The sequence below is a fragment of the Pseudomonas sp. GW821-FHT02C04 genome, from assembly GCF_059421845.1.
In genome coordinates this window covers 1-230,686 of record NZ_JBWKVT010000004.1, presented here as the reverse complement: position 1 = coordinate 230,686, position 230,686 = coordinate 1, and the positions used below count along the sequence as shown (strand labels likewise).

The window sequence follows — 230,686 nt, the reverse complement described above, 5'->3', positions numbered from 1 at the left end:
CAGCGCGAAAGCCCAGATTTCCACGCTCGGGAACCAGGCGTGCAGGATGGTCGCGGCGGCGTTGGCCTCCAGCGGGATCACCAGCACCCAGAACCACCAGTACAGCCAGCCGATGGTGAAACCGGCCCAATGGCCGATGGCGCGGTCGGCATAAGTCGAGAAGGAGCCGGTGTCAGGCGAAGCAACAGCCATTTCGCCGAGCATGCGCATCACCAGCACAACCAGCGCGCCAGCAGCGGCGTACGCCAGCAGAACAGCGGGACCAGCAGCGGCGATGGCGTGGCCGGAGCCTACGAACAGACCTGCACCGATCACCCCGGCGATCGACAGCATGGTCACATGACGCGGTTTGAGCCCCTGTTCGAGGCCATTGGAGCTTTGGGTACTGCTCATTGAAACTACCTTTGCGAGGAAAGCGATTCAGTCCGTCCCGTCTGGCGTTCCTTCTCGTAAAAAGAATCCAACGGGGCGTTCCAGATTCTGCACGCAATAATTGCGCCAAAATGTTTCAAACTCTTCTGTCTCGCGGTTTTCAGCGCGACCGGACAGTCATCGCAAGTCCTTGAGAATGCTGGCCTTTCGCCAAAGCGTTACCCTGCGACTCACTTTTTAAACGAATCAGCGCACCAGAAACACACTGAAAAAGTGTGGGATGCACAATAAAAGGGCGAATGAGGAACGTTCGGCCGGTTAGCGCTTCCAACACCCCGCCAAAGGTGGCAACATCGCGCCTTTTTTTACGCGGCACCCACGGGATTCAACGTTCAAACACCCGTTCGGTTGTTGATGGGGCGACAGTCTGCTGCGCCGATGCGACAACCTGCCACACGCCATCCGTTTACCGCCCGTAGCGCTGTTGGCTGCCATTGAAACGCTATGCTAGCTTGGCCGCCTCGCCAGGAAGGCCAACCAACAGCAGGAGCGCAACATATATGAGGAACGCACATGGCTGAGGCCACGCCCGCGCTTGAAATCCGCAACTTGCACAAACGCTACGGACAGCTTGAGGTGCTCAAAGGCATCTCGCTGACCGCCCGCGACGGCGATGTGATCTCGATCCTGGGTTCCTCCGGTTCCGGCAAGTCCACGTTCCTGCGTTGCATCAACCTGTTGGAAAACCCGCATCAGGGCCAGATCCTGGTGGCCGGGGAAGAACTCAAGCTCAAGGCCGCCAAGAATGGCGAGCTGGTTGCCGCCGACGGCAAGCAGATCAATCGCCTGCGCTCCGAGATTGGTTTTGTGTTTCAAAACTTTAATCTGTGGCCGCACATGAGCGTGCTCGACAACATCATCGAAGCACCGCGCCGCGTGCTCGGCCAGAGCAAGGCCGAAGCCATCGAAGTCGCCGAAGCCCTGCTGGCCAAGGTCGGCATCGCCGACAAGCGCCACGCCTACCCGGCGCAATTGTCCGGCGGCCAGCAACAACGCGCGGCGATTGCCCGCACGCTGGCGATGCAGCCCAAGGTGATCCTGTTCGACGAGCCCACCTCCGCCCTTGACCCGGAAATGGTCCAGGAAGTACTTAATGTCATCCGCGCATTGGCCGAAGAAGGCCGCACCATGCTGCTCGTGACCCACGAAATGGGGTTCGCCCGTCAGGTTTCCAGTGAAGTGGTGTTCCTCCACCAGGGCCTGGTCGAAGAGCAAGGATCGCCACAGCAGGTGTTTGAAAACCCGCTTTCGGCGCGCTGCAAACAATTCATGTCCAGCAACCGCTAACGGAGCTACCCGCATGCAGAACTACAAAAAGGTCTTCCTGGCCGCCGCCGTCTCCCTGGCGTTCAGCGCCGGCGCCATGGCCGAGACCCTGAAGATGGGCATCGAAGCGGCTTACCCGCCGTTCAACAACAAAGATGCCAGCGGTAACGTCGTCGGCTTCGACAAAGACATCGGCGACGCCCTGTGCGCCAAGATGAAAGTCGAGTGCTCCGTGGTCACTTCCGACTGGGACGGCATCATCCCGGCCCTGAACGCCAAGAAGTTCGACTTCCTGATCTCTTCGATGTCGATCACCGACGAGCGCAAGCAAGCGGTGGACTTCACCGACCCGTACTACTCCAACAAGCTGCAATTCATCGCGCCGAAAAACGTCGACTTCAAAACCGACAAGGCTGCGCTGAAAGGCAAAGTGATCGGCGCCCAGCGCGCGACCCTGGCCGGCACCTTCCTGGAAGATCACTTCGGTGACGACATCACCGTCAAGCTCTACGACACCCAGGAAAACGCCTACCTCGACCTGACTTCCGGTCGCCTGGACGGCATCCTCGCCGACAAATACGTCAACTACGAGTGGCTGAAAAGCGACGCCGGCAAAGCCTACGAATTCAAGGGCGACCCGGTGGAAGAAAGCGACAAGATCGGTATCGCTGTACGTAAAGGCGACGCCATCCGCGAGAAGCTGAACGTCGCGCTGAAGGAAATCGTTGCCGACGGCACCTACAAGAAGATCAACGACAAGTACTTCCCGTTCAGCATCTACTGATCCTGACCTGCCGGATCGACGCCGCTACACAGCGGCGCCGATCCCCGGCCTTGCCTGCCGCGATTTGAAAAGAAATCCATGATTATCGACCTCTACGGATTCGGCCCGGCGCTCGCCGCCGGCGCGCTGATGACCGTCAAACTGGCACTCTCGGCCCTGTGCCTCGGGCTGGTGCTCGGTCTGCTCGGCGCCTTGGCCAAGACTTCCCCGTACAAGCCGCTGCAATGGCTTGGCGGCACATATTCAACCCTGGTGCGCGGCGTCCCGGAATTGCTCTGGGTGCTGTTGATCTACTTCGGTACGGTCAACGCCATGCGCGCCCTCGGTGAGTTCTTCGGCAATCCCGATCTGGAACTCAGCGCCTTCGCCGCCGGCGTCATTGCGTTGGGCCTGTGCTTCGGCGCCTACGCCACGGAAGTGTTCCGTGGCGCGATCCTCGCCATTCCCAAAGGCCACCGTGAGGCCGGCGTGGCCCTGGGCCTGTCGAAATGGCGGATCTTCACCCGGCTGATCATGCCGCAGATGTGGCGCATCGCCCTGCCCGGTCTGGGCAACCTGTTCATGATCCTGATGAAGGACACCGCACTGGTGTCGGTGATCGGTCTGGAAGAAATCATGCGTCACGCGCAAATCGGCGTAACCGTGTCCAAACAGCCGTTCACCTTCTACATGGTCGCTGCCTTCATGTACCTGGGCCTGACCGTACTGGCCATGACCGGCATGCACTTCCTGGAAAAACGCGCCGCACGCGGCTTCGCGAGGAGCGCTCAATGAACTGGGAAGTCATCATCAAGTGGCTGCCGAAACTGGCTCAGGGCGCGACCCTGACCCTGGAACTGGTCGCCATCGCCGTGATCGCCGGATTGCTGCTGGCAATCCCGCTCGGCATCGCCCGCTCCTCGAAGCTGTGGTACGTGCGCGCATTGCCCTACGCCTACATCTTCTTTTTCCGTGGCACGCCGTTGCTGGTTCAGTTGTTCCTGGTCTATTACGGCCTGGCACAGTTCGACGCGGTCCGTAACAGCTCGATGTGGCCATACCTGCGCGATCCGTTCTGGTGCGCTACCGCGACCATGACCCTGCACACCGCGGCGTACATCGCCGAGATCCTGCGCGGCGCGATCCAGGCGATTCCGCCGGGTGAGATCGAAGCGGCGCGGGCGCTGGGCATGTCCCGGCCGAAAGCGTTGTTCTACATCATCCTGCCGCGTGCTGCGCGCATCGGCTTGCCTGCCTACAGCAACGAAGTGATCCTGATGCTCAAGGCCAGTGCCCTGGCCAGTACCGTGACTTTGCTGGAACTGACCGGCATGGCCCGTACGATCATTGCCCGCACTTATTTGCCGGTGGAGATCTTCTTCGCGGCCGGCGTGTTCTATCTGGTAATGGCCTACGTGCTGGTTCGCGGCTTCAAACTGCTGGAACGCTGGCTGCGCGTCGATGCGTGCCAGGGGCGCTGACTCTTCTTACGTGCTGACGGGCGAGGATCTGCTCGCCCGCTTCACGGCACTGGATACATTTCTCACGGCGCATCAGGCGCTGTGGAAGCCCCGCCCGTTTACTCATCTGCAACTGCCCTGGGAAGCGTCCTACCCGGAGCTGTCCGCGTGGCTACGCGGGCGGTCGCTGGAAGATGCGGAAAACGCCCATAACCAACCTGCCGAACTCTTGGATGCGCCGGAGCCGTTCGCTTCATTGGCGGCGTTGTCGCTTGAATTGAGCGCTGTGGGTGAATTGCCTGCACGCTCACTGGAAGCCGCCGGTCATCGCTTGAATGTCGACGTGCCAGGGCGCAAATGGCAGCAGATCGAGGCCTTCGCCAGCTGCTTGTCGTTTATCTCGCAACCAAAGCACTGGCTGGATTGGTGTTCGGGAAAAGGCCATTTGGGCCGGCGTCTGCTCAGTGCCGACCAGCAACTCACGTGCCTGGAATATGACCCGGCGCTGGTCGCCAGCGGTCAGGCATTGAGTCAACGCCATCACCTGCATGCGCTGCATGTCGAGCAGGATGTGCTCGCGGCGAACACCGCTTTATTACTGAACGCCGAACACACGCCCGTTGCCTTGCATGCTTGCGGTGACCTGCATGTGCGCCTGATGCAACTGGCCTCCGCCGCTGGCTGCCGACACATGGCGATCGCACCGTGCTGCTACAACCGGATCAGTCGTACTGAATATCAGGCATTGTCCTCCGCTGGTTCGCGATCAGACCTACAGCTGTCGCTGGAAGATCTGTCCCTGCCGATGAGCGAAACCGTCACTGCAGGGGCCCGCGTCCGACGGCAACGTGATACCTCCATGGCCCGTCGCCTGGCTTTCGATCTCTTGCAACGCCAATTGCGCGGGGTCGACGAATACCTGCCGACGCCTTCCCTGCCGAGCGCCTGGCTGGACAAGCCGTTCGCCGATTTCTGCCGCGATCTGGCGGCGTTGAAAGAGTTATCCACAATCGGCGAGCAAGACTGGCCGGCACTGGAAGCCGCCGGTTGGCAGCGATTGGCCGAAGTTCGCAACCTGGAATTAATGCGTGGACTGTTCCGACGCCCGCTGGAGCTTTGGCTGAATCTTGATCGGGCACTTTTCCTCACCGAACAGGGATACGTCGTACGTCTCGGCACCTTCTGCGAAGCGCCGCTCACACCGCGTAATTTCCTGTTGCTAGCCGAACGCGCTTAATTCTTTACAGCCTGTGGATAACTCTGTTGATGGATTTCTCGTGGATCCAATATCCACGGCTGTTTCAAGCCATTAACAGCTCTGGTCATTTTTTGTTCATATGAATAAAAAACCGGTAAAACAGGGATTTGCGATTCAAATGAGAACCCGTCCACAAAATCCCGCCTGAGCCTGTCGAATTAAACGCCTGTTGTGCATAAGCCCCCAAGCAAAAGGACATAACCGCCGAATCACGGACGCCGGCAACGGAAAATTGCGCCTGCCCACCACCCTTGCTATACAGGCTCACACCGTGCCGGCAGTGCACGTACGAACAAGAAGAACCTGATCGACAGGGAGCGACCGTGACGTTCATCTCTTACGCACAGAATTTCGAAGACATCCGCCTGTGGCGCGCCCTCAAGTTCTTTGAAAACGGCTTCTACATTGATGTCGGTGCCAACGATCCGATCCACGACTCGGTCACCAAGGCGTTCTACGATCGCGGCTGGAGCGGCATCAACGTCGAGCCGATGCAGAACTTCCATGATGCCCTGCGCCAACAGCGTCCCCGCGACACGACCTTGCAATGCATCGCCAGCGATGAACCCGGCGAAGTGACTTTCTACGGCATTCCCGGGACCGGCCTGTCCACCGCCGACCCCGTCACCGCCCAGGAGCGCCGCGACCTTGGCCTCGATGTGCGCAGCCTCACCGTCCAGGCCCGCACACTGACCTCGATCTGCGAAGAACACGCAGGCGGCCGTGAAATCCACTTCCTGAAAATCGACGTCGAAGGCCACGAAGAGACTGTGCTGCGCGGCATGGACTTCAGCCGCTTCCGCCCGTGGATCATCCTCATCGAAACCCCGTTCGAACGCGACCACACCTGGGAACACCTGGTCACCGACGCCGGTTACACCAACGTTTGCTTCGACGGCCTCAACAGCTATTTCCTGGCCGACGAACACCTGAATCTGAAACCGGCCTTCGACATGCCGCCCTGCCAGCTCGACAACTTCCAGCTATGCCTCGGCCACCCCTTCGCCCACCCCGTCAGCCCCGGCGAAGCCGATGCCCTGGCGCAAATCAGCGCCGCCACGCAACGCGCCGAACACGCCGAAGCCCAACTGCGCGCCCTCCAGAACAACCGCGCCTGGCGAGCGATCCAGAAACTGCGCAACGTCCTGCGCCGAGCCTGATCGGAGCCCACGCAAAAATAGTCTGAATTCAGGGGTTTACAGAAGCAACCGAGTCGCTATAATCGTCGCCCACACGCCGGTATAGCTCAGATGGTAGAGCAACTGACTTGTAATCAGTAGGTCCCGGGTTCGATTCCTGGTGCCGGCACCATACAAAACAAAGCCCCTGCAGAAATGCAGGGGCTTTGTTGTTTCTGGAGTGTCCACATTTCGTCCACACTTCCGATCATCGGCAACCGTATTGCCAGTTTCTAGTCGGAACAATCCGTAGACGATTTCACCTCAGGCTGGCTGCAAATCCCGCAATGCTTCCGGATGCTGGCTAGCAACACGTAACAGCGTCTGTGCCGCACCTGTCGGCTGCCTGCGACCCTGCTCCCAATCCTGCAACGTCCGCAGACTCACACCGATCAACTTGGCGAACGCACTCTGCGAAACGCCCACCTTGGCCCGCGCTTCAGCAGCCGCCGAGAGTGGCACCTTTGTCACACGAGCAGCTTTGCCCGCCTTCATTTGGCGGACGGCAAAAATGGGGACAGATTTATTTCCAGTGTGGCCTTGGGAAGGATCATCTTCAGAGCCTACCCATACCCGGCACTCAATACGTGATCAAGGTGCAAGATTTTCTGGTTACAACTCGCACTTGCAGCTTCCCTCTCACGCTCAACATTACCCCTCCATATCAGTTGAGCCTGCAAAAAATAGATCTGTCACCATTTCCCAAATAACTGCTTCCGTTTGAATACGATGATCCGTTTCGGGGAGAATGTTGGTCGCTCAAATGCCACCAGGCCAAGGATCTCAAATGGAAGTCACACAAATCGCTGCGCTTATCGTCAATCGGCTTGACGAAATGGGCACTGATATTCAGAGACAGTGGAACAATCCTGAGGGCACCCACACTCGCCACTTTTTCGTTGACGACCTGCTCACAGACGAAATGGCCGAGGCGATTTATGAGGCGTTCCCGCGTAATGCTGATGGGTTCTTTGACCGCCAGTCGTTCCGGGAGAAGAAAAAGACGCTGACCAATCTCTCCGACTATCCGCAGATCCTGAGCGCCGTGACCTACGCAATGCAGCACGAATCTGTTGTGGCCAAGGTTGCACAACTGGTCGGGATGGACGATGTCGTGCCGGACCCAAGCCTGTACGCCGGCGGCCTGTCGATGATGTTCCAAGGCGACTTTCTGAACCCTCACATCGACAACAGCCACGACGGCACGCGCAACCTGTACCGCCGCCTGAATCTGCTCTATTACGTGTCGCCCGACTGGGTGCTTGAAAATGGCGGCAACTTTGAGCTGTGGGATCCGAAGGTCAAGCAGCAGAAAACGATCGTGTCCAAGTGCAATCGCCTGGTGGTGATGGAAACCAACAAACACTCCTGGCACTCCGTGAGCGGTGTTCGCGCCGAAATGCCTCGGTGCTGTGTTTCCAACTATTACTTCTCGGCAACTTCGCCGGATGATCACGAATACTTTCACGTAACGTCGTTCAGTGGCCGCCCGGAAGAAACGGGTCGTCGCCTGCTGGGTATTGTGGACAACAGCCTTCGTAATGTGGTCTCGAAAGCGCTGCGAGTGGGACGAGGAACGAAGCTGATCAACAAAAAAGATCAAAATGATTGAGCCGAATTTCAGCGATCCATTCGGTATCAGATTGATTCTGCAATCCTGGTTTCATTGACAGGCTAAAAGCAAAACAAGCCCCTTTGCGGCTTGAACCTATCGTTCACAATTTTGTATGGATGCAGCTGACCGAAGCCTCGGCCAGCCGCATCAGGTCAATCAACTGCGCCCGATCGACACACCAACGGTCAGTGCCCGGCGCTCTGCCCGCCATCCACATGCAGAATCTCACCGGTCACAAACGCCGCGTTATCCAGATACACCACGGCCTGCGCGATATCGTCGACCTCGCCCATGTGCCCAACCGGGTGCAGAGCCCCCAGTGCCGCGTGGGTTTCCTCGCCATGCATCGGCGTCTTGATGATGCCAGGCGACACCGCGTTCACCCGGATCCCGCGTTTGGCGTATTCGATGGCCAGTGATTTGGTAGCGGCATTGAGGCCGCCCTTGGTCAGTGAGGCGAGGACCGAGGGCACGCCGTCGACCGCGTGGTCGGTCAGGCTGGTGGTGATGTTGACCACGTGGCCCTTGCCCTGTTTTTCCATTTCGGCAATGGCCAGTTGGGTGATGTAGAAGAAGCCGTTTAGGTTGACCGACAGCACTGCGGCGTAGTCTTCCGGGGTGTAGGCGGTGAACGGTTTGGCGACGAAGATGCCGGCGTTGTTGACCAGGGTGTCGATGCGGCCAAAGCGCGCCACACCTTCGCTGATCACACGCTGAGCGGTGGCAGGATCGCCTATGTCGCCGGCGATGGTCAGGATCTGCGGGTCGTTCGACGGTTTGATCGAGCGCGAGGTGGCGACGATGTTGTAGCCCAGTTCACGGAAGGCCTTGACCATGCCTTCGCCCAGACCTTGGGAGGCGCCAGTGATGACGACGGTTTTTTTCGAATGGCTCATGATGAAATCCTCAATCAATAAGTAAGTGTTGAATCAGGCCGCAGCCAGTTGTTTCAGCATTTGTTCGTAGTACTCGACCGATTGCGATCCGGACACCACGTGCTTGCCGTTCAGGATCAGCGCGGGCACCGAATTGATCCCGTGCTGCCGGTAGAACGCCTGCAGTTGCCGCACTTCGCTGGCGAATTCGTCGCTGGCCAACACCTTGCGGGCCCTCGCCGCATCCAGCCCTGCTTCGCTCGCCAGACGTATCAGCGTCGAGTGATCGTTGGGGTTGTCGCCGTCGCGGAAATAAGCCCGCAGCAGGATCTTCTTCAGCGCGATCTGCCGCCCTTCCTGCGCCGCCCACATCAGCAAGCGATGGGCGTCGAAGGTGTTGTGGAAGTGCGTGCGTTTCTCCAGGTCGAACTCGAAACCGATGGCCTTGCCGCGTTCGATTTGCATCTTCTTGCCGGCGGCGACGTCTTCGGCTGTACGGCCGTATTTGCGCATCAGGTGCTGCACTGCCGGTTCGCCTTCGGCGGGCATGTCCGGGTTCAGTTCGAAGGGCTTGTAGGTCAGCTCCACCGAAACCTCGCCGGCCAGATTGCCGATCGCCTGCCCCAGCGCTGTCGCCCCGAGTGCGCACCAGGGGCACACCACGTCGGAGACGAAATCGATGGTCACTGCCGGGATCATGACTGGCCCCGTTCCGCCAGTTGTCGGCGGTATTCGGTGGTGGTGATACCGGCGTAGCCCCAGTTATCGGTGTCGACTTCTTCGATCACGATGTGGGTCAGATCCGGGCGTTTGTTGAGGACGCGTTCCAGGGTTTCCGTGATTTCGGCGATCACCTGAGCTTTCTGCTCGCGGGTAACACCGTCACGGGTGATGCGTACGCTGACAAATGGCATGACGATTACTCCAGTGACCTGGCCTCGGGATGATGGTCAGGTGTTGGAGCTCAATTTAGGCGTGTGCCGGTAGGGGAAAAAGTAGGGGTGGGGTACTTCATTTGTGAGGTGGTGTAATGAATAACTTGTCACAACCAGGCCTGAATTTGAGCAAAAGACCGCGTCCGATATCAGCTCATTCGCAGTGATCTCTGAGACCTATCCGTAAAATTTGCGGGCGAAAGCCCCCATTCGTGTCAGTCGTTTCCCTTTGAAAATCCCCGGAAACGCACCCAAACCGTGCACTTTTTTTGACCCCAATCACCCCAGCGTCACCAAAAACCCCGATCCTGTGTCAGCCTCCAGCCATCGGCAGGGACATCAATTCGCTACTAATTGCGCGACAACTATGCTCAGGTGCAGGAATATAGCCGGCAAATGGAGCCGTTCAGGCCGTCACGTACACAACAATACCCAGCCCACTTCAGAGGGCATTACCCATGGATAGCAGAACCTTACGCAACCTCATGCGCATCGTGCAGACCGGCTCGTTGTCGGCCGCAGCCGAGCATTCGTGCCTGACTGTGCAGGCCCTGGCCGCGCAGTTGAACAAGGTCGAAGAACAGTTCGGTTTCCGCTTGTTTCGCCGTTCCAACAAAGGGCTGACGCTGACGCCGCAAGGCACGGAGCTGACGCCCTATATGGACAGAGTGCTGATAGCCACGCGGCAGATGGAAGAGAAAGTCGAAGCATTGAAGGTGCCGGGACAGCGCACGTTGAAAGTGGCGTTGAACACCACGCTGGACCCGGATTTCAACCGACGATTGATCGGACGCCTGATCGACGTGTTTCCCGACTACCAGATGGAATTCAGCTACGCCGAGTCGATGGAAAACCTCAGCAAGCTGAAGAACGAGGACTTCGACCTCGCGGTGTTGATCGGCCCGCAGCGTCCGGGTTTGCCGAGCATTGTCCTGCCTGAAGTGCAGGTGCAAGTGGTCGGCGCGCATTGCGGTCAGGAAAACGATCCGCTGACGTTGCTCGGCAACAAGTTTCAGGTGCGTCCGGCAGAAGATTGTCCGTATTCCCACAGCTTTTTGCGTTTTCTCGACGCCGGGCTGGGCAATCACGAGAACAGCCAACGGACGATTTATTCCTGCAGCGAAACGCTGACCCTGTCGCTCATCACGCAAATGGACGCCGTCGGCATGGTCTCCCGCGAGGCCGCACAGAAGAACGGCCTGACGATTTTCCCCGGGTTCGAGGATTTCCTCGAAGTGCGCCTGGCGGTGAACAACCCGGATCTGTCCGGCCAGGCGTTGAACGACGTGGTCGATCTGCCGCTACATGAACGAGCCGAGCGCAATGTACGCAGCCGTCCCAACCGCCACACTGAGAAAGAGGTTTTTGCTGAAATACGCACATAACAGCGTCGGAATCGCTGCATAGAATTCCGGGCGATCGAGCTGTATGTGCTGATCCTTGATCAACAAGGGAGTCAGGCTGATCGCAGCGACGATCGCCACCGGCAGGTATTCCAGCGCCCGGGCGACGAAGGGCGGCCAGTGCTCGGTGTTGACCTGCAACGGCAAGGCACGCGGCAGGAAGGTCACGGCCATCATCAGCGCGACCACCAGAATCAGGAACGTTTGGTCAGGCATACACCCACTCCGCAGCCCACAAACGTGGCGATGAAAACGTTGAATGGCGAGCTGCCGACCAGGCTCAGTGCGCCCATGCAGACCACAGCGGCCAGTGCGGCGATGAGTTTGTTGCGGGTGTTGCACAGCGAGACCAGCACGTAGAGCATCATCGCGGTCAACGCATAGTCGAGCTGGTATTTGATCAGATGCGACGCGTACTGCGCGCACAGGGCGCCGAGCAATCCGCCGATCACCCAGGAGGTGTGGCAGAACAGGTTGAAGCCGATCAGATAACGGATGTTCACCGGCACCCCGGTGCCGAGCTTGACGCTGTGGAAGGCGAACGATTCATCGGTCAGGCCGCCGGCGTAGCACCAGCGCTCCATGCGGCTCAGGCCCAGCGCCCGCAGGGCCTTCGCCATGTAAACCGACATCAGCATGTGCCGCGCATTGATCAGAAATGTGGTCAGCACGATGGTGGTCAGTGACGCCCCGCTGCTGATCAGCGCCAGCGCCGCGAATTGCGAAGCCCCGGCATACACGAACAGACACATGGCCACCGGCAGCCACAGCGGCAGCCCGGCGTTGACCGCCATCAGCCCGAACACGAACGACACGGTGAAATAACCGGCCACCACCGGGCTGGCTTCGGCAAAAGTGCGCGACGGCTGACGGTCGACCATCAGCGGCGCACTGCCGGATGTTTCATTCATAGATCCCTCTCAAATGTCCGCTCGCCGTGTGGTTCGCAAAAACCCTGGGCAGTCCAGAAACGCTTGCCCGCGAGGTTAGCATCATCGACGAACAGGAACATCCGCAGCACACCGACTCGTTTCATGTCGGCCGACGCCGCTTCCACCAGCCGCTGGCCGACGCCCTGGCTGCGATAGCGCGCGCTGACCGCCAGATGGTTGATCGTGCCGCGACTGCCCAGCATGCCGCCCAGCACCGCGCCGACGATCTCGCCTTCGACATCGAAGGCCAGATACGCCGTGGTGGTTTTCTGGATCAACACACCGCGCAGGCATTTGGCGTCCTGCCATTCGCAGAACGACACTTCGTCGAACTGGCGGAAGAAGCGCTCCATGCGCTGCGCATCCTTGGCCGTCGCGCGCCGCAGCACCACCGGCGTCGAGCATTCGACGCCATCTATTTGAGTGATCTGATTAGCGAACAATGTCGAAAGCGGTCCCGGGCCGCGAGAAGGAAATCGCCAGAATCTGCCGGTACGCCATGGCATGGGAGTGGGTATTGCGTGCCGGTGTCACGTAGTGGCGCATGTCGCGGTCGAGGAAGTAAGTGGTGTCGAGGATTTCCAGGTAAGTGGTCGACGCCAGTTGCTGCTCGTGAATGTCGTACAGACGGCTTTCGGCGCCCTCGACATTGTTGCGGCCCCAGAAGTGCACACCGCTGAACGGGTAACCGTCGCAATGAATGCCTTCCGGCGTGATTTCCAGTTGTTTGCCGGGTTTGATCTCGATGCGGATCTGATGGATCTGGCATTGCCAGATTTCATCGTGCAGCTCTTCCGGCAACACGCTTTTGTACACTTCGAAATCGGTGTCGATCAGGCTGCGCATCACCGGCGAACTGATGACTTCATCAGAGAAGTCCTGGAAGTGCCGTACAACGCCGCCCACGTAAGCATTGTTTTCCTTGGACTGCACGTACGCGCGGTGTTCCAGTTGCTTCAGTTCGCGTGTCTTGGGGTTGTACTCAAAGTCGCTGTAACGACGGTAACGCATGCCGGCTTCGGCCTGACCGTAGTAACTGTCAGGCTCCATGTTTTCCCAACTTTTGGTCAGTCTGACGAAGTCGGCGAAATGACCGTAGAGATTGAAGTCAGCACCCTGCACATTGGCGTACTTGTCACGCCGTAGCGATTCGCCCACTTCTCTGGTTAAAACGATCATTACCAAATTCTCCGCTGCATTGAGCGGCCTAATCTATTAGGTGGAGAATTTGCGTCCATGAGAAAGAATTTCAGGCATTTAAAGCCCTGTTTGAAACGCGATTTGAAACGCCTTCAAAGTGCGTTTCAAATGACAAAAACACGGGTTTTTATGCTTTTTTTTCAAAAAACGTCAAAAAAAAACCCCGAACCAGTCGGGGTTTTTTATGGCGTTTCGCAGCCTTAACCGATCATCAGAAGATGTTGATCGGGTAATCCACGAACACACGCAGCTCGTTGCCGCTGACGTTGTATTCGCTGGATTTCTGCGAAACACGCAGGATCGAGCTGCGCAGTTTCACGCTCAGGTCTTTGGCCGGGCCACTTTGCACGACGTACTTGAACTGGTTGAAGATTTCGCGCTCGGTGCCGCCTTCGCTGGTGGACGTGGTGATGTTATCGCCACGCACGTACGCGAAGTTGTAGCTCAGACCCGGTACGCCGAATGCGCCGAAGTCCAGGCCGTAGCCCAACTGCCAGCTGCGCTCGTCTTCAGCGTTGAAGTCCGACCAGTAGGAGTTGGCCAGGTAGATGGTGTTGCCACCGTCACCCACGCGACCCTGACCTTTCTGGTAGCCGCCATAGGCGTAACCCAGGTTGCTGTCGCCGGTGGAACGCTGGTGCGCCACGGTGAACGAGTGCGGACCGGTAGCGAAGGTCGCTGCCAGGCTCCAGATCTTGTTGTCGTCGCCGGTTACACCGTTTTCGCGGACATAGGAGTTGTCCAGCTTGGTGCGGTAACCGTTGAAGTCCAGGGTCAGGGACTGATCCTTGCCCATCGGGTACACGTAGTTGGCGTTGACGTATTGCTTCTTCAGTACGTCTTCGACGTCGGAAGCGTACAGCGCAGCCTTGAACTGTTCGGTGAACTGGTAGCTACCGCCCAACACGTTGATCGACTTCAGACCACCGCTGTCACGGCCTTCAGCGCTTTTGCGCGATTCGGCAGTGAAACGACCGGCATCCAGTTGCAGACCTTTGATCTCTTTGGAAGTGATCAAGGTACCGGTGTAGCTTTCCGGCAGCAGACGCGAGTTGTCGTAGTTCAGCACCGGCAGGGCCGGCATCTGGTCACCGTAAGTCAGGGTGGTGTTGGACAGGCGGAATTTCACCGCTGCGCCGCCCTTGGACAGGTCATTGGCCGGGTGGCCGCTGTCGCCCTTCTTGAAGAAGTCGATACCTTGGGCGCCGCTGCGATCTTCGCTGCGCTCCAGGTTCAGGGCGTACAGACCGAATGCGTCCACACCGACACCGACGGTGCCCTGGGTGAAACCGGACGAGAACGTACCGATGGCCGCCTGGCCCCACTCGGATTTGTCCTTGTTGCCGTCTTTATAGTCACGATTGATATAGGCATTGCGCAGCAGCACTTTGAGGCTGCTGTCTTCAACAAAACCCTTGGACTCTGCCTGGTCGTTAGCCATGGCCTGAGTGGCGCTCAACATCCCCAATGCGATCAGACTGATCCGCTTGTTCAACATTTTGTTTTCCTTATTACGGGTTGAAACGCGCTGTGTCGAACGGCTGAAACGGCGCTAATGCACTCTTTTTTCACCCCGAAACAAAAAGGCCCGCCCACGACAAAGTCGTGGCGGGCCTTCTTATTATTTTTGAGTCATGGCGGTTGGCCACAGGCGTTGGGCCGAATCGTAGCCGCGCCCTGAACAATGTGTCAATTTCAAGAATCGTCTTTAAATAGGCAAAAATCGTCTAAAAAAAGTAAATTTTTCGATGGCTGCGTGCAGGGAAACGCCTGTAATCAGGGATTTTGATGCCGTCTCACGCACAACCGTCGAGGCCGCAAACCGGCAAGGTTTGCGCCGATGGTGCCGACGGAATCGACTCGCTCAACCACTGTGCAAAGGCCTGCGGTTTGCCGAGCCACGGGCCGATATCGATCAGGGTGAACTGCCCGTCCTGTTCCAGCGCAAAGGTCGGAAAGCCTTGGCCACCGAGTTTCGCCAACAATGCGCGGCTGTTCTTTATGTGTTGATCGGTGTCAGTCGCTTTGAGGGTTTTGAGGAACGTATCCGCCTCGTAGCCCATCTCTACCGCGCACTCCACGAGCACGGCTTCATCGGCAATTCGCCGGCCTTCTACATAGTGTGCGGTTTGCAAACGGCCAAGCAGTTCCAGGCCACGCTCATCGATGCTTTCTGCTGCCATGACAGCAGCAATCGGTGGCGCGGAATCAAAAACTGCCGTGTGATCGCGCAACAGACCTTCGAAATAGGCTTCGCCGAACGGCTGTCCGGTGTATTCGGCGATGCGTCGGTCGTGAGGCATCACGTAATTGCGCAGTTGCGGTGAAACACTCTGGCGGTTGGCACCGGTCATCATGCCGCCCGCATGGGCGATCACCGGCAGCACTTGTTGTGCGGCTTGTACCAGCGGTTTGGCGCCATAGCACCAGCCGCACAGAGGGTCGTAGATGTAATGAAGCGTCATCGGAAAGCTCCGGCAAGAAGGTGGGAAAAATGATGTCGCCACCTTAATCCCCTGGTCGTTGCGGAAAAACGCCGGAATGGCTTTCAGTCTGTTTCGGCAATCGGTCGAATAGAGGCGCTGTCAATCTTGTAACGGACTGGAAAAAAACTTGAAACAAAATGAAACAATCAAACAACGGAACCTTTCAGGAATAATTAACGGAAGTAAATGCAAAGCATTACCATTCGCGCACTCGAATTCTTCCACCCTTCCGGATGCGCTTTTCAATGCCTGCCCCGTTCCGTCTCACGCCCGTCACGCTTGGGCTTTCTGCCTTTTTGTCCTCTGGTTTCGCTTACTCCGCGACTGAGCTTCCCGCCACTTCGATCAGCGCCGAGGCGCAGGCCGACGACCCGCGCGTAAAGGTCAGCAACACCGCAACCCGCACGTCCACCCCCGTGCGCTACGTGCCGCAGGCGATCGATTCGATCAAGACCGCCAACGTCGCGGATTACGGCATCAATGACATCGAAGACGCCCTGAGCGGGATTCCCAACGTCAGCGGCGGAGGCGACACGCGCTTCGACAGCCTGCGCATCCGAGGTTTCGACGCCAGCAACGATTTCTATCTGGACGGCATCCGCGACGACAGCCAGTACAAGCGCGATCTGCACAACATCGAACGCGTCGAAGTGCTCAAGGGCCCCGCTGCTGTGCTGTACGGCCGCGGCAGCCAGGGCGGGATCGTCAACCGTGTGAGCAAGGCGCCCGAGTTCGGCCGCCGCTCGACCATTGAGGCCCAGGGCGGCAGCGAGGATCTGCGCAGCCTGTACGCCGACCTCAGCGCCGACCCGAGCGAGAACATCAGCCTGCGCCTGAACATGGGCAACATGGACGAGAACAGCTTCCGCGACGGTGTCAGTGGCAACCGCAAATTGTTTGCGCCGTCGATGAGCTGGCAGCTTACGCCTGACCTGAACTGGCTGGTGCAATACGAATACAGCCGCTACAACCGTACGCCGGATCGCGGCATCCCAGGAGTCGGTGGACGTCCGGCAGATGTCGGCCGGGACACCACCTACGGCAATGATCACGACTTCATCGACGACAAGGCACAGTCCCTGCGTTCGAAGCTGAGCTATGAAATCAACGACAACTGGCAACTGCGCCACACGCTCGGTGTGTTCAAACTCGACAGCGATTTCGACAACACCTACCTCACCGGCTTCGATGCGAAGACCAACAAGGTCACCCGCCAGCACTGGCAACAGGATCTGACCACCCGCAACGTGTTCAACAACGTCGAGCTGGAAGGCGGATTCGAAACCTTCGGTCTCGAGCATCGCCTGCTGACCGGAATCGAAACCGGCAGCCAGCGCCGCGACCCGACGCTGTACAACGCGGCCACCGGCCGTGGCACCCAACCGGTGCCGTCGCTGGATCTGTACAACCCGGATCGCAGTCAGCGCCACACCGGGCGCATGCAAGTGTCGAGCAGCAGCCACACCGAAGTCGAAAGCCGCGCGATCTATGTTCAGGATCAACTGCGCCTGAACGATGAATGGCAACTGCTGGCCGGTCTGCGCTACGACACTTTCGATATCGAGTCGACCAACAAACTGCGCAACATCTCCGAGGACCGCGACAGCCACAGCACCAGCCCGCGTTTCGGCGTGGTCTGGACGCCGCTGCAGAACCACTCGTTCTACGCTTCGTGGACCAAGACGTTTTCGCCGGTTGGCGGCGGTCTGATCGGTATCACCCCGGGTGCGGCCGGCAACACCAACGACCTGAGCCCGGAGCTGACCAAGCAGAAGGAAATCGGGGTCAAGAGCGACTGGCTCGACGATCGCCTGAGCACCACCCTGGCCATCTACGAACTGGAACTCTACAACCGCCGCACCACCGATCCTAACGACCCGACCCTGACGGTGCTCAGCGGCCTTCAGCGCTCGCGCGGGATCGAACTGACCGGCACCGGCAAAATCGTCGGCAACTGGTACGTGCGCGGCGGCGTTGGTGTGCAGGACGCGACCATCGAGAAGGACAACAACGGCCTGGAAGGCAAACGCGTCAACAACGTCGCCAAGCACAACGGCAGCCTGTTCCTGACCTGGAAACCGGAGATGGGCTGGTACGGCGAAACCGGCCTGACCCTGGTCGGCCAGCGTTACGCCGACAACGCCAACACCACCGTGTTGCCGGGCTACGGTCGCTGGGACGCCCTGGTCGGCTACCGCCACAAGGACTGGGACTTGCGCGCAGCGCTGAACAACATCACCGACCGCGAGTATTACTCGTCGGCCACCAGCGCCTTCCAGATCCAGCCAGGCGCACCACGCAGCCTGGTCATGACCGGCACTTACAGCTTCTGATTCGCGCCCATAAAAAAAGCGCTGCCATCCCGGCAGCGCTTTTACCAATCCTTGTTGTTCTGCTTATCCTTCCATCACATCCCACAACGCATCCAGTTCGGCCTCGCTGAACAGGCCAGCGGGGTAACGCTCGATCATCATCCGGCGCGGATCAGGTTCCCTGATCTGACGCGTTCCATTGGACTTCAACCAGTGCGCGACAATCTGGAGCGACTCACTATTTACAGCCATGGGATGCAACGTCCGCTCGCTGATTACGTTCACTTCGGCGTTCATTTCAGCGCTCTCTCCCCGTTCGTGAGCGGCTAAGTTATCCAAGGTTTATGACAGAACTGTTGAAGTTCTCCCCCCTCCCTAGTGCGTCATGAGCGATACAAGAGCTATGCCAATGTGTTGAAAATGCCGACAGGCGGATATAAAGAAACCCGCAGTCCTGACGGGCTGCGGGTTTCTCTTCAAGCGTGGGCAACAAATGACTGCCCGGTCGATTTTTCAATCAACTCAAGCTGTTACATCCGCACTCACTCTTTGTGCGGAGCGGGTTGCTGTTGGGTAAGGCAGTGAATATTGCCGCCCCCCAGTAACAGTTCGCGACCTGGCACCATCACCACTTCGTGTTGCGGGAACAGGTTCTGCAGGATTTCGCGGGCCGGGGCGTCCATCGGATCGTCGAAACTCGGCGCGATGATGCCGCCGTTGACGATCAGGAAGTTCACGTAGGAACCGGCCAGACGCACGCTCGGGTTACGTTCCTGAGTGCCGTCCACCGGGTCCACGCCCGCGCATTCTTCTTCGGTGGCAAACAACGGCCCCGGAATCGGCATCTTGTGCACCGTGAACGGGCGGCCCTTGGCGTCGGTGCTGCTTTCCAGCACTTTCATCGCAGCCTGGCAGCGCGGGTAGTTCGGATCCTGCGGATCGTCGGTCCATGCCAGCAGCACTTCGCCCGGACGCACGTAGCAGCAGAAGTTATCCACATGGCCGTCGGTTTCGTCGTTGAACAGGCCATCCGGCAGCCAGATGATCTTGTCCACGGACAGGTTTTCGCTGAGCACCGCTTCGATTTCTTCGCGGCCCAGGTGCGGGTTGCGATTGCGGTTGAGCAGGCATTCTTCGGTGGTGATCAGGGTGCCTTCGCCGTCGACGTGAATCGAGCCGCCCTCAAGCACGAAACCTTCGGTGCGGTAGCGTGGGCTGCGTTCGATCTCGAGGATCTTGCCGCCGACCTGGGAATCACGGTTCCACGGCGAATACAGGCCACCGTCAAAGCCGCCCCAGGCATTGAAGTCCCAGTTCACACCGCGCACTTCGCCGCTGTTGTTGATCACGAAGGTCGGGCCGCTGTCGCGTACCCAGGCGTCATCGCTGGACATCTCGACCACGCGGATATTCGGTACATCGAGGCGAGCGCGAGCGTTTTCGTACTGGCCGGAGGATACCGCCACGGTCACCGGTTCGAAACGCGCAATGGCCTTGGCCACCGCAGCGTGAGCGGCCTGCGCGGGCTTGCCGCCCAGACGCCAGTTGTCCGGACGCTCGGGCCAGATCATCCAGGTCTGGGTTTGCGGCGCCCATTCGGCCGGCATGTGGAAGCCATCGGCGCGTGGGGTACTTTTCAAGGTGGTCATGTCGATCAGGACTCCAGGGAACGGTCGAGGGTGTTCAACGCGCCGAACAGGTTTGGACGACGGACGATGGCGACTTTATAAACGATAAATATCGACTTTAAAAGCTAAAAACAAATAATGAGTTTTGTTTTTACCGATTAATACCGATAGAAATCGGCATTAATCGATCTATCACAGGCTCAGAGGCCTTCTTCCAGCACCTTCGACAGCATATCGACAAAGAAATCCACGCTCTGGCGCGAGGTGACCATCGGCGGTTTGATCTTGAGGATATTCAGGTCGTCGCCGGTCGGCTGCATGAAGATCCCCAGCGCTCGCAGGCGATCGCACAGCAGCGTGGTTTCTTCGGATGCCGGCTCCAGGGTCTGCCGATTGCGGATCAGTTCGACCCCCAGATAGAACCCCGAGCCATGCACCGCACCGACCAGCGGATGTTTATCGATCAATGCCTCCAGCCGCTGCTTGAAGTGCCCGCCGACCACCTGGGCGTTTTCCCAGAGTTTTTCTTCTTCCATCACATCGAGCACGGCCATGCCGATCTGGCAACTCACCGGACTGCCGCCGGCGGACGAGAAGAAGTAGCCCTCGGCTTCCAGCGCTTCGGCGATTTCCCGACGGGTGATCACGGCGCCCAAAGGCTGGCCGTTGCCCATGCCTTTGGCCATGGTGATGATGTCCGGCACCACGCCTTGCTCTTCGAAGCCCCAGAAGAAGTGGCCCATGCGCCCGTAACCGACCTGCACCTCGTCGGCGATGCACACGCCGCCCCGGGCGCGCACCAATTCATAGACTTTTTTCAGATAGCCCGGCGGCAACGAGATCCCACCCGCATTGCCGTAGACCGGCTCGCAGATGAACCCCGCCAGTTGGCGTTTCTGCTCGTCGATTTTGGCCAGGTTGTGTTCGACGCTGCGCACGTAGTCCGGCGCCGAATCAAGCCCACGGAATTCGCCGCGATAGATATTCGGCGCAGTCACCGGGTGCACCCAGTCCGGACGGCTGCTCAGGGCCTGCGGGTTGTCGGCAATCGAGGTCGACACTGCATCCGCGCCGACCGTCCAGCCGTGATAGGCCTCCAGCACGCTGATCATGTCGCGCCCGCCGCTGTAGGCCCACGCCAGACGGATTGCCAGATCATTGGCCTCGCTGCCGCTGTTGACCAGGAACACCCGGTCCATGCCTTCCGGCGCCAGTTTCAGCAAACGTTCGGAAAACTCCGCGACCGCCGCATAGTTGAAGCGCGAATTGGTGTTGAGCAACGACCACTGCCGGCTCGCGACTGCCGCCATGCGCGGATGACCGTGCCCGAGCACCGCGACGTTGTTGAGCATGTCGAGGTAGGAGCGGCCCTGCATGTCGATCAGGTGATTGCGCCAGCCGCGTTCGATGCGCGGCGGGTCGACGTAATAATGTTTCTGGGTGCGGGCGAAACTGGCATCACGGCGCGCCAGCAGGGTTTGCGCATCCAGTTCCGGCTCAGCGTCGCAGGCCAGGCCCAACAGCGCCGCTGGCGATGGCGACAGCGTCTGCCACGCCAGCGCGCGGGTCGGCGTGCAGAACAGCGGCGCCTCAAGGTGCGCATCGCGAATCAGTTGCACAATCAACGGACCGTCCACCGAACCCAGCACCTGACCTTTGACCAGCGCCGCGCCGCTGTGCAGCGACGGCGTCACGCCCCAAAGGCGCACGCTCAGTTGCGGGCCGTCGAGTCGCAGCGCGCCGTCAGCCGACAGATGCAGAACGCCCGCAAACGGCGCTTCCACCGTCGTACCCCGAGGTACACGCAACTCAACGTGCAGCGGGAATGTTTCTGGCTCCTCGGCGCTGTCAGGCCGGGTGCGGGACAAACGGTATTGCCCATATCGACTGGCGGCCAGACCGTGGATGGCGGCGGCCTCGTTCAACAGACGTTGATCAATACCCGATTGCTCCCAATTGCCCGCCTCGAAGTGCGCGCTCAACACACCCAGATCAATCAGCGCGAACTCGCGCCCGACCAAACCGGGCAACAACGGCGCGAAGCCTTCACTGTCGATGGCCGGCAACGTCCGTCCGACCGCCGAGAGAATCGCCGCCTCCATCAGCGCCAAAGGCACCGAAGTGGCGACCCGGAAGATTTCCCACTCATGAGTAAGGTTGTCGCGGCTGTAGGTATTGCCCGGATCAATGCTGACCTGTTGCTCGCCGCTGAGCACCAGCACCGCCGCGCGCGCCACAATCAGCGGCCACAGCGCCTGCAATTCTTCGTGTTGCAGCGGATTGACCGCGTGGTAGGCCTGCACTGCCGGCAGGATCACGAACGGATCGCCCCCGGCGTGATGCAGCAACGCCGCACAGGTGACCGACAGATCGGTGATACGCCAGGTACGAACCAGATCACCGAAATCGATGACGCCCTGCAGCTGCCAGTGCCGCCGGGCATCACGCTGCCAGACCACGTTGTCGTCGGTGATGTCCATGTGGATCGCCTGCACCGGCAGTTTTTCCAGCAACGGTTGCAGACGGCGCCCGGCCTGTTCGGCGGCCTCGGCGATCAGTGCGCGCTGGCGCTGATCCTCGATCACCGGCAGCAGATGCTCGATCAACGCGCTGGCGTGGCGCGCGTCCCACTGCAAGGTACGTTCGAGCCCCGGGTGGTCGAACCCGGCCAGGGCCAGGTCCATTTCACCGCAGAGCCGGCCGAATCCGGCGACGACTTCGTGGCCAAGATGATCGAGCGCCGTCAGCGGCTGGCCTTCGATGTAATCGAGCAACCGCACATGCACCGCCTCACCGTCGATCTCCAGTGACAGCAGGTCCTGGCCGTCATTGGCCGGGATGACCCGGGGAACATGGACATCGCAGTGTTCGGCCAAATATTTCAGGCCAGCATGCTGGGCCTGCAACTCCACCAGCGAATAGTCGCCCCGGCAGATTTTCAGCACGAATCGCCCGCGCTCGCTGTCCACGCGATAGTTGAGGTCCTGCTGGCTACCCAGTGCCTGCAACGTGCCGTTCAGCCCGTAATGCTGCGCCAGAACCTGCAACGCCTGCTCCGCAGTGACCTGTGGGCCTGGCAGACTGGCGCGATGAATCAACGTGGCGAACGACATGGAACGACCCCTGAAATTTTATTAGGCGCCTATATCGCCATTGCTTTGGACGATTCGCAACCCCTGCTCCGTCGGACGGGATCGCAAGTTCGGGCGAAATGTTTCAGACCACTCGCGCCCACCGGCACTTTGCGCAAGAATGTCGACCATTCACACCTCTCACTGGAAAAAACTCATGAATGTAATCGCTACCGATCTGCCCGGCGTTCTGATCATCGAACCCAAGGTGTTTGGTGACGAGCGTGGTTTCTTTTACGAAAGCTTTAATGCCAAGGCTTTTCAGGAAGCGACCGGTCTGGATACGCAATTCGTCCAGGACAACCATTCGCGCTCGCAGAAAGGCGTGCTGCGCGGCCTGCATTACCAACTGGAAAACACTCAGGGCAAACTGGTCCGTGTCACCGTTGGTGAAGTGCTCGACGTGGCGGTAGATATCCGCCGCAGCTCGCCGAACTTCGGCAAATGGGTCGCTGTACGGCTGTCGGCCGAAAACCATCGCCAGCTCTGGGTACCGGAAGGCTTCGCCCATGGTTTCGTGGTGTTGAGCGAATTCGCCGAGTTCCTCTACAAGACCACCAACTACTACACCCCGTCCGCGGAGCGCAGCATTCGCTGGAACGACCCGGACCTGGGCATCGACTGGCAGTTGGACGAAGAACCGAAACTGTCGGCCAAGGATCAGGCGGGTGCACTCCTCAAGGACGCCGACGTCTTTTCCTGAATGCCTGTGTGAAACTTCAGCGCTGCTGCGCACCCGACAACGGGTGCGCAGACTGCGCCTGCAAGCCTAGGCATAATGCGCCTGTATCCACAGGCGCTCGATGCTCATGACTCCGACCCTTCCCCGCCGCCCCCGCTGGCGCAGCCTCGCCCTGCTGGCCCTGTGCCTGGCCCCGCTGCTGTGGCCGCTGGAGCATCTCGCCGAGCGTTATTACCGCAGTGAACTGGCTGGCCAGAACCGCCAGACCCTCGACCTCTACGTCGCCAACCTGCTGGGCACTCTGCATCGTTACGAAGTGCTGCCACAGATCCTCGGCGACCTGCCGGCCCTGCGCGCGGTCGTCGGCGCGCCGGACGACGGTGTCACCCAGGGCAATGCCAACCGCCTGCTGAAGAACATCGCTTCCCAGACCGGCGCCGAAGTCATGTACCTGATGGACACCACTGGCCGAACGCTGGCGGCGTCGAACTGGGACAAGCACGACAGTTTCGTCGGGCGCAATTTCTCGTTCCGGCCCTACTTCAGCGAAGCCATGGCCGGACGCCTGGGCCGCTTCTTCGGCCTTGGCACCACCTCCGCCAAACGCGGCTATTTCTTCGCAGCCGCCGTGCGCAATGGCGAGAAAATCATCGGTGTGCTGGTGATCAAGGTCGACCTCGACCACACCGAAAGCCTGTGGGGCAAAACCCCGGAACAACTGCTGGTGACCGATCACAACGGCGTGGTCATTCTCACCTCGCGCCCGGAATGGCGCTTCCGCTCCACCCGTCCATTGAGTAACGACGAACGCTCGGCAATCACCGCGATCCAGCCGTACCCGACTCGCGAGCCGCGTCCATTGAACCTCAGCCCGACCGCCTGGCTGACCCAGACCCGGGACATCGAAGAAACCGGCTGGAGCGTCAGCATTCTTGCGCCGCGCACCCTGATCGACCGTCCGGTGCGCACCGTGGTGGCCGTCGGCGGCGCCACGTTGCTGGTGGTCATGCTGTTGCTCGGTCTGATGATGCAGCGCCGCCGCCATTACCTGGAACGGATCGCTTTCGAAGCCAAGGCGCGGCGGGAACTCGAAGGCCGGGTCGCCGAGCGCACCAGCGATCTGGAAGGACTCAACCGACGTCTGAAGCAGGAAGTGCTGGAGCGCGAACAGGCCCAGCAGGAACTGGTGCGGGCCCAGGACGATCTGGTGCAGGCCGGCAAACTGTCAGCGCTCGGGACGATGTCGGCGAGCATCAGCCATGAACTCAACCAGCCGCTGGCGGCGATCCGCAGTTACGCGGAAAACGCCGAAGTGCTGCTCGACCATCAACGCACCGACGATGCTCGCGGCAACCTCAAGTTGATCAGCGAGCTGACCGGGCGCATGGCGTCGATCATCGCTCACCTGCGCGCTTTCGCTCGCCGCGACCGCCACGCCCCGGAAAGCGTGGCCCTGCAACCGGCGCTGGACGATGCGCTGGCGCTGCTGGCCAAACGTCGCCGCAGCATGGATGTCGAACTGATCCGCGACCTGCCCGCCGCAACCTTGTGGGTCGAAGCCGGGGAAACCCGTCTGCGTCAGGTCCTCGGCAATCTGCTGGCCAACGCCCTGGATGCCCTGACTGAGAAAGGCCCGCCGCGTAAATTGTGGCTGAGTGCCGAATCCACGGGCGAGGGCGTCAATCTGTACATTCGCGACAACGGCCCGGGTTTCTGCATGGAAGCGCTGGGCCGCGCCAGCGAACCGTTTTACACCACCAAGACCCGCACTCAGGGCCTTGGTCTGGGGTTGGCCATCTGCGAAACCCTGATGCGCGCCTTCGGCGGCGAACTGTCGTTCGCCAACCACAAGCAAGGTGGCGCCTTGATCACCCTGAGGCTGCGCGCCGGCGCGCCCGGGGTCAGCCTGCAACCGTCCGAGGATCGAAGTGCATGACCATCGACAACCGCATTCAGGTGGTGCTGATCGACGACGATCCGCACCTGCGTCAGGCCCTGGGCCAGACGCTGGATCTGGCCGGCCTGAAAATCCTTCCGCTGTCCGAAGCCAAGGGCCTGGCCGCCCAACTGGAGCGCGACTGGCCGGGCGTGGTGGTCAGCGACATCCGCATGCCCGGCATGGACGGTCTTGAGTTATTGAGCGAACTGCACGCTCAGGACCCTGAGCTGCCCGTGCTGCTGATCACCGGCCACGGCGACGTGCCGCTGGCCGTGCAGGCCATGCGCGCCGGCGCCTACGACTTCCTCGAAAAACCGTTCGCCAGTGACGCCCTGCTCGACAGTGTGCGCCGCGCATTGGCCCTGCGGCGTCTGGTGCTGGACAACCGCAGCCTGCGCATGGCCCTGAGCGACCGCAACGAGCTGAGCGCGCGACTGGTCGGCCAGTCGGCCCCGATGGCGCGCCTGCGCGAGCAGATCGGCGCACTCGCCGCGACCAAGGCCGACGTCTTGATCCTCGGCGAAACCGGTGCAGGTAAAGAAGTCGTCGCCCGCGCGCTGCACGACCTGTCGAGCCGGCGCAACGGCCCGTTCGTGGCGATCAACGCCGGGGCACTGGCCGAGTCGGTGGTCGAAAGCGAGCTGTTCGGCCATGAGCCCGGCGCGTTCACCGGTGCGCAAAAGCGTCGGATCGGCAAGTTCGAATTCGCCAATGGCGGCACGTTGTTCCTCGATGAAATCGAGAGCATGAGCATGGACGTACAGGTCAAACTGCTGCGCATGCTGCAGGAGCGAGTCGTCGAACGGCTGGGCGGCAATCAGTTGATCCCGCTGGATATCCGTGTCATCGCGGCCACCAAGGAAGACCTGCGTCAGGCCGCCGATCAAGGGCGGTTCCGGGCCGACTTGTATTACCGCCTCAATGTAGCGCCGCTACGTATCCCGCCATTACGCGAACGGGGCGAAGACGCGCTGGTGCTGTTCCAGCACTATGCCGACGAAGCCAGCGCCCGCCACGGTTTGCCACCGCATGAACTGCAACCGGCGCAACGGGCATTGCTGCTGCGTCACTCATGGCCGGGAAATGTGCGGGAATTGCAGAACGCGGCAGAGCGTTTCGCCCTTGGCCTGGAGCTGGCGCTGGACAACACTCAGCCTGACGGCAGCAGCACCGCCATCGAGGTCACCAGCGGTGGCCTCAGTGAACAGGTGGAGAATTTCGAGAAGTCATTGATCGCCGCCGAACTGGCCCGTTCGCACAGCTCGGTGCGCAGCCTTGCCGAAGCCCTGGGCATTCCGCGCAAGACCCTGCACGACAAACTGCGCAAGCACGGACTGAACTTCGCCGATAGCAGCAGCCATGGAGACGAATCCGAATGAATCGCGACAGCCGCTATCTGGAATCCGTCCTCCATCACGACATCCCGTTGACCCGGGACATGGGCCTGAAAGTGCTCGACTGGCAGGAACAGCAACTGCGTCTGCATTTGCCGCTGGAAGCCAACGTCAATCACAAGAGCACCATGTTCGGCGGCAGTCTGTATTGCGGCGCGGTGCTGGCCGGTTGGGGCTGGCTGCATCTGCGCTTGAAGGAAGAAGGCATCACCGACGGACACATCGTGATCCAGGAAGGACAGATCAGTTATCCGCTGCCGGTGACCGGCGATGCCAACGCCATCTGCGCGGCGCCGAATGCGGCCGTGTGGAAGAAATTTCTGACGATGTATCAGCGCTACGGACGGGCACGATTGACGCTGCATACGCGAGTCGTCAATGCGGGGAGCGATGAGGATGCGGTGACCTTCAGCGGGCAGTACGTTCTGCACCGCTGAAGGCTGAGCGTTCCCGAGTCCGGGAACGCGCTTACGAACGGGCCAGTTCCAGCAACTTCGAACGCCACGCCGCTTTCGCCGGCAGCGCCAGAAAGAACGCGTTGCGCAACGATTCCCGCGGTGGATAACAGAACGCATCACCGTTCAAATCCAGCACCTCGCCACCGGCACCTTCCAGCACACCCTGAGCCGCCGCCGTGTCCCACTGGGACGTCGGCGCCAGTCGTGGATAACAATCCGCCGCACCTTCGGCCACCAGACAGAACTTCAGCGAACTGCCGATATTGGCCAATTGCAGCTCGCCAAGGCTTGCGCTCAAACCGGCCAGCAAGCGTTCCTGTTCCGGGCTCGAATGACGGCGGCTGGCAACCACAGTGAAGGCTTCGCCAGGCCCCGGCACGTCACGAACCTGAATCGCCACCGGCGTGCCGCCCGTGTCGCCACGCCAGGCACCGAGCCCCGCACCGCCAACGTAGAAACGCCCATTGGTCGGCATCGATACCACGCCAAAGACCACCCGGCCATTTTCGATCAGGGCAATGTTGACGGTGAACTCTTCGCTGCCGCTGATGAATTCCTTGGTGCCATCCAGCGGATCCACCAGCCACCAGCGCTGCCAGCCGGCACGCACGCTTTGCGGGATGTTGGCGTCCTCTTCGGACAACACCGGGATGCTCGGATCCAGGGCGGTCAGGCCGGCGACGATCACATGGTGCGCGGCGATATCCGCAGCGGTTACCGGCGAATCATCGGACTTGGCGGTCACCGCCACATCAGCGCGCCAGAACGGCAGAATCGCCTCGCCGGCCCGCAGCGCCAGTTCAACCACCAGCGCCATCAACGGATGGGAAAAACTCATAGACATCTCACTCATGACTGGAAAAAACCGCGCTGGGTCAGCAGATCGCGGGCCAGGTACAACGCCGCCAAGGCACGACCTTCGGAAAACTGCGGATTTTGCGCCAATGAAGAGAGATCCCGCAGGTTGACCTTGTCCACCCGCATCGGCTCCGGCTCGTCGCCTTCCAGTCGCTCCTCATACAGATCGCTGGCAAGCACCACCTGGATTTTCTGGCTCATGTAGCCCGGGGACAACGACAACTCGGTCAGGTGTTCCAATTGCCGGGCACCAAAGCCCGCCTCTTCCTTGAGCTCACGCTCGGCCGCCGCCAGCACATCCTCGCCCGGCTCGATCAAGCCTTTGGGCAGGGACAATTCGTACTCGTCGGTACCGCCGCAGTATTCCTCGACCAGCACTGCGTGCTCGGCATCGAGCATGGCCACAATCATCACCGCGCCGTAACCGGCGCCCTTGCCCACCAGCCGCTCGTAGGTGCGCTCCACGCCGTTGGAAAAGCGCAGTTTCAGCTCTTCCACGCAGAACAGACGACTGGTGGCGACGATTTCGCGGGCAAGTACGGTTGGTTTCTGGCGCATGCAAAGCTCCTTGGCGTGAACGCGCTACTATAACGCGGCTTTTCCGATTGTTTGCGTCGGATATCTTTCTACCGTTCGAGACGTTGCCATGCCTTCATTACCGTGGTCCGACATCGATACCGTTCTGCTCGACATGGACGGCACGTTGCTGGATCTGCACTTCGACAACCATTTCTGGCTGGAACACTTGCCGCAGCGCTACGCCGAACTGCATGGCGTGAGCCGGGCCATGGCGGAAATGGAATTGCAGCCGTTGTTCGAACGTCATGCCGGTCAATTGCAGTGGTATTGCCTGGACTTCTGGAGCACGGAATTGAAGCTGTCGGTGCGCGAGCTGAAGCTGGAAACCGCCCACCTGATTGCCCTGCGCCCGGACGCCGACACTTTTCTGGCCGCGATCAAACGGGCCGGTAAACGCGTGGTGATGATCACCAACGCGCACCGCGATTCGCTGTCGCTGAAACTGGAACGGGTTGAACTGGCGCCGTACTTCGAGCGGCTGATCAGCTCCCACGATTACGGCTTTCCCAAGGAGAACCCGCAGTTCTGGGATGCCTTGCAGGCCGATATCGGTTTCGACCCGGCGCGCAGCCTGTTCATCGACGACACCCTGCCGATCCTGCGCAGTGCACGGGACTTTGGTGTGGCGCATCTGTTGGCCGTAAAGGAACCGGATAGTTGCAAGGGACCGAAGGACACGGCGGAGTTTGTCGCAGTCGAAGATTATCGGGACTTGATAGCAGGACTCTGAACGTTGCAGGAGCTGCCGAGGCAGCTCCTGCAAGTCTGTTGTTACTCAGGAATACGCAGCGTCTGCCCCGGATAGATCTTGTTCACGTCCTTGAGCAGCGGCTTGTTGGCCTCGAAAATCTTGTTGTACTGGTTGGCATTGCCATACACCGCCAGGGAAATCGCGCTGAGGGTGTCGCCCTTTTTCACCACCACGAAACGTGCGGCAGTCACCACCGGCCCAGTGACTGTGATCTGGTCATCGACACTGCCGACGCCTTCAATATTGCCCACCGCCAGCAGAATCTTCTCTTTCTCTTCCTGGCTCGCCACCTCGCCGGTGACCGTCACCTTGTCGCCATCCACCGTCGCCTGAACATTCGGGTTACCCAACCCGACCTTGCTGATGTGTTCCTTCAATTGCTCGCTGGCATTGGCGTTACCGGGGGTCAGCAGGTCGATCAGCTTCTCACCGGCCTCTTTTACAAAGCTCAAAAGACTCATAGCGCACACTCCTTGATTTAAGTTCCAGACGCCCAAGCCTAGACCACCACAAACCAACCCGGTTCCAGACCGACCAATGACCCTGTCGCCGCGCAAGCGGTAGAATCGCCCACCCTTGCCAGCGCCCCGGAGCGAAGATGGACATCAAGCAGCTGAAATTCCTCATCGCCCTCGACGAAACCCGCCATTTCGGCCAGGCCGCCGCCCGCTGCCACATCACCCAGCCGACTCTATCAATGCGCCTGCGCAGCCTCGAAGAAGAACTCGATCTGCCGCTGGTCAATCGCGGCCAGCGCTTCGAAGGTTTCACCGCGCCAGGTGAGCGAGTGCTGGCCTGGGCGCGTACGGTGCTGGCGGCTTACGACGGCTTGCAAGCGGAAGCGGCAGCCTGTCGCGGCAACCTGATCGGCACCTTGCGCCTGGGAGTGGTGCCGCTGTCGAGTTTTGATCCGCTGCCGTTGATGCAACGCCTGCACGCTGCACACCCGGAACTGCGCTTCGAATTGTCGGCACTGAGTTCGGAGCAGATCCTCGAACAACTGGCGGACAACCGGATCGACATCGGCGTCTCGTATCTGGACCGCCTCGATAACGAACGTTTCGAATCCCTGGCGTTCGACGAAACCCGCATGGGCCTGCTTTACGACCAGCGCTCCTTCAGCTTCGGCGATGCACCACTGAGCTGGCAGGCGCTGATCGAACTGCCGCTGGGCATGCTCACCAGCGGCATGCACTTTCGCCAGTCCATCGACCACAACTTCCACAGCCGTGGCCTGACACCGCGGCCACTGTTGCAGACCGACGCCGTGCATCAATTGTTACAAGCTGTGCACGGCGGATTCTGCTGCGCGATCATGCCACTGGACGGCGGCCTCGAACGCCTCACCGATCACCTGCGCCTGCAACCGATCGAAAACGCCCAGACCCTCGCCCGGCTGGGCCTGATCATGCGCCGCGGCGCCCCGCGCTCGGCACTGGCCGAGGCCTGTTTCGCGCTGTATCAGAAATCGCCAGCGGCCGCTTGATCGACGGCATCTATCGATAGATCGACACTAGCGATTAGACGCGACAAGTTGCCGCGCCTAGTCTTAACGTTGATCAATCCGTCGGTGATGCCATGAACGCCAAGCGCCCGGCCTGCGCGGCGCCTGCACTCGAAACGCCCGCGCCCGCCGCCAGTCAGACCTACAGCTACAGCGACCTGCCCCTGGCGGAGTCGGCCAGCACCGCGCTGGCCGAGGAAGTCGCCTTGGCGATTGCCTACAACGGCATCAGCCAGGCCGTGATGCTGGTGACGCCAACCGACCTCGAAGACTTCATCGTCGGCTTCAGCCTGGGCAGCGGCATCATCGAAGACGCCTCGGACATCTACGACCTGCAACTGACCGGTTCGGGCTCGGCGCAATACGCCCAGGTGACCATCGCCAACCGCGCCTTCTGGAATCTCAAGCAGCAGCGTCGGCAACTGGCCGGCACCAGCGGTTGCGGGCTGTGCGGCGTAGAAGCGGTGGAACAGGCGCTGCCCGATCTCAAGGTCTTGCCCGGCGCTCCTTTGCCGCCGATTGAATGGCTCGACGGTTTGCGCCAGCGCATCGGTGCGTTCCAGCCGCTGGGCCAGCATTGCGGAGCGGTGCACGCGGCGGTATTCATGAACGCCAGCGGTGAATTGCTGCTGGGCCGCGAAGACATCGGCCGGCACAACGCCCTCGACAAACTGATCGGCGGCCTGATCCGGCAAAAGATATCCACAGCCGGCGGCCTGGCGATTGTCACCAGCCGTTGCAGCCTCGAATTGATCCAGAAAGTCCTGCGCGCCGGGATCCAGACCCTCGTCAGTCTGTCCGCGCCCACCGGCCTCGCCGTGCAATGGGCCCGCCGCCACAACCTCAATCTCATCCACCTGCCGCAGAAAAACGCGCCGCGGGTGTATAGCCCAGAAATGGAGAAACACTCGTGAGCCAACACCATCAAGCCGACCAGAAACCCGTCCCGCGCTACAAGCCCTACAAGGGCGCAGCCGGCGGCTGGGGCGCATTGATCAGCGTGGCCCAGGCCTGGTTGACCAGTGACAACGCGCTGAAGAACCTGCGCATGATGCTCAAGACCAACCAGAACGGCGGCTTCGACTGCCCGGGCTGCGCGTGGGGCGACTCGCCGGAAAGCGGCATGGTCAAGTTCTGCGAGAACGGCGCCAAAGCGGTGAACTGGGAAGCGACCAAACGTCGGGTGGACGGCAAGTTCTTCGCCAAACACAGCGTCACCTCGCTGCTGGAGCAGAGCGACTACTGGCTCGAATATCAGGGTCGTCTGACCGAGCCGGTCGTGTATGACGCCGAAACCGATCGCTACAAGCCGATCAGCTGGGACGATGCCTACGCGCTGATCGGCAAGCACCTGCAAGCCCTGCCGAGTCCGGACCTGGCCGAGTTCTACACCTCGGGCCGCGCCAGCAATGAAGCCGCCTACCTGTATCAACTGTTCGTGCGCGCTTACGGCACCAACAATTTCCCCGACTGCTCGAACATGTGCCACGAAGCCAGCGGCGTGGCGCTGGCGCAAAGCGTCGGTGTCGGCAAAGGCACCGTGACCTTCGACGACTTCGAACACGCCGATGCGATTTTCGTCTGGGGCCAGAACCCCGGCACCAACCACCCGCGCATGCTCGAACCGCTGCGTGAAGCGGTGAAACGCGGCGCTCAGGTGGTGTGTATCAACCCGCTTAAAGAGCGTGGCCTGGAACGCTTCCAGCATCCGCAGCACCCGATCGAAATGCTCACCAACGGCGACAAGCCGACCAACACCGCGTACTTCCGCCCGGCATTGGGCGGTGACATGGCGGTGCTGCGCGGCATGGCCAAGTTCCTGCTGCAATGGGAACGCGATGCTCAGAAGGCCGGTGCGCCGGCGGTGTTCGATCACGACTTCCTCAATGAACACAGCGTCAACGTGCTGGAATATCTCGGTGTCGTCGATGACACGCCGTGGGAGCAGATCGTTGCGCAGTCCGGCCTGACGCTGGTTGAAATCGAGCAAGCGGCGCGCATGTACGCCAAGGGCAAGAACGTGATCATGTGCTGGGCGATGGGCATCACCCAGCACCGCCATTCGGTACCGACCATTCAGGAAATCGCCAACCTGATGCTGCTGCGCGGCAACATCGGCAAGCCCGGCGCCGGTCTGTGCCCGGTGCGCGGCCACAGTAACGTGCAGGGCGACCGCACCATGGGCATCAACGAGCGTCCGCCGGTGGCGTTTCTCGACTCCCTGGAGCGTCGCTTCCAGTTCAAGGTGCCGCGCCACAACGGGCACAACGTGGTCGAAGCGATCCATGCGATGGCCGAAGGTCGGGCCAAAGTGTTTATCGGTCTGGGCGGCAACTTTGCCCAGGCCACACCGGACAGCCCGCGCACCTTCCAGGCCCTGCGCAACTGCGACCTGACCGTGCAGATCAGCACCAAGCTCAATCGCAGCCACCTGGCCCACGGCAAAGACGCATTGATCCTGCCGTGCCTGGGTCGTACCGACATCGACATCCAGACCGAAGGCCCGCAGGCCGTCACCGTGGAAGACTCGTTCAGCATGGTGCACGCCTCCAACGGCCAGTTGCAGCCGCTGTCGAACCAGATGCGCTCGGAGCCGTCGATCATTGCCGGCATTGCCGCCGCGACCCTGGGCAGCAAACCGGTGGACTGGAACTGGCTGGTGGCCGATTACCGGCGCATCCGCGAGCTGATCGCCGACACCATTCCGGGCTTCAAGGACTTCAACGAGAAGGTCAAGAACCCGGGCGGTTTCTACCTCGGCAACAGTGCCGGTGCACGCAAGTGGAACACCACGTCGGGCCGGGCCAACTTCAAGCCGAACATGCTGCCCAAGGACCTGATCCACGAGCGCACTCGCGCCACCGGCCAACTGCCGGATCTGATCTTGCAATCGATGCGCTCCCACGATCAGTACAACACCACGATTTATGGTCTCGACGATCGTTATCGCGGGGTGAAGGGACAGCGTGACGTGCTGTTCGCCAACGAGGCGGACATCATCCGTCTGGGCTTCAAGCCTGGGCAGAAGGCTGACATCGTGTCGCTGTGGGACGATGGCCGTGAGCGTCGCGTGAAAGGCTTCACACTACTGGCGTTCGATATTCCGGCGGGACAAGCGGCGGCTTATTACCCTGAGGTGAACCCGCTGGTGCCGCTCGAAAGCACCGGGGACGGCAGCCATACGCCGACGTCGAAGTTCATCGCGATCCGGTTGGAAGCGGCGAGCGAGACAGGGCTGATCATGGCCAGGTCGGCCTGACACCAAACTTTTCAGCGCCCACAAAAAAGGCCGCTTTTGTATAAAAGCGGCCTTTGTGAAGTAGCTAAAGACCGGCCAAAATCAGTTAAGTTCCGCCCAAAAATCAGCAACTTGCATAATTGTATACAAGTCGTGTTATTCGTCGGATTTCGATTGTCAGCCTTGTTACACAGCCTCAGGATCGCGCCGTCATCCCTTTGAGGCTCCTCTATGAAGTTCTCCCAGATTCTCTTGTTGTCCCTTGGCCTGGTCAGTGGCTTCGCTTCTGCCGGAGGCACCACCGAAGCAGGTGTGGGCGGCGCATTGGGCGGGGTTCTTGGCTCGGTCGTCGGTCAGTCTTTAGGCGGCAGCACAGGTTCAACCATTGGCGCGGCCCTGGGCGGCGCGGGTGGTAGCGCGGTGGGCGCCAACAAACACAGCCGTGGCGAAGCGGCCATTGGCGGTGCGTTGGGCGCAGCCGGCGGTAACGTGGTTGGCCGCAGCATGGGCGGCACCACCGGCAGCCTGATTGGCGCCGCAGCGGGTGGCGGCGCCGGTGGCGCGCTGGGGAACTACATGGGCAACGAGAGTAATCGCGAAGACCGCAATTACGATCGCGGCCGTGACCGTGGTCGCTACTACCGCGACGACCACCGTGGTCGTGGCCACGCCTATGGCCATCGCAAGCATCACCGCTACTACCGCGACTGAGGCTTGACCTCATTGCCGGTACAGCCAGATCGCAGCTCCCCCGAGCTGCGATTTTTTTTGCCTGTCAAACCGCCAGCCGTTCCAGCGCTCCGCGTAACCCCGCAGGGATCGCCACCGGCTGATTCGATGCACGATCAACGAACACATGCACGAAACGCCCCGCCGCACAGGCTTCATGCTCGCCAGCCTTGAACACAGCCAGCTCGTATTGCACTGAACTGTTGCCCAGTTTGCCAACCCGCAAGCCAACTTCGATCAAGTCCGGGAATGCAATCGAGGCGAAGTAATCGCAAGACGAACTCACCACAAACCCCACCACCTCCCCATCGTGGATATCCAGGCCACCCACCTGAATCAGGTAGGTGTTCACGGCCGTATCGAAAAAGCTGTAGTAGGTGACGTTGTTGACGTGGCCGTAGGCATCGTTGTCATGCCAGCGCGTGGTGATCGGCTGGAAATGTGGGTAATCGGCGCGTTGCGGCATCGGGTTGGACATCAGTGTCGATTCCTTGAGTGATCGGCCCAGTCTAAAGGTAAAAACCTTTGCCTCGTGCCGCCAGCTCGCCAATCAGTTGCGCCGGCCGCCATTGATCACCCTGTCGTGTTTCCAGCGCCAGCAGCCGCTTGTGAATGTCTGCCAGCCCCTGATCGTCCGCCCAGGCCATCGGCCCGCCTCTCTCAGCCGGGAAGCCGTAGCCATACAGGTACACCTGATCGATGTCATGCGCCGACTCGGCAATCCCTTCCTGCAGAATTTTCGCGCCCTCGTTGACCAGCGCCAGAAGACAGCGCTCAAGGATCTCCTCAGATCCGATCTCACGGCGATGAAACCCCAGACCTTCACTGACGCTCAACACCAGTGCATCCACCTCGGGATCATGTTCGGCCTGACGACTGCCCGGTTCGTAGTGGTAGTAACCATTGCCAGACTTCTGCCCGAACCGACCCAACTCGCACAAGCGGTTATCCACCTGAACCTCTGGAGCATCCTGGCCCTTGCCGGCCAGCTCACGAGCACGCCACTCAAGATCGATGCCGACCACGTCGTACATGCGAAACGGCCCCATGGCAAAACCGAAGCCCTGCAATATTGCGTCGATCTGCTGCGGCCAGGCCCCCTCAAGCAGCATCTTGCGCGCCTCGAGCACGTAAGGATGGAGCATGCGATTGCCGATGAATCCGTGGCAGTTGCCCGACACCACACTGACCTTGCCCATACGCTTGCCCAGCTCGAGTGCAGCCTCAAGCACGGCTGGCGAGGTTTGCGCACCACGGACGATTTCCAGCAATTTCATGATGTGCGCCGGGCTGAAGAAATGCAGACCCAGCACTTGCGTCGGCCGTCGTGTCGCGGCGGCAATCGCATCGATGTCCAGTGCCGAAGTGTTGCTTGCCAGCAGGGCTTCGGGTTTCAGCAAGCCATCGAGCTCACGGAAGATCTTCTGCTTGAGTTCGAGATTCTCGTACACCGCTTCGATCACCAGGTCGACATTGCGGATCGCCACATAATCCGCCGCCGCACTGATCCGGCCGATTCGCGCATCGGCCTCGGCCTGATCGATCCGCCCCTGACGCACGTTGTGCGCATAGGTATCGGCCACCGTCTTCAGCGCCTGCTCAAGCATTTGTGGATTGTTATCGACCCATTGCACTGACACGCCGGCGTTGGCCAGGCACATGACAATGCCACGCCCCATGGTGCCGGCGCCGATCACGGCGGCCTGCCGAATTTCGAAGGATGTCTGGCTCATTGTTGTTCTCTTGTTGGAGATCCAAAGACAGCCTTCACCATAGTCAGCCAACGGGTATTTTTGAAGTTTATTGCTGTGATGATCGACATTCAGCAAATGGATTCAATGCTTCAGAGATGCGCCTGAGCCCAAGCCCGCACGTCTGCGTAGGGATACGCCTCCAGCGCCGCATACCCGGAAATGGTCCGCGCCTTGAGCTTGGTGAACAGCGGCACACTGATCCCGCACAGAAAACGCGTCAGCCGCTCCGCTGAAGGCGCACTGCCTGTCTGCTGCTCATGCCTGTGGATAAAATCGCCGCACAACGCCGGGAAACTTTTATCCACAAGCGCCGGCAATTCCGGAGGCGCCGGGAGCCGGGCAATCTGCCCGTGACACACCGAGCAATGCCCGCACTGCTCGGGGGCATTGTGATCACCAAAGTACTCCGCCAGTCGATAGCCCAGGCACCGCTCGGTGGCGAACAATTCGAGCATGGCGTGAATCCGCGCCACTTCGGTCTGTTCGTGGCGGGAGAAGTATTCATGCAACTCGCTACTCAAGACCTGGCTGTCGAAGGCACTGTGAAGAACGTTGTAGACCTCGGTCATCTGTTTGCTTTCCAGCTCGACCCAGCCTTTCTCCTGGAAGTAATCCAGCGCCTTCACCACACGATTGCGCTCGGCCGAATACTGCGTGTACATCGCCTCGAAATTCACCGTGGCCCAGGTCCGCGCGCGGCTCGAAGTCTGGATGATCGCCGCGACGAAATCCCTTCGCTCACCCTCGAAACGCTCAAGCAACGCCTCGGGTTCCAGCAGGTACTTGAAACGGTATTCGGCGTAGTACGCGTAGCGCGGGGCAATCAACCCTCGCAGCTCCAGTTGCACCAGCAACGTCTTCAATGGCAGCGCACGAATGTTGCTCTGATCCGCCAGCGGCCCGAGCAAAAACTCCCACTGACCCTCAGGCGCAGCGGCCTGCAACTCGTCCAGCACATGACGAATGCCGTCGCGCTCCGGCGTGTCGCCGTACACGAAGTTTTCCAGCACATTGAGGCTGTCGCGGTTGGCCAGCACCAGGCAGTCGGATGGTTGCCCGTCACGCCCGGCACGACCGATTTCCTGGCTGTAGTTTTCGATGGATTTGGGCAGGTCGAAATGCACCACATTGCGGATGTCACTCTTGTCGATGCCCATGCCGAATGCGATGGTCGCGACGATGCAATTGGACTGCCCGCCCATGAAGCGCTTCTGGATCGCTTCCCGTTGTTCGTGGGGCAGCCCGGCGTGATAAGCCTCGGCCTGAATGCCATTGCGCCCCAGATGTTCGGCGATGTGCTCGGCGGTTTTCTGCAGGGTGACGTAGACGATGCTCGGCTGACCCGCACGCTCGGTCATCCACTGCACCAGCCGTCGACGCTTGTCCTCACCACGCACCGGCTCGACCAGCAGATTGAGGTTGGGCCGATAGAAACCGGTGGTCACCACATCCTCGGCAGCGATGGCGAATTTCACCTGCATGTCGGCGATGACTTTCGGCGTTGCCGTGGCGGTCAGCAGTAAGGTTTGCGGGATATTGAACTGGCGCTGGTAGTCCGGCAGCTTGAGGTAGTCGGGCCGGAAGTTGTGGCCCCATTCGGAGATGCAGTGCGCCTCATCCACCACCAGCAGCGAGATCGGCACCTGCTGCAAAAAGTTGCGAAAGCGCTCGTTCTTCAAGCGCTCCACGGAAATCATCAGGATCTTCAGTTCGCCCGAACGGGCACGGGCCATCACATCATTGGCGTCTTCGCGACTCTGTGCAGAATCGATGCTGCCTGCGGAAATGCCATGACGACGCAAGAACTCAAGCTGATCCTGCATCAGCGCGAGCAACGGCGAGACCACCAGCGTCAGGTGTGGCAGCAGGAGAGCCGGCACCTGGTAGCAAAGGGATTTGCCGGAGCCCGTGGGGAAAATCGCCGCCGCCGAACGCCCGGCGAGCACGGCGCTGATTGCCGCTTCCTGACCGGGTCGAAACTGTGGATAACCGAAAACCTGTTCCAGGGTGTTGTGCATTCGCTGTCACTCCGTTGACCGCTGTGATGCCAACAGCCTAGCGGGCGCTCGCAGCGAGTCGAGAAAAGGTCGGGGGGCAAATCGATACGAGATGATACCCGACGACCTCTAACCTTTCGCCAACGTCGTGAAAGCGGGGCTATGGACGCAACACGGCTACCCGCAATTGCTCATCCAACACTCGCTCATGCACGTCCAGGCTCTTGCTCGCCCACAGTGCATGGGCCGGGCTGATATCACCCGTGAACGCTGCTGCCAGTTGACGCAAGTCGGCGACGCTGCGCACCCGTGGGCAAAACGCTTGCTCGTCGCAATTCTGGCTGGCGTTGCGGTAGGTGTTGAGCAAGCGATCCCACAGACTGTCGCGCACTTGTCTGATCGACTTGAGCTGCACTTGCTGCACGCCCAATCGTTGCTTGAGTCCCGGTTCGTCCAGGGCTTCACTCGCCAGCAGGGCCTTGCCGAAGATCAGTACCTCAGCGCGGGAGGCTGTGTCGATGCTGGCCTGAGTGGTGAGTGCGTCAGGCCAGCCGCTGCGCTCCAGATTGGCAAGCGCCAGCCCATTGCCCGTATCGGAGGCCACCGTCAAACGACAACCACTGGCCCACAGCAAAATGATCGAGGCCATTCGTAGCCACTGCATACCTAATTCCCTTTAAGCGTGTGTCGGACGTCTGGAAACGCCCTACGGATTCTGGCGCGCACCATACAGAGGTTTACCGGGAATCGCCCGACAAACACGTGGGAAATTTCTCTCCTCAGGGTTTGGCTGTGAAAACGCCGCAAAAACGCGTAGGGCAAATGCCCGAACCCCGGAAAAACCCCTACGAATCCTGTCCATTGTGGCTGTCTTGTCCCACTCGATGGCGCCCTTCTATAGTGGCCGGCGCGGCTGAAAACACTGTGTCGGCCCACCGACGCGACTTCGTAAAGGACACGCCCCAATCATGAACATGTTCAAACCGCTGAATATTCGTTTTCGCCCTCTCAAAACCTGCGACGGCGACATCCCGGTCATGGTCATCGACACCGAAGCCAAACCTGGGGATCTGCTCAATGCTGCCGATCAACGCCTGCGTGCCGCCAGCGATCTGCTGGAAACTCTTTACTGCTTGTGTTTTAAACAGGCTGACGTGAAAGACATCCCCAACATCGTCAATGCGCTTTATTTGTTGACGCAGGACGGCTGTGACTTGCTGGAAGTTGCCAGACAACGAATGAACAACTAACACCGCCAGCCAAACTTACAAAGTTCGCAACAACCCGTCGCTTCCATTACCGCAAAGTTCAGAACTAGCCTGTTTGCTCTTACATCAACCCAGAGCAACAACATGACTACGCTGACTATTTTCTTTTGCGGTACAGGTTCGACAAAGTTCGATAACGCCCACGAAAACTATTGGGATGGCGAATTGGTCTCCACACTGGCCTCCCATCACGCCGGTCGTGAGTTCGCCGAATGGATCGTGGTCGACGGTCCCGGCACCAGCAACCTGCAGGCCGATGAACTGTTCACCCGATCCAAGGACTACGGCCTCAGCGGAACCCTGTTCGGCAAGGGCTGGGAGGAAAACGTCCAGCACGCGATGAACATCATCAAAGGCCGATGCGACTGGCAGCGTGAGCAACTGACCGAAGCGGAATATAACCGCCTCAAGGCTGCGGGAATTCCGATCGAAGATGTAAAAGTCGAAGGTTCGTGGCTGTGGCGAAAATACAACTATGGCGACCGTAGTGTGACGCAACAAAAGTTACAGGAGCAGATCATTAAAACGTTCCGCAAGGACGGTGTTATTCCAACAAAAGTCAATCTGGTGGGCTGGAGCCGTGGCGGTATTAGTTGCCACATGCTGGCCAATGCCATGTTCAACGACAGTGCGTTGAAAAGTATTCCGGTGAATATCTTTGCCATTGACCCGGTGCCGGGCATTGGTAACTTTCAGGAACACCGGGTGAAGCTCAATTACAACGTAAAAGAGTACGTGGGTTTCTATGCACGGGACGAACGCTCCAAGGGCTTCAGCTGCGTCATCCCGCAAACCGCGACCGGCACCAAAACCAGCATCTTCCCCATGCCCGGCCGTCACGCCACCCTGGTCGGCAACGCCGCCGCCGATGGCAACAGTGGTCCCAAAGTGCTGGCCGAACCCGGCCTCATCGTCCGTCACTTTGCCGAGGTCTGCCTGAAACGCTGGGGCACCGTGCTCGACAAAAACCTCAACCTCACCGACGCCACCCTGCGAAACCACACCGCCGCCATCGTCAACGCGGCAGCGAAATACAAAGCCATGGAGAAGTGCTCCTACACCTGGTTCACCGAACTGGATCAGGGTGAACGCTACGTGTCGCTGGGCAGCAAAGGCGTCCCGTTCTCGACGGTGAAAGGCACGATCTACACCCCGGCGACCGGTCTGACGACGAGTGTGCTGGATGTTGAAGGGTATCGGGCGATTCGTTGAAAACCGTGATTGATCTGTAGGAACGGCCTGCCCGAATCTGCATCCCGTTCCTACACGCAGCGGCGCCTTGTCTTCTATCGGCGCCGGTGGGCCAAAACCTATAGTTGTGACTGTCGCTGCCCAATCAGCGATTCAGGTTTGGTCACCTGAAAAACAGAGATAACTGATACATGCCCTTGTATGCTGCCGACCTCTTTCTGTCGGCACGCTTTATGGCGGGCTGTGTTTGGGACGCTTCGGCGTACCGGGTTATCTCTGCCGGTTTGACCAACTTGAACACAGTCCGCCTCCACCGCTTGGTCACGGTAGCAGCGGTTCATCGATGCCTACAGAGATAGAAAAAATGAAATCATGGAACGAGTTCCACTCCGATCACTACCGCCCACTCGACTCTAACCTCACCGATACCAAGCCTCTGGTCATCGACACCGATGCCAACCCGCAAGACATCCTCGAATGCGCCGTCCAGCGCCTGCGCGCCTCAAGCGACCTGCTGCAAACCCTCTACTGCCTCTGCTTCAAACACGCCGACGTTGAAGACATCCCGCACATCACCCACGCCCTCTACCTGCTGACCAAAGACGGCTATGACCTGCTGCAAGTCGCCCAGCAGAAAATGCTCAGTTGGAAAGCCCCGGCCTAACGAACTCCTCGGGCAGGCGTGTTCATGGCTAGAACTGCCTGCCTCTATTTCGAACACTGACGCTGCCATTTCCGGCGCAAAACTTAAGGGCCTGAATTTTGCAAACTATTATTGATTGCGTACGATGGGAGCCATTGTTCAACCAAGGGCTTGCTTTCATGACCACTGAAACCATTGATCACAGCACTCTCACGCGACTGTTTGAGAACGGTTCGATCAGTAGCGCACATATCGTCGCCAAGCCCGGTGGCTGGTCGATTCAAGTTCAGCAAGGAAGCAAAGAGTATTCACTGGCAGCACAACGCAGTGGCCAGGTGCGGCTGTTCAAGCGGTTCGAAACACTGGTGACCTACCTACAAGGAGTGGGTATCAATCACTTCGATGTGGACGCCTCCAGTTATGACCCTCTTCAAATAAAAACCTATGCCCGCCCTGATCGCGCCGAAGCGATGAAACAAGCTCATGAAGCCGCTGCGTATGAAGAATGGGTCAAGCAACAGGTACAAATCAGCATTGATGACCCAAGACCCAGCGTCAGCGATGAAGACGCTCGCAGGATATTTGCCGCCAAGCGTGATGCCCTGCGTCAGCGAGTACGTTGATGAGGTTGGTCTGGCGCCAAGAGGCGCTGGATGACCGAGACAACATCATGGAGCGTATCGGACAGGAAAATCCCGTTGCAGCGATTAGGCTCGATGAACTTTTCGAATCGAAGGGAGAAAGCGTCCGCCAGCACCCAGCTTTATACAAAAGAGGGATCGCGCAAGACACCCGCGAAATAGTTGTCACCCCAAACTACTACATCATCTACACAATCAAAGTTGATGCTGTGGAGATGCTGCGAGTACTGCATACCAGGCGGCAATGGCTATGAAGGCTGAAGAGAAAAAGAGCGGCGTTTAGAACTCACGGCTTCTTAAGTGGCATTATTCTGGCTGTTTAACGCGAACTCTGCGGGAATAATGGCAGTTGGTCTGATGATGACATCCAACCCATCACCCACAAAAAAGCCGCCCACAAGAGGCGGCTTTTTCATTCACCAGAACCCAGTCTTACAACTTAGGCCCGGCAGCCTTGATCGCGTCGCTCACGTCGAACTTCTTGAAGTTCTCGATGAACAGACCGGCCAGTGCTTTGGCAGCTTCGTCGTACGCAGCCTTGTCAGCCCAGGTGTTGCGTGGGTTGAGCAGGTTGGTTTCGACGCCCGGTACGGCCAGTGGCACGTCCAGGTTGATGGTGTCCAGGTGTTCGGTTTCGGCACCGATCAGTGCACCGCTCTGGATCGCTGCGATCACGGCGCGGGTGGTCGGGATGTTGAAGCGTTTGCCGACGCCGTAGCCACCGCCGGTCCAGCCGGTGTTGACCAGGTAGACCTTGGAGCCGAAGCCCTTGATGCGCTTGATCAGCAGCTCAGCGTATTCGCCAGCCGGACGCGGGAAGAACGGTGCGCCGAAGCAGGTGGAGAAAGTCGACTTGATGCCGCTGCCCGAACCCATTTCAGTCGAGCCCACCAGTGCGGTGTAGCCGGACAGGAAGTGGTAGGCCGCCTGCTCGTTGTTCAGGATCGACACTGGCGGCAGTACGCCGGTCAGGTCGCAAGTCAGGAAGATCACAGCGTTCGGCTCGCCGCCCAGGTTCTTCTCGGAACGCTTGGCAACGTGCTCCAGCGGGTAGGCTGCGCGGCTGTTCTGGGTCAGGCTGACATCGGCGTAGTCGGCGTGCTTGGCGTCGTCGATCACGACGTTTTCCAGCACAGCGCCGTGCTTGATGGCTTTCCAGATGACCGGCTCGTTCTTCTCGGACAAGTCGATGCACTTGGCGTAGCAGCCGCCTTCGATGTTGAAGACAACGCCTTCACCCCAGCCGTGTTCGTCGTCACCGATCAGGTAACGGCTTTCGTCGGCGGACAGGGTGGTCTTGCCAGTGCCGGACAGACCGAAGAACAGGGTCACGTCGCCCTCTTCGCCGATGTTGGCAGCGCAGTGCATTGGCAGCACGTCAGCGGCCGGCAGCAGGAAGTTCTGCACCGAGAACATGGCTTTCTTCATTTCACCGGCGTAACGCATGCCGGCGATCAGCACTTTTTTCTGTGCGAAGTTGAGGATCACGCAACCGTCGGAGTTGGTGCCGTCACGCTCAGGCACGCACTCGAAGTTGGCCACGTTCAGCACTTGCCACTCTTCACGACCGGCCGGGTTGTACTGGGCCGGGTTGATGAACAGGCAACGACCGAACAGGTTCTGCCAGGCAGTCTGGGTGGTCATCTTCACGGCCAGGTAGTGATCTTCGGCCGCGCCTACATGCACGTGGGAAACGAAATGCTCTTGCGCGTTGTTGAATGCTTCTACGCGGCTCCACAGGGCGTCGAACTTGTCGGCCGGGAACTTGCGGTTGATCGGGCCCCAGGCGATTGCGTCCTGGGTGGAAGGCTCTTCAACGATGAAACGGTCGACTGGCGAACGGCCGGTGCGGTGACCGGTGCGAACAACCAGAGCGCCGGTATCGGCAAGCTCGCCTTCACCGCGTTTCAGGGCTTCTTTTACCAGATCATCAACACTCAGATCGGTGTACACGGCGTTATTGGCTTGCGTCATGAGGTTCCCCGTCGGCCAGTGGCCGAGTGTGCTCCAAACGTTTTGTAGTAGAAAGTCGTGCACTACTACCGCGAAAAAAGTGGGCCGGATTATGCCAGAAAAGCCCAAAAAGAGTAGGGCCCTCCCGTCGTAACGGCGTTATTCCGTCGTTGAGCAGTGAATTTACCTGCGCTGAACCGTTTTAGTGCCGGGTATCTGACGGCGTCTCGACGCCCGCGCCAGCGAACAATTGAGCGATATCCGCCGCATCGAACAGGTAGCGCTGGTTGCAGAACTGGCAATCGATCTCGACTTTGCCACCTTGCTCGGCCACCAGCGCCTGCGCATCTTCCAGACCCAGGCTGACCAGTGCGTTGCCCGAGCGTTCGCGGGAGCAGCTGCAATGGAAGCGCAGTGTCTGCACATCGAACAGACGGACCTGCTCTTCATGGTAGAGGCGATGCAGAACCGTTTCGTTGTCCAGGCTCAACAGTTCATCAGCGGTCAGGGTGTTGCCCAACGCGGTGATGTGCTGCCAGCTGGCGGCGCGTTCTTCTTCGTCTTTCAGGCGATCGGCAGGCAGTTGCTGCAGCAGCAGGCCACGGGCGCGACGGCCGTCGGCGCACAGCTTGAAGCGGGTGCCAACCTGCTGGGACATGACGAAGTAGTTGGTGAAGCAGTCGGACAGGGTTTCGCCGTCAAGGTCGACGATGCCCTGGTAGCGCTGGCCCACCGTCGGATCGACAGTCAACGCCAACACTCCGTTGGGCATCAGGTCGGAGAGGGTCGCATCAGCGGCGATCAGGTCGGCTTCATAACGGGCCAGGCCACGAATTTCGCGATCGCTGGAGCACTCGATCATCAGCAGCGGGATCGGGCCTTCGGAGCGCGCCTGAAGAATCAGCAAGCCATCGAATTTCAGGGTGCCCACCAGCAACGACGCGGCCGCCATCAGTTCGCCCAGCAGTTGCGCAACCGGCTCCGGATACGGGTGCTTGGCGAGCACTTCGGCGTAGCTGCGTTCCAGCGACACCAGTTCGCCGCGCGTGTCGCTGTCATCGAAGATGAAGCGTTGGGTGTAATCGGTATCGAGGAAATCGGTCATAGGTCTAGGTATCTGATTTTAATGACAAAAAGGTTACAAAGAATGAAAATCCCGCGCTTCTGGCATCCATTTTGATGCCTATGTTCAGCCACGGGAGGCATTTTATGAACAATCCGGGTTTGTTCCAATCAAGGTGGAACCTCGGCCGGCTGGTTCTGTGCAATGCAGTGCCATTGGCACTACTGGCTTTCTGGTTATGGCCTACGGGTCAGATGCTGTGTGTGATTTTCGACGAGTGGCTGTTCCGCTCACTCAATGCACCGCTGGCCAGCCACCCCATATGGCTCCACATCTGGGCAATTGCAAGTCTGCGCCCGTTCGACGTTGTCGTCGGACTGATCCTGCTGACGCTGCTGATCAAGGGCGACTGGGTGTTCAAGGCGATTGACGTGCGTCGCGCCTTCTTCGGATTTTTCTCGATCCTGCTGCTGATGGTGGTGATCCGCGCGCTGTTTTCCAAATTCGCCGACCACATGGGCTGGCAGCACAATAGCCCATCCATGGTGCTCCAGGGCGCCGTTCATATGAGCGACTACTTCCCGCATCTGGAGAAGACCTTTGAGCTGAAGGATCGCTCGAGCCAGAGTTTCCCTGGTGACCATGCTTCAGTGCTGTTGATCTGGGCGCTGTTCATGGGTGTTTTCAGTCGCTCCGCCGGCCAGTTCCTGACGATCTGGGGTCTGGCGCTGCTGTTCATGTTGCCGCGGCTGGTGGCCGGTGCGCACTGGGGACAGGACGATTACATCGGTGGCCTGCTGCTGGCGGTGTGGGCGTTGGGCTGGGGTTACTACACCCCGTTTGCCTATCACGCAGCGAACTTCTGGCTGAAGGTTACCGCGCCGATTTTCGGGCTGGCAGGCAAGTTGCCGCTAGTCTCGCGGATGAGTGTGGTTGCGCTGCGCTAATTCGCTGCGCCTGAAAAGATCGCAGCCTGCGGCGGCTCCTTCGGAAGTGCATGCAGGCTGCGATTTTTTATTCGTTGCCACTGTTCCCACGAAATTTAAACAAGTCCCGACGCTGTTTCTTGCTCGGTTTACCGTCGGTGGTCACACCCAACGCGCCCGCCTTGCGCATCGCCGCAGCCGCCTCGCGCTTGGCGATACTGGCGTCGGTTTCCGCATACAGCGTCTGCGCTTCCGGCGCGCCACGGCGCACGATCGACAGGGCCTGGACCACGACAGTCTTTTCATCGAAGCCGGTGCGAATCTCGAATTCATCGCCGATGCGTGGCTCTTTGCCAGGCTTGCAGCGCTCTCCCCGACAATGCACCTTGCCACTTTCGATGGCGGCTTTGGCCAAGGCACGGGTTTTAAAAAAACGTGCAGCCCACAGCCATTTGTCGAGACGGACCTTGTCGTCCTCTTCGCTTTTTTGTGCCATGGAATTTCCTCATTCTGAAATATTGATGAACTGTACTACCGTTTCTGTCGTGCCATGAATTGTGCTGTCCCGGATTACAATGCACACATTCCGGGGCGTGCTTGAGAGCGCGCAAATCCGGGCCATAGATATCTGTCGCCTTTTAACCACTATTCTGCGTGAATACCGCAAATCCGGCCCCCTGCGGGCTGATCGGTTTTCACCGGTTGAGCATTTTTTTGAAGACATTTGACCATTTGACCGTTGTCGGTCTGCGCGAGTGGGTGGCGCTCCCGGGTTTGGGAGTCGCAGGCCTTCGGGCGAAAATCGACACCGGTGCCAGTACCTCCAGCCTGCACGCCACCGACATCGAGCCGTTCGAGCGGGACGGCGAGAAGTGGGTGCGTTTCACCGCGCACCTGGGCACGGTGGTGCAATTGCGCCACCGGCGTTGCGAAGCGCCGCTGGTCACCCGCAAGACTATCAAGAGTTCCAACGGCCAGGCCCAGGTGCGCTATGTAATCAGCACCACCCTGGCCCTCGGTGATCGGGTCTGGCCGGTCGAGTTCACCCTCGCCTGCCGCAAGTCCATGCGCTATCGCCTGTTGCTCGGTTCCAAAGCCCTGATCGACGGCCAGTTGGTGGTCAATCCGGGCATCAAGTATGTACAAGACAAGCCGGTGTTCCCGGTATCTACCTCCTCCACAGGTGTTGCATGAAGATCGCTGTGCTGTCGCGGAATCCGCGTCTGTATTCCACCCGTCGTCTGGTCGAAGCCGGCACCGAGCGCGGGCATGAAATGGTGGTGATCGACACCTTGCGCGCCTACATGAACATCGCCAGCCACAAGCCGCAGATCCACTATCGCGGCAAGCCGCTGGAAGGTTTCGATGCGGTGATCCCGCGGATCGGCGCGTCGGTGACGTTTTATGGCTGCGCGGTGCTGCGCCAGTTCGAAATGATGGGGGTGTTTCCGCTCAACGAATCGGTGGCCATCGCCCGTTCCCGGGACAAGCTGCGTTCGCTGCAACTGCTGTCACGCCGGGGCATCGGTTTGCCGGTGACCGGGTTCGCCCACTCGCCGGACGACATTCCCGACCTGATCGACATGGTCAACGGCGCGCCGCTGGTGATCAAGGTGCTGGAAGGTACCCAGGGCATCGGCGTGGTGCTGTGCGAAACCGCAACGGCGGCGGAGTCGGTGATCGAGGCGTTCATGGGCCTCAAGCAGAACATCATGGTGCAGGAATACATCAAGGAGGCTGGCGGCGCCGACATCCGCTGCTTTGTGGTCGGCGACAAGGTGATCGCGGCGATGAAGCGTCAGGCCAAGCCAGGGGAATTCCGCTCCAACCTGCACCGTGGCGGCAGCGCCAGCCTGATCAAGATCACCCCGGAAGAGCGCATGACCGCGTTGCGCGCCGCCAAGGTCATGGGCCTGGCGGTGGCGGGTGTGGATATCCTGCGTTCGAATCACGGGCCGCTGGTGATGGAAGTGAACTCGTCGCCGGGCCTGGAAGGGATCGAGACCACCACCGGCAAGAACGTGGCGGGGATCATCATCGAACACCTTGAGAAGAATGGCGGGCCGAACATGACACGCACCAAAGGCAAGGGATGAACCTTGACTCAGGCGGCCGCAAGGCCGCCTGAAACTTAAACCGCGTCCCGCGGCAGCATCAACCCCAGCGGCAAGCGCACCCGCGCCTCCAGCCCGCCACCGGAGCGGTTGCGCAGCTCGACATTGCCGCCATGCATCGAAGCAATCCGCTTCACGATCGCCAGCCCCAACCCGGTACCCTTTCCGCCCCGCGCACGGTCGCCACGGGTGAACGGATTGAAGATCGCCTCTAGCTCCGACGGATCAATCCCCGCGCCACGGTCCATCACGCTCAGCACCACATACGGCGCGCTGGTGTCACCGGACACGTAAGCCGCGACCTCGACGCCGCTGCCGGCATGGTTCAACGCGTTGCCGATCAGGTTGTTCAGCAGGCGCTTCATCGACACCCGACGCAGCGGAAACGGCTGGATCGGCTCCAGACGCAAGCGCACCTTTTCTTCACTCTGGTTGTACGGCGCCGCGACTTCGCGCACCAGATCGCTCAGGTCCACCTCTTCCACGGACTCATCCCGACCATCGCGAATGAACGCGAGGAACTGGTCGAGAATCGCGTCCATGTCTTCAATGTCGCGCACCATGTCGTCGGTCAGGTCGGTGCGGTCACCCATCAGTTCCAGCGACAACCGTAGACGGGTCAGCGGCGTGCGCAGGTCGTGGGAAACCCCGGCGAGCATCAGTTCACGTTCACGACCGGCCTGTTCGACATCTTCAGCCATCTGGTTGAAGGCGCGATAAACCTCGGTCATTTCGCTCGGTGTGTCGCTGATCGGCAAGCGTACGCTGCGGCCCTGACCTAGTTGCCGCGCGGCATACACGAGACGCTTCAACGGCTGATTGAGCTGGCTGACGAAGATCCATGCGGACGCGGTCGAGAGCAACCCGATGGCGAGGAACCAGCCGAGTACGTTCCAGATTTTCTGGCCGCGCAACGGATGCGGGTACAACGGCACTTTCAACCAGCCATCACCCAGGCTCGGCGCGCGCACCCACAACGCCGGCGGCGAATGCATGCGCAGCCGAACCTCGGTGTCGGCACCCAGTTCCGCCTGCATCTGCCGCTGGTAGATTTCGCTGTACGGCCAGTGCTGTTCGCCTTCCGGCACACCGGCACCGACCACCCGGATCAGGGTCGCGGCATCGGCGATCTTCGCGCGGTTCTCTTCATCGGCGGCCCAATAGGCACGCAGCGTCAGGGCGACGCCGTGACTGTATTGACGGTCCACCAGCACGTCCTCGTTCATCAGCAGATAAACCAGGGTCAGTGCCTTTGAGAACAATACGACGATGAGCACCAGCCAGAGGGTGCGGGAGAAGAAACTTTGGGGAAACCAGACAGGGGTTTTCATGGATAACCGCTACGCACTTGCAGGAGCGAGCAATGCTCGCATATTGCGGATAACGAGTCTGCGGAGGCGGCATTTTTGACCGCTCCCCACAGACTCGCTCCTACAAATCACCCGTCACTTGGTGGAGTTGCCATCCGGCACGAACACATAACCCACGCCCCAGACAGTCTGGATGTAGCGCGGTTTGGACGGATCGGGTTCGATCATCCGGCGCAGTCGGGAAATCTGCACGTCGATGGAACGCTCCAGGGCATCCCACTCCCGGCCACGGGCCAGGTTCATCAGCTTGTCGCGGGTCAGCGGCTGACGGGCGTTCATCACCAGGGCCTTGAGTACAGCGAACTCACCGGTGGTGAGCATGTGCACTTCGTCGCCGCGCTTGAGTTCGCGGGTGGCCAGGGACAGCACGTAGTCGCCGAACGTGACGTTTTCTTCTTCACTGCCCGGCGCGCCCGGCACCGGTGCGGCCTGACGGCGCAGCACGGCTTTTACGCGGGCCATCAACTCGTCCGGGTTGAACGGCTTGGCCAGGTAGTCGTCGGCGCCCAGTTCCAGGCCCTTGATACGGCTCAGTTCGTCGCCCTTGGCGGTGAGCATGATGATCGGGATCTGATTGTTCGCGCCACGCAGACGACGGCAAGCGGTCAGGCCGTCTTCGCCCGGCAGCATCAAGTCGAGAACGACCAGATTGAACACTTCACGCGACAGCAGACGATCCATCTGCTCGGTATTCGGTACGGCGCGGGCACGGTAGCCCTTGCTGACGAAGAAACGTTCCAGCAGGCTGCTCAGCCCCGGATCGTCATCAACAATAAGAATTTTTTCGCCTTCAGCAGTTTGTGCAGTGCTGCTCATTGGATGCTCCTTTTAGCTCGGCGCGCATTATGGCGTAGCTGCCGTTATACGCACCGTGTGCATTGTTAGCAGATTTTTCCTTCACTGCCAGAAAACCGGGGCTTGAGCCTACAGACTGTGTCGCCCCCGAATGACAGAACGCTGGTTATAATGCGCGGCCTTTTGTGTCAGGCAACGTCTGAATCGTTACCGCAGGTGGCCGTCTCTTATTTTCCCGGCCCTCGCAGTAATTGTTCGATTTCACGGGTCAATGGGATGCCTTTTGACCCAGGCAGCGGCAAGCGTCAGGCCGCCCAACCAGACTCCGGGCCTTTATTTACGTGCCTGCGAGCCTGCTTTCACAATTTGTCAGGTGGTTTTATGGACAGCATCAACAGCCGCATCGCCGAGGAACTCGGCGTACGCCCACAACAGGTCGAAGCGGCCGTCGCGCTACTCGATGAAGGCTCTACCGTTCCCTTCATCGCCCGTTACCGGAAAGAAGTGACCGGCAGCCTCGATGACACTCAACTGCGTCATCTGGAAGAGCGTCTGCGCTACCTGCGAGAACTCGACGAACGGCGCATCAGCATTCTTTCCAGCATCCAGGAGCAGGGCAAACTCACCCCTGAACTGGAGCGTGAAATCAAACTCGCCGACACCAAGACCCGCCTCGAAGACTTGTACCTGCCGTACAAGCAGAAGCGCCGCACCAAGGGCCAGATCGCCCTGGAAGCCGGCCTCGGCGAGCTGGCCGACGGTCTGTTCAACGACCCGAGCCTGGCCCCGGAAGCCGAAGCCGCACGCTTCATCGACGCCGAAAAAGGCGTGGCCGACGTCAAGGCTGCGCTGGAAGGCGCCAAGTACATCCTCATGGAGCGCTTCGCCGAAGACGCCAACCTGCTGGAAAAACTGCGCACTTACCTGAAGCAGGAAGCCACCCTCAGTGCCCGCGTGATCGCCGGCAAGGAAGAGGAAGGCGCCAAGTTCCGCGATTACTTCGAACACGACGAACCGCTGAAAAGCATGCCGTCGCACCGCGCGCTGGCGATTTTCCGTGGCCGCAATGAAGGCATTCTCAGCTCCGCACTGAAGGTCGGCGATGAACTGCCGGGCACCATGCATCCGTGCGAAGGCATGATCGGCCAGCAAGTCGGCATCCAGAACCAGAACCGTCCGGCCGACAAATGGCTGGGTGAAGTGGTGCGCTGGACCTGGAAGGTCAAGCTCTACACCCACCTGGAAACCGACCTGCTCGGCGAGCTGCGCGACGGCGCCGAAACCGAAGCGATCAACGTGTTCGCCCACAACCTGCACGACCTGCTGCTGGCCGCTCCGGCTGGCCCGCGCGCCACCCTGGGCCTCGACCCGGGCCTGCGCACCGGCTGCAAGGTCGCGGTGGTCGACTCCACCGGCAAACTGCTGGATCACGCCACGGTTTACCCGCACGTGCCGCACAACAAGTGGGATCAGACCATCGCGATCCTGGCCGCCCTGTGCGCCAAGCACTCGGTCGATCTGATCGCCATCGGCAACGGCACCGCCAGCCGTGAAACCGACAAACTGGCGATCGAGCTGATCAAAAAATATCCAGCGATGAAAATGACCAAGGTCATGGTCTCCGAAGCCGGCGCATCGGTGTACTCGGCATCGGAACTGGCGGCGAAGGAATTCCCGGATCTGGACGTGTCGATCCGTGGTGCCGTGTCCATCGCCCGTCGCTTGCAGGACCCACTGGCCGAACTGGTGAAGATCGATCCGAAATCCATCGGTGTCGGTCAGTATCAGCACGACGTGTCGCAACTGAAACTGGCACGCGGCCTGGACGCCGTGGTCGAGGACTGCGTGAACGCCGTGGGCGTGGACGTGAACACCGCGTCCGTGGCGCTGCTGGCGCGGATCTCCGGCCTCAACGCGACTCTGGCGCAGAACATCGTGACTCACCGTGACGAGCACGGCGCGTTCAAGACCCGTGCAGCGCTGAAGAAAGTTGCTCGCCTGGGCGAGAAAACCTTCGAACAGGCCGCCGGCTTCCTGCGCGTGATGAACGGCGACAACCCGCTGGATTCCTCGGCGGTTCACCCGGAAGCCTATCCGCTGGTGCAGCGCATCGCCGCTGAAACCGACCGCGACATCCGCTCGCTGATCGGCGACGCCGGGTTCCTCAAGCGTCTGGATCCGAAGAAATTCACCGACGAGACCTTCGGTCTGCCAACCGTCACCGACATCCTGCAGGAACTGGAAAAACCCGGCCGCGACCCGCGTCCGGAGTTCAAGACCGCCGAGTTCCAGGAAGGCGTCGAGGACTTGAAGGACCTGCAACTGGGGATGATCCTCGAAGGCGTGGTGACCAACGTGACCGCATTCGGCGCGTTCGTCGACATCGGCGTGCATCAGGATGGTCTGGTGCACATCTCGGCGCTGTCGGAGAAGTTCATCAAGGATCCGCGCGAAGCCGTGAAGGCCGGTGACGTGGTGAAAGTGAAGGTCATGGAAGTCGACATCCCGCGCAAACGCGTCGGCCTGTCGATGCGCATGAGCGACACTCCGGGCGAGAAAATCGACGGTGCCCGTGGCGCGCGCCCAGGCTCGGCGCCACGCCAGTCGCAGGGTTCGGCTCCGCGCAAGGAAAGCACCCCGGCGGCTCCGGCCAACAACGCCATGGCATCGCTGTTCGCCAACGCCAAGCAGTTGAAGAAACGCTGATGGAAATTCCGGCCGGGCTCGTCGAGAGCGCGTTTTTCAAGCTGTTGGGCTGCCGCCTGCACAGCCTGGAAACCGGGGTGGCGCAAGTCGCCCTGGTGCTGGAACCCGAACTGCGCAACCGCGGCGGCAAGCTGCACGGTGGCGCGCTGTTCAGTCTGGTCGATATCGCCATGGGGCTGGCCTGTTCCAGCACCCACGGCTTTGACCAGCAGAGCGCGACCATCGAGTGCAAGATCAACTACATCCGCGCCGTCTCCGAGGGCGAGGTGATGTGCACGGCGCGGGTGATCCACCCGGGCCGGCGCACGCTGGTGGTCGAAGCCGACGTGATGCAGGGCGACAAACTGGTCGCAAAAGCGCAAGGCACGTTCGCTGTCCTGTAGATGTTGTTCATCATTTTGAGTTAATTTCGGCGCTGTGATCGCAGCGTCGGAGTTTTCCTCGCCCGCGTCTGCCAGATTCAGGGACTGAAGTTGGCGTTTCCAATGGGGCTTTCATGGCCCGAAAACCAGGCGAAAACGCCAGTTTCAACTTCACCCTTGTAGACCGTCCTGCCCACCCCCATATTGGGGCGACTGACGCGTGAAGGAATCCAAATTGAGCGAACTTCTCAACCGCCGCCTGGCTCTGCTCGGTGAGCGCGCCAACCTCTCTCTGCTCGAGCAGTGCCTGCACGGTATCGAACGTGAATGCCTGCGCGTGACCGGCGAGGGACGTCTGGCGCAAACGCCGCACCCTGAAAGCCTGGGTTCCGCGCTGACCAACGAACAGATCACCACCGACTATTCCGAGTCGCTGCTGGAATTCATCACGCCTGCCCTGCCAGACCCGGCCGACACCCTGGCCAGCCTGGACAAGATTCATCGCTTCGCCTACAGCAAGCTCGGCAACGAGTACCTGTGGAGTCCATCGATGCCGTGCCCGTTGCCGGCCGAGGAAGACATCCCGATCGCCTATTACGGCACCTCCAACATTGGTCAGCTCAAGTATGTCTACCGCAAGGGCCTGGCCCTGCGTTACGGCAAGACCATGCAGTGCATCGCCGGGATTCACTACAACTTCTCCCTGCCGGAAAAACTCTGGCCGCTGCTGAAAGAAGCCGAAGGCTTCGTCGGCACCGACCGGGATTTCCAGTCGTCGTCCTATATCGCGCTGATCCGTAACTTCCGTCGCTACAGCTGGCTGCTGATGTACCTGTTCGGTGCTTCGCCGGCGCTGGACGCGGGGTTCCTGCGCGGCCGTTCGCATCAGCTTGAACAACTGGACCCGGACACCCTGTACCTGCCCTACGCCACCAGCCTGCGCATGAGTGACCTCGGTTACCAGAGCAACGCCCAGGCTGGCCTGACCCCTTGCTACAACGACCTGGCAAGCTACACCGACAGTCTGCGCAAAGCGGTGGCCACGCCATACGCGCCGTACGTAGAAGTCGGCACGCACCAGGATGGCGAGTGGGTGCAACTGAACACCAACATCCTGCAGATCGAAAACGAGTACTACTCCAACATCCGCCCGAAACGCGTGACCTACACCGGCGAGCGGCCGATCCAGGCGCTGGTCGCCCGTGGCATCCAGTACGTCGAAGTACGTTGCCTGGACATCAACCCGTTCCTGCCAATGGGCATCGACCTCACCGAATCGCGCTTCCTCGATGCGTTCCTGCTGTACTGCGCGCTGAACGACAGCCCGCTGCTGACCAACATCAGCTGCGGCAACGCCACGTCGAACTTCCTCAGCGTGGTCAAGGAAGGTCGTCGTCCGGGCCTGCAATTGCAGCGTGACGGCCAACCGGTCGAACTGAAGGAATGGGCCGCCGAACTGCTGGAAAAAATCGCTCCGCTGGCGGCGCTGCTGGATCAAAGCCATGGCGGCGATGCCCACAGCAAGGCACTCGACGCTCAACTGGCCAAGGTCAAGGATTCGTCTCTGACGCCTTCGGCCCAGGTGCTGGCGGCGATGGCCGAGCACAAGGAAAGCTTCGCGCAATTCTCCCTGCGCCAGAGCCAGGCTCACGCCGAGTTCTTCCGCAGCGAGCCGTTGGCGGCTGAGGAACAGGCGAAGTTCGAAGAACTGGCGCGGTCGTCGCTGGCGCAACAGGCTGAGCTGGAGCAGAACGAGGTGGGCGATTTCGACGTGTTTGTCGGGTCGTATCAGGCGAGTATTCTGGCGATCAGCAACTGACACTTCCTTCTCTGATCATTCCCACGCTCCGCGTGGGAATGCAGCTCCTGACGCTCAGCGTCACGGTCACTGGGACGCTGAGCGTCCATTGAGGCGTTCCCACGCAGAGCGTGGGAACGATCTGCTCTGCCTTCCCTTAGATTTTTCCGCTCATAAGCTAAGTCTAAAAAGTTATTTATTTCTAGATTCTTAGATCATTTAGTCTCCTTTCACGCCGACGCTCGGTCGCCTGATATGGAGCTCTTCAATGAAACTGAATGTCCCGCTTCGCCTGCTGGCCGTGGCCTCTCTGGCTGCCGCGAGTTTCCTGGCTCAGGCCGCCGACCTCACTGTCGCCTACCAGACCACCGTTGACCCGGCGAAAGTCGCTCAGGCCGACGGTGCCTATGAGAAAGCCACCAAGGCCGACATCAGCTGGCGCAAGTTCGATAACGGCGCGGACGTCATCACCGCCATCGCTTCCGGCGACGTGCAGATCGGCTACCTCGGTTCCAGCCCGCTGACCGCTGCGATCACCCGCAAAGTCCCGGTGGAAACCTTCCTAATCGCCACACAGATCGGCGCCGCCGAAGCGCTGGTCGCCCGCGACGGTTCCGGCATCAAGACGCCGCAGGATCTGGTCGGCAAGAAAATCGCCGTGCCATTCGTGTCCACCGGTCACTACAGCCTGCTGGCCGCGCTGAAGCACTGGAACATCGACCCTTCGAAAGTCACTGTCCTCAACCTCGCCCCGCCGGCAATCATTGCCGCGTGGAAGCGCGGTGACATCGATGCCACCTACGTTTGGGATCCGGCGCTGGGTGTGGCCAAGGAAAACGGCAAAGTGCTGATCACTTCCGGAGAGCTGGCCAAGTTCGGCGCGCCGACCTTCGACGCCTGGATCGTGCGTAAAGACTTTGCCGAGAAGCACCCGGAAATCGTTACCGCATTCGCCAAGGTCACCCTCGACGCCTACGCCGACTACCGCAAGGATCCGAAAGCCTGGATCGCCAATCAGAGCAACGTCGACAAGCTGGTGAAACTGTCCGGCGCCAAGGCCAGCGACATTCCTTTGCTGCTGCAAGGCAACGTCTACCCGCTGGCGGCGGATCAGGTCAGTGACCTCGGCGCGCCGACCACCAAAGCCATCACCGACACCGCTGCGTTCCTCAAGGAGCAAGGCAAGGTCGAAGCAGTACTGCCGGACTACGCGCCGTACGTCACCCCCAAGTACATCACCAACTGATCGGGAGCTAATTGCGATGGCCTTGCTACAGCTGGAGCGCATCAGCGCACAGTATCCCGGCAGCCCGGAACCGGTACTGGCGGATATCTCTCTGACCCTGGGGCCCCAGCAATTGCTGGTTGCCCTCGGCCCGTCCGGCAGTGGCAAGACTTCGCTGTTGAACCTGATTGCCGGCTTCGTCGAACCGAGCGCCGGCCGTATCACCCTCGACGGTGTGCCGGTCAAAGGCCCGAGCGCCGAGCGCGGCGTGGTGTTCCAGGACGACGCCCTGCTGCCCTGGCAGGACGTGCTGGCCAACGTCGCCTTCGGCCTTGAGCTGGCCGGTGTGGCCAAGGACAAACGCGAACAGCGTGCACGGGAAATGCTCGCGCTGGTCGATCTCTCCGGTTTCGAAAAACGTCGCATCTGGCAACTCTCCGGTGGCCAGAAGCAACGTGTCGGCCTGGCCCGCGCCCTCGCAGCCGACCCGCGCGTGCTGCTGATGGACGAACCCTTCGGTGCCCTCGACGCCTTCACCCGCGAACAGATGCAGGAACTGTTGCTGCAAGTCTGGCAACGCACCGCCAAACCGGTGTTCCTGATCACCCACGACATTGAAGAAGCAGTGTTCCTCGCCACCGACCTGATTCTGCTGGCGCCGAATCCGGGGCAGATCGTCGAACGCCTGCACCTCGACTTCGGCCAGCGCTATGCCGCCGGCGAATCGGCGCGGTCGATCAAGTCCGATCCGCGCTTCATCGAAACCCGCGAACACGTGCTCGCCAAAGTGTTCTCGCAACGCAGCGCCGTTCAGCGGCAGGAGCGCGCATGAGCAGTTACGACGTTTCCGCCACCGCAGTGAAACCCGCCGCCACGTCGGTGGTGATTCCTGTGCGTCGCAGCCTCAGCACTCGCTGGATCAGCCTGCTGACCTTGTTCGCGTTGCTGGTGATCTGGTGGGCCGTCACGGCCACCGGCCTGATCGAACCGCTGTTCCTGCCGCCACCGTCCGCCGTGCTGCAGAAAGGCTGGTTACTGGCGACCACGGGTTACATGGATTCGACGTTGTGGCAGCACCTGGGCGCGAGCCTGAGCCGCATCGGTCTGGGCCTGGGTTTTGCGATTCTGACCGCCGTGCCGGTGGGCATTGCCATCGGCGCCAACCGAATCGCGCGTGGTGTGCTGGATCCGCTGATCGAGTTCTACCGCCCTATTCCGCCACTCGCCTATCTGCCGCTGATCGTGATCTGGTGCGGTATCGGCGAATTGTCGAAAGTGCTGCTGATCTACCTGGCGATTTTCGCTCCGATCGCGATTGCTACCGCCACCGGCGTGCGCACCGTCGACCCGGCCAAACTGCGCGCTGCGCAATCGCTGGGGGCGACTCGCGCCCAACTGATTCGCCACGTGATTTTGCCGAGCGCGCTGCCGGACATTCTGACCGGTGTGCGCATTGGTCTGGGTGTCGGCTGGTCGACGCTGGTCGCCGCCGAACTGATCGCAGCCACCAGCGGCCTGGGCTTCATGGTGCAGTCGGCCGCGCAGTTCCTGGTCACCGATGTGGTGGTGCTGGGGATTCTGGTCATCGCCCTGATCGCCTTCGCCATGGAGATGGGCCTGCGCGCCCTGCAACGCAAACTGGTGCCGTGGCACGGCCAGGCCCACTGATTTTTCAGCACTGACTACCCCGACAGTTTCGGGGCCCCGGAATTGAAGAGAACCACCATGAGCAGCCTGAACATCACCCCGTTAAGCTCGGCCCTCGGCGCACAGATCAGCGGCGTCGACATCAGCCAGCCGCTGAACCTGGAACAGCGCGACGCCATCGAGCAGGCGCTGCTCAAATACCAGGTGCTGTTCTTCCGCAATCAGCCGATCGAGCCGTCGCAACAAGCGCGCTTCGCCCACTATTTCGGCGACCTGCACATTCACCCGATCTACCCTAATGTGCCTGAGCAACCGGAAGTGCTGATCCTCGACACCGCCGTCACCGACGTGCGCGACAACGCGATCTGGCACACCGACGTGACCTTCCTGCCAACCCCGGCCATGGGCGCGGTGCTCAGCGCCAAGCTGTTGCCGGAGTTCGGTGGCGACACGTTGTGGGCCAGTGGGATTGCTGCGTATGAAGCGCTGTCGGCGCCGATGAAAGCAATGCTTGAAGGGCTGACCGCGACTCACGACTTCACCCGCTCGTTTCCGCTGGAGCGCTATGGCAACACGCCGGAAGCATTGGCGCAGTGGGAAGAGGCGCGGCGCAAGAATCCACCGCTGTCGCATCCGGTGATTCGCACGCATCCGGTGAGCGGGCGGCGTTCGTTGTTCGTCAACGAAGGCTTCACGTCGAAAATCAATGAGCTGTCGGAAACCGAGAGTGAAGCGGTGCTGAAGTTTTTGTTCGCCCACGCGACGCGGCCGGAGTTCACCATTCGCTGGCGCTGGCAGAAGGATGACATTGCGTTCTGGGATAACCGCGTGACGCAGCATTACGCGGTGGATGATTACCGCCCGGCGCGGCGGGTGATGCAGCGGGCTACGGTGTTGGGGGATGTGCCGTTTTTTCGCTGAACCTTTTTGATCGTTCCCACGCTCCGCGTGGGAACGATCAGCGTTCTGTTATTCCGCCGTCGAAGGCTTCTCCCAAAGATTGATCCCGCCCTCTTGGGCAAACCGATCAATCTCCGCCAGCTCTTCCGCACTGAAGCTCAGGTTCTTCAACGCCCCGACGTTCTCGATAATCTGCTCCGGCCGGCTTGCACCGATCAGCGCCGAGGTCACTCGCGGATCCCGCAGCGTCCACGCCAACGCCAGTTGCGCCAGGCTCTGGCCACGACGCTTGGCGATCTCGTTCAACGCCCGCACATGAGCGATGTTGGCCTCGGACAAATGCGAAGCCTGCAACGAACCTCCGCCCGGACGATTGACCCGCGCATCCGCCGGTACGCCGTTGAGGTATTTGTCGGTCAACAGACCTTGCGCCAGCGGGGTGAACGCAATCACACCGGTGCCGAGCTCGTCGGTGGTGTCGAGCAGGTCTTTTTCCACCCAACGGTTGAGCAGGTTGTACGCCGGCTGATGAATCAGCAGCGGCACTTTCCACTCTTTGAGCAACGCGGCGATCTCGCGGGTTTTCACCCCGGAGTACGACGAGATGCCGATGTACAACGCCTTGCCCTGCTGCACCGCAGTGGCGAGGGCGCTGGCGGTTTCTTCCAGCGGGGTGTCCGGGTCGAAGCGGTGCGAATAAAAGATATCCACATAGTCGAGACCGAGGCGTTGCAGGCTCTGGTCGAGGCTGGCCAGCACGTATTTGCGCGAACCGCCGCCCTGGCCGTAAGGGCCGGGCCACATGTCCCAGCCGGCCTTGCTGGAGATGATCAGTTCGTCGCGGTACTGCTTGAAGTCTTCGCGTAGCAAGCGGCCGAAATTGATCTCGGCGCTGCCGTAGGGAGGGCCGTAGTTGTTGGCCAGGTCGAAGTGGTTGATGCCCAGATCGAACGCCGTGCGCAGCAAGGCGCGCTGAGTGTCGATCGGCGTGCTGTCACCGAAGTTGTGCCACAGGCCCAGAGACAGCGCCGGCAGCACCAGACCGCTGCGTCCGACGCGGCGGTAAGGGATGGAGTCATAGCGGTTTTCGGCAGCGGTGTAAGTCATCGAATCCTCTCTTGTCGGTCTTGAAATGGGTGTCGATTGCTACGCAAATCTATTGCCGGGTCGGGCGAGGCCAAGGTTCTGGCGCAAGGTCCGGCCCTCGTATTCGGTTCTGAACAGTCCGCGCCGTTGCAGTTCCGGGACCACGCCGTTGGCGAAGTCTTCGAGCCCGCCGGGCAGGTGCGGCACCAGCACGTTGAAGCCGTCCGCCGCGCCTTGCTCGAACCATTCCTGCAAGCGGTCGGCGATCTGCGCCGGCGTGCCGACGACGCTGTAATGCCCGCGACCGCCAGCGATTCTGCGGCCCAGTTCAGCGAGGGTCAGATGCTCGCGGCCAGCCAGTTCAGTCAGCAGTTTCTGCCGGCTTTGCTGGCCGCTGTCGGTCAGCGGCAATTCCGGCAGCGGCCCGTCCAGCGGGTACTTCGACAGATCGAAGTTGCCCAGCATACGCCCAAGCAGGGCGACGCCAACCTCGGGTTCGACCAATTGCTGAAACGTTTCACATTTTTCCTGCGCTTCGGCTTCCGTCTGCCCGACCACGACGAATACGCCGGGCATAATTTTCAGCGAATCGGCACTGCGTCCGTACTTCGGCAAGCGTCCCTTGAGGTCGGCGTAGAACGCCTGGGCGCTGGCCAGTGAGGTTTGCGCGGTGAACACTACTTCGGCCGTTTGCGCCGCCAGTTCACGCCCGGTTTCCGACGAGCCGGCCTGCACGATCACCGGCTGACCCTGTGGCGAACGCGCGACATTCAGCGGGCCTTTGACCCGGAAGTGTTCGCCGACGTGATCCAGCACATGCAGTTTTTCCGGGTCGTAATAGGCACCGCTGGCTTTGTCGCGTAGGAACGCATCGTCCTGCCAACTGTCCCAAAGTCCGGTCACCACTTGGTGAAACTCCCGGGCGCGGCTGTAGCGTTCGGCATGGCCGATGTGTTCGTCGCGGCCGAAATTCTGCGCTTCGGCGGCGTTGTCCGAGGTCACCAGATTCCACCCCGCTCGCCCGCCCGACAGGTGATCGAGCGAAGCGAATTTACGCGCCACGTGGTACGGCTCGTTGTAGCTGGTGGTGGCGGTAGCGATCAAGCCGATGTGTTCGGTCACGGCACTCAAGGCCGAGAGCAAGGTCAGTGGCTCGAAGTGATCCGAACGGGCCATGCGGCTGGCGATGTCCTGGGTCGGCGCAGCGATGCTGTCGGCGACGAACAACGCATCGAACTTCGCCGCCTCGGCAATCTGCGCCAGGCGTTTGTAATGGGCGAAATCCAGCCCGGCGTTCGCCGGTACGTCCGGATGACGCCACGCGGCAACGTGGTGCCCGGTAGCCATGAGAAACGCGCCGAGTTTCAGCTGTCTGCTCATCTCAGAAGTCCTTGCGCAGTTGCACGCCGAAGTAGCGTTCGTCGTCGCGGGGCACGGCGCGGTAGATGTAGTTGCCACCACTGGCGAGCAACGGCGAATACGATTTATCGGTGAGGTTCTTGCCCAGCAATGCCACGCGCCAGCCGTTGGTGTAATCGGCCAGGGCGACGCTGGCGTTCCAGAGGCCGTAGGCGCCTTGCTTGGTGTCGGCGTTCTGGCTGATGTCGTACTGCACTTCGCTCTGCCAGCTGTAGTCGGTGCCGAGTTCGATATCCAGACCGTTTTCCAGCGGGATGGTGTAGTCGGCCCGCACGTAGCTTTTCCAGTCCGGGCTGAACGGCAGCGGTTTGCCGTTGACGTTGCACGACGCCGCCGCGCCCGCCGGGCAGGCGAACTCGTCGATACGAGCGCGGGTGTAGGCCAGCGCGCCGGAGAACTTCAGTTGCTGGGTCGCCTGCAGGGCGTAATCGAGTTCCACGCCCTCGGTGCTGACGCTGCCGGCGTTGATCAGACGCGTTACGACTTGCCCGGCGACGGTGTCGAAAAAGTTCGCCTGATAGTTGTCGTAGTCGCTGTGGAAAACCGCGAGGTTGGTGGTCAGGCGATTGTTCCAGCTTGAGGCTTTGATCCCCGCCTCCCAGGTGTTGGACGTTTCCGGTTTCAAGGCTTCGGTATCGCGCGGCTGCATGTTGAAGAACACGTTGTAGGCCTGGCCTTTGTAGCCGCGCGAGTAGGTCAGATAAGTGGTGACCGCATCGCTCAAGTCGTACTGCAAACCGAGCCGACCGGACCAGCCGTCCTCGTCCACCGAACCGGAGCTGCGGGTGGCCGGTTGAATGCCGCTGACGGTGGTGACGGAAGTGGAAACGCGACGGTGATCGTATTCGAGATCGTCGTGGGTGTAGCGCAGGCCGGCGATGCCACGGAAATCCGAGGTGAAATTCAGCGTGCTCTCGCCGAACACTGCGTAGCTGTCGCTGGTGGTGCTGTAATCGGCGACGCCGCGATCAGTCCGTGTGGTGGTCGTCAGGGTGCGTTGGTAGGTCTCGTCATCCTTGCCGTGCATGTAGAACAGGCCGCCGACGTATTCGAGGAGCTCGCCTTTCGGCGAGGCCAGACGCAGCTCCTGCGAATACTGGTCGAAGGCCAGGTCGCCCTTGTCCGCCGTGCCGGGGAACGCTGCCGTCACCGTGCCGAGGCGGTCGCCGTCCTGATACTGGGTGTTGTCCCAGCCGCGCCACGCGGTGATAGACGTCAGGGTGTAATCGCCCAGTTGCCAGTCGAGCTGGCCGGACAGGCCCTTGTTGGTGTCTTCGACGTGGGTGCGGGTGTCGGTGTTGATGTCGCGGTTGTGGCTGGTCGCGCCGACCGGGCTCAACGCATTGGCGAAGGCCGGAGTCAGTGCCTTGGTGACGACGCCGTTCGGGCCGTCATCGTGGGACTGCATGTAGTCGGCGATCAGGGTGAAGGTGACGTCGTCGTTCGGGGTGAATTCCAGTTTGCCGCGTACGCCGCGATGGCTATAACCGTTGACCTCCTGGCCATTGTGCTTGTTATCGACGTTGCCGTCGTAAGTGCCGAACAGGGTGCTGATCGAACCCTTGAGCGTGTCCGGAATCAGGCTGCCGCCAATGCCGAAACGGGTGCGGCTTTCGTTGCCGCTGTAGTACGACTGATCGATGTAACCGTGGGTCTCGGCCGTCGGCGCCTTGCTGGTGATGTTCAGCACGCCGGCCGAGGCGTTCTTGCCGAACAGTGTGCCTTGCGGGCCACGCAAGACTTCGACGCGTTCCAGATCCAGCAGATCCAGAGTCGACTGGCCAGGACGGGCGTAGACCACGCCGTCAATCACCGTGGCCACCGTCGGCTCGACGCCCGGCGAGGTGGAAATCGTCCCCACGCCACGCACGAACAACGAGGTGTCCTTGTTCGATGCGCCAGTGCGGAAATTCAGCGACGGCACTTGCTGGACGATGCTCGCCACGCTGTTGCGGTTGTCGCGTTCCAGCTGCTCGCCGTCGATCACCGACACCGCCACCGGAACCTTTTGCAGCGATTCTTCGCGGCGGGTGGCGGTGACCGTGACGGACTTGAGTGTCGGCTCCTGATCGGTGCTGTCGGCGGCGAACGCGGCAGGCAGCGGTAGCGCGGCCAATCCGGTGAGTAGCCAGCCCGCAGCGCGGATCGATTGCGCCAGTTTGTGTGTCGCCCCAGGAATGTTGTGCATGCTGTGCCCGCTCGAAAGTTGCCCTGAACCGCTGCCGTTCTGCGACGACAGCGCCTGTCTCGGTGTCTTGGGCATTCGCTCGAGCGAGTAGCAGACAACGCGCCTTGTTAGCGCTAACATCGCCAGTATTGGCAAGCCGGACATAGACCGTCCAATACTGAAAAATTACTTTTATATGCGTTTTTGTTTTTAAGAAGGATCGAGCCTTGAGCGAAGAAAAGCCCCGCAAACGCCGTGGCGCCGGTCGCGTGACCCTCAATGCGGTGGCGCGCCAGGCCGGTGTTTCGGCGATCACCGTGTCGCGCTACTTCAACCAGCCGGAACAGGTCTCGCCCGAACGCCGCGAACGGATCGCGGCAGTGGTCGCCGAGCTGGGTTATGTGCCGAATCTGGTGGCCGGCGGGCTCGCCTCGGCCCGAGGGAAAATCGTCGGCATGGTGATTCCGAACATCTCCGGGCCGATCTTCGCCAACACCATTCAGGGCTTCAGCGACACCCTCAGCCGCCACGGTTATCAGTTGCTGCTGGCCTCGAGTTACTTCAGTACCGAGCAGGAAGAAAACGCAGTACGGGCCTTCCTCGGCTGGTCGCCGGCAGCGCTGGTGGTGACCAGTCACTTCCACAGCACGGGCACGGAAAAGATGCTCGCCGAAGCGGATATCCCGGTGATCGAAACCTGGGATTACCAGCCGGAGCGTGAGCCGATGCAGATCGGTTTTTCGCACTTCGAAGTGGGTGTCAGCGCCGCTCGTTATCTGCACGACAAAGGCTATCGACGGATCGCGTTCGTGCAGAACAGCGCACCCGGCGACTTCAGCGCACTGGAGCGCCGCGACGGTTACGCTGCGACAGTGCGTGAGTTGGGCCTGGAACCCTGGGTATTCGCACCGGATGCCGATCGCGCCCCGTTCGAGGCCGGCAAGCAAGCGATGGAAGCGCTGATGAACACCTCACCGCGCCCGGACGCCATCATCTTCGCCAACGACAACCTCGCCGCCGGCGGCCTGCTCGCCGGGCAACGGGCCGGTCTCAGAATCCCCGACGACTGCGCCGTCCTCGGCTTCGGCGACTACCCGTTCGCCGAGATGCTGCTACCGAGCCTGAGCACAATCAAACCGCCGGCGCTGGAGATCGGCGTGCTGGCGGCGACGCGGGTGCTGGAAAGCCTGGGCGTGCTGGCGAGCGATGAGGTGCAGCGGTTGAACTTGCTGCAATGCACCGTGATTGAGCGGGAAAGTACCTGACCCAAAATCCTGTGAACCGGCCTTAGGCCGACAATTCGCGCAAGGCAGCAGCGGCCAAAAAACCGGAGCGGGAACTGTAGCGCTGGTCACGCCGAACCGTCTGATCGATACGCTCCAGCAACTGCTCCGGCAGCGTAGCGTTGAAGCGCACCGACTTGCCGAAATAGGGGGTGATATCAAACTCGACCACACCCCAGATACCGCCGGCGTAATCCGGATTTTCTAGATGGGCATCAATGTCCTGAACCCGAGGCAACGGCGCGCCATCAGCGACCAATCCCTCATAGTGCAAGGCCAGTGCCTCCTGAGTGTTGTCAAAAGCTTCGGCTACCGTTGTGCCTGCGGAGAAACAGCCCGGTACATCCGGGATAATCACTCCGTAGTCTGAGTCGGCATCCTTGTGCAGAACGACCGGGAATTTCATGTAAGTGAGTCCTTCCTCTGACATGTCCATAAACGGACTTTCGTTTTCAATCACAGGCCTCATTTCAAACCCGCCTGTTTCAATATGCTGTTGATCGTGCCCTTGGGAAGATCCGAATCCGGATGCTTGATCGTCACCCTCCCTGGCTTGCCCGGATGCTTGTATTGGTGGTGACTACCTTTGACGGCGACCAGATACCATCCATCCTCCTCGATCATCCTGATCATTTCCCGACTACGCATTTCCTTCGCCCTGTTCGACAGCAAGAGCTGCGTACTTTAGGAGCTGGACGCCTCACCCAATACACACCATACACACTTGGAGAAATATTAGCCTACCGGACAGGCGCGTGTTTAATTGCCAGATCGGCGGTGGACGCGCCCCGGCACTCAGCTCTCATAAACAGATGTATACGTGGCGAAATGTGTCGATCAGCATGAGACCGACAGCTGACCTATGCTCAACTTGAGCAAAGCCAGGATGACTCCTATCAACAGGCAGATCCCAAACCATGCACACCGCAATCATCATCTTCTTCGGCCTGATCCTGCTGGCGCTGATGTTCTATATCGGCGAGCGCATCGGCTTCAGTCGGCAGACGCTGGCCTACGGCTTCGCGGCGTTGTGGCTGGCGTTGACGGTGATCAACGGTGCGGTCGGCGTGGTGCACGCCGGACAGCCGCTGGGGTCGGAGATTGCGATTGGCAGCGCCGTGTTCGGCGTGCCGATCGCAGCGATGGTGTTGTTCATGGTGCTGAGCGCCGAGACCTGAAAGCGTCCCGGCGCCCTGCCCCGATCAACGCACCAGATGCAGGAACTGCATGTGCCGTTCGTACTGGTCGAGGATGTCGTTGATGATCTGCTCTTTCGTGTAACCGACCAGATCGTAGTCCTGACTGCCCTCGCTCAGATGCACTTCGGCGCGGTAATAGCGGCGATTGTTGAGCTGCTTGGAACCCATCCCGCCACGGGCGAACGATGGCGTGAAGTAGCCACGCATCTGCACCTGATAGATGAACGGATGCAGCTCGCCGTGACCGATTTCCAGGCTGACGCTGTCATGGGCCGGGTCCGGTTGGGTGACCACGTTCAGGCCTTTTTCGACGAACACCGCCGTCACTTCTTCGATGGCCGGTTTCACCGTGGTGTCCATGAAGCGGTACACCTCGTCGCGCGACGGGAAGTGCACGGCCTGACTCAGACGCTGGCGCCAGCCACCCTTGCCACGTCGTGAACCGGAGACCGGCGCCAGCGAATGCAGTTGCGCAATCTGCTTCTGCGATTCCAGATAGAACGCCTTGTGCAGCCCCCACATCATCAGCAGCAGAATCAGCGAGAACGGCAGCGAGGTCAGCACTACCGCCGACTTCAGCGCATCGATGCTGCCGGAGAACAGCAGCGCACTGGTGATCAGCGCGGTCATCGCGCCCCAGAACACCCGCAGCCACTTCGGCCCGTCTTCATCCGGGTTGCCGCCCTTGGCCGACAGCGTCGAGAGCACCACGGTGCCCGAATCAGCGGAGGTGACGAAGAACACGAAGCTGATGAACACCGTCACCGCGATGACGGTTTTGCTCCACGGGTAGGTTTCCAGCAGCAGGTAAAGGGTCATCGACGGGTTGTCGAGGGCCGACATGCCCAGTGCCGACATGCCGTGATTGAGCACCTGATCGATAGCGCTGTTGCCGAAGATCGACATCCACGCCAGGGTGAAACCGAGCGGAATCAACAACACGCCGAAGACGAATTCGCGGATGGTCCGGCCACGGGAAATCCGTGCGATGAACAGGCCCACGAATGGCGACCACGCGATCCACCAGGCCCAGTAGAACACCGTCCAGCCACCGAGCCAGTCGCTCGGTTTGTCGTAGGCGTAGAGGTCGAAACTCTTCATCGGCAACGCGCCGAGGTAGTCGCCGAGGTTCTGGATCAGGGTGTTGAGCAAATGCTGGGTGGGGCCGGCGAACAACACGAACAGCAGCAGCGCACAGGCCAGCAGCATGTTGATGTCGGACATGACCCGCACGCCTTTATCCACACCCGAGACGGCGACGATGATCGCTGCGCCCATCATCAGCGTGATCAGGCCGACCTGAATCCACTGGGTGTGGGCGATGCCGAACAGGTAGTCCAAACCCGAGTTGAGGTGCAACACGCCGAAGCCCATGTCCGCACCGAGGCCGAACACCGTGGCGATGATGCCGAAGCCGTCCACCGCGTAGCCGATGGGGCCGTTGATGCGTTTGCCGATCAGCGGGTACAGCGCCGAACGCAGGGCCAGCGGAAGGTTATGCCGGTAGGCGAAATACGCCAGCGCCATGCCGACGAAAGCGAACACGCCCCAGCCGTGCAGGCCCCAGTGCAGAAACAGAATCTGCATCGCCTGACGCGCCGCATCCGCCGTGCCGGCCTCGCCTTGCGGCGGCTGGAGCATGTGGGTCAGCGGCTCGGACACACAGAAGAAAAACAGCGTGATGCTGATCCCGGCGGCGAACAGCATGCCGGCCCAGGACAGGTAACTGAATTCGGGTTCGTCGTGGTCGGCACCGAGTTTGATCTTGCCGTAGCCCGATAACGCGGTGACCACCACGAAGACCAGATACAGGGTCATCGCAAGCATGTAGTACCAGCCGACCGTATTGGCCGCCCAGTTTTGCGCTTCAAGCAGCCAGGCACCGGCTTGTTCCGGCATGGCGATGACAACCAGGCCAAACAGCAGGATCACCGTCGCGGCGAACCAGAACACCGGCGGATTCATGCGCACCAGACCGCTGGCGGGGGTGGACGATGCACTCATGAACGGTGCACCTCAAGGGATTGGAAAATGGCTGAAATGATCGGACTCAGCAAAGGCAAGCCTCCTGTTGTGAGCGGGCAGCGAGCTACCGGTTTAACTTGAATGAACGTTCAAGTTAAACATGGATAGCACGCTAAGGACTAATCGCAGGGCTCAGCGGTCGCTTTCGTACGCTAGCTAAAGGAGGGGTATGACGCTGTGGTGAGGGCGATCGTTCCCACCTTGCGCGGGAACGATCGGACAGGAAAATTACTTCTGCGTCCCGTCATCATGCTGCAGATTGGCCTGGGTCAGGTTGCACCCGGCCGGCACGCTGCGGGTCAGCCACACGTTGCCGCCGATGGTCGAACCCTGGCCGATAGTGATGCGCCCGAGAATCGTCGCCCCGGCGTAAATCACCACGTCGTCCTCGACAATCGGATGCCGTGGATGGCCCTTCTGCAACTGGCCGTCTTCGTCTGCCGGGAAGCGTTTGGCGCCGAGGGTCACCGCTTGGTAAATCCTGACGCGCTCGCCGATGATCGCGGTCTCGCCGATCACCACGCCGGTCCCGTGGTCGATGAAGAAACTGCGGCCGATCTGCGCGCCCGGATGGATATCGATACCGGTCGCCGAGTGGGCGATTTCCGAACTGATCCGCGCCAGCAGTGGCAGACCCGCGCGATACAAATGGTGCGCCAGACGATGGTGAATCACCGCCAGAATCCCCGGATAGCACAGCAGCACTTCATCGACGCTACGCGCCGCAGGGTCGCCGTGATACGCGGCCAGCACATCAGTGTCGAGCAGGCTGCGCAGGCCTGGCAGCGCCAGAGCAAAATCCTGAATGATCCTGATCGCCTGCGCCTCGACTTCGGTGTCGGCCCGGGCGCTGTGGCGGGCGACGTAACGCAGTTCGAGTCGCGCTTGTGCCAGCAACGCATTCAACGCAACGTCGAGGGTGTGGCCGACGTAAAAATCCTCGCTCTCTTCACGCAGATCCACCGGCCCCAGACGCATGGGAAACAACGCGCCGCACAAGGCTTCGAGAATCTGCGCCATCGCATCACGGGACGGCAACTCGCGCCCGCCCTGCTCGCCGCTGGCGCGGCCATTTTGCGTACGCCACTGATCCCGCGCGGTACGCAGCTGGCTGACGATGGTCTGCAATTGCCAATGGCTGGAACGCTCGCTCACGGTAAAGACTCCTCACGGGCGGCCGGACTGTCTGGCCGCGTCAACGGCCACTACTTTACGGCAACGCCCCGGAGGCGAATTAAGAACCGATAGTGCTGGCCTAAGCACATTTGGCTATAAGCGATTGGCGGTTGCCCCGGTAAATCGGCGTGCCTATAGTCCTGACATCTCCTTGCATCAGTACGGACTCATGATCAAACAACAGCTGGACCGCTTTAACCGCCTCGACCTGCTCGGCCAACCGACCCCACTGGAAAAGCTCGAGCGCCTGTCCACCTGGCTCGGCCGCGACCTCTACATCAAGCGCGATGACCTGACGCCGCTGGCCATGGGCGGCAACAAGCTGCGCAAGCTCGAATACCTCGCCGCCGATGCCCTCGCCCAAGGCGCGGATACCCTGATCACCGCCGGCGCACTGCAATCGAACCACGTTCGCCAGACCGCCGCGCTGGCCGCGAAACTCGGCCTGGGCTGCGTGGCGCTGCTGGAAAATCCGCTGGGCACCGACGACAGCAACTACACCGGCAACGGCAACCGCCTGCTGCTGGATCTGTTCGACACCAAGGTCGAACTGGTCGACAACCTCGACAACGCCGACGAACAACTGGCCGCCCTCGCCGTGCGTCTGCGCAGCAACGGCAAGAAGCCGTATCTGGTGCCGATCGGTGGCTCCAACGCCCTCGGCGCACTGGGTTACGTGCGCGCCGGCCTGGAGCTGGCGGAGCAGATCAAGGACACCGGCCTGCAATTTTCCGCCGTGGTGCTCGCCTCGGGCAGCGCCGGAACGCACAGCGGCCTGGCACTGGCCTTGAGCGAAGCGCTGCCGCAACTGCCGGTGATCGGCGTGACCGTCTCGCGCAGCGAAGAAGATCAGCGCCCGAAAGTGCAAGGCCTGGCCGAACGCACTGCCGATCTGCTGGGCGTGGCGCTGCCGGAGAGTTTCAAGGTCGAACTGTGGGACGAATACTTCGGCCCGCGTTACGGCGAGCCGAATGCAGGGACACTGGCGGCCGTGAAACTGCTGGCGAGCCAGGAAGCCGTGCTGCTCGATCCGGTCTACACCGGTAAGGCGATGGCCGGGTTGCTCGACGGCATCGGTCGCGGGCGTTTCGACGACGGCCCGATCATTTTCCTGCACACTGGCGGAGCCCCGGCGCTGTTTGCCTACAAGGATTTTCTGTAGGCCTGAGCGCGTTCCCGCGCCCTGCGTGGGAACGCTCAGCACCCGCTCGAATACATATTCATTAAATGCATAACAAATAGAAAATTCATTATTTTCCATTCTAAAAGAACCGTCTTATAGTCTCGCCGCAGGCGAATTTCGCGAGAGACGCATAAGCTGCTTTAAGGCAGGATAGCGCTGTCGTTCAACTCCCGGATTCGCCAACTTTCCTTAAGCGTCTTCCATAAGAAAACACAGGGGCTTGTCATGATTCTTTCCGCACTACGTCGAAATCTGCTGGTAGGTTCGCTGGGCCTGGCACTGAGCGCCGGTCTGATCAGCAGCGCCGTTGCCGGTGAGCAACTGCAACAGATCAAGGACAAAGGCGTTATCAACGTCGGCCTGGAAGGCACTTATCCACCGTTCAGCTTCGTTGATGCCGATGGCAAACTGTCGGGCTTCGAAGTCGAACTGTCCGAAGCCCTGGCCAAGAAGCTGGGCGTCAAGGCCAAGATTCAGCCAACCAAGTGGGACGGCATCCTCGCCGCGCTGGAATCCAAGCGTCTGGACGTCGTGGTCAACCAAGTGACCATCTCCGACGAGCGCAAGAAGAAGTATGACTTCTCCGAGCCGTACACCATCTCCGGGATTCAGGCGCTGGTGCTGAAGGACAAGGAAGCTGCGCTGAACATCAAGTCCGCCGCTGACCTGTCTGGCAAGAAAGTCGGCGTAGGCCTGGGCACCAACTACGAGCAATGGGTTCGCGCCAACGTGCCGGGTGCCGACGTGCGCACCTATGACGATGATCCGACCAAGTTCGCCGACCTGAACAACGGCCGTACCGACGCGATTCTGATCGACCGTCTGGCCGCGCTTGAATACGCCAAGAAAGCACCGAAAACCGTAGCGGCCGGTCAGGCGTTCTCCCGTCAGGAATCCGGTATCGCCCTGCGCAAAGGCGAGCCTGAACTGCTGGCGGCCGTGAACAAGGCTCTCGACGAGCTGCGTGCCGACGGGACCCTGGCCAAGATCTCGGAAAAGTACTTCCAAGCTGACGTCACTAAATAATGGAAGCAGCTTTCCAACTCGCACTGGACTCCGCGCCCTTTCTGCTCAAGGGCGCGTACTACACGGTAGTCCTCAGCCTCGGCGGCATGTTCTTCGGCCTGCTGCTGGGCTTTGGCCTGGCGTTGATGCGCCTGTCGCGTTTCAAATCGGTCAGCTGGCTGGCCCGCATCTACGTGTCGTTCTTTCGCGGCACGCCGTTGCTGGTGCAACTGTTCGTGATCTATTACGGCTTGCCGCAAATGGGTCTGGAACTCGATCCATTGCCGGCGGCCCTGATCGGCTTCTCGCTGAACATGGCCGCTTACGCCTGTGAAATCCTGCGGTCCGCGATCGGTTCGATCGAACGCGGTCAGTGGGAAGCGGCTGCGAGCATCGGCATGACCCGCGCGCAGACCCTGCGCCGGGCCATCCTGCCGCAAGCGATGCGCACGGCGTTGCCGCCGCTGGGCAACAGTTTCATTTCACTGGTCAAGGACACCGCACTGGCCGCCACCATCCAGGTGCCGGAGCTGTTCCGTCAGGCGCAACTGATTACCGCCCGGACTTTCGAAGTCTTCACCATGTATCTTGCCGCCGCGCTGATCTACTGGATTCTGGCCACAGTGCTGTCGCACTTCCAGAACAAGTTGGAAGAGCGGGTCAATCGGCACGACCAGGAGTCCTGACCCCATGATTGTCGTGGAAAAACTGACAAAGCAGTTCAAGGGTCAAGTCGTGCTCAACGGCATCGATCTTGAAGTGAAGGAAGGCGAGGTCGTGGCAATCATCGGCCCCAGCGGTTCGGGCAAGACCACGTTCCTGCGCTGCCTGAACTTCCTCGAACAACCCACCAGCGGCCGGATCAAGGTCGGCGATATCGAAATCGATACCAGCCGCCCGCTGAACCAGCAGCAAAGCCTGGTGCGCAACCTGCGCCAGCACGTGGGCTTCGTGTTCCAGAATTTCAACCTGTTCCCCCACCGCACCGCCCTGGAAAACGTCATCGAAGGCCCGATCGTGGTCAAGAAGATGCCCCGCGACACAGCCATTGCCCTGGGCAAGAAGCTGCTGGCCAAGGTCGGCCTGGCGGGCAAGGAAGACGCCTACCCACGGCGCCTGTCCGGTGGCCAGCAACAGCGCGTGGCGATTGCCCGGGCGCTGGCGATGGAGCCGGAAGTGATCCTTTTCGACGAACCGACGTCGGCCCTCGACCCGGAACTGGTGGGCGAAGTACTGGCGACCATTCGCGGCCTGGCCGAAGAAAAACGCACCATGGTTATCGTTACCCACGAAATGGCATTTGCCCGTGATGTGGCCAACCGTGTGGTGTTTTTCGACAAGGGTGTAATCGTCGAGCAAGGCGAAGCCAAAGCGCTGTTTGCCAATCCGAAAGAAGAACGCACACGACAGTTTCTCAGCAAGTTCCGCAGCAACGGCTGACAACTTAGCAAGTGCTATCACTCACTTCCATGGATGGAAGTAGTGTTTCCCCCGCAATACAATCCCGCTCCAGAAATAAACAATAAAACCCCTCAAAGCGCAGTACATATATATGTCCTGCAACACGTTCGCTGCGCGTAAAATTCGCCGCGCCTTGATTTTCCGCTACGGCAGAACACACAGCGAAACAGGCTGAAAACCGCAGCAATCTGTAGCCTCCTTCCTTACAAAGCCTAGGCTGACGGCCGCGACAATGTAGGAACCTTCTGATTAATCCGTAATTCACGGATTAACTAATCCAGTCGCTTGACACCTCTTCCGGCGAACTCTTATCTAGTCGCCAACCGGCACACACTAGTTCAACAAGACACTTTAAAACTTGTACAGAACTCCGAAGTTTTATTGCCGGTTAATTCACGCCATTCGTTCTTTCGAAAACGGACTTCGCTGCAAGGCTTCAAGGAGAGAAACCGATGACCTGCATTTCAAACACCCCGCTGCTGGCACCACCGACCCTGGAAAAATCCCACGGGACCGGTATCAACCTCATGGCGGCCGCCAACCTGACGGTCGACATCGGGCCCTGGCACGACATGGACAGTGGCGACCTGATAGAGCTGTTCTGGGATGGCTGCTACGTCGCTTCCCGCGTGCTGAATGCCGGGGATGTCGGAAGCACGGTCAGCCTGCGGGTACCGGAAAGCTTCATCATCAGCGGTTCGCCGCGCGTGCATTACCGGGTCATGCAGGTCGGAAGAAACCCGGCGCTGTCGGCCAGCGCGCGGTTCCAGGTCAAGCTCGACTGCCCGGGCGGGCAATTCGCGGCAGGCTGCGCGGAGGAAAACCAGTACCTGCTGCCGGTCAGTCTTCCCGAGGTCATTCGCCGACGCGGGGTCAACCCGAACCAGATCAAGCGCGGCGTTCCCCTGACCATCGAGCCTTACCTGAACATGGCCGAGGGTGACGAAATCACCCTGCGCTGGGGCGACGTGCGCATGGATCTGCCTCGTGTCATTCAGGCCGATGTCGGTCACGGCATTCAGGTCTGGGTGCCCCCGGCAATCATCGTCGAGGCCGGCGAAGACCTGCGGCTGGATGTGACCTATTGCATCATCGACCGGGTCGGCAACAACTCGCGCTGGGCACCATCACAGACGCTGAAAATCGGTTGCGTGAATCCTTGTCTGAAAGTGCCCTTGAGGTAGATTCCCATGGCCGCGGAGCGCAAAGCCGAGTGAGCTTTTGATCTTCTATGCATATTCCTAAAAGTTAGTTTATTTAATATTTATACGCGCTTAGGGTATATGAACCGGACCACCGGACATTCTTTCGTTCGCCGCACTTTTGCGGCGTTTTTCATGAGATGTGAGGTAGGTAACATGGTCCGGAACACAATCACCCCAGTGCAGATCGCCAGGGCATTGCGTGCAGCCAAGGAGCGGCACTGATGTCCAGTCTGGCAGACGCAAACGTCCAGAGTGACCTGGACATCGCCCCGCTGTTGTTGCCCGCGCAAGTGCTGCGCAACGACGCTCAAGCCATCAAGGCTGCACATGAACTGGCGCAAGTCGCCCGCGTGCAGGCCGCCAAACGCGACCGCCAGCGCAAGCTGCCGTGGTCGGAAATCGAACAGTTCACCCGCAGCGGCCTCGGCAGCATCGCCATCCCGCGCGAATATGGCGGGCCGCAGGTTTCCTTCGTGACCCTGGCCGAAGTGTTCGCGATCATTTCCGCGGCCGACCCGGCACTGGGACAGATCCCGCAGAACCAGTTCGGCATCATCAACCTGATCCTCGGTAGCGCCACCGTAGAGCAGAAAAAACAGTTGTTGCAGAGCGTGCTCGAAGGCTGGCGCATCGGTAACGCCGGGCCAGAGCGCGGCACCAAAGACACCCTGGAGCTGAAAGCGCGCATCACCGCCGATGGCGATGACTACGTGATCAACGGCCAGAAGTTCTATTCCACTGGCGCCCTCTTCGCCCACTGGGTCGCGGTCAAGGCCCTCAACGATGAAGGCAGGCAAGTGCTGGCCTTCGTCCGTCGTGGCACGCCGGGCCTGCGCATCGTCGATGACTGGTCGGGTTTCGGCCAGCGCACCACTGCCAGCGGCACGATCCTGCTGAACAACGTGCGGGTCGACGCTGGTCTTGTGGTGGACAACTGGAAGATCAACGAAAAGCCCAACACCCAGGGCGCCGTGTCGCAACTGATTCAGGCGGCCATCGACGCCGGCATCGCCCGTGGCGCCATCGATGACGCCATCGAATTCGTCAAGACCCGCGCCCGGCCATGGATCGACGCCAAGGTTGAACGCGCCAGCGACGATCTCTACGTGATCGCCGACATCGGCAAACTGAAAATCGAACTGCACGCCGCCGAAGCGCTGCTGCGCAAGGCCGGGCAAGTGCTGGATCAGGTTCACGCCGCACCACTCACCGCAGAGTCCGCCGCCCGCGCCTCGATTGCCGTGGCCGAAGCCAAGGTGCTGACCACCGAAATCTCGCTGCTGGCCAGCGAAAAGCTCTTCGAACTGGCCGGCAGCCGCGCCACCCTCGCCGAATTCAACCTCGACCGTCACTGGCGCAACGCACGGGTGCACACCTTGCACGACCCGGTGCGCTGGAAGTACCACGCGGTCGGCGCCTATCGCCTCAACGGCAAGTTGCCTGCACGCCATTCCTGGATCTGACGACCAGAACACTTTTGACCAGATCTCTGGAGAAACACATGACTCTTTCTCATCCCGTCGCGGTCATCACCAGCGACGAGCAAGCCCTGATCGTCGCCAGCGACCTGGCCGAAGACTTCCAGCGCGACAGCAACCTGCGCGACCGCGAACGCCGCCTGCCGCTGCCGGAACTCGACGTGTTTTCCCGCTCCGGCCTGTGGGGCATCAGCGTGCCCAAGGAATACGGCGGCGCCGGCGTGTCCAACGTGACCCTGGCCAACGTCATCGCCCTGATCGCCCGGGCCGATGGCTCGCTCGGGCAGATTCCACAGAACCATTTCTATGCCCTGGAAGTGCTCCGGGTGAACGGCAACCACGAACAGAAACAACGCCTGTACGCCGAAGTTCTCGCCGGCCAGCGCTTCGGCAATGCCCTGGCGGAACTGGGCACCAAGACCGCCCATGACCGTGTCACCAGCCTCCAACGCGACGGCAACGGTTATCGCATCAACGGTCGCAAGTTCTATGCGACCGGCGCCATTTACGCCCAACGGATTCCAACGTCGGTAGTCGATGAAAACGGTGTGCAGCAACTGGCGTTCGTGCCGCGCGACAGCAAAGGCCTGACGGTGATCGACGACTGGAGCGGCTTCGGCCAGCGCACCACCGGCAGCGGTTCGGTGGTGTTCGAAGACGTGTATGTCGCCGCCGAAGACGTCATTCCTTTCCAGAGCGCTTTCGAGCGCCCGACCACCGTCGGCCCGCTGGCGCAGATCCTTCACGCCGCCATCGACACCGGCATCGCCCGCGCCGCCTACGAAGATGCGCTGCACTTCGTGCGCAGCAAGACCCGGCCGTGGATCGACTCGGGCAATGACAAGGCCACCGAAGACCCACTGACCCTCAAGAGCTTCGGCCACTTGAGCATCCGCCTGCACGCCACCGAAGCCCTGCTCGAACGTGCCGGCGAATTCCTCGACGCGGCTCAGACCGAGACCAACGCCGAAACGGTGGCGGCAGCCTCGATTGCCGTCGCCGAAGCGCGGGCGATCAGCACTGAAATTTCTCTGGCCGCCGGCAGCACGTTGTTCGAACTGGCCGGCAGCCAGGCCACCCTGATCGAGCACGGCCTTGATCGTCACTGGCGCAACGCCCGGGTACACACCCTGCACGACCCGGTGCGCTGGAAATATCACGCGGTGGGCAATTACTACCTCAACGATGAAAACCCTCCGCTGCGAGGGACCATCTGATGGCTGCCGCAAAAAAGAAGATCCTGCTCAATGCGTTCAACATGAACTGCATCGGCCACATCAACCACGGGTTGTGGACGCATCCACGGGACACCTCGACCCAATACAAGACCATTGAATACTGGACCGAACTGGCGCAATTGCTGGAGCGTGGGCTGTTCGACGGGTTGTTCATCGCCGACATCGTCGGCGTGTACGACGTCTACCAGAACTCGGTGGACGTCACCCTGAAAGAGTCAATCCAGCTGCCGGTCAACGATCCGCTGCTGCTGGTGTCGGCCATGTCCGCGGTGACCAAAAACCTCGGTTTCGGCCTGACCGCCAACCTCACCTACGAGCCGCCGTATCTGTTCGCCCGGCGCATGTCGACCCTCGATCACCTGAGCCGTGGGCGGGTGGGCTGGAACATCGTCACCGGTTATCTGGACAGTGCCGCCAAGGCCATGGGCCTCAGTGAACAGGTCGAACATGACCGGCGTTACGACCAGGCCGACGAGTACCTCGAAGTGCTCTACAAACTCTGGGAGGGCAGCTGGGAAGACGGTGCAGTGCTCAACGATCCGCAGCAGCGGATCTACGCGCAGCCAGACAAGGTGCACAAGGTCGAGCACAAGGGCGAGTTCTATCAGGTCGAGGGTTATCACCTCTGCGAGCCGTCGCCGCAGCGCACGCCGGTGTTGTTCCAGGCCGGCAGTTCGGAGCGCGGTCTGCTGTTCGCCGGGCGTCATGCCGAGTGCGTGTTCATCAGCGGTCAGAACAAGCCGTCGACCAAGGTGCAGGTGGACAAGGTCCGCGCGAGCGCCGTCGAGGCAGGTCGCAATCCCGAGGACATCAAGGTGTTCATGGGCCTCAACGTGATCGTCGGCGAGACCGAGGAAGCGGCCTGGGCCAAGCATGCCGAGTACCTGAGCTATGCCAGCGCCGAAGCGGGCGTGGCGCATTTCTCGGCATCCACCGGGATCGATTTTTCCCAGTACGAAATCGACGAACCGATCCAGTACGTGAAGAGCAACGCGATCCAGTCCGCCACCAAGAACCTGCAGAACAACGACTGGACCCGACGCAAATTGCTCGACCAGCACGCCCTCGGCGGGCGCTACATCACCGTGGTCGGCTCACCGCAACAAGTGGCGGATGAACTGGAATCGTGGATCGCCGAAACCGGCCTCGACGGCTTCAACCTGACCCGCATCGTCACCCCGGAAAGCTATGTGGATTTCATCGATCTGGTGATTCCGGAGCTGCAACGGCGCGGCTCGTACAAGACCGCGTACGACACCGGCAGCCTGCGGGAAAAACTGTTTCACGGCGAAGCGCATCTGCCGCAGCAGCACACCGGTGCCCACTACCGACACACCTCCTCGCACTGACTGGAAAACCACCATGACCAAGAAACTCCTGTCCCACCCAGTCAAAGCACTGGCCCTGGCCTTCGGCCTGTTCAGCTCGGCGGTTTTCGCCGCCGACGCGCCGTTGAAAATCGGCACCACAGCCGCGTTCGCGATTCCGCTGGAAGCCGCCGTCGAGGAAGCCTCCAAACAAGGCCTGAAAGTCGAGCTCGTGGAGTTCACCGACTGGATCGCTCCGAACGTCAGCCTCGCCGCCGGCGACATCGACGTGAACTACTTCCAGCACATCCCGTTCCTGGAAAACGCCAAGGCGGCCTCCGGTTTCGACCTGGTGCCGTTCGCCCCGGGGATCATCAACAACGTCGGCCTGTACTCGAAGAAATACAAAAGCTTCGACGAACTGCCGGAAGGCGCCAGCGTCGCCATCGCCAACGATCCGATCAACAGCGGACGCGGCCTGCAACTGCTGGCCAAGGCCGGTCTGATCACCCTGAAACCGGGCGTCGGCTACAAGGCCACCGAAGACGACATCGTCGCCAACCCGAAGAAGATCAAGATCCTGCAAGTCGAAGCCGTGCAACTGGTACGCGCCTACGATGACGCCGATCTGGTCCAGGGCTACCCGGCCTACATCCGTCTGGCGAAGACCTTCGATGCAGGCTCTGCGCTGCTGTTCGACGGCCTCGACCACAAGGAATACGTGATCCAGTTCGTGATCCAGCCGAAGAGCAAGACCGACCCGCGTCTGATCAAGTTCGTCGACATCTACCAGCATTCGCCGGCCGTACGCGCCGCGCTGGATAAGGCCCACGGCAAGCTGTACCAGGCCGGTTGGGAAAGCTGAGGATGACCGCAGCCATTCAACGGCGACTGGATCTTCCAGAGCCACCCGCGCTGGCACAGCGCACCGAGTTGCATCCCGAGCTGAACCGGGCCCATGTGCGTTTCGTCGGGCTCGGCAAAACCTACGACGGCAAACAAGGCCCGGTTGCAGCCCTGCAAGGCATCGACCTGGCGATCCAGCGCGGTGAGGTGTTCGGCATCATCGGTCGCAGCGGCGCCGGCAAATCGTCGCTGATCCGCACCATCAATCGCCTCGAACAACCGACCTCGGGCCGGGTGCTGATCGATCAGGTGGACATCGGCGAGTACGACGAGGATCGCCTCGTCGCCCTGCGTCGGCGGATCGGCATGATCTTCCAGCACTTCAATCTGATGTCGGCAAAAACGGTGTGGCAGAACGTCGAACTGCCGCTGAAAGTCGCCGGTGTCCCGAAGGAGCAACGGGAGAAAAAGGTTCGCGAACTGCTGGAGCTGGTGGGCCTGCAGGCCAAGCACAAGGCTTACCCGGCGCAGCTTTCCGGAGGGCAGAAACAGCGTGTCGGCATCGCCCGCGCGCTGGTGCATGACCCGGACATTCTGCTCTGCGACGAAGCCACTTCTGCTCTCGATCCGGAAACCACTCAGTCGATCCTCGGCCTGCTGCGCGAGATCAACAAACGCCTGGGCCTGACCATTGTGCTGATCACTCACGAGATGGCTGTAATCCGGGAAATCTGCGACCGCGTCGTCGTACTGGAACATGGTCGCATTGTCGAACAGGGCCCGGTCTGGGAAGTGTTCGGCAACCCGCAACACGAGGTCAGCCAGACCTTGCTCGCACCGCTGCAACACGCCTTGCCCGAAGAATTGCAAAGCCGTTTGCAGGCCCAACCGTCGTCGTCCGATGCATCGGTGGTGCTGCGTTTGCAGTTCACCGGCAGCCAGCAGGACGAACCGGATCTGGCCGCACTGTTCGCCGCGCTCGGTGGCCGGGTGAAATTGCTGCAAGGCGGCGTGGAACGGATTCAGGGGCACGCGCTCGGGCAATTGCTGCTGGCGGTGGCGGGATCAAAGCTGAACGCCGAGGAATTGCGCCAGCGTGCCAGCCAATGGGCACAACGCACGGAGGTGCTGGGTTATGTGGTTTGATCGCTTGCTGCAGGGTTTCATCGATACGTTTCTGATGGTCGGCGTGTCGTCGTTGATCGCTTTGCTGGCGGGAATTCCGATGGCGGTGATTCTGGTCACCAGCGACAAGGGCGGGATCTACGAAGCGCCGGTGCTCAATCGCGCATTGGGTGCGTTCGTGAACCTGTTCCGCTCGATCCCGTTCCTGATTCTGATGGTGGCGCTGATCCCGTTCACCCGGCTGATTGTCGGCACCACGTACGGTGTGTGGGCGGCCGTTGTGCCGCTGACCATTGCGGCCACGCCGTTTTTTGCGCGGATCGCCGAAGTTAGCCTGCGCGAAGTCGACCACGGCTTGATCGAAGCCGCGCAAGCCATGGGGTGCCGACGCTGGCACATCATCTGGCACGTGTTGTTGCCTGAAGCGCTGCCGGGAATTGTTGGCGGTTTCACCATCACCCTGGTGACGATGATCAACTCATCGGCCATGGCCGGGGCGATTGGCGCTGGCGGTCTGGGCGACATCGCTTATCGCTACGGCTATCAACGCTTTGACAGCCAGATCATGCTGACCGTAATCGTGTTGCTGGTGGCGCTGGTGGCGGTGATTCAGCTGGGTGGCGATCGCCTGGCGCGGGGGTTGAACAAGCGCTGAACTGCATGGCGTATAGTCGGCAACATCCATTGCCAGCGCAGCCCGACCATGAAGCAGACCCCCACCGATCTGGAACAGATCACCTCCACTACCCTCGGCCACTACAACGCGGTGGCCGAGGATTTTCGTGAAGGCACCCGCGATCACGATGTCAGCCAGAACATCGATGCACTGCTGCGGCACATTCAGGCTGAGGCGCCGTTTTCCATCCTCGATTTCGGCTGTGGACCTGGGCGGGATTTGCAGACCTTCACGCGCATGGGTCACGTCGCCGTAGGCCTCGACGGCGCGGAAAAGTTCGCACAGATGGCTCGGGAAGACAGTGGCTGCGAGGTATGGTGCCAGGACTTTCTGAAGCTGGATCTGCCGGCAGAACGCTTCGACGGCATCTTCGCCAACGCGGTGCTGTTTCATGTGCCGTTGCAGGAATTGCCACGGGTTCTGCAGCAGTTACACGGGACACTGAAGCCGGGTGGGGTGTTGTTCAGTTCCAACCCGCGTGGGGATAACCGTGAAGGGTGGAACGGGCCGCGTTATGGCTCGTACCACGATCTTGAAGCGTGGCGCGGATTGCTGACCGCTGCCGGGTTCGTGGAACTGGAGCATTACTACCGACCGGCGGGGCTGCCGCGTGAGCAGCAGCCTTGGTTGGCGAGTGTCTGGTGCAAGATCTGATTCCCCTCACCCAAGGGTGAGGGAAGCTTTTGATCTAACTTTTCTTCGGCTCGCGAATCTTGTACCAGGCCACATACAGCGCCGGCAGAAACAGCAGCGTCAGCAGCGTCGCAATGACGATCCCGCCGATCATCGCGTAGGCCATCGGCCCCCAGAACACTTCCCGGGCGATCGGGATCATGCCCATGCTCGCCGCCGCCGCGGTGAGCAGGATCGGCCGGCGCCGGTGCTCGGTCGCTTCCACCACCGCATCCCAGGGCGCGTAGCCTTTTTGCTCGTATTCTTCGATCTGCGTCACAAGGATCACCGAGTTACGGATGATGATGCCGATCAGCGCCAGAATCCCCAGAATCGCCACGAAGCCCATCGGCGTACCGGTCGGCACCAGCGCCAGCACCACGCCGATCAGCCCGAGCGGCGCGACACTGGCCACCAGGAACAGCTTCTGCACGCTGTGCAACTGGATCATCAGGAAGGTCGCCATCAGGAACAGCATCAGCGGCAAGACCTTGGCAATCGGCCCCTGCGCCTTGCCGCTCTCCTCGACCGTACCGCCGGTAGCGACTTTGTAGCCCACCGGCAGTTTGGCGGCGAAGGCATCGATGGTGGGCTTGAGGACTTTCACCAGATCGGTCGGCTGGATTTCATCGCGCACCGAGGCCTTGATGGTGATGGTCGGCAAACGGTCGCGGCGCCACACCAGCGGCTGCTCCAGTTCATAGCGCACCGTAGCGAACGCCAACAGCGGAATCGACGTGCCGTTGGGTGTGACGATCTGCAGGTTTTGCAGGGTTTCCGGTGTGCCGCGCTCGGAATCCACCGCGCGGCCGACCACATTGATCAGGTAGATATCGTCGTCCACCTGAGTCAACGGCGAGCCACTGACAATGCTGTTCATCAGGTTGGCCACATCTTCCGATGACAGGCCGAGCTGACGCGCCTTGTCCTGAGCGATGTCGATGCGCAGGACTTTGCCGGGCTCGTTCCAGTCGTAAATGATCTCGCCGATGTGCGGGCTCTTGTCCAGTTCGGTGGCCAGGTCGATGGCGTGCTTGCGCACCTGATCGACGTCCTTGCCGCTGACCCGGTACTGGATCGGACGACCGACCGGCGGGCCCATTTCCAGGGCTTGCACGTAACTGCCGATACCGACGAAATCCTTGCGCAGACGATCACGCAGGCGCTGGCTCAAGGCTTCGCGGGCCTTGAAGTCTTTGCTGACGATCACCAGTTGCGCGTAGTACGGGTTCTGCAGTTGCTGGTCCAGCGGCAGGTAGAAACGGATCGCACCCTGGCCGATGTAAGTGCTCCAGCGCACGATGTCCGGGTCGCCCTTGAGCGAGGCTTCGAGCTTGTCGACGGCCTTGCGGGTTTCATCGATCGAGGCGTTTTGCGGCAGGTTCAGGTCGACCAGGATTTCCGGGCGATCGGACGACGGGAAGAACTGATTCTGCACAAAGCGCATGCAGAACACCGCCAGTACGAAGCACAACACCGTGATGCCGATCGCCCACCAGCGATTGCGCATGCACCACAGCAGGCCGCCATTGAACGCCCGCCCGATGCGTCCGGGTTCGGCTTCATGGGGTTTTACGTTGGTGCTGAGGATGTGCACGCCGATCACCGGTGCAAAGAACACCGCCACCACCCATGACACGATCATTGCCACCGCGATCACCGCGAACAGCGTGTAGGTGTACTCACCGGCGGAGCTGGCGTTGAGACCAATCGGCACAAAACCGGCCACGGTCACCAGCGTACCGGTAAGCATCGGAAACGCTGTGGAGGTGTAGGCGAACGTCGCCGCCTGCTCCTTGCTCTCGCCCATTTCCAGCCGCGTCACCATCATTTCCACGGTGATCATCGCATCGTCCACCAGCAACCCGAGGGCGATGATCAATGCACCCAGAGAGATCCGCTGCATGGTGATGCCGCTGTACTCCATGTACACAAACACCATGGCCAGCACCAACGGGATCGAGCACGCCACCACCAAACCCGCACGCACGCCGAGGCTGATGAAACTCACCACCAGCACGATGACCACCGCTTCGAACAGCGCACTGGTGAAGCCGCCGACCGCCTCTTCCACCACCACGGCCTGATCGGAAACCGTGTGCACACCCACCCCCACCGGCAAATCGGCGGTGAGTTCATCGATACGCGCGTGCAGGGCCTTGCCGAATGCCTGAACGTTGCCACCCTTCTGCATCGCAATGGCCAGGCCGATGGCCGGTTTGCCGTCGAAGCGGAACTCCGGCGTTGCCGGATCGACGTAACCGCGACTGATTTCGGCGATGTCGGCCAGACGATAGAAACGGTCATTGAGCTTGAGATTGACCTCGGCCAGATCCTTTTCCGAGGCGAACTGCCCGGAGGTGCGCACCGAAATGCGTTCCGGTCCGGCCTCGATCACACCTGCCGGGGTCACGGCGTTCTGCGATTGCAGGCTCTGCACCACCTGACGCTGATCAATGCCCAGCGCCGCCAGTTTGCGGGTCGAGAAGTTCAGGTACAGCACTTCGTCCTGCTGGCCGATCATTTCGATCTTGCCCAGCCCCGGCACACCGCGGATCTCGGCGCGGGCCTGCTCCACATAGTCGCGCAACTGGCGCATCGTCAGGCCGTCGGCGGTGAACGCATAGACCGAACCGAAGACGTCACCGAACTCGTCGTTGAATCCCGGCCCCTGAATGCCCTGGGGAAACTGGCCGCGAATGTCGTTGATCTTCTTGCGCACCTGGTACCAGATTTCCGGGATGTCCTTGGCGCTGGTGGTGTCGCGCAGATAGACGTAGACCGTTGACTCGCCGGGGCGCGTGTAGCTTTTCACATAATCGAGTGAATCGAGTTCCTCGAGTTTTTTCTCGATGCGGTCCGTGACCTGCTTGAGCGTTTCCTCCTGGGTCGCACCCGGCCACTTGGTCTGGATCACCATGGTCTTGATGGTGAACGACGGGTCTTCCTCGCGCCCCAGATTGATGTACGAGAACACCCCCATCAGCAGCCCGACGAACATCAGGTACCAGACGAACGACTGATGCTTGAGGGCCCATTCGGAGAGATTGAAAGACCCTTTCATTGACTGTCCTCGTCGAGTTTCACGGCTTGTCCGGGTTTGAGGCTGTTGACGCCGGCGCTGACCACACGCTCGCCGGACTTGACCCCACCGGCCAGCACCACGGTGCTGTCGGTGCGGCTGGTCACGCTGACGTCACGCGGGGCAACGGTTTTGTTTTGCGGGTCGATCACCCAGATCCGGGTTTTGCCGTCGGCTTCTTGCAAGGCTGTCGCGGGCAATTCGATTCGCGGCTTGATCGCTGAACTGAGGGTCACGCTGATTGCGGTGCCGAGGCGGAATCCGGGCGGCGTTGAGGCCAGCGTCAAACGCGCGCGGCGGGTACGGGTAGCGCTTTGTGCCTGAGGCTCGATTTCACGGATGACGGCCGTGGTGTTGATGCTCGGATCGAGTTGCCCGGCCACCAGAAACACCACGTCGCTGGGAATCTGGTCGACCAGCGTGTCCGGCAGATCGATCACCGCTTCCTTGATGTCCGGTTGCGCCAGCGTCACCACTTGCTGGCCGGCCGTCACCACTTGCCCGGCTTCGGCGTTCCAGGCGGTGACCACGGCTTTATGGTCGGAGCGCAGCTCGGTGTAGCCGAGCTGATCCTTGCTCTGGTTGACCGCCGCCCGCGCCTGATCGAGGGACGCCTGGGTGGTCTTCAGATCGGTGGTGGCGATGTCCAGTTGCGCCTGGGCGCCGACGCCGCGATCAAACAGCGCCTGCTGCCGCCGAGCGTTGGCCTGGGCGTTGATCAGTTGTGCTTCGACTTTCGCCAGATCGCCCTGGGCCGAACGCAACTGGTTCTGCTGGTCGGACGGATCGAGGGTGGCGAGCAAGGTGCCCTTCTGCACCTCGGCGCCGACATCGACGTTGCGGCTGGCGATGCGCCCGCCGACGCGAAAACCGGTGTTGCTCTCGTAGCGCGCCTGAATGCTGCCGGCGAAACGCCCGAGGTTTTCCTCGCTCAGCGCTTCGACCTTGATCGACAGCACCGGGCGCACCGGCTCCGGCGGTGGCTCGTTCTTGGAACAGGCACCCAGCAGCAGCCCGATCGACATCACCCACAAAGGCTTCATGGCTGCGCTCCCGGTTGCAGATCCTTGTAGGTGTTCTCGGCGATCTCGACTTTCATCCCCGGATGCAGCAGTTGTCCGCCGGCAATGATCACTTTCTCGCCGCCCGTGAGGCCGGCGCTGATAATCACGTGTCCGGTCAGGTAGCGGCCGACGGTGACGTTGTGCAGTTGCGCCTCACCCTTGTCGTCCACCATCCACACCGCAGGTTCGCTGATGTTTTTGGTCAGGGCCGACCATGGCAATTCCACCGCCGATTTGCCGCTGCCCTTGGCGGTGGCGCTGACCACCGACCCGAGCTGCATGCCCTGCGGCAGACTGTCGAGGGTGACCTTGACCTGAACCGTGCCGGACTGCGCCGACACCGCCGGGGTGATTTCACGCACGGTGCCAGTGGTCTTGATTTGCGGGTTGTCGAGCAGACTGACGACAATCGAACGCTCCGCCGGGCGCTCGGCCAGCAGCGATTCGTAAACGTTGAACACCGCGTCACGGTCGCCGTCCCGGGCCAGGCTGAAGATCGGCGCGGTGGCCTGAACCACCTGGCCGACTTCGGCCTGACGCTCGGTGATGATGCCGGGCGCATCGGCGATCAGCGCGGTGTAACTCAGTTGATCCTTGGCATTGGCCAACTGCGCCTGGGCCGCACTCAAGGCACTCTGGCTGCTGCGCAACGCGGCCTGTGCGGAATCGTATTCGCTCTGGCTGGTGTAACCCTTGGGCAACAGTTTCTGCTGCCGGACGAATGCGGCGGCGCTCTGCTTGACCCGCGCCTGCTCGGCCAGCACCTGGGCCTGGGCGGAGTCGACGTTGGTCTGCAAGTCCTTGGGATCGAGTTTGGCCAGCACTTGTTTGGCCGAGACGCGGTCACCGACATCGACCATGCGCTGGATGATCTTGCCGCCGACCCGGAACGACAATTCGGTCTGCACTCGCGCCTGAACGTCACCGGTGAGGGTCACGGACGCCGCGAAGTCCGCGGGTTTGACCTCTTGCACAAAGACCCGAGGCAGGTATTCCTGAGGCGGCTTCTTTTCGCTGCAGGCCGCGAGCAAAGCGAGCAGGCTCAGCATCACCGCTGTTTTCAATCCGGGACTCGCCATGCAGACTCCTTCCTGTGTACGAACGTGCAAGTGACGGTACGACTGTGAGCTTAGAACAGGGTTCAACCTTCGTCCGGGCGATATATGCATTTATGTGCAGCAGGTATCCTGACTCGGAATTCGGGGCACCCAAGAAGGATTTTCATGCTCAAGACCCTCGCGGTGGCCAATTACCGCTCGATCAACAAATTGGTAATCCCGCTGGGTCGGCTGAACCTGATCACCGGCCCCAACGGCAGCGGCAAGTCCAATCTTTACCGGGCGCTGCGACTACTGGCGGAAACCGCTCAGGGCGGCGTGGTCAATGCGCTGGCCCGTGAGGGCGGGCTGGACTCGACGTTCTGGGCCGGGCCGGAAACCATCAGCCGGCGCATGCGCAATGGCGAAGTGCCGATTCAATCGACGGTCCGCCAGGGTGTGAAACGTCTGCGGCTGGGGTTTGCCGGGGAAAATTTCAGTTATTCGATCAGCCTCGGGCTCCCTGACTCCAACGGGCATTTCATGCTGCCTGGAGACCGCGTACCGACCCCTTCGCGATTCAGCCTTGATCCGCAAATCAAGCGGGAATGCATCTGGGCCGGGTCGCTCTATCGACCCGCCAGCTTGCTGGTGGACCGCGACGGGCCAATGATTCGCACCCGTGATGGTCGCACCTGGGATGTCATGGCCCAGCACACGCCGACATTCGACAGCCTGTTCGATCAGGTCGGCAGCCTGCGCACCTCGCCGGAAGTGTTCCAGATGCGCGAGTTCATTCGCCGCTGGCGCTTCTACGATCACTTTCGCAGCGACGCCGACGCCCCGGTGCGTCAGCCACAACTGGGCACGCGCACGCCGGTGCTGCATCACGACGGCCGGGATCTGGCGGCAGCCTTGCAGACCATCCGCGAAATCGGCGACCCCGAGGCGTTGCAGGCCGCGATCAGCGATGCGTTTCCCGGCGCACGGTTGAACATCGCGCCGCTGGCGGGCGGACGCTTTGCCATCGAGTTTTTTCAGGAAGGGTTGTTGCGACCGCTGTCGGCGGCGGAGTTGTCGGACGGCACGCTGCGTTATCTGCTGCTGGTCGCCGCACTGCTGACGCCACGCCCGCCGTCGCTGATGGTGCTGAACGAACCGGAAACCAGCCTGCATCCGGACCTGTTGCCGGCGCTGGCGCGGTTGATCATTCGCGCGTCGCAGGAATGTCAGGTGTGGGTGGTTTCACACGCACGGCGATTGATTTCGGCGTTGCAGGAGGATGAGGAATGCAATTGCATCGTGCTGGAAAAAACCCTCGGCCAGACCGGGATCGTCGGGCAGAGGGTGCTGGATGAGCCGGCGTGGAATTGGCCTGATTAGCCCTGCCACTTCCCGCCTTCGACAATCACACTCTCAGGCTTGGTGTCATCGCTCAGCTCTTTACGCACATATTGGTCATACAGCTTGAGCAGGTATTTCTCTTCTCCAAGCTTGGCCAACTCCGCATTCACCCAATCGCGCAATTCGATGTTGCCCTTCTTCACCGCTGGTGCAATCGGGGCTTCGGCGCCGAGTTTTTCATCCAGCACGCGGTAGCCCGGGTTTTGCTTGGCCCAGCTGAACAGCACCAGATTGTCCTGCGCGTAAGCATCGCCACGGCCGTTGGCCAGGGCTTGCAGCGACTCGGAGTTTTTCTCGAACTTCAGCAGTTTCCAGTCCGGGTGATTCTTGGTCAGCCAGATATCGGCAGTGGTGCCGGTGGTAACGATCGTGGTGCGGGTCGCCAGGTCATCCAGTTTCTTCACTTCGCTGCCCTGGGCAACCAGCGCCTGTACCGCGACTTTCAGGTTCGGGTTGGTGAATTCCACCGCTTCCTTGCGCTCCGGGGTCACGGTCATGTTGGCGAGGATCAGGTCGACCTTGTCGCTCTGCAGGAACGGAATGCGGCTCGCCGGCTCCACGGCCACGAACTCGACCTTGTTTTCGTCGCCCAGTAGATCCTTGGCGAATTGACGGCCGATGTCGGTATCGAAGCCAACATAGCGACCGGCTTCATTGACGAAACCGAACGGCGGCTTGTCGGTGAACACGCCGACGATCAGTTTGTCGCGGGCCTTGATCTTGTCCAGATAACCGGCCGGCGCAGTGCTTTCGCTGGCGACTTTCGGCTTGGCCGGTTCTTCGGTCTTGTTGCAGCCGGCCAGCAGCGCGAGGCTGATCAGCGGTAATGCGAATAGAGCTTTGGCAGTTTTCATGGCAGTTCCAGTTCCTTGGTTTGAGTCGTTGTGGGCAGTGCTTCGACGTAGGAGAACTTCTCCAGGAACTGCTGCGCGCGTGCGGTTTGCGGGTTCGTAAAGAAAAGCTCGGGCGGGGTCTGTTCAAGGATGCGCCCGGCATCCATGAACACGATGCGATCGGCCACCGCGCGGGCGAAGGCCATTTCGTGGGTGACGATCAACAGGGTCATGCCTTCGCGGGCCAGGCCCTGAATCACTTCCAGCACTTCCTTGACCATCTCCGGGTCGAGGGCGGCGGTGACTTCATCGAAGAGCATGACCCGCGGGTTCATGCACAACGAACGGACGATGGCGATGCGTTGCTGCTGGCCGCCGGAGAGCTGGCGCGGGAAGGCATCGCGCTTGTCCGCCAGGCCCACGCGTTCGAGCAATGCTTCGGCTTGCTGCCGTGCTTCGCGGCGTTCGCGTTTCTGCACCTTGAGCGGGCCGAGCAGCAAGTTATCGAGCACGCTCATGTGCGGGAACAGGTGATAACTCTGGAACACCATGCCGATCTGCTGGCGGATTTCACGCCAGTCGGTGGCCTTGTCCAGCAGTTCGCGGCCGGCGAATTTCAAGTGACCGCCGTGGGCGGTTTCCAGACCGTTCAGGCAACGCAGCAGAGTACTTTTTCCGCAGCCGCTGGGGCCAAGGATGACGATGACTTCGCCGGATTTCACTTGCAGGTCGATGCCCTTGAGCACCTGCTGTTCGCCGAAGAATTTGTTGAAACCCTGAAACTCGATCAATGCGCTCATGCTTGCGTCCAGCGCCGCTCCAGCACGCGCGAGGCGGCCGACAGCGGGTAGCAGATGAAAAAGAAAAACAGGAACAGTGCGCCGTAGATCAGCACCGATTCGTAGGTGCGCTCGATAATCTGCTGGCCAACCTTGATCACATCCACCACGCCGATCAGCACCGCCAGCGAACTGGTCTTGATGATCCGCGTGTAGACGTTGATGGTCGGTGGCGTCATGCGTTTCAGCGCCTGGGGCAACAGCACATAGCCGTAGAGCTGCGCAGCGTTCAGACCGATCGACAGTCCCGCTTCACGCTGCCCGCGCGGCAACGAATGCAGCGCACCGCGCGCCACTTCGCCGACCTCGCTGGCGCCCCACAGCGACAGCACCAGCACCGCACACCAGAAGCTCGGCAGGCTCAGGCCAAAGAAAATCGGCAGGCCGAAAAACAGCAGGTACAACCAGACCAGCACCGGAATCGCCCGGAACAGCTCCAGATAAATTCGCAGCACTGCGTTCAGCCACGTCACGTTGAGCGTCCGCAACACGCCGTATAGCACGCCGCCGACGGTACTGATGGCGATGCTCAGGAACGAGATCGACAGGGTTTGCCCGGCGCCTTTGGCCAATTGCGGCAACGACACCCAGAGCAGTTCAAGACCCGAACTGGCCATGCTGGAGCCTCCTTTCCAGACGGCTCAACAGCAGCGACAGCGGCAGGAACAACAGCACGCAGATCAGCGTCAGCACGGCGAGCATTTCGTAGGTTTTGTAGTAGAGCGCGATGTAGCTCTTGGTGGTGTAGAGAATCTCCGGCACCGCCACGGCCGAGACCACGGTGGTCTCCTTGAGCAGGAAAATGAAATTGGCGAACAGCGACGGCAGGCTGAGGATCCCCGCTTGCGGCAGGATCACGTAGCGCAGCAACTGACCGTGGGACAAGCCGATGGAACGGCCGGATTCCAGTTGCGCCTGAGGCACCGCATCGACTCCGGCGCGCAGCACTTCGGTGAGGTAGGCGCCGCCGAGAAAAGTCATGGTGATGATCGCCGCCGTGAAACCGGAAACCTTGATCCCCAGTGCCGGCAAGGCGAAGTAGACGAAGAACAGCTGGATCAGCAGTGGCGTGTTGCGCGCCAGCTCCACATACAGCCCGACCAGCTTTTGCAGGTAAGGCGTGCGGAACACCAGAATCGTCGCATTGAGCAACGCCACCAGCAGTGAGGTGCCGATGGCGATCAAACCGACCTGCAGCGTCACGCCCACGGCTTTGAGAAACGCCGGCAGGGTGCTGAGGATAAATGCGTAATCGAAGTTCATGAAACATCCTGACGCCGCTCGGTAAGCGACGGTGGTGCAGTCCATGGGCAGCGGATAGCTGTCCGGCAGGCACCGACTTTAAAGGTATAAAAAGAAGAATTTAAATACCGATAAAGCATATTGATATCACACAAAAAACTAATCGACGGGTTTGCCGGGAAGGAGGAGGAAGGCTATTGTCCCCAGCGCTGTAGGACGGATCTTTTTTTCATCAAAGCCCTCCAAGGACGAACAGCTTTTGGCCAGACTCCCTCGGCCGAACCCCATAACAAGGAAGAGAACATGGACGTAAAAGTGCCGCAGCGACTGGATCCGCAGGAAATCGTGAAGTTGTTGGTGGCGTTGCGCATCGCGCTGAAAACCAGCGCTGCGTAGCCCTCACTTCGATCGTTCCCACGTCGAGGCGTCGAACCGTCCGCGTGGGAATGCAGCCCGGGACGCTCCGCGTCCCATCAAGAGCCGAACGCAGAGCGTCCGATAAGGCATTCCCACGCAGAGCGTGGGAACGATCATCGCAAGCGCACACACAAAAACGCCGATGACCATCACTGGCCATCGGCGTTTTCATACCTGAAGGGGTTGTGTTGCTGCGTCAGATCAGAACGCCGGCAGTACCGCGCCGTTGTATTTCTTCTCGATGAACGCTTTGACTTCCGGGCTGGTCAGGGCCTTGGCCAGCTTCTGGATCGCGTCGCTGTTCTTGTTGTCCTCACGGGCCACCAGGAAGTTCACGTAAGGCGAATCGGCACCCTCGATCACCAGAGCATCCTTGGTCGGGTTCAACTTGGCTTCCAGCGCGTAGTTGGTGTTGATCATGTCCAGGTCGACTTCTTTCAGAACACGCGGCAGCAGGGCCGACTCCAGTTCCTTGAACTTGAAGTTGTGCGGGTTCTTGGCGATGTCTTTTGGCGTCGCCAGGGCGTTCTTCGGATCTTTCAGTTCGATCAGGCCGGCCTTCTGCAGCAGGATCAGTGCACGACCGCTGTTGCTGCCTTCGTTCGGAATGGCGATGGTGGCGCCGTCCGGCAGTTCGGCCAGGGTCTTGTACTTGCTCGAGTAGCCACCAAACGGTTCAACGTGAACACCTTGCACGGTCACCAGGTACTTGGCTTTGTCATCCTTGTATTTACCCTGGTTGAAGCTGTTCAGGTACGGCAGGGTCTGGAAGTAGTTGGCGTCCAGACGCTTCTCGCCAACCTGTACGTTCGGCTGAACGTAGTCGGTGAAGACTTTGATTTCCAGATCCACGCCTTCTTTGGCGAGGGTCGGTTTGATCAGTTCGAGGATCTCGGCGTGCGGAACCGGGGTCGCCGCGACAACCAGTTTCTCGCCGGCCTGCGCCAGGGAAGCCGTCAGAGCAGCCGCCAATGCGGTAAACAACAGAACCTTTTTCATGCAGTGTCCTTATCGAAAATCGGTCGTCATCGACGACGGCATTAATACGTGTGCCAGCGATGTGCTACTGCTGGCGTGAAGCGGACAATACCGGGATTTTTTATTCCCGGACAATAACGTTTATTCAGCTTCATATTCCATTTTGTTCATGTTGAACAAAATGGTTACAACGCCTCGCTCAGGCTCAACAGTAATTTTTTCAATGCCTTACGCTCCTCGGCTGTCCCTTTGGCAGTGATGCTCGCCACCTGACGTTCGATCTGAACCAGCGTCCCAGACACCTCGGGCAGGTTCAGGTGCTCCGGTAGAATTTCATCGCCAGTGCTCACCAGCAGCGCAAAGTGAATGACGTTTTCCAGCTCCCGGGTGTTGCCCGGCCAACTGTGTTGCTCCAGCACCTCCTGCGCCGCTTCGCTGATCAGCGGCACCGGCAGATCCAGGCGCTGGCTGTAGATGCCGAGGAAGTACTCGGCCAACGACAGAATGTCACCGACCCGCGCGCGCAACGCAGGCAGTTCCAGATGCCCTTCGCTGAGATAGTGATAGAGCCGCTCGTGGAATTTCCCCGCCGCCACCGCCTGGGCCAGATCGATGCTGGTCGCAGCGACCAGGCGCACATCCACCGGGCTCGGCTGATGGGCCCCGACGCGGGTGACTTCGTGGTTTTCCAGCGCGGCGAGCAACTTGATCTGGATCGGCAGCGGCAGGTCGCCGATTTCGTCCAGGTACAAGGTGCCGCCGTTGGCCGAACCGAACCAGCCGGCGCGACTGCTGGCCGAACCGCTGTAACTGCCGGCGGCGTAGCCGAACAGTTCGGCATCGGCATACGTCGGGCTGATCGCCCCGCAATTGACCGAGACAAACAAGCCGCTGCGATCACTGGCGCGGTGGATATGGCGGGCGAGCAATTCCTTGCCGGTGCCGGTCTCGCCGCGAATCAACACCGAAATCGAGCGCGGTGCGAGTTGGGCCATTTCCTCGCGCAGCTGGCGCGAGCGTGGATCGACGAACACCAGCGCCTTCGCGCGAATGCTCAGGGGACTTTTTTCCGCATCGGGAAAGGTCAGCAACGGCTGACCGAAGGTTTCGAAACTCATGGCAGACTCCCGCCCCAAATCGCCGGGAGACGGGGGCGTTTAAAAAATAAAAATGGTCAGGCACGACGCCGGGCGTGGTGTTCCATGCGGTTTTGCAGGCGATACAGATAAGCGAACCCCTGCTCCCAGCGTTGATGCCCGGACTTCACATTGATATGGCCGGCGCCCGCGAGAATTCCCGCCTCGGCGCCCCAGTTGCGCGCCAGTTCCAGCGCTCGTGGTGCGCTGACGGCGGCGTCGTTGTCGGAGCTGACGACCTGGCTTGGGAAAGGCAACAGATCGGTTGGAATCGGTGCGAAGTTGCGCAGTGCCGGCACACAGGCCGGACGTTCTACATCCGCAGGCGCAACGAGCAGCGCGCCACGTACCTGACGCAGGTGCTGCAACGGCGCGGTGGCCGCCCAGTGCGCCACGGTGATGCAACCCAGGCTGTGGGCGATCAGGATCACCGGCGTGCTGTCGGCGGCAATCGCCTCGGCCAGCGCCGCGACCCAGTCTTCACGACGCGGCGTCAGCCAGTCGGCCTGCTCCACCCGCGCGCTGTTCGGCAGACTGTTCTGCCAGTGGCTTTGCCAATGATCTTCTGGCGATCCTTGCCAGCCCGGCACAATCAGATAGCGGATTGATTCGTTGCGCATGGGGGAGCTCTCCTGCGTCGTGTCTGTTCCTGAAGGAGTATAGGGACGGGATTTATATTCGTTAAGGAATAAGAAGCTATTTATTAAGACCTGAAAAGAATATAAATCCTCAAGCAAAAAAAGGGGCCGCACCCTGCCAAGGAGACGGCCCCGGAAAAACGTGAAACCCTTATCGTGCAGTGATCACCGACAGTTTTGTGATGCCTGCCCGCTCAATCGAAGCCATGGCTCGCGCCACTTCGCCATAATTCACCCCGTCGTCCGCCTGCAATTGCACGCGCACTTCCGGGTCCTTGGCCTTGGCCGACTTGAGGTTGAACTCCAGCAGGTCCGGCTGGATTTCGTCCTTGTTGATAAACAGTTTTCCAGCACCGTCGATACTCACCACCAACGGGTCTTTCTGCTCGACCGGCGCCACCGCTTCGGTCTTCGGCAGGTTGATCGGTATCGCGTTGGTCAGCAGCGGCGCGGTGACGATGAACACCACCAGCAGCACTAGCATCACGTCGACCAGCGGCGTCACGTTGATCTCGCTCAGCACCTCGTCGCTGTCTTGCGTGGAGAAGGCCATATCAGGACGCCTCCTTCACTTTTGTTGCGTTGCCCTGGGCCGCAGCCTTGTGCGCGGTCGGGTGGATCAGCACGCGGAACGAACTCTTTTGCGCCAGGCTGTAGAAGTCGTGGGCAAAGTCGTCCAGGTCCGCCGCCGTCAGTTTCAGACGACGCAAAAAGTAGTTGTAAACCAGCACCGCCGGCACCGCGACCGCGATCCCCACCCCGGTGGCGACCAGCGCTGCACCGATGGGCCCTGCGACCGTTTCCAGGCTCGCCGAGCCTGCCGCGCTGATGCCTTTCAACGCTTCCATGATTCCCCACACCGTGCCGAACAGACCAATGAACGGCGAGGTACTGCCAATACTCGCGACCACTGCCAGACCGGTTTCCAGCGAACGGCGCTCGCGGACGATCTGCTGGCGCAAGGCTCGTTCGAGGCGGTCCTGATGGTTGATCGCCTGGCTCAGGTCATTGGCCTGCGGCGCCTCGCCCACCTGAATCGCCGCATAACCGGCCTGTGCCACCCGCGCTGCTGCGCCGGGCTGGGTTTCGCTCAACTCGGCGGCGGAGTCCAGACTCGACGCCGCCCAGAAGCGCTTGTGAAATTTGCGATCCTGCGCCTTCAACCGGCCGAACTGCACAGCCTTGAGCAATGCCAGGCCCCAGGTGGCGACAGAGAAGACCACCAGCAGCCAGATCACCGCGCTTTCGATGGATTCCAGTGGAGATGCCAGTAACGTCATGATGTATTCCCTCGTGTAAACGTTTAGCGCGAAATTGGTTTCGGTTTAATGAATCTTGAAATCGATGGGTACGCTGACCCAGCCGTCCTGGGCGACATCACCCTGCTTGGCCGGCACGAAGCTCCAGCGCTTCACGGCGTCCAGCGCCGCGTCGTCGAGCTGTTGCCGGCCACTGCTTTTCTGAATCTGGATCTCGCCCGGTTTGCCGCTGGCCAATACGTGCACCCGCAGCAACACCGTGCCTTCCCAACCGCGACGCTGGGCCAGCGACGGATATTCCGGCGCCGGGTTCTTCAGGTACGCGGCGTTGGCCGAGGCCGGGGTCACCGGAGCAGGCGCCGGTGGTGCAGGTGGCGCTGGTGCAGCGACCGGGGCCGCCGGTTGTGGCGGAGCCGGGGGTTGCTCGACGGCTTTGGGGGCCGGTTTTGGTACGGGTTTGGCGACCGGTTTCGGCTTGGGAATCGGCTTCGGTTTTGGTGGTGGCTTGGTTGCCAGCTCGTCTTCCACCGGTGGCGGTGGCTCGACCACAGGTGCCGGTGGCGGCGGTACAACCACAGGTGGTGCCGGTGGTGCCGGGCGCGAAAACTCGATGGTCATCGGTGGAATTTCCGGCGGCACGATCGGCAGCGCCGGTGTCGGATGCTGATTGATCCAGTAGATCACCGCGCCATGCACCACCAGCGCCAGAACGCCGAGCAGGATCGTTTCGCGGCGGCTCAGAATGCCCTTGGGCGCGCGCTGCAAACGCAGTTGCCCCAACGGCACGCGATGGGGCCGGCCGAGATCGACCAACTCGCCGCTCGGCGCCTGGCGCCACAGCACCTCCTGTGCACTGGCGGCGGTCTGGACATTGCCCATTGATTTACTCCCTGCGGTCTCTTTGCGTTTTTTCGCGTAGCCGATGCGCCGCTTGTTGAATCCCCCACGGCGTGATCGATGGGTCAATCATTGGGCTAGAGGCTTATCTCCGAAAGTAATCTTTCATGTTATGGATAGATGTTTATGGAATATAAAAAACGGTCATTTCCGCCAAAGCCACGGCCCGCAAGGCTTCCAGCGATTCGCCAGAATCGACATGCTTTCCCGGCATAAAAAGTATTCATCCAAGGCATCGGGTTTTCGACGCCCCGGCATTCAGTGACAACTAATACCAAGGTGATAGTTGACGAACTTTTCAAGAGGCAAATAAAAAGGCCGATGCATGTTTAATGCATCGGCCTTCGACTTACAAAATTTCTTATTGCTTCACAAACTCCCCGGCCAGACCGACTACATCACCGTCAAAGTTGGTGCGCGAACCCACCGCACGAACTTTCGAGTAGTTGTGATCCGGCGAGAACAGGGTCCAGGACTGATAGCCAGTGCCGTCATTCAGAGCCGCGAAAGTAATGATCGTAGGCTGCCCGGTGCTGTTCTGGAAGTGGTAGTGACCGTACGCGATGTCGTAGTTCACGCCGTTCTGGCTGAATTTGCCGCTGAAGGTGCCGTTGGAGTCGTTGCCATCGGTAATCGTCAGTTTGGCGCCAGCGTTAGCGTTTACATAGTTGCCATTAATGCTCGACATAACGAGATTTCCTTTATCGTTGGATAAGTGTCTTCCGATGAGAGCAAGTTTCCTCCTGGAAACTCACGACACTCAGGATGGTTGGACATTTACTTATTGTCCACGCGACTTTTCAACGATATTGCTATATGCACTATTCATGTCGCTCATAACTTATTTCGAATCTGAAGAGTGTTAATAGCATTTAAACTAACGGCTGGCGTTGGTCTGTTGCACACCGACTACCGGCGCAATCACTGCCGTCTCCGAACGCGGCGTTCCGGCCGGTACCCAGTCATAACTCACAGGCAGTGCTCGATACACCCAGTTGCTGATCGCATCGCTGCCTGGCGCCTTGCCCAGATAAGGGCTGACGTATTCCCAGACGTTTTCACCGCTGGCCGTTACCTGGAAAAACCGCCCGTTCATGCCCTCGTCGATCAACGTGTTGCCGTTGGGCAAACGCCGCGCGCTGCTGATGAACGAGCTGTAGAACGCCCACCCCGGCTGCTTCGAATTGGCCGCGCTGTACTGCCAGACGATTTCATTTTTCACCGGGTCGATTTCCAGCACCCGCGAGCCGGAAATCAGCCCCAGCGTGACGTTGGGATAACCCGCCGAACCCTGGTTATCGAACACCAGCAGATTGCCGGCGCCAGGCAGCCCAGCCGGGATGATGTGCGCATCATGCTGACCGACGAACTGGTCCACCGGGCGCGGTATTTTCTGCGCGGTTTTCGGGTTGGCCAGCGGCAGGTTCGGCCCCAGGCGCCAGACCACTTTGCCGCTGTGTTTGTCGATGATGGCGATGAAATTGGCGTTGCGTGAGTCGAGCAGCAGATTGTCCGGATTGAAGCGCTTGTCGCCTGCATCAAACCATTTGTTCGGCCCGACCAGGCTAAGGTTGTTGATGTGCAGGTAATCCGGATTTTCACTGGCACGCACCAGCTTCAATTGCTCGGCAGTGAAACCGAATTCGTTCAAGTGATCCGACGCCAGCCACTGCCATTTCACCTCGCCTGCGGGGCTGACTTCATAGATCGCATCGTCGATCACCTCGGGCACTTTGAAGCCTTTGACCTTGTGCACCTTGTTCGCCAGCACCACGGTGTTGCCGTTGCTCAGGCGACGCTGGTCGTGATGCTGTTGCGCAGCGCCACCGGGTGCCTTGTCGCCCCACTGCCAGACGACTTTGCCATTCCAGTCCAGCTCGCCGACACTCTGATTACCCAGGCCGTTACCGGCGGAACCGAGCTTGCCCGGATCCTTGTCGCTCAGTTGCAGCAGGACGTGACCGCGCTCACCACCGACCAGTTTCGGGTCGATGATCGCTGACGGGAAGCCGGCCTGAGACCAGCTCTTCACTTCGTTGCCGTTCATGTCGATCAGGTGCGTCTGCTTGTCGGCACCGCTGAAGATCACATATTGGTTGAAGGCCTTGGCCGGGTCGTATCGGGTGACGCCTGTGGGATAGACGCTGGGCGCGGCGAGCGCTCCGGCACTGAGCACTGCGCCGGACAACAACACCGGTAAAACGGTTTTGATGCGCAACATGATGCAGCTCCTTGAAGGATCGATCAGAAGTCGTAGCGACCGGTGACGCCGAGGGTGCGCGGCGTGCCGAGCAGGCCTTCATAACCGCCGTTGCCACCGGTCCACAGGGTCGTGTAGTAGGTTTTGTCGAAGGCGTTTTTCAGCCACAGCGAGACGTCCCACTGGCCCTGATTGAAATCACCGCGCAGGCCGGTGGAGAGATTGACCACCGCGTAACTCGGGATCTGGCCGTAGTCGGAATCCTCGACCGTGCCCACCGCTTTGGAGCGGAATGCGTAGCTGCCGGTGACGTAAGGTTGCAGCCCGTTGGCCAGATTCCATTCGTATTTGCCGTTGGCATTGCCGATCCATTTCGAGGCACCGACGACCTGATGTCCACTGAGGTCGCAAGAGGCCGGAGCCCCCGGCGCCAGACTGACTTCCGGCGGGCACGGCGCGTCTTTGTACGAGAGGTAACTGACGTCGTTGAACGAGCCGTTGAAGTTCAGGGTCAGGCCACGCAGCGGGATCACGGTGCTTTCGAATTCCACACCACGCGAGCGCACAGAGCCGGCATTGGTCAGGTATTGCACGCGGTTGACGTCGTCGTAGGCGTTGGTCTGGTAGGCGTTGACCTGAGTCCAGAACAGGTTGGCGTTGAGCTGCAGGCGGCGGTCCCACAGGGTGCTCTTGAAGCCGAGCTCGGCGTTGTTGGCGCGCTCGGTGCCGATCAGCAGCGAGTCGGCGCCAGCGGTCGGAGCGGAACCGACCACGAGGTTGACCCCGCCGGATTTTTCGCCGTGGGACAGCGTGGCATAGCCGAGCAGATCATCGGTGATGCGATAGCTGAGGTTGAGCAATCCGGACGGGCTGGAGCTGTACTGGTTGAGATCGCCAGAGTCGTAAGCGCCGGTACGTCCGCGTCGTGCAGTGGCCGCTGCACCGGTGACAGCGGCGCCACCGACCGGTGCATCGCGAGTGACCCAGGCATTCTTTTCTTCATAGGTGCCGCGCACCCCGGCGGTGAAATCCAGGCGCTCGGTGAGGTGCCAGGTGCCTTGGGCGAACAGGGCGAAACTGTCAGTCTTGATGTGACCGTTGCCGACGCTGCCGACGTTGGCCAATGCGCCCCGTGGCGTGCCGTTCCAGATGTCGGCCTGCGGGCCGTAATAGGCGAAGGATTTGTTGTCCAGATCCGAACCGAAGTAGTACGCGCCTAGCACGTAATCAAAGAACTCCCCCTTGGGCGATGCGAGGCGAAATTCCTGCGAGTACTGTTTGTCCTCAACGGAAACCCCGGCGTTGTAGGTCGCCGCGACATTGAGGCCATCGTCGTTGGCCGGGGTGAAATTCCAGAAGCGATAGGAGCTGATCGACGTCAGGGTGAAATCGCTCGGCAGCGTCCAGTTGGCCTCCACCGATGTGCCGCCCTGATGCACCGTGACGTGCTGGTCGTTGTCCAGATTGACCTTGCGGTGCGAGCCGTTGACCAGCGTTGCGCCGGCGGCGTTGGCCCGCGACTGATAGAGGTTGACGCCGTTGATGGTCGGCCCGGTGTTGTACAGCACGCGGGTACCGGCGCTGGAATCCTCTTCGTTGTAGTCACCGATCCAGCGCAGATTGAAATTTTCGTTGGGCTTGAACAGCAACTGCGCACGGAAGCCGTCGCGGGAGCCGCCGTTCAGGTCATGACCGTTGAATTCGTTTTTGATGTCGCCGTCGCTGCGGGTGCGATAAGCGGAAATGCGCCCGGCCAATTGATCGTTGAGCGGCCCGGAAAGCGTGCCCTTGGTCTGGAAATAACCGTCCTCGCCGACCGAGGTTTCGATGCTGCGCTCCGGGGTGAAACTCGGCGCGCGGGTGCTGATGTTGATCACCCCGGCAGTGGTGTTTTTGCCGAACAACGTCCCCTGCGGCCCGCGCAGGACTTCGAGCTGTTCGATGTCCATCAGATCGAACACCGCCATCCCCGGACGGCCCAGATAAACGTTGTCGATGTAGAGGCCGACGCTGCCTTCCAGACCGTCGCTGGCCGGGTTGTTGCCCAGGCCGCGAATCGACACGCTGGACTGGCGCGCATGCATGTAGGCGACGTTGACGCTGGGCACCAACTGCTGAAGGTCTTGAATCCGGTAGACCCGTTGCGTCTCCAGAGTCTGGCCGCTGACCACGCTCATCGGCGTCGGTACATCCTGCGAACTTTCTTCGCGACGGCGAGTGGTGACCGTCACGGTCTCCAGTTGCGAAGTGGCGGTGGCGTTTTTGCCTGCCGGGGTCGGTACAGGGTTTTGAGCTTCATCGGCGTAACCCTGATTCCAGCTGGCACTCCCCGCCAGCAACAGGGCCAGAGGCAAACGTTTGAGCCGTCGTGGCGGCGGCGGTGAAGCGAGGTTCAACGGACTCATGGGGCTGCTCCTGGTCAAAAAACACGCTGACATCTTCTGTGCCGCATATTCTTTTAAGTTATTTATTTATGTTTTTACAAAGATTTACTGCATAAGAGATTGCCTTTATAAGGAGTCGACCTAATGCATATCCAATGCATTTCCCGGATATTTTTTATGTGAAAAATGCATATCGACTTGCGCCAGCTCAGACACTTCATCGCCCTCGCCGAACAACGCAGCTTCGTCGCGGGCGCGCAGGCGGTGAACCTGTCGCAGTCGGCGTTCAGCCGCAGCATTCAGGCGCTGGAACACAGCGTCGGTTGCCAGTTGGTGGATCGCGGGCGCAAGGAATTGCCGCCGACCAAACAGGGCCAGGTGCTGCTTGAACACGCGCGGCGACTGGTCAGCGGTGCGCAGCAGATGGCGAACGAGATCAGCCAGTTCAACGGGCTTGAGGCCGGGGAATTGCGCTTTGGTTGTGGCCCGGCACCGGCGGCAGGATTGATCCCGAGAGCGATCGGCAGCTTCATCGGCCGATATCCGAAAGCGCGGGTGCATTACCAGGTCGATGACTGGCAGAGCCTGAGCAAAAGATTGCTGAGTGAAGAGTTCGAATTCTTTGTCGCCGACACTCGCCACTTCGAGGCGGATCCGGATTATCTGACCCACCGATTGCGGCCACGCAAATGGCATTTCTGCTGCCGAGCCGGCCATCCGCTGGCCGCTTTTGATCGGGTCTCGGCCGAGCAATTGATGAGTTATCCACTGGCCGTCAGCATTCGCCCGCCGAATCTGCGCAAGGTCATTGTCGACCTCAGTGGCCGGCCGGATTTCGTCCCGAATGTGGAGTGCGAGAACAGCGCCAGCCTGCTGGGCGTGGTGTTGCGTTCCGATGCGATCGGCATCGTCGGTGCCTATTCGGATGCGCTGCATCAGGCCCGGGGTGAACTGGTGTGTTTGAAAATCGAGGGGTTGGCGGATGATCTCGAGGAGCTGTACACACGCTACGGAATTGTCAGTCGCGCCGGGTATCGGCTGTCGCCGTTGGCCGAGGCGATGATCGAGCAGATCAAGGCGATTGATGCGGTGGATGAGGAGGTGTGCTCGCTGGCAAACCTCGCCGTCTGAGTCCATGCGTTTCATGCATCACAAGCATTCCCCGAATGCACTTGCCGAACACCCTCGCCGAAAGCGAAAAACCTCGCCTGTCTTTCTGACTGGTGAACCCCATGTCCAACCCGCAAAACCCCGTGCGCAATGTGCTGTACATCATGTGCGATCAACTGCGCCGCGATTACCTGTCCTGCTACGGCCACCCGCACCTGCACACCCCGAACATCGATCGCCTGGCCGATGCCGGCGTGCGCTTCAGCCGCGCCTACACCCAAGGCACGATCTGCGGGCCGTCGCGGATGTCGGCCTACACCGGGCGTTACGTCAGCAGCCATCAGGTGGCGTGGAACGCCGTGCCGCTGCCGCTGGAAGAACTGACCATCGGCGATTACCTGCGACCCCTCGGGATTCGTACTGCGCTGGTCGGCAAGACCCACGCCACGGCCAACGTGGATGCGTTGCAGCGGTTGGCGATCAACCCTGAAAGCGCCCAGGCCGAAGTGCTGAACGAAGTCGGCTTCGAGCCGTACTTCCGTCACGACGGCATCTTCCCCGACGACCCGCTGTTCGATGACAAACGCGAATCCGCGCCGTACACCCATTACCTGCGCGAACAGGGTTTCGAAGGGCGTAACCCCTGGCACGACTGGGCCAACGCGGCCGAAGGCGACGACGGCGAAATCCTCAGCGGCTGGAAAATGCGCAATGCCCATCTGCCAGCGCGAATTCCCGAGCAACATTCAGAGACTGTCTACACTACAAATCGAGCCATCGACTTCATCGGTGAGCAAGGTGAAAAACCGTGGTTTTTACACCTGTCCTATATCAAACCTCACTGGCCCTACATCGTACCGGCGCCGTACCACACTTTGTACAGTACGAAATCGATTCTCGAACCGGTACGTAATGCCTCTCCAAGCGACCATCCGGTCTATCAGGCCTTTTGCCAGCATGAGGAAAGCCTGAACTTCTCCAAAGATCCGGTACGACTGAACGTGATCCCGACGTACATGGGCCTGGTCAAACAGGTCGATGATCAGTTGGGGCGGCTGTTTGATTTCCTGCAAAGCAACGGTCGCTGGGATGACACGCTGATCGTGTTCACCAGCGATCACGGCGACTTCCTGGGCGATCACTGGCTGGGTGAGAAGGAGTTTTTGCTGGAGCAAGCGGTGGGCGTGCCATTGATCGTGCGCGACCCGCGTGCAGCGGCGGATGTCACACGGGGCACGGTGGACGAACGTCTGGCGGAAACCATCGACGGCGTGCCGACCTTTCTCGAAGCACTGGGCGTGACGGGCGCGGAGCATCGACTGGAAGGTCGCTCGTTGATTCCATTGCTGCACGGTGAAAAACCTGACTGGCGCCGCTATGCGATCAGCGAATACGACTACGCCTTCCAGGCCCCGGCACGGGAGCGACTGGGCCAGCCGATCGACCGTTGCCGCATGACCATGGTGCGCAGCGAACGCTGGAAATACCTGGCGTACGACGGCTTCCGGCCGCAGCTTTTCGATCTGTTGAATGATCCGCAGGAGCTGCAGGATCTGGGCGCCGATCCTACGTATGCAGCGGTGCGCGAGGAGCATGCGGGGTATCTGTTCGAGTGGGTGCGCGGGCTGAAGCGGCGCACGACGATCAGTCATCAGGAGATTGATCTGCGTGGGCAGCGGTTTCGTTATGGGGAGCCGGAGACGGAGAAAATGGTGCAGATCGGGGTTTGGTGACAGTGATCGTTCCCACGCTCCGCGTGGGAATGCAGCCCGGGACGCTCTGCGTCCCAAAGCGGACGCAGAGCGTCCATTGAGGCATTCCCACGCAGAGCGTGGGAACGATCATCTTAATCGCGCCCTTTGATGGTCTGGCTTCGCTGCCCCGAAGCCCCAACCGGCACTTCCCCCTTAAGCGTCACCCGACGCACCACCCGATCCTGAGTGCCGTAATCATCAATCGCATAATGCTGCGTCGAACGGTTATCCCAGATCGCCACATCACCGGCCTTCCAGCGCCAGCGCACGGTGTTTTCCTGACGAATCACATGGCTCTGCAACAAGCCGAACAGATGCGCCGAATCAGCCTGGGAGTAACCCTTGATGCGTTTGACGAAATGCCCCAGCAGCAAGCTTTTTTCGCCGCTGATCGGGTGTACGCGGACCACCGGATGCTCGGTCTCGTAGACGGTCGAGGTGAAGATCTTGCGATAGCGCTCAAGCTTCTCCGCCGACACGTCCGGCTTCGCCCCGGCGTAGTCGTACTCGTTGCTGTGCACGGCCACCAGTTTGTCCGCCAGCTCGCGCAATTCGGTCGGCAGTTCGTTGTACGCGGTCGCGGTGTTCGCCCACAGGGTGTCACCGCCGAATGCCGGGGCCACCACCGAGCGCAGGATCGAGGCTTTCGGGTAGGCATCGACGAAGGTCACGTCGGTGTGCCACGAGTTGGCGCGCTGCCCTTCGGCGCCGTCCAGCTCCAGCAGGTAACGGGTGCCCTCGCGGGACGGCACGGTCGGGTGCGCCACCGGCTCGCCAAGCAGATGTGCAAAGGCTTCCTGGCGCTGATCGTCGAGCTGAGTCTGCTCGCGGAAGAACACGACCTTGTATTGCACCAGCGCCTGTTGAATGGCTTCAACCGTCGCGGCATCCAGTTCACCGGACAGGTGCACGCCACGGATTTCGGCACCGATACGGCCGGCCACCGGATGAATGTCCAGCGCGTGGACAGCGGGTTTTACAGCGAGTGCGGCATTGCTCATGGGTAGACCCTCATCGACTGCTTGCGGTTGGACGGCAGCGAAACAACGCTCTATCTATATTCCATTTACATCTAATAGATATTCACATGCTTCGTTGACGGAATAAGAGCTTGCATTTAAAACCTCAAGCAGCCCTCGTCGCAAATGCCTTCGAGCTATTTTTAGGATGCCGGAAAAGCATATGGATCTTCGCCAGTTGCGCTACTTCATCGCCCTCAACGAACACCGCAGTTTTGTCCGTGCGGCCGATGCCATGGGTATCACTCAACCGGCGTTCAGCCGCAGCATTCAAGGGCTGGAGCAGGAGTTCGGCTGCGTGCTGGTGGACCGCGGCAACAAGGAACTGCGTCCAACCCCCGAAGGCCAGGTGGTGTTGCAGCACGCCCTGACCCTGGTGCAGGGCGCAGCATTGCTCAGCGCCGAAGTGACGCAGATGACCAAGCTCGACGCCGGCGAACTGCACTTCGGTTGCGGCCCGGCGCCGGCGGTGAAACTGGTGCCGGATGCGGTGGCGCAATTCATCAATGCGCACCCGAAAGTGCGCACCTGTTTTCAGGTGGACAACTGGGAAAAACTCAGCCGCGCCCTGAGCCGCGAAGAGATCGAATTCTTTATCGCCGACATCCGCCATTTCGAGTCCGACCCGAACTTCCAGACCCAGCCGCTGACACCCAAGCGCGGGGTATTTTTCTGCCGACCGGGGCATCCGCTGCTGGCCAAGGAAAGCCTGTCGACCAACGACATGTTCGACTACCCGCTGGCGACCACGCTGATCCCGCCGGGGATTCGCAAACTGCTGGCGAATCTCAGCGGACGAATCGATTTTTCCCCGACCATCGAGACCGAGCATTTTCCGGCGCTGGTGAAAGTGGTGCTGCAATCCAACGCGATTGGCGTGGGCACTGAAGAGGCGTTTGTCGAGGACATTGCCCAAGGCTCGCTGGCGCTACTGCACTGGCGCAACCTGCCGCAGAATCTGGAAAGCATGAATGCGCGGTGCGGGATTGTGAGCCGCACGGGATTCCGGCTGTCACCGGCGGCGCGGGCGATGATCGAGACGTTGGTGGCGGTGGATAAACAGGAAATCAGTGTCGCGGTTTAAGGATCCTTCCCACGCTCAACGTAGGAAGGATCACATCACTCAGAGCTTCGCAGCCGCCAGTTCAGGCGCCACCCACTCGGTCACCTTGAACGGCTTGCGGATCAGCTTCTGCTGCGCCGCCAGATCCACCTTGCCCTGCAGGTTTTCGAGGAACAGCGGGTCCAGTGTCGAAGGGAAGACTTCACTCAGGTTCTGATCCTTCAGATCCTGGGTCAGGATGACTGGCGGATAGCTCGCCAGCCCCGAGACCAGTTGCACGTAGGCGTCCTTGTTGCTGTCCTGAGTCAGCCACTCCACCGCCTGTTGCTGCGCCTTGAGCAGCTTCGCTACCGCTTCCGGGTGCCCGTCGACAAACTTGCCGGTGCCCACCAGCACCGACTGCACACTGCCGGCGCCACCGAGGTCCTTGGTATTCAGTGGCAACTCGGCCAGGCCCTTGGCCTGCAAGGCGGTCAGCCCGGAGCTGCCCCACGACGCATCGATCTGCTTCGCCGCCAGCGCGGCAACCGCTGCGTTGAAGTCGAGGTTGATCACCTTCACGTCCTTCTCGCTCAGGCCCACGCTGGCCAATGCCGCATCGAACGACAACTGGGTCGCGGTGCCCCGGAAGATCCCCACGCGCTTGCCTTTGAGATCCTGCAACGTCTTGATCCCCGAACCCGGCACTACGCCGAGGTATTGCTTCACACCCCGGGCGCTGGCGCTGAGCAGACGCGTATCCAGCCCGTTGGACTTGCCGATGATGGCCGCCAGATCACCCAGATACGCCAGGTCCACCTGACCGTTGGCGAACGCCTCGTTGATCACCGGACCGGCGCCCTTGAAGAAACTCCACTGAATCTTGATGCCCTGATCGGCAAAGGCCTTTTCGAAGACCTGCTGATCGCGCAGCACATCCACAATACCGCCGCCGCTGTGTTGAGTACCCGCGCTCAGATCAGGCACGGCGATCCTGATTTCCTTGAGCTCCTCGGCCTGAACAGAGAACGCCAGCAGACCCGCCAGCGCCGGCACGGCAAACAGACTGATGACACGTTTGAAGGGAAGGTTCATGGGTGCGGCTCCTGATCACGGCGGGCATTGAGAAGCCGAAAGTAGGCGCAATCGGTATCAGCACTTAAATACTTAAAAAGCACATTTTTATAGTTTTTCAAACTAAGCCAGCAAAGACGGGACATGCAGAGCGGTATGCATGGAGAGCATCGAAAATATTCTTCGAATGCATTGGATGCGTGCAGGGCTGGAGGCCTTAAATGGCGCTGCTTATCTCCAAAATGATTATTTTTTAATTCACTTATAACAATTAGTTTTTAGCTAATTCCGCTGACTCGATCCAACCCGACAACGGAGGTCACCCATGGCCCGTGAATCCCTGCTCAGCCTGCCACTGGCCGCACCGCCGTTGAAAAGCCGGCGTACCTGGCCAAGCCTGAGCCACCGCGTTTTACCCTGGATATTGCCGCTCGGGCTATTCGCCCTGTGGTGGCTGGCTGCGCGCAACCAATGGATGAGCGAACAGATCCTGCCCGCGCCGTCGCTGGTGTGGAGCAGTGCCGTCGAGCTGTCCCAGGGCGAGTTGTGGAGTCACTTGTGGATCAGCCTGCAACGACTGTTCTGGGGTCTGCTCGCCGGGATCTCGGCTGGTGCCGTACTCGGTGCAGCGCTGGGGTTCAGCCGTCGATTAGAACGCTTGATCTTCCCGACCTTCGCCGGCCTGGCCCAGGTGCCGACGCTGGCGTGGATTCCGCTGTTCATGGTGTTTTTCGGCATCGGCGAAACACTGAAACTGGTGGTGCTGGTCAAGGCCATCGTGGTGCCGGTGACCCTGCACACACTGGTCGGCGTGCGTGACGCACAACCGAAACTGCGCGAAGCCGCCGCCGTGTTGCGCCTGCCGCCACGCCTGCTGATCCGCCGACTGGTGCTGCCCGCCGCCCTCCCGGCGTTCATGGCCGGCGTGCGTCTGGCGCTGGCCGCTGGCTGGACTTCATTGCTCGCGGTGGAACTGCTGGCCTCCAGCGAAGGCATCGGTTACCTGATGGTCTGGGCGCGGCAGTTGTTCATGCTCGACATCGTCTTCGTGTGCATCGTCGTAATCGGCCTGATCGGCGTGGCGATGGATCGCGGCATCGGCCTGCTGGACAAGAAACTGGTGCACTGGCCGCACCCGGCCACGGCGGAAATTCGTCGCGGGCCGCGCTATGAAGGCTGGCAGCGCGTGCAGCCGTGGCTGTTGCCATTGGGGCTGTTTGCGCTGTGGCAACTGGCGGTCGATCAGCAGTGGGTCGACGCCAACATTCTGGTCAGCCCGTTGGCGGTGCTGGAAGCCACGAAAAACGGCCTGCTCGACGGCACGTTGATCGGCGGCATGGCCCTGAGTCTGGGCCGCACCCTCGGAGGCCTGTTGCTTGGAGGCGGACTCGGCTTCGCGCTGGGCCTGCTGCTGGGGTTGTCGCGCACCAGCGAACGCGTGCTCGGCCCGACCCTCGCCGCCCTGCGGCAGATCGCGATTTTCGCCTGGGTGCCGCTGCTCACCGCATGGTTCGGTCTGGGCGAATTGGCGAAGTGGGTGTTTGTCGCCCTCGCCGCTTTCTTTCCGTTGTTTGTCGCGACTCAACGCAGCGTCGCCAACCTTTCGCCACAACTCAACGAAGCAGCGCAGGTGCTGCGCCTGAGCCTCGCCCAACGCCTGCGCCGACTGGTGCTGCCGGGCGCCGCGCCGGGGATTTTCGCCGGGCTGCGCCTGAGCCTGATCTACGCCTGGCTCGGCACCATCGGCGCCGAATATTTCATGCCGTCCAACGGCGGCATCGGTAGCCAGATGATCGGCGCCCAACAACTGCTGCGCATGGACCTGATCATGGCCGGGATGCTGCTGGTCGGCCTCACCGGCGCCCTGCTCAACCTCATTGGCCAACGCCTGGAAATCCGCGCCACCCGCTGGAGACACGCATGAACGCACCGATTGTCAGCTTCACCCACGTAGGCAAATCCTTCGACGTCGACGGTTTCGAACTGGAGGCGATCCGCGAATTCAACCTCGACATCGCCGAGGGCGAGTTCGTCGCCATCGTCGGCTCCAGCGGCTGCGGCAAATCCACCTTGCTGCGTTTGCTGGTGGGCCTCGATACGCAGTTTCGCGGGCAGATCACAGTCGATGGCAAAGCCGTCAGCGGGATCGGCGGCGAACGCGGCATCGTGTTTCAGGAACACCGTTTATTCCCGTGGCTGACGGTCGCCGACAACATCGGCCTGGGCCTGGTGAACGAGCCGCTGAGCACCGCTGAAAAGCAGCAACGCGTTAACGATTTCATCGAGCTGGTGGGCCTGCGCGACTTCACCCGCGCCTATCCGCATCAACTCTCCGGCGGCATGGCCCAGCGTGTGGCGATTGCTCGCGGGCTGGTGGCGAGCCCACGGATCCTGCTGCTCGACGAACCCTTCGGTGCCCTCGACGCGCTGACCCGCCAGCAGATGCAGGACGAGCTGCTGGCGATTCGTGAACGGGCAAAAATCACCACGATTCTGGTCACTCACGATGTCGAGGAAGCGATTTTCCTCGCTGATCGCGTGGTGGTGATGGAACCGCGCCCCGGCCGGATCAAACAAGTGGTGGACATCGCCCTGCCCCATCCGCGCCAGCGCAGCAGTTTTGACTTCCATCAGTTGCGCGAAGAACTGCTGCACGAACTGACCAGTGATGACCATTACCAACCGAGCGTGCCGGTACAGATCCGTGATCTGCCGTTGTCGTTCATTGCCTGCTGAACAGGAGCCTGTCGATGCCGCAACGTCCCAACTTTCTGGTGATTCTGGCCGATGACCTCGGCTTCTCCGACATCGGTGCCTTCGGCGGCGAAATCGCCACGCCAAACCTCGATGTCCTGGCCAACAATGGCCTGCGCCTGACCGACTTTCACACCGCCCCGACCTGCTCGCCGACCCGCTCGATGCTGCTCACCGGCACCGATCACCACATCGCCGGCATCGGCACCATGGCCGAAACGCTGACCCCGGACCTGATCGGCAAACCGGGTTACGAGGGTTACCTCAATGATCGTGTCGTCGCGTTGCCGGAGTTGCTGCGCGAGGCCGGTTACCAGACTTTGATGAGCGGCAAATGGCACCTGGGCCTGACCGCCGAACTGGCGCCCCACGCCCGTGGCTTCGAGCGCTCGTTCTCGCTGCTGCCCGGCGCCGCGAACCACTACGGATTCGAACCGACCTACGATGAACACACGCCGGGACTGCTGAAATCCACCCCTGCGCTGTACATCGAAGACGACACTTTCATCGACGAACTGCCCAAGGATTTCTATTCCTCCGACGCTTTCGGCGACAAGCTGTTGCAGTACCTCAAAGAGCGCGATCAGAGCCGGCCGTTCTTCGCGTACCTGCCGTTTTCCGCGCCGCACTGGCCGTTGCAGGCGCCAGCGGAGATCGTCGAAAAATACCGTGGCCGCTACGATGCGGGGCCCGAAGTCTTGCGCCTCGAGCGTCTGGCAAAACTCAAATCGCTGGGGCTGATCGAGCCGGATGTCGAGCCGCATCCGCTGATCCAGCTGACCGCGCAATGGGACGCGCTGAGCGATGAGCAAAAACGGATTTCCGCCCGGGCGATGGAGGTCTACGCCGCGATGGTCGAGCGCATGGACTGGAACATCGGCCGCGTCGTCGACTACCTGCGCCAGCAAGGCCAACTCGACAACACCTTCATCCTGTTCATGTCCGACAACGGTGCCGAAGGCGCGCTGCTGGAGGCTTTCCCGAAATTCGGCCCGGAGCTGGTGACGTACCTGAGCCAGCATTACGACAACAGCCTCGACAACATCGGCCGCGCCAATTCCTATGTCTGGTACGGGCCGAACTGGGCGCAGGTGGCGACTGCACCATCACGCTTGTTCAAGGCGTTCACCACCGAGGGCGGGATTCGTGTTCCGGCGCTGCTGCACTATCCGCAGCTGCCACTGAAAGGGCAGATCAGCCATGGTTTCGGCACGGTGATGGACATCACGCCGACCATTCTCGATCTGGCCGGCGTGCGGCATCCCGGCAAGCAGTGGCACGGCAAACCGGTGGCGCCGTTGCGCGGGAAATCGTGGCTGGGGTTCTTGTCCGGCGAGACGGCGCAGGTGCATGACGAACACACCGTCACCGGCTGGGAACTGTTCGGGCGCCGGGCGATTCGGCAGGGGCAATGGAAGGCGGTGTGGATCCCCGGGCCAGTGGGGCCGGCGACCTGGCAGCTTTATGATTTGGGGAGTGATCCGGGGGAGATTCATGATTTGGCGTCGAGTCAGCCGCAGAGGCTTGAAGCGCTGATCGAGCATTGGCAGCGGTATGTGGAGGAGACCGGGGTGATTTTGAGTGAATCGCCGTTTCAGCCGGATTGACGGTGACGGATACAACGCTATCGCCGGTTGGCCGGCGATAGCTTCGAATACCTTCAAGCCTGAGCCGTCTGCACTTCTTTCTGCACCACCTCTTCTTTGCGAACAAACCGGTTCGCCCGCCCGAACGTCCCGAAATCGTTGAACCGAACCCCCATCTCCCGCATCACCTTGTGCGCCACCGGCACCGTCAACTGGCGAATGTAAAAAGGCTCCTTCACCACAAAATGATGAATCCCGTGACTGCTGCCGAAGTTGAAGCAGAACGCTTGCAGCGGCCAGAGCCACCACGGGTTCAACACCTGGCACTGCTGCAGCACATTGCCCGCCTCGATGTCGCCGTAGTAATGCATGTTCGAGCTGATGAAGTGCAGGCAGAAGGTGCGCAACACGTTTGGCCCGATGATGACCACAGCGGCGATGTCGATCACTTGCATCACCGACAACGTGGTCGCTGACCATTCAATCGGTGAGCCCATCAAGTAAGCGATGCCGTTGGCCGCATGGAAGCCGAGAAACACATACCACGCGCCCCAATGCACCAGCGCCAACGGCGCGTAGACCTTCAGCGATCGCTTGATGATGCTGAACTTGTGTGTCCAGGTCTTGGCCCTCAGCATGCGAATGAACGCCGACATCACGTTGTCGCCGACCATCAGCAATCGCGCAAAACCCCAGGGTTCACCGTTGGTGATCGCCCGCTCTTCCATGTCGGTTTCGGTGCCGGACACCTTGTGGTGATTGAGGTGCAGATGACGACGGATCCAAGGATTGATCGTGCTCGGCCGCGCCAGCCACACCAGCCCCATCATCAGGTTGTGCGGCACCCGCTGCTTACGGAAATACATGCTGTGAATCAGGTCGTGTTCGAGCTCATGGGTCAGCGAGGCAAAAAACGCGTTCAGCAACAGGCATACCCACCAAGCCATGTGCCCAGTGATATAGAGCGCCGCCGAACCGATCATCCCCGCCAGCGCGAAAGCCAGAATCCCCGCGCCGAGGGCATCCTGATGGTTGAGAATCGGGTAGCGCTCGCGCAGCTCGACGCCTTTGGCCAGCACCACTTCGCGAATATGCGCTGATCGCTGGGCAGCATTGTGTCGCTGGGGACTTGCAGAAGTACGGTCCATGCTTCCATCCTCTGGTTATTGATGTTCGTATCCTGCCCCGCGCGGATTCCGAACGCGGTAGCCGAGAACGCCAACCTGTTGACCGGAAGCGCCAATCAGCATGAAGGAACCGACTTCTCTCGCCAGCTGGACCCGTGCCCTGCGCAAGCAACTCGACGCGCTGGGGCTGGACAGCACTGCCCTGTGCCAGCAGGCCGGGCTTGATCCGCAACTGATGGACGACCCGAACGCCCGCTATCCGTTGTCCGCCACCACGCGCCTGTGGGAAATCGCGGTGCAGGTCAGCAACGATCCGGCGATCGGTTTGCGGGTGTCGCGCTTTGTCAGCCCCACGACGTTTCACGCGTTGGGTTACGCGTTGGTGGCCAGCGGCAGCCTGCGGGAAGTGTTCGAGCGGATCGTGCGTTATCACCAAGTAGTCAGCGACGCGCTGGAACTGGAGCTGACCCGCACCGAAGACCGCTATCGGTTTCGCCTTAAGATCCCGGCCGACAACCCGGCGCCCGCCTTCGAAGCCATCGACGCCTTTGCCGCGATTTACGTGCGCACCTGCCGCAATCGCCTGGGCCGCGACTACGCGCCACTGGCGGTGTATCTGCGTCGGCCTGCACCGGCCGATGAGCACCAGTGGCACAAAGTGTTCCGCTCACCCGTGCATTTCGCCGCGGAAGAAGACTGCATCGAATTCGCCCTCACTGACTTCGACAGCCACCTCGACGACGCCAACCCGGAACTGGCCGAGCACAACGAAGCGGTGCTCAAGCGCACCCTCGCCCAGCTCAAGCCACTGACCTGGGAGCGCAAGGTGCGCGACGCCATCGAAGAACAACTCCCCGAAGGCGAACCCAGCGCCGAACGCATTGCCCAGGCCCTGCACCTGAGCCTGCGCAGCCTGCAGCGGCATCTGGCGGACGAGGGTTGTCGCTTCGACACGTTGTTGAATGAGAGCCGGGAGAACCTGGCGCTGCTGCACCTGCGCGATCCGCAATGCTCGTTGAGCGAAGTCAGTTATCTGTTGGGGTTTGCTGATACGAGCAGCTTCAGTCGCGCGTTCAAACGCTGGACGGGGATGACACCGGGGCAGTTTCGGGATCAGTTGCGCTGAGCGCAAATGGGTCGCTCAACTCTTGGTCAGACTGCGCTCAATCCCGGATTCCCACTGCTCGATCATTGCCGTACCCACCTCGGCGAACGACTGATGGGTTCGGCAATGCTCATGCATTTCCGCCATCGCCGCCTGCATGCCATGAACAACCTGCTGCAGTAGTTCGTTGCAGCGACCTTCAGTCAGATTGCACGCCGTACGACCGAAGCGGATGAGCGCCTTGTGCTTGGGCCATGCCTTCGATCCGCCCAGCAGCAAGGCCAGGCTGTCGTTCCTGATGTAAACCGATGTGGTGATGATGTCGTAAGCCGGGGCCAGCCGGATCGAAGCCTGCGCACCGCAATGGTCATACAGCACACCAAAGTTCTTCAGGTGCGCATCGCCGTTTTTCAGTCCTGCTGACAGCGCCACGATCTTGAAAAAAGCTTCCAGCGCCTGACTCAACAGCGCAGGCGAAACAAAGGCCTTGATCTGTCGGGCAGCGCCTTCGTAAGAACCATCGTATTTGGCTTTTGAAGGCCAGCCGTTGAGTACGCAGAAGTCCTCGAACCCCAGATAGCCGTGCTCAATCAGGTCAAAACGCTCGACCACCAGAAATTTGCCCTGCTCACTCAATTCAAACTTTGGCACTTCAAGTCCGCTAAGCGCGGCGGCGCGCATACAGAAGTACTCGTTGGTCGCCAGCTCGGGAAACTCTTCGGAACGGAAGGCTTTGACCAGATGTGTGGAGCCTCGGTGAGTCAGGCGATCAACTGCTGCCGCGCTATCGCGCACCAGCACTTTGGGCTGCACGCCCGAAACCCCGGAGTATTGGCCGTACTTCTGTAGCAAGTCATCGAACAGTCCCTGGGCACCGTCATGCACCAGAAGCTCGGCCAGTGATGTTTCGGGCTGACGCTCGGTTGCCGACTCGCTGGTAATCGCCAGCCGTCCCAACTGATGCGGTCCGACAATAGCGAGCAAGGCGAAATCATCAAAACCCCGCACTGCCTTACTGAAGCGTCGAACCAGCTCATCGCGCAGCGCGCCTTCCGGCAGATTCATTTCGAAGACAGGATGAATGCCCCGCTCCCAGCCGTAGCTCTCCAGTCGGGTCGGCATTGTCAGCGACACCGCATTTTCGTCGATGGCGTCCTCACGGTAGCTGAACACACTGTCCATGCCCGGCTGCCCTCGACCGAGCGTTCCGACCGGGCTATCAGCGACGGTGATGTGCAAGCGAACTGTCGGCTCAGTCATGGAAATTGACCTTCTGCAACGCGTCGAGTGTCGGGCGTTGCGCTCTCACTGGAGCCGCAGTCAGCTCATAGCCAAAGCCGTTGAGGATCGCCTCGACTTTGCGCAGGCCAATTTCAGAAATCGTATTGTTTTCGATCCCCGAAATGGTGGCGCGGCTCATGCCGTAACGTTGCGCCAGCGCCTGTTGCGAGAGGTTTTGCGCTTTGCGCAGAGTTCTGATCAATTCACCCAACTGTTCCATGACACACCAGTGCATTATATGCAGTGCAATAAAGCTTAATTAAATGTATATGCATCGTATTTGATGCCAATTCAGGGCGAGTCTAGCTCAGATGAAACGGCATGTGCGGGTCGATTAGCGACTGCTTACAAATCCAAGCTCAAAAACCGTACCCTGCGCAACACTGTTCACCCGCACCTGCCCACGATGCAACTGCATGATCGACTGCACGATCGCCAGCCCCAATCCGCCGGAATCTCCCGGCTCCGCGCGGGATGGGTCGACACGGTAGAAGCGGTCGAACAGTTTGCTCAGATGCTCATTCGCAATGGCTGGCCCGTGGTTATGCACCTGTAACCAGCACATGTCTGGCTCATCACGCCGGCACAGGCTGATGACCGAGCCGGCGTCGGCATGGCGTACGGCGTTGGCCAACAGGTTGCCCAAGGCGCGTTGCAGCAATTGTTGATCCGCCAGCAATTCTCCACTGAACGTGTTCTCGAGGCGGATTCCCCGGTCATCGGCCAGGGCTTCGAAGTAGTCGCACAACTCGTCGCCGATTTCGCGCAACTCCAGTGCCCGCAAATCGAGCGCTCGCTCGGCCTGCTCTGCGCGGGCGAGAAACATCAGGTTCTCGGCCATGCGCTTGAGCCGTTCGAACTCTTCCATGTTCGACGCCAGCACTTCCTGATACTCAGTGCTGCTGCGTGGGTGATTGAGTGCCTGGCCATTGCTGGCGAGCAAGGTGTGCAGCGGCGTGCGGATTTCGTGGGCGAGGTCGGCGGAAAACTGTGAGAGGCGCTGGAAGCCATCGTCCAGCCGCACCAGCATGCCGTTCAGCGCGTGCACCGGCTCCAGCAACTCTGTTGGCGTGCCGTTCGCGGGCAGGCGTTGATCGAGGCTGCGCAGATCGATACCGCGCACCGCCTCGCTCAGCTTGCGCAGAGGAAGCAAACCCCGGCGCAACAAAACCAGCCCGAGGGCAAAAGCCAGTAACGCGCCGAGCCCGACCGCCAAGTACAGGCGCAGACGATAACTGCCAAGCATCTGCTCGCGCTCGCTCAGCACCTTGCCGGCAATCACGGTCAGCAACTCGCCGTTCGGGCCTCGAGCTTCGCCGGACAACAAGGCCAACTCGGCACCGTCGGGCGCTTGCCAGGTCAATACATCGCGGCGCTGTGGGGTTTGATCGCGGGGGATCGCATTCAAGTCCGGCAGACTGCGCTGGCGCGGGTTGATCGCAATCACAGTCGAACCGTCCACGCGACGCACCAGCAGCAAACTGTCGAGGTTGCCAAGCATGTTCTGGTACAGCCGTGGCCGCGCCTGCAAGGCGTCGAGGCTGTCACTGTCGGCGAGCAATGCGCGCACCTGTTCCAGACGACCGAGCAACGCCATGTCATCGCGCCAGGCGATTTCCGAGGCCAACGAGCGATACAAAAACACGCCAATCGCGCTGAGCACCAAGGCGCAGACTGCAGCGAATGCCAGGGCCAGGCGCCAGGCAATGGACCTAGAGCGCATCGTCGGGCGCTTCCAGTTGATAGCCGACCCCGCGCACGGTGTGGATCAGTTTGGGCATGTACGGATCATCGACTTTCAAACGCAGCCGGCGCACTGCAACTTCGACCATGTTGGTGTCACTGTCGAAATTCAGGTTCCACACCTGCGAAGCGATCAGCGTGCGCGACAGCACTTCGCCCTGACGGCTGGCGAGCAAATGCAGCAGGGCGAATTCCTTGTTGGTCAGGGCAATACGCTGGCCGCCACGGCTGACCCGGCGGCGCAGCACGTCGATTTCCAGGTCGGCGATGCTGTACGACTCGGCTTCGCGCATCGGCCCGCGCCGCAACAATGTGCGCACCCGCGCCAGCAATTCGGCGAAAGCGAACGGCTTGAGCAAATAGTCGTCGGCACCCAGTTCGAGGCCGCGCACGCGGTCTTCGATGGCGTCCTTCGCCGTCAGGAACAGCACCGGCGTGGCGCCGCGCTGGCGGATCAGTTGCAGCAATTGCCAGCCGTTGAGGCCCGGCAGCATCACGTCGAGGATGATCAGGTCATACTCCTGCTGCTCGATGAAGTAGCGCCCGTCGAGGCCATTGAGCGCGACGTCCACAGCAAAACCCGACTCGCCCAGCCCTTTGGCGAGGAAATTCGCGGTTTTGGCTTCATCTTCTACGACCAGCAAACGCATGGCACACCTCGATTGATCAGAGGCACAGGCTAGGCCCCTTCGGCCACGTTGCCCATTACAAACTTGTAATCCGACTGACGAGGTTTCGACGGGGGCCGGCGGATAAGGTGGCGGCCTTCGCTTTTGGAGCCTGCCCATGACCGTCAAATACCTGATTGCCAGCCTGGCAGTCGGCCTCAGTGGTGCCGTTTTTGCCGCACCGGAGCTGCCCCGTCACGCCGATCTCGATCTGAAAACCGCACGGCTGCTGGCCGATGCGACGCTGGAAAACTGCACCGGCACGGTGTCGGTGCTCGACCGTGGCGGCAACCTGCTGGTGACCCTGCGCGGCGACGGTATCGGCCCGCACAACACCGTCGCCAGCCAACGCAAGGCCTACACCGCGCTATCGACGAAAACCCCGACCCGGCTGTTCGCCGAGCGCGCTCGAAGCAACCCGGAAACCGCCAACCTCAACACCCTCGACGAGCTGCTTTTACTCGGCGGCGGCATCCCGCTGTTCACTGGCAAGGAACTGGTCGGCGCCATGGGCGTCGCCGGTTCCGGCGGCGGCGAACAGGACGAAAACTGCGCGATCAAGGCTGCCGAAATCCTCGGCCTGTCCATCAACCGTACTTGAACCCAGGAGCATCACCATGACCCCACTGCGCATGACTTTCGCCGCGCTTGGCCTGAGCACTTTTTCGAGCCTGGCGCTGGCCGCCGGCAACCCGCTGAGCGTGCACGTACTCAATCTGGAAAACGGCCTGCCGTCGCCGGGCATCAACGTGACGCTGGAGCGTCATGTCGGCCAGGACTGGCAGCCGCTGGCGCAGGGCACCACCAATGAACAGGGACGGATCGCCGAACTGTACCCGGCGAACAAACCGTTCGAGGCGGGTGAATATCGGGTGGTGTTCAAGACCGGCGAGTACTTCGAGAAGACGAAGCACGAGACGTTTTTCCCGGAGATTCCGGTGATTTTTCAAGTGAAGCAGACGGATCAGCACTATCACATTCCGCTGTTGCTCAGCCCGTATGGTTTCTCCACTTATCGCGGTTCGTAACTCAAACAGACTCCTCAAAAAAGCCCCTGCCCATCGACAGCCATGTCGAATGATCAGGGGCTTTCTAATTCACAAACTTTCCCACCACGAAAGGATTGGAAATCAGCTTGCGGACCAGATGTTCATTACTTGACCTTGAACTTGAAAAACGGACTCCATTCAGACCTTTCACGATTATCCGTCTGCACAGCGAAAGCCTCATATTCAGCTGAGGCCAGTGCCACTGTCACAGACCAAGTACCATCCGTGCGGACTTGAGCTGAAGCAATCGACTCACCATCAATCGGAACTTTCATGATCCATACCCACCACCCAGCCAGACCAGTACCCGAGAATTCAACCGGGTTGTCAACGTCACCTTGGGGTTTGACAACGACTGGTGCGGGGACGCTTTTATTGATGGGGAGGTCAGAATAATCAGCGGTGCCGGTAGCTTTACTGTTCATCGGTTCCAACTCCTTGGGTGGTCGTATTTGACAGGCTTGTTGTACACCGCCCAAGAAGAACCAACCACTGTCAGATCTGACAGGTGGCACGCAGTCTCCCCATGTCCAGTATCTCGATCTCCCCATAACCAAGACCAATAATTCCCTGATCTTTCAGGTCCTTGAGGATCTGGTTGGTGGTCTGCCGCGACAGCGACAACATCGACGCCAATTGCTCCTGAGGCAGTTGCAGCACCCGGCGCGGCGGGTCGAGTTCGCCGTAGCCCTCGGCGATCATCAGCAAGCGATGGGCCAGACGCGCAGGGGCTGGCAGCAAACTCAATTGTTCGAGATTGATGAAGGTCAGGCGCAGTTTGTGGCTCATCAACAGAGCGAGATGCCGCCAGTAGACGGGGTACTCGTCGAGCAGTTTCAGCAGCGTGGCCTGGGGAATGTTCAGCAAGGTGCAAGGTCCGACCGCGTAGGCATCATGGGTGCGGGGCTGGCCGTCGAACAGGCAGATTTCGCCGAACCAGTGCGGCGCCTCCACCAGGCTCAACAACGCCTCCTTGCCCTGCTCGCTGACCGCGCCGATGCGTACCGCGCCATCGAGCACCGCGTACAGCCCGCACGGCGCATCACCGCGCTGGAACAGCCGCTGCCCCGCCGCCAGCCGCCGCTCCCGGGCCGCCGCCAGCAGACTATCCTGAAAGGATGAAGGCAGATGACTGAACCATTGCCCGGTCAGCAGGCGCTCGCGCCAGACCTTTTCCATGCGTTCTCCTAAAGATTGTCGCCTGCCTGACAGAGCGAACTGTTAACCCGGGGCATGATTCGATCACCCTACAGGAGGAACAACAATGAAAAGCCTCGTCGATCATTTGAGTCAATACGCCGCTTACCACCGTGACCCGCGCAACATCGCCAGCCACTTTATCGGGATTCCGCTGATTGTGGTGGCGGTGGCCGTGCTGTTGTCGCGGCCGGAATGGTCGGTGGGCGGATTGTGGATTTCCCCGGCAGTGATCGCTGCCCTTGCTTCGGCGTGGTTTTACCTGCGGCTGGAACTGAAACTCGGGGTGTTGATGACAGTACTGATGGGGCTATCGGTCTGGGCCGGGCACGTTCTGGCGCAGCAGAGCACCATGGTCTGGCTCAGCAGCGGTCTGGCGATGTTCGTGATTGGCTGGGCGATCCAGTTTGTCGGGCACCACTATGAAGGGCGCAAACCGGCGTTCGTCGATGACTTGAGCGGGTTGATCGTCGGGCCGCTGTTTGTGGTCGCGGAACTGGCATTCATGCTCGGGATGCGCCATGAGCTGAAAGAACAGATCGAAGCGCGGGCGGGTGTGGTGCGGGTCAATCCGAATCGCGCAGCCGTCTGAACCACAGGCTGGCTCGCTCATTCCCACGCTCTGCGTGGGAATGCATCCCGTGACGCTCAGCGACCATAGCGGCGTTCCCACGCAGCGCGTGGGAACGAGCAAAATCAAACGTTGGCGACTTTCTGCCAGACCTTCGGTTTGAAGAACAACGTCTCACCCTTCGCCAACCCAGTCAGGCTGTCGTGATCCTTCACCACTTCCGCCTCGATCAGGTCAGTCTGGCCTTCAACCTTCAACGTCACCCGCGTGGTCGCGCCCAGCGGCCGTATATCGCGGACTTCAGCAGCGTGATGATCCTCCAGTTCATGCCGCGACAGCGACACTTCGTGCGGGCGGAACAGTACGTGATTGTCATCCCCCAGATGCAGACGGTTCGAATCGCCGAGGAAGTGATAGACGAAATCGCTGGCCGGGTTTTCGTAGACGTCGCCCGGTGAACCGATCTGCTCGATCACACCCTTGTTCATCACCACGATACGGTCGGCGACTTCCATCGCTTCTTCCTGGTCGTGGGTCACGAACACCGAGGTCAGGTTGATGTCTTCGTGCAGGCGCGCCAGCCAGCGGCGCAGCTCTTTACGCACCTTGGCGTCGAGGGCGCCGAACGGCTCGTCGAGCAGCAGCACTTTCGGCTCCACTGCAAGCGCACGGGCCAGAGCGATACGCTGGCGCTGACCGCCGGACAGTTGCTCCGGATAACGATCCGACAGCCAGTCCAGTTGCACCATGTTCAGCAGCTCGTGAACCTTGGTCGCGATCTGGCTTTCGCTCGGGCGCTGGTTTTTCGGCTTCATGCGCAGGCCGAACGCGACGTTGTCGAACACCGTCATGTGGCGGAACAGGGCGTAGTGCTGGAACACGAAACCGACGTTGCGATCCCGCACGTCGTGGCCCGACACGTCTTCTCCGTGGAACACGATGTTGCCGTTATCCGGAGTTTCCAGACCGGCAATAATGCGCAGCAACGTGGTCTTGCCGCAGCCCGACGGGCCGAGCAGCGCTACCAGCTCGCCGCTGTGGATATCCAGGCTGATGTTGTCCAGCGCCTTGAACGCATTGAAATTCTTGCTGACGTTACGCACTTCGATCGACATGAATTATTCCTCCGCGGCGCTGGCGCGCAGGCGGTTGATACGGTTTTCGCTCCACTGCTTGGCCAGCAGGATGAAGAGCGCCAGGATCAGCAACAGGCTCGCCACGGCGAACGCGGCCACGTGGTTGTATTCGTTGTAGAGGATCTCGACGTGCAGCGGCAAGGTGTTGGTCACCCCGCGAATGTGCCCGGAAACCACCGACACCGCACCGAACTCACCCATGGCCCGCGCGGTGCACAGCACCACGCCATAGATCAGGCCCCATTTGATGTTGGGGACGGTCACGTGCCAGAACATCTGCCAGCCGTTGGCACCGAGCAGCCGCGCGGCTTCCTCTTCCTGAGTGCCTTGTTCCTGCATCAGCGGGATCAGCTCACGGGCCACGAACGGCACGGTGACGAAGATCGTCGCCAGCACGATGCCCGGCAGGGCGAAGACGATCTGGATGTCGTGATCTTGCAGCCACGGCCCGAACAGGCCCTGGGCGCCGAACATCAACACATAGACCAGACCTGCGATCACCGGCGACACCGAGAACGGCAGGTCGATCAGCGTCACCAGCATACTCTTGCCACGGAACGAGTATTTGCTCACGCACCACGCGGCGCTGACACCGAACACCAGGTTCAGCGGCACCGAAATCAGCACGGCGATCACCGTGAGTTTCAGCGCCGACAGGGCATCCGGCTCAAAGATCGCCGTGAAGAAGGCGCCCAGGCCGTTCTTCAAACCCTGCGACACCACGATGAACAGCGGCAACAGCAGAAACAGGAAGAAAATCAGCCAGCCGAGGCCGATCAGGATTCTGCGTGAAGTGGCGCTGCCACGGCGGGCGGCGTTGGCCGAGGAAGCGGCCGCAATAGACGATTGGGACATGGTTCGCGCCTCCTTATGGGGTTTCGATGCGCCGCTGCAGCAAGTTGATCAGCAGCAACAGGACGAAGGAAACCACCAGCATCAGCACGCCGATGGAGGTAGCGCCGGTGTAATCGTACTGGTCGAGCTTGACCATGATCAGCAGCGGCAGGATCTCGGTTTTCATCGGCATGTTGCCGGCGATGAAAATCACCGAACCGTACTCGCCGACGCCCCGGGCAAACGCCAGGGCAAAACCGGTCAGCCAGGCTGGCAACAGCGCCGGCAGCAGAATGTGGCGGAACACTTGCAACGGCTTGGCACCGAGGCACGCCGCTGCTTCTTCGACTTCACGCGGGATGTCGGCCAGCACCGGCTGCACCGTGCGCACCACGAACGGCAGGGTCACGAAGGTCAGCGCCAACGTGATCCCGAGCGGGGTGTAGGCGATCTTGAAACCGAGGTCGGCGGCGAACTGCCCGACCAGCCCGGTCGGCGTGTACAGCGCCGTCAGCGCGATACCGGCTACTGCTGTCGGCAACGCAAACGGCAGATCGATCATCGCATCGATCACCTTGCGCCCCGGGAACGTGTAACGCACCAGCACCCAGGCCAGCAACGTACCGATGATGCCGTTGATGATCGCGGCGCACAGCGCTGTGCCGAAGCTCAGCTTCAGTGCGGCGAGAACGCGGGGCGCGGAGATGATCGTCCAGAACTGATCCCAGGTGAGTTGGGCGGCGTGGACGAACATCGCCGCCAGCGGGATAAGCACAATCAGGCTGAGGTACACCAAGGTGTAGCCCAGCGTCAGCCCGAAGCCGGGTATGACGGGGGAGATACGACGCGACATAAAAGTCCTTGGTTTGAGAACGCGCAAAGCCCCGAACATAAATCCGGGGCTCGTTTTAGGCTATTGAAACTTACTGCGCCTGATAGATCTGGTCGAACACGCCACCGTCGTTGAAGAATTTCGGCTGTGCGGTTTTCCAGCCGCCAAAGTCCTTGTCGATGGTCACCAGCTCCAGTTTCGGGAACTGCTGGGCGTACTTGGCTGCCACATCCTTGTCACGTGGACGGTAGAAGTTCTTCGCCGCGATTTCCTGGCCGGCCGGGCTGTACAGGTGCTTGAGGTAGGCTTCGGCGATCTGCTCGTTGCCCTTTTTCTCGGCGTTCTTGTCGACCACCGCCACCGGTGGTTCGGCGAGGATCGACAGCGAAGGCACGACGATGTCGAACTTGTCCTTGCCGCCGTCTTCTTTCAGCGCCAGGAAGGCTTCGTTCTCCCAGGCCAGCAACACGTCACCCTGACCGTTGTTGACGAAGGTGATGGTCGAGCCACGGGCGCCGGTGTCCAGCACCGGAACGTGCTTGAACAGGGTCTGTACGTATTCCTTGGCTTTGGCTTCGTTGCCGCCGTTGGCTTTCAGGCCGTAGGCCCATGCCGCGAGGAAGTTCCAGCGCGCACCGCCGGAGGTTTTCGGGTTCGGGGTGATCACCGAGACGTCGTTCTTGACCAGGTCGCCCCAGTCCTTGATGCCTTTCGGGTTGCCTTTGCGCACCAGGAACACGATGGTCGAGGTGTACGGGGTGCTCGCATCCGGCAGACGCTTCTGCCAGTCGGCCGGCAGGGTCTTGCCGAGCTTGGCGATTTCATCGATGTCGCCGGCCAGGGCGAGGGTCACGACGTCGGCGCGCAGACCGTCGATCACCGCACGGCCCTGCTTGCCCGAACCGCCGTGGGATTGCTGGATTTTCACGGTGTCGCCGGCATGCTCCGCTTGCCAGTACTTCACGAATTCGGCGTTGTAATCCTGATACAGCTCGCGAGTCGGGTCATACGAAACGTTGAGCAGTTCGTAATCCTTGGCAACCGCGGAACCGGCAAACACAGCGCTGGCCAGGGCGGCCAAAGCGTAACGGCGAATCGACGACATGGTGAAAGCTCCTGGAATTCTTGGTGGTGGCTTTTTCTTATGGATTGCTGGAATCGGGTTGCTCACTCAACGACCGCAGCCTGTGGCAGCTTCTGCCAACAGCTCCCCGCAGGAGCTGCCGCAGACTACGAATCAGGCCGGTTTGTTACCCGGTTGCTGCAGACGGAATTTCTCTTTGCGTTCGATCTGGACCACTTGGGCGTTGTGCACAGTGATTTCCACCGCGCCGAAACGCAGGTCGCGCAAGGCGCTCTGGATTTCGCGCAAGATGGTGGTTTCGTCCTGACCGTCAACGCTACGCAGGGATGCGCTCATGGTGCTGCTCCTTTGTATGGGATATGCCTGGCAGTGGGCGGCACTGCGTTCGGCGTGGGAGCAATATAAGAGAGGCGCGGATATTCTTAAAAAGACTATTTAAGAATGTTTATATAACTGGAAAACATTATGTGATGTAGCAAGGGTTTGCGGCGGATTTGCCCGATTGCAAACCCGCTGTGCACATCCGTCAGCCGATTGCCGGCGCTCGGGTCCAGTCGATTTGAGCTTCAGGCACCGGCCGCCCGAACCAGTAGCCCTGCCCCAGGTCGCACGCCTGCTCCAGCAGGAACGCCGCCTGCTCGGCCTGCTCGATGCCCTCGGCATGCACCTGCATGCCCATGCTGCGCGCCAGGGCGATGATCACCCGGACGATCGCCGCGTCGTCCTCGTCCCACGGCAGGCCGGCGACGAAGCCCTGATCGATCTTTAGCTTCTGCACCGGCAGGCGCTTGAGCCGCAGCAGCGACGAGTAACCGGTGCCAAAGTCATCGATGGCCAGACGAATCCCCAACTCGCGCAGACGATGCATCTGCTCCAGTGCGACTTCCGGATCGTCCATCACCGCGCTTTCGGTAACCTCCAGTTCCAGATAAGCCGGATCCAGTCCGGTGTCGTGCAGCACTTGCGCCACCTGTTGATACAACTCGCGGCGGGCGAACAGCCGTGAAGACACGTTCACCGCGACAAACGATAGCACCACCCCGGCCTGCTGCCATTGGCACATCTGCCGGCAGGCTTGCTGCATGACCCAGGCGTCGATTTCCGAGATCAGCCCGGTGCGCTCGGCGATCGGGATGAACTCCGCCGGTGACACCAAGCCCCGCTGCGGATGCTCCCAGCGCACCAGCGCCTCGACGCCGATCAGGCGACTGGTTTTCAGGTCGTGCACCGGTTGGTAGTAGACCCGCAGCTCCTGCTGCTCCAGCGCACGGCGCAGTTCGAAGGCGATCTCGACCCGCTGCTGGGCGTGGGCGGTAAGCTCTTCGGTGTACAGCGCGTAGCCGTTGCGACCGCTGCTCTTGGCCTTGAACAGCGCTGCATCGGCGTTGCGCAACAACTGTTCGGCGCTCAACGCATCGCTGGGGAACAGGCTGATGCCGAGGCTGGCGTTGATGAACAGTTCATGACCGTCGAGGCAGAACGGCTCCTTGAGCGCATCGAGAATGCGTTGGGCCAGCGCCGCCGCCTGCGCAGGCTGTGGACAACTTTCCGCCAGCACCGCAAATTCATCGCCTCCCAACCGCGCCAGGGTGATACCGGAGCCGAACAGCGCCTGCAAACGCGCGGCGACCGCCTTGAGCAAGCGGTCACCGATGTTGTGGCCGAGGCTGTCGTTGATCAATTTGAAGTGGTCCAGATCGACCATCAGCAGCGCACAGCCGCGCTTGTGGGTCTGCGCCGACGCCAGCGCCTGTTCGGCGCGATCGCTGAACAGCAGGCGGTTGGGCAGATCGGTCAGTGGATCGTGGTGAGCCAAATGCTTGAGTTCATGCTCGGAATCCTTGATCGCGCTGATATCGGAAAACACTGCGACGTAGTGGCTGAGCCGACCGTCCTCGTCACGAATCACCCGGATCGTCTGCCACTGCGGGTAGATCTCGCCGCTTTTACGACGGTTCCAGATCTCGCCGCTCCATTCATCCTGTGCCTGCAACGTGGCGAACATCGCCTGATAGAACCCCGGAGGATGGTGCCCGGACTTGAACAGGCTGGGCTGCTGGCCAATGACCTCTTCACGCTGATAACCGGTGATTTCCATGAAGGCGCGATTGACGTGCACGATCAGCCCCTGCCGGTCCGTGACCAGCACGCCTTCACGGGTGCAGTCGAATACCGCCGCAGCCTGACGCAGGCGTTCGCGATCGGCCTGGCGCTCGCGCAATCGGGCGCCGATGCCCAGGCATTCGAACAGGCGCGCCCGGGCAAGAAAGATCAAACCGGCGCTGAACACCACAAAAGCATAGCCGTTGATCAGTTGCCAACGCAGCAACTCATCAGAGCTATCGAAGAAACTGTTCAATAAATAGCCAATGCCTTGCAGCCAGACAACGGCAAGGACCAGGTAAAGCAGCGCTGCACGCAAGGCATCGCGGTATGAGGCAGACATTCGGCCGTCCATGTCCCTACAAAAATGTCGGGATTATAGGTCAAGAAACATCCAGCCATCTCTTATCTGAAAGGGCGACTGGTTTTATCTGTGTGCTTGGTGATAATGCAACGGCTGTTTTTTCTTTATCGAGGGCCCTATAGCCTATGTGGTACGAAGGTTTTCTTGGCTTGTCGGCCTGGTCACTGGTCGCCGTCACCCTGCTGATGACCCATGTGACGATCGTTGCCGTCACGGTCTACTTGCACCGCTACTCGGCCCATCGCTCCCTGGAGCTGAATGCCGGGCTGAAGCATTTCTTCCGTTTCTGGCTGTGGCTGACCACGGCGCAGAACACCCGCGAGTGGACGGCCATCCACCGCAAACACCACGCCAAATGCGAAACCGCCGATGACCCGCACAGCCCGGTCGTCAAGGGTTTGTCGACAGTGTTGCGCAAAGGCGCCGAGCTGTACCGCGAGGAAGCACAGAACGCCGAGACCCTGCGCATCTATGGCAAGAACTGCCCGGAAGACTGGATCGAGCGCAACCTCTACAGCCGCCACCGGTTGCTGGGCATTGCAATCATGGCGGTCGTCGACCTGCTGCTGTTCGGCACCATCGGCATCACCATCTGGGCGATCCAGATGATGTGGATTCCGGTCTGGGCGGCCGGCGTGGTCAATGGTCTCGGCCATGCCATCGGCTACCGCAACTTCGAATGCCGCGATGCGGCGACCAATCTGGTGCCATGGGGCATCCTGATCGGTGGCGAAGAGCTGCACAACAACCATCACACCTACCCCAACTCGGCCAAACTGTCGGTCAAGAAGTGGGAGTTCGACCTCGGTTGGGCCTGGATCCAGGTCTTCAGTTTCCTGCGTCTGGCCAAGGTGCAGCGCGTTGCGCCGATCGCTCACCGCGTCGAAGGCAAGGGCAGCCTGGACATGGACACCGCCATGGCGATCCTCAACAACCGCTTCCAGATCATGGCCCAGTACCGCAAGCTGGTGATCGGGCCGCTGGTCAAGCAGGAGCTGGACAAGGTCGATCATTCGGTACGCCATCAGTTCCACCGCGCCAAGCGTCTGCTTTCCCGTGAAACCAGCCTGCTGGAGGATCGCCACCACGCGCGCATCCAGAACATGCTCGAGCACAGCCAGGCGCTGAAGGTAATTTACGAGAAACGTCTGGCCCTGCAGCAGATCTGGGTCAAGACCAGCGCAAATGGCCACGACATGCTCGCGGCCATCAAGGAATGGGTCCACGAGGCCGAGGCCAGCGGTATCCAGTCCCTGCGCGAATTCGCCGACCAATTGAAAACCTACTCGCTGCGCCCTGCCGCTGTCTGATGCCGTTGATCGGTGCGCCTGGTTCCCGGGCGCACCCTTCGGAACTTCACCCCCGATCCCCTATCTCAAAGACACTTCGCCACCCCCGGCGGGCTGTCCCGTGGCCGTTGTCGACTGATCGGCACGCCCTTTGAGATCCGTGTCGATGGTCAACAACAATCAAAAAGACTCATCCCTTCCCCAGTGGCCCGAAGCCGCGCAGACCCTGATGGCGCTGATGCACGCCCAGGGCGAAGTGGCGCGCCTGAGCGAACGCGAACAGCTGTTCAGCTCGCTGCTGGTCAGCGTCAACGCCGTGCTTTGGGCCTTCAACTGGGAAACCCGTCAGGTGCTGTACGTCAGCCCCGCCTATGAACGGATTTTCGGCCGTTCGGCCGCCCTGCTACTCGCCGACCATAACCAGTGGCGCGACAGCATTTACCCCGAGGATCTGGAATACGCCGAACGCAGCCTCGCCGAAGTGCTGCACAAGGGCGCCGTGGAAGACCGCGAATACCGGATCATCGACGCCGACGGTCAGGTGCGCTGGATCAGCGACAAGTGCTTCATCAACCGCCAGGAAGAACCGGGGCAGCCGGTGATCATCGTCGGCATCGCCGAAGACATCACCGAAAAGAAACAGTTGGAAACCGAGCTGCAACGCCTGGCCACCACCGACGTGCTGACCCAAAGCAGCAACCGTCGACACTTCTTCGAATGCGCCAACCGCGAGTTTGAAGAAGCCCGTTTGCAGGGTGCGCCACTGGCGTTTCTGCTGCTGGACATCGATGACTTCAAAGTGATCAACGATACCTACGGCCACCCGGAAGGCGACCACGTACTGCAACGAATCGCCGAAAGTGGCCGCGCCTCGTTGCGTCGGGGGGATCTGTTCGGACGGATTGGCGGTGAGGAATTTGCTGCGGTTTTTCCCGGCTGCGCGCCGGACATGGCGATGCAGGTAGCCGAGCGGTTGCAACAGGAAATCCAGCGCCTGAGTTTCAGCCACGGCGAACAGACGTTCGGCATCACCGTCAGCCAGGGCCTGACCAACCTCACCCCGGAAGACGAAAGCCTCGACGACCTGTTCGCCCGAGCCGATGCGGCGATGTACGAAGCCAAGCGTCAGGGCAAGAACCGGATCATTTCCGGCTGAACACAGCACTGATGCGGGACAAGCGCTATTTGCGCATCCGCATCAGCTCCGGCAGCCCGATCTTGAGCAAGCGCGCCGTGCGACTCTTCGCCAGTTCCTCGACGCCCTCATGCTCGGTCAGCCGCGCCATCTGCGCCGCCATGTTCATCACCAATGCTTCGCGGGAGTACACCCCGCCACCGAGCTGGTAGACGGATGCAATCAACTCGCGCAACTCCAGCGGCAAACGCCAGCGAGTACGCAACGCCGAGCCATACGCCGCACCGAATTCCGCCAGCGCATCGCCGACTTCCTCCAGTTCATCCAGCTCACCGCCAGCCTGCTTCCACTCCTGCAAACAACGCAGCAACGCCAGATCGCCGAGACGATGGAGCATCCCTGCGCTATAGCAGCGTTCCTGATCCAGATCGAGCAGACGCGCCAGGGTACGCGCGTATTCGGCGGTGTGCAGCGACAGGCCCCAATAGCGCTCCGCGTAGTCCGCCAGGCATGGATCGCTGAGTCTGGCGCTGCGCTTGAGCGCCAGACCGAGGATCAGGTTCATGCTTTGCCCGGTGCCCAGGCGATGCAGCGCCTGAGCCAGGGTCTGCACCGCCGCACCGTGATGCTGAGCGGCACTGTTGGCTGCGGCGATCAACACGGCGGTGATCTGCGGGTCGGTGCGGATTTCTTCTTCCAGCAGCTTCAGATCCAGTCCGTTGGGGTTGAGGCTGCGTTTGACCGCCACTTGTACGTCGGTCATCAATGGTGCGCCGTCGGCCTGTTCGCGGCGACGCTCGAGGAACACCGACAGGGTCATGCCCGGCGCCAGGGCGGGCACTTCGCAGAACACTTCCTCGCCGGAATTGAGCAGCAGCCCCTGCAAACGCTCGGTCAGGCTTTCCATGTTCAGGGGTTTGGCCAGATAGGCTGTTGGCGCCAATGGCAAGGCTTCGCGCACGCTGGCGGTGTCGTTGCGGCTGCTCATCAGAATGAACGGCAGCGGCGGATTGCGTTTGCGCTGGCGGACACTGCGCAACACGCTCAAACCATCGACACCGGGCAACTCCCAGTCGACGATCGCCAGGTCATAGGGCACTTCGCTGAGCAGCGTCATCGCCTCTTGGCCATCGGCGCACAGATCCAGCCGCGCATCGCAGCGCACATTGAGCAAAACCTGTTTGAGCAGGTCACGAGACCAGGGGTCGGCCTCGGCAATCAGGACTCGGGGTACAGCGGGTAATTCGACGGCAGGCATGCTCGCCCTCCCTTGCAATGCTTGAACCTTAGCCAATGCTGGCGTTTCGATACAGCACGAATGCGGGGTATGTGTTTCAGCAAGCGTAAAAAACCCGCCGAAGCGGGTTTTTTGTCGATCCGATCACACAGTGCCCGGCATTACAGCTCCGAGAAGCACTCTTCGATGATCGCCAGGCCTTTGTCCAGTTGCTCGTCCGGCGAGGTCAGCGGAACCAGGACGCGCAGAACGTTGCCGTAGGTGCCGCAGGACAGCAGGATCAGACCTTTGTCACGCGCCTTGGCCACGACAGCAGCGACTGCGGTCGGGTTTGGCTTGTGGCTGTCGCCGTTTTCGAACAGCTCGACGGCGATCATGGCGCCCAGGGCACGGACTTCGCCGATCACCGGGTACTTGGCCTGGATGGCCTTCAGGCCGGTTACCAGACGCTCGCCGACAGCCTTGCAGCGGTCCAGCAGTTTTTCTTCTTCGAACACTTCGATCACTGCCAGAGCAGCGGCGCAAGCGATCGGGCTACCGGCGTAGGTGCCGCCCAGGCCGCCTGGGGCAATGGCGTCCATGTATTCGGCCTTGCCGCACACACCGGCCAGCGGGAAGCCGCCAGCGATGGATTTGGCGAAGGTGGTCAGGTCGGCGGCAACGCCCATCTGTTCCATGGCGAAGAACGTGCCGGTACGGCCAGCGCCGGTCTGCACTTCGTCAGCGATCAGCAGGATGCCGTGCTGGTCGCACAGGGCACGCAGACGCTTCATGAATTCCTTCGGCGCAACGTAGAAACCACCTTCGCCCTGAACAGGCTCGATGATGATCGCAGCGATGTCTTTCGGCTCGGCATCGTTCTTGAAGATGCGCTCGATGGAAGCGATCGAGTCGTCGATGCTCACACCGTGCAGCTCGTTCGGGTACAGCGCGCGGAAGATGCCGCCTGGCATCAGGCCCATGCCGGCCGAGTAAGGCACGACTTTACCGGTCAGGCCCAGGGTCATCATGGTGCGACCGTGGTATGCGCCGGTGAAAGCGATCACGCCAGCGCGGCCTGTGGCAGCACGGGCGATCTTCACGGCGTTTTCAACAGCTTCGGAACCGGTGGTCACCAGCAGGGTTTTCTTGGCGAAGTCGCCCGGTACGCGAGCGTTGATTTTTTCGCACAGCTCGACATACGGCTCGTAGGCCAGCACCTGGAAGCAGGTGTGGGTCAGCTTGTTCAGCTGTTCGGTCACGGCGGCGATGATTTTCGGGTGCACGTGGCCGGTGTTCAGTACGGCGATACCGCCGGCGAAGTCGATGAATTCACGACCTTCAACGTCGGTCACGGTCGCGTTCTTCGCGGACTCGGCGAAAATCGGGTGAATCTGGCCAACACCACGTGGAACAGCTGCGGTACGACGGGCCATCAGTTCAGCGTTAGTCTTGCTCATTACAGTCCTCATTCACCGCTCATCGGGCGGCGTAGTTCAAGGATTAAGCGGGAGGAATCGGCGGCGGCAGCATGCGATGATCGACTGCCACGGCGTTCCCGGCCGCAGAGAAAATTCCGGTTTGAAACGACGCAAAGGGACAGCGCTCTCGTGCCCTTTGCGTTTGCAGCGATCCCTTTCCCGGCTTAGATGCCCAGGCAGAGGTATTTGATTTCCAGGTAATCTTCGATGCCGTACTTGGAGCCTTCACGGCCCAGGCCCGAGGCTTTGATGCCGCCGAACGGCGCGACTTCGTTGGAGATCAGCCCGGTGTTGACGCCGACCATGCCGTATTCCAGGGCTTCAGCCACACGGAACACACGGCCCAGGTCGCGAGCGTAGAAGTAGGAAGCCAGACCGAACTCGGTGTCGTTGGACATCGCGATCACTTCGGCTTCGTCTTTGAAGCGGAACAGCGGTGCCAGCGGACCAAAGGTTTCTTCCTTGGCCACCGCAGCGTTTTTCGGCACGTTGGTCAGGATGGTCGGCTCGAAGAAGTTGCCTTCCATCTGCTTGCCACCGGCCAGCACGGTTGCGCCTTTGGCAACGGCGTCAGCGATGTGTTCTTGCACCTTGGCCACGGCTTTTTCGTCGATCAGCGGGCCGGTGGTGGTGCCGTCTTCCAGACCGTTGCCGATCTTCAGTTTGGCAACAGCCACTTTCAACTTCTCGGCGAAGGCGTCGTAGACCGAATCCTGAATGTACAGACGGTTGGCGCAGACGCAGGTCTGGCCATTGTTGCGGTATTTGGAAATGATCGCGCCTTCGACGGCCTTATCCAGGTCCGCGTCGTCGAACACGATGAACGGTGCGTTGCCGCCCAGTTCCAGCGAGACTTTCTTGATGTCCTTGGCGCATTCCGACATCAGCTGACGACCGATTTCGGTCGAACCGGTGAAGGACAGTTTGCGCACGATCGGGTTGCTGGTCAGCTCGCTGCCGATGTCGCCGGCGCTGCCGGACACCACGCTGAACACACCTTTAGGGATGCCGGCGCGCTGGGCCAGTTCGGCCAGGGCGAAAGCGGAGAACGGGGTTTGCGAAGCAGGTTTGAGCACCATGGTGCAACCGGCGGCCAGCGCAGGACCTGCCTTGCGGGTGATCATCGCCGCCGGGAAGTTCCACGGGGTGATGGCGGCGGTCACGCCGATCGGTTGTTTGATCACGATCAGGCGCTTGTCAGGCTGGTGGCCCGGAATCACGTCACCGTAGATGCGCTTGGCTTCTTCGGCGAACCACTCGATGAACGAAGCGGCGTAGACGATCTCGCCCTTGGCTTCGGCCAATGGCTTGCCCTGCTCGAGGGTCATCAGGCGAGCCAGGTCTTCCTGGTTCTCGATGATCAGTTCGAACCAGCGACGCAGTTTGCCTGCGCGTTCCTTGGCGGTCAGTGCACGCCAGGCCGGCAGCGCCTTGTCGGCAGCTTCGATGGCACGGCGGGTTTCGGCAGCGCCCATCTTCGGCACGGTGCCCAGGATTTCGCCGGTGGCCGGATTGTTGACCTTGATCGTCTGACCGTTGTCCGCGTCGACCCAAGCGCCATCGATGAAGGCTTGCTGGCGGAACAACTGGGTGTCTTTAAGCTGCATGTCGGCTTTCCTTAACAGCACCGCGGCCAGCGCGGAGCAAAATTATGATTGTAGAAAGGCGCCTCGCAAGGCTGCCGTCAGGGAAATCATTCACCGGGCTGAAGCACCTGAAGAGTGCACGGTTGCAAACACGTGCGGCTCGGCACCCGATCAAAGAGCGTTTGAAATCTCAAACGGATCGTAGGATCAAAGGGGGTAAAGGACAATAGGTCGTTCGAAAAAAAGAACAAAAACGCCGCTTTTGCCGGTTTTTTCAGATCAACGAGCACACAAGCCTGCGCCGCAACGAAACCTTAGTTCAGTCCCGCCAAAGCGCCAAGCGAGCCTTTTGCAGGACGTTACAGCTTTATGGAATGCAGCGCTTTCGACCGACACGCGCACTGACAATAAGCCCCAAAACCCGGCATGGACGCCCCGAGCCGACCTAGGTATGATGTCGCCCGCTGCACCAGTAGCTCAGCTGGATAGAGTACTGCCCTCCGAAGGCAGGGGTCGTGGGTTCGAATCCCGCCTGGTGCACCATGAACAGAAACGAAAAAGCCTCAGGCCGTAAGGTCTGGGGCTTTTTTGTGGGTGCTGATTGGCGACTCACTCCGTCGTCCAGTCAAACTCGTCATATTCATCATCGTCTTCTTCGTCCTCGATCAACTCATCATCAAGAACGTCTTCCTCCAGGCCCTCTTCTGCCTGCTTTGCCAGAAGAAACTCCTTACGACTCTCGGTCACTGCTCGCCGCAGTTCCTCACCCTTCACCGGGCAGTTGAGCATTTGGGCGATGCGGTCGATTTTTTGGGCCACGGCATCCTCCAGCGCATCGGCAATGGCCTGATAGTGCGCGTTTTTGCGGGGCAATGCCAAATGGCTGAGAGATCACCCGGTCAGTTCTGGCGGATTTGTTCGAGGCGCAGGTCCAGATTCACGCTCGGGTAACGCTTGTGCAGATTGTTGTACAGGGTATCGGCAGCCTGTGATTGACCGGATTCGCGCAGGCGCAGGACTTCGCGCAGTTGCTCGTCGAGGCCATTGGCCGGGGCGGCAGCGCGCTTGCTGACTTTGGCTTCGTCCGCGCTGTCGGCGCTGATCGATTCGCTTTGCATCGGCGCGGCCATTTCCGCCATTGGTGCAGGTGCGGACAACGCGCCAGCGGGTGCTGATAATGTCCGGGATTCGATGGCCTCTTTACGAGCCAGTGGCGCAGCAGGTTTGGCGGCAGGGGCGAAATCGTAATGAGCCACGGGTTTCGGGGCGCGATGCACCAGCGACAGCATCAGCGCGATGCCGACCAGACTGGCGAAAGCTACCTGATAGCGCGGTGTCTGGCAGGCCTTGATCCAGCGCTGCCAGGGACTCGGTTTCGGTGCCGGGATCTGGCGATGCGCGGCGTTGAGAATCTGCGCGTCGAGATTCGCCGGCGGTTCGCCGGTCTGTTGCTCGCGGTAATGCCGGAGCAGTTGCTCTTCGGGTGTCTGGCGGGTGTCCGTCATGTCAGTACCTCCTCGGCCAGCAGCCGACGCAGTTTTTGCTGGGCGTAGCGCAAGCGGCTCTTGACGGTTTCCAGCGGTGTTTCGGTGAGGCTGGCAATTTGCACCAGGTCGAGGTCGCCGTGGGCGCGCAGCAGGAATACTTCGCGCTGGTCGGCGGGCAAGGTTTGCAGGGCGCTGTCCAGGCGCTGACTGTCGCGGCTGAGGCTCAGCAGTTGCTCGGGGTCGCTCGCATCGTCACTGACCGCATGGGTCTGTTCGTCGTAACTGTCATGCAGCGGTTGATGGGCGCCATGTTTGCGCCAGTGATCGATCAGACGGTTGCGGGCAATCTGGAACAGCCAGGTACGAAAAGTCGCCCGGCCTTGTGGCTGACTGCTGCTGCGGATCAGGCTCAGCCACGTTTCCTGATACACCTCTTCGGCCAGTTCCGGTTTGCCGCTCAACCCGAGCAAAAACCGGTACAGGCTCTGGCGATGGCGGGCGTACAAAATCTCGAACGCCTTGCCGTCGCCCTCGCGATAACGGGCCAGCAGCGATTCGTCGCTGCTGGCTTCAAAGCTGTCGGCAGTGGCAAACAGCTGGCTGATAAATCCCTTCAGGCGGCTCACTATTCAATCCGTCGCTCGGTCGGCATCGTGTTGGAGGCGGTCGAAGTCCGCAGGCTCTGTGCCAGCTCCACCAGTTGCACGAACTCGTTGCGCAGGCCGAAGCGGTCATCGCCACGGGCACCTCGGGCCAACGCTTCGGTGTCCTTGAGGCTGAAATCGCCGGTGTAGCGGCCGTCCTTGAGTTGCTGGGAAAACGCTGCGACGGCGGCGGCAAATCGCAGATCCTCGCTGGCCGGCGCGACTTGATTGGTAATTGGCCGCTCGATCAGCAGACTTTTCCCACCTTCAGGCTTTTGATATCGCACACGCAGCATCGCCAATTCTCCTTTCTTCTCGGAAACCACTGCATCGGTTTTTCCGTAACGCAGCGGTTCCAGCCAGCCCTTCTCGCCTGCGGGGACAATTTCATACAACGCCGTCACTGTGTGTCCCGCACCGATCTCACCGGCATCGACCTTGTCATTGCTGAAATCCTCACGCTTGAGCGCGCGGTTTTCGTAGCCGAGCAACCGGTATTCGCTGACCTGCGCCGGGTTGAATTCCACCTGCAATTTGACGTTTTTCGCCACCACGGCGAGGGTCGAGCCGAGTTGGTCCACCAACACCTTGCGCGCCTCGCGCAGGTTGTCGATGTAGGCGTAATTACCGTCGCCGGCATCCGCCAGTTGTTCCATCAGATGTTCATTGTAGTTATCCACACCGAAACCCAGGGTGGTCAGGGAAATCCCGGTCTTGCGTTTATCCACAGCCATTTGCTTGAGGCTGTCGAAGTCGCTGACGCCGACATTGAAGTCACCGTCGGTGGCCAGCAGGATGCGGTTGATTCCTTTGGGGATGAAAGCTTGTTGCGCCATTTGGTAGGCCAGTTCGATGCCGGAGGCGCCTGCGGTAGAGCCTCCCGCCGTCAACTGCTCGATGGCTGTGCGAATTTTCGCCTTTTCCCGTCCGGAAGTCGGCTCCAGCACGACTCGTGATTCGCCGGCATACACCACCAGCGACACGCGATCCTGTTCGCGCAGTTGATCAACCAAGAGTTTCAGCGTGCTTTTGACCAGCGGCAGCCCTTCGCGACGATCCATCGAGCCGGACACGTCCACCAGAAACACCAGGTTGGCCGGCGCCAATTCCGCCACCGCACGATCAGAGGCCTTGATACCGATGCGCAGCAGGCGGGTGTGCGGGTTCCACGGCGAAGCAGCCAGTTCGGTGGTTACGCCGAACGGCGATCCGTCAGTGGGCAGCGCATAGTCGTAGGGAAAGTAATTGACCATCTCCTCCAGCCGCACCGCACCTTCCGGTGGCAGGCGTCCCTGATTGAGCAGACGGCGGACATTGGCGTAGGCGCCGGTATCCACATCGGCACTGAAGGTCGAAACGGGCGTTTCGGCAACGCTGTGGATCGGGTTATCCGCCAGGGTTTCGTATTGCTCACGCGGCTCGGCGCGATAGTCCTGTGGATAACTTTCCCCGGCCGGCATCGGTGCAAAACTGGCCATCGGCGCCGCCAGCGCGCTGCGCTTGGCCAAGGAGTGATCGGCCATGACCACTTCTTGCTGCACCACGGGTTTCGAGGGGAGCTGCGCCGGTGGCGGCACGGCTGCGGATTCCGGACTGGAGGAAATGCCGCAACCGGCGACGGCCAACAGCACACCGGCAGCAAGGGGTCGCAGAAGCATCGAAGGAAGAGACATGGGGCTGACCTCGAGGAAGAATTGATCCATTCAACCTCTGAGACGGACAGCCCTTTCAGTTCGGGTTAAACGCCGCCGAAAATTTTTTCAGCGGTGATAACGCCGCACTGCACTGCTGTTGCGCAGCACATGGCCTTTGATTTTTTCCAGCAGTTGGGCGCGAGTCAGACCGGCCGGCAAGGCGTCGGGGGCCAGGTCCAGGGCGTAGATCTGAATGATGTAGTGGTGCGCACTGTCGCCGGTCGGCGGGCACGGGCCGACATAGGTGGTCGTGCCTTTGCTGTTGGTGCCGCCCAGGCCTTCGAAGGTCGGCTTGGTACCGATGCCGGCCGGGATCTGCCGGGTCGTGGCCTTGATGCCGTAGTGAACCCAGTGATCGACGCCCAGGCCTTTCTGGCCGTCCGGATCATGCATCACGATGGCGTAGCTCTGGGTGGCGGCCGGGCCGGCGTTCCAGCTCAGCGCCGGCGACTGGTTCTTGCCGCCACAACCGGCGGCGTCACTGGCTGCCGCCGCAGTGAACAGACGGTTGTCCGAAACACCGGGAATGCTGAGGGTGAAGCGCTCCTGGGCCTGCGCCGGAAACTGCACGCAAAGGGCGACGGCAACGGCCGCCAGCCAAGGGTTGAGAGAGGTCAATCGGGTCATTCCGGGAGCACCTTGTGCAGTTGGGCCGTCTTCGGCCTGCAGACTATAGCTGTACCGTTCGTGCCGTGGCAGTGGCAAATGACGCCCATTGGTATCGCCGCGCTTACAGACGGTTCACCGGCTCACGGTTATCGTCGTCCTCGGCATGCAGAAAGATCACCCGCGGATGCTCCAGTGGCGCCAGCGGCGGCGGCAATTCCGCCTGTTCCACCGGCCACAGGTGCGGCACCACGTGGCTGACATCACCATCCTGATTGTTGTGGATGGTGATGACGCCCGGGCTGCGAAGTTTCTGCAGGCGGTCATCGCACAGCTTGAAGCTTTTGCTCAGGCCATCATCGTCGACCACCGGAGCTGCCAACCGACGCTGAGCAAAACTGCGACTCTTGCGCTGTTGATAACGCGCCCAGGAAATCAGGATCACGGCGTTGACCAGCGCCACCCACAGGTAGATCTGCAACGTTCCCAAGGCTTCAAACGCCGAGTTATCGATGCGCGGCCCGCCGGCATGGGTTTCGATCAGCGGCCAGAGCCCGCGCACCAACAGATACAGCAGGCCAACCCAGGCCAGCACTGTGAGGAACACATCGACCACCACCAGGAATGGTCGCTGGCGGGTCCGGATGATTTTCATTTGATGACCTCCTCTTCGTCGTCCCCGACCGGTTTGATACCCCGGTCCGGGCTGACCCAACGCGCACGCTTCTGATGCTGGCCGAATAGCACCTTGGGAAAACTGACCAGCGTGGTCAGCAGGCTGATGAACCAGAACACCAATGGATACCAGACCACCCAGAACATGGTCTTGCCCAGTCCCGGCTCGTAGCGCCGGTCGATGATGATGCTGACCGCGAACTGCACCAGGCAGACAAACGCCAGCAGCAGCCCGGTAAACGCCGGCGGCATCAGGTGATGCACGGCGATCGCTTCAGGCATGACCATGAACTTGCCCATCACCCAGAAAATCACCGACAACAGGAAAGTGAACGCCCACCCGGTCGACAGGCAGTATTCGAACAGCAGCGGCCACAGGTAACGGTGACGGTACTGCCAGATCCCGCGAATATTCTTGAACAGCACTTCGGCGCCGCCCTGGGCCCAGCGCAGGCGCTGTTTCCACAGCCCGCCCAGGGTTTCCGGCATCAGGATCCAGCACAGGGCGCGGGGCTCGTAGAAGATGCTCCAGTGGTCCAGTTGCAGTTTCCAGCTGATGTCGATGTCTTCGGTGATCATGTCCGGGCTCCAGTAGCCGACCCGGTTCAACGCGGTGCGGCGGAACGCGACGATCACACCCGACACGGTGAAAATCCGCCCGAATACCCGCTGGGTGCGTTTGATCAGCCCGATGATCGACGAAAACTCACCGACCTGCACCCGCCCGACCAGCGTCGAACGCGTACGGATCCGCGGGTTGCCGGTCACTGCGCCAAGTCGCGCATTGTCGAGCATCGGCGCCACGAGATAAGCGGCGGTGTTCGGCGCCAGCAGCGCGTCACCGTCGATGCACACCAGATATTCGCTGCGTGCAGCGATGGCGCCCATGCGCAGGGCCACGGCCTTGCCCTGGTTCTCCGCCAGGTGCAGCACGCGCAACCGTGGATCTTCCTTGGCCAGCGCATCCAGCACTTGCGCGGTGTTGTCCTTGGAGCCGTCGTTGATCGCGATAACTTCGATGTTCGGGTAATGCTGGGCCAGCGCCGCGTGAATGGTGTCGGCGGCGTTGTCGCCCTCGTTGTAGCAAGGGATCAGGATCGAAATCAGCGGTTCGCCTTCCAGCGGTGGCGGCAGCGTGTCGTCCTTCCACGGCCAGTGCCGCTCCCAGTGCAGCCAGAAATACAGGCCGCCGGAGATCCACAACCCGGACATGAACAGCGGGTAGAAGAACACGAAGTCCATCAGGAATTGCCCGGTGACCAGGAAGATCAGCCCCAGCGGGACGCCGAGGACAATCGCCAGAACAAGCAGGGCCAGCAGTCTATCCAGCATGTCATGGGTTCCATTTGTTGGAGAGCGCAGGCCGCACGGTTTTCAGGTCCGGCAGGTTCTCGAGGAAGTTGTCCGGGTAGTAGCCGAAACTCGTCGCGCCCTGACGCTTGAGGCGGCCCATCCAGTCGGCCAGTTGTGCACCGTCGATGTCGGCCTGGTCCTTTTTCGTCCAGTCCCGGGCCTGCAATTCGAACACCGTGCGATCCAGCGCACCGGGGCGCTGTTTGATCTTCGCCACCAGCTCTTCCAGCCACGGGCCGGATTGCGCATGGGTCTGTTTTTCCATGAGCGGCATGGCCATCGGCGCCGTCCAGTCGTAGCTCACGAGGAAATCGTCGAGGTTCTGCGCGAACCATGCTTCGCTGTGCGGATTGAGCACCGGCTCGGCAAAGATGTTGCGTGCGGTGAGCACTTGCGGGCCGCGAATCGCGCGCACCTTGGCGGTCAGTTCGTTGGTGAAGTCGATCAGGTAGCGGCTCTTGAATCGCGTCCAGCGCTGCATGGCCGCCGGATCGTCGCGCAGGGCGGCAATCGAGCCCGGCAGACCGTGGGCGGCATAGGCTTTCAGGGCCTCGGGGCTGGCGTCTTCGAAGTCCGACAGCACGGCGTCGTCGTGGTAGAGGATGCCGTCGACCGAAGTCAGGCGCGCCACGTCTTCGTAGATTTCACCAATGATCCGTCGTACTTCGGGATCGAACGGCGACAGACGCTTGTACTGATCCGGGTCGACCGACGTGGTGCCGGTCTTCGGATCCCAGCGCGTGACCCGTGGCAATTTCGAATCCAGCGCAAAGCTCAGCACCGGCATCCAGGCGAACACTTTCACGTGAGCCCGGGTGCGCAGCTGCCAGGCGACACGGTCGAAAATGTCGGCACGCATGGGCAGATGACGGTTGGGGAAATACAACGAATGCACCAGGCCATCGCCTTTCGGATCGGCGAAGGCTTGCAGGAACACCGTGTTGGCGCCCATGTCAGCCATGCGCTGGATCAGCTTGCCGAGGTTCACTTCCTGTTGCGCCGGATCCGGGTCGTAGACGTTGTCCAGGTCCACATGCACCACACGCATGGCGAAGTCAGACTGCACCGCCACGATGCTGTTGGCGAAATGCTCGCCGTCCGGGTCGGACGCGACGAGGAATCGTGGACTGCTCATCAGGTTGTCGAGGGCATCGAGACCGTCGTCGAGGGTCAGGGCCATTTCATAACCTTGCTCACTCACCACGGTCAGCGAAGTGCCGTCCGCCGTACCGTATGGCCAGACCCAGATACGCGGTTTCTTGCCGGTGGCCTTGCGGATTTTCTCCGAAATGGTGGCCACGTCGGTGCGGATCCGCGCCTGGAAATCCGCCTCGGATTCATAGCGCTTGGTCACCGGATCATAACGACGGGTCGCGGCGGCCGGCTGCATGTTGCCTTGCGGGTTGGCGAGGATGCCTTTGTGGCTGGCGTCGGTGTGAGCGGCGATTTCCACGAGGCCGGATTGCGAGATTTCGCGCACCTGATCCCAGGTCAGAAAGTCGGAGCGCTGACGCGGGGTACCGGCGAAATCCACCGGTTGATTCAGCGGTGTGTCGATCCACACGCCGACCGGCGCCAACAGCGCATGCCAGTTGTAGGCGCGCAGCACCGGCAGCACGCGGGTGTAGAAACTCGAATAACCGTCGTCGAAGCTGAGCAGGATTGCCTTGGGCGGCAGTTCCGGCCCGCCCTTGCGCGCAGCCATGATCTGATCGACCGTCACCGGCTTGTAGTTGTTTTCCCGCAGCCACGCCAGTTGCTCGATCATGCGCTCGGTGCGCACCGCCACCACCGCCTGATCGGGATCTCGATCCTCGATGTCGTGGTAGGCAATGCCCAGCACGTGGTTTTTCGGCCATGGTTTTTCATTGGCCGCCACCGGGCGCTCGGACGGCGGCGCGAAGGCCGGAGCTTGCTGGGCGCAGGCGCTGACCAGCAGCACTCCCAGCAGAAGGATGAAACGCGAAATAAAAGGCATCTTCAAACTCTTCTAGAAGCGGAAAGTGAGGTCGACGAGCAGACGCAGATCGGTTTCCCGGTCACCGTCGTAGGGCCGGTTGATCACACTGAACAAACCGCCCACCTCGAACACGTCGTTCCAGGCATAGCGCTGGCCGTAGCCCAGCAACGCCATACCGCCGGTGCCGTGGTCACGCTGGCTGTACGTACCCGCACCGGCCTGGAATTGCTGGCTCCAGGAGGTTTCGTAGCGGTGGTAAAGCACGTGGTTGACGTTGACCGTCGGCATCACGCTGAGATCCGCCTTCGGGTTGAAGTACGGCACGTCTTCGGAATTGGAGTTGTGGCTGGTGGCGACTTCCAGACCGGCGTCGACCTGCACGTGGGTGGTGCTGTAGACGCCCTCGCGCCCGGTCAGCAAGGCTTCGACGCGGTTGTTGCCGTCGCTGAAATGCGACGGGCTGACTGACAGTTTCCACTCGCGGCTTTCGTTGGCGCGCCAGCGGATGAAACCGCTGCCGCCGTTGGCTTTGATGTCGCTGTTCAACGCCCTCAACGGGGTGTCGGCTGACAGGTATTCAAGGCTGCCGCCGTACTGCCAGTTGTCATTGATGTCCCGGGCAATCGCCAGACGAGCGCCCTGCTTGTCGCCGTAACCGTAGGAATGGTTGGAGACTTCGGCTTCAAGGGTCATGTCACGGGTGCGGCGTTCCAGACCGACACGCTGGAAGCGGTGGTTGCCGGTGCCTTCGGCAAAGTCGCCGGTGGCATAACCGACCCCGGCGAACACGCGCCAGTCTTCATCGATCGGCGGGCTGTACAGCGTGCTCTGGATGCCGAAGTCCCGGCTGCCGCTGACCGCGCCGGCATTGCCGCCGCTGCCGCCATTGGCCTTGCCGCCGTAGGCTTCGACGCGCAGCTCGGACATGTCATGCACTTCACGCTCGCGGGCGGCGCGCTGGACCTGGCGATTGTCCGGATAACGTTCCACGACGTCGTCGGTCAGCGCATCCATCTGCCGCCATTCTTGTAGCGTCATGGCGGTGCGGGCCTGAGCGACTTCCAGACCCATGTCCCGCGGCACCATGCTCTCGACTTCCTTGAGCTGATTCTCGGCGCGACGGGGCCATTGGCGGGCCAGGTACAGATCGGCCTGGGACAGTCGCAAGCCGATGTTTCCTGGCGCCTGATCGACCAGCGTCTGCAAGCGATCCTCGCCGTGGGGCAAGTCCGCTCCGTAGGTGCCTGCGGCCTGCGCCGAAAGCAGTTGGGCGTCCATCCAGTCGTCGCTGGGGTTGCCGATCGGCAGGCCCTTGAGTTCGACGCGCGGTTTCTCGTTTTTGGCCAGATCTTCGGCGACCTTGCGTGCCTCGTCGGCCCGGTCGCTCTCCAGCAGCGAGTAATACAGCGCAGTGGTGTCTTCGAGGCGATCGCCGGCATCGGCGTCCGGCGCCGAGAGCACCTGGCGATAGAGATCGGTGGCGACTTCCGGTTGCCGTCGATCCAGATAAGACGCGGCGACCCAACGCAAAGCGTAGGTCGGAATCTTCACGCCTTCTGCTTGCAGCTTCTGGTATTCGGTGATGACGTCGGCAGTGCGCGCCCGGGCCTTGAGGGCGCCCATGCGGTCGATGCGCCAGCGGGTCACGTCATCGTGGGCGCTGGCGTCGGTGGTCCAGGTGGCGAGCAGTTTGTCGTAGTCGGCCAACGCACGGTCGGCGATCACATAACGTTCTTTTTCGCTGCGGGTGGCGAATTCGGCGAGGCGCACGCGTTCAGCGGCCAGATCGCCTTCGAGACGGCGCAGCGTCACCGGATCGATCAGCCCCGGACGCTGGTTGGCCAAGCGTAGCGCAGGCTCAGGCAGACGGGCTTTTTGCAGAGCGACCACGTACTCACGGGCAACTTCCGGTTTGCTGCCGGCACGAGAGAAGGCCTGATCGTATTCGAACAGTGCGTCGTATTGTTTGCCGGCGCGGGTCAGGGCATAGCCCAGGGCGAGACGGCGGGAAGGATCGTCGGGCTTGGCCGCCACCAGCGCTTTCGCACGGGTCACAGCCTCGTCGGGTTTGCCGGAATCAGCCTGGGTCAGCGCCAGACCCAGTTGCAGATCGGCATTGTTCGGCTCCTGCGCCAGGGCCTTGGTGTAGACCTCGGAGGCCTGATCCCAGCGCTTGAGATTGCGATAGGCGCGGGCGGTGGCGGTCAGTGCCTGGATCGGCAATGCGCGGCCGCGTCCCTGGGTCTCGTAGACCTGCACCACTTCGGCGTCGAGCCCGGCCCAACTGGCGATTTGCAAGTGATCGCTGACCTGCCCGGTGGAAGCCTGGGCCGGCGGCACTTGACGTAAAGCGGTCAGCGCAGGCGTGTAATGCCCTGCCCGGGCATCGAGCACCATTTGATCGTAGGCCGTATCGGCCAACGCGAGCACCGGCCAGAGCAACTGGCTGCACAGCGCGACTCGAAACAAAGGGCGTAAACCACGATGTAATACAGGAACATCAGTACGCGGCATTCGTCAGCATCCTTACATGGCCAGCCGGGTTGCAATGCCCCCCCTTGCCCAATTCGTAACGGAGGCCAAGTCAGAATCACTTGGCCAAGCTTATCCAAGCAGTCTTGCACGCAAGCGTAGACCAATATTCAGAACACAATATTTGTTCAGATTCGTGACCGGAAACGCTGGCGCGCGCCGCAAACGCAGAGTCCAGACAGCAAAACGCCCGGCGTCTGCGGGAAGCAAAGGCCGGGCGTTGAGGTGTAGCGAGGGGTTTTACTGTTCCTGGCTCACGTTGACGCCAGCGAATTTGCTCATCAGGAAACCGACGAACTGCTCGACGGTCATTTTCTGGCCGTTGAACTCCACCTGATTGGCGGCGTAATGCAACTTGGTCGTCACATTGGTGCCATCCAGCGTTGCCAGCTGCGAACCCACGGCCATGCCGGAGAACATGTCGGCAGCGCCGCTGGCCTGGTCAACGATGGCTTTGGCGTCGGTCTGACCATCGATCTGGGCCTGAACGCTGAGCAGGTCCACCAGCATCGGCTTCGACACCTGCACATTGACGTCGAGCAGCGCGATCAGCTGTTTGCCCAGTTGATCCGGCGGCAGGTCCATCGAGGCCGGTTTGGTCAGGTCGAGCACCAGATTGGCCCGGCTTTCACCGTTGGCGGTTTTCAGCGACAGGTCTTCCAGCGCCAATTGCGGGCCGGCTGCCAGCAGTTTCTGCAGGTCAGCCTTGACCTGAGTGGACTCGGCTTCGGTCAGGTTCAGTTCGGGCGCCGGCAGACCGGCGGCGGTGGCTTCGGCGGCGGCTTTTTCGTACGGCTGCAGCTTGGTCTGGTAGATCTGCATCAGCGACAGGGCCGACGGGATGTCGAGGTTTTTCAGGCTCATGGCCAGATTGGCCGAACCGATTTTCTTGTCGTTGAGGGTCACTTCACCGATTTTGTAGTCGGCACGGCCGGAAGCGTTGGTGCCGTTTTCTTCGGTGAGGTTCTTCATTTCGAAGTTCTTCACACCCAGCACGGACTGCTTGGCGCCGAAAGTGGTCTTGCTGCTGGTCAGTTCCAGGGTGTTTTCGCCGGTGTAGTAACCGTAGCTGCTCTTGGCGAGGTTGCTGGCCAGGGTCAGGCCGCTGAGTTCGATCTGCACCGGCGCCTGGTCTTCAGCCACGGTGGTCAGGTGCAGGCTGTCCATGTAGCCGTTGGCCTTGACCTTCTGCGCCTGGGCACTGGCGGAGATATCCATGTTCAGGCCGGAGAATTTCAGGCTCGACTGCTCGTCCAGTGCGGTTTCCAGTGGCAGCAGTTCGATATTGCCGGTGGTGGACTGGTCGTAGCCGATGTTGACCACACCCTTCAGTGGCGCGGCGCCCTTGGTGGCGGCGAACCATTTTTCGGTGATCGGGGTCTTTTCCAGCTCGTAGTGACTGGTGGCCATGACCGGCAGCCATTTCAGCGACACCAGCCGCGAGAACGGCAGCGGGCCATGTTCGATGTGATCGACGAACAGCAGCTCGACCGGCGCTTCACCGAACATCTCGCCTTCGCCCTTGAGGCGATAGTGCGCGGTGCTGCTGAAGGTGTGACGCTCCAGCGACACCAGCTCCAGCGACGCACTGCCGTTGGAACCGGCCATGGCGGTTTGCAGCTCTTTGTTGGCATCGACGACGGCGTTGTTGAGCACGCCTTCGATCTTGGTGCCGGTGTACCAGGCCCCGCCGACGCTGATGGCGCCGATGGCAACAACGATTCCGAGAAGCACGCCTGCTGATTTATTCATGAATGACCTGATCGATTTCCGTGGCTGAGAGTGTGGTCGTCTTCCGTGAACCCGTGACCGGGCCGTGGCTCGACTCCGCTGAATTTAGCGGTGGAGATTAGCACTGGCAGCGCGGGGCGGCCCAATGTTTAAAGGTTAAAGAGTGTCCACGGGACATGGACAAACAAAAAGATCGCCGGGTTCGGCGATCTTTCGGGAGGTCAGGAATACTGCACCTCGATCTCATCGAGCTGATGATCGAAGCTTTTCAGGCGCGCAGTCCACGTATACACCAGCACCTCGAAATCCCGGTCGATCACCGCCCCGCCCGGCCCGTCGCCGCGCGGGTCGCAGAAATCCAGCTGATAGCGTTCGCGGGCCATGGCCGTGGCGACGTCGGACAATTCACGGGCATTGTTCAACCAGTGCCAGCCTTCATCGGCGACTTGTCTGTCGAGTGCCAGGCATTGTTTTTTCAGGGCTTCGAGGCTTTTTTCCAGTGGGGTGCCGGTGAGTTCGCCCATGACCTCGGCGAAGGTGCGTCCCGGTTGCCAGTAGCTGCCCCAGAAGTAGCGGTCGAACACGGTTTCGACCTTGCGCAGCGCAACCTTGGTGTCCCAGATCAGCAGCAGGGTCTTGCTTTGTTCAAGCTGTCTTTTCTTGAGCTTTTGCACCTGCACCAACGACCAGGCCACCACCACGATCGCCATCACGGCGATCAACGCAGTCGCGCTGTCGAGGAAGACCATCGCCTTGTCGATCTGATGGGCCAGCATGATGCCGTAGAAATAGGTGGCCGACAGCAGCACCAGTGCGACCAGGGCGCACCAGAAGCCGAGAGCGTAAGGGTTTTTCATTATTGGTTTCCCCTAGACCTGCGCTAGCAATGTGCACTGAAAAGGCGCCTTGCTCAGGGCGCCCCTTCAATACTTCAAAGCATAGCAACGGCCTCAGGGTTTGCTGGCGCTCGAGGCTTGCGTTCGTCCGCTTTCCCAACCGCCGCCGAGGGCGAGGAACAAATCGATCTGGCTCATGGCAACCTGAGTGTTGGCGGCGGCCAGTTGCGCGGTGACATCGGTGTAGGTGCGAGTGGCTTGCAGGTCGGCGAGGAACGACTCGCGGCCCGCCTGGAAGAAGCGGTGAGTCTGGTCAGCCGCCAGCTTCGCCGACTGCTCGGCATCAGCCAGCGCATCGCGGCGTTGCAACAGCGCGGTGTATTGGGCCAGACCGGTCTGGGTTTCGCGAAAGGCGTTCAGCACCACGCCGTCGAAGTGCGCCAGTGCGCCCTGGGTCGAGGCTTCGGCTTCACGGATCCGCGCCCGGGCGCCGTTGGTCGGCACCTTCCAGCTCAACGACGGGCCAAAGCCCCAGCGGTTGGTCGACGGGTCGCCGAGGTCGGAGACAATGCCGACGGTGCCGATGGTCGCGCCAATGCTGATGTCCGGGTACAGCTCGCCGGTGGCAATGCCGATCCCGGCAGTCGCGGCCGCCAGTCGACGCTCGGCCTGGCGGATATCCGGACGACGCTTGAGCAGTGCAGCGCCATCACCGACCGGCACCAATTGGGCAATTTTCGGCAGTTCGGCGCAGGTCGCGGTGCCGGCCGGCAATTGATCGACCGGTTTGGCCAGCAGCATCGACAAGCGGAACAACCCGGCCTGACGCGCCGCTTCATAGCGCGGCATGTCGGCGCGCAAGGACTTGAATTGGGTCTGCGAGCGGGTGACCTGGGTTTCGTCCCCGCGCCCGGCATCGCGCAGACGCTGGATCAACGTGGTGCTCTGGGATTGCAGGTCAAGGGAATGCTGGGCGATTTCCCGCTCTTCGTTGGCCGCACAAACCTGGGTGTAAGCCCGAACCACGTCGGCCACCAGGGTGATGCGTGCGGTGTCGGCAGCGGCCTGGGTTGCATCGGCGTTGGCTTTCGCCGCTTCGATCCCGCGCTGCAAAACGCCCCACAGGTCGAACTGGTAGGAAGCGCTGATGCCGATGTCGGCGACGTTGGCCACCGGGACTTTCTCCGGCAGCAGGAACGCCTGACCGGACTCCTGCAAGCGCTGGGCGCCCATTTTCACACCGCCACTCCAGCCACCGGCTGCCTCGGCCTCATCGACCTGGGCACGGGCCCGCGACAGGTTCGCCGCCGCCACCCGCAGATCGGTGTTGGACGCCATGGCTTGCTGCACCAGTTGATCCAGTCGCGGATCGCGATACAACCGCCACCAGTCCGCCGGCACCGGCGACGAGACAACCGGCTTGCCGGCCACCGCCAGATCGCCCTGAAAATCCTTGCGCTGGATCGCCGCGTCACCCGGCAGGTGATAGTCCGGCCCGACCATGGAACAGGCCGACAACATCACGCCCAGCCCGGCGATCATCAGGGCCCTGTTCATTGCGCGGGCTCCTGCTGTTTATCGTCGATGATCGACACCGTGGCGGTACGCCCGGCGATCATGCGGAAGTCATCCGGCACGTCATCGAAGGCAATGCGCACCGGAATCCGCTGCGCCAGGCGTACCCAACTGAAGGCCGGGTTGACGTTGGGCAACAGGTTGCTGCCGCTCGAACGGTCACGGTCTTCGATGCCGGCGACGATGCTTTCGACATGCCCGCGCAAGCGGGCGCGGTCGCCGATCACGCGGATATCCACCGACTGACCGACGTGGATACCGTCGAGTTTGGTTTCTTCGAAATAGCCGTCGATATGGAACGAATTGCTGTCGACCACCGACAACACCGGACGCCCGGCCGTTACGAATTCCTGCGAACGCGGCGCACGGTCGTTGACGTAGCCGTCGACCGGGCTGCGGATCACCGAGCGGTCGAGGTTGAGCTGGGCACTGTCCACCGTCACCAGCGCTTCGGCCAGTGCCGATTGCGCGCGGGCGACCTTCGACTGGCTTTCTTCCAGCTGTTCGGCCGGCACCAGATTACCCAGACCACGATTACGCTTGGCTTCACGCTGGGCCTGGGCGAGGGTTTCTTCGCGGTCGGCAACGGCTGCCTTGGCCTGACGCAACGCCAGTTTGAAACGGTCCTGATCGATGCTGAACAGCACCTGGCCACGTTTCACCAACTGGTTGTCCTTGACCTCGACCTGCTGGATCAGCCCGGACACGTCCGGGGCGATCTGCACGATGTCGGCGCGGATGTGACCGTCACGGGTCCAGGGCGCAAACATGTAATACATCACCATGCGCCAGACCACGACGACGGCGAAAGTCACGATCAGCAAGGTCAGCATCACGCGACCGATAGTCAAAAACGGTTTTTTCATGTCATCAGGTATCGACTGAGTGAGTCCACGCCGTACAGCATCACGGCGTAGAGAGCCACGTTGAACAATGCCCGGTGCCAGACCAGACGGTAGAAATGCAGGCGTGTGAGCACGCCATGTACCAGTACAAACAACACATACGTGATGCCCATCAGCACCAGCAGGGTCGGCAGGAAAATGCCGCTGATGTCCAGGTCACCGATCATAGGGGCGCTCCTTCGGGCAGCGGTTCTTCGGGCTCGGCGCTGGAAACGAATTCAACGCCGGGCAACAGCGCCAGACGCAAACCGCTCAAGGCGTGCAACAGGTGTAGTCGGGTTTCTTCATCGCCGTGGCCGTTGAGCGCACGGCGCGTGCGGTCCATGGTCATCAGCAACGGGCTCGGCGCCGGCAGGCGTTCGCCGGCCTTGAGACAGGCCCGGAAGTAATCGCCGACCTCGGCCACCACTTGCTTGAGCAACGCGTTCGGCACGCCGGTCACGCGCGGGGTGTAGGCCAGCAGATCGAGCAGGTTCAGCCCCACGCGCACTTCGCGCATGGCGATGCCGGTGTCCTGGCCGGTCAGCGCCAGACGCGGCAGGTGCTGCATCAGGCGGTCGAGCAGTTGCACGCCCAATTGCCGGTGCTCAGCGAGGTTCGCCGGCTCGGTCATGCTGACGATGTCTTTCCAGCTGAAACGGGTCAGGCGCTTGGCCGCCAGTTCGGCGCCGAACGGCCGGGCGATCAGCGTCCAGATAAACGCGAACAACAACCCCATCGGGCCCGCCAGGTTGGAGTTCACGAAGGCGAAGAAGTCCGCATCGTAAGCGCCCGAGATACTGATGAACGACGAGGTGTTGACCAACGTCAGCAGCATGCCGAGATAGAACCGTGGCTGCACCGTCAGGGTCCCGACGCAGATGAACGGGATGGCAAACGCCAGCACCAGCATCGGGAAGTCATGCAGGTTCGGCAGCACCAGAAACAGGTACAGACTGGCGAACAGCACCGACATCCCGGTCCAGAAAAAGAACCGGTAAATCTGCGGCGCCGGGTCGTCCATCGAGGCGAAGAAGCTGCACGACACCGCTGCCAGAATCACCGCGCTGCCGCCGTCGGTCCAACCCAACAGAATCCACAATGTCGAAGCGACGATGATCGCCAGAATGGTCGAGGTCGCTGAATACAGCATCAGCCCACGGTCGAAAAAAGGTGTCAGGCGACCGAGCCGCCAATGGCGATAGACCGCGCGCCAGCTGTCCTGGCGATCGCACAGGATCGCTTCCTGCAGACTGCGACAGTCCTGCCACAGATCGATGAATTCGCCGAGGCGGTACAGCGCGTTGGAAAACAGCAACTGTTTGCGATCTTCAAGGGCTTCGGCGCTGGGTTGCAGGGCTTCGAGCTGATCGCGCAGGGCTTGCCAGCGGTCAAGATCGGCATCTTTATAGCCGAGCCATTCGCGAGTAGCGCTGAGCAACGGCGCGAATTTTTCCACCAGTTCCGGCGTGCGCCGTTCGAGGGCGTAAAGCGAATCTTCCAGTGCATCGATCACCGGCAGCAGGTGGATCATCCGCCCGCGCAGTTCCTTGGTATTACGCACCGTCTGCGGTCGCGCACCTTCGTGCGGCAACTGGCCGATCATCAACTCCAGGCTGTTGAAACTGCCGACCATGGCCATGCGCAGGGCGGTGACTTCTTCGGGCTGCACGTCGCGGCTGAGGAATTTCAGGCTGTAGGTCGTCGCATCGGCGAACCACTTACCCACCGCATCGTTGAACACCGGCGCCAGGCGCCGTGGCCAGAACATCGCACCGACCACCGCCGCCACCGCGATGCCGAGGAAGATCTCTTCGGTACGCGCTTCCGCCACATCCCAGACCGCCAGCGGGTTATCCACCGTCGGCAGGGCGATCAGCGGCAAGGTGTACCCCGCGAGCATCAGCGCGTAATTGTTGGCGGTGCGCAGGTGCAGCGACAGGAACAGCAGAATCCCGGTCCACAACGCAATGACCACCACCAGCACGTACGGGCTCTGGACGAACATCGGCACGAACAGCACCGCCGCCGCAGCGCCGAGAAAGGTCCCGATCGCCCGGTACAACGCCTTGGAACTGGTCGGCCCGAGGAACGGGCTGGAAACGATGTACACCGTGGCCATCGCCCAGTAAGGACGCGGCATCTGCATCAGCAAGGCGATGTACAACGCGATCATCGAGGCTGCAAACGTACGGATCCCGTAGAACCAGTCCCGAGCCGGAGGAATGCCGGAAAAAAAGCCGTTCACGGATAGATCACCGCTGGCGGGCTGGCCGCCTCAAAAGCTCTCAGTACACGAAGCGTAGCCTCCAGATCACTCTGGTCGATGCCTTCGAGCACCTCATTACGCAGACGCACCAGCTCGACTTCCACCGCTTGCACCAGCTCGCGACCGGTGTCGGTCAGGCTCAGGCATTTGGCCCGGCGATCCTGCGGGTCTTCAGTGCGGCAGACGTAGCCGGCGTGGCACAACTGATCGAGCAGCCGCACCAGCGAAGGGCTCTCGATCCCCGCCGCCTGCGCCACCTGCACCTGATGCACGCGCTCCCCCAGACGCCCGATCATCAAGAGCGGGACGGCGCAGGCTTCGGAGATTCCATAGTTGACCAGCGTGGTCTGGCAGATCTTCCGCCAATGCCTGGCGGCTACCACCATGGCACTGCTGATGTTCATCTGGAGGGCGTCGAGGGTATTCGGCACGAGGGAATGCACACACTGTTAGTTTGCTAACTATCAATATGGCATTGGAGGGGAAATTCAGTCAAGTTTTGAAACAAATTGCTTTGAGCACAAGAAATTCCCCTCGTTGAAACTGCGCCGACACCGACATCCGAGAGCACTGAACCATGGCGATGAAATTCACGACCGAGAACCCGAATTCCGAACAACATCCGATTGAACGTCTGCCCGACACATCAGCGTACGCAGCATTTTTAGAGCAAAAAGTCAGCATTGCCCGTGAATCAATGGCCTCCGGAATCGGCTTATCCAATCTTGAGGTTGAAGCGAAGTTCTCTTCCCTGAGAGCTATGACTACCAAGGAATAGGTTCGATGATTACCCCGCCCGCCCCTTCCTCAACATCACATCCAACTGATCCACCACCTCCGCCCAATCCGCATCATCGAGAATCTCGTCCCGCAAAAAATCCGCTTGGCTCTTGGTCCAGAAAAACGCGTCGCACAGGTGCAGTTCGGGCTTGAGCGGGGAATGGGTGGCGATGAACTGGTCGATGCTGACCGGGTCGTTGGGCAGGCCGAGTTGTTTGAACAGGGACGGGAGGCTGTGCGTCGGATTTTCCATTGTTCTACTCCTTCGAAGATTCAGTGGATGAAAACATTTCGCGAGCAAGCCACACTGCCACAGATTCATTGCAGAACCTGTGGGAGCGAGCCTGCTCGCGATTGGCGTCGGCACAGACGCTAACAAAAACTACTGACTCAACTCCCGCACCTGCGCATGCGGCACCATTTTCAGGAACTCGGGCATGCTCATGTGCAGCAGGTTGTTGTGGTTGCCGGCCTCCAGGTAAATGTCTTTTTGCCGGGTCACCAAGGGGTCGATGACCATGTCCAGCCCATAGGAGTCGCCCAGCGGCGGCACCGCGCCGCGTTCGCAGTCGTCGAACAGGTGCGCCAGGGTACTTTCGCGGGTGATCTGCCACTCGCCGCTGGTGCGCACTTTGCTCAGGTCCAGATGGCGGCTGGCGGGCAGCACGGCCATCAGGTAATGCCCGTGGTGGTCGTCAAGGATCACCGATTTGGCCACTCTATCCGCCGGAATCCCCGAAACCCGCGCCGTTTCCAGGCTGCTGCTCGAGTGCGGATGGGAGAGGACGTCATATTCGCATTGCGCCCGGGTCAGGCTGCTTTGCACTTTTCTTGCCATACGCATGATGCACCTCGGTGCCCGTCGACGCTGCGCGGCGGGCGATGATGAACGTTGTTCCTGTCCTTGAAAGTCTAGTCGGGCACGCTGCGAATGAAGGGAATTCCGCCCACTGGCGGCACGGGAAATTTGATCAGAATTCATCCAGCCCCAGGCTCAACTAGACTGTAAAAAGAACCCCTGACTCTCCCGGAGGGTCACGTGAACACCCGTCGCTGTGCGTTTGTCCTGTTGATGCTGCTGAGCGGATCGCCCCTGGCTGCGGACACCCCGCTGCACGCCGTCGACCCCATCGGCCTGTGGCTGATCACCCTGGGCATCGCGTTCCTGATCGCCGAAGCCGCGCTGCCCAACTACGGCGTGATCGGCCTGGGCGGCATCGTCATGTTCGTGATCGGCGCGCTGATCCTGGGCAACGCCGAACTGCCGGTACCGATGATGATCGGCCTCGGGCTGGTCAGCGCCCTGCTGTTGATTGCGCTACTGATCCGCGCTTTGAAGACTCGACCGCGCCATCCGGTCAGCGGCGACGCCGGCCTGCTTGGCAGCGTAACGGCCGTGACGGTCGTGCAGCCGCAGGACGCTCGCAACGGTTGGGTGCAATTACAGGGAGAACGCTGGCAAGTACTGAGCGCGACGCCGCTGCACGCCGGGCAACCGGTGCGGGTGGTCGGACGCAAGGGCTTGTTGCTGCAAGTGGCCGCGGCTGACGCGGCACCGCTCGGAGAGTGATCATGGGTCTGCAAATCGGTTTTGTCGCGCTGCTGCTGTTGCTTATTGCCCTGGCCGGCTCGACGTTCCGCATCCTGCGTGAATACGAACGTGGCGTGGTGTTCCAGCTCGGGCGCTTCTGGCAGGTCAAGGGACCGGGGCTGATCCTGTTGATTCCGGTGGTGCAACAAATGGTCCGGGTCGATCTGCGCACCATTGTTCTCGACGTGCCGCCGCAAGACGTGATCACCCGCGACAACGTCTCGGTCAAGGTCAACGCGGTGCTGTATTTCCGCGTGCTCGACCCACAAAAAGCGATCATCCAGGTCGAAGACTTCCTCATGGCCACCAGCCAACTGGCCCAAACCACCCTGCGGGCGGTGCTCGGCAAACATGAACTGGACGAACTGCTGGCCGAACGCGAACGCCTGAACATTGACATCCAGCAAGTGCTCGACGCCCAGACCGACGCCTGGGGCATCAAGGTCGCCAATGTCGAGATCAAACACGTCGACCTCAACGAATCGATGGTGCGCGCCATCGCCAAACAGGCTGAAGCCGAACGGGAACGGCGAGCCAAGGTGATCCACGCCGAAGGTGAATTGCAGGCCTCTGAAAAACTCATGCAGGCCGCCGAAATGCTCGGGCGCCAGCCAGGCGCCATGCAGTTGCGTTACATGCAGACCCTGAGTTCGATTGCCGGCGACAAGAGCTCGACCATCGTCTTTCCGTTGCCGATCGAATTGCTCAAGGGGATGGCGGATCTGTCGGCGAAATCGTGAGCGCGCGCAGGCGTTCAAGCGCTTCGTAGGGCGCTCGCGCACAACGTTCCACTTGCGCCTGCAACAGCGTGGAAGCCTCACGGCGCTTGCTTTCGCCATCGGCGACAAACGCCTGTGACGGCTGTTTCGCGTGCTGCGCCGTGCCTGCCATGGCGTGTTCACATTGCGCGGCACTCAACTGGAAAAACCTCGCCAACCGCCCCGTCATCGCCTCGGGCAACTCGTTGTAATTCACAGCCAGTCCGCCGAAATCAGCGCAGTGCAAACGCCCCGCCTCCAGCAGACGTCCCAGCCTCCGGGCGATGAAGTCCTCACGCCCTTCGAATGGCAAGTTGTCGTCCAGCACGCACTCGCCGAGCATGCCGGGCACCATGTGCATGCCCGGGCGACGCAGATGCGAAACGGCGATTTCCAGCGGATCGCGGTAGACAAACAGCCACGGCGTATCGGGGAAGCATTCTTGAAGCAGCGGCCATTCACCGATGTTCCAGGCGTCGAGTTTGATCACCAGCCGCTGCTCCCTGCCGCGCCGGCGCTGACCGTAGGCCGAGAGCAACCCGGCGATAGCCGCACGGCGTTCGACGGCCGGCAGATCGCTGCGTAGCAAGGCATCGAGGGGCGGCGGTTCCGAAATCACGATGTGATCGTCGAGTCGGGCGAGCATCTGGCTGATCAGCGTCGATCCGCAACGCGAGGCGTGCAGGATTAAGGCGCTCGGCGCCAGGCCAGGACTGAGCGCCTGCCAATCCGTGAGTGCCGCCAAGGGTGTTTGCCGGCGAAACGCCTGATTGAACGGCAGCCGCAGCGCTTCTTCCACCGCATCGCGAAAAAACGGCTGATGCAGCGGTGTATCGCCAAACCAGCACCAGTCCACCCGCCATTGGCCGGTGTCTTTCCAGATGCGAATCGGCAGCCAGCCGTCGAAACTCAGGCTCGCCATTGTTCGTTCCACGACCGGCGCCCCTTGCGCATCGCAGCCTCCAGTTCTTCCCGGGAGAATGACAAGCCATGCTCTGCGGCCAACGCCAGTGTCTGGTTGATGAACGCTTCGGGGTCGTGCAATGCCTGCAAGGTCGCCGACAACGAAGGATCCACAGCCAGCAGACGATGAAACCGCCGCAACGCCGAGTCTTCGGCATCAGGCTGCGGCGTGTTCGGCAAACCCTCGGCAATCATCTGCTCCAGCCAGGTGCCGGGACGGCAATCGAGTACCAGATGAACCCGCGCCGTACTGTCGCGATTATCGACCCGATGCGGCCGCGCAAGGTCGAGAAACCAGCACTCGCCCGCCGACATCGGCATGCGCAGACCGTCGAGCCAGAAGTCCACGGCAGGTGGGCTGAGCAGCGGAATATGCAGTCGAAAATCCGCGTCAGGCCCCTCGAGGTCGTAGTCGCGATGTTCGTGAATCTGCCCGCCTGGCCCCAGCCGCAGCAGCCGGGCACTGACGATATCCAGCGGCAGATCACGCAGCGCCCGCTGCCAGCGGCGATCCTTCAGCCAAGGCGCACGCTGCACAGGTTCGGCGGTTCCCGGGGACAGTTCAGTCAGCGCATCGGCAGCGGAAATCAGCGCCACGCCGCTCCAGTCGCCCGCGAAATAGGCGGTATTGAAATGACCACGCCAGGCATCGTTTTCAATCGCTGCCAGTGCCTGCAACAGCAGTGGCAAATCAACCGCCACCGGCAGCCGTGAAAACGCCGGCCGGCTCATGTCCTGGGCAACACCGCGGATTCGCCGAGCCAGGTCAGCAAGCGGTCAAGGCAGGCCTCGACCGTCAGCGATCCGGTATCGAGTACCAGCGACGCCTGGGCCGGTGGCTCGTAAGGTGCCGACACGCCGGTAAACCCGGGCAGCTCGCCGCGTCGCGCCCGGGCGTAATGCCCTTTCGGATCGCGCTGTTCGCACACCGCCAGCGCGGCGCTGCACCAGACTTCGCGATAGTCATCACCCAGGCGTCGGGCGAACACTTCACGCAACTCCACCAGCGGCGCGATCATCGCCAGAATCACGATCTGCCCGTTCTCCACCAGCAACGCCGCCAGCTCACTGGCCCTGCGGATGTTTTCCAGTCGGTCGGCATCGGTGAATCCCAAGTCGCGGTTAAGCCCGACGCGCAAACCATCGCCGTCGAGCACCACACTTTGCAGGCCTCGCTCGAAGAGTTCGGCATGCAGCGCCTGAGCCAGGGTCGATTTGCCCGCCGCCGGCAAACCGGTCAGCAACACGGCCGTGCCGCGATGGCCATTGCGGGCCTCGCGTTGTGCACGGCTGATGCTGGCGGTCGGCGCCAGCACATCACTTCGCGGAGGCATGGGCCACCGGCACCGAAATATCCCCCGACGCCCACGCCGCTTCGCGGTTGGCCAGCGCGGTGGCGATCGACTGCACTTCGGTCGACTGCACCTGATCCGGCAACGGATCGAGCCCGGCACTGGCGAAGATCTGGCCATAGGCATTGCGCAGATCGGCGTAGGACAGGTCGCGACGCAAGTCCGCTTGCAGGTTGTTCAGTTCGCCCTGGATCAGATCCAGTTCACCAATGCCCGCCGCCTGATGACGGTTACGCAACTGGCCGACGATTTGCCCGTCGATGTCCGACAGTTGCTGGTTGGTCTTGAACTGACGCAGCGCCTCCTGATAGTTGGCGTTGGCCACGTACAACTGCGCCAGCACCGCAATCGACATGGCCTGACGGCGCGCGGTGGCAACTTCTTCACCGGCCTTGGCCACGTCGATGGCCGCCGGGGCGGAGATCACGTTGAACAGGTTCCAGGTCACTTTCACGCCATAGTCGGCCCAGCGGTCGTTCACCAGGAACGAGTTGCTGTCGTAGTGCCCGCCGGCGGAAAACTCCAGGCCCGGCAGCATGCGCAACATTGCCTTGCGGGTTTCGGCGGCGCTGATTCGGGTCTGGTAATCCTGCTCGCGCAGTTCCGGACGGCTGGTCAGGGCTTCCTGTTCCAGTTTGGCGATATCGACCTTGAGTTCCGGGATCTGATAACCGTCGTCGGTGGCCAGCGTCAGGTTGGTGCCCATCGGCAGGTTGATCAGGGTCGCCAGCTCGGTTTTCGCCAGCGACAGCGCACGGCGCTGTTCTTCCAGCTGTCGGGTGGCTTCGATCAGCGAACGTTGATAACCGAGGGACTGCACCGGATCGCCGATGCGCTGCTCGCTCATGCTTTCACTGTTGCGCCGGGCCCCGTCGACCCGCGCCATCAGGCTGTCGATCTGCTTGAGCAGACGTTCGGCCGCCATCGCTCGCCAATAGGCCGAGCGCACGTCCTGAACGATGGTGTTGATCACCTTGCGCCGGCGCTCCTGAACGATCAGACGCTGGTCGCCCTGTTGCTTGGCGTTGATGTAGCTGACACCGAAATCGAGAACGTTCCAGACCATGGTCAGGTCGGCGACGTTGCGGTCGCGGTCCTGGGAGGTCGACGGTTCCAGAGACTGGGTGCCGGTGCGTACGCTCTGGCTGCTGGAAGCGCTGACGTTGTTGCGTCCGACGTAACCGGCGTCCAGCGCCATGCGCGGCAGCATGTCGAAACTGGCGAGGTCGAGCTGCCGTTTGGCCAGCGCTTCCTCCATGATTTTCAAACGCCCTTCAAGGTTGTACTTCACGGCACGGGCCATGGCCTGATGCAGGGTCAGCGGACCGCGCAGCGGTTCCTGACCCTTGTACATGGTTTGCAGGTCGGCTCGGGCCCGTTGCTCACTGACACTGCGTTCGATCGGTTCACTGGTGACTGCACATCCGCTGATCGCCAGCGCCAGCAGGCTGGCGCCGAACAACTTCTGACTTTTCTTCATCCCTGGATCGCCCCTAGGTCCCGCACATATTGAGTTGTTGTGTGTTGTCAGGCCGGCATTTCGCTGATGCCGACCTGTTGCAGAGCCGCCGCCAGGTTGTCGACCCGGTGCTGCTCGCTGTCCTTGATCTGTTGCAGTTGCTGGCCCAGGGTCGGCGCGCCGAACACACCGCGCAGGCCTTGAGACACGTCGCCGCCCCGGATCGAGTGGCTGTCGAAAGCGTTCAGTGAATCCCGGTCGGCGGCGCTGTCCTGATTGAACAGACTCGACAGCGTGCTGCTGCCGAACACCCCGCCATCGCCGCCGCCGAATCCGAGGAAACCATGGCCGGAACCGTCACCGCTGCTGTCGCTGCTGGTGAAGACCTGGGCAATGAAACTCGGGCTCAACGCACCGTGGTTGATGAAAATATCGCCCAGCGGACGGATACCGTCGCCGATCACCCGCTGTTCGAACAAAGGTGCGAAGGTCAGCGGTGAACCGAGGTTGCCGGTGGGCGGCGCAAAGATGATCGGTTGCAGCGGCACGTAGGGTGCCGGTGGCTGCACGACCGGATCGCTGCTGCGGAACTCCGGATCCGGCGTCACCACGATCAACGGCGACGTTGGCGTCACCGCCGGCACTGTATTGATCACGTAATTGCCGGAACTGCTGACACCGCTGCCGCTGTTGCCGGACAGATCGCTGACCCCGGCACTGTTGACGCTGATCGCATTGCTGGCGCTGTTGACGTTGGCGTTCGGCGTCAGGGTAGCGGTCCAGGTCTTGCCGCCGTCGCTGCTGCTCAGGTCGGACAAGGTGCCGTTGGCCACGCTGAGGTCCGACAGGTCGAAACCGGTCACCGCTTCGTTGAAGGTGATGATCACCTGCGAGGTCTGGCCGACGCCCAGATTCGGGTTGGCGACCACTACCGTGGCGGTCGGCCGCTCACTGTCGAGGGCATAGTTGTTCGACACCGCCACCGTGCTGCCGGCGTTGCCCGCCAGGTCGGTGACGTTGCTGGTGTCCAGGGCAATGAAATTGCTTGGGTCGGTGACATTCGCGGTCGGCGTGAAGGTCGCGGTCCAGGTCTTGCCGCCATCGCTGCTGGTCAGGTTGCTCAGGTCACCGTTGGTCACACTCAGGTCGGACAGGTCGAAATTGCTCACTGCCTCGCTGAAGGTGAAGGTCACCGTGGTGCTCTGGCCGATGCCCAGATGCGGGTTGGCGACCACGATGTTCACCGTCGGCCGGGTCGCATCGAGGATGTAGTTGTTGGAGATGGCGATGCTCGCGCCAAGGTTGCCGGCCAGATCCTGGACACCTGCGGTGTCGATCAGAATCAGGTTGGTCGCGTCGTTGACCCCGGCTGTCGGCGTGAAGGTCGCCGTCCAGGTCACGCCGCCGTCGCTGCTGGTCAGGTTCGACAGCGCACCGTTGGCGACGCTGATGTCCGACAGATCGAAACCGCTCACCGCTTCGCTGAAGGTGATTGTCACGGTGGTGGTTTCACCGATGCCCAGGCGATTGTCGGCGACCACAATGGTGGCGGTCGGCAGCGCGGTGTCGATGGCGAAGTTGTTGGAATCGGTGTTGCCGATGCCACTGTTGCCCGACAGGTTGGCCACCCCGGCGTTGTTCAGGGTGATCAGGTTGGTGGCGTCAGTGATATTGGCCGTCGGCGTGAAGGTCGCGGTCCAGGTGATACCACCGTCGCTGCTGCTGACATTGCTCAACGTACCATTGGCAATGCTCAGGTCACTGTTGTCGAAACCACTCACCGCTTCGCTGAAGGTGATGGTCACCAACGAGGTTTCGCCGGCCTTGAGCGACGTGTCGGCAACCACGATGGTGGCAGTCGGCACCAGGGTCTGCACCTGGTAGTTGGCCGAACTGGTGGTGCCAGTGCCGGTGTTGCCGGCCAGGTCGGTGATGCCTGTGTTGTTCAGGACAATCAGGTTGGTGAGGTCGGTCACACCGATGTTTGGCGTGAACGTGGCCGTCCAGGTGATGCCGCCGTCGCTGCTGCTGACGTTGCTCAGCGTGCCGTTGGCGACGCTCAGGTCGGAATTGTCGAATCCGGTCACCGCCTCGCTGAACGTGATGGTCACCAGCGACGTTTCACCCGGCCGCAGGCTGGAGTCGCTCATGACAATGGTCGCGGTCGGGCGCTGACTGTCGACCGCGTAGTTGTTGGAGTCGGTGGTGCCACTGCCGGCGTTGCCCGCAAGGTCGGCGATGCCGGTGTTGTCCAGCGTGATGATGTTGGTGGTGTCGGTGATACCGGCCGCCGGGGTAAAGGTGGCCGTCCAGGTGACGCCGCCATCGCTGCTGCTCACCGCACTCAGCGTGCCGTTGGCGATGGTCAGGTCGGCGTTGGTGAAACCGGTCACCGCTTCGCTGAAGGTGATGGTCACCAGGCTGGTCTGGCCGACGCCGAGCGCGGTGTCGGCGACCACGATGGTGGCGGTCGGGCGCACCGTATCGATCGAATAATTGTTCGAATCGGTGGTGCCGCTGCCGGCATTGCCCGACAGGTTTTGAACACCGGAGTTGTCCAGCGTAATCAGGTTGGTGGCATCGGTGATGTTGGTGGTCGGCGTGAAGGTGGCCGTCCAGGTGATGCCGCCGTCGCTGCTGCTGACCGCCGACAACGTGCCGTTGGCGATGGTCAGGTCGGCGTTGGTGAAACCGGTGACCGCCTCGCTGAAGGTAATGGTCACCAGCGAGGTCTCACCGATCTTCAGACTGGGGTCGGCCACGATGATGGTCGCGGTCGGCAGCACGGTGTCGATGGTGTAATTGGCCGAGCTGGTGGTTCCGCTGCCAGCGTTGCCGGCCAGGTCGGCGACCCCGGCGTTGGCCAGGGCGATCACGTTGGTGGCGTCGTTGACGCCCACGTTCGGGGTGAACGTCGCCGTCCAGGTGATGCCGCCGTCGCTACTGCTCACGGCCGTCAGCGTACCGTTGGCAATCGTCAGGTCGGCGTTGGTGAAACCGCTCACCGCTTCGCTGAACGTGATGGTCACCAGCGAGGTTTCACCGGCGCTGAGGTTGCTGTCGGAAAGCACGATGGTCGCGGTCGGGCGCTGGCTGTCGATCGCATAGTTGTTGGAATCGGTGGTGCCGCTGCCGGCGTTGCCCGCCAGATCGGCGATGCCGGTGTTGTCGAGTGTGATGATGTTGGTGGTGTCGGTGATACCGGCCGCCGGCGTGAACGTCGCCGTCCAGGTAATGCCGCCATCGCTGCTGCTGACGGCCGACAACGTGCCGTTGGCGATGGTCAGGTCGGCGTTGGTGAAACCGGTCACCGCTTCGCTGAAGGTGATGGTCACCAGGCTGGTCTGGCCGATGCCGAGCGTGGTGTCGGCGACCACAATGGTGGCGGTCGGCCGCACGGTATCGATCGCGTAATTGTTCGAATCGGTGGTGCCACTACCTGCGTTGCCCGACAGGTTCTGTACGCCGGTATTGTCCAGGACGATCAGGTTGGTGGCGTCGTTGATGTTGCTGGTTGGCGTGAAGGTTGCCGTCCAGGTGATGCCGCCGTCGCTGCTGCTGACCGCCGTCAATGTGCCGTTGGCGATGGTCAGGTCAGCGTTGGTGAAACCGGTGACCGCCTCGCTGAACGTGATGGTCACCAGCGAGGTCTCGCCGATTTTCAGTGAGTTGTCAGAAATGATGATGGTCGCGGTCGGCACCACAGTGTCGATGGTGTAGTTGTTGGAGTTGGTCGTGCCGCTGCCGGCGTTGCCCGCCAGGTCGGCGATGCCGGTGTTGGCCAGGCCGATCACGTTGGTCGCGTCGTTGATGCCCACGTTCGGCGTGAACGTTGCCGTCCAGGTGATGCCCCCGTCGCTGCTGCTGACCGCCGTCAGGGTGCCGTTGGCAACCACAATGTCGGCATTGCTGAAACCGGTCACCGCTTCGCTGAAGGTGAAAGTCACCAGAGTCGTTTCACCGGCCGTGAGGTTGCTGTCAGCGACCACGATGGTCGCGGTCGGACGCTGGGTATCGATGGCGTAGTTGTTGGAATCGACGGTGCCGCTGCCGGCGTTACCGGCCAGGTCAGCGATGCCGGTGTTATCCAGCGTAATCAGGTTGGTGGCATCGGTGATGTTGGCGCTCGGGGTGAACGTCGCGGTCCAGGTAATGCCGCCGTCGCTGCTGCTGACGGCCGACAACGTGCCGTTGGCGATGGTCAGGTCGGCGTTGGTGAAGCCGGTCACCGCTTCGCTGAAGGTGATGGTTACCAGCGAGGTTTCGCCGATTTTCAGAGCGTTGTCAGCCACCACGATGGTCGCGGTCGGACGCTGGGTGTCGATCGCGTAATTGTTTGAATCCGTCGTACCGGCACCAGCGTTGCCGTTCAGGTCAGCGATGCCGGTGTTGTTCAGGGTGATCAGGTTGGTCGCGTCGGTGATGCTGGCGGTCGGCGTGAACGTTGCCGTCCAGGTGATGCCGCCGTCGCTGCTGCTGACCGCCGTCAACGTGCCATTGGCGATGGTCAGATCTGCGTTGGTGAAACCGGTCACCGCTTCGCTGAACGTGATGGTCACCAGCGAGGTTTCGCCGATTTTCAGAGCGTTGTCAGCCACCACGATGGTCGCGGTCGGCCGCGCGGTGTCGATGGCGTAGTTGTTCGAGTTGGTGGAGCCGCTGCCGGCGTTGCCGGCCAGATCGACGACCCCGGTGTTATCCAGGGTGACCAGGTTGGTAGTGTCAGTGATGCTGCCGGTCGGCGTCAGCGTAGCAGTCCAGGTAATGCCGCCGTCACTGCTGCTCAGTCCGCTCAGGGTGCCGTTGGCCACCGTCATGTCGGCGGTGGTGAAGCCGCTGACTGCTTCGCTGAAGGTGATGGTCACCAGCGAGGTTTCACCCGCCGCCAGATTGGTGTCGGCAACGACAATGGTCGCTGTCGGCCGCACAGTATCGATCACATAGTTGGCCGAATCAGTGGTGCCGCTGCCGGCGTTGCCGGCCAGGTCGGCGATACCGGTGTTGTCCAGGGAGATCAGGTTGGTGGTATCAGTGATGCTGGCCGTCGGGGTGAACGTTCCGGTCCAGGTGATGCCGCCGTCGCTGCTGCTCACCGCCGTCAATGTGCCGTTGGCGATGGTCACGTCGGCGTTGGTGAAACCGGTCACCGCCTCGCTGAAAGTGAAGGTCACCAGCGAGGTATCGCCGATCTTCAACGCCGTGTCGGACATGACGATGGTCACGGTCGGCCGTGCAGTGTCGATCGCGTAATTGACCGAGCTGGTCGTGCCGACACCCGCCACGCCGTCGCTGATTGCGGTCACCCCGGTGTTGTCGAGGGTGATCAGGTTGGTGCTGTCGGTAATGTTGTTGGTTGGCGTGAAGGTCGCGGTCCAGGTCAGGCCGCCGTCGCTGCTGCTGACCGATGTCAGCGTGCCGTTGGCGATGGTCAGGTCGGCGTTGGTAAACCCGGTGACTGCCCGGCTGAAGGTGATGGTCACCAGCGAGGTTTCGCCGATTTTCAGGGCTGTGTCCGACATCACGATGGTCGCGGTCGGTGGTTCCACATAGGCGGTATTGAGCGTGCCGCCATTGTTGTAGATCGCCGCGAAGGCCAACGGTACAGAGCCCGTCACGCCGCCGCCCAGTTCCGTACCGCCGGCGCCGCTGCCGGCCGCGTTGCCGCTGATGGCGCTGAAGTTGGCGGCGGTGATCAGTACCGTGCCGCCCTGGTTCCAGATCGCACCGACACCCCGACCGCCGTCGCCGCCGTTCAGGTTGTTGCTGCCCTGGCCGCTGCCGCCACCACCCCCGCCGCCTGCACCGATGTTGTTGCTGATGACCGAGGTGCCGACGATTTTCAGGGTGCCGGTCGAGGCGTTGTAAATGCCGCCGGCCGCGTTGCCGCCGACGCCGCCGACCTTGTCCCAACCGGAGCCGCCACCGCCGCCGCCAATGGAAATGGTGCCGTTGTTGGCCGTGCCGCCGTTGCCGCCGTTACTGTAATAGGACACGCCCACACCGCCGGCGCCGCCGGTGGTCGAGCCGCCGCGTCCGCCCATGTGCGTTGCGTCATAGCCACCGCCGTAGCCGCCGGCGCCACCGCTGCCGGCCTGGCCGCCCAGCGTACCGGTGCCTGGCCCGGCCGTGCCGCCATGGCCGCCGCCCTGACCGCCAAGGCCACCGCCACCGCCGCCACCGCCGCCGTAGTTGGCGCCCGTGACACCGCCGCCGCCACCACCGCCGGCCGCCGCGTTACCCGTGACCGAAACGTTATTCAGGGTCAGGATGCCGGCGTTGAAAATCCCGCCGCCCATGGCGCCGGTTGCGCCGTAGCCGCCATTACCACCGTTACCCGAGACCAGGCCCCGGGTGATGACCAGGCCATCAAGCGTTACCGTACTGCCGGAGGTGATTTCCACCACCCGGGTCTTGTACTGGCCATCGAGCGTGACGTCGGCGACACCGTCGTTGTTCAGGTCGCCATCGACCGTGATGTTCTTGTTGATCAACAATTCCGAAGTGAGCTGCACCGTCATGCTGGTGCCGAAGGTCACGATGTCGCCGTTCTGCGCCGAGGCCAACGCTGCGCGCAGCGAGCCGACCCCGGTGTTCGCGTTGTTGGTGGCGGTCCAGGTGGCGAGGCCCCACTGGTATTCGCTCATCGACAGGGTCGACAGCACGTTGGCGCTCTCGATCTTGCCCGTGGCGATTTCCAGATCCCAGTCGCCGCCCACACCGGTGCGGTTGTTCGATGCCGCCACGTCGCGGCCGGTCAATTGCGCCAGCGAATCGACGAAGCTCAGGCCTCGGTCACCCTCGGCGGTATAGCAGCCGTAAATGAGGATGTCGCCGCCGACGTTCATGTCCTTGCCGATTTCCGCCAGTACCGCGCTGCGCTGCGCAACGTTGTCCGCCGACAGGTAGCTGTTGCCGAGCCACAGGTCTCCGGCGTTGCCGTGGGCGATGATCTGTACCGAGCTGACGCCCGAGTGCTGGTCGAGGTAATCGGCGATCTGCTGCAAACCATCCTTGCTGGCATCGAGCTTGACCACTTGCGTTCCGGGAGCGACACCTTTGAGCAGGCTGTCGGCATCCTTGACCCTGGCATCGACGAACACCACGCTCTGGCCCGGTACCGCGACAGGGCTGGCGGCAGGCGTGGCATCGGCCTGGCCGTGGGTGTCCTTGCTGGCGACCGGATGATCGGCCGTCGGCGCCTTGGCTGCATCGGCGGTGGGGTGGCTGTCGGCCTGGGCGGCTGTATCAGCGACAGTGGCCGCGACGGCGCCGTCGAACAGCATGCGTGGTTCCAGCGACATGATCAGCGGCGCAGCCAGCGTCCGTTGCCCTTCGGTTACCCGCGACTTTTGCTTGCTCCACCACATGTTGCTCACCCGGACTCGAACAGTTGTAACGCATCAATGAAAAACGCCGCAATCAACTGATCGCGGCGTCGGACTTCATACGAATGACATTGGCAGCGCTGGCTGAGCCATCGAGCCAAAAGGACAAATCGGCGTATTGCTTGAACAGGTCCGGCGGCAGAATCGTGCGCCGGGACTGCAGGGCGACCTTGGGTTTGACCTTGTGCAGGCCGGCCACGCCAAGGGCCTGGTCGAACTCTGGCGCGTCGTAGGCCAGGTGCTCGAAATCGTGCTCGAACCAAGGCTCGCCAATGAAGTCGTAGACCAGCCGCAGCACGCGCTCCGGGGCCTGGGTCAACAAGTCGTAATCGACGATCAGCAGCGAATCGGCGTGCTCGCCGTAATAGGCTTCCTTGAGCGCCGCCCAGGCGAATCCCACCAGACGGTTGCGCTGGGCCAGGGTTTCGCAGCGGCTGTAGACCGTGTTGCGCTCGACGGCATCGCCGAACAGCTTGGTGTTTTCATAGGGGTTGGCGCGGTACAGCCGTTCCAGGCTGTCCATCACCCAGGCGACGTTGCGCACGCAGGCAATGACTTTCGCTTTGGGAAACAGGTCGCTGATGGCCGGCAGGCGTGAGCTCCACTGCCGATTGGTGTCGAACACCACCGGTTTGTCGGCCTTGTCAGCGTAGTAGGAATCGAAGAGCCCGCGCAGCAGGCGACGGCGCATCTCGGTGTCGATCACCGCGCCGAATTCGCTGCCGGCGCTGCATTGTTCAAGGACACCGGAGAACAGTGCGCCGACCGGGCTGGTCATGCCGGCATGAAAACGCGGGTTCTGCAGAAGGATCGCAGAAAGCAGGGTCGAGCCCGAGCGCGGCAAGCCGGAGATAAAGTGGAACTGCTGCATCCCTTCACCGTATTTGTAAGTCCCTTTGTCCGACGAGCGTAGTCCAACAATACCCTTTCGACTAGTAGTGTTTTGATATCAAAATAGAGCAAAACGGATTATAAAAATCCGTTTTTATCGCGAATAAAAAGGTGAAGCGTTTAAGTCATCTGGCTTCTGTTTCTTGCGCGGTTTTCAACGAAAACAGTCGCGCTTTCGCTCCACCGGCGTGGGTCTGATCACGCAATTCCCAGGTCGGCGGCAAGGGTACGAATGGATCGGGTACATCCACGTCCAGATCGCCGATCAACCAGACTCGAGCGCTGTCCTTCGGCAGATCCCCCAGCCGATCCAGATAGACCTCATCGGACACCAGCGTGCCGAAACCATAGTGGTTCGGACGCGTCGAACGGCCATCGGCGGCGGGCGGCGTATACAACCGGATCTGGGCATCCGTGCGGTTGTAGTAGACGTAGCTCAAGTACCAGAGCATGTCGCTGGTGACGATCCGGTCGCCGCTGACGAAGTGGCGGTTGATGTGATCGACCATGACATTGAACTGGTCGTTCGGATCGACCGTCGCGTTGGTGTTCACCCCGATCATCTCGACCCCGATCAGCGATACCAGCACCGCTATCGCGAGCACACGAACACGGCTGTACAAACGATCGATGGCCAGCCCCGCCAGCATCGGCAATCCCAGCGCATAGGCTGTCAGATAACGCTCGATAAACACCGGGCTGATGAAAGACACCGCGAACACCAGCAGCAACGGCACACCGGTGTAGAGCGCCAGCAGCACGCTGCCATGATTCACGCTGCGGTCGCGGGCAACGGCCACGCCCGCCAGCACCAGCAAGGCCAGCGGCACACCGCCGAACAGCAATAGCGGAAGATGGTCACCATCGTTCTGGATCAACCACAGCCAGATCATCGACGGCAGTGAGGACAGGGTCACCGGATCTTCCCAGCCGACATCGCCACCGGCCTTGAGCTCTTCCATGTGTTGCATCAGACCGAGCAGGTTCGGCAGCCATGGCAGGTAGAGCACGACAATGGCCAGGTTGGCCAGCCACCAGTCCTTGCGCTGGAGATGCCGCAGGCGATAACCCGGCAGCAAGCGGATCAGCCCCAGATACAGCCAGTGGCTCAGCGCCGCCAGCACGGCGAAATAATGGGTGTACAGCGCGGCGGTCATCAGCAGCGCATAGATCAGCAGATACCGGCGACGCTGCGGGCGCCTGATCCAGCAGATCAACGCCAGGGTGGTGCCGATCAGCAGCAGGCCGAGCAGCGAGTACATGCGCACTTCCTGGCTGTAGCGCACCGCCGTCGGCAGCAGCGCCAGCAGCACCCCGGCGATGATCGCGGCGCGGCGGGTGGCCAGACGGTCGACCAGGCACACACCCAGCCCGACCGTGGCGATGCCGGCCAGGGCGCTGAGGCTGCGGATCGCCAGGATGCCGTCGCCGAACAACCCGATCCAGCCATGCAGCAGCATGAAGTAAAACGGCGGATGCACATCGAACGCCGCATGCTCCCAGATGCCGCCCAGCGAATAGTTCGCCAGCAGCAGGCTGGAGCCTTCATCGCCCCAGATCGCGGCAGCGGTCAGGTCATAAAAACGCACGACCGTCGCCAATAGCAGAATCGGTATCAGCCACTGCTGGCGAGCCCAGCGCAGCAAACGCCGGACACCGGCATTCGGTGCGGCAAACGGGTCCTGGGTATCCCCCAGCGGAGTCTCGCGACGCGCTTCCATCAACCTTCCCTTACGGTATTCCGAGTAAAAAAACAGCGCCATTCATTGCGCACACTGTAGGCCAGAGCTGAAGCCGACGCGCGGCCACGACGACGTCCGGCAAGTCCGTCGATCCGGGTCTACGCTACGGCTTGGCGTGACCTGCCCGCGCAAATGGAAGGAGTCAGTGAAGCGTTTCGACCTGCCCGGCAGTAGAGGCTACCGCGCGGCGCGCCGACCACATAACAGAAGGATGAGGAACCATGGAAGTCTTTATGGGTACGATTCAACCGTTCGCCTTCAACTTCGCTCCCAGCGGCTGGGCCTTGTGTAATGGACAAATCCTGGGCATCTCGCAATACCAGGCGTTGTTTGCCTTGCTGGGTACCTACTACGGCGGTAATGGCACGACCAACTTTCAGTTGCCCAATCTGCAAGGTCGCACGATGATCGCTCAGGGGGCCGGGCTGGGGCTGACGCCACGTGTCATCGGTGAAGTGTCCGGTACCGAAAGTGTCACCGCCACCATTGCCAACATGCCCAATCATACGCACGCCATGACCGGTCTCACCGCCAATACGGCCTTGAAACTGGCCGTACCCGCGAGCAATCCGGCGACCACGCCAACCGCCACCAACTCCTACATCGGCGCCTCCGGTGGCGGCCCAGGCTCGGCGAATATCTACTCCGACGCCCAAGGCGCCACGCCGATTCCGATCAAAGGCCTGACCACCACCGTCACCGGGGACATTTCCTCTACCGGCGGCAGTCAGCCGCTGGGCATCATGAACCCCTTCCTGGTCCTCAACTTCAGCGTTGCCCTGAACGGCCTCTTCCCTTCACGCAACTGAACAACCGCCGGGGGCTTCGGGCCCCCGGCCGCTTCTCTCGTCACTGGAGTCAGACCATGCTGCAAGCGGTTCAGATCCAACACGCCCAGGCATTGCTGGGACAACAACACACGCTGCACCTGCCGGACGGCACAGCGCTGCCGATTCAGATCGAATACCTCGAAGAAGTCCCTGCGGCGAAAACCCGCTTCAGCGAACGCATGCCCTTCTGCCTCGAATTCAACAGCCTGGTGCCGACCGAGTTTGTCGACGGTTTGTGCGCACTGGAACTGCCGGAACTCGGGCGAGTGGAGGACATCTTCGTGTCACGGGTGCCGGCGATGGGGCGAGATCCGCAATTGGGCTACTTCTGCATTTCCTTCAACTGATGCGCTACCGGCGCCCTACAAAATCCGCGCGAAGCCCTGTAGGAAAAAGATGTAGGAACAAGGTCAGGCCCTTGTAGTCCGGGCACTTCAACCCATTTTATTGGGAAACGTCCGACATCATTTCCCGGATGACCTTGATAGCGTTGTTCCGAATCCGTCACAGGACAAGGAACAACGGATGTTCAATGCCAATGCTCGTTTTCGCCTCACGACCGACGATTTTAAACACGATTTTCAGGTGCTTTCCTTCACCGGCACCGAAGCCGTCAGCGAACCCTTTGCCTTCAAGGTCGAGCTGGTCAGCACCAGACCGGATGCCGATCTGCCAGGCCTGATGCACCAACAGGCCTTTCTTGCTTTCGATGACCAGGGCCACGGCATCCACGGACAGGTCCAGCACATCGCTCGGGGAAACATCGGCAAGCGATTGACGCGATACAGCCTGACCCTGGCCCCTCGGCTGGCCAATCTGCGTCATCGCGTCAATCAACGGATTTTCCAGAACCTGAGCGTGCCACGAATCCTCGCGCAGATTCTCGAAGAACACGGCATTCACGCTGACCTCTACCAGTTCAAGCTCGGCGAGCCGTTGCCGGATCGTGAATATTGTGTGCAGTACAACGAATCGGACCTGCACTTCATCCAGCGCCTGTGTCAGGAAGACGGCCTGCACTACCACTTCCGGCACAGCCGCGACAGGCACCTGCTGGTATTTGGCGACGACCAGACCGTGTTTCCCCGCCTCTCTCGGCCAACACGCTTCAAACCCCACAACGCCATGGTCGCCGACAGGCCGGTGATCCAGCGTTTCGACTACCGTCTCGAAACCCGGCCCAACCATGCCTCCAGCCGCGCCTATGACTTTAAAAAGGCGCGGATGGCGCTGGAAGCGGATGCCCGAAAACCTGATCAACACCTTCAGCCAGAGCTTGAGGTATACGAGTATCCGGGACGCTACCTCGTTCGCGAGCACGGCAAGCGATTGGCCCGGCGGGCCCTGGAGCGCCAGCGCGCCGATGACTGCCTGGGCGAAGGCGACAGCAACGAACCGGCGCTGGTGTCGGGGCATTTTCTGTCACTGACCGAACATCCCGATCCGGCATTGAACGACTTGTGGCTGCTGACCGAAATCCGGCACGAGGGCAAGCAACCGCAAGTGTTGGAGGAAACCGGCAGCCACACGCCACTCAGCCCGGAGAAGGACTTCATTCAGGGCTATCGCAACCACTTCAAGGCCACGCCCTGGGAGGCGATCTACCGCCCGCCGTTGCGCTACCGCAAACCCCGCATCGGCTCGACCCAGACCGCCGTGGTTACCGGCCCGGAAGGCGAGGAAATCCATTGCGACCGGTATGGCCGGGTCAAGGTGCAGTTCTTCTGGGATCGCGAGGGCCGTCAAAACGACAAAAGCAGTTGCTGGCTGCGAGTGGCCTCGGGCTGGGCCGGCAATGCCCATGGCAGCGTGATCGTCCCGCGCGTGGGCATGGAAGTGCTGGTGACCTTTCTCCACGGCGATCCCGACCATCCGGTGATCAGCGGCTGCCTGACCAACAGCGCTAACCCGATGCCCTACGAGCTGCCGATGCACAAGACCCGCAGCGTGTTTCGCTCCCGCAGTTCGCCGGACAGTACGGGCTTCAACGAGCTGATGATCGAAGACCGCGCGGGCCAGGAGCAGATTTACCTGCGCGCCCAGCGCGACCTGCTACAGAAGGTCGAGAACGACTGTCATCTGGACATCGGCAACCAACGTCGGGAAACCATCAGGGGCAACAGTTTCAGCGCGCTGCACGCGGAAGAACACTGCACTGTCACCGGTCATCGCAAGACCCATCTCAAAACCAGCGACTACCTGCACGTCGGCGACAGCAGCCACACTCGGGTCGGTCAATCACTGACAACCGAAGCCGCCGGACAGCTGTGCCTCAGCGCTGGCGAACATCTGGTTCTGGAGGCCGGGAAAAGCATCAGTCTCAAAGTCGGTGGCGAGCATTTTATCCTCGATCACAGCGGCCTCTACGGCAGCAGCGACCTGCTGATCGGCGGCGTGCCCGCTCCCTTCCTGCGCGCCCCGCTGTTGCAGCCCGACGGTATTGAAGACCTGTCGGCTCCAGCACCTTTGCCGCCATTAGTGGCGCCCTCGCAACAGGCATTGATGACCGCCAGCAAAACCCTTGGCTCGGATTTCTGCCCGATCTGCGAAGCCTGCCGTGCGGGCACGTGCACGATCCCGGAGGCCGCAGCATGACCGACTCCCTTGCACGACGCTGGCTGGTCGAACAACACCGCGCCGGTCGCCTCCTGTGCCTGGTCCTCGACTCGCAGAACGAACGCGACATGCGCCAGCGCTGGCTGAAAAGCAGCCGTTACGAGCAATACGCCAGCCTCTACAGCGAAACCGTAGTCGCCGAACTGGCAGACACCGGCCCATTCCTCTTCACCTTCGACCAACCCGACGACCGCCGTCTCGACGCCTTGCTCGACAGACCGGACAGCCATTGGGGATGGTTGGCCAGCCTGGGCAAAGGCGAGTTGAAGACCTGGGTCCGGCACTGGCAGGAGCGGCTGATCGTCGGCGTCCGTCCGCATCAGGCGCTGTACCGCTTTCACGACAACCGGGTGCTGGCCCGGGCGCTGGAGCATCTGCCGGCCGAGGCATTACCGGCGTATCTCGGGCCGGCGATCAGCGTTTGCCATTGGCAGGGCTCGCACTGGCAGATGACCGACAACCCCGCGCCGGGCAGCTACCCCGTGCCGGACGCACCACCGTGGCTGCAACTGCCGATGCCTGATGAGCAAGCCATGGAGATTCGCCTGGCCAATGCCCACCGCTTTCTGCTGGCCGGGCATGTGCAGGCTTATTCCGCGTTGGCGTGTGTTCAGGATCCGCATATCTGGCTGCGTGAACGACTGACGCAGGCCCAAGCCTGGGACTGGCTGGCGCCGGAGCGGCTGGAGTTTCTGCTGGTCCAGAGCCTGCAAACTCCGAATCTCGCGCCCCATTGGCAAGCCCGACCGGACGAAACGCCGGATGAACACTTTGATCGGGTTTACCAGCTCTCGAAGCACTGGAACGCGGAGGTGCCCTCATGAAGATTCAGCTCAAAAGCCTCGGTCTGATCGGCTGTTTCGCGGCACTGGGAGGCTGCAAGACCGAACCGCCAAACACTTTCAAATTTACAGCCGATCTACCGCCGGGATTTGCCTACGTCGCGGCGGTTTATTACGTACCCGAGAAAGGCCAGACCTGCACCCTCGACAGACGCGACAACCTTGCCCCGGTGTTCAACAGCAAGTGGCGCACGGACTACAAGCCGGATGCCGAGATCACGATTCGCAAGACGGTTAAGGGGTGTCCGTTGGTCGTGAGGCGAATCGAGCTGGAGATCAATTCGGCATACGGCAGAGACTGGAGCGACTTCAGTCGTGACGAAGCCATGGTTTTCATCCGTGATGATCTGGAGGAGCAGTTCAAAGGTGTGTTCAACGAAGCCGGTGAAAGCACGTTCCATGGTCAGTGTGAGTGGTGGTTTCGCACCTCGGGTAAACCGCGAATTCTCAGAAAGATCCTTGATTGCAGAACAGTCGATGCCTCGGGATCACGAGCTTATGGCAAGACCTTCGGGGCTTTTAGCCCTGATCAACTGCCGGGCAAAACCGTGAGGATGAAAATCACCTTGGCAGAGGAAGAGAAACCCGGATGGGGGGATACGTGGGTGAAAGTTCCGAATGGCTGGAAGCGATGCCTGGGTGAGGGATATGACGATCCCCATGCCTATTGCAACGGCAATTACACCGACTTCAGCACATTCAAAATGCCTGATGGCCGCGTCTGCACTATTTATCCAAGTTGCACGGAGTAAGGAGCGCTCGCCATGGAATTATTTGAAACGGATCCGCAATCTCCAACACTGACCTCACCGACGATCAGACTCGCGCTACGCAGTGTGACTTTGATTGGTTGCCTTGCCCTCATCGCTGGCTGCAAAACCGAACCGTCAAATTCATTCACTTTCACAGCCGATTTGCCACCGGGTTTTACCTATCAGGCTATCGTCGAGTACACACCCGCCAAGGGCGAAACGTGCAGCGTGTCGGACCGCAGAAAGACAGTCTCAGCACACAATCAGAAGTGGCGTGAACGGTATGAACCAACCTTTGAAATCCCTATTCGCCGGACGATCAGTGGCTGCCCGATGGCGATACGCAGAATCAGCCTCGATATCAATTCGGTCTATGGAAAATCTCGCGGCGACTTCAGTGCAGACAGTGCCGTAGTCGCCGTTCTTCCTGATATCGAGGAGCGCTACAAAAGCAGCTTCGACAGCCGGGGCGAAAGTACCTTCCATGGCCAATGCCAGTGGCTGTTTCGCACCTCGGGCAAGCCGAGAATCCTGCGAAAAATACTCGACTGCAAGGAAACCGATGTCTTGGGCGCACCGGAGCCGGGTCGCCCGTTTGCGGCATACACCCACGATCAACTTCCGGGCAAAACCGTGAAGATGAAGATCAGGCTGGTGAAGGAAGAACGGCCAGGATGGCGGGACACGTGGGTGAAGGTGCCGAATGGCTGGAAGCGATGTCTGGGTGATGGATATGACGATCCGCATGCCTATTGCAACGGCAATTACACCGACTTCAGCACATTCAAAATGCCTGATGGCCGCATCTGCAGCATTTACCCCGCCTGCACCGAATAAGGAGTGTTCAACATGTCATCACTCGAGAACGAACTTCAATCGTCACTGGGTAGCCGCATGCTGTCTTGCCCGGAAAGCGGAAGATGGACCAGTTTTCAGCTGATCGATGAGTCTGGCTCAGGAGCGCCGTATGCCGGGCTCGCGTATATCGCAACGGATTCAGAAGGGATGAAATACACCGGGCATCTGGATCCCGCAGGCATCGGTAAAGTAGATAGCCATTTTGCCGGGCCGATTGCCCTTTTGTTCAGCCAGGAATATGAAGGTACAGAGAAGCTTTACAAGGATTTGCAATCAAGAATTCACTACCCTCTTCCAATCACAGACCTTCAGGTACGCGCCGAAAAGACTCGTTATCTGAACCTGAATGCCACCCGCACACGGGAGCGACCCGAGATCACAGACGGCTCAGACTACTTTCAAGTCGAAGTCCGCCATCTGGTCAGATATGCCTCGCACCTGCCACCCGAGGTGTATCGCGATTACCCTCTCGACTCGGGTTGCGCGGCAATCATGCGCGAACACGGAAAACTTGGCATCGCCCTGATGCCACAACGTCACACAGTTCTTGAAGTGCGCCCGCTACGCGCGTTGCGACCGATGTTATCCACAGCTCCGGAATTCTGTGCACTCAATCTGTACCAGCTTTCATTGATGGCGACCTTGAGTTACTGCCCTTTTGGCCAGAAACCGGGAACCGTTCCCATCAAAGAGAATCGGGTCACCTTTCCTTTGCAACCCAGCGTGGGCAATTGGTTCGGCAATGCCTTGGCCAAATCCGACGAACTATGGAAGGTCGACTCAAATCAAACCAAAGCCTATTACCCTCTGTACGAAGACGTGCCGTATTCCAAACGCCTGGAAATCGTTCCATTCGACTCGGATCTGTACGAATTGAATGACCCGAAGAGGAAAGAGTCGCAGGAGCATCCGGCCAAGGTTCATTTCCTCGATGACAGAAACGAAGGAAATGAGGCTACAGATACCCAAGCCTTCATCACCCACAACGACGAACTGATCCTGATCGCGGTTCGCGGCACCGCCGAGAAAATCGCCGATGGTTTGCGCGATGCCGATGCCCTTCAAGTACCGTTTGAGGAAGGAAACGGCCGGGTACATCGGGGCTTCTATGAAGCAGCGCAGAAAGCCTATGACTTCGCCGTCAACTACCTCGAAAAGTTCTACACCGGCCAAAACCTCCTCATCTGCGGGCACAGCCTCGGCGGCGCTATCACATTGCTGCTGTCCGAAATGCTCCGGCGCCGGCCCGAGGGCTACAACATCCAGCTCTACACCTACGGCGCCCCCCGCGCCGGCGACGCGGATTTCGTCAGGGGCGCAGCCGATCTCGTGCATCACCGCATGGTCAATCACAACGACCCGGTACCCAGCGTGCCCGGCAGCTGGATGAACACCAAGGCCGACATCTACGGCACCGGGGCGGCGCTGACGTTCGTCAATGTGCCGGTGGGGCTGTCGGTGTTCGTCGCCGGTATCACCAATTGGATCGGAGAAGCCTACGACCACCACGGCAGCCTGCGGCACGCCATGCCGGTGGAGTTCGGGCGTCAGCAGGTGTCCTCGATCCTGTGGGAACCGGGTTGCGACACCATTACCCAGCACGCCGCGTGCGACGTGGCGATCCGACAGCGGCACGGGTTGCCGGATCGGCCGACGTTGCTCAAGCAGATTTTCGACGGCGGGCACCACTCGATGACCGGGGCGTACATTCCGGCGTGCTGGGCGGTGTTGCGTCGTTGGCAGGAGGCCCAGGAATCAAGCCGCTCGCTGGTCACCGAACGGGAGTTTGCTGTCGTGGAGTCGGCCCTGGAACGCATCACCCACCAATTGCGCACCCGGCGCAACAACCTGCCGGGACGCCCGGACAGTTACGTGCGCACTCAGTCCAACACCCTTGATGCGCTTAACCGTGAGGTCGAGAAAATCCGCGTGACACGTGAGCGCCTGGCAATCCTTCGCCATCGGCGCATCACGATTCAGGACGTTTACGGGCAACTGGCAGAGCAACCGGAACGATTGGCCGAAAGCCTGCCACGCTGGCAGCTACACCCGGAAAACACTGCAGCCGAACAGCTCGCCATGGCGCCGGACGCCGCCGAAGAGGATCCGCTGCTGGCGACGCTCTACGGCCATAAAATCGGCGCGCCGCACACCTTCGATATCAATTCGATCATCTGACTCAACCCCGTGGATACCACACCAACCGCTCCGCCGCCGGATTGCGCTCTTCCACCGCGAACCCCAGCGCCAGGTAATGCTGGCGCGCATGAGGATTGTTGGCCCAGACCACCGTAGTCACCGGGCAGCGGACTTGCTGCGCGGCCTTTTGCACGCCTTGCAACACCGCGCGGCCGTAACCCTTGCCCCGGGCCTGGGGGATGAAGGCGATGTACAACACGCGGATTTCGTTGGGGCCGAAGTCAGTGCTCAACGCGCCGATGGCCGTGCCGAGCTTTTCCACGACGTAGTGCATGGCATTGGGATGGTTTTCGCCGACGCCCTGTTCCTGCACCTGAAATTGCTGCGCGACCACTTGCTGCACCACTTCCTGCTCGCCGTCGATCCATTGCAGATCCGGGCGCGCCGACTGATAGAGACTTTGCAAAAACGGCCCGTCGGTGGCTCGTGAAGGCCGCACTACCAATCCGTCTGCCGCCACTGCTGCGTTATCCGCCATGTTCTCGCTCCCTAGAAACCGCTTTCCCTGACCCCCAGCGCCGCCAACCGACGCCAGGCCACGCCGAGCACCGACTCGCCGCTGCCCTGCAGCACGACCACGCCGCGCAACGGTTGCACCGGCGTCGGTGGCTGATCCAGCGTAGTCAATCGCGCGCCGTACTGCGCCTGTACCGGCTCCGCCCGTTGCTGTTGATCGCGGCGCACGGCAATCGGCCCGTGATGGTCGGACGTCAGGGCTTCCTGATCGACATAGGCCACGCCATTGGTATCGATTTCATCGAGTTTCACGGTGATCGCCGGGTGCATCGGGTCGTCGGCGATAAACCGCCCGGTGGCCCCCGGTTTGACCCGCCACAGTTCAGCTTCGGCCACATAACCACGCAGGCGCGAGCCGTCCTCGACCACCCGGGCCAGCGCATCCTTGCTCGACAGCCAGCGACCCGGTGTGAGATTCGGCAACAGATCACGCACAGTGCCCGCGTGGGGCGCACGCAGCAGCAGGCGTTCGCGGCGGGCGCTCAGGCCTCGGTATTCCGCCACGGCTTCGGCGAGGCGTTGCTCGACGATGCCGGCGTCGGCAGCGGTCTCACTGCGGCCGGCCTGACGGCGCATCAGCAACTGCTGAATCTGGATTTCCCGGCGGACGATGGCCTGCCGCGAATCGAGGTCCGGCGACTCCAGTTCGATCAGCACGTCGCCCTGAGCGACCTTCTGGCCATCCGCGACCTTCACGTTTTTGACCCGCGCCGCCACCGGCGCGTGCAACGCACTGGCCCGACCGCCCTCGAGCATCGTCGGCAACTCGACGGCGCTGCGCCACGGCACGATCAGCACCAGCAACAGGCCGAGCACCGCCAGGCTGCTGAGCAGCACACGGGGACCATGCGCCTGTTCGCGGCGGCTCCACCACTGGCGCCACTCACTCATGATCGGCAGAAAGATGAACCACACCAGTTCCACCAGCATCAGGAAGATCCCCAACACCTTGAAGAACAGGTGATAGACCGCCAGCGCGATCCCGAAAAACAACGCCGCACGCCATAACCACGAGCCATACCCCCAGATCAGCAAACGCCGCTGCATCGCCGGCGACCAAGGCTCCGGCGCCGGTGCGCCATAACCGAACAAAAACTCACGCAGGCGCCAGCGGCAAAAGGCAAAGGCCCGGCCCTGAAGGTTGTCGACCTCCCACAAATCGCTGAGCAGAAAGTAACCATCGAAGCGCATGAACGGGTTGAGATTGACCACCAGCGTGGTGATCCAGGTTGCACTGGCGAGCATGAACGCCGCCGTGCGCGCCGGGCCGTCGGGCAGTAGCGACCAGACCAGCAACGCGATGCACGCCAACAGCAATTCCGCCATTACCCCGCCAGCGCCGATCAGCAGCCGCGCACGTCGGTCGTTGACCCGCCAGGCGTCGCTGACATCGGTGTAGAACATCGGCAGCAACACCATGAACGCCACGCCCATGCTCTGCACCCGACACCCGGCGCGCTTGGCCATGAACGCGTGGCCGAACTCATGGCAGAGCTTGGCGAAGAACAGCGCCACACCGAATGAAATCGCCCCGCCGAGGCTGAACAGGTGCGGAAAGGTGCCGACAAACCGCTGCCAGTCCCGCGAGACCAGAAACACCCCGAGCCCCAATGTCGCCGGCAAACCGAAGCGCAACACCCTTGGCCCGAAGCGCTCCAGCCACGGCCACGCCCGATTGAGAAATGCATCCGGCCGCCACAGTGGAATGCGGAAGAACAGGTATTGATGCAGCAGGATTTTCCACAGGCTCTGGCGTTGTGCGAGGGCCTTGAGCTGGTAACTGGCGCGCTGTTGATCGTCGAGGGCGCTGATCAGGTCATGCCCGCGCAGAAACGTCAGCAATTGCTCCAGCTCGACGCCGTCCAGCGGCAAGCCCGGTTCGCGGTTGGCGGCGCGCAACACTTGTTCGGGATCGCCCAGCGACCAGTGGCGCAACAGACGCATCGCCGTTGTGCCGAGTTTGAAATAACGACCGCGCACCGGGTCGGCCAGGGTCCAGCGCGGCGAGCCGTCCAGTGCCGGTGCCGCGGGCGACAGTTGCAGGTCGGCACGCAGGCTCGGCAGGTTCATTTACAGGCCTACGCTCTGACGCAAACCGGCCAGCGGCCGGCGCAGCAGGTACAGCGCCAGCGGCGCGCGGTCGCCGAAAATTTTTGCCGTGCCGCGCAGGCCGATACGCGGCGGTGCCTCGGTGAAATTCGCATCCAGTCGATAGGCCAGTTGGCCGCCGGCGGTGGGCTGCGCCTCATAAGCCGAACGCTCAAGTCTGGCGACATGGCGTTGCAGCGGATCGCTGTCGAGGAACAACGCGATGTCGGCGCCCGGCTCCAGCGAAATCGCGTCGCCTACCGCCAGTTCGATGCGCAATTCGGCCTGATTCGGGTCGGCGATTTCCATCAAGCGCTCGCCGGTCTGCACCGGTTTGCCGGTCCAGCGCTCGGCATCGGCGAACACCGCAATGCCGTCGCGTTCGGCGCGAACTTCACTGCGGTTGAGCAGTTCGCGGGCGTAGTCACGCTCGGCGCGTTTCTGTTCGACGCGGGCGGCCAGCAGATCCACCCGTGAACTGGATTCGGCGTCGGCGAACGAGCGTTGGGAGTTGGCCTTCAATTCGGCTTCGGCCACCCCAAGCGCCCGTTCGGCAACATCGGCCTGGGCCTTGAGGGTGGTGCTTTCGAAGCGCAGCAACAGGTCGCCGGTTTTCACGGTTTGATTGGGTTTGACCAGAAACTCGGCGATCACCCCGTCCACCGGTGCCGCCACCACACGACCGCCCTGTGGCACCACTTCGGCCGGGGCCAGCACCGACTGACGTACCGGGATCAACAAGCCGAGCAACAACACCGCGACCAGCGCGACCTGGCGCTTGCGGGTCCAGCGCAGCCGCCACGGCTTGCGCGGTTGCAACGCCAGCCAGGCGTGACTGTAGGTGTCGCCCAGTTGCGACAGCAGCACTTGTTCGGAAGGATTCCACGGCACGTCGCGAGCCAGCCACAAACCGCCGAACACCTCGCCCTCGCGGTCGATCAACGGCAGCCAGAACACCTGAGCGGCGGACAGGCTGAGCCAGTCGGCCTGGATCGATTCGCCCACCAGCTCAGGCGCGATCACCCGCGCCACCTTCAGCACATCCTGCTTGAACAGCTGCGCCACTGCCTGCTCGACGAACGCCACGAACGGCGCGTTCGGTTCCACCGCACTGACGCCGGTCACGGCCTGCACCTTGCCCGCGATCAGCAATGCCGCATGGCGATAACCGAACAGCGACTGCCCGTCATTGACCAGGCTGTAGGCCAGTTGCGACGCATCGCGGGCGGCGCGGGTCTGCCGTTCGAGATCAAGAAACCGGGCGAACACCTGCTCGGCGGCGCCGCTTACCGGGGCGTTCACTTAAGCTCCGGGAAACGCGCGGTACCGCTCATGCCGGCGAGCAAGCCTTTGGCTTCGGGGAGCGTGGCGACCAGCAACAGGGTCTGACTGCCTTCATCGATCCGCGCGCCAAGGCGTTTGACCGTGGCGTCGATCGGCTGGCCGGTCTCATCGGGGACGAAGCTGAAGGTCTGGCCTGGCTTTAGCCTGGCCATCCAGCGCGAGGGCACCAGCAGATGGATTTCCAGCGTGCGGTTGTCGACCACATCGAGCAGCGGAGCCCCGGCCGACACGCTTTCGTAACGTTGCACCTTGCGCTCGACCACCTGCCCGTCGAACGGCGCGACCACGCTGCAACGTTTGACCTGGACTTGATAAACCTGAGATTGCGCCTGAGTCTCGCTGACTTTGGCCTCGGCCCGGGCCACCTCGAAACGCCCGACGGAATTGAGCGCCGCCAACTGCCGGTTGTGCGCCAGTTCTTCACCGGCGCCACGGCTGGCGGCTTGCGCGGCATTCAACTGGGCCTGATAGGCCGAACAGTCGAACCGCGCCAGGGTATCGCCCTTCTTGAACGACTCGCCCTCGCTGAACGGCAACTCGACAATCCGCCCGGACAACTCACTGGCGAGCGTCGCCTGATCCCGAGCCCGCAAAACACCCCGTGCTTCGCTGCTGGCCGACGCATTGGCCGCCCCGCCACTATCCTGCAGCGGATCGTCTGGCGCGGGCGTTTGAGCCTGAACTGCACACGTTACTAAGGTCAATCCGACAACCCAACCACGAAAACGCCGCATAACCGTTACTCCCTGACGGATGCTCGGAGTCTACGACAGCGGGGATTAGCGTCAAGCGAAAGGCCATCATTCGCCTCGAGGTGGGCGCTTTCGTCGCTTACAAACTTTAGGGAAGTTTCCTACGCGTCTTTCCAAAGGGCCGTTATTGCCGATTTATCGTTCGTTGCTTACTCTCACCGCACTCAACCCCGTACGTAGCGATTCAGTTCGCTGGCAGTTGGGGTAAAGAAACCGGCCTCGGCCGGTTTTTTTATTTTTTGCGCTCATACACTCAACGCTGCGCCATCTCCCCCACCGGATACACCGACTCCCATCCCCCACCCAACGCCCGGTACAACCCGACCATCGCCAGTGAAACGCCGGTGGAGCTTTCCACCCATTGCTCCTGCGTCGCGAGCAGTGCGCCCTGGACGGTGAGGACGTTGACGAAGTCGACCACGCCTTCGACGTATTGCTGTTGCGCGGTGCGCAGCGCGATCTGGTTCTGGCGCACGGCTTCGGCGAGGCTGTCGCGGCGCCGCTGGCTGGCGTTGTAGGCGGTCAACTGGTCGTCGATTTCGTGCCAGGCGCGCAGAACGGTCTGTTGATAACCGATGGCGGCTTCCTGCTGCTGGGCTTCGCGCAGTTGCAGCACGCCGCGCAAGCGGCCGCCGTCGAACAGCGGCAAGCTGAATTGGGGACCAATGCCGAAGGCACGTGAGCTCCAGGAGCCGAAATCACTGAGCTGCATGGCTTGCGAGCCGAGATTGCCGGACAGGGTGATGCGCGGATAGAAATCCCCCTTGGCCACGCCGATATTAGCGGTGGCGGCGTGCAACCGGGCTTCGGCCTGGCGGATGTCCGGACGGCGTTCGGCCAGTTGCGACGGCAGGCCGATGGCGACTTCCAGCGGCGACTGTGGCACCGGCGCGTCAGTGGATAACTCTTTACTCAGGGCTTGCGGCGGTTCGCCCATCAACAGGCTGATGGCATTGATCAGTTGCGCCTGACGCTGCTCCAGCGCCGGCAGCCGCGATTCGATGGCCGCCACTTGCGCGGCCGCTTCGGCCACGTCGAGATCGGTAGCCACACCGTCGTTGAGGCGCAGTTGCGAGAGTTTCAGGCTGTGCCGCGCGACTTCGAGGTTCTGCTCGGTGACCGCGCGGGTGTTCTGCACGCCGCGCAGCTGGATGTAGTTCTGCGCGGTGTCCGCGAGCACCGCCAGCAACACGCCGCGACGGTCGTTTTCCGCGACTTCGAGATTGGCATCCGCCGCTTCGGCTTCCCGACGCACACGGCCCCAGAAGTCCAGTTCCCAAGAGGCGGAGAAACCGGCGTCCCACAGGTTGAAAGCGGAATCGCCGTTGTGCCCGGACGGGTCGTTCAAGCCTTCGCCGCTGTTGCGTTTGCGGGCATAACTGCCAGTGGCAGCGGTGGTCGGATAACGATCGGCGGTGATTACCTGGCGGGCGGCGCGGCTTTGTTGCAGGCGGCTGCTGGCCAGTTGCAGGTCGAGGTTGCTGCTCACGGCGCGCAGGGTCAGGGCTGAGAGTTGCGCGTCGTGAAAAACCTCCCACCAGCGCTCGTTCAGGGGTTCGCTGACGGCCTGGCTGGGGGCGGATTTGGACGGTTTTGCCCACTCGGCAATCTGCGTGGCTTCGGGCTTCTGAAAGTCCGGGCCTACGGTGCACGCCGCCAGCGTCGACAGACTGAGAACAACCGTCAGAGATTGAAAGCGCTTCATCGCTGCGTCACCTCACGCACCGACGCCGCCGAGCTTTTGGTATCAATGCTCGCCTCCACCGACATCCCCACGCGCAGGCGCTCGGCCAGCGGCTGGCCCGGCTCCAGCAGGATCTTCACCGGAATCCGCTGCACGACTTTGGTGAAGTTGCCGGTGGCGTTGTCTGGTTTTACCGCCGCGAAGGTCACGCCGGTGGCCGGGGCAATGCTTTCGACGCGACCGCTCAGGGCTTCGCCACCGAGGCTGTCGACCCGCACTTGCACGTCTTGTCCGGGCTGTACGTCGGTGAGCTGGGTTTCCTGGAAGTTGGCGACCACATAAGCCTGCTTCAACGGCACCACCGCCAGCAGTTTGCTGCCCGGTGTCACGTAGGCGCCCACCCGCACGGCGCGCTCGCCGATCATCCCATCCTGAGGCGCGGTGATACGCGTATAGGACAGCTCGAAACTGGCGATTTCCAGCGCCGCCTGCGCCTGTTTCAGACTACCTTCGGCGGCATCGCGCTGCGCCGTCAGAATCTCGACCTGCTTACGTTCCGCGGCCAGTTTTGCCGTGGCCGTGTCCAGCCGCGCAGAGGCCTGATCAATCCGGGTGCGCGCCTGCTGCGCGTTCTGCACAGTACCGGCACCGACGCCGGCCAAGTGGTTGTAGCGATTCAATTCCTGCTGGGCGAAGGCCATTTCAGCCTTGGCCGAGACCACAGAAGCCTGCGCCTGAGCGATCACCGAGGTCTGCCGCTCCAGCGTGGCTTTGGCGTTTTGCAATTGAGCGCGGGCGACCACGGTGTGCGCATCGGCGGCTTCGGCGGCGGCGCGCAGGTCGCGGTCATCGATCAGCGCCAGCAACTGCCCGGCCTTGACCTGCTGGTTGTCTTCCACCAGCACTTCCTTGATGAACCCCGCTACACGCGGCACCACCAGGGTGAAGTCGGCAGAAACGAACGCGTCGTTGGTGCTCTGCTGGGTGCGCTTGCCGAACAGGCCGGGCATCGCCAGATACACCAGCACACCGACCGCCAGAGCGGCGGCCACGGCCACCGCGAGTTTTTGCTTTGCTTGAGTCGTCATAAAAACCTTCTGTTTCAGTCAAGTCGGCGCGCGCGGCGGAAAGATCCGCGTCGGCAGCCAGAAAATCAGCAGGATCAGCGTCACTGCGACGCCAGCCATGCACAGGTAAAGATCCGAGGAAGTCAGCACCACCGCCTGTTCGTGCAGGCGATGGGCGAGTGCCGGGTCGTTGCTCGCGGCCAGCGGCGAGTTGCCGAGGCGATCCACCAGCATCGTCGAGTGAAAATGCAGGCGCGCCGTGGTCAGCGCCTCGATGGCCCCGGTGGCGACCACCGCGGCCAAGCCTTTCACGGTGTTGAACCACGCCGAGGCGAACGGCCCATCCTGCGGCTGGATGCTGCCGGTCGACAGCATCAGCAACGGCAGCACCGCCATCGGCTGGCCGAAAATCTGCAGCCATTGCAGGACATAGAAATCGTCGCGAATCCATTCCGAGGTCAGCTGCGAGCCACCCAGGCACGACAGCGTCAACATGCTCAAGCCGATGCCGAGCACCCAGCGGCAATCGACCCAACGCAGGTTGCACAACGCCGCCACCAGCGGCAGCGCGATCAGTTGCGGCAACGCCGCGAGCAACATGATCGGCGCGGTCTGCACCGGCCGGTAACCCTGCACCTGAGCCAGATAACTCGATGGAATCATCACCACCGCCAGCAAAACCACCAACACCCCAGCCAACGTCATCAGCGCAAACGACAGGTTGCGGATGCCGAGCATCTGCAACTTGAAAAACGGAATCGGCTGCGACCATTCATTGATCAGAAACGCCACCAGCAACAGCGAACCGGCGCCGAGCAAACCGCAGATCAGGTTCGACTCGAACCAGTCCAGGCGATTGCCCTGCAGCAGGCCGATCACCAGCATGCAGATCGCCGGAAACCCCAGCAGCAGGCCTTTCCAGTTGAACGACTTGAGGCGCTCCAGACGCAGCGGATCCTGCGGCAAGCCATACGCAACAGCGGCCATGGCGATCAGGCACGGCACGATGATTTGCCAGAACGTCCACTGCCAGCCAACGTATTCGGTCCACAACCCGGCCAGCGGCGTACCGAGACCGGGGCCAAACGTGGCGGTCAGGGCGTAACCGGCGAGGCCGTACAGTTTGAAATTGGCCGGCAGAAACCGCAGGGCCACCGTCATCAGCATCGGCGGCAACGCGCCGCCGGCCAGGCCTTGCAGGATGCGCATCAGCAGCAGGCTTTCGTAGTTCGGGGCGAACGGACAGAGCACCCCGAGCAGGGTGAACACGCCGATGGCGCACAGGGTGAAGCGACGCAGGGAAAAGGTCACCGAGCACCACGGCGCGAACGCCATGGCCGCCACCGAAGTCGCGGTATAGCTGGCGACCAGCCAGGTGCCTTCGTCGTAGCCGATGCTCAGGGCGCCGCGAATGTCGGCCAGGGCGACCTTGGTCACCATCTCGTTGAGACCCGACACCAGCACCGCCAGCAGCACGCCGACCAGACCGATGATGATCCGCGCCCCGAACACCGGGGGCGCGGCGGCCATCGGAGCGGCAGCGGCAATCGGTGCCGTGACCGTCAGGGATGTCATGCAGGCAAACTCCGGAGGGAAAAATACCGGAGCATCTTAGTAAGGCTTAGAGCTGACGAAAATTGACTTGTTGGCAGCTTATAGTTGCGTCAGACGCAATCCTCAGGGCTGCGCCGCCAGCCAGGTTTCGTCGCAGCAGGTCTTGAGGGTTTCCCGCAGCCAGCGGTGGGCCGGATCCTTGTCGAAACGCGGGTGCCAGGCCTGGGTCAGCATCAGTGTCGGCAACGGGATCGGCAGGTCGAACGAGCGCAGTTTCAATCCCAGCCGTCGCACGCTGAGCAGTGCTTCCTTGGGCACCGGCAGGATCAGGTCGGAGTCCGGCAGGGCGAACATCGCCGCATGGAAACTCGGTGCGATCACCGCCACTCGCCGCTCCAGCCCCAAGGCATTCAAGGCGGTGTCGATAGGCCCACGGGCGATGCCCCGGCGGGACATGCTGATGTGGGAAAACCCGGCATAGCGTTCGGCGGTAATTTCGCCATCCAGCAGCGGATGATCTTCGCGCACCAGACCGACGAAGTGGGTGGAAAACAGGTTCTGCACTTTGACTTCCGGGGTCACCGGACGCGTGTTGCTGACACTCAGGTCGATTCGCCCTTCGCGCAAGGCTTCATCGTCGCCGTCACCCTCGGGAACGAAACGCAACTCACAGTGCGGCGCCAGTTGATCCAAGGTGTCGAACAGCTTGCCACCATAGACGCCGACGAAAAAATCGTTGGCGCGAATGCTGAAGCGCCGGCGCAGGGTGCCCAGTTCCACGGCGTCTGCCGAGCGAAATAGCAGCGCCGCCTGCTCGACCACATCGCGCACCTGCTCGCGCAGTTCCAGCGCCTTGGGCGTCGGCACCAGCCCCCGGCCGGCACGCACCAGAATCGGATCGCCAATGGCTTCGCGGATTCGCGTCAGCGTACGGCTCATGGCCGCCGGGCTGAGGTTCATCCGCCGCGCGGCGCCAACCACGCTGCCCTCGTCGAGCAAGGCGTCGAGGGCGACCAACAGGTTCATGTCCGGAAGTTGCATGCTGAGCACTCATGACCGATCAGGATTGATTCGGACGCAATGCTAGCAGATCAAACAATCAGCGCTGCATGCCCCAGCGTTTCACCGTCACCCGCTCCAGCGTGTCGAACACCAGGTTCTCCACCAGCAGACCGATGAGGATCACCACCGCCAGACCGGCGAACACCTTGTCGGTGTACAGCTCGTTGCGGTTCTGGAAGATGTACCAGCCCAGGCCACCCTTGCCGCTGGTGGCACCGAACACCAGTTCGGCGGCGATCAAGGTGCGCCAGGCGAAGGCCCAGCCTATTTTCAGCCCCGCGAGAATCGATGGCAGCGCCGCCGGGATCAGGATGAACAGCACAAAGCGCATGCCCTTCAAACCGTAGTTGCGCCCGGCCATGCGCAGGGTTTCCGAGACACCGAGAAACCCGGCGTAAGTGTTCAGCGCCAGCGCCCACAGCACCGAATGCACCAACACGAAAATCAGGCTGTTCTGGCCCAGGCCGAACCACAGCAACGCCAGCGGCAACAACGCAATGGCCGGCAGCGGGTTGAACATCGAGGTCAGGGTGCTGAGCAAATCCCGACCAAACTGGGTCGAAACCGCCAGCGTGGTCAAGGCGAAGGCCAGGACGATGCCGATCAGGTAGCCCTTGAGCAGCACCACCAGCGAGATCCAGACCTTGCCCAGCAGTTCGCCGCTGATCAGGCCGTCGTACAGCGCATGACTGGTCTGCAAAAAGCTCGGCAGCAGCAGATCGTTGTTCTGCACCCGGGCCACCACTTCCCAGAGCACCGCGAGCAGAATCAGGATCACGCTTTTGCGCAGCCAGCCCTGTTGCCACAGGCGTTGGCCCAGCGGTAGTTCGCGCTCCACCGGCACGCTGGTCAGCGGCTGCAAATCGATTTCGAATTCTTGACGTACAGATGATGAATGGCTCATCGGGCGATCCTCCGGGTGGCTCAATACGCGATGCGAATGTCGTTGAAATCGTGCTCGCGCTCGGTTTCCGGCGACTGCCCCTCATCGAACAGCAGCCGATGAATACGCCGCGCCGACTCCTGGAACGCCACACCGCCGAGGCTTTGCAGATCGTATTGATGACTGTGCACTTCCGCCCTCACCCGCCCGGGATGCGGCGACAGCAGCAGGATGCGATTGCCGACCACCAGCGCTTCTTCAATCGAGTGAGTGACGAACAGCAGGGTGAAACGCACCTCCTCCCAGAGCAGCAGCAACTCCTCCTGCATCTTGCGGCGGGTCAGGGCATCCAGCGCGGCGAACGGCTCGTCCATCAGCAGGATTTTCGGCTGCATCGCCAGCGCCCGGGCAATCGCCACCCGCGCCTTCATGCCGCCGGACAACGTGTGCGGGTAGGCATCGGCAAACGCTGCCAGACCGACCTTTTCCAGATAGTGCAGCGCACGATCTTCGGCTTCTTTTTTCTTCAGCGTGCGCGACGCCAGCAGCGGAAACATCACGTTCTGTTTGACGGTTTTCCACGGTGGCAGTTGATCGAACTCCTGAAACACCACGATCCGGTCCGGCCCCGGCGCGTCGACGCGCTGGCCTTGCAGACGGATCTCGCCCTCGCACGGCGCTATGAACCCGGCGACGGCTTTGAGCAACGTCGATTTGCCGCAACCGGACGGGCCGAGCAGCACGAAGCGATCCTGCTGATCGACTTCGAAACTGACCTGATGGGTGGCACGCACGACGCGCTGCGGCGTGCGGTATTCGAGGCTGACATGGTCGACCGCCAACAGCGCTTGCGCGGTGGCGATCGGGTTGCTGGCCGCGTGGCCTTGCAAAGGGGCGTTCATGTCGATCAGCTCCCTTGCAGCGGTTTGGCGTCCTGGAAGAAGTAGTCCTTCCACGATTCGGGTTTGTTCTTGATCGCGCCGACGCGGTAGAGGAATTCGGCAAGCGGGTAAGTGTTTTTCGGCGTGACGCTGAATTCGAACTGCGGGTTGTCGATGATTTTCAGCAGTTCGGCGCGGTCGATCTTGGCCTTGGTCACGCGGATATAGGTGTCCGCCGCCGCGCCTTTATCGTTCTGCGCAAACTGCGCCGCTTCAGTCAGGGCTTCGACGAATGCCTTGTAGGTCTTCGGGTTGTCGTTGCGGAATTTCTCGGTGGCGAACAGCACGGTCGGCGAGTTCGGCCCAAGCACGTCATAGGAGTTGAGCACCACGTGCACGTTCGGGTTCTGCAGCGCCTGATCCTGGAACGGCGGGTTGGAGAAGTGCCCGGTCAGCTCGGTGCCGCCAGCAATCAGTGCAGCGGTGGCGTCCGGGTGCGGGACGGCGATGGTGTACTTGTCGAGGCGATTGAATTCCTTGTCGCCCCACTGCTTGGCGGCCGCGTATTGCAGGAAGCGCGACTGCACCGAGACGCCCACCGCCGGCACCGCGATGCGGTCCTTCTCGGTGAAGTCGGCGATGGTTTTGACCTTGGGATTGTTGCTGACGAGGTAATACGGGAAGTTGCCCAGCGAGGCCACGGCCTTGACGTTCTGCTTGCCGTGGGTGCGATCCCAGATGGTCAGCAACGGCCCGACGCCGGCGCCGGCAATGTCGATGGAGCCGGAAAGCAACGCATCATTGACCGCCGCGCCACCCGACAACTGAGTCCAGTCGACCTTGATGTCGAGCCCTTCCTGCTTGCCGTACTTCTCGATCAGTCCCTGATCGCGCACCACGTTGAGCAATAAATAGACAATACCGAACTGCTCGGCGATACGGATTTCACCTTCGGCGTGGGCCACGGTCGGCGCCACCAGGCTGCCGGCGATCAGGCTGAAACCGAGGCCGATGGCAGCCGCCAGCGGTGCGAATGGAAGACGTTTGGACATGATCGGATCTCCGGCAAATCAGAAAGGCGCGTCGCCCTGGATGGTGGTGCGATACAGCTTGCGGCGCAGGTGCGCAGGGCAACCGGCGGCAAGGTGGATCAGCGAACGGTTGTCCCAGAACACCAGGTCGTGGGGCTGCCATTGATGGCGGTAGATGTTCTGCGGCAGCACGCTGTGGGCGTAGAGCTCGTCGAGCAGTTGTTTGCTCTCGTCCTCCGGCAAGCCGACGATGCGGGTGGTGAAGCCTTCGCTGACGAACAACGCCTTGCGGCCGTTTTCCGGGTGAGTGCGGACGACCGGGTGCACGACCTCGGCGACCTGAGCCAATTGCTCCGGGGTCAGGGTCGGGCGCCAGTTGCCTTCGAATTTGGTTTCGCTGTAGCGCGCGGTGTAGGAATGCGCGGCCGAACGACCTTCGACGGCTTTGCGCAGCGCGTCGGGCAGGCTGTCCCAGGCTTTGTGCATGTCGGCAAACAAGGTGTCGCCGCCTTCGGACGGCAGCTCCTGGGCGTGCAGCATCGAGCCGAGGCTCGGCAGTTCTTTATAGGAAAGGTCCGAGTGCCAGAACTTGCCGGCATCACCGAGGCCGATGTTCTGGCCGTTCTCGACGATGTTGGAAACGATGAGGATTTCCGGGTGATTGGCCAGCAGGAACTGCTTGAGCACGTGGATCTGCAACACGCCGAAGCGGCGGCTGAAATCGATCTGCTGTTGCGGGGTGATGCGCTGGTCGCGGAACACCACGACGTGGTGATCGAGGTGCGCGCGGTGAATGCGGGCGAAATCCTGGTCGTTGACTGGACGGGTCAGGTCGAGGCCGATGATTTCGGCGCCGACGGCACCGCTGAACGGGCGGATCTCGAAGGTTTGCGGCGCGACAGTCGCGGCGCTTGGGGTAGCAGTAGCTGCGGACATCAATCAATCTCCCACGCACGGCACGCTCAAGGGCGCGCGCGTCGATCAGAAACTCACGCTGGATTGCGTGTGGGTTCGTGTCGTGCGGCGCGCCGATTGGTCGGCAGGTACGCAGGAGGCTGACTTTATAGCTATAAGAAGCGGAATTTAAATACTGTTAACGAATAACGATATGGCGATTGTTTAGGAATGGACTGGATGGTGAGTGACCATTTGCGTCACTTCTGGACGGGATGTGTTGTTGCGACGGACGCCTTCGCGAATCCCGCGAAGGCGTCCGTGAAGGCTTATCGCTCGTGCAGTGCCTCAGCCCGCGCCCGGATGATCGGCTTGAGCAGGTAGCTCAGCACGGTCTTCTTGCCGGTGATGATGTCCACCGATGCCACCATCCCCGGGATGATCAGCAATGGCTTCTCGTCAGTGCCGAGATGGCTGCGATCAGTGCGCAGCTTGATGATGTAGTAGGTGGTTTTCTTGTCTTCGTCGGTGATGGTGTCGGCGCCGATCTGTTCCAGCTTGGCCTTGAGCCCACCATAAATGGTGTAGTCATAAGCGGTGAATTTCACCGTGGCTTCCTGGCCCGGGTGCAGGAACGCGATGTCCTGCGGGCGGATCTTCGCCTCGACCAGCAAGGTGTCGTCCAGCGGCACGATTTCCAGCAGGTCGCTGCCCGGCTGGATCACGCCGCCGATGGTGTTGACCAGCATCTTGTTGACGATGCCGCGCACCGGCGAGGTGACGAGCGTACGGCTGACCCGGTCTTCCAGCGCCTTGCCGGTGGCCTGGGCCTTGTTCAGGTCGGTGCGGGCTTCGTTGAGCTGAGTCAGGGCTTCGCTGCGGAACTTGCCGCGAGTCTCATCGATCTTGCGCTGCACTTCCTTGATCGCCGATTCGGCACGCGGGATCGCCAGGGTGGTGGCGTCGAGCTGACCACGGGTTTCCACTTCTGCACGTTTGAGTCGCAGCACTTCCACCGGCGACACCGCGCCCTGGGCCACCAGCGGCTCGGACATGTTGATTTCCTGGCGTTGCAGGCCGAGTTGCTGGCGGTACTGCGCCTGCTTCGAGGTGAACTCGCGCAGCTCTTGCTGACGCTGGATCAACTGCTCCTGCAAGCCGCCGACTTCATCGTGCAATTGCTGACGACGGCTGACGTACAGCGATTCTTCGCTCTTGGCCTGACCCGGCACGGCTTTGAGCACATCCTCGGGGAAATTCAGCGGACGGTCATCGACCTCGGCGCTCAGGCGCTCGACCCGCAACAGCATCGACAAGCGATCAGCCTCGGTTTCGCCGACGTTGGAAGCGAATCGCGTGTCGTCCAGGCGAACCAGCGGTGCGCCGGCTTCGACAATCTGGCCTTCCTTGACGAACAGCTCGGAGACGATCCCGCCCTCGAGGTTCTGGATTTTCTGGATCTTCGACGAGGGAATCGCCTTGCCATCGCCCTTGGTGACTTCGTCGATCACGGCGAAGTTGGCCCACAGCATCAGGAACACGAAGAAACCGATGATCGCCCAGATCGTCAGTCGCACCACGCGCGGCGCGTCCTCGATCAAGGCCTTGTTGACCTCCGGCAGCGGCTGGCCCTGCAGCGATGCAGAGCCTTTGAAGTAACGACGGATCGAATCCTTGAAACCCGACTTAAGCAACACTGATCTGCCCCTTCTTCAACGCTTCCATCACGGCGGCTTTCGGGCCATCGGCGAGAATCTGCCCGCGGTCGATCACCAGCAGACGATCCACCAGCGACAGCAGCGACGCACGGTGCGTCACCAGCACCACGGTCTTGTTTTCAACGACTGCAGCCAAGCGTTGCTTGAGGCGTTCTTCGCCGGTGTTGTCCATGGCGCTGGTCGGTTCATCGAGCAGCAGGATCGGCGGATTGAGCAACAGCGCCCGGGCCAGGGCCACGTTCTGGCGCTGGCCGCCGGACAGGTTCTGCCCGCGCTCGCCGACTTGCAGTTCATAACCCTGCGGGTGCAGGCGGGCGAATTCATGCACGCCGGCCAGTTCGGCGGCTTGCAGCACCAACTCGTCCTCAACGTAACGGGCGCCGGAAATCAGGTTGTCGCGCAGGGTACCGGCCAGTAGTTGGATGTCCTGGGGCACGTAGCCGATGTTGTAGCGCAACTCGCTGACGTCGATCTGGCGGATGTCGACGCCGTCCACCAGCAACGCGCCATCGTCCGGCTGATACAGGCCGACCAGCAGTTTGGCCAGCGAGCTCTTGCCCGAGCCGCTGCGGCCGATGATGCCGATCTTCTCGCCGGGACGAATCACCAGGTTGATGTTTTTCAGCGCCGGGTTCTGTTGATCCGGGTAGGTGAAGTTGAGCTGACGGCATTCAATCGCACCTTGCAGCACCTTGCGGCTCAGCGGGCGTTCTTCGAAATTGCGTTCTTGCGGCAGCTCCATCATCTGGTCGACCGACGTCATGGTCACCCGCGCCTGTTGGTAGCGGGTCAGCAGACCGGACAGCGACGCCAGCGGGCTCAGTGCGCGGCCACTGAGCATGTAGCAGGCGATCAGGCCGCCCATGCTCAGGTTGCCGGCGATGATCTGGTACACGCCGAACACGATCATGATCACCCCGGCCAGTTGCTGGATCAGCAGGGTGATGTTCATCGCCAGGCCGGAGAGCATTTTCACCCGCAGTTCGAGGCGGCTGAGGGTGCCGATGGTTTGTTCCCATTGGTACTGGCGTTCGCTTTCGGCGTTGTTGACCTTCACCGCGTCGAGGCCGGCGAGGGTTTCGATCAGGCTCGACTGACGCTCGGCACCCAGCGCCATGGTGCGCTCCATGGTTGCCACCAGCGGCTTCTGCAACGCGTAGCCGATCAGCAGCGCAATCGGGAAGGCCAGCACCGGGATCCACACCAGATGCCCGCCGAGAATCGCGATGACGATGAAGATCAGGATAGTGAACGGCAGGTCGATCAGGCTGGTCAGGGTCAGCGAGGCGAGGAAGTCGCGCAGGCTCTGGAACTCGTGAATGTTCTGGGCAAAGCTGCCGACCCGCGCCGGGCGGTATTTCATGGCCATGCCGACAATGCGTTCGAACAGCGTGGCGGAGATGATCAGGTCGGTTTTCTTGCCGGCCAGATCCAGGCACAGGCTGCGCAGGCTCTTGAGGATCAGGTCGAAGATGTAGGCGCCGGTGATGCCCAGCGCGAGGACCCACAGGGTCGCTTCGGCCTGGTTCGGCACTACACGGTCGTAGACGTTCATCACGAACAGCGGCGCGGCCATGGCGATGATGTTGATCAGGAAACTGGCGGCGATGGCGTCGACGTACAGCCAGCGCGAGCGCTTGAGGGTGTCGCGGAACCACGAGCGTGCACGCGGGATCAGCGTGCCGTGGTTGACGTCGAATTTGTGCTGGGGTTGGGCGAAGAACACTTTGCCGAGGTAGTCGTCGGCCAGCAGCTCACGGTTGACGAGGGACTCGCCGCCATCGGTTTCGCTGAGCAACACCCGGGCTTCGTTCTCACCCTGCCAGCCGAGCAGGACAGCGCTGCGGCCATCCTTGAGCAGCAACAACGCCGGCATGGCGATGGCCGGAATCTCTTCCAGCTTGCGTTGCAGCACCCGCCCCTGCAGCCCGGCGCGCGCCGCTGCTCGGGGCAGCAGCTCGACACTCAGGCGTTGCTTGGGCAGCGGCAGACCGGTGGTCAGCATCGCCGCGCTGGCGGGTTTCTGGTGCAGCATGCAAAGGGCGAGCAGACCATCCAGTAACGGATCGTCGTGCAACGCGCGTGGATCATGACTGAGATGAACTCGACTGACTTCTGATTCCACGCTCGACACTCTTTAACAGTTGAAAAGGGACAACTCAATTCATCCCGGGCAGTTGAACCTTGGGCTTCACGTCGTTCTGCACAACGGATGCCATCGGTGCGACCACTCCCTGGCTCTTGAGCAACTCGCCCATGGTCGCCTTGATTCGGTACTGAGTAAATAACTGAATGTTTTTGATCTCGGCCAGACGGCGCGAAGCGGTGAACAGTTCGTTTTCACTGTCGAGCAAATCCAGCAAGGTTCGTTCGCCGAGGCTGAACTGACGCTGGTAAGCGGTACGCACCGAGGTACTGTGATCAACGTACTGCTGAGCGATCGGCACCTGGGCGTTGGCGTTGTTCAAGGCGTTCCAGGCCAGGCCCAGTTCTTCGTTCAACTGACGCAGGGCGTTGTTGCGGATGTCCAGCGCCTGGTTCGACAGGTAGGACTTGGATTCCAGGTCAGCCTTGTTGCTGCCACCGGAGTACAGGTTGAAGCGCATGCGCAGCATCGCCTGCCATTCATTGTTGTGACCGTTCTGACCGTCGAGGTCGTTGTCGGCGGTGCGGCCCAGTTCGGCGTCGAAGCGTGGGTAGAAGGTCGACTTGGCGGTTTCGTACTGCTTCTCGGCAGCAGCGATGTCGGACTCGGCCGAGCGCAGGATCGGACTGTTTTCCAGCATCTGCTGGCGCGCTTCATTAAGGTTGGCCGGCATCATCGCCATGAATGGCGCCGGACGCTCCAGTTGATCGGGCATCTGGCCGACAGCGCTGAGGAAGTTGGTTTCCGAGTCGGCGAGGTTGGTCTGCTCGGTCAGCAGATTGTTGCGGGCCTGGGCCATCCGCGCTTCGGCCTGGTCGAGGTCGGCACCGCTGCCGACGCCGCGCTGGGTGCGCAACTGGATCTGGTCGTAGATACGCTGGTGGCTCTTGAGGTTTTCCTCGGCCAGACGCACGAATTCGCGACGAGTCAACACGTCCAGGTAAACCTGGGCCACGGTCAGCGCGGTGCGTTCGGAGGTGCCGAGCAAGGAATAAGCGCGGGAGTTGACGGTGGCTTGTTGACGCCCGACTTCGCTGGACGTCGCAAAACCGTCAAAAACCATTTGCGACAGGCGCACACTCGACTCGCCGCGATTCAGGGTTTCCCAGTGATTGCCGCCACCGTTGGCACGGGTGGTAACGCTGTCGGTGCCTTCACGGCCATAACCGCCGAGCAGATCGACCTTGGGCAGGTATCCACCTTTGGCAGCCTTTAACTGATAATCCGCAGCCAATCGACTGTTGACCCCTGCCTGGATTTCCGGATGGACATCCAGTGCCTGTTGCATGGCTTCCGGTAAGGATTGTGCTTGTGCAAAAGAGGCGGCGAGAGCGAAAGGTAGAGCCTTGAGCAGGTGCGAACGCATGGTAAAGATTTCCCAGAACTTCTTGTCTTGAATCACAGCAAAATGGCGAGCTGCGTCGGAAGATGGCAACCGGAATGACCGTATGTCGGAAAGTTTAAAACCGGAACTGGATCACACGCTGAAGGCAGGTCGCCGCATAAATATCAATGTGACATTACTGGGGCGATTGTTTAGGATGGCTCCCAGAAGGTCAATAGTTTGGCATAAACTTAATAGCGAAAGAATCTAGCCAAAATATTGACGAAGATCAGCGTCAAACTTGATTCACATTTTTTTAAAAGTACGTCCAGACTGAATCGGCGCAGAAAGCCATCAGGTCTATGGAAGTCAACTGAACGTGACACCCGGAGAGTCTTCAATGAGCAGTGTTGTTGCCATCGTCAAAAGCATTGTCGGTCAGGTTTTCGTGGTGTCCCCAGAGGGCGTCCGTCGCGTACTCGTTGAAGGCGACCGCTTGTTCGTCGGTGATCAGGTCGATACCGGCGTTTCCGGCGCGGTGTCCCTGGAACTGGCCGATGGCCGCACCCTGGACCTGGGCCGCGACACGCAGTGGAGCGCCAGCACTCCGGACTCCAGCACCGATCTGGCCGAGGCCACTGCGCAAGCCGCGCCGTCCGTTGCAGAACTGCAACAAGCCATCGCCGCCGGCGCTGACCCGACCACCGCCCTTGAAGCTACCGCTGCCGGCCCGAGCGCCGCAGGCACTGGCGGCGCTGCCGGTGGCGGCCACAGTTTCGTGATGCTCGATGCGACCGCAGGCCGTGTCGACCCGACCATCGGCTTCCCGACCGCAGGCATCAACTCCGGTGGCCAGGCCGCCCAGAACATCACCGGTGGCCAGACCACCGACACCACCACCAACGCCCTGCGCGACTCGACCCTGAGCCTCAGCGCCACGCCGACCATCACCGAAGCCGGCGGCGTGCTGGTGTACACCGCGACCCTGACCCAGGCACCGCTGACCGACCTGACCATCACCCTGTCCAACGGCTCGGTGATCGTGATTCCGGCAGGCTCCACCACCGGCACCGTCAACGTGCCATTGGCACCGAACGACACGGTCTACAACGACCCGACCCAGATCAACGTGACCGTCACCGGCACCACCGGTGGCAACGGCATTACCGTCACCGTGCCGACCACCCCGGCCGTGACCCAGGTCACCGACACCATCGACACCACCACCGTCACCCTGACGGCGGGCAACAGCGTCACCGAAGGTGGCCAGATCACCTATACCGCGACCCTGACCAACCCGGCGCAGACACCGGTCACCGTCACCCTGTCCAACGGCTCGACCATCACTATCGGCGCCGGTCAGACCACCGGCACCGTCAACGTGCCGACTGCGCCGAATGACGTCTATAACAACGGCAGCACCGTCACTACCACGATTACGGGCGCAACCGGCGGCAACTTCGAAAACCTGGTGCCGAACCCGACGCCGGCCGTCACCACGATTGTCGACTCGATCGACACCACCGGCCTGACCCTGACGGCCACCGGCACCGTGGTCGAAGGCGGCCAGATCACCTACACCGCGACGTTGACCAACCCGGCGCAGACGCCGGTAACCGTCACCCTGTCGAACGGCTCGACCATCACCATCGGCGCCGGCCAGACCACCGGCAGCGTCAACGTGCCGACCGCACCGAATGACGTCTACAACAACGGCGGCACCGTCAGCACCACGATTACCGGCGCCACCGGCGGCAACTTCGAGAATCTGGTACCGAACACGACGCCAGCGACCACCACGGTCACCGACTCCATCGACACCACCAATCTGTCGCTGAGCGCGACCGGTACCGTGGCCGAGGGTGGCTCGATCGTTTACACCGCGACCCTGACCAATCCTGCGGGCACCCCGGTGACCGTGACGTTGAGCAACGGCTCCGTCATCACCATTGAAGCGGGCAAAACCACCGGCACTGTGACCGTTCCGGCGCCAGCCGATGACGTTTACAAGGATGCGGGCAAAGTTGAAGTCAGCATTACCGGTACCACTGGCGGCAATTTCGAGAACCTGGTGCCGAGCACCGTTCCGGCCGTCACCGAAGTCACCGACACCATCGATACCACTACGGTCAAACTGACCGCGACCGAGTCGGCGGCTGAAGGCGGTACTGTCACTTATACCGCTACGGTGGGCGCACCAGTGACTGGTTCGCCAGTGACTGTCACTTTGGCCAACGGCCAGACCATCACCATTGAAGTCGGCAAAACCACCGGCACCGTCACCACCACCGCGCCGAACGATGCGTTGAACGGTCACGAGCCACTGAGCAACTCGATCACCGGCGTGACGGGCGGCAACTACGAGAACCTCGTAGCCGACAAGACCCCGGTCAGTACCACCGTGACCGACACCGTCGACACCACCAACCTGACCCTGAGCGCCACCGGCTCTGTGGCCGAGGGCGGCTCGATTGTCTACACCGCAACCCTGACCAACCCGGCCGGCACGCCGGTGACCGTGACGTTGAGCAACGGCTCCGTCATCACCATCGAGGCCGGTAAAACTACCGGCACCGTAAGCGTTCCAGCGCCAGCCGATGACGTCTACAAAGATGCCGGCAAGGTCGAAGTGACCATCAAGGACGCTTCCGGTGGCAACTTCGAAAACCTTGTGCCAAGCACCGTCCCTGCCGTCACGGAAGTCACCGATACCATCGACACGTCGACCGTCAAACTGACGGCTGATACGTCGGTCGCGGAAGGCGGCACGGTCACCTACACCGCCACGGTGAGTGCACCGGTCACTGGCTCGCCAGTAACTGTCAATTTGGCCAACGGTCAGTCGATCACCATCGAAGTCGGTAAGACCACCGGCACCGTGACCACCACGGCGCCAAACGATGTGCTGACCGGTCAGGCGCCGCTGAGCAACTCGATCACCGGCGTTTCCGGTGGCAACTACGAAAACCTCGTGGCCGACAAAACGCCGGTCAGCACCACCGTGACCGATACCGTCGACACTACCAACCTGACCTTGAGCGCCACTGGCTCCGTGGCCGAAGGTGGTTCGATCGTTTACACCGCTACATTGACCAACCCGGCCGGTACGCCGGTGACCGTGACCCTGAGCAATGGCTCGGTGATCACCATTGAAGCGGGTAAAACCACCGGTACCGTGACGGTTCCAGCCCCTGCCGATGACGTCTACAAAGATGCCGGCAAAGTCGAAGTGACCATCAAGGATACTTCCGGCGGCAACTTCGAGAACCTGGTGCCAAGCACCGTTCCGGCCGTCACTGAAGTCACTGACACCATCGACACGACGACCGTGAAGCTGACCGCTTCCGAAACCGCCGCTGAAGGTGGCACTGTCACCTACACCGCAACCGTTGGCGCGCCTGTGACCGGCTCGCCAGTGACTGTCACTTTGGCCAATGGCCAGACCATCACCATCGAAGTCGGCAAGACCACCGGCACCGTGACCACCATGGCACCGAACGATGCATTGAACGGTCATGAGCCACTGAGCAACTCGATCACTGGCGTGACTGGCGGTAATTACGAGAACCTCGTCGCCGACAAGACTCCGGTCAGCACCACCGTGACCGATACTGTCGACACGACCAACCTGACCCTCAGCGCCACTGGCTCTGTGGCCGAAGGCGGCTCGATTGTTTACACCGCGACCCTGACCAACCCCGCAGGCACTCCGGTGACCGTGACGTTGAGCAACGGCTCCGTCATCACCATCGAAGCGGGTAAAACCACTGGCACCGTGACCGTTCCGGCACCAGCCGATGACGTCTACAAAGACGCCGGCAAGGTCGAAGTGACCATCAAGGACGCGTCCGGCGGCAACTTCGAGAACCTGGTGCCGAGCACCGTTCCAGCCGTCACCGACGTCACCGATACCATCGACACCACCACGGTGAAACTCACCGCGACCGAGTCCGCTGCTGAAGGCGGCACCGTCACCTACACCGCCACTGTTGGCGCGCCAGTGACCGGTTCACCAGTCACCGTGACACTGGCCAATGGTCAGTCGATCACCATCGAGGTCGGCAAAACCACCGGCACCGTGACCACCACCGCGCCGAACGATGCGCTGAACGGTCATGAACCACTGAGCAACTCGATCACTGGCGTGAGCGGCGGCAACTACGAAAACCTCGTGGCCGACAAGACGCCGGTCAGCACCACCGTCACCGATACCGTCGACACCACCAATCTGTCGCTGACCGCGACTGGCTCCGTGGCCGAGGGCGGTTCGATCGTCTACACCGCGACCCTGACCAATCCGGCCGGCACCCCGGTAACCGTGACGTTGAGCAATGGCTCCGTCATCACCATCGAAGCTGGCAAGACCACGGGCACCGTGACCGTTCCGGCTCCGGCCGATGACGTCTACAAGGACGCCGGCAAAGTTGAAGTGACCATCAAGGACGCTTCCGGCGGCAACTTCGAGAACCTGGTGCCAAGCACCGTTCCGGCCGTCACCGAAGTGACCGATACCATCGACACCTCGACCGTGAAGTTGAGCGCCGATACGTCCGTAGCCGAAGGCGGCACCGTCACCTACACCGCAACCGTTGGCGCCCCCGTCACCGGTTCGCCTGTGACCGTGACCCTGGCCAACGGCCAGACCATCACCATCGAAGTCGGCAAAACCACCGGTACCGTCACCACCACCGCGCCGAACGATGCGTTGAACGGTCATGAACCGCTGAGCAACTCGATCACTGGCGTTTCCGGTGGCAACTACGAAAACCTCGTGGCTGACAAAACTCCGGTTTCGACTACGGTCACCGACACTGTCGACACCACTAATCTGTCGCTGACCGCGACTGGCTCCGTGGCCGAAGGCGGTTCGATCGTTTACACCGCGACCCTGACCAACCCGGCCGGCACGCCGGTGACCGTGACGTTGAGCAACGGCTCCGTCATCACCATCGAAGCGGGTAAAACCACCGGCACCGTGACCGTTCCAGCCCCTGCCGATGACGTCTACAAAGACGCCGGTAAAGTCGAAGTCACCATCAAGGACGCTTCCGGCGGCAACTTCGAGAACCTGGTGCCAAGCACCGTTCCGGCCGTGACTGAAGTCACTGACACCATCGACACCACCACGGTCAAACTGACCGCGACCGAGTCGGCAGCTGAAGGTGGCACCGTCACTTACACCGCGACTGTGGGTGCACCTGTGACTGGTTCGCCGGTCACCGTGACCTTGGCCAACGGTCAGTCGATCACCATCGAAGTGGGCAAGACCACTGGCACCGTCACCACCACCGCGCCGAACGACGCGTTGAACGGTCACGAGCCACTGAGCAACTCGATCACTGGCGTAAGCGGCGGCAATTACGAGAATCTGGTTGCTGACAAAACCCCTGTTTCGACCACGGTTACCGACACCGTCGACACTACCAATCTGACGCTGAGCGCCACCGATTCTGTGGCTGAAGGCGGTTCGATCGTCTACACCGCGACCCTGACCAACCCGGCCGGCACCCCGGTGACCGTGACGTTGAGCAACGGCTCCGTCATCACCATCGAGGCCGGTAAAACCACCGGCACCGTCAGCGTTCCGGCACCGGCCGATGACGTCTACAAAGACGCCGGTAAAGTCGAAGTGACCATCAAGGATGCAACCGGCGGCAACTTCGAGAACCTGGTTCCGAGCACTGTTCCGGCCGTCACCGAAGTCACCGACACCATCGACACCACCACGGTCAAACTGACCGCGACTGAATCGGCAGCTGAAGGCGGCACCGTCACTTACACCGCCACCGTCGGCGCGCCTGTCACCGGTTCGCCTGTGACTGTGACCCTGTCCAACGGACAGTCGATCACCATCGAAGTCGGCAAAACCACCGGCACCGTCACCACCACAGCACCTAACGACGCGCTGAACGGCCATGCACCGCTGACAAACGCGATCACCGACGTTTCCGGTGGCAACTACGAAAACCTCGTGGCTGACAAAACCCCGGTCAGCACCACCGTGACCGACACCGTCGACACCACCAACCTGACCCTGAGCGCCACTGGCTCGGTGGCCGAGGGTGGTTCGATCATTTACACCGCGACCCTGACCAATCCGGCCGGCACCCCGGTGACCGTGACCCTTTCGAACGGCGCCGTGATCACCATCGAGGCCGGCAAAACTACCGGCACCGTCAGCGTTCCGGCACCGGCCGATGACGTCTACAAAGATGCAGGCAAAGTCGAAGCAACCATTTCGACCGCCACCGGTGGCAACTTCGAGAACCTGGTGCCAAGCACCGTTCCGGCCGTCACCGAAGTGACCGATACCATCGACACCTCGACCGTCAAACTGACCGCGACCGAGTCGGCGGCTGAAGGCGGCACCGTTACCTACACCGCAACGGTTGGCGCACCTGTGACTGGCTCGCCGGTCACCGTGACCCTGGCCAACGGTCAGTCGATCACCATCGAAGTGGGCAAGACCACCGGCACCGTCACCACCACCGCGCCAAACGACGCACTCAACGGTCACGAACCGCTGACTAACTCGATCACTGGCGTGAGCGGCGGCAACTACGAGAACCTCGTAGCCGACAAGACTCCGGTCAGCACCACCGTGACCGACACCGTCGACACCACCAACCTGACCCTGAGCGCGACGCCGGCAGTCAACGAAGGTGGCCAGATCACCTACACCGCGACCCTGACCAACGCCGCCGGCACCCCGGTGACCGTGACGTTGAGCAACGGCGCCGTGATCACCATCGAGGCCGGCAAAACCACCGGCACCGTGACCGTCGATGCACCGAAGGACGACGTCTACAAGGACGCCGGCACCGTTGAAACGACCATCAAGGGCGCCACCGGTGGCGACTTCGAACACCTGGTCACCAGCACCACCCCGGCGGTCACCACCGTCAATGACACCATCGACACGTCCACCGTGTCGCTGACCGCTACCGCCAACGTCGCCGAAGGCGAAACCGTGGTCTACACCGCGAGCGTGACGGCGCCAGTGACCGGCTCGCCGGTCGTCGTGACCCTGTCTAACGGCCAGACCATCACCATCGCCGTCGGCGAGACCACCGGCACCGTGAACTTCGTCGCGCCGAACAGCCCGCTGGCTGGCGGCAGCTCGCTGAGCGTGACCATCGACAAGGCCACCGGCGGCAACTACGAAAACCTGGCGGTCGACAGCAAACCGGCAAACACCTCGGTGTCGGATACCGTCGACACGACCAACCTGAACCTGACGGCCACCGATTCGGTCGCCGAGGGTGGCTCGATTGTCTACACCGCCACCCTGACCAACCCGGCCGGCACGCCAGTGACCGTGACCCTGTCGAACGGCGCGGTAATCACCATCGAAACCGGCAAGACCACTGGCACCGTGACCGTTGCGGCGCCTGCCGATGACGTTTACAAAGATGCTGGCAAAGTCGAGGCGACCATTTCGACCGCCACTGGTGGCGGTTTCGAGAACCTGGTGCCAAGCACCGTTCCAGCCGTGACCAACGTCACCGACACCATCGACACCACCACGGTGAAACTCACTGCGACCGAGTCGGCGGCTGAAGGCGGCACTGTCACTTACACCGCGACTGTGGGTGCGCCTGTGACTGGCTCGCCAGTGACCGTGAACCTGGCCAACGGTCAGTCGATCACCATCGAAGTCGGCAAGACCACCGGCACCGTCACCACCACCGCGCCGAACGATGCGCTCAACGGCCATGCGCCGCTGGCCAACGCGATCACTGGCGTGACCGGTGGTAACTACGAGAACCTCGTGGCCGACAAGACGCCGGTCAGCACCACCGTGACTGACACCGTCGACACGACCAACCTGACACTCAGCGCTACGGGCACCGTGGCCGAGGGCGGTTCGATCGTCTACACCGCAACCCTGACCAATCCGGCCGGTACTCCGGTCACCGTGACCCTGTCGAACGGTGCCGTGATCACAATCGAGGCCGGTAAAACCACCGGCACCGTGACCGTTCCTGCGCCAGCCGATGACGTCTACAAGGACGCGGGCAAAGTCGAAGCAACCATTTCGACGGCCACTGGCGGCAACTTCGAGAACCTGGTGCCGAGCACCGTTCCGGCCGTAACCCAGGTCACCGACACCATCGACACCACCACGGTGAAACTCACCGCGACCGAGTCGGCGGCTGAAGGCGGCACTGTCACTTACACCGCGACTGTTGGCGCGCCTGTGACTGGCTCGCCAGTGACCGTGACCCTGTCGAACGGTCAGTCGATCACCATCGAAGTCGGCAAAACCACCGGCACCGTGACCACCACCGCACCGAACGATGCGTTGAACGGTCATGCACCGCTGACCAATGCGATCACCGACGTAACGGGCGGCAACTACGAAAACCTCGTAGCTGACAAAACCCCGGTCAACACCACCGTGACTGACACCGTCGACACCACCAACCTGTCGCTGACCGCGACCGGCACCGTGGCCGAGGGTGGCTCGATCGTTTACACCGCCACCTTGACCAACCCGGCCGGCACGCCGCTGACCGTGACCCTGTCGAACGGCGCCGTCATCACCATCGAGGCCGGCAAGACTACGGGCACCGTGACTGTTGCCGCTCCAGCCGATGACGTCTACAAAGACGCCGGCAAAGTCGAAGTCACCATCAAGGATGCAACCGGTGGCAACTTCGAGAACCTCGTTCCGAGCACCGTTCCAGCCGTAACGGAAGTCACCGACACCATCGACACGACGACGGTGAAGCTGACCGCTTCCGAAACGGCCGCTGAAGGCGGCACCGTCACTTACACCGCGACTGTGGGTGCACCAGTGACCGGCTCTCCGGTCACCGTGACCCTGGCCAACGGTCAGTCGATCACCATCGAAGTAGGCAAAACCACCGGCACAGTGACCACCACCGCGCCGAACGATGCGCTCAATGGCCACGCGCCGCTGAGCAACGCGATCACCGGCGTGACGGGTGGCAACTACGAAAATCTCGTGGCCGACAAAACGCCGGTCAGCACCACCGTGACTGACACCGTCGACACCACCAACCTGACCCTGAGCGCCACTGGCTCCGTGGCCGAAGGCGGCTCGATTGTCTACACCGCGACCCTGACCAATCCTGCCGGCACACCAGTGACCGTGACCTTGAGCAACGGCGCTGTCATCACGATCGAAGCCGGTAAAACCACCGGCACCGTGACCGTTGCAGCGCCAGCCGATGACGTTTACAAGGACGCCGGCAAAGTCGAAGCGACCATTTCGACGGCCACTGGCGGCAACTTCGAGAATCTGGTGCCAAGCACCGTTCCGGCCGTGACCCAAGTCACCGACACCATCGACACCACGACGGTGAAACTCACCGCGACCGAGTCGGCGGCTGAAGGCGGCACCGTCACTTACACCGCAACCGTGGGCGCCCCGGTGACCGGTTCGCCAGTGACCGTAACTCTGTCGAACGGTCAGTCGATCACTATCGAAGTGGGCAAAACCACCGGCACCGTGACCACCACCGCGCCAAACGATGCGCTGACCGGCCACGCGCCGTTGACCAACGCTATCACCGGCGTAACGGGCGGTAACTACGAAAACCTCGTAGCCGACAAGACCCCGGTTTCGACCACGGTCACCGACACCGTCGACACCACCAACCTGACCCTCAGCGCCACCAATTCGGTCGCCGAGGGTGGTTCGATCATCTACACCGCGACCCTGACCAACGCGGCAGGCTCGCCAGTCACCGTGACCTTGTCGAACGGCGCCGTGATCACCATCGAAGCCGGTAAAACCACCGGCACCGTGACCGTTCCAGCCCCGGCAGATGACGTCTACAAAGACGCCGGCACTGTCCAGGCCACGATCACCAACGCCACGGGCGGCAACTTCGAGAACCTGGTGCCAAGCACCGTTCCAGCCGTGACCAACGTCACCGACACCATCGACACCACCACGGTGAAACTCACTGCGACCGAGTCGGCGGCTGAAGGCGGCACTGTCACTTACACCGCGACTGTGGGTGCGCCTGTGACTGGCTCGCCGGTTACTGTGAACCTGGCCAACGGTCAGTCGATCACCATCGAAGTCGGCAAGACCACCGGCACCGTCACCACCACCGCGCCGAACGATGCGCTCAACGGCCATGCGCCGCTGACCAACGCGATCACCAACGTGACCGGTGGCAACTACGAAAATCTGGTGGCCGACAAGACACCGGTCAACACCACTGTGACCGACACCGTCGACACCACCAATCTGTCCTTGAGCGCCACCAGTTCGGTCGCCGAGGGCGGTTCGATTATCTACACCGCCACATTGACCAACGCTGCTGGCACTCCGGTGACCGTGACCTTGAGCAACGGCGCCGTGATCACCATCGAAGCCGGCAAAACCACCGGCACCGTGACCGTTCCTGCACCGGCCGATGACGTCTACAAAGATGCCGGCACCGTTCAGGCCACGATCAGCAACGCCACCGGCGGCAACTTCGAAAGTCTGGTGACCAGCAACACACCAGCGGTGACCAATGTCACTGACACCATCGACACCACGAATGTGAAACTGACCGCCACCACCAGCGTGGCTGAAGGCGGCACCGTCACTTACACCGCGACCGTGGGCGCCCCGGTGACTGGCTCGCCGGTCACCGTAACCCTGTCGAATGGTCAATCGATCACCATCGAAGTCGGCAAGACTACCGGCACCGTGACCACCACTGCACCGAACGATGTGTTGACCGGCCACGCGCCGCTGACCAACGCGATCACCAATGTGACCGGTGGCAACTACGAGAACCTGGTCGCCGATAAAACCCCGGTTTCGACCACCGTGACCGACACCATCGACACCACCAACCTGTCGCTCAGCGCGACCGGCACCGTGGCCGAAGGCGGCTCGATCACCTATACCGCGACCCTGACCAACGCCGCAGGCTCGCCAGTGACCGTGACCCTGAGCAACGGCGCGGTGATCACTATCGAAGCCGGCAAAACCACGGGCACCGTGACCGTTCCTGCACCAGCCGATGACGTCTACAAAGACGCCGGCAACGTGCAGGCCACGATCACCAACGCCAGCGGTGGTAGCTTCGAAAACCTGGTGACCAGCAACACACCAGCCGTCACCAGCGTCACCGACACCATCGACACCACGACCGTGAAACTGACCGCGACCACGACAGCAGCCGAAGGTGGCACTGTCACCTACACCGCGACCGTGGGCGCCCCGGTGACGGGTTCGCCAGTGACTGTGACCCTGTCGAACGGTCAGTCGATCACCATCGAAGTCGGCAAGACTACCGGCACCGTGACCACCACTGCGCCTAACGACGTGCTGAATGGTCACGCACCGCTGACCAACGCGATCACCGGCGTAACGGGTGGCAACTACGAAAATCTGGTGGCCGACAAGACCCCGGTCAGCACCACCGTCACCGATACCGTCGACACCACCAACCTGTCCTTGAGCGCCACCAACTCGGTTGCCGAGGGCGGCTCGATCATCTACACCGCGACACTGACCAACGCTGCCGGCACTCCGGTGACCGTAACGTTGAGCAATGGCGCCGTGATCACCATCGAAGCCGGTAAAACCACCGGTACTGTGACCGTTCCTGCGCCAGCCGATGACGTCTACAAGGACGCCGGCACTGTCCAGGCCACGATCACCAACGCCACGGGCGGCAACTTCGAGAACCTGGTGACCAGCAACACACCAGCCGTCACCAGCGTCACCGATACCATCGACACGACGACCGTGAAACTGACCGCGACCGCAACAGCGGCCGAGGGTGGCAACGTTGTCTACACCGCGACTGTCGGTGCACCTGTAACGGGTTCGCCAGTGACCGTGACCCTGTCCAACGGCCAGACCATCACGATCGACATCGGTAAAACCACTGGCACCGTGACCACCACCGCGCCGAACGACGCACTGACCGGTCATGCACCGCTGACCAACTCGATCACCAACGTTTCTGGCGGCAACTACGAAAACCTCGTGGCCGATAAAACCCCGGTTTCGACCACCGTCACCGACACCATCGACACCACCAACCTGTCGCTCAGCGCGACCGGCACCGTGGCCGAAGGTGGCTCGATCACCTACACCGCGACACTGACCAACGCCGCTGGCTCGCCAGTGACCGTGACCTTGTCGAACGGCGCCGTGATCACCATCGACGCCGGCAAGACCATCGGCACCGTGACCGTTCCTGCGCCAGCCGATGACGTCTACAAAGACGCCGGTAACGTGCAGGCCACGATCAAGACCGCCACCGGTGGCAGCTTCGAAAACCTGGTAACCAGCACCACGCCAGCGGTGACCAGCGTCACTGACACCATCGACACCACCACTGTGAAGCTGACAGCGACCACAACGGCGGCCGAAGGTGGCAACGTTGTCTACACCGCGACCGTGGGTGCGCCTGTAACCGGTTCGCCAGTGACCGTGACCCTGTCCAACGGTCAGACCATCACGATCGACATCGGCAAGACCACCGGCACCGTGACCACCACCGCGCCGAACGACGCGTTGACCGGCCATGCACCGCTGACCAACTCGATCACCAACGTTTCCGGCGGCAACTACGAAAACCTCGTGGCCGACAAGACGCCGGTTTCGACTACGGTCACCGACACCATCGACACCACCAACCTGTCGCTCACTGCGACCGGCACCGTGGCCGAGGGTGGTTCGATCACCTACACCGCGACCCTGACCAACGCCGCTGGCTCGCCAGTGACCGTGACCCTGAGCAACGGTTCGGTGATCACCATCGATGCCGGCAAGACCACCGGCACCGTGACCGTTCCTGCGCCAGCCGATGACGTCTACAAGGACGCCGGCAACGTGCAGGCCTCGATCACCAACGCCACCGGCGGCAACTTCGAGAACCTGGTGACCAGCAACACACCAGCGGTGACCAGCGTCACCGACACCATCGACACCACGACCGTCAGCATTACCGGCAGCACCTCGGTGACCGAAGGCCAGACCGCCAGCTACACCGTCAGCCTGACCCACCCGGCGCAAACCGAAGTGACCCTGAAAATCGTCTACAGCGGCACCGCCGCCGACGGTTCCGACTTCACCGGCGTGTACACCGTGAAGATCCCGGCCGGTGCAAGCACCGCGACCTTCAACGTTGCGACCATCGACGACAAGATCACCGAAGGCACCGAAAACTTCGTGGTCAAGATCGACTCGGCCACCGGCGGCAACTTCGAGAACCTCGCCGTCAGCAGCACCAACGGCAGCGTCAGCACCTCGATCATCGACAACGATGCGCCACCGGTCATCGACCTCGACGCCAACAACTCCAGCGGCGCCACCGGGGCCGACTACAAGGTGACCTTCACCGAGAACACCCCGGGCGCGGGTGTGTCGATTGCCGACACCGATATCAAGATCACCGACCCGGACAGCACCATGCTGACCGGCGCCACCATCGTGCTGACCAACCGTCAGGACGGCGATGCGCTGAATCTGGGCAACAGCGTCAACGGCATCACCATCAATGCCAACAGCACCAACGGCACAATCACGCTGACCCTGTCGGGCAATGCAACGCTGGCCGACTACATGCAGCAGATCAAGAACATCAGCTTCACCAACAGCAGTGAAGACCCGAGCACCGTGCCACGGATCATCACCGTAACCGTCACCGATGGCGGCAACTACTCCAACGTCGCCACCACCACGGTCAATGTGGTGGCGGTCAACGACGCGCCGGTCGCCGCTCCGGTCAATGTCACCGGTACCGAAGACACCCCGCTGATTCTCGGCTGGTCGACCTTCGGCGTCAGCGACGTGGACAGCCCGGCCTCAAGCCTGGGCGTGAAAATCACCCAGTTGCCGGGCGAAGGCAAACTGCAGTATCTGGACGGTTCGACCTGGAAAGACGTCGCCACCAACCAGACCTTCAGCAAGACCGACATCGACGCCGGCAAGCTGCGCTTCCTGCCGGATGCCAACGAATCGGGCGTGAACGGTTACGGCGGCACCGGCCTGGGCAACAACCAGGCTGACTACGCACAGATCAAGTTCCAGCCAACCGACGGCCAATTGCTGGGTAACACCGGCACCATCAAGATCGACATCACGCCAGTGGCGGATGCACCGACCCTGTCGGTTGCCGATAACAGCGTGAAGTCCACCGGGTTGATCAAGGAAGTCTGGACCGGCCTGTCGGGCCTGGGCACCGACGGCAGCGGCGCGAATTCGACCACGCTGAAAAACGTGATCGACGGCGCCGGCACACCGAACTCCAGCGGCACCGTGACCAACGTGCAGTCCGACGGCAGCGTGACCGCCGGCACCGCATCGAAGACTTCGGGCCTGATCTATCTGGAAGCCGGCAAGACCTACACCTTCACCGGTACTGGCGATGACAGTCTGCTGGTGACCATCGGCGGCAAGAGCGTGGCGTCCACGACGTGGGGCGCGGGCGGCAACCTCAACGGTTCGTTCACCCCGACCACCAGCGGCTACTACACCCTGGACATCTACCACCACAACCAGAGTGGTCCGGGCAGCTACGACGTCAACCTGTCGGTCAACGGCAGCACGCCGATCGATCTGAGCAGCGCCGGCGTGCCGATCTACACCGGCGTGACGGATCTGGTGAACGCAGGCGTGACCGTCTCCGACCTGCACGGCAGCAACGGCGAAGGCTATTACGACGGCTACAAACTCAACACCGGCGCCGAAGGCACCACCGTGAAACTGTCGTCGATCAGCACCGCGCTGACCGACACCGACGGCTCGGAAACCCTGAGCATAAAGATCAGCGGCGCACCGGTCGGATCGGTCCTCAGCGACGGCGCAGGCCACAGCTTCACCGTGACCGCCACCAGCGGCGACGCCAACGTCACCGGCTGGAACCTCGGCACCCTGACCGTGACTCCGCCGACCTACTACAACGGCCAGTTCAACCTGACCGTGACCTCGACCTCCACCGAGGCCGTGGGCGGCTCGGCCAGCACCACCGCGACCATTCCGGTCACCGTGGTACCGGCGGTCTACAACGCGGTGGTCGCCACCTCGGGTGACGACACCTTCACCGGTACCGACGGCAACGACATCATGGTCGCCGACATCGGCGGCCTGACCGTGGTGCCGGGCACCAATTACAACATCGCGTTCATGGTCGACAGCTCCGGCAGCATGAGCGCCTCGTCGATCAATGCCGCCAAGGACTCGCTGACGTCGGTGTTCAACACCCTCAAGCAGAGCATGGGCAACAACTCGGGCACGGTGAACATCTTCCTGGTGGACTTCGATACCCAGGTCAACAAGTCGGTGTCGGTGAACCTCAACGACCCGAATGCGCTGACCTTGCTCAAAGCCGTGCTGGACTCGATGACCTCCGGCGGCGGCACCAACTATGAAGACGTGTTCAAAGCCACGGCCAACTTCTTCCAGAGCACTGAAGCACTGGCCAACACCGGGGCGAAGAACCTCACGTACTTCATCACCGACGGCCAGCCGACCTACTACCAGAGCGGCGAGCAGACCAACCCGACGCTGTACGGCAACGTGAAGCTCGACGACGTGGTGAAGACCAGCAACTACAAACTGGGCGACAGCTTCAGCACCTACATCGACAGCACCCACTACCTGAGCATCAACACGGCCGGCGCCGTGGTCTTGCAGACGCTGAAGAACGGCAACTGGAGCTGGAACAGCCTGGGCACCATCCACGCCCAGGGCGACGGCACCTATGAGCTGTCGAGCCTGGCGGGTAGCGGCAACAGCACCACGTCGGCCACCACCGACAACGCCAACAGCGGCTTCGCGCTGCTCAGCGGGCTGTCGAACGTCGAGGCCATCGGTATCAACAGCGGCGTCAGCCTCAACGATCTGAAACCTTACGACAGCGATCACAACCCGCAGACCAACATCGATCCGAAGGACCTGGCCAACTCGATCATCGGCCACACCGAGGCGACGATGCCGGGCAACGACACCGTCAGCGGCGGCGACGGCAATGACATCCTGTTCGGCGATCTGGTGAGCTTCAACGGCATTGCCGGCGAGGGTTACCAGGCGATGCAGGCGTTCGTCGCGCAGCAGACCGGCGTCGATGTCAGCAAAGTCACCACCAGCAACGTGCACCAGTACATCACCGAGCACTATCAGGCGTTCGATGTGTCCGGTGCCCATGACGGCAACGACACGCTGCTGGGCGGCGCGGGCAATGACATCCTGTTCGGCTCGGGCGGCAACGACCTGCTCGACGGCGGCAAGGGCAATGACATCCTGCTCGGCGGCACCGGCAACGACACGCTGATCGGTGGCCCGGGCAACGACATCCTGATCGGTGGTTCCGGTGCCGACACCTTCGTCTGGAAGGCAGGCGACACCGGCAACGACGTGATCAAGGACTTCAAGGCCAGCGAAGGCGACCGCATCGACCTGCGTGATCTGTTGCAGGGCGAGACCGGCAGCACCATCGACAACTTCCTGAAGATCACCACGGTCGACGGCGTGTCGTCGCTGCAAGTCAGCTCGGGCGGCAAGTTCAACTCGGGTGATGCCGCAGCCGCCACACCGGACGTGACGATCAAACTGGAAGGCAACAACTGGTCCACTGCCAACATTCACAACCTGATTGCCGGCAGCGATCCGACCATCAAGGTCGACCACAACAACAGCTGATGCGTGAACCGCGGCCGCCCCAATGGGGCGGCCGTCACGTTTGCGCCCATCACCCCGGTGACGATTTCGTCGGCGCACCGCATACTCGCGCGCAGTTGGCTATGCTGCTGACAGCATGACGCGGGTTCATTTCTGAGGGATGCTCAATGTTTTACGTGCAACGCGATGCGCAGGGTCAGTTGGTTCGCGTGGAAGCTGCGGCCTGGGCCGAGGCCACGGAAACGCTGCCCGCCGACCACCATGAAATCCAGGCCTGGTTTGCCAACGCCGCGGTGGAAAACAGCCTCAAGCAGCTCAAGCAGAGCGACCTGGAAATGATCCGGGTACTCGACGACCTGATTCAGGTGCTGACCAGCAAAGGCGTGATCCGCGTTACCGACCTGCCGCCGGCGGCCCAGGCCAAGTTGATGGACCGTACCCAGGCCCGGGAAGCGCTGGGCGGGTTGAGTCAGTTGATTGATGATGAAGAGACTGGGTTGATCTGATCTTTTTGTCTTGTTTGATCGTTCCCACGCAGAGCGTGGGAACGATCAGTTAACGGACAATTCATCACCAGGGTTTTGGCTCACCGAAGAGCTGTCCCTGAACCCCATACAACCCCATCTCGCGAATCACCGACAATTCCCCTTCCGTCTCCACCCGCTCGGCAATCAACGGCAGATCGATGCTGTGCGCCGCACGCTGGATCGCCTCGATGAACAGACGTTTGTCACTTTCCTGGTCGATCGCGCGAATGTAGCTGCCATCGATCTTCAAGTACGCCAGCCCCAGCCGCGCCAGGTTGCCGATCATGCTGAAGCGCCCGCCAAAGCGCTGCAGGCTCAGGGAGAAACCGAGTTCGCGCAGGCGGCGGGTCAACTGTTCCAGCACCGCTTGCTCCGGCAGTTGCTCCTCGCCGATTTCCAGGGTCAGGCGCGAGCCCAGATTGGAGTGAGATCGCAGAATCTCGAAGACTTTGTTCAGCGCCTGCGGATCGGCCAGGGTCGCCGAGGACAGGTTCAGCGCCAGGGACTCTTCATGGCCGGCCATTTGCTCCAGTACCCGCTCGAGCATCAGTCGGTCCAGCCGCGCGGTCCAGCCAAAGCGTTCCAGCCACGGCAGGAAGCGTCCGGCGGGAATGGTCTGGCCTTGTTCGTCGAGCAGGCGCGACAGCACTTTGTAATGCAGCACCAGTTGCGTGTCCTGCGCCGCCACTACCGGCTGGAAGAACAGCTCGAAACGCCGCTGATTCAGGGCCTGATCGAGCAAACGATGCCAGGCGTGGTGATCGTCACCGACGTCCGCCACCAGGCTCTGATCGAGACACGCCCAGTTCTGCTCGCCCTGACCTTCGGCCTGGGCCAGTGCCTGATCGCCGAGGCTGAGCACCGCTTGCGGCGAATCGCCGTGGGCGAACGGTGCGAGGCCGATGGAGGCCACGGCCGCCACGTCGGTGGCGCCTGTCGCGTGCAGGCTGCTCAGCGCACCGTCGAGGCTTTGCGCCAGTTGCAGCGCTTCTTCCCGCGTCAGGCCCGGCGCCAGCACGGCAAATTCACCGCCGCGAATACGTGTGACAAGATTCTGGGTTTCCGGGTATTTGGCGCACTCGCGAGACAGTTGCTCGCCGACGGCCTTGAGCAATTCATCGGTGCGTTGACCGCCGAGGCGCTGGTTCAGTCCGGCCAGATCCTTGACCCGCAACAGCAGCAGATAACCGGAGCTGGCCTGTTCCGGGTTGCTCACGCGAGCGTTCAGTTGCATCTCGAAATAGCGCCGGTTGGCCAGCCCCGTGAGGTTGTCCTGATAGGACTCGGTACGCAGTTTTTCACTGCGCTCGGCCTGCTCCTGGAACAGCGCCTTGAGCTTCTCGACCATCTGGTTCATCGCCAACACCACGCGGCGCAGTTCAGGCGTGCGCGGCAGGTCCGGCAGGCTGAGGAATTCGCGGCGGGCAATAGCGTGGGATTGCTTGACCATGTAATCCAGCGGCCTCAGTTGTCGACGCAGCAACAGCGCGCCGAGCACCGCACTCACCGCGCCACAGACCAGCAGCCAGCCAAGGCTGCCCAGGGCGCTCTGCCAGAGTTTGGCCAGGGCGAACATCGGGTGACTGACCACCTCGACCCGAGCCGCCTGCTCCCAGCCACGGCTGACCAGTGCATCGCCACCGGCCGGTTCCAGGCCGATCAGTTTGACGAACCAGTCCGGCACATTGGTGACCGCCGGAATGCCGTTGCGCTCGACGATGGTCTGGTCGGTCTTCAGATCGACCACGCGGATGCTCGAGTAATAACCGCTGTCGAAAATCGAGCTGACCAGCAGCTCGACCATCGCCGGGTCGTCGATATTCGGGGTCAGCGACAGCGCCAGCGCCGTGGCGGCGTCCTGGGCGTGGGAGCGCAACTGATTGACGTACTGGGTGCGCGAGCTTTCCAGACTGACCATGAAGCTGCCGGTGAAGGCGACCACCAGGAACAGACAGATAGCGATCAACAGCTGTTTGAACAAGGACATCTGAGCGCGTGCTCCTAGTTAGTCGTCTCGACCGGGAATCCTTCGGCCTGCATTTTCTTCAACACATCCTGCCAGCGTGACAGACGTTTGGTGTCGCCGACCTTCTTGTTGCCCTTCGCTCCCGGCAGGTACAGACCTTCGGCATTGAAAGAGTAGACCGGCAGCAAATCGGTTCGCTCGGACGCCGGCTTGATCGGGTCGATCAGGCTGTCGAGCACCAGTGGCATGGCGTCAGGGCTGGAATAGTAAGTCAGGACCATGTGAGCGCGGTTCTGGCGCAAGGCCTTGACGTAGGTGATGCGCAACTTGTCACTGGCCACCCCCAGATGGCGCAGGCTGAAATACTTGGCGATCGCATAGTCTTCGCAATCGCCGGCGCCTTTCCACAAGGCCTCGATGGGGGTTTCCCAATAATCGACTTCACCCCACAGGTCGATGTCTTCGACGTAGCGCATCTGTTTGTTGAAAAACAGGTTCACCACTTTGAGCTTTTCCATTTCGCTGACCTGCTTCTGCGTGGCCAGCAGATTCTGCCAGGCATCGATCCGTTGCTGTCCGGCGCCCAGAGGGCCGTACAACGCCGTAGCCTTGCGACTGATCGCGGAAAAATCCCAATCGGCATGCAGACCGCCCAGCATGGCGCCGGCCAGCAGCAGCGCGCAGGCAAGCCAGCGCACAATCCGAGGGATCGCGAAACGTACCGCCAATGCAAGGCATCCAGGGCAGGGAAGAAAGGCGTTTGATGGTGAAGGTTAGTCCAGCAAAAAACAATGGCACCCTGAGATCATCGCTGGCGCGCTAAACTTCAGATGTGACAGGGTTCCTCTACACGGTTTGACAACCTGTAGAGCAATCACTAGTGTCCTTTGGATCCAAATTCAGCCGTCAACAGGGTGTGCAGTTGTGACCCAGAAGCCCAAGCCACTCCACAGCATCAAAGTCGAAGGCCCGATTCCTGCGCACCTGGCGCGTTCGGTCATCGAAGAAACCCTGCGCTCGGCGATCCTCGATGGTCGCCTGCCGTGCGGCACCGCCGTGCGCCAGCAAGACCTGGCGGATCTGTTCGGCGTCAGCCGCATGCCGGTGCGCGAAGCCTTGCGTCAGCTGGAAGCCCAGGGCCTGCTGAATGTGGTTGCGCACAAAGGGGCCGTCGTGGCGCCGCTGATTCAGGGTGATGCGACCGAAACCTATGAGCTGCGCATCCTGCTGGAATCCGAAGCGCTGCGCCAGTCGATCCCGCTGCTGACCCCTGCCGATCACGATCGCGCCGCCGGCTACATCGAAGAGCTGGAAACCGAGCACGACTACACCGAGATCGGCCGGCTCAACCGTCTGTTCCACATGGCGCTTTACTGCAGATCCCCGAACGGCCGACTGCTGCGACTGGTCGAGGATGGCTTGAATGAAGAGGAGCGCTTCCTGCGTTTCAACCTCGAGGCCATGGGCCTGGGCAAACTGTCCCAGGACGATCACCGGGCGCTGTTGCAGGCCGTTAAAGACCGCGACACCCAACATGCAGTGACGCTTCTGGAGCAGCACCTCAATCGGGGTGTCGAGGTGATCACTCGTTATCTGGCCAGCTCCGCCTCCAAAGGCCGCCAGGCGGCACTCTGAAAGTCCTCTCCCGGGTGAGCCCCCGCTCCCCCGGCGAATAACCCGCTTACAAATCCCCACGCCGGTCACGCTCAATTGCCGTGGCACTTCGGCGCCTGCGCTCTAACCTCCCCCTGCTTCGAACAGCCCGGAATTTGCACCGCAAGGAAGTCATTTTCGACGATAGCCGCGGCGCCGATTTACGCGCACCCTTGAATCGCCAACCCAAATAGAACGGGGACGCGCCGCCCCGGCAGCAGTCTCCGCACCAGGAACCTACGGAAGGAGCCTTGTCACGGGAAAAGGAAGATTCGCCGCCGTATCAGGCCAACTTCATCCCCTCAGATCATTTCAATTACTTCATTAGAAAGTTGCTTTGAGTGAGGCATTCACTCTTGTTATTCAATTTTGGCCTTTAAACGCCGAAAGGAGCAACTACGCCCAAATAAAACTCAACTTAAAAGTTTTATCAGCCTCGCTCATACTTGAAAAACGGCCAACTTAAATTAATTGAAAATATACTTGTTAAGTTGTTTTGCGATGTATTAGTTTTTCTACGCCGGGTTTTGTAGCGAACCGACAAACCGGCGAGACCCAGCAATATTGCCCAGTTCACAGCCGCCTTCAGCGGTATGCCGTTGTACCTGGGCTTTCAATGAAACTTTAACTTTCATCGAAACGAATGAGGCTATCGCTCGCCTGGAAACTATATCCAACGTTGTTAGCCATTGATTGAGAAGTCCCTATATCCCTATAAGCCAGAGGCTCGCATCATGCCAACTAAAGAACAACTCGCCCAAAAGAAAGCCGAACTCAGCGTTCACCCGATCTTCTCCGAAATCGATTCGCTGTCGGTGTTGCGACGCTTCATGGAGTCCCACGTATTTGCCGTGTGGGACTTCATGTCGCTGACCAAACGACTGCAACAGGAACTGACGTGCACCCGTCTGCCGTGGCTACCGCCGCGCGATCCGCACGCCGCGCGGCTGATCAATGAAATCGTGCTCGGCGAAGAGTCGGACGATCGGCTGTCACACGGGCATTACAGTCACTTCGAGTTGTACCTGGATGCGATGCGCGAAGTCGGTGCGAGCACCTCGGCGGTGGAGCGTTTCGTCGCGCTGCAACAGGAAGGCGTGAGCTATGACGTCGCATTGCAAAGCGTCGACGTCGACCCGGCCGCCGCGCAGTTCGTCCGCGACACCTTGCACACCGCGCTGCATGCGCCAGGGCACAGCGTCGCCGCCGCTTTCCTGCATGGCCGCGAAAGCGTGATCCCGACCATGTTCCAGCGCATGCTCGATGCCTGGGGCATCGGTGTCGAACAGGCGCCGACCTTCCGTTATTACCTGGAACGACACATCGAAGTCGACTCCGAAGACCACGGCCCGGCGGCGGAGCAACTGTTGGAGCGACTGGTCGATGGCGATCCGCAGCGTGAAGCCGAGGTCTACGCCAGCGCCGTCGCCGCCGTGGAAAGCCGCATCGCCCTGTGGGACGGCCTGCGCCTCAGCATGCGCGAGCCGTTGGCGGAGGTGGCCGAATGAACGCCGCCGACTACCAATCCTTCGCCGACGCCTGGGAAAGCCGCGCCACCATCCGCACCCGACCGCGCCGCGTGCTGGAGGACGACGCGCGGCTGATCTACCCGCTCAGCCGCCAGCCGTTGGTGCTCAGTGAAACGTTCCTGCGCGAATGCCCCGAGCAACGGGATTTCGCGCTGGTTCAGACGCTGTACAAATTCATCAACGACGTGGTGATTTTCGAGACCGAAATCGTCGACAAGACCGCCCGCAGCATCGCCAAGAACCGCTTCGCCGTGGCCTTCCCGTTCGCCTGTCGCTACGACGCCATGACCGTGGTCGTGGACGAGGATTACCACGCACTGGTAGCGATGGATTTCATGCAGCAGACCGTGGCCATGACCGGCATCCAGCCCATCGAGTTGCCCAATGAAATCGAACTGAGCCGGGCGATTCCGGCCGCCGTCGAACTGGCCCCGGAACATCTGCGCAGCGCCGTGGAGCTGATCTGCGTGGCCATCGCCGAGAACACCGTGACTGGTGATGTCGCGGCGTTCGCCCGGGACGACACGGTCAAGCCGTCGATCAAGGGGCTCATGGCCGACCACTTGCTCGACGAGGGTCGCCATTCGAGTTTCTGGGCGCGGATGGTGCGCATCTACTGGCACACCGCGAGCGACGCGGATCGCGAATGCATCGCGCAGATCCTGCCGGTGTTCATCGGCCACTACCTGACCAACGACATCCAGAAGTCCTTCGACCTGCGTCTGATCGATGCCTTGCCGGTCAACGACGCAACCCGCCGCGCACTGAAAGACGAGATGGCCGGGCTGGCCTTCCCGATCAATCGCCACCACCCGCTGGTGGGCAACATCGTGCGGTTTTTCCACAACAGCTCACTGCTCGACACCCCGTGCGTACAGCACGCCCTGCGCGACTACCTGGTTTGACAAGGAGGCTGACATGAGACGTCTCGACATTTTGCTGATGGGCCGCAGCCAGGCCTTGACCGACCTGGCGCAGGAGCTCGAACAACACGGTCATGCATTGCTGACAGACGCTGTTCCGTCGGTGGATCTGGTAATCGATGACGGCAGTCTTGCGCTACAGGATCACGGCGCGACACCGCACCTGACCTTGCGTCTGGGTATCGGCGCAACGGGCGTCGGCGGACTGCCGGTGCTCGATCTGCTGTGCCTCTGCAACTCGACACTGCTGAGCCGCGTGCCCATCGCCGACGAACCGTCCGGCAACGGTCAGGCCCTGCGCCAGCGAACACTGGCGCAAGTGGTGGACGAAGTGGCGCTGCTGGTCAGTCGTTTCTCCCGCGATGCCGAATACTTCCAGCACGCGGCAACCGCCCGTGCGCCAGACTTCAAGCAGGTGGAAAACCTGCTGTTTCTCGATCATCTGGCCTACGTCCACCGCTTCAATGCCACGGCCAACCCGGCGTTGCTGCAACAGGCTCAGATCCCGGTCATCGAGCGGCTGCAACAGAGTCTGATCGAACATGCCGGGCGCCCGGCGCTGCACCTCGCCGAGCAGTCGATCAGCTATCGCCAGTTGCATGATCACAGCCGGGCGATCCAGCAACGGTTGCTGGCAATGCTGGAGACACAACCGCAACCGTGGGTGGTGGGGATTTGTCTGCCGAAATGCGATGCGCTGTTTGCTTCGATCCTGGCGATTCTCGGCAGCGGCGCGGTGTACCTGCCGCTGGAGCCGAGCCATCCGCTTCAGCGTCAGCAGTACATTCTGGAAAACGCCGGGGCGGTGTTGCTGCTGCACGACGGCGAACATCCGCTGAGCGATTCGATGCCAGGGCTGGATGTCAGCCGTATCGACAGCAATGTCGCCGATCTGTCGTTGCCGTTGATGCGTCGTCGGCCTGAGCTCGATGCGCCGTGCATGGCGCTCTACACATCGGGTACTACAGGGCATCCGAAAGGTGTGCTGCTCAGTCAGGCGAACCTCGCGCACTTCACCGCGTGGTACGCCGATTACGTGCAGTTGCACGCCGAGAGTCGGGTGTTGCAGTTCTCGTCGCTGAGTTTTGACTCTTCATTGATCGACATCTTCCCGACCTTGCTCGAAGGCGCGGAACTGGTGGTGCCCGACGACAACCAGCGCCGCGATCCGCTGCAACTGGTGGCGCTGATTCGCCGTCGACAGTTGACCCATGCGTTCCTGCCGCCGGCGTTGTTGAGCATCCTGCCGCTGGAGCAACTGCAAAGCGTCGGGCAGATCATGACCGGCGGCGACGTGTGCGAGCCGTTCGTGATCGAGCAACTGACGCGCCAGGGCAAGCTGCATAACCTCTACGGCCCCACCGAAGCCACGGTGCTGATCACCGCGCGGCAACTGCAACCGGGCGACAGCAATCGCACCCTCGGCGGACCGATCGCCAACAGCCAGGTGCTGATTCTCGATGACGATCTACAACCGGTGGCCGAGCAAACGGTGGGCGAGCTGTTCATCGTCGGCCCAGGCGTGTGTCTGGGTTACCTGAACAATCCGCAGCAGACCGTCGAACGCTATCTGGACCTGGAATTGCCGGACGGCCAGCGTCTGCGCGCCTATCGCAGCGGCGACATGGCCAAATGGAGTGAAGACGGTATCGAACTGTGCGGACGCCGCGACAATCAGGTGAAAATCCGGGGTTTCCGGGTCGAGCCGGAAGAGATCGAACGTTGTCTGCGCGAGAGCCAGTTGTATCGGCAGATCGCCGTGGTGATCGACAGTCAGCGGCGGATTCTGGCGTTCCTCGCTCAACCGCAATCGGATTCCGCCCGCGATGCGCTGAAGGCACATGCCCAGCAGTTTTTGCCCGACTACATGCAGCCGGTGGCGTGGACGGAACTGCCGAACATGCCCTTCGCCGCCAACGGCAAAGTCGATCGCAAGGCCTTGCTGGAGCTACCGGTGAGCGTGCAGGACAGCGGCCCGAAATGCCTGCCGGCCAACGCCGATGAAGCGCTGCTGCTGGAGATCTGGGGCGAGTTGCTAGAGCTGCCGACCAGCGACATTTCCACCGACGAAAGCTTCTTCAATCTCGGTGGCCACTCGATTCTGCTGTCGCGCATGCTCCTGCGTCTGCGGGAGGAATTCGGCCGCAGCATCTCCATCAACCGCTTCATCGAACTGCCAACCATCATCAAGCTCGCCACGCTGGTGCGCGGCACCGATGACAGCGCGGTGCTCAGCGCCCAGGCGATGGCCGACGCCGAGCGACCGCTGGCAATCGAGCCGTTGCCGATCAGCCGCATGGGCGATGTGCACAAGGTGATCGTCACCGGCGCCAACAGTTTTGTCGGCGTGCACATCGTCGAGGCGTTGTTGGGTTGGGGCGCCAGCGAAGTGGCGTGCCTGGTTCGCGACGGCGGCGGGCAAACGGCGGGGCAGCGTTTTGCCCATTCGCTTCGAGAAAACCGCCTGGAGCACCTGGACCTAAGTCGGGTGCGGGTCTATTCGGCCGACATCACCCGGCCGCAACTGGGCCTGGCCGATGACGATTTCGAGCGACTGGATCGCGAGTTCGGCGCGCTGGTGCACAACGCGGCCAACGTCAATCACGTCCTCGATTACGAGTCGCTGGCGGCGGACAACGTCGAGCCGATTTTCGAACTGCTGCGCCTGTGCGAAGGGCGCAGCAAGAAGGTGTTCAACTTCGTCTCGACGCTGTCGGCGTCGAGCACTGTCGACGACGCAGGCCGGGTGCTGGAACTGCCCGCCGCACCGACGCCGCCGATCTACATCCGCAACGGCTACAACCTGTCGAAATGGGTCGGCGAGCGCATTCTCGAACGGGCGCGGGAACGCGGGGTGCGGGTCAATCTGTATAGGCCCGGCAACATCAGTTTCAACAGCCTCAGCGGCGTCTGCCAGCCGCACAAGAACCGTTTGATGCTGATGCTCAAGGGCTCGATCCAGCTCGGTCAGGTCCCGGCCTTCGCGCTGAATTTCGACCTGATGCCGGTGGATTTTCTCGCCCGTTTCATCGCCTTCCACGCCAGCCGTTATTCGCCCGAACGGGCGGTGTTCAACCTGCACAACCCCGAGCCCCTGAGCTGGGATGCCTACGTCGCTTCATTCCGCGAAACCGGCAGCGAATTTTCGCTGGTCAGCGTTGCCGACTGGCAACAGCAACTGGGCCGGGTCGATGCCGACAACGCGCTGTTCGGCGTGCTCGGTTTCTACCTCAACGGCTTCGAGGAAGACATCGGCGACATCTCCCTGATCGGCCACGCCAACGCCCAGGCCGGCGTGCAACAGATGGGCGCGCACTACCCGGAAAAATCCCCGGCGCTGCTGCGCCGCGGCTGCGACTACCTGAAAGAAATCAACTTCATCTGACTCAACCACCAAGGAGCAACACCATGAGCAATCTTCAACCCGACACCCTGATCAAAAACCCTCACGGCTGCCACGTCGTGTCTTCGGTGGAAGTGCCGGTGGACGCCAAACAAGTGTGGGCAGTGGTCGGCAAATTCGACGGCTTCGACCGTTTCATTCCGGCGCTGTCGCACATCGAGATGACCGGTGAAGGCGTGTCGTCGCTGCGCAAGAAGTTCTTCAAGGATGGCAACGTGGTGGTCGAGCAACTCAACTCCCGGGACGACCAGGCGCTGAGCATGACCTGGACCACGATCTACAACACCCTGGGCGTGGCCAATCTGTGGGCGGCGATGAATGTGGAGTCGCTGGGCGCGGGCAAATCGCGGGCGACCTGGACGATCATCGCCGAGCCGGCCAGCGGTGGGCCCGAGGCGCTGCCGGGGTTCAAGGATTTCGTCCAGGGATTTGCCGATGATGCGATGGGCAATGTGCTGAAGCTGTTTGTGTAAGGCATGAAAAAGCCCGCGGCGGATCACTCCGCAGCGGGCTTTTTTTGACCGCAAGCGATCAGATCTTGAAGCTATCGACCAGTTGTTTCAAACGGTTGGCCTGCTGCGACAACGCATCGCAATCCTTCAACGTTTCATTGAGGTTGGCCACGCTCTGCTGGTTCAGCAGGTTGATCTGGTTGACGTCGACGTTGAGGGTTTCCACCACCGCAGTCTGCTCTTCGGTAGCCGCTGCCACCGACTGGTTCATGCCGTCGATTTCGCCGATGCGCTGGGTCACGCTGACCAGACGCAGACCGGCCTGGTTCGCCACTTCAACGCTCTCTTCGCTGGACGCCTGACTGGCGTTCATGGTGGTCACCGCTTCGCGCGAACCGACCTGCAGCGAGGTGATCATCTTGTGGATCTCTTCCGCCGATTCCTGGGTGCGGTGAGCGAGGTTGCGCACCTCGTCCGCCACCACCGCGAAACCGCGTCCGGCTTCACCGGCACGGGCCGCTTCGATGGCCGCGTTCAGCGCCAGCAGGTTGGTCTGCTGGGAGATGCCTTTGATCACATCGAGAATGTGGCCGATGTTGTCGGTGCTCGCATTCAGGGTTTCGATCTGGGTGCACGACAGGCTGATCTTTTGCGACAGCTCGGTCATCGCCTGAATCGTCTGCTCGACCACCTGACGACCGTCATCGGCCTGCTCGCTTGCGCCGCTGGCGTGTTGCGAAGCATCGGCAGCGTTGCGGGCGATTTCCTGGGTGGCGGCACCCAGCTGATTGATCGCGGCAGCCACGCTGTTGGTGCGCGCGCTTTGCTCGTCGGAACCGATGATCGAGGCGTTGGAGGATGCCATCACCCGTTGCGACAGGTCGTGTACGTGACGAGTCGCGGAAGACACTTCGGAGATGGAGGCGTGAATCCGCTCCACGAACTGGTTGAACGAACTGCCCAGCTCGCCGAACTCGTCTTTGCTTTCCACTACCAGACGACGGGTCAGGTCACCTTCACCCTGAGCGATATCCTGCATCGCACGGCCCATGGTGATCAGCGGACGCATCAGCACGGTGATCAACAGGCTCAGGAAGACCGCAATCGCGCCCACTGCGACGAACATCGCGATCAGTGCCGAGGTACGGAACTGGCTGAGTGCAGCGTAGGCCTTGTCGCGATCGATCGACAGACCGATGTACCACTCGGCATTCGGCAGACCGGTGACCGGGGTGAACGACAGGATCCGCTCCTGGCCGTTGAGCATCACATTCTGGTTACCCTTCTGAATGCGCACATCGGTGTTCGGATAGATGTCCTTGAGGTTCTTCATCACCTGGTCTTTGTCCGGGCTGACGATCACCTGACCGTCACCGCTGACCAGGAACGCGTGGCCCAGGCCACCGAAGTCCACCGAGTTGATGATCTTCACCAGGGTTTCCAGGCTCAGGTCACCGCCCACCACACCGAGCAGCTCGCCGTTCTTTTTCACCGGCATGGCGATGGTCACCACCAGACCGCCGACGGCGGCCATGTATGGCGGGGTCAGCATGGTCTGGTCAGCGGCCACGGCCTGCTTGTACCAGGGACGCTGACGCGGGTCGTAGCCGTCCGGCATCTTCGCGTCAGGGCGCTGGGTGAACACACCGTTGGCCTGGCCGACATAGGTGAACTGGAAGTTCGAGGTGAAGGCCGGTTGATCGACCAGCCCAGGGAAGTCGGCATTCTTGCCTTGATGGGCGACGTTCTGCGCGAGATTTTCCAGCACCAGAATCCGCCCGCTCATCCAGTTCTGCACACTGCTGGCGGTCAGGTCGCCGGCCTGCTGGACGGAGGACTGGAGGTTCTGGCGAATGGTGTTTCGCTGCAGATAGTCGTTGTACAGAGTGAACAGCGCGAACGCCAGGACCACGACGCCCGAGGCGGCCAACAGGATTTTATGGCTGAACTTGAGATTCATTTCATGGGACTTCTTATGCCAAAAGTGGGGATGCGTTCCGGATGCAACATTCCATGTACAGCGCAGGCAGCGTTCTGATGGCCGCTCTACTTTGGTGCACGCATGTCTCACCAGTCTGTCGGCACGCTTCGGAGAAAACTTAGCGCTTTGTAGGAAATGGACGGCATTTCTGCCAGATTCCCGCCGAACGGCGTGCCAGAGCGTTCGCCCATCATTTTTTAATGACTGTTTTGCAGCGCCGGTTGCAAATTCTGTAACCCTTGATGACAATGCGACTAATTATCATTTGTGACGTTCGGGCTGTCGCGTTCATGTCCTCACCTGAGTTTGCAGTACAGGCGCTTTACAGTCGTCATCACGGCTGGCTCAACGGCTGGTTGCGCGCGCGGCTGGGCAATGCGGCCGATGCGGCGGATCTGGCCCAGGACACCTTCGTGCGTCTGCTGCAACGCACCGAACGTCTCGAACTCAAGGCGCCCCGCGCGTTTCTGCGCACCATCGCTCGTGGGTTGGTGATCGACCATTGGCGTCGTGAGGAAATCGAACGCGCGTATCTGGAAACCATCGCCCACTTGCCGGAAGCCGAAACACCCAGCGCCGAATCCCGCGCACTGGTGATCGAGCTGTTGGAAAGCATTGCCCGCATGCTTGAAGGACTGAAGCCAAAAGTACGTCAGGCGTTTCTCCTGGCGCAGTGCGAAGGATTGACCCACAAGCAGATCGCCGAGCAGATGGGCCTGTCCTTGCGCTCGGTGGAGCGCTACGTCGCCGATGCGTTGTATCACTGCTACGTGCTGCGGTACGAAAGCTGATGCCGGTCGATAACGTGTCACTCGCCCGCCGCGCCGAACCACCGCAACAAGTGGTCAAACAGGCAATCCACTGGCTGCTGCGCCTGCGTAATAACCACGGAAATCCGCGTCTGAACCACCAATGCGAACAGTGGCGCGCCGAACACCACGATCACGAACTGGCCTGGCAGCGGGTGCAGTCGTTGCAAAGTGAGCTGACCCAAAATCTGCGCGCCGCTCCGGGTGCGCAAGTGGCATTCAACACACTGGAAAACAGTGCGCAGAGCCTGGGTCGCCGTCAGGCGTTGAAGCTGCTGTCCGGCGCGTTGTTGATGGGCTCCGCCGCGTGGCTGGCCAAAGACACGTCTGCCTGGCAGCAATGGAGCGCCGATTACGCCACCGCCACCGGCGAGCGCCGCGGATTCCAGTTACCCGATGGCACACGGATCGAACTGAACACGGCCAGCGCCGTGGACCTCGATTACACCGCGCAACAGCGGCTGATCAAACTGACCCGGGGCGAAATCATCGTGACCTGCGGCGGCGCCGACGAAGGTTCGGGGATTGATCGACCGCTGCGAGTGCAAAATCGTCATGGCAGTTATGAGCCGTTCGACGCTCGATTCATCCTGCGTCAGGAAGGTGATTGCACGCGCCTGAGCGTCACCAGTGGCCGAGTCGCGATTCATTCGCCACGGACGAGCGATGGCGCTTCCACTGAGGTGCTTGCCGGTCAGAGTTATTTGATCGACCACCATCAAGTGCGTCCCGCTCCGCCGCTGGACATGGATGCCGGCGCCTGGATCGACGGACTTATCGTGACGCGCAATATGCGCCTGGGCGACTTCCTCAATGAGGTTGGCCGCTATCGTCAGGGCTTCCTGAGTTGCGCCCCGCAGGTGGCGGATCTGCGCTTGTCCGGCGTGTTCCGTCTCGATGACACCGACAAGTTGCTGGCGATTTTGCCGCAGACGCTGCCGGTGCAATTGCGCTATCGCACCCGCTGGTGGGTAACGCTGGAACGAGCAGTCTGAATTTTTTTGGCGGGTTTTCGTGGCAAGGCCGGCTTAGTCAGTAAGCACTTCAATTCAGCCTTCGCGACTTGCCACGGAAACCTACAATGACTGCGCGCGTTACCTGTAAGAACCCTCTGAATTTCACTGCCGAATCGGGCCTTCTGCGCCACGCCGTTCGGGCCGCGTTGTTCTCCACCGCACTGGGCGTCGGCCTGCTGCCGAACCTGAGTGTCGCGGCGAGCGGCAGTGAGGTCAGCAGCCACCGCTACAACATCGCCGCCGGGCCATTGGGCGAGGCGCTGAACCAGTTTGCGCGCCAGGCCGGCATCACGTTGTCGATGACCCCGCAGCAGACGCAAGGCAGACAATCACCCGGCGTGCAGGGCGAATATTCGACTGATCAGGCGCTGAGCCATCTGCTCGGTGGTTCGGGTCTGGAGGCGGTCAGCCAGGGCGGCAGCAGCTATGTGTTGCGCTCCGTTGCTGAAACCGAAGCGCTGGCCCTGCCGACTACCGACATCAAAGGTTTTGCCCTCGGCAACGCACTGGGCAGCATGGACGGCTACAACGCAACGCACAGTCAGATCGCCACCAAAACCAGCACCGCGCTGCTGGAAACTTCGCAAAGCGTGTCCGTGGTCACCCGCGAGCAAATGGACGATCAGGGCTCGCAAACCGTGTCCCAGGCCATGCGCTACACCCCCGGTGTGCTGACCAACCCCTATGGCGCCACGCACCGTTACGACTACGTGGCGATGCGCGGCTTCAACGATGGCTCGGTGGACAACATCTACCTCGACGGCCTCAAGTCCATGGGTGACAGCGGCACCTACAGCACCATGCAGGTCGATCCTTATTTCCTCGAGCGCGTGGACATTCTCAAAGGCCCGTCGTCGGTGTTGTACGGCCGCAGCTCACCGGGCGGGCTGGTGGCGTTGACCAGCAAGAAACCGTTGTACGAGGCCTATCACCAGGTTCAGGCCACCGTTGGCACGCAGGGCCAGCGCGGTGTCGGTTTTGACTTCAGCGGTCCGGTCGATGACGACAAGCGCATCGCCTATCGTCTGATCGGTTTGACGGATCAGTCCGACACGCAATTCGACCACAACAAGGAAAAACGCTTCGCTCTCGCACCGACGGTCAGCATCGATTTCAACGAAGACACTTCGCTGACCCTGCAGGCGTATCTGCAACATGACCCGGATGGCGGCTATCACGGTGGCGTGCCGGCCGACGGCACGATTCATCAGCGCAACGGCAACCGGATCTCACCGCACTTCTTCGAAGGCGAACCGGGAGTCGATGGTTACTCCCGCGATCAGCAGTCATTCGGTTATCAATTCGAGCATCGCTTCAACGACGTCTTCACCGCGCGGCAGAATTTCCGTTACCTCGACTCCAAAGTGAACATGGATCAGGTGTACGCCTATGGCTGGACGTCGCCGACCAGCAACGAGCTGAACCGCTACTACACCGGAGGTGACGAGCGACTGCATGCGTTCATCGTCGACAACATGCTCCAGGCCGAATTCTTCACCGGCGCGACCAAGCATACGGTGCTGATGGGAGCGGATTACCAGCGACGCAAAACGGTGGTCGACTGGACCAGCGGTGGTCTGGCGCCGATCAATGCGTTCAATCCGGTGTACGGCAATGCCGCCATCGATATGTACGGTGAGACCAGTTACCTGCGGCGTCTGGAGCAGACCGGGGTGTACCTGCAAGACCTGATTGAGATGGACAAATGGCGCTTCTCCCTCGGTCTGCGGCAGGACTGGGTAGAGACGTCCGAGGAGAACCGGATTGCCGAGGCGAGCCGTCCGGTCGGCACCGAGATCAGCGACAAGCGCACCAAACTGACGGGCCGTGTCGGGGCGCTATATCTGTTCGATAACGGCCTGGCGCCGTACATCAGCTACTCGGAGTCGTTCAACCCCAACTCCTATGCCGACAGCGCCGGTAATCCGCTGGCTCCAACGGATGGCACGCAGTGGGAAGCGGGTCTGAAATATCAGCCACCCGGCACCGATAATCTGTTCACGGCCTCGCTGTTCCGTATTGATCAGGAAAACCTGGCGACCAAACTGCCGCAGGAAAACTTCTACCGTGCTGTAGGCGCTGTCCGCTCCCAGGGTCTGGAACTGGAAGCGCACATGCAGCTCACCGATAACCTGAAAGTGCTCGGTAGCTACACCTTCACTGACATCGAGTACTCGAAGTCGATGGTCAGCACCCTGAGCACCCCGACAAACGTGATCGAGAACAAAGGCAACTCGCCAACCCAGGCGCCGCGACACATGGCATCGCTGTGGGCGGACTACAAGTTCGACAGTGCGGCGCTTGATGGCGTGCGAGTGGGCGGCGGTGTGCGTTACGTCGGCTACAGCTGGGCGGATGCAGAGAACACCATGAAGGTGCCGTCCTACACGTTGTTCGACGCGTCGATCGGTTATGACCTGGGCAAGGTTGGCTTGAAGGGCGTCGATGTACGCCTGAATGCGAACAACCTGACCAACGAATCCTACGTGGCCTCCTGCGCCAGTCTGAACTTCTGCTACATGGGCGAAGAGCGCAACGTCGCCGCCACGGTCAGCTACCAGTTCTAAGCCTTTGTCTTGTGCATAAAAAAGCCAGTCCCTGATGTTCAGGGACTGGCTTTGTCGTATTCGTGGGGAAAATTTCATGCGTTCGTTTCTGGTTTTACTGCATCGGTATATCGGGTTGGCCACGGCGGTTTTTCTGCTGCTGGCGGGTATCACGGGGAGCATTCTGGCGTTCAACCATGAGCTGGATGAGTGGCTGAACCCTGGGTTTTACGCGGCGTCGGCCGAGGGGCAGCGTCTACCGCCAAGTGAGCTGGTCGATGCGGTGCAATCTGCACATCCGAGGCTGCTGGTCTGGTACATGGAGTATCCGAATGAGGCAGGTCACACAGCCTTGCTGGCGGCGGTTCCACGTAATCATCCGGCGACGGGCAAACCGTTCGATGAGCGTAATCAGGTGTTCTACCTGGACCCGGTCAGTGGCGAGCAAAAAGGCCAGCGTTACTGGGGTGAGTGCTGTTTCCAGCGTGAGAACTTCATTCCTTTCATTCTCGAGTTCCACTACAACCTGACGCTGCCCGGGAACTGGGGTTTGCTGTTGATGGGATTGGTGGCCATTGCCTGGGTGATCGATTGCTTCATCGCTCTCTGGCTGACTTTGCCTCGGGGTAAACCGTTCTGGAAGAAGTGGTCGACGGCCTGGAAGATCAAGGGCGGGCATGCCTATCGGCTCAACTTCGATCTGCATCGCGCGGGGGGCTTGTGGCTGTGGTTGTTATTGCTGCCGATAGCCGTCAGCAGCGTGGCCATGAACTTGCCGAGTCAGGTCTTCAAACCAGTGGTGTCGCTATTCTCTCCGATTGAACCGAGTGTGTATGAGGCCCGAGGGCGGATGCCTGCCGACGAACTGGGGATCACTCGACTGAGTTATCAACAGGCCTACGAAAGGGCGCAGCAGGAGGGAAAAAGGTTGGGACTGACTGCGGCGATCGGTGAGTTGTATTACAGCTTTGAGTACAACTTCTACGGTGCGGGGTTTGGACAGCATGACACCGAGGCCCATGGTAAATCCTGGTTGTTCTTCCACGGTACGGACGGGCGGTTACTGGGACAGGAAATCGCAGGAGAAGGGACGTTGGGAGAGCGGTTTTATCGGTTGCAGTTGCCGATACATGGAGGACGGATCATAGGCTTTACCGGGCAAGTGATGATCGCGGTATTGGGTGTTCTGATTGCGGGGTTGTCGGGGACTGGCGTCTACATCTGGTGGCGCAAATGGCAGGCTCGTCGAAGCAGCAAGGCACGCAGAGCGGTTTGAAGATCGGACTTTTGTAGGCTCTGAAACGACAAAACCCCTGTCTGCGTTAGCAAACAGGGGTTTCGGAATTTAATCTTGACGATGACCTACTCTCACATGGGGAAACCCCACACTACCATCGGCGATGCATCGTTTCACTTCTGAGTTCGGGATGGGATCAGGTGGTTCCAACGCTCTATGGTCGTCAAGAAATTCTGTGACCAGCCCGTTACCACGGTAACGTGCCAGCAAAAACGGGAACTTCTACTAAAACAAAACCCCAACTGCTTTCGCAATTGGGGTTTCGGAATTTAATCTTGACGATGACCTACTCTCACATGGGGAA

The 230,686-nt window shown here is 61.1% G+C and carries 191 protein-coding genes, 2 tRNA genes and 1 rRNA gene (1 of these 194 cut by a window edge); 83 read left to right on the top strand and 111 right to left on the bottom strand.

Annotated elements, in window-relative coordinates:
• Positions 1-393, bottom strand: partial view of a GABA permease gene (gabP, locus tag AC07VV_RS16730; protein ID WP_495036855.1) — the 5' end (the start) only. It extends 999 nt beyond the left edge of the window; 393 of the gene's 1,392 nt are visible here — the first part of the coding sequence; its start codon is at positions 391-393; the stop codon falls past the left edge of the window.
• 552 nt (positions 394-945) lie between these two features.
• Between gabP and AC07VV_RS16725 the strand changes: the two genes are divergently transcribed.
• The 7 genes from AC07VV_RS16725 to AC07VV_RS16695 all read left to right on the top strand — a co-directional run bounded on the left by AC07VV_RS16725 (position 946) and on the right by AC07VV_RS16695 (position 6,490).
• Positions 946-1,719, top strand: coding sequence for an ABC transporter ATP-binding protein (locus tag AC07VV_RS16725; RefSeq protein ID WP_007897462.1), 774 nt, complete (start codon positions 946-948; stop codon positions 1,717-1,719).
• A 13-nt stretch (positions 1,720-1,732) separates the two neighbouring features.
• On the top strand, positions 1,733-2,482 hold the full coding sequence (locus AC07VV_RS16720; protein WP_096821939.1) for an ABC transporter substrate-binding protein: 750 nt from the start codon (positions 1,733-1,735) through the stop codon (positions 2,480-2,482).
• Between the two features lie 78 nt (positions 2,483-2,560).
• A complete protein-coding gene (locus AC07VV_RS16715) occupies positions 2,561-3,256 on the top strand; it encodes an ABC transporter permease (protein ID WP_096821938.1) in 696 nt (231 codons plus the stop codon).
• Positions 3,253-3,942, top strand: coding sequence for an ABC transporter permease (locus tag AC07VV_RS16710; RefSeq protein WP_007952568.1), 690 nt, complete (start codon positions 3,253-3,255; stop codon positions 3,940-3,942). Before AC07VV_RS16715 ends, AC07VV_RS16710 begins: the two co-directional genes overlap by 4 nt.
• Positions 3,923-5,158 (top strand): methyltransferase, encoded by a 1,236-nt coding sequence (locus tag AC07VV_RS16705; protein ID WP_495036854.1) that lies wholly within the window; start codon positions 3,923-3,925, stop codon positions 5,156-5,158. The genes AC07VV_RS16710 and AC07VV_RS16705 overlap by 20 nt, the downstream gene beginning before the upstream one ends.
• 344 nt (positions 5,159-5,502) lie before the next feature.
• Positions 5,503-6,339 carry an FkbM family methyltransferase gene (locus AC07VV_RS16700; protein WP_495036853.1) on the top strand — a complete coding sequence of 279 codons (837 nt, stop codon included), beginning with the start codon at positions 5,503-5,505 and terminating at the stop codon, positions 6,337-6,339.
• A 75-nt stretch (positions 6,340-6,414) separates the two neighbouring features.
• A tRNA-Thr gene (locus AC07VV_RS16695) sits at positions 6,415-6,490 on the top strand.
• A gap of 131 nt (positions 6,491-6,621) precedes the next feature.
• Here the strand turns inward: AC07VV_RS16695 and AC07VV_RS16690 are convergent.
• Positions 6,622-6,852, bottom strand: coding sequence for a helix-turn-helix domain-containing protein (locus AC07VV_RS16690; RefSeq protein ID WP_495036852.1), 231 nt, complete (start codon positions 6,850-6,852; stop codon positions 6,622-6,624).
• 292 nt (positions 6,853-7,144) lie between these two features.
• On the opposite strand from AC07VV_RS16690, the gene AC07VV_RS16685 reads away from it, so the two are divergent.
• Positions 7,145-7,969, top strand: coding sequence for a 2OG-Fe(II) oxygenase (locus AC07VV_RS16685; protein WP_495036851.1), 825 nt, complete (start codon positions 7,145-7,147; stop codon positions 7,967-7,969).
• 188 nt (positions 7,970-8,157) lie between these two features.
• Here AC07VV_RS16685 and AC07VV_RS16680 read toward each other — a convergent pair whose 3' ends face one another.
• The 3 genes from AC07VV_RS16680 to AC07VV_RS16670 are packed head-to-tail and all read right to left on the bottom strand — an operon-like array spanning position 8,158 to position 9,761.
• Positions 8,158-8,868: an SDR family NAD(P)-dependent oxidoreductase gene (locus AC07VV_RS16680; protein ID WP_096821934.1), complete on the bottom strand. Its 711-nt coding sequence runs from the start codon at positions 8,866-8,868 to the stop codon at positions 8,158-8,160.
• Positions 8,869-8,901: 33 nt separating this feature from the next.
• Entirely contained in the window at positions 8,902-9,546 is a 645-nt protein-coding gene (locus AC07VV_RS16675; protein WP_495036850.1) for a DsbA family oxidoreductase, read from the bottom strand.
• Positions 9,543-9,761 carry a tautomerase family protein gene (locus AC07VV_RS16670; protein ID WP_007952610.1) on the bottom strand — a complete coding sequence of 73 codons (219 nt, stop codon included), beginning with the start codon at positions 9,759-9,761 and terminating at the stop codon, positions 9,543-9,545. Before AC07VV_RS16670 ends, AC07VV_RS16675 begins: the two co-directional genes overlap by 4 nt.
• A gap of 479 nt (positions 9,762-10,240) precedes the next feature.
• On the opposite strand from AC07VV_RS16670, the gene AC07VV_RS16665 reads away from it, so the two are divergent.
• Positions 10,241-11,167, top strand: a complete 927-nt coding sequence (locus AC07VV_RS16665; protein ID WP_085712740.1) for a LysR family transcriptional regulator — start codon at positions 10,241-10,243, stop codon at positions 11,165-11,167.
• Here AC07VV_RS16665 and AC07VV_RS16660 read toward each other — a convergent pair.
• The 6 genes from AC07VV_RS16660 to AC07VV_RS16635 form a co-directional block, all read right to left on the bottom strand.
• Positions 11,084-11,401 (bottom strand): AzlD domain-containing protein, encoded by a 318-nt coding sequence (locus tag AC07VV_RS16660; RefSeq protein WP_007952614.1) that lies wholly within the window; start codon positions 11,399-11,401, stop codon positions 11,084-11,086. The two genes, AC07VV_RS16665 and AC07VV_RS16660, sit on opposite strands and share 84 nt — an antisense overlap.
• On the bottom strand, positions 11,380-12,096 hold the full coding sequence (locus AC07VV_RS16655) for an AzlC family ABC transporter permease (protein WP_192559507.1): 717 nt from the start codon (positions 12,094-12,096) through the stop codon (positions 11,380-11,382). Before AC07VV_RS16655 ends, AC07VV_RS16660 begins: the two co-directional genes overlap by 22 nt.
• Positions 12,093-12,470 carry a GNAT family N-acetyltransferase gene (locus AC07VV_RS16650; RefSeq protein ID WP_096821986.1) on the bottom strand — a complete coding sequence of 126 codons (378 nt, stop codon included), beginning with the start codon at positions 12,468-12,470 and terminating at the stop codon, positions 12,093-12,095. Before AC07VV_RS16650 ends, AC07VV_RS16655 begins: the two co-directional genes overlap by 4 nt.
• A gap of 79 nt (positions 12,471-12,549) precedes the next feature.
• Positions 12,550-13,296 carry a 2OG-Fe dioxygenase family protein gene (locus tag AC07VV_RS16645; protein ID WP_096821932.1) on the bottom strand — a complete coding sequence of 249 codons (747 nt, stop codon included), beginning with the start codon at positions 13,294-13,296 and terminating at the stop codon, positions 12,550-12,552.
• A 232-nt stretch (positions 13,297-13,528) separates the two neighbouring features.
• On the bottom strand, positions 13,529-14,815 hold the full coding sequence (locus AC07VV_RS16640; RefSeq protein WP_495036849.1) for an OprD family porin: 1,287 nt from the start codon (positions 14,813-14,815) through the stop codon (positions 13,529-13,531).
• Positions 14,816-15,113: 298 nt separating this feature from the next.
• The gene (locus AC07VV_RS16635; RefSeq protein WP_495036848.1) at positions 15,114-15,782 is read right to left on the bottom strand and encodes a DsbA family protein; all 669 of its coding nucleotides are present in this window, start codon (positions 15,780-15,782) and stop codon (positions 15,114-15,116) included.
• A 266-nt stretch (positions 15,783-16,048) separates the two neighbouring features.
• On the opposite strand from AC07VV_RS16635, the gene AC07VV_RS16630 reads away from it, so the two are divergent.
• On the top strand, positions 16,049-18,136 hold the full coding sequence (locus AC07VV_RS16630; RefSeq protein ID WP_495036847.1) for a TonB-dependent receptor: 2,088 nt from the start codon (positions 16,049-16,051) through the stop codon (positions 18,134-18,136).
• Between the two features lie 63 nt (positions 18,137-18,199).
• Here AC07VV_RS16630 and AC07VV_RS16625 read toward each other — a convergent pair whose 3' ends face one another.
• The 3 genes from AC07VV_RS16625 to AC07VV_RS16615 form a co-directional block, all read right to left on the bottom strand.
• Positions 18,200-18,412 carry a hypothetical protein gene (locus tag AC07VV_RS16625; RefSeq protein WP_065257771.1) on the bottom strand — a complete coding sequence of 71 codons (213 nt, stop codon included), beginning with the start codon at positions 18,410-18,412 and terminating at the stop codon, positions 18,200-18,202.
• A 245-nt stretch (positions 18,413-18,657) separates the two neighbouring features.
• Entirely contained in the window at positions 18,658-19,764 is a 1,107-nt protein-coding gene (gene aguA / locus AC07VV_RS16620; protein WP_495036846.1) for an agmatine deiminase, read from the bottom strand.
• A gap of 179 nt (positions 19,765-19,943) precedes the next feature.
• On the bottom strand, positions 19,944-22,856 hold the full coding sequence (locus AC07VV_RS16615; RefSeq protein ID WP_495036845.1) for an aminotransferase: 2,913 nt from the start codon (positions 22,854-22,856) through the stop codon (positions 19,944-19,946).
• A gap of 175 nt (positions 22,857-23,031) precedes the next feature.
• Between AC07VV_RS16615 and rfbC the strand changes: the two genes are divergently transcribed.
• The 4 genes from rfbC (at position 23,032) to AC07VV_RS16595 (ending at position 27,326) form a co-directional block, all read left to right on the top strand.
• The gene (gene rfbC / locus AC07VV_RS16610) at positions 23,032-23,577 is read left to right on the top strand and encodes a dTDP-4-dehydrorhamnose 3,5-epimerase (protein ID WP_096821926.1); all 546 of its coding nucleotides are present in this window, start codon (positions 23,032-23,034) and stop codon (positions 23,575-23,577) included.
• A gap of 106 nt (positions 23,578-23,683) precedes the next feature.
• Positions 23,684-25,492, top strand: a complete 1,809-nt coding sequence (locus AC07VV_RS16605) for a sensor histidine kinase (protein ID WP_096821985.1) — start codon at positions 23,684-23,686, stop codon at positions 25,490-25,492.
• Positions 25,489-26,874 (top strand): sigma-54-dependent transcriptional regulator, encoded by a 1,386-nt coding sequence (locus AC07VV_RS16600; RefSeq protein ID WP_102620613.1) that lies wholly within the window; start codon positions 25,489-25,491, stop codon positions 26,872-26,874. Before AC07VV_RS16605 ends, AC07VV_RS16600 begins: the two co-directional genes overlap by 4 nt.
• Positions 26,871-27,326, top strand: a complete 456-nt coding sequence (locus AC07VV_RS16595) for a YiiD C-terminal domain-containing protein (RefSeq protein ID WP_102620612.1) — start codon at positions 26,871-26,873, stop codon at positions 27,324-27,326. Before AC07VV_RS16600 ends, AC07VV_RS16595 begins: the two co-directional genes overlap by 4 nt.
• A 31-nt stretch (positions 27,327-27,357) precedes the next feature.
• On the opposite strand, the gene cysQ is transcribed toward AC07VV_RS16595, so the two are convergent.
• Both cysQ and nudE read right to left on the bottom strand, forming a co-directional pair.
• Positions 27,358-28,185 carry a 3'(2'),5'-bisphosphate nucleotidase CysQ gene (gene cysQ, locus AC07VV_RS16590; protein WP_495036844.1) on the bottom strand — a complete coding sequence of 276 codons (828 nt, stop codon included), beginning with the start codon at positions 28,183-28,185 and terminating at the stop codon, positions 27,358-27,360.
• An 11-nt stretch (positions 28,186-28,196) separates the two neighbouring features.
• Complete coding sequence (gene nudE, locus AC07VV_RS16585) at positions 28,197-28,763, bottom strand: ADP compounds hydrolase NudE (RefSeq protein ID WP_065257777.1); 567 nt, start codon at positions 28,761-28,763, stop codon at positions 28,197-28,199.
• 88 nt (positions 28,764-28,851) lie between these two features.
• Between nudE and yrfG the strand changes: the two genes are divergently transcribed.
• Positions 28,852-29,514: a GMP/IMP nucleotidase gene (gene yrfG, locus AC07VV_RS16580; protein WP_495036843.1), complete on the top strand. Its 663-nt coding sequence runs from the start codon at positions 28,852-28,854 to the stop codon at positions 29,512-29,514.
• Positions 29,515-29,555: 41 nt separating this feature from the next.
• On the opposite strand, the gene lysM is transcribed toward yrfG, so the two are convergent.
• Positions 29,556-29,996, bottom strand: coding sequence for a peptidoglycan-binding protein LysM (lysM, locus tag AC07VV_RS16575; RefSeq protein ID WP_495036842.1), 441 nt, complete (start codon positions 29,994-29,996; stop codon positions 29,556-29,558).
• Between the two features lie 137 nt (positions 29,997-30,133).
• Between lysM and AC07VV_RS16570 the strand changes: the two genes are divergently transcribed.
• The 4 genes from AC07VV_RS16570 to AC07VV_RS16555 all read left to right on the top strand — a co-directional run bounded on the left by AC07VV_RS16570 (position 30,134) and on the right by AC07VV_RS16555 (position 34,988).
• Positions 30,134-31,021 carry a LysR family transcriptional regulator gene (locus AC07VV_RS16570; protein WP_495036841.1) on the top strand — a complete coding sequence of 296 codons (888 nt, stop codon included), beginning with the start codon at positions 30,134-30,136 and terminating at the stop codon, positions 31,019-31,021.
• 92 nt (positions 31,022-31,113) lie between these two features.
• On the top strand, positions 31,114-31,953 hold the full coding sequence (gene fdhD / locus AC07VV_RS16565; protein ID WP_007952649.1) for a formate dehydrogenase accessory sulfurtransferase FdhD: 840 nt from the start codon (positions 31,114-31,116) through the stop codon (positions 31,951-31,953).
• Entirely contained in the window at positions 31,950-34,298 is a 2,349-nt protein-coding gene (locus AC07VV_RS16560; RefSeq protein ID WP_096821920.1) for an FdhF/YdeP family oxidoreductase, read from the top strand. The genes fdhD and AC07VV_RS16560 overlap by 4 nt, the downstream gene beginning before the upstream one ends.
• 210 nt (positions 34,299-34,508) lie before the next feature.
• On the top strand, positions 34,509-34,988 hold the full coding sequence (locus AC07VV_RS16555; RefSeq protein WP_248738654.1) for a glycine zipper domain-containing protein: 480 nt from the start codon (positions 34,509-34,511) through the stop codon (positions 34,986-34,988).
• Between the two features lie 64 nt (positions 34,989-35,052).
• Here the strand turns inward: AC07VV_RS16555 and AC07VV_RS16550 are convergent, their stop codons facing one another.
• The 4 genes from AC07VV_RS16550 to AC07VV_RS16535 form a co-directional block, all read right to left on the bottom strand.
• Positions 35,053-35,484, bottom strand: a complete 432-nt coding sequence (locus tag AC07VV_RS16550) for an acyl-CoA thioesterase (RefSeq protein ID WP_096821918.1) — start codon at positions 35,482-35,484, stop codon at positions 35,053-35,055.
• Between the two features lie 31 nt (positions 35,485-35,515).
• Positions 35,516-36,739: a 3-hydroxyacyl-CoA dehydrogenase gene (locus tag AC07VV_RS16545; RefSeq protein WP_495036840.1), complete on the bottom strand. Its 1,224-nt coding sequence runs from the start codon at positions 36,737-36,739 to the stop codon at positions 35,516-35,518.
• 110 nt (positions 36,740-36,849) lie between these two features.
• Positions 36,850-38,778 carry a RecQ family ATP-dependent DNA helicase gene (locus tag AC07VV_RS16540; protein ID WP_495036839.1) on the bottom strand — a complete coding sequence of 643 codons (1,929 nt, stop codon included), beginning with the start codon at positions 38,776-38,778 and terminating at the stop codon, positions 36,850-36,852.
• A gap of 139 nt (positions 38,779-38,917) precedes the next feature.
• Positions 38,918-39,421 (bottom strand): polysaccharide deacetylase, encoded by a 504-nt coding sequence (locus tag AC07VV_RS16535; RefSeq protein WP_495036838.1) that lies wholly within the window; start codon positions 39,419-39,421, stop codon positions 38,918-38,920.
• A 304-nt stretch (positions 39,422-39,725) separates the two neighbouring features.
• Between AC07VV_RS16535 and AC07VV_RS16530 the strand changes: the two genes are divergently transcribed.
• The 5 genes from AC07VV_RS16530 to AC07VV_RS16510 all read left to right on the top strand — a co-directional run bounded on the left by AC07VV_RS16530 (position 39,726) and on the right by AC07VV_RS16510 (position 42,754).
• Positions 39,726-40,007, top strand: a complete 282-nt coding sequence (locus AC07VV_RS16530) for a hypothetical protein (protein WP_495036837.1) — start codon at positions 39,726-39,728, stop codon at positions 40,005-40,007.
• Between the two features lie 102 nt (positions 40,008-40,109).
• Entirely contained in the window at positions 40,110-41,237 is a 1,128-nt protein-coding gene (locus AC07VV_RS16525; RefSeq protein ID WP_495036836.1) for a hypothetical protein, read from the top strand.
• Between the two features lie 343 nt (positions 41,238-41,580).
• Positions 41,581-41,880: a hypothetical protein gene (locus AC07VV_RS16520; protein ID WP_495036835.1), complete on the top strand. Its 300-nt coding sequence runs from the start codon at positions 41,581-41,583 to the stop codon at positions 41,878-41,880.
• Between the two features lie 158 nt (positions 41,881-42,038).
• Positions 42,039-42,482: a hypothetical protein gene (locus AC07VV_RS16515; protein ID WP_134825142.1), complete on the top strand. Its 444-nt coding sequence runs from the start codon at positions 42,039-42,041 to the stop codon at positions 42,480-42,482.
• Positions 42,482-42,754 (top strand): type II toxin-antitoxin system RelE/ParE family toxin, encoded by a 273-nt coding sequence (locus AC07VV_RS16510; RefSeq protein ID WP_114881019.1) that lies wholly within the window; start codon positions 42,482-42,484, stop codon positions 42,752-42,754. The genes AC07VV_RS16515 and AC07VV_RS16510 overlap by 1 nt, the downstream gene beginning before the upstream one ends.
• A 178-nt stretch (positions 42,755-42,932) precedes the next feature.
• On the opposite strand, the gene AC07VV_RS16505 is transcribed toward AC07VV_RS16510, so the two are convergent.
• Together AC07VV_RS16505 and hslO are read right to left on the bottom strand one after the other, a co-directional pair.
• A complete protein-coding gene (locus tag AC07VV_RS16505; protein ID WP_495036834.1) occupies positions 42,933-44,474 on the bottom strand; it encodes a phosphoenolpyruvate carboxykinase in 1,542 nt (513 codons plus the stop codon).
• A gap of 181 nt (positions 44,475-44,655) precedes the next feature.
• Positions 44,656-45,558: an Hsp33 family molecular chaperone HslO gene (gene hslO / locus AC07VV_RS16500; RefSeq protein ID WP_495036833.1), complete on the bottom strand. Its 903-nt coding sequence runs from the start codon at positions 45,556-45,558 to the stop codon at positions 44,656-44,658.
• 104 nt (positions 45,559-45,662) lie between these two features.
• Here hslO and AC07VV_RS16495 point away from each other — a divergent pair, with 104 nt between their 5' ends.
• On the top strand, positions 45,663-46,463 hold the full coding sequence (locus AC07VV_RS16495; protein WP_495036832.1) for a phosphatase PAP2 family protein: 801 nt from the start codon (positions 45,663-45,665) through the stop codon (positions 46,461-46,463).
• A 67-nt stretch (positions 46,464-46,530) separates the two neighbouring features.
• Here the strand turns inward: AC07VV_RS16495 and AC07VV_RS16490 are convergent, their stop codons facing one another.
• Positions 46,531-46,938: an RNA-binding S4 domain-containing protein gene (locus tag AC07VV_RS16490; protein WP_495036831.1), complete on the bottom strand. Its 408-nt coding sequence runs from the start codon at positions 46,936-46,938 to the stop codon at positions 46,531-46,533.
• A gap of 218 nt (positions 46,939-47,156) precedes the next feature.
• On the opposite strand from AC07VV_RS16490, the gene rimB reads away from it, so the two are divergent.
• Positions 47,157-47,636: a retropepsin-like aspartic endopeptidase RimB gene (gene rimB / locus AC07VV_RS16485; RefSeq protein WP_102620599.1), complete on the top strand. Its 480-nt coding sequence runs from the start codon at positions 47,157-47,159 to the stop codon at positions 47,634-47,636.
• Entirely contained in the window at positions 47,633-48,538 is a 906-nt protein-coding gene (gene rimK, locus AC07VV_RS16480) for a 30S ribosomal protein S6--L-glutamate ligase (RefSeq protein ID WP_007949201.1), read from the top strand. Before rimB ends, rimK begins: the two co-directional genes overlap by 4 nt.
• A gap of 35 nt (positions 48,539-48,573) precedes the next feature.
• On the opposite strand, the gene AC07VV_RS16475 is transcribed toward rimK, so the two are convergent.
• Positions 48,574-49,887, bottom strand: a complete 1,314-nt coding sequence (locus AC07VV_RS16475) for an ATP-binding protein (RefSeq protein WP_096821905.1) — start codon at positions 49,885-49,887, stop codon at positions 48,574-48,576.
• A 114-nt stretch (positions 49,888-50,001) separates the two neighbouring features.
• Positions 50,002-50,742 (bottom strand): osmolarity response regulator transcription factor OmpR, encoded by a 741-nt coding sequence (gene ompR / locus AC07VV_RS16470; RefSeq protein ID WP_007952694.1) that lies wholly within the window; start codon positions 50,740-50,742, stop codon positions 50,002-50,004.
• Between the two features lie 360 nt (positions 50,743-51,102).
• On the opposite strand from ompR, the gene AC07VV_RS16465 reads away from it, so the two are divergent.
• From AC07VV_RS16465 to tauD, 7 genes are all read left to right on the top strand, one after another.
• Positions 51,103-53,427 carry a Tex family protein gene (locus tag AC07VV_RS16465; protein ID WP_495036830.1) on the top strand — a complete coding sequence of 775 codons (2,325 nt, stop codon included), beginning with the start codon at positions 51,103-51,105 and terminating at the stop codon, positions 53,425-53,427.
• Entirely contained in the window at positions 53,427-53,810 is a 384-nt protein-coding gene (locus AC07VV_RS16460; RefSeq protein ID WP_085712709.1) for a PaaI family thioesterase, read from the top strand. Before AC07VV_RS16465 ends, AC07VV_RS16460 begins: the two co-directional genes overlap by 1 nt.
• Positions 53,811-54,024: 214 nt before the next feature.
• Positions 54,025-55,608 carry a glutamate--cysteine ligase gene (gshA, locus tag AC07VV_RS16455; protein ID WP_102620597.1) on the top strand — a complete coding sequence of 528 codons (1,584 nt, stop codon included), beginning with the start codon at positions 54,025-54,027 and terminating at the stop codon, positions 55,606-55,608.
• Between the two features lie 247 nt (positions 55,609-55,855).
• On the top strand, positions 55,856-56,833 hold the full coding sequence (gene tauA / locus AC07VV_RS16450) for a taurine ABC transporter substrate-binding protein (RefSeq protein ID WP_102620596.1): 978 nt from the start codon (positions 55,856-55,858) through the stop codon (positions 56,831-56,833).
• Positions 56,834-56,849: 16 nt separating this feature from the next.
• A complete protein-coding gene (tauB, locus tag AC07VV_RS16445) occupies positions 56,850-57,644 on the top strand; it encodes a taurine ABC transporter ATP-binding subunit (RefSeq protein WP_273537649.1) in 795 nt (264 codons plus the stop codon).
• Positions 57,641-58,480, top strand: a complete 840-nt coding sequence (gene tauC / locus AC07VV_RS16440; RefSeq protein WP_064382739.1) for a taurine ABC transporter permease TauC — start codon at positions 57,641-57,643, stop codon at positions 58,478-58,480. Before tauB ends, tauC begins: the two co-directional genes overlap by 4 nt.
• Before the next feature lie 57 nt (positions 58,481-58,537).
• Positions 58,538-59,380: a taurine dioxygenase gene (gene tauD / locus AC07VV_RS16435; RefSeq protein WP_134825135.1), complete on the top strand. Its 843-nt coding sequence runs from the start codon at positions 58,538-58,540 to the stop codon at positions 59,378-59,380.
• Positions 59,381-59,428: 48 nt separating this feature from the next.
• Here tauD and mgrA read toward each other — a convergent pair whose 3' ends face one another.
• Genes mgrA through AC07VV_RS16420 form a run of 3 tightly spaced genes read right to left on the bottom strand, consistent with a single transcriptional unit; the run spans position 59,429 to position 64,052 of the window.
• Positions 59,429-60,466: an L-glyceraldehyde 3-phosphate reductase gene (mgrA, locus tag AC07VV_RS16430; RefSeq protein ID WP_007917913.1), complete on the bottom strand. Its 1,038-nt coding sequence runs from the start codon at positions 60,464-60,466 to the stop codon at positions 59,429-59,431.
• Positions 60,467-60,505: 39 nt separating this feature from the next.
• Complete coding sequence (locus AC07VV_RS16425; protein WP_495036829.1) at positions 60,506-61,825, bottom strand: LLM class flavin-dependent oxidoreductase; 1,320 nt, start codon at positions 61,823-61,825, stop codon at positions 60,506-60,508.
• A gap of 1 nt (position 61,826) precedes the next feature.
• Positions 61,827-64,052, bottom strand: coding sequence for a TonB-dependent receptor (locus AC07VV_RS16420; RefSeq protein WP_495036828.1), 2,226 nt, complete (start codon positions 64,050-64,052; stop codon positions 61,827-61,829).
• 206 nt (positions 64,053-64,258) lie between these two features.
• Here AC07VV_RS16420 and AC07VV_RS16415 point away from each other — a divergent pair, with 206 nt between their 5' ends.
• A complete protein-coding gene (locus AC07VV_RS16415; protein WP_495036827.1) occupies positions 64,259-65,296 on the top strand; it encodes a LacI family DNA-binding transcriptional regulator in 1,038 nt (345 codons plus the stop codon).
• Between the two features lie 22 nt (positions 65,297-65,318).
• Here AC07VV_RS16415 and AC07VV_RS16410 read toward each other — a convergent pair whose 3' ends face one another.
• Both AC07VV_RS16410 and AC07VV_RS16405 read right to left on the bottom strand, forming a co-directional pair.
• Complete coding sequence (locus tag AC07VV_RS16410) at positions 65,319-65,783, bottom strand: type II toxin-antitoxin system HicB family antitoxin (RefSeq protein WP_495036826.1); 465 nt, start codon at positions 65,781-65,783, stop codon at positions 65,319-65,321.
• Positions 65,780-65,962 carry a type II toxin-antitoxin system HicA family toxin gene (locus tag AC07VV_RS16405; RefSeq protein ID WP_065261145.1) on the bottom strand — a complete coding sequence of 61 codons (183 nt, stop codon included), beginning with the start codon at positions 65,960-65,962 and terminating at the stop codon, positions 65,780-65,782. The genes AC07VV_RS16410 and AC07VV_RS16405 overlap by 4 nt, the downstream gene beginning before the upstream one ends.
• Before the next feature lie 269 nt (positions 65,963-66,231).
• On the opposite strand from AC07VV_RS16405, the gene AC07VV_RS16400 reads away from it, so the two are divergent.
• On the top strand, positions 66,232-66,492 hold the full coding sequence (locus AC07VV_RS16400) for a hypothetical protein (protein WP_096821896.1): 261 nt from the start codon (positions 66,232-66,234) through the stop codon (positions 66,490-66,492).
• A 24-nt stretch (positions 66,493-66,516) separates the two neighbouring features.
• On the opposite strand, the gene betT is transcribed toward AC07VV_RS16400, so the two are convergent.
• Both betT and epsC read right to left on the bottom strand, forming a co-directional pair.
• A complete protein-coding gene (gene betT, locus AC07VV_RS16395; protein ID WP_173861336.1) occupies positions 66,517-68,478 on the bottom strand; it encodes a choline transporter BetT in 1,962 nt (653 codons plus the stop codon).
• A 288-nt stretch (positions 68,479-68,766) separates the two neighbouring features.
• Positions 68,767-69,693, bottom strand: a complete 927-nt coding sequence (epsC, locus tag AC07VV_RS16390) for a serine O-acetyltransferase EpsC (protein WP_096821894.1) — start codon at positions 69,691-69,693, stop codon at positions 68,767-68,769.
• Between the two features lie 190 nt (positions 69,694-69,883).
• Between epsC and AC07VV_RS16385 the strand changes: the two genes are divergently transcribed.
• The 12 genes from AC07VV_RS16385 to AC07VV_RS16330 all read left to right on the top strand — a co-directional run bounded on the left by AC07VV_RS16385 (position 69,884) and on the right by AC07VV_RS16330 (position 81,892).
• Positions 69,884-70,876: a D-cysteine desulfhydrase gene (locus AC07VV_RS16385; RefSeq protein WP_495036825.1), complete on the top strand. Its 993-nt coding sequence runs from the start codon at positions 69,884-69,886 to the stop codon at positions 70,874-70,876.
• 246 nt (positions 70,877-71,122) lie between these two features.
• Entirely contained in the window at positions 71,123-71,923 is an 801-nt protein-coding gene (gene tcyJ / locus AC07VV_RS16380; protein ID WP_096821892.1) for a cystine ABC transporter substrate-binding protein, read from the top strand.
• A complete protein-coding gene (gene tcyL, locus AC07VV_RS16375; RefSeq protein ID WP_085733348.1) occupies positions 71,923-72,588 on the top strand; it encodes a cystine ABC transporter permease in 666 nt (221 codons plus the stop codon). The genes tcyJ and tcyL overlap by 1 nt, the downstream gene beginning before the upstream one ends.
• 4 nt (positions 72,589-72,592) lie before the next feature.
• Positions 72,593-73,342, top strand: coding sequence for an L-cystine ABC transporter ATP-binding protein TcyN (gene tcyN / locus AC07VV_RS16370; RefSeq protein WP_495036824.1), 750 nt, complete (start codon positions 72,593-72,595; stop codon positions 73,340-73,342).
• A 473-nt stretch (positions 73,343-73,815) separates the two neighbouring features.
• Positions 73,816-74,547 (top strand): hypothetical protein, encoded by a 732-nt coding sequence (locus AC07VV_RS16365; RefSeq protein ID WP_495036823.1) that lies wholly within the window; start codon positions 73,816-73,818, stop codon positions 74,545-74,547.
• A gap of 242 nt (positions 74,548-74,789) precedes the next feature.
• On the top strand, positions 74,790-76,031 hold the full coding sequence (locus AC07VV_RS16360; RefSeq protein ID WP_495036822.1) for an SfnB family sulfur acquisition oxidoreductase: 1,242 nt from the start codon (positions 74,790-74,792) through the stop codon (positions 76,029-76,031).
• Between the two features lie 38 nt (positions 76,032-76,069).
• Positions 76,070-77,263, top strand: a complete 1,194-nt coding sequence (locus AC07VV_RS16355; protein ID WP_495036821.1) for an SfnB family sulfur acquisition oxidoreductase — start codon at positions 76,070-76,072, stop codon at positions 77,261-77,263.
• Positions 77,263-78,633 (top strand): LLM class flavin-dependent oxidoreductase, encoded by a 1,371-nt coding sequence (locus AC07VV_RS16350; RefSeq protein ID WP_495036820.1) that lies wholly within the window; start codon positions 77,263-77,265, stop codon positions 78,631-78,633. Before AC07VV_RS16355 ends, AC07VV_RS16350 begins: the two co-directional genes overlap by 1 nt.
• Before the next feature lie 13 nt (positions 78,634-78,646).
• Positions 78,647-79,456: a MetQ/NlpA family ABC transporter substrate-binding protein gene (locus AC07VV_RS16345; protein ID WP_007952748.1), complete on the top strand. Its 810-nt coding sequence runs from the start codon at positions 78,647-78,649 to the stop codon at positions 79,454-79,456.
• A 2-nt stretch (positions 79,457-79,458) separates the two neighbouring features.
• Entirely contained in the window at positions 79,459-80,583 is a 1,125-nt protein-coding gene (locus tag AC07VV_RS16340) for a methionine ABC transporter ATP-binding protein (RefSeq protein WP_495036819.1), read from the top strand.
• On the top strand, positions 80,573-81,217 hold the full coding sequence (locus AC07VV_RS16335) for a methionine ABC transporter permease (protein WP_096821885.1): 645 nt from the start codon (positions 80,573-80,575) through the stop codon (positions 81,215-81,217). The genes AC07VV_RS16340 and AC07VV_RS16335 overlap by 11 nt, the downstream gene beginning before the upstream one ends.
• 48 nt (positions 81,218-81,265) lie before the next feature.
• Positions 81,266-81,892: a class I SAM-dependent methyltransferase gene (locus tag AC07VV_RS16330; protein WP_495036818.1), complete on the top strand. Its 627-nt coding sequence runs from the start codon at positions 81,266-81,268 to the stop codon at positions 81,890-81,892.
• A 34-nt stretch (positions 81,893-81,926) separates the two neighbouring features.
• Here AC07VV_RS16330 and AC07VV_RS16325 read toward each other — a convergent pair whose 3' ends face one another.
• The 3 genes from AC07VV_RS16325 to AC07VV_RS16315 are packed head-to-tail and all read right to left on the bottom strand — an operon-like array spanning position 81,927 to position 87,135.
• On the bottom strand, positions 81,927-84,974 hold the full coding sequence (locus AC07VV_RS16325) for an efflux RND transporter permease subunit (protein WP_495036817.1): 3,048 nt from the start codon (positions 84,972-84,974) through the stop codon (positions 81,927-81,929).
• A complete protein-coding gene (locus AC07VV_RS16320; RefSeq protein WP_096821882.1) occupies positions 84,971-86,035 on the bottom strand; it encodes an efflux RND transporter periplasmic adaptor subunit in 1,065 nt (354 codons plus the stop codon). Before AC07VV_RS16320 ends, AC07VV_RS16325 begins: the two co-directional genes overlap by 4 nt.
• Positions 86,032-87,135, bottom strand: coding sequence for an efflux RND transporter periplasmic adaptor subunit (locus AC07VV_RS16315; protein WP_495036816.1), 1,104 nt, complete (start codon positions 87,133-87,135; stop codon positions 86,032-86,034). Before AC07VV_RS16315 ends, AC07VV_RS16320 begins: the two co-directional genes overlap by 4 nt.
• Before the next feature lie 144 nt (positions 87,136-87,279).
• Here AC07VV_RS16315 and AC07VV_RS16310 point away from each other — a divergent pair, with 144 nt between their 5' ends.
• A complete protein-coding gene (locus AC07VV_RS16310; protein WP_495036815.1) occupies positions 87,280-88,476 on the top strand; it encodes an AAA family ATPase in 1,197 nt (398 codons plus the stop codon).
• Here AC07VV_RS16310 and AC07VV_RS16305 read toward each other — a convergent pair.
• The 13 genes from AC07VV_RS16305 to AC07VV_RS16245 all read right to left on the bottom strand — a co-directional run bounded on the left by AC07VV_RS16305 (position 88,473) and on the right by AC07VV_RS16245 (position 101,341).
• Positions 88,473-89,351, bottom strand: a complete 879-nt coding sequence (locus AC07VV_RS16305; RefSeq protein WP_305833345.1) for a transporter substrate-binding domain-containing protein — start codon at positions 89,349-89,351, stop codon at positions 88,473-88,475. The two genes, AC07VV_RS16310 and AC07VV_RS16305, sit on opposite strands and share 4 nt — an antisense overlap.
• Entirely contained in the window at positions 89,348-90,130 is a 783-nt protein-coding gene (locus AC07VV_RS16300) for an amino acid ABC transporter ATP-binding protein (protein ID WP_495036814.1), read from the bottom strand. The genes AC07VV_RS16305 and AC07VV_RS16300 overlap by 4 nt, the downstream gene beginning before the upstream one ends.
• The gene (locus AC07VV_RS16295) at positions 90,127-90,786 is read right to left on the bottom strand and encodes an amino acid ABC transporter permease (protein WP_096821877.1); all 660 of its coding nucleotides are present in this window, start codon (positions 90,784-90,786) and stop codon (positions 90,127-90,129) included. The genes AC07VV_RS16300 and AC07VV_RS16295 overlap by 4 nt, the downstream gene beginning before the upstream one ends.
• Positions 90,767-91,432 carry an amino acid ABC transporter permease gene (locus tag AC07VV_RS16290; RefSeq protein WP_096821876.1) on the bottom strand — a complete coding sequence of 222 codons (666 nt, stop codon included), beginning with the start codon at positions 91,430-91,432 and terminating at the stop codon, positions 90,767-90,769. Before AC07VV_RS16290 ends, AC07VV_RS16295 begins: the two co-directional genes overlap by 20 nt.
• A gap of 597 nt (positions 91,433-92,029) precedes the next feature.
• The gene (locus AC07VV_RS16285; RefSeq protein WP_096821875.1) at positions 92,030-92,827 is read right to left on the bottom strand and encodes a MetQ/NlpA family ABC transporter substrate-binding protein; all 798 of its coding nucleotides are present in this window, start codon (positions 92,825-92,827) and stop codon (positions 92,030-92,032) included.
• Between the two features lie 164 nt (positions 92,828-92,991).
• Positions 92,992-93,924 carry a sigma 54-interacting transcriptional regulator gene (locus tag AC07VV_RS16280; protein WP_495036813.1) on the bottom strand — a complete coding sequence of 311 codons (933 nt, stop codon included), beginning with the start codon at positions 93,922-93,924 and terminating at the stop codon, positions 92,992-92,994.
• Between the two features lie 56 nt (positions 93,925-93,980).
• Positions 93,981-94,562: an alpha/beta hydrolase gene (locus AC07VV_RS16275; protein WP_085712674.1), complete on the bottom strand. Its 582-nt coding sequence runs from the start codon at positions 94,560-94,562 to the stop codon at positions 93,981-93,983.
• A gap of 169 nt (positions 94,563-94,731) precedes the next feature.
• A complete protein-coding gene (locus tag AC07VV_RS16270; protein WP_003220570.1) occupies positions 94,732-95,133 on the bottom strand; it encodes an ExbD/TolR family protein in 402 nt (133 codons plus the stop codon).
• 1 nt (position 95,134) lies between these two features.
• Positions 95,135-95,860, bottom strand: coding sequence for a MotA/TolQ/ExbB proton channel family protein (locus tag AC07VV_RS16265; protein WP_011331927.1), 726 nt, complete (start codon positions 95,858-95,860; stop codon positions 95,135-95,137).
• 45 nt (positions 95,861-95,905) lie between these two features.
• The gene (locus AC07VV_RS16260) at positions 95,906-96,718 is read right to left on the bottom strand and encodes an energy transducer TonB (RefSeq protein ID WP_041475106.1); all 813 of its coding nucleotides are present in this window, start codon (positions 96,716-96,718) and stop codon (positions 95,906-95,908) included.
• 379 nt (positions 96,719-97,097) lie between these two features.
• A complete protein-coding gene (locus tag AC07VV_RS16255) occupies positions 97,098-97,424 on the bottom strand; it encodes a hypothetical protein (RefSeq protein WP_007952780.1) in 327 nt (108 codons plus the stop codon).
• 189 nt (positions 97,425-97,613) lie between these two features.
• On the bottom strand, positions 97,614-98,957 hold the full coding sequence (locus tag AC07VV_RS16250) for an aryl-sulfate sulfotransferase (RefSeq protein WP_495036812.1): 1,344 nt from the start codon (positions 98,955-98,957) through the stop codon (positions 97,614-97,616).
• A 23-nt stretch (positions 98,958-98,980) separates the two neighbouring features.
• Entirely contained in the window at positions 98,981-101,341 is a 2,361-nt protein-coding gene (locus AC07VV_RS16245) for a TonB-dependent receptor (protein WP_495036811.1), read from the bottom strand.
• A gap of 165 nt (positions 101,342-101,506) precedes the next feature.
• Here AC07VV_RS16245 and AC07VV_RS16240 point away from each other — a divergent pair, with 165 nt between their 5' ends.
• Both AC07VV_RS16240 and AC07VV_RS16235 read left to right on the top strand, forming a co-directional pair.
• The gene (locus tag AC07VV_RS16240) at positions 101,507-102,451 is read left to right on the top strand and encodes a LysR family transcriptional regulator (RefSeq protein WP_495036810.1); all 945 of its coding nucleotides are present in this window, start codon (positions 101,507-101,509) and stop codon (positions 102,449-102,451) included.
• Positions 102,452-102,552: 101 nt separating this feature from the next.
• Positions 102,553-104,163 carry an alkaline phosphatase family protein gene (locus tag AC07VV_RS16235; RefSeq protein WP_495036809.1) on the top strand — a complete coding sequence of 537 codons (1,611 nt, stop codon included), beginning with the start codon at positions 102,553-102,555 and terminating at the stop codon, positions 104,161-104,163.
• 113 nt (positions 104,164-104,276) lie between these two features.
• Here the strand turns inward: AC07VV_RS16235 and AC07VV_RS16230 are convergent, their stop codons facing one another.
• Positions 104,277-105,185 carry a TauD/TfdA dioxygenase family protein gene (locus AC07VV_RS16230; RefSeq protein ID WP_495036808.1) on the bottom strand — a complete coding sequence of 303 codons (909 nt, stop codon included), beginning with the start codon at positions 105,183-105,185 and terminating at the stop codon, positions 104,277-104,279.
• Positions 105,186-105,366: 181 nt separating this feature from the next.
• Between AC07VV_RS16230 and AC07VV_RS16225 the strand changes: the two genes are divergently transcribed.
• Positions 105,367-106,287 (top strand): LysR family transcriptional regulator, encoded by a 921-nt coding sequence (locus AC07VV_RS16225; protein WP_495036807.1) that lies wholly within the window; start codon positions 105,367-105,369, stop codon positions 106,285-106,287.
• A gap of 39 nt (positions 106,288-106,326) precedes the next feature.
• On the opposite strand, the gene AC07VV_RS16220 is transcribed toward AC07VV_RS16225, so the two are convergent.
• Positions 106,327-107,340, bottom strand: a complete 1,014-nt coding sequence (locus AC07VV_RS16220; RefSeq protein WP_495036806.1) for an ABC transporter substrate-binding protein — start codon at positions 107,338-107,340, stop codon at positions 106,327-106,329.
• 304 nt (positions 107,341-107,644) lie between these two features.
• Here AC07VV_RS16220 and AC07VV_RS16215 point away from each other — a divergent pair, with 304 nt between their 5' ends.
• From AC07VV_RS16215 to AC07VV_RS16205, 3 genes are read left to right on the top strand one after another with little or no spacing between them, the layout of a single operon-like run.
• Positions 107,645-109,243 (top strand): ABC transporter permease, encoded by a 1,599-nt coding sequence (locus AC07VV_RS16215; RefSeq protein ID WP_495036805.1) that lies wholly within the window; start codon positions 107,645-107,647, stop codon positions 109,241-109,243.
• A complete protein-coding gene (locus AC07VV_RS16210) occupies positions 109,240-110,055 on the top strand; it encodes an ABC transporter ATP-binding protein (protein ID WP_495036804.1) in 816 nt (271 codons plus the stop codon). The genes AC07VV_RS16215 and AC07VV_RS16210 overlap by 4 nt, the downstream gene beginning before the upstream one ends.
• Before the next feature lie 14 nt (positions 110,056-110,069).
• Positions 110,070-111,680 carry an arylsulfatase gene (locus tag AC07VV_RS16205; RefSeq protein ID WP_495036803.1) on the top strand — a complete coding sequence of 537 codons (1,611 nt, stop codon included), beginning with the start codon at positions 110,070-110,072 and terminating at the stop codon, positions 111,678-111,680.
• A 53-nt stretch (positions 111,681-111,733) separates the two neighbouring features.
• Here AC07VV_RS16205 and AC07VV_RS16200 read toward each other — a convergent pair whose 3' ends face one another.
• On the bottom strand, positions 111,734-112,807 hold the full coding sequence (locus tag AC07VV_RS16200) for a fatty acid desaturase (protein ID WP_495036802.1): 1,074 nt from the start codon (positions 112,805-112,807) through the stop codon (positions 111,734-111,736).
• 100 nt (positions 112,808-112,907) lie between these two features.
• Between AC07VV_RS16200 and AC07VV_RS16195 the strand changes: the two genes are divergently transcribed.
• Positions 112,908-113,912 (top strand): AraC family transcriptional regulator, encoded by a 1,005-nt coding sequence (locus AC07VV_RS16195; protein WP_495036801.1) that lies wholly within the window; start codon positions 112,908-112,910, stop codon positions 113,910-113,912.
• A gap of 15 nt (positions 113,913-113,927) precedes the next feature.
• Here AC07VV_RS16195 and AC07VV_RS16190 read toward each other — a convergent pair whose 3' ends face one another.
• From AC07VV_RS16190 to AC07VV_RS16175, 4 genes are all read right to left on the bottom strand, one after another.
• A complete protein-coding gene (locus AC07VV_RS16190) occupies positions 113,928-115,151 on the bottom strand; it encodes a type II toxin-antitoxin system HipA family toxin (protein WP_495036800.1) in 1,224 nt (407 codons plus the stop codon).
• On the bottom strand, positions 115,144-115,392 hold the full coding sequence (locus AC07VV_RS16185) for a helix-turn-helix domain-containing protein (protein WP_495036799.1): 249 nt from the start codon (positions 115,390-115,392) through the stop codon (positions 115,144-115,146). Before AC07VV_RS16185 ends, AC07VV_RS16190 begins: the two co-directional genes overlap by 8 nt.
• Before the next feature lie 114 nt (positions 115,393-115,506).
• Positions 115,507-116,895, bottom strand: a complete 1,389-nt coding sequence (locus tag AC07VV_RS16180; RefSeq protein ID WP_495036798.1) for a heavy metal sensor histidine kinase — start codon at positions 116,893-116,895, stop codon at positions 115,507-115,509.
• Positions 116,885-117,565 carry a heavy metal response regulator transcription factor gene (locus AC07VV_RS16175; protein WP_495036797.1) on the bottom strand — a complete coding sequence of 227 codons (681 nt, stop codon included), beginning with the start codon at positions 117,563-117,565 and terminating at the stop codon, positions 116,885-116,887. The genes AC07VV_RS16180 and AC07VV_RS16175 overlap by 11 nt, the downstream gene beginning before the upstream one ends.
• Positions 117,566-117,701: 136 nt before the next feature.
• Between AC07VV_RS16175 and AC07VV_RS16170 the strand changes: the two genes are divergently transcribed.
• Both AC07VV_RS16170 and uraH read left to right on the top strand, forming a co-directional pair.
• Positions 117,702-118,184: a GlcG/HbpS family heme-binding protein gene (locus tag AC07VV_RS16170; protein ID WP_495036796.1), complete on the top strand. Its 483-nt coding sequence runs from the start codon at positions 117,702-117,704 to the stop codon at positions 118,182-118,184.
• 16 nt (positions 118,185-118,200) lie between these two features.
• Entirely contained in the window at positions 118,201-118,611 is a 411-nt protein-coding gene (gene uraH / locus AC07VV_RS16165) for a hydroxyisourate hydrolase (protein ID WP_495036795.1), read from the top strand.
• Between the two features lie 125 nt (positions 118,612-118,736).
• Here the strand turns inward: uraH and AC07VV_RS16160 are convergent, their stop codons facing one another.
• Both AC07VV_RS16160 and AC07VV_RS16155 read right to left on the bottom strand, forming a co-directional pair.
• Positions 118,737-119,057 (bottom strand): hypothetical protein, encoded by a 321-nt coding sequence (locus AC07VV_RS16160; RefSeq protein ID WP_495036794.1) that lies wholly within the window; start codon positions 119,055-119,057, stop codon positions 118,737-118,739.
• 70 nt (positions 119,058-119,127) lie between these two features.
• Positions 119,128-119,811 carry a Crp/Fnr family transcriptional regulator gene (locus AC07VV_RS16155; RefSeq protein ID WP_495036793.1) on the bottom strand — a complete coding sequence of 228 codons (684 nt, stop codon included), beginning with the start codon at positions 119,809-119,811 and terminating at the stop codon, positions 119,128-119,130.
• 85 nt (positions 119,812-119,896) lie between these two features.
• On the opposite strand from AC07VV_RS16155, the gene AC07VV_RS16150 reads away from it, so the two are divergent.
• Complete coding sequence (locus AC07VV_RS16150; protein ID WP_102687463.1) at positions 119,897-120,421, top strand: Mpo1 family 2-hydroxy fatty acid dioxygenase; 525 nt, start codon at positions 119,897-119,899, stop codon at positions 120,419-120,421.
• A 104-nt stretch (positions 120,422-120,525) separates the two neighbouring features.
• Here the strand turns inward: AC07VV_RS16150 and AC07VV_RS16145 are convergent, their stop codons facing one another.
• From AC07VV_RS16145 to dibA, 6 genes are all read right to left on the bottom strand, one after another.
• Entirely contained in the window at positions 120,526-121,515 is a 990-nt protein-coding gene (locus tag AC07VV_RS16145; RefSeq protein ID WP_102620559.1) for a sulfate/molybdate ABC transporter ATP-binding protein, read from the bottom strand.
• A 3-nt stretch (positions 121,516-121,518) separates the two neighbouring features.
• Complete coding sequence (gene cysW, locus AC07VV_RS16140; RefSeq protein ID WP_123529617.1) at positions 121,519-122,391, bottom strand: sulfate ABC transporter permease subunit CysW; 873 nt, start codon at positions 122,389-122,391, stop codon at positions 121,519-121,521.
• A 13-nt stretch (positions 122,392-122,404) separates the two neighbouring features.
• Positions 122,405-123,223 (bottom strand): sulfate ABC transporter permease subunit CysT, encoded by an 819-nt coding sequence (gene cysT / locus AC07VV_RS16135; protein WP_007952818.1) that lies wholly within the window; start codon positions 123,221-123,223, stop codon positions 122,405-122,407.
• A gap of 70 nt (positions 123,224-123,293) precedes the next feature.
• The gene (locus AC07VV_RS16130; protein ID WP_096821860.1) at positions 123,294-124,307 is read right to left on the bottom strand and encodes a sulfate ABC transporter substrate-binding protein; all 1,014 of its coding nucleotides are present in this window, start codon (positions 124,305-124,307) and stop codon (positions 123,294-123,296) included.
• Between the two features lie 132 nt (positions 124,308-124,439).
• Complete coding sequence (gene oscA, locus AC07VV_RS16125; protein WP_085733386.1) at positions 124,440-124,622, bottom strand: sulfur starvation response protein OscA; 183 nt, start codon at positions 124,620-124,622, stop codon at positions 124,440-124,442.
• A gap of 190 nt (positions 124,623-124,812) precedes the next feature.
• The gene (dibA, locus tag AC07VV_RS16120) at positions 124,813-126,732 is read right to left on the bottom strand and encodes a phosphodiesterase DibA (RefSeq protein WP_495036792.1); all 1,920 of its coding nucleotides are present in this window, start codon (positions 126,730-126,732) and stop codon (positions 124,813-124,815) included.
• 146 nt (positions 126,733-126,878) lie between these two features.
• Between dibA and desA the strand changes: the two genes are divergently transcribed.
• Positions 126,879-128,063, top strand: coding sequence for a delta-9 fatty acid desaturase DesA (gene desA, locus AC07VV_RS16115; RefSeq protein WP_493065909.1), 1,185 nt, complete (start codon positions 126,879-126,881; stop codon positions 128,061-128,063).
• Positions 128,064-128,208: 145 nt separating this feature from the next.
• Positions 128,209-129,198 carry a GGDEF domain-containing protein gene (locus tag AC07VV_RS16110; RefSeq protein ID WP_495036791.1) on the top strand — a complete coding sequence of 330 codons (990 nt, stop codon included), beginning with the start codon at positions 128,209-128,211 and terminating at the stop codon, positions 129,196-129,198.
• A 25-nt stretch (positions 129,199-129,223) separates the two neighbouring features.
• On the opposite strand, the gene AC07VV_RS16105 is transcribed toward AC07VV_RS16110, so the two are convergent.
• The 3 genes from AC07VV_RS16105 to gabD all read right to left on the bottom strand — a co-directional run bounded on the left by AC07VV_RS16105 (position 129,224) and on the right by gabD (position 133,481).
• On the bottom strand, positions 129,224-130,435 hold the full coding sequence (locus AC07VV_RS16105) for an HDOD domain-containing protein (protein ID WP_495036790.1): 1,212 nt from the start codon (positions 130,433-130,435) through the stop codon (positions 129,224-129,226).
• 140 nt (positions 130,436-130,575) lie between these two features.
• Positions 130,576-131,853, bottom strand: coding sequence for a 4-aminobutyrate--2-oxoglutarate transaminase (gene gabT / locus AC07VV_RS16100; protein ID WP_192559463.1), 1,278 nt, complete (start codon positions 131,851-131,853; stop codon positions 130,576-130,578).
• Between the two features lie 185 nt (positions 131,854-132,038).
• Positions 132,039-133,481 carry an NADP-dependent succinate-semialdehyde dehydrogenase gene (gene gabD / locus AC07VV_RS16095; RefSeq protein ID WP_085733392.1) on the bottom strand — a complete coding sequence of 481 codons (1,443 nt, stop codon included), beginning with the start codon at positions 133,479-133,481 and terminating at the stop codon, positions 132,039-132,041.
• Between the two features lie 445 nt (positions 133,482-133,926).
• Between gabD and AC07VV_RS16090 the strand changes: the two genes are divergently transcribed.
• Positions 133,927-134,003: transfer RNA gene (locus tag AC07VV_RS16090), tRNA-Arg, on the top strand.
• Positions 134,004-134,069: 66 nt separating this feature from the next.
• Here AC07VV_RS16090 and AC07VV_RS16085 read toward each other — a convergent pair.
• The 16 genes from AC07VV_RS16085 to AC07VV_RS16010 all read right to left on the bottom strand — a co-directional run bounded on the left by AC07VV_RS16085 (position 134,070) and on the right by AC07VV_RS16010 (position 152,110).
• Positions 134,070-134,339, bottom strand: a complete 270-nt coding sequence (locus AC07VV_RS16085; RefSeq protein ID WP_495036789.1) for a hypothetical protein — start codon at positions 134,337-134,339, stop codon at positions 134,070-134,072.
• A 20-nt stretch (positions 134,340-134,359) separates the two neighbouring features.
• Positions 134,360-134,965, bottom strand: coding sequence for a hypothetical protein (locus AC07VV_RS16080; protein WP_495036788.1), 606 nt, complete (start codon positions 134,963-134,965; stop codon positions 134,360-134,362).
• Positions 134,962-135,543 carry an RNA polymerase sigma factor gene (locus AC07VV_RS16075; protein WP_495037063.1) on the bottom strand — a complete coding sequence of 194 codons (582 nt, stop codon included), beginning with the start codon at positions 135,541-135,543 and terminating at the stop codon, positions 134,962-134,964. Before AC07VV_RS16075 ends, AC07VV_RS16080 begins: the two co-directional genes overlap by 4 nt.
• Before the next feature lie 29 nt (positions 135,544-135,572).
• The gene (locus AC07VV_RS16070) at positions 135,573-137,264 is read right to left on the bottom strand and encodes a vWA domain-containing protein (protein ID WP_495036787.1); all 1,692 of its coding nucleotides are present in this window, start codon (positions 137,262-137,264) and stop codon (positions 135,573-135,575) included.
• A gap of 87 nt (positions 137,265-137,351) precedes the next feature.
• Positions 137,352-137,912 (bottom strand): YbhB/YbcL family Raf kinase inhibitor-like protein, encoded by a 561-nt coding sequence (locus AC07VV_RS16065; RefSeq protein ID WP_085733396.1) that lies wholly within the window; start codon positions 137,910-137,912, stop codon positions 137,352-137,354.
• A 103-nt stretch (positions 137,913-138,015) separates the two neighbouring features.
• A complete protein-coding gene (gene pgaD, locus AC07VV_RS16060) occupies positions 138,016-138,546 on the bottom strand; it encodes a poly-beta-1,6-N-acetyl-D-glucosamine biosynthesis protein PgaD (RefSeq protein WP_096821852.1) in 531 nt (176 codons plus the stop codon).
• Entirely contained in the window at positions 138,543-139,898 is a 1,356-nt protein-coding gene (gene pgaC / locus AC07VV_RS16055; RefSeq protein WP_096821851.1) for a poly-beta-1,6-N-acetyl-D-glucosamine synthase, read from the bottom strand. Before pgaC ends, pgaD begins: the two co-directional genes overlap by 4 nt.
• Before the next feature lies 1 nt (position 139,899).
• On the bottom strand, positions 139,900-141,897 hold the full coding sequence (gene pgaB / locus AC07VV_RS16050; protein WP_495036786.1) for a poly-beta-1,6-N-acetyl-D-glucosamine N-deacetylase PgaB: 1,998 nt from the start codon (positions 141,895-141,897) through the stop codon (positions 139,900-139,902).
• A gap of 12 nt (positions 141,898-141,909) precedes the next feature.
• Positions 141,910-144,393 carry a poly-beta-1,6 N-acetyl-D-glucosamine export porin PgaA gene (gene pgaA / locus AC07VV_RS16045; RefSeq protein ID WP_495036785.1) on the bottom strand — a complete coding sequence of 828 codons (2,484 nt, stop codon included), beginning with the start codon at positions 144,391-144,393 and terminating at the stop codon, positions 141,910-141,912.
• A gap of 258 nt (positions 144,394-144,651) precedes the next feature.
• Positions 144,652-146,163 carry a YdgA family protein gene (locus AC07VV_RS16040; protein WP_495036784.1) on the bottom strand — a complete coding sequence of 504 codons (1,512 nt, stop codon included), beginning with the start codon at positions 146,161-146,163 and terminating at the stop codon, positions 144,652-144,654.
• Positions 146,164-146,363: 200 nt separating this feature from the next.
• On the bottom strand, positions 146,364-146,999 hold the full coding sequence (locus AC07VV_RS16035) for an NADH:ubiquinone oxidoreductase subunit N (RefSeq protein ID WP_096821847.1): 636 nt from the start codon (positions 146,997-146,999) through the stop codon (positions 146,364-146,366).
• Positions 147,000-147,092: 93 nt separating this feature from the next.
• Positions 147,093-148,535, bottom strand: a complete 1,443-nt coding sequence (locus AC07VV_RS16030) for an efflux transporter outer membrane subunit (protein ID WP_495036783.1) — start codon at positions 148,533-148,535, stop codon at positions 147,093-147,095.
• Positions 148,532-149,419, bottom strand: a complete 888-nt coding sequence (locus tag AC07VV_RS16025; protein ID WP_495036782.1) for an efflux RND transporter periplasmic adaptor subunit — start codon at positions 149,417-149,419, stop codon at positions 148,532-148,534. The genes AC07VV_RS16030 and AC07VV_RS16025 overlap by 4 nt, the downstream gene beginning before the upstream one ends.
• On the bottom strand, positions 149,416-149,625 hold the full coding sequence (locus AC07VV_RS16020; RefSeq protein WP_007957657.1) for a DUF1656 domain-containing protein: 210 nt from the start codon (positions 149,623-149,625) through the stop codon (positions 149,416-149,418). Before AC07VV_RS16020 ends, AC07VV_RS16025 begins: the two co-directional genes overlap by 4 nt.
• Positions 149,622-151,685 carry an FUSC family protein gene (locus tag AC07VV_RS16015; RefSeq protein WP_495036781.1) on the bottom strand — a complete coding sequence of 688 codons (2,064 nt, stop codon included), beginning with the start codon at positions 151,683-151,685 and terminating at the stop codon, positions 149,622-149,624. Before AC07VV_RS16015 ends, AC07VV_RS16020 begins: the two co-directional genes overlap by 4 nt.
• Positions 151,682-152,110 carry a MarR family winged helix-turn-helix transcriptional regulator gene (locus AC07VV_RS16010; RefSeq protein ID WP_249484589.1) on the bottom strand — a complete coding sequence of 143 codons (429 nt, stop codon included), beginning with the start codon at positions 152,108-152,110 and terminating at the stop codon, positions 151,682-151,684. Before AC07VV_RS16010 ends, AC07VV_RS16015 begins: the two co-directional genes overlap by 4 nt.
• Before the next feature lie 173 nt (positions 152,111-152,283).
• On the opposite strand from AC07VV_RS16010, the gene AC07VV_RS16005 reads away from it, so the two are divergent.
• Positions 152,284-152,484 carry a hypothetical protein gene (locus tag AC07VV_RS16005; protein WP_495036780.1) on the top strand — a complete coding sequence of 67 codons (201 nt, stop codon included), beginning with the start codon at positions 152,284-152,286 and terminating at the stop codon, positions 152,482-152,484.
• A 9-nt stretch (positions 152,485-152,493) separates the two neighbouring features.
• Here AC07VV_RS16005 and AC07VV_RS16000 read toward each other — a convergent pair whose 3' ends face one another.
• Positions 152,494-152,739 (bottom strand): DUF2789 domain-containing protein, encoded by a 246-nt coding sequence (locus AC07VV_RS16000; RefSeq protein WP_085712632.1) that lies wholly within the window; start codon positions 152,737-152,739, stop codon positions 152,494-152,496.
• A 129-nt stretch (positions 152,740-152,868) separates the two neighbouring features.
• A complete protein-coding gene (locus tag AC07VV_RS15995) occupies positions 152,869-153,330 on the bottom strand; it encodes an aminoacyl-tRNA deacylase (protein WP_096821840.1) in 462 nt (153 codons plus the stop codon).
• Positions 153,331-153,525: 195 nt separating this feature from the next.
• On the opposite strand from AC07VV_RS15995, the gene AC07VV_RS15990 reads away from it, so the two are divergent.
• A complete protein-coding gene (locus AC07VV_RS15990; RefSeq protein WP_495036779.1) occupies positions 153,526-154,056 on the top strand; it encodes an NfeD family protein in 531 nt (176 codons plus the stop codon).
• Positions 154,057-154,058: 2 nt separating this feature from the next.
• On the top strand, positions 154,059-154,817 hold the full coding sequence (locus AC07VV_RS15985; RefSeq protein WP_007957673.1) for a slipin family protein: 759 nt from the start codon (positions 154,059-154,061) through the stop codon (positions 154,815-154,817).
• Here AC07VV_RS15985 and AC07VV_RS15980 read toward each other — a convergent pair.
• The 7 genes from AC07VV_RS15980 to AC07VV_RS15950 form a co-directional block, all read right to left on the bottom strand.
• A complete protein-coding gene (locus tag AC07VV_RS15980) occupies positions 154,783-155,757 on the bottom strand; it encodes a sulfotransferase family protein (protein WP_495036778.1) in 975 nt (324 codons plus the stop codon). The two genes, AC07VV_RS15985 and AC07VV_RS15980, sit on opposite strands and share 35 nt — an antisense overlap.
• Positions 155,745-156,530, bottom strand: coding sequence for an aspartyl/asparaginyl beta-hydroxylase domain-containing protein (locus AC07VV_RS15975; protein WP_495036777.1), 786 nt, complete (start codon positions 156,528-156,530; stop codon positions 155,745-155,747). The genes AC07VV_RS15980 and AC07VV_RS15975 overlap by 13 nt, the downstream gene beginning before the upstream one ends.
• Entirely contained in the window at positions 156,527-157,132 is a 606-nt protein-coding gene (gene cysC / locus AC07VV_RS15970; protein WP_495036776.1) for an adenylyl-sulfate kinase, read from the bottom strand. Before cysC ends, AC07VV_RS15975 begins: the two co-directional genes overlap by 4 nt.
• Complete coding sequence (locus AC07VV_RS15965; RefSeq protein WP_495036775.1) at positions 157,116-158,630, bottom strand: TolC family protein; 1,515 nt, start codon at positions 158,628-158,630, stop codon at positions 157,116-157,118. Before AC07VV_RS15965 ends, cysC begins: the two co-directional genes overlap by 17 nt.
• 47 nt (positions 158,631-158,677) lie before the next feature.
• Positions 158,678-165,976, bottom strand: coding sequence for an Ig-like domain-containing protein (locus AC07VV_RS15960; protein ID WP_495036774.1), 7,299 nt, complete (start codon positions 165,974-165,976; stop codon positions 158,678-158,680).
• 52 nt (positions 165,977-166,028) lie between these two features.
• Positions 166,029-166,865 carry a sulfotransferase family protein gene (locus AC07VV_RS15955; protein WP_282188249.1) on the bottom strand — a complete coding sequence of 279 codons (837 nt, stop codon included), beginning with the start codon at positions 166,863-166,865 and terminating at the stop codon, positions 166,029-166,031.
• 145 nt (positions 166,866-167,010) lie between these two features.
• Positions 167,011-168,606 (bottom strand): glycosyltransferase family 39 protein, encoded by a 1,596-nt coding sequence (locus tag AC07VV_RS15950; RefSeq protein ID WP_495036773.1) that lies wholly within the window; start codon positions 168,604-168,606, stop codon positions 167,011-167,013.
• Positions 168,607-168,848: 242 nt separating this feature from the next.
• Here AC07VV_RS15950 and AC07VV_RS15945 point away from each other — a divergent pair, with 242 nt between their 5' ends.
• The 7 genes from AC07VV_RS15945 to AC07VV_RS15915 all read left to right on the top strand — a co-directional run bounded on the left by AC07VV_RS15945 (position 168,849) and on the right by AC07VV_RS15915 (position 176,703).
• Positions 168,849-169,436: a phage tail protein gene (locus tag AC07VV_RS15945; protein ID WP_495036772.1), complete on the top strand. Its 588-nt coding sequence runs from the start codon at positions 168,849-168,851 to the stop codon at positions 169,434-169,436.
• A 56-nt stretch (positions 169,437-169,492) separates the two neighbouring features.
• Positions 169,493-169,804 carry a DUF6916 family protein gene (locus AC07VV_RS15940; RefSeq protein ID WP_096823021.1) on the top strand — a complete coding sequence of 104 codons (312 nt, stop codon included), beginning with the start codon at positions 169,493-169,495 and terminating at the stop codon, positions 169,802-169,804.
• A 178-nt stretch (positions 169,805-169,982) separates the two neighbouring features.
• Positions 169,983-172,052, top strand: coding sequence for a type VI secretion system Vgr family protein (locus AC07VV_RS15935; RefSeq protein WP_495036771.1), 2,070 nt, complete (start codon positions 169,983-169,985; stop codon positions 172,050-172,052).
• Positions 172,049-172,897 (top strand): DUF4123 domain-containing protein, encoded by an 849-nt coding sequence (locus AC07VV_RS15930; RefSeq protein ID WP_495036770.1) that lies wholly within the window; start codon positions 172,049-172,051, stop codon positions 172,895-172,897. The genes AC07VV_RS15935 and AC07VV_RS15930 overlap by 4 nt, the downstream gene beginning before the upstream one ends.
• Positions 172,894-173,667: a hypothetical protein gene (locus AC07VV_RS15925; RefSeq protein WP_495036769.1), complete on the top strand. Its 774-nt coding sequence runs from the start codon at positions 172,894-172,896 to the stop codon at positions 173,665-173,667. Before AC07VV_RS15930 ends, AC07VV_RS15925 begins: the two co-directional genes overlap by 4 nt.
• 12 nt (positions 173,668-173,679) lie before the next feature.
• A complete protein-coding gene (locus AC07VV_RS15920) occupies positions 173,680-174,504 on the top strand; it encodes a hypothetical protein (protein ID WP_495036768.1) in 825 nt (274 codons plus the stop codon).
• A gap of 12 nt (positions 174,505-174,516) precedes the next feature.
• Entirely contained in the window at positions 174,517-176,703 is a 2,187-nt protein-coding gene (locus AC07VV_RS15915) for a lipase family protein (protein ID WP_495036767.1), read from the top strand.
• 1 nt (position 176,704) lies between these two features.
• Here the strand turns inward: AC07VV_RS15915 and AC07VV_RS15910 are convergent, their stop codons facing one another.
• From AC07VV_RS15910 to AC07VV_RS15840, 15 genes are all read right to left on the bottom strand, one after another.
• Complete coding sequence (locus AC07VV_RS15910; protein ID WP_495036766.1) at positions 176,705-177,202, bottom strand: GNAT family N-acetyltransferase; 498 nt, start codon at positions 177,200-177,202, stop codon at positions 176,705-176,707.
• 11 nt (positions 177,203-177,213) lie between these two features.
• Entirely contained in the window at positions 177,214-179,310 is a 2,097-nt protein-coding gene (locus AC07VV_RS15905; protein ID WP_495036765.1) for a site-2 protease family protein, read from the bottom strand.
• A complete protein-coding gene (locus AC07VV_RS15900; RefSeq protein ID WP_495036764.1) occupies positions 179,311-180,630 on the bottom strand; it encodes an efflux RND transporter periplasmic adaptor subunit in 1,320 nt (439 codons plus the stop codon). It lies immediately after the preceding gene.
• Positions 180,627-181,406: an efflux RND transporter periplasmic adaptor subunit gene (locus tag AC07VV_RS15895; protein ID WP_096823029.1), complete on the bottom strand. Its 780-nt coding sequence runs from the start codon at positions 181,404-181,406 to the stop codon at positions 180,627-180,629. The genes AC07VV_RS15900 and AC07VV_RS15895 overlap by 4 nt, the downstream gene beginning before the upstream one ends.
• A gap of 271 nt (positions 181,407-181,677) precedes the next feature.
• Positions 181,678-183,129, bottom strand: coding sequence for an efflux transporter outer membrane subunit (locus tag AC07VV_RS15890; RefSeq protein WP_495036763.1), 1,452 nt, complete (start codon positions 183,127-183,129; stop codon positions 181,678-181,680).
• Entirely contained in the window at positions 183,126-184,196 is a 1,071-nt protein-coding gene (locus AC07VV_RS15885; protein ID WP_273536313.1) for an HlyD family secretion protein, read from the bottom strand. Before AC07VV_RS15885 ends, AC07VV_RS15890 begins: the two co-directional genes overlap by 4 nt.
• A gap of 18 nt (positions 184,197-184,214) precedes the next feature.
• A complete protein-coding gene (locus AC07VV_RS15880) occupies positions 184,215-185,750 on the bottom strand; it encodes an MFS transporter (protein WP_495036762.1) in 1,536 nt (511 codons plus the stop codon).
• A 102-nt stretch (positions 185,751-185,852) separates the two neighbouring features.
• Positions 185,853-186,770, bottom strand: a complete 918-nt coding sequence (locus AC07VV_RS15875) for a LysR family transcriptional regulator (RefSeq protein ID WP_011331856.1) — start codon at positions 186,768-186,770, stop codon at positions 185,853-185,855.
• 58 nt (positions 186,771-186,828) lie between these two features.
• Complete coding sequence (locus AC07VV_RS15870; RefSeq protein WP_495036761.1) at positions 186,829-187,695, bottom strand: ABC transporter permease; 867 nt, start codon at positions 187,693-187,695, stop codon at positions 186,829-186,831.
• A 20-nt stretch (positions 187,696-187,715) separates the two neighbouring features.
• Positions 187,716-188,576 (bottom strand): ABC transporter ATP-binding protein, encoded by an 861-nt coding sequence (locus AC07VV_RS15865; RefSeq protein WP_495036760.1) that lies wholly within the window; start codon positions 188,574-188,576, stop codon positions 187,716-187,718.
• Positions 188,577-188,581: 5 nt separating this feature from the next.
• Positions 188,582-189,607, bottom strand: coding sequence for an ABC transporter substrate-binding protein (locus tag AC07VV_RS15860; RefSeq protein WP_096823034.1), 1,026 nt, complete (start codon positions 189,605-189,607; stop codon positions 188,582-188,584).
• 18 nt (positions 189,608-189,625) lie between these two features.
• Positions 189,626-190,522 (bottom strand): TauD/TfdA dioxygenase family protein, encoded by an 897-nt coding sequence (locus tag AC07VV_RS15855; RefSeq protein ID WP_495036759.1) that lies wholly within the window; start codon positions 190,520-190,522, stop codon positions 189,626-189,628.
• Between the two features lie 287 nt (positions 190,523-190,809).
• Complete coding sequence (locus tag AC07VV_RS15850) at positions 190,810-192,177, bottom strand: HlyD family type I secretion periplasmic adaptor subunit (protein WP_096823036.1); 1,368 nt, start codon at positions 192,175-192,177, stop codon at positions 190,810-190,812.
• Positions 192,167-194,323, bottom strand: coding sequence for a type I secretion system permease/ATPase (locus AC07VV_RS15845; protein ID WP_495036758.1), 2,157 nt, complete (start codon positions 194,321-194,323; stop codon positions 192,167-192,169). Before AC07VV_RS15845 ends, AC07VV_RS15850 begins: the two co-directional genes overlap by 11 nt.
• Positions 194,324-194,357: 34 nt before the next feature.
• Positions 194,358-195,710, bottom strand: a complete 1,353-nt coding sequence (locus AC07VV_RS15840) for a TolC family outer membrane protein (protein ID WP_096823038.1) — start codon at positions 195,708-195,710, stop codon at positions 194,358-194,360.
• A gap of 358 nt (positions 195,711-196,068) precedes the next feature.
• On the opposite strand from AC07VV_RS15840, the gene AC07VV_RS15835 reads away from it, so the two are divergent.
• Together AC07VV_RS15835 and AC07VV_RS15830 are read left to right on the top strand one after the other, a co-directional pair.
• The gene (locus AC07VV_RS15835; RefSeq protein WP_495036757.1) at positions 196,069-212,301 is read left to right on the top strand and encodes a LapA family giant adhesin; all 16,233 of its coding nucleotides are present in this window, start codon (positions 196,069-196,071) and stop codon (positions 212,299-212,301) included.
• A 146-nt stretch (positions 212,302-212,447) separates the two neighbouring features.
• Positions 212,448-212,786, top strand: coding sequence for a tryptophan synthase subunit beta (locus AC07VV_RS15830; protein WP_096823040.1), 339 nt, complete (start codon positions 212,448-212,450; stop codon positions 212,784-212,786).
• Positions 212,787-212,850: 64 nt separating this feature from the next.
• On the opposite strand, the gene lapD is transcribed toward AC07VV_RS15830, so the two are convergent.
• Together lapD and lapG are read right to left on the bottom strand one after the other, a co-directional pair.
• Positions 212,851-214,794 carry a cyclic di-GMP receptor LapD gene (lapD, locus tag AC07VV_RS15825; protein WP_495036756.1) on the bottom strand — a complete coding sequence of 648 codons (1,944 nt, stop codon included), beginning with the start codon at positions 214,792-214,794 and terminating at the stop codon, positions 212,851-212,853.
• A 14-nt stretch (positions 214,795-214,808) separates the two neighbouring features.
• Positions 214,809-215,501, bottom strand: a complete 693-nt coding sequence (lapG, locus tag AC07VV_RS15820; RefSeq protein WP_096823042.1) for a cysteine protease LapG — start codon at positions 215,499-215,501, stop codon at positions 214,809-214,811.
• A 196-nt stretch (positions 215,502-215,697) separates the two neighbouring features.
• On the opposite strand from lapG, the gene AC07VV_RS15815 reads away from it, so the two are divergent.
• The 5 genes from AC07VV_RS15815 to AC07VV_RS15795 all read left to right on the top strand — a co-directional run bounded on the left by AC07VV_RS15815 (position 215,698) and on the right by AC07VV_RS15795 (position 222,754).
• The gene (locus AC07VV_RS15815) at positions 215,698-216,408 is read left to right on the top strand and encodes a GntR family transcriptional regulator (protein WP_495036755.1); all 711 of its coding nucleotides are present in this window, start codon (positions 215,698-215,700) and stop codon (positions 216,406-216,408) included.
• Between the two features lie 752 nt (positions 216,409-217,160).
• Complete coding sequence (locus AC07VV_RS15810) at positions 217,161-217,934, top strand: DUF3050 domain-containing protein (protein ID WP_096823044.1); 774 nt, start codon at positions 217,161-217,163, stop codon at positions 217,932-217,934.
• Positions 217,931-218,860: a diiron oxygenase gene (locus AC07VV_RS15805; RefSeq protein WP_495036754.1), complete on the top strand. Its 930-nt coding sequence runs from the start codon at positions 217,931-217,933 to the stop codon at positions 218,858-218,860. The genes AC07VV_RS15810 and AC07VV_RS15805 overlap by 4 nt, the downstream gene beginning before the upstream one ends.
• 13 nt (positions 218,861-218,873) lie before the next feature.
• Complete coding sequence (locus tag AC07VV_RS15800) at positions 218,874-222,263, top strand: amino acid adenylation domain-containing protein (protein ID WP_495036753.1); 3,390 nt, start codon at positions 218,874-218,876, stop codon at positions 222,261-222,263.
• A 23-nt stretch (positions 222,264-222,286) separates the two neighbouring features.
• Positions 222,287-222,754 carry an SRPBCC family protein gene (locus AC07VV_RS15795; RefSeq protein ID WP_085748542.1) on the top strand — a complete coding sequence of 156 codons (468 nt, stop codon included), beginning with the start codon at positions 222,287-222,289 and terminating at the stop codon, positions 222,752-222,754.
• A 58-nt stretch (positions 222,755-222,812) separates the two neighbouring features.
• Here AC07VV_RS15795 and AC07VV_RS15790 read toward each other — a convergent pair whose 3' ends face one another.
• A complete protein-coding gene (locus AC07VV_RS15790) occupies positions 222,813-224,693 on the bottom strand; it encodes a methyl-accepting chemotaxis protein (protein ID WP_495036752.1) in 1,881 nt (626 codons plus the stop codon).
• Between the two features lie 311 nt (positions 224,694-225,004).
• Between AC07VV_RS15790 and AC07VV_RS15785 the strand changes: the two genes are divergently transcribed.
• The 4 genes from AC07VV_RS15785 (at position 225,005) to AC07VV_RS15770 (ending at position 230,361) form a co-directional block, all read left to right on the top strand.
• A complete protein-coding gene (locus AC07VV_RS15785; protein WP_192559431.1) occupies positions 225,005-225,505 on the top strand; it encodes a sigma-70 family RNA polymerase sigma factor in 501 nt (166 codons plus the stop codon).
• Positions 225,505-226,518 (top strand): FecR domain-containing protein, encoded by a 1,014-nt coding sequence (locus tag AC07VV_RS15780; protein WP_495036751.1) that lies wholly within the window; start codon positions 225,505-225,507, stop codon positions 226,516-226,518. The genes AC07VV_RS15785 and AC07VV_RS15780 overlap by 1 nt, the downstream gene beginning before the upstream one ends.
• Before the next feature lie 86 nt (positions 226,519-226,604).
• Positions 226,605-229,106 (top strand): TonB-dependent siderophore receptor, encoded by a 2,502-nt coding sequence (locus AC07VV_RS15775; protein WP_495036750.1) that lies wholly within the window; start codon positions 226,605-226,607, stop codon positions 229,104-229,106.
• Between the two features lie 76 nt (positions 229,107-229,182).
• A complete protein-coding gene (locus tag AC07VV_RS15770; protein ID WP_495036749.1) occupies positions 229,183-230,361 on the top strand; it encodes a PepSY-associated TM helix domain-containing protein in 1,179 nt (392 codons plus the stop codon).
• Between the two features lie 73 nt (positions 230,362-230,434).
• Here AC07VV_RS15770 and rrf read toward each other — a convergent pair.
• Positions 230,435-230,550: ribosomal RNA gene (gene rrf / locus AC07VV_RS15765) — 5S ribosomal RNA — on the bottom strand.
• Between the last annotated feature and the right edge of the window lie 136 nt (positions 230,551-230,686).

Bases quoted from the DNA above. Each gene is read 5' to 3' on its own strand.
- AC07VV_RS16725 (WP_007897462.1), top strand. From the start codon at position 946: ATGGCTGAGGCCACGCCCGCGCTTGAAATCCGCAACTTGCACAAACGC.
- AC07VV_RS16720 (WP_096821939.1), top strand. From the start codon at position 1,733: ATGCAGAACTACAAAAAGGTCTTCCTGGCCGCCGCCGTCTCCCTGGCG.
- AC07VV_RS16715 (WP_096821938.1), top strand. From the start codon at position 2,561: ATGATTATCGACCTCTACGGATTCGGCCCGGCGCTCGCCGCCGGCGCG.
- AC07VV_RS16710 (WP_007952568.1), top strand. From the start codon at position 3,253: ATGAACTGGGAAGTCATCATCAAGTGGCTGCCGAAACTGGCTCAGGGC.
- AC07VV_RS16705 (WP_495036854.1), top strand. From the start codon at position 3,923: ATGCGTGCCAGGGGCGCTGACTCTTCTTACGTGCTGACGGGCGAGGAT.
- AC07VV_RS16690 (WP_495036852.1), bottom strand. From the start codon at position 6,852: ATGAAGGCGGGCAAAGCTGCTCGTGTGACAAAGGTGCCACTCTCGGCG.
- AC07VV_RS16685 (WP_495036851.1), top strand. From the start codon at position 7,145: ATGGAAGTCACACAAATCGCTGCGCTTATCGTCAATCGGCTTGACGAA.
- AC07VV_RS16680 (WP_096821934.1), bottom strand. From the start codon at position 8,868: ATGAGCCATTCGAAAAAAACCGTCGTCATCACTGGCGCCTCCCAAGGT.
- AC07VV_RS16675 (WP_495036850.1), bottom strand. From the start codon at position 9,546: ATGATCCCGGCAGTGACCATCGATTTCGTCTCCGACGTGGTGTGCCCC.
- AC07VV_RS16670 (WP_007952610.1), bottom strand. From the start codon at position 9,761: ATGCCATTTGTCAGCGTACGCATCACCCGTGACGGTGTTACCCGCGAG.
- AC07VV_RS16665 (WP_085712740.1), top strand. From the start codon at position 10,241: ATGGATAGCAGAACCTTACGCAACCTCATGCGCATCGTGCAGACCGGC.
- AC07VV_RS16660 (WP_007952614.1), bottom strand. From the start codon at position 11,401: ATGCCTGACCAAACGTTCCTGATTCTGGTGGTCGCGCTGATGATGGCC.
- AC07VV_RS16655 (WP_192559507.1), bottom strand. From the start codon at position 12,096: ATGAATGAAACATCCGGCAGTGCGCCGCTGATGGTCGACCGTCAGCCG.
- AC07VV_RS16650 (WP_096821986.1), bottom strand. From the start codon at position 12,470: ATGGAGCGCTTCTTCCGCCAGTTCGACGAAGTGTCGTTCTGCGAATGG.
- AC07VV_RS16645 (WP_096821932.1), bottom strand. From the start codon at position 13,296: ATGATCGTTTTAACCAGAGAAGTGGGCGAATCGCTACGGCGTGACAAG.
- AC07VV_RS16640 (WP_495036849.1), bottom strand. From the start codon at position 14,815: ATGTTGAACAAGCGGATCAGTCTGATCGCATTGGGGATGTTGAGCGCC.
- AC07VV_RS16635 (WP_495036848.1), bottom strand. From the start codon at position 15,782: ATGACGCTTCATTACATCTACGACCCTCTGTGCGGCTGGTGCTATGGC.
- AC07VV_RS16630 (WP_495036847.1), top strand. From the start codon at position 16,049: ATGCCTGCCCCGTTCCGTCTCACGCCCGTCACGCTTGGGCTTTCTGCC.
- AC07VV_RS16625 (WP_065257771.1), bottom strand. From the start codon at position 18,412: ATGAACGCCGAAGTGAACGTAATCAGCGAGCGGACGTTGCATCCCATG.
- aguA (WP_495036846.1), bottom strand. From the start codon at position 19,764: ATGACCACCTTGAAAAGTACCCCACGCGCCGATGGCTTCCACATGCCG.
- AC07VV_RS16615 (WP_495036845.1), bottom strand. From the start codon at position 22,856: ATGTCGTTCGCCACGTTGATTCATCGCGCCAGTCTGCCAGGCCCACAG.
- rfbC (WP_096821926.1), top strand. From the start codon at position 23,032: ATGAATGTAATCGCTACCGATCTGCCCGGCGTTCTGATCATCGAACCC.
- AC07VV_RS16605 (WP_096821985.1), top strand. From the start codon at position 23,684: ATGACTCCGACCCTTCCCCGCCGCCCCCGCTGGCGCAGCCTCGCCCTG.
- AC07VV_RS16600 (WP_102620613.1), top strand. From the start codon at position 25,489: ATGACCATCGACAACCGCATTCAGGTGGTGCTGATCGACGACGATCCG.
- AC07VV_RS16595 (WP_102620612.1), top strand. From the start codon at position 26,871: ATGAATCGCGACAGCCGCTATCTGGAATCCGTCCTCCATCACGACATC.
- cysQ (WP_495036844.1), bottom strand. From the start codon at position 28,185: ATGAGTTTTTCCCATCCGTTGATGGCGCTGGTGGTTGAACTGGCGCTG.
- nudE (WP_065257777.1), bottom strand. From the start codon at position 28,763: ATGCGCCAGAAACCAACCGTACTTGCCCGCGAAATCGTCGCCACCAGT.
- yrfG (WP_495036843.1), top strand. From the start codon at position 28,852: ATGCCTTCATTACCGTGGTCCGACATCGATACCGTTCTGCTCGACATG.
- lysM (WP_495036842.1), bottom strand. From the start codon at position 29,996: ATGAGTCTTTTGAGCTTTGTAAAAGAGGCCGGTGAGAAGCTGATCGAC.
- AC07VV_RS16570 (WP_495036841.1), top strand. From the start codon at position 30,134: ATGGACATCAAGCAGCTGAAATTCCTCATCGCCCTCGACGAAACCCGC.
- fdhD (WP_007952649.1), top strand. From the start codon at position 31,114: ATGAACGCCAAGCGCCCGGCCTGCGCGGCGCCTGCACTCGAAACGCCC.
- AC07VV_RS16555 (WP_248738654.1), top strand. From the start codon at position 34,509: ATGAAGTTCTCCCAGATTCTCTTGTTGTCCCTTGGCCTGGTCAGTGGC.
- AC07VV_RS16550 (WP_096821918.1), bottom strand. From the start codon at position 35,484: ATGTCCAACCCGATGCCGCAACGCGCCGATTACCCACATTTCCAGCCG.
- AC07VV_RS16545 (WP_495036840.1), bottom strand. From the start codon at position 36,739: ATGAGCCAGACATCCTTCGAAATTCGGCAGGCCGCCGTGATCGGCGCC.
- AC07VV_RS16540 (WP_495036839.1), bottom strand. From the start codon at position 38,778: ATGCACAACACCCTGGAACAGGTTTTCGGTTATCCACAGTTTCGACCC.
- AC07VV_RS16535 (WP_495036838.1), bottom strand. From the start codon at position 39,421: ATGCAGTGGCTACGAATGGCCTCGATCATTTTGCTGTGGGCCAGTGGT.
- AC07VV_RS16530 (WP_495036837.1), top strand. From the start codon at position 39,726: ATGAACATGTTCAAACCGCTGAATATTCGTTTTCGCCCTCTCAAAACC.
- AC07VV_RS16525 (WP_495036836.1), top strand. From the start codon at position 40,110: ATGACTACGCTGACTATTTTCTTTTGCGGTACAGGTTCGACAAAGTTC.
- AC07VV_RS16520 (WP_495036835.1), top strand. From the start codon at position 41,581: ATGAAATCATGGAACGAGTTCCACTCCGATCACTACCGCCCACTCGAC.
- AC07VV_RS16515 (WP_134825142.1), top strand. From the start codon at position 42,039: ATGACCACTGAAACCATTGATCACAGCACTCTCACGCGACTGTTTGAG.
- AC07VV_RS16510 (WP_114881019.1), top strand. From the start codon at position 42,482: ATGAGGTTGGTCTGGCGCCAAGAGGCGCTGGATGACCGAGACAACATC.
- AC07VV_RS16505 (WP_495036834.1), bottom strand. From the start codon at position 44,474: ATGACGCAAGCCAATAACGCCGTGTACACCGATCTGAGTGTTGATGAT.
- hslO (WP_495036833.1), bottom strand. From the start codon at position 45,558: ATGACCGATTTCCTCGATACCGATTACACCCAACGCTTCATCTTCGAT.
- AC07VV_RS16495 (WP_495036832.1), top strand. From the start codon at position 45,663: ATGAACAATCCGGGTTTGTTCCAATCAAGGTGGAACCTCGGCCGGCTG.
- AC07VV_RS16490 (WP_495036831.1), bottom strand. From the start codon at position 46,938: ATGGCACAAAAAAGCGAAGAGGACGACAAGGTCCGTCTCGACAAATGG.
- rimK (WP_007949201.1), top strand. From the start codon at position 47,633: ATGAAGATCGCTGTGCTGTCGCGGAATCCGCGTCTGTATTCCACCCGT.
- AC07VV_RS16475 (WP_096821905.1), bottom strand. From the start codon at position 49,887: ATGAAAACCCCTGTCTGGTTTCCCCAAAGTTTCTTCTCCCGCACCCTC.
- ompR (WP_007952694.1), bottom strand. From the start codon at position 50,742: ATGAGCAGCACTGCACAAACTGCTGAAGGCGAAAAAATTCTTATTGTT.
- AC07VV_RS16465 (WP_495036830.1), top strand. From the start codon at position 51,103: ATGGACAGCATCAACAGCCGCATCGCCGAGGAACTCGGCGTACGCCCA.
- AC07VV_RS16460 (WP_085712709.1), top strand. From the start codon at position 53,427: ATGGAAATTCCGGCCGGGCTCGTCGAGAGCGCGTTTTTCAAGCTGTTG.
- tauA (WP_102620596.1), top strand. From the start codon at position 55,856: ATGAAACTGAATGTCCCGCTTCGCCTGCTGGCCGTGGCCTCTCTGGCT.
- tauB (WP_273537649.1), top strand. From the start codon at position 56,850: ATGGCCTTGCTACAGCTGGAGCGCATCAGCGCACAGTATCCCGGCAGC.
- tauC (WP_064382739.1), top strand. From the start codon at position 57,641: ATGAGCAGTTACGACGTTTCCGCCACCGCAGTGAAACCCGCCGCCACG.
- tauD (WP_134825135.1), top strand. From the start codon at position 58,538: ATGAGCAGCCTGAACATCACCCCGTTAAGCTCGGCCCTCGGCGCACAG.
- mgrA (WP_007917913.1), bottom strand. From the start codon at position 60,466: ATGACTTACACCGCTGCCGAAAACCGCTATGACTCCATCCCTTACCGC.
- AC07VV_RS16425 (WP_495036829.1), bottom strand. From the start codon at position 61,825: ATGAGCAGACAGCTGAAACTCGGCGCGTTTCTCATGGCTACCGGGCAC.
- AC07VV_RS16420 (WP_495036828.1), bottom strand. From the start codon at position 64,052: ATGCACAACATTCCTGGGGCGACACACAAACTGGCGCAATCGATCCGC.
- AC07VV_RS16410 (WP_495036826.1), bottom strand. From the start codon at position 65,783: ATGAGGCCTGTGATTGAAAACGAAAGTCCGTTTATGGACATGTCAGAG.
- AC07VV_RS16405 (WP_065261145.1), bottom strand. From the start codon at position 65,962: ATGCGTAGTCGGGAAATGATCAGGATGATCGAGGAGGATGGATGGTAT.
- AC07VV_RS16400 (WP_096821896.1), top strand. From the start codon at position 66,232: ATGCACACCGCAATCATCATCTTCTTCGGCCTGATCCTGCTGGCGCTG.
- betT (WP_173861336.1), bottom strand. From the start codon at position 68,478: ATGAATCCGCCGGTGTTCTGGTTCGCCGCGACGGTGATCCTGCTGTTT.
- AC07VV_RS16385 (WP_495036825.1), top strand. From the start codon at position 69,884: ATGATCAAACAACAGCTGGACCGCTTTAACCGCCTCGACCTGCTCGGC.
- tcyJ (WP_096821892.1), top strand. From the start codon at position 71,123: ATGATTCTTTCCGCACTACGTCGAAATCTGCTGGTAGGTTCGCTGGGC.
- tcyL (WP_085733348.1), top strand. From the start codon at position 71,923: ATGGAAGCAGCTTTCCAACTCGCACTGGACTCCGCGCCCTTTCTGCTC.
- tcyN (WP_495036824.1), top strand. From the start codon at position 72,593: ATGATTGTCGTGGAAAAACTGACAAAGCAGTTCAAGGGTCAAGTCGTG.
- AC07VV_RS16365 (WP_495036823.1), top strand. From the start codon at position 73,816: ATGACCTGCATTTCAAACACCCCGCTGCTGGCACCACCGACCCTGGAA.
- AC07VV_RS16360 (WP_495036822.1), top strand. From the start codon at position 74,790: ATGTCCAGTCTGGCAGACGCAAACGTCCAGAGTGACCTGGACATCGCC.
- AC07VV_RS16355 (WP_495036821.1), top strand. From the start codon at position 76,070: ATGACTCTTTCTCATCCCGTCGCGGTCATCACCAGCGACGAGCAAGCC.
- AC07VV_RS16350 (WP_495036820.1), top strand. From the start codon at position 77,263: ATGGCTGCCGCAAAAAAGAAGATCCTGCTCAATGCGTTCAACATGAAC.
- AC07VV_RS16345 (WP_007952748.1), top strand. From the start codon at position 78,647: ATGACCAAGAAACTCCTGTCCCACCCAGTCAAAGCACTGGCCCTGGCC.
- AC07VV_RS16340 (WP_495036819.1), top strand. From the start codon at position 79,459: ATGACCGCAGCCATTCAACGGCGACTGGATCTTCCAGAGCCACCCGCG.
- AC07VV_RS16335 (WP_096821885.1), top strand. From the start codon at position 80,573: ATGTGGTTTGATCGCTTGCTGCAGGGTTTCATCGATACGTTTCTGATG.
- AC07VV_RS16330 (WP_495036818.1), top strand. From the start codon at position 81,266: ATGAAGCAGACCCCCACCGATCTGGAACAGATCACCTCCACTACCCTC.
- AC07VV_RS16325 (WP_495036817.1), bottom strand. From the start codon at position 84,974: ATGAAAGGGTCTTTCAATCTCTCCGAATGGGCCCTCAAGCATCAGTCG.
- AC07VV_RS16320 (WP_096821882.1), bottom strand. From the start codon at position 86,035: ATGAAGCCTTTGTGGGTGATGTCGATCGGGCTGCTGCTGGGTGCCTGT.
- AC07VV_RS16315 (WP_495036816.1), bottom strand. From the start codon at position 87,135: ATGGCGAGTCCCGGATTGAAAACAGCGGTGATGCTGAGCCTGCTCGCT.
- AC07VV_RS16310 (WP_495036815.1), top strand. From the start codon at position 87,280: ATGCTCAAGACCCTCGCGGTGGCCAATTACCGCTCGATCAACAAATTG.
- AC07VV_RS16305 (WP_305833345.1), bottom strand. From the start codon at position 89,351: ATGAAAACTGCCAAAGCTCTATTCGCATTACCGCTGATCAGCCTCGCG.
- AC07VV_RS16300 (WP_495036814.1), bottom strand. From the start codon at position 90,130: ATGAGCGCATTGATCGAGTTTCAGGGTTTCAACAAATTCTTCGGCGAA.
- AC07VV_RS16295 (WP_096821877.1), bottom strand. From the start codon at position 90,786: ATGGCCAGTTCGGGTCTTGAACTGCTCTGGGTGTCGTTGCCGCAATTG.
- AC07VV_RS16290 (WP_096821876.1), bottom strand. From the start codon at position 91,432: ATGAACTTCGATTACGCATTTATCCTCAGCACCCTGCCGGCGTTTCTC.
- AC07VV_RS16285 (WP_096821875.1), bottom strand. From the start codon at position 92,827: ATGAAAAAGGTTCTGTTGTTTACCGCATTGGCGGCTGCTCTGACGGCT.
- AC07VV_RS16280 (WP_495036813.1), bottom strand. From the start codon at position 93,924: ATGAGTTTCGAAACCTTCGGTCAGCCGTTGCTGACCTTTCCCGATGCG.
- AC07VV_RS16275 (WP_085712674.1), bottom strand. From the start codon at position 94,562: ATGCGCAACGAATCAATCCGCTATCTGATTGTGCCGGGCTGGCAAGGA.
- AC07VV_RS16270 (WP_003220570.1), bottom strand. From the start codon at position 95,133: ATGGCCTTCTCCACGCAAGACAGCGACGAGGTGCTGAGCGAGATCAAC.
- AC07VV_RS16265 (WP_011331927.1), bottom strand. From the start codon at position 95,860: ATGACGTTACTGGCATCTCCACTGGAATCCATCGAAAGCGCGGTGATC.
- AC07VV_RS16260 (WP_041475106.1), bottom strand. From the start codon at position 96,718: ATGGGCAATGTCCAGACCGCCGCCAGTGCACAGGAGGTGCTGTGGCGC.
- AC07VV_RS16255 (WP_007952780.1), bottom strand. From the start codon at position 97,424: ATGTCGAGCATTAATGGCAACTATGTAAACGCTAACGCTGGCGCCAAA.
- AC07VV_RS16250 (WP_495036812.1), bottom strand. From the start codon at position 98,957: ATGTTGCGCATCAAAACCGTTTTACCGGTGTTGTTGTCCGGCGCAGTG.
- AC07VV_RS16245 (WP_495036811.1), bottom strand. From the start codon at position 101,341: ATGAGTCCGTTGAACCTCGCTTCACCGCCGCCGCCACGACGGCTCAAA.
- AC07VV_RS16240 (WP_495036810.1), top strand. From the start codon at position 101,507: ATGCATATCGACTTGCGCCAGCTCAGACACTTCATCGCCCTCGCCGAA.
- AC07VV_RS16235 (WP_495036809.1), top strand. From the start codon at position 102,553: ATGTCCAACCCGCAAAACCCCGTGCGCAATGTGCTGTACATCATGTGC.
- AC07VV_RS16230 (WP_495036808.1), bottom strand. From the start codon at position 105,185: ATGAGCAATGCCGCACTCGCTGTAAAACCCGCTGTCCACGCGCTGGAC.
- AC07VV_RS16225 (WP_495036807.1), top strand. From the start codon at position 105,367: ATGGATCTTCGCCAGTTGCGCTACTTCATCGCCCTCAACGAACACCGC.
- AC07VV_RS16220 (WP_495036806.1), bottom strand. From the start codon at position 107,340: ATGAACCTTCCCTTCAAACGTGTCATCAGTCTGTTTGCCGTGCCGGCG.
- AC07VV_RS16215 (WP_495036805.1), top strand. From the start codon at position 107,645: ATGGCCCGTGAATCCCTGCTCAGCCTGCCACTGGCCGCACCGCCGTTG.
- AC07VV_RS16210 (WP_495036804.1), top strand. From the start codon at position 109,240: ATGAACGCACCGATTGTCAGCTTCACCCACGTAGGCAAATCCTTCGAC.
- AC07VV_RS16205 (WP_495036803.1), top strand. From the start codon at position 110,070: ATGCCGCAACGTCCCAACTTTCTGGTGATTCTGGCCGATGACCTCGGC.
- AC07VV_RS16200 (WP_495036802.1), bottom strand. From the start codon at position 112,807: ATGGACCGTACTTCTGCAAGTCCCCAGCGACACAATGCTGCCCAGCGA.
- AC07VV_RS16195 (WP_495036801.1), top strand. From the start codon at position 112,908: ATGAAGGAACCGACTTCTCTCGCCAGCTGGACCCGTGCCCTGCGCAAG.
- AC07VV_RS16190 (WP_495036800.1), bottom strand. From the start codon at position 115,151: ATGACTGAGCCGACAGTTCGCTTGCACATCACCGTCGCTGATAGCCCG.
- AC07VV_RS16185 (WP_495036799.1), bottom strand. From the start codon at position 115,392: ATGGAACAGTTGGGTGAATTGATCAGAACTCTGCGCAAAGCGCAAAAC.
- AC07VV_RS16180 (WP_495036798.1), bottom strand. From the start codon at position 116,895: ATGCGCTCTAGGTCCATTGCCTGGCGCCTGGCCCTGGCATTCGCTGCA.
- AC07VV_RS16175 (WP_495036797.1), bottom strand. From the start codon at position 117,565: ATGCGTTTGCTGGTCGTAGAAGATGAAGCCAAAACCGCGAATTTCCTC.
- AC07VV_RS16170 (WP_495036796.1), top strand. From the start codon at position 117,702: ATGACCGTCAAATACCTGATTGCCAGCCTGGCAGTCGGCCTCAGTGGT.
- uraH (WP_495036795.1), top strand. From the start codon at position 118,201: ATGACCCCACTGCGCATGACTTTCGCCGCGCTTGGCCTGAGCACTTTT.
- AC07VV_RS16160 (WP_495036794.1), bottom strand. From the start codon at position 119,057: ATGAACAGTAAAGCTACCGGCACCGCTGATTATTCTGACCTCCCCATC.
- AC07VV_RS16155 (WP_495036793.1), bottom strand. From the start codon at position 119,811: ATGGAAAAGGTCTGGCGCGAGCGCCTGCTGACCGGGCAATGGTTCAGT.
- AC07VV_RS16150 (WP_102687463.1), top strand. From the start codon at position 119,897: ATGAAAAGCCTCGTCGATCATTTGAGTCAATACGCCGCTTACCACCGT.
- AC07VV_RS16145 (WP_102620559.1), bottom strand. From the start codon at position 121,515: ATGTCGATCGAAGTGCGTAACGTCAGCAAGAATTTCAATGCGTTCAAG.
- cysW (WP_123529617.1), bottom strand. From the start codon at position 122,391: ATGTCCCAATCGTCTATTGCGGCCGCTTCCTCGGCCAACGCCGCCCGC.
- cysT (WP_007952818.1), bottom strand. From the start codon at position 123,223: ATGTCGCGTCGTATCTCCCCCGTCATACCCGGCTTCGGGCTGACGCTG.
- AC07VV_RS16130 (WP_096821860.1), bottom strand. From the start codon at position 124,307: ATGTCGTCGATTCGCCGTTACGCTTTGGCCGCCCTGGCCAGCGCTGTG.
- oscA (WP_085733386.1), bottom strand. From the start codon at position 124,622: ATGAGCGCATCCCTGCGTAGCGTTGACGGTCAGGACGAAACCACCATC.
- dibA (WP_495036792.1), bottom strand. From the start codon at position 126,732: ATGTCTGCCTCATACCGCGATGCCTTGCGTGCAGCGCTGCTTTACCTG.
- desA (WP_493065909.1), top strand. From the start codon at position 126,879: ATGTGGTACGAAGGTTTTCTTGGCTTGTCGGCCTGGTCACTGGTCGCC.
- AC07VV_RS16110 (WP_495036791.1), top strand. From the start codon at position 128,209: ATGGTCAACAACAATCAAAAAGACTCATCCCTTCCCCAGTGGCCCGAA.
- AC07VV_RS16105 (WP_495036790.1), bottom strand. From the start codon at position 130,435: ATGCCTGCCGTCGAATTACCCGCTGTACCCCGAGTCCTGATTGCCGAG.
- gabT (WP_192559463.1), bottom strand. From the start codon at position 131,853: ATGAGCAAGACTAACGCTGAACTGATGGCCCGTCGTACCGCAGCTGTT.
- gabD (WP_085733392.1), bottom strand. From the start codon at position 133,481: ATGCAGCTTAAAGACACCCAGTTGTTCCGCCAGCAAGCCTTCATCGAT.
- AC07VV_RS16080 (WP_495036788.1), bottom strand. From the start codon at position 134,965: ATGACGGACACCCGCCAGACACCCGAAGAGCAACTGCTCCGGCATTAC.
- AC07VV_RS16070 (WP_495036787.1), bottom strand. From the start codon at position 137,264: ATGTCTCTTCCTTCGATGCTTCTGCGACCCCTTGCTGCCGGTGTGCTG.
- AC07VV_RS16065 (WP_085733396.1), bottom strand. From the start codon at position 137,912: ATGACCCGATTGACCTCTCTCAACCCTTGGCTGGCGGCCGTTGCCGTC.
- pgaD (WP_096821852.1), bottom strand. From the start codon at position 138,546: ATGAAAATCATCCGGACCCGCCAGCGACCATTCCTGGTGGTGGTCGAT.
- pgaC (WP_096821851.1), bottom strand. From the start codon at position 139,898: ATGCTGGATAGACTGCTGGCCCTGCTTGTTCTGGCGATTGTCCTCGGC.
- pgaB (WP_495036786.1), bottom strand. From the start codon at position 141,897: ATGCCTTTTATTTCGCGTTTCATCCTTCTGCTGGGAGTGCTGCTGGTC.
- pgaA (WP_495036785.1), bottom strand. From the start codon at position 144,393: ATGCCGCGTACTGATGTTCCTGTATTACATCGTGGTTTACGCCCTTTG.
- AC07VV_RS16040 (WP_495036784.1), bottom strand. From the start codon at position 146,163: ATGAATAAATCAGCAGGCGTGCTTCTCGGAATCGTTGTTGCCATCGGC.
- AC07VV_RS16035 (WP_096821847.1), bottom strand. From the start codon at position 146,999: ATGAAAAACCCTTACGCTCTCGGCTTCTGGTGCGCCCTGGTCGCACTG.
- AC07VV_RS16030 (WP_495036783.1), bottom strand. From the start codon at position 148,535: ATGAACAGGGCCCTGATGATCGCCGGGCTGGGCGTGATGTTGTCGGCC.
- AC07VV_RS16025 (WP_495036782.1), bottom strand. From the start codon at position 149,419: ATGAAAAAACCGTTTTTGACTATCGGTCGCGTGATGCTGACCTTGCTG.
- AC07VV_RS16020 (WP_007957657.1), bottom strand. From the start codon at position 149,625: ATGATCGGTGACCTGGACATCAGCGGCATTTTCCTGCCGACCCTGCTG.
- AC07VV_RS16010 (WP_249484589.1), bottom strand. From the start codon at position 152,110: ATGAACATCAGCAGTGCCATGGTGGTAGCCGCCAGGCATTGGCGGAAG.
- AC07VV_RS16005 (WP_495036780.1), top strand. From the start codon at position 152,284: ATGGCGATGAAATTCACGACCGAGAACCCGAATTCCGAACAACATCCG.
- AC07VV_RS16000 (WP_085712632.1), bottom strand. From the start codon at position 152,739: ATGGAAAATCCGACGCACAGCCTCCCGTCCCTGTTCAAACAACTCGGC.
- AC07VV_RS15995 (WP_096821840.1), bottom strand. From the start codon at position 153,330: ATGCGTATGGCAAGAAAAGTGCAAAGCAGCCTGACCCGGGCGCAATGC.
- AC07VV_RS15985 (WP_007957673.1), top strand. From the start codon at position 154,059: ATGGGTCTGCAAATCGGTTTTGTCGCGCTGCTGCTGTTGCTTATTGCC.
- AC07VV_RS15980 (WP_495036778.1), bottom strand. From the start codon at position 155,757: ATGGCGAGCCTGAGTTTCGACGGCTGGCTGCCGATTCGCATCTGGAAA.
- AC07VV_RS15975 (WP_495036777.1), bottom strand. From the start codon at position 156,530: ATGAGCCGGCCGGCGTTTTCACGGCTGCCGGTGGCGGTTGATTTGCCA.
- cysC (WP_495036776.1), bottom strand. From the start codon at position 157,132: ATGCCTCCGCGAAGTGATGTGCTGGCGCCGACCGCCAGCATCAGCCGT.
- AC07VV_RS15965 (WP_495036775.1), bottom strand. From the start codon at position 158,630: ATGAAGAAAAGTCAGAAGTTGTTCGGCGCCAGCCTGCTGGCGCTGGCG.
- AC07VV_RS15960 (WP_495036774.1), bottom strand. From the start codon at position 165,976: ATGTGGTGGAGCAAGCAAAAGTCGCGGGTAACCGAAGGGCAACGGACG.
- AC07VV_RS15955 (WP_282188249.1), bottom strand. From the start codon at position 166,865: ATGCAGCAGTTCCACTTTATCTCCGGCTTGCCGCGCTCGGGCTCGACC.
- AC07VV_RS15950 (WP_495036773.1), bottom strand. From the start codon at position 168,606: ATGGAAGCGCGTCGCGAGACTCCGCTGGGGGATACCCAGGACCCGTTT.
- AC07VV_RS15945 (WP_495036772.1), top strand. From the start codon at position 168,849: ATGGAAGTCTTTATGGGTACGATTCAACCGTTCGCCTTCAACTTCGCT.
- AC07VV_RS15940 (WP_096823021.1), top strand. From the start codon at position 169,493: ATGCTGCAAGCGGTTCAGATCCAACACGCCCAGGCATTGCTGGGACAA.
- AC07VV_RS15935 (WP_495036771.1), top strand. From the start codon at position 169,983: ATGTTCAATGCCAATGCTCGTTTTCGCCTCACGACCGACGATTTTAAA.
- AC07VV_RS15930 (WP_495036770.1), top strand. From the start codon at position 172,049: ATGACCGACTCCCTTGCACGACGCTGGCTGGTCGAACAACACCGCGCC.
- AC07VV_RS15925 (WP_495036769.1), top strand. From the start codon at position 172,894: ATGAAGATTCAGCTCAAAAGCCTCGGTCTGATCGGCTGTTTCGCGGCA.
- AC07VV_RS15920 (WP_495036768.1), top strand. From the start codon at position 173,680: ATGGAATTATTTGAAACGGATCCGCAATCTCCAACACTGACCTCACCG.
- AC07VV_RS15915 (WP_495036767.1), top strand. From the start codon at position 174,517: ATGTCATCACTCGAGAACGAACTTCAATCGTCACTGGGTAGCCGCATG.
- AC07VV_RS15910 (WP_495036766.1), bottom strand. From the start codon at position 177,202: ATGGCGGATAACGCAGCAGTGGCGGCAGACGGATTGGTAGTGCGGCCT.
- AC07VV_RS15905 (WP_495036765.1), bottom strand. From the start codon at position 179,310: ATGAACCTGCCGAGCCTGCGTGCCGACCTGCAACTGTCGCCCGCGGCA.
- AC07VV_RS15895 (WP_096823029.1), bottom strand. From the start codon at position 181,406: ATGCGGCGTTTTCGTGGTTGGGTTGTCGGATTGACCTTAGTAACGTGT.
- AC07VV_RS15890 (WP_495036763.1), bottom strand. From the start codon at position 183,129: ATGAAGCGCTTTCAATCTCTGACGGTTGTTCTCAGTCTGTCGACGCTG.
- AC07VV_RS15885 (WP_273536313.1), bottom strand. From the start codon at position 184,196: ATGACGACTCAAGCAAAGCAAAAACTCGCGGTGGCCGTGGCCGCCGCT.
- AC07VV_RS15880 (WP_495036762.1), bottom strand. From the start codon at position 185,750: ATGACATCCCTGACGGTCACGGCACCGATTGCCGCTGCCGCTCCGATG.
- AC07VV_RS15875 (WP_011331856.1), bottom strand. From the start codon at position 186,770: ATGCAACTTCCGGACATGAACCTGTTGGTCGCCCTCGACGCCTTGCTC.
- AC07VV_RS15870 (WP_495036761.1), bottom strand. From the start codon at position 187,695: ATGAGCCATTCATCATCTGTACGTCAAGAATTCGAAATCGATTTGCAG.
- AC07VV_RS15865 (WP_495036760.1), bottom strand. From the start codon at position 188,576: ATGAACGCCCCTTTGCAAGGCCACGCGGCCAGCAACCCGATCGCCACC.
- AC07VV_RS15860 (WP_096823034.1), bottom strand. From the start codon at position 189,607: ATGTCCAAACGTCTTCCATTCGCACCGCTGGCGGCTGCCATCGGCCTC.
- AC07VV_RS15855 (WP_495036759.1), bottom strand. From the start codon at position 190,522: ATGTCCGCAGCTACTGCTACCCCAAGCGCCGCGACTGTCGCGCCGCAA.
- AC07VV_RS15840 (WP_096823038.1), bottom strand. From the start codon at position 195,710: ATGCGTTCGCACCTGCTCAAGGCTCTACCTTTCGCTCTCGCCGCCTCT.
- AC07VV_RS15835 (WP_495036757.1), top strand. From the start codon at position 196,069: ATGAGCAGTGTTGTTGCCATCGTCAAAAGCATTGTCGGTCAGGTTTTC.
- AC07VV_RS15830 (WP_096823040.1), top strand. From the start codon at position 212,448: ATGTTTTACGTGCAACGCGATGCGCAGGGTCAGTTGGTTCGCGTGGAA.
- lapD (WP_495036756.1), bottom strand. From the start codon at position 214,794: ATGTCCTTGTTCAAACAGCTGTTGATCGCTATCTGTCTGTTCCTGGTG.
- AC07VV_RS15810 (WP_096823044.1), top strand. From the start codon at position 217,161: ATGCCAACTAAAGAACAACTCGCCCAAAAGAAAGCCGAACTCAGCGTT.
- AC07VV_RS15805 (WP_495036754.1), top strand. From the start codon at position 217,931: ATGAACGCCGCCGACTACCAATCCTTCGCCGACGCCTGGGAAAGCCGC.
- AC07VV_RS15800 (WP_495036753.1), top strand. From the start codon at position 218,874: ATGAGACGTCTCGACATTTTGCTGATGGGCCGCAGCCAGGCCTTGACC.
- AC07VV_RS15795 (WP_085748542.1), top strand. From the start codon at position 222,287: ATGAGCAATCTTCAACCCGACACCCTGATCAAAAACCCTCACGGCTGC.
- AC07VV_RS15790 (WP_495036752.1), bottom strand. From the start codon at position 224,693: ATGAATCTCAAGTTCAGCCATAAAATCCTGTTGGCCGCCTCGGGCGTC.
- AC07VV_RS15785 (WP_192559431.1), top strand. From the start codon at position 225,005: ATGTCCTCACCTGAGTTTGCAGTACAGGCGCTTTACAGTCGTCATCAC.
- AC07VV_RS15780 (WP_495036751.1), top strand. From the start codon at position 225,505: ATGCCGGTCGATAACGTGTCACTCGCCCGCCGCGCCGAACCACCGCAA.
- AC07VV_RS15775 (WP_495036750.1), top strand. From the start codon at position 226,605: ATGACTGCGCGCGTTACCTGTAAGAACCCTCTGAATTTCACTGCCGAA.
- AC07VV_RS15770 (WP_495036749.1), top strand. From the start codon at position 229,183: ATGCGTTCGTTTCTGGTTTTACTGCATCGGTATATCGGGTTGGCCACG.